Annotated in this window: 222 protein-coding genes, 1 other RNA gene and 1 riboswitch (2 of these 224 cut by a window edge); of the genes, 148 read left to right on the top strand and 75 right to left on the bottom strand. The window is 62.9% G+C overall.

Features of this window, described 5'->3' with window-relative positions:
• Positions 1-375, top strand: the final stretch of a protein-coding gene (locus CXR25_RS14640; protein ID WP_101620873.1) for a hypothetical protein. It extends 1,464 nt beyond the left edge of the window; the window shows 375 of its 1,839 coding nt (coding positions 1,465-1,839); its start codon lies off the left edge, out of view; its stop codon occupies positions 373-375.
• A 137-nt stretch (positions 376-512) separates the two neighbouring features.
• Here the strand turns inward: CXR25_RS14640 and CXR25_RS14635 are convergent, their stop codons facing one another.
• The 3 genes from CXR25_RS14635 to CXR25_RS14625 all read right to left on the bottom strand — a co-directional run bounded on the left by CXR25_RS14635 (position 513) and on the right by CXR25_RS14625 (position 4,869).
• The gene (locus tag CXR25_RS14635; protein ID WP_125240726.1) at positions 513-1,400 is read right to left on the bottom strand and encodes an N-acetylneuraminate synthase family protein; all 888 of its coding nucleotides are present in this window, start codon (positions 1,398-1,400) and stop codon (positions 513-515) included.
• Positions 1,397-2,767: an acylneuraminate cytidylyltransferase gene (locus tag CXR25_RS14630; protein ID WP_101598298.1), complete on the bottom strand. Its 1,371-nt coding sequence runs from the start codon at positions 2,765-2,767 to the stop codon at positions 1,397-1,399. The genes CXR25_RS14635 and CXR25_RS14630 overlap by 4 nt, the downstream gene beginning before the upstream one ends.
• Before the next feature lie 131 nt (positions 2,768-2,898).
• The gene (locus CXR25_RS14625; protein ID WP_241212338.1) at positions 2,899-4,869 is read right to left on the bottom strand and encodes a dolichyl-phosphate-mannose--protein mannosyltransferase; all 1,971 of its coding nucleotides are present in this window, start codon (positions 4,867-4,869) and stop codon (positions 2,899-2,901) included.
• 139 nt (positions 4,870-5,008) lie between these two features.
• On the opposite strand from CXR25_RS14625, the gene CXR25_RS14620 reads away from it, so the two are divergent.
• From CXR25_RS14620 to CXR25_RS14565, 12 genes are all read left to right on the top strand, one after another.
• Entirely contained in the window at positions 5,009-5,617 is a 609-nt protein-coding gene (locus tag CXR25_RS14620; protein ID WP_241211502.1) for a DUF4190 domain-containing protein, read from the top strand.
• A 210-nt stretch (positions 5,618-5,827) separates the two neighbouring features.
• Positions 5,828-6,259 carry a DUF4190 domain-containing protein gene (locus CXR25_RS14615; RefSeq protein WP_226829822.1) on the top strand — a complete coding sequence of 144 codons (432 nt, stop codon included), beginning with the start codon at positions 5,828-5,830 and terminating at the stop codon, positions 6,257-6,259.
• Between the two features lie 88 nt (positions 6,260-6,347).
• Positions 6,348-6,812 (top strand): DUF4190 domain-containing protein, encoded by a 465-nt coding sequence (locus tag CXR25_RS14610; RefSeq protein WP_009883272.1) that lies wholly within the window; start codon positions 6,348-6,350, stop codon positions 6,810-6,812.
• A 104-nt stretch (positions 6,813-6,916) separates the two neighbouring features.
• Positions 6,917-7,804, top strand: coding sequence for a 16S rRNA (cytidine(1402)-2'-O)-methyltransferase (gene rsmI / locus CXR25_RS14605; protein ID WP_420836558.1), 888 nt, complete (start codon positions 6,917-6,919; stop codon positions 7,802-7,804).
• Between the two features lie 346 nt (positions 7,805-8,150).
• Positions 8,151-9,212 (top strand): hypothetical protein, encoded by a 1,062-nt coding sequence (locus tag CXR25_RS14600; RefSeq protein WP_096163045.1) that lies wholly within the window; start codon positions 8,151-8,153, stop codon positions 9,210-9,212.
• 224 nt (positions 9,213-9,436) lie between these two features.
• Positions 9,437-11,158 carry a methionine--tRNA ligase gene (metG, locus tag CXR25_RS14595; RefSeq protein ID WP_069600724.1) on the top strand — a complete coding sequence of 574 codons (1,722 nt, stop codon included), beginning with the start codon at positions 9,437-9,439 and terminating at the stop codon, positions 11,156-11,158.
• Positions 11,158-12,078, top strand: coding sequence for a TatD family hydrolase (locus CXR25_RS14590; RefSeq protein ID WP_009883267.1), 921 nt, complete (start codon positions 11,158-11,160; stop codon positions 12,076-12,078). Before metG ends, CXR25_RS14590 begins: the two co-directional genes overlap by 1 nt.
• A 305-nt stretch (positions 12,079-12,383) precedes the next feature.
• The gene (locus tag CXR25_RS14585; RefSeq protein WP_226824182.1) at positions 12,384-13,550 is read left to right on the top strand and encodes a resuscitation-promoting factor; all 1,167 of its coding nucleotides are present in this window, start codon (positions 12,384-12,386) and stop codon (positions 13,548-13,550) included.
• A gap of 423 nt (positions 13,551-13,973) precedes the next feature.
• Positions 13,974-14,267, top strand: coding sequence for a co-chaperone GroES (groES, locus tag CXR25_RS14580; RefSeq protein WP_009883265.1), 294 nt, complete (start codon positions 13,974-13,976; stop codon positions 14,265-14,267).
• Between the two features lie 36 nt (positions 14,268-14,303).
• Complete coding sequence (groL, locus tag CXR25_RS14575) at positions 14,304-15,896, top strand: chaperonin GroEL (RefSeq protein ID WP_009883264.1); 1,593 nt, start codon at positions 14,304-14,306, stop codon at positions 15,894-15,896.
• A 226-nt stretch (positions 15,897-16,122) separates the two neighbouring features.
• On the top strand, positions 16,123-16,908 hold the full coding sequence (locus tag CXR25_RS14570) for an ABC transporter ATP-binding protein (RefSeq protein WP_069600722.1): 786 nt from the start codon (positions 16,123-16,125) through the stop codon (positions 16,906-16,908).
• Positions 16,905-18,326, top strand: coding sequence for an FtsX-like permease family protein (locus CXR25_RS14565; RefSeq protein ID WP_125240725.1), 1,422 nt, complete (start codon positions 16,905-16,907; stop codon positions 18,324-18,326). The genes CXR25_RS14570 and CXR25_RS14565 overlap by 4 nt, the downstream gene beginning before the upstream one ends.
• Positions 18,327-18,351: 25 nt before the next feature.
• Here CXR25_RS14565 and CXR25_RS14560 read toward each other — a convergent pair whose 3' ends face one another.
• The 3 genes from CXR25_RS14560 to CXR25_RS14550 are packed head-to-tail and all read right to left on the bottom strand — an operon-like array spanning position 18,352 to position 22,522.
• Positions 18,352-20,931 carry a PEP/pyruvate-binding domain-containing protein gene (locus CXR25_RS14560; protein ID WP_125240724.1) on the bottom strand — a complete coding sequence of 860 codons (2,580 nt, stop codon included), beginning with the start codon at positions 20,929-20,931 and terminating at the stop codon, positions 18,352-18,354.
• Positions 20,932-20,991: 60 nt separating this feature from the next.
• Positions 20,992-22,143 carry a lysophospholipid acyltransferase family protein gene (locus CXR25_RS14555; protein ID WP_125240723.1) on the bottom strand — a complete coding sequence of 384 codons (1,152 nt, stop codon included), beginning with the start codon at positions 22,141-22,143 and terminating at the stop codon, positions 20,992-20,994.
• On the bottom strand, positions 22,127-22,522 hold the full coding sequence (locus CXR25_RS14550) for an SRPBCC family protein (protein ID WP_009883257.1): 396 nt from the start codon (positions 22,520-22,522) through the stop codon (positions 22,127-22,129). Before CXR25_RS14550 ends, CXR25_RS14555 begins: the two co-directional genes overlap by 17 nt.
• 173 nt (positions 22,523-22,695) lie before the next feature.
• Here CXR25_RS14550 and CXR25_RS14545 point away from each other — a divergent pair, with 173 nt between their 5' ends.
• Positions 22,696-24,297 (top strand): polysaccharide pyruvyl transferase family protein, encoded by a 1,602-nt coding sequence (locus CXR25_RS14545; protein WP_164513983.1) that lies wholly within the window; start codon positions 22,696-22,698, stop codon positions 24,295-24,297.
• Between the two features lie 72 nt (positions 24,298-24,369).
• Here the strand turns inward: CXR25_RS14545 and CXR25_RS14540 are convergent, their stop codons facing one another.
• A complete protein-coding gene (locus CXR25_RS14540) occupies positions 24,370-24,816 on the bottom strand; it encodes a hypothetical protein (RefSeq protein WP_101584424.1) in 447 nt (148 codons plus the stop codon).
• 148 nt (positions 24,817-24,964) lie between these two features.
• Here CXR25_RS14540 and CXR25_RS14535 point away from each other — a divergent pair, with 148 nt between their 5' ends.
• The 14 genes from CXR25_RS14535 (at position 24,965) to CXR25_RS14470 (ending at position 42,682) form a co-directional block, all read left to right on the top strand.
• Positions 24,965-25,963, top strand: a complete 999-nt coding sequence (locus tag CXR25_RS14535; protein WP_125240721.1) for an RluA family pseudouridine synthase — start codon at positions 24,965-24,967, stop codon at positions 25,961-25,963.
• 114 nt (positions 25,964-26,077) lie between these two features.
• A complete protein-coding gene (locus CXR25_RS14530; RefSeq protein ID WP_069600714.1) occupies positions 26,078-26,740 on the top strand; it encodes a GntR family transcriptional regulator in 663 nt (220 codons plus the stop codon).
• 185 nt (positions 26,741-26,925) lie between these two features.
• Complete coding sequence (gene guaB / locus CXR25_RS14525) at positions 26,926-28,452, top strand: IMP dehydrogenase (RefSeq protein WP_125178292.1); 1,527 nt, start codon at positions 26,926-26,928, stop codon at positions 28,450-28,452.
• Between the two features lie 348 nt (positions 28,453-28,800).
• Entirely contained in the window at positions 28,801-30,432 is a 1,632-nt protein-coding gene (locus CXR25_RS14520; protein ID WP_125178291.1) for a pyridoxal phosphate-dependent decarboxylase family protein, read from the top strand.
• The gene (locus tag CXR25_RS14515) at positions 30,429-31,970 is read left to right on the top strand and encodes a lysine N(6)-hydroxylase/L-ornithine N(5)-oxygenase family protein (protein ID WP_125178290.1); all 1,542 of its coding nucleotides are present in this window, start codon (positions 30,429-30,431) and stop codon (positions 31,968-31,970) included. The genes CXR25_RS14520 and CXR25_RS14515 overlap by 4 nt, the downstream gene beginning before the upstream one ends.
• On the top strand, positions 31,967-34,492 hold the full coding sequence (locus CXR25_RS14510; RefSeq protein ID WP_125240720.1) for a GNAT family N-acetyltransferase: 2,526 nt from the start codon (positions 31,967-31,969) through the stop codon (positions 34,490-34,492). The genes CXR25_RS14515 and CXR25_RS14510 overlap by 4 nt, the downstream gene beginning before the upstream one ends.
• A 266-nt stretch (positions 34,493-34,758) precedes the next feature.
• Positions 34,759-35,781 (top strand): LacI family DNA-binding transcriptional regulator, encoded by a 1,023-nt coding sequence (locus CXR25_RS14505; protein ID WP_009883549.1) that lies wholly within the window; start codon positions 34,759-34,761, stop codon positions 35,779-35,781.
• 119 nt (positions 35,782-35,900) lie between these two features.
• Positions 35,901-36,995 (top strand): substrate-binding domain-containing protein, encoded by a 1,095-nt coding sequence (locus CXR25_RS14500; RefSeq protein ID WP_069600708.1) that lies wholly within the window; start codon positions 35,901-35,903, stop codon positions 36,993-36,995.
• 20 nt (positions 36,996-37,015) lie between these two features.
• The gene (locus tag CXR25_RS14495; protein ID WP_069600707.1) at positions 37,016-37,840 is read left to right on the top strand and encodes an ATP-binding cassette domain-containing protein; all 825 of its coding nucleotides are present in this window, start codon (positions 37,016-37,018) and stop codon (positions 37,838-37,840) included.
• On the top strand, positions 37,837-39,048 hold the full coding sequence (locus tag CXR25_RS14490; protein ID WP_009885003.1) for a sugar ABC transporter permease: 1,212 nt from the start codon (positions 37,837-37,839) through the stop codon (positions 39,046-39,048). The genes CXR25_RS14495 and CXR25_RS14490 overlap by 4 nt, the downstream gene beginning before the upstream one ends.
• 250 nt (positions 39,049-39,298) lie before the next feature.
• Positions 39,299-39,402: riboswitch (TPP riboswitch) on the top strand.
• Positions 39,390-40,256: a hydroxyethylthiazole kinase gene (thiM, locus tag CXR25_RS14485; RefSeq protein ID WP_125240719.1), complete on the top strand. Its 867-nt coding sequence runs from the start codon at positions 39,390-39,392 to the stop codon at positions 40,254-40,256. It overlaps the preceding riboswitch by 13 nt.
• A complete protein-coding gene (gene thiE / locus CXR25_RS14480; protein WP_096157396.1) occupies positions 40,253-40,993 on the top strand; it encodes a thiamine phosphate synthase in 741 nt (246 codons plus the stop codon). Before thiM ends, thiE begins: the two co-directional genes overlap by 4 nt.
• Positions 40,990-41,856 carry a bifunctional hydroxymethylpyrimidine kinase/phosphomethylpyrimidine kinase gene (gene thiD, locus CXR25_RS14475; protein WP_096157395.1) on the top strand — a complete coding sequence of 289 codons (867 nt, stop codon included), beginning with the start codon at positions 40,990-40,992 and terminating at the stop codon, positions 41,854-41,856. Before thiE ends, thiD begins: the two co-directional genes overlap by 4 nt.
• Before the next feature lie 94 nt (positions 41,857-41,950).
• On the top strand, positions 41,951-42,682 hold the full coding sequence (locus CXR25_RS14470; RefSeq protein WP_009884999.1) for a TenA family protein: 732 nt from the start codon (positions 41,951-41,953) through the stop codon (positions 42,680-42,682).
• Positions 42,683-42,685: 3 nt separating this feature from the next.
• Here the strand turns inward: CXR25_RS14470 and CXR25_RS14465 are convergent, their stop codons facing one another.
• Both CXR25_RS14465 and CXR25_RS14460 read right to left on the bottom strand, forming a co-directional pair.
• Positions 42,686-43,219, bottom strand: coding sequence for a DUF1648 domain-containing protein (locus CXR25_RS14465; RefSeq protein ID WP_240518528.1), 534 nt, complete (start codon positions 43,217-43,219; stop codon positions 42,686-42,688).
• 71 nt (positions 43,220-43,290) lie between these two features.
• Complete coding sequence (locus tag CXR25_RS14460; RefSeq protein ID WP_125188133.1) at positions 43,291-43,506, bottom strand: hypothetical protein; 216 nt, start codon at positions 43,504-43,506, stop codon at positions 43,291-43,293.
• Between the two features lie 376 nt (positions 43,507-43,882).
• Here CXR25_RS14460 and CXR25_RS14455 point away from each other — a divergent pair, with 376 nt between their 5' ends.
• A complete protein-coding gene (locus CXR25_RS14455) occupies positions 43,883-45,730 on the top strand; it encodes a DUF222 domain-containing protein (RefSeq protein ID WP_125240718.1) in 1,848 nt (615 codons plus the stop codon).
• A gap of 49 nt (positions 45,731-45,779) precedes the next feature.
• Here CXR25_RS14455 and CXR25_RS14450 read toward each other — a convergent pair whose 3' ends face one another.
• The 4 genes from CXR25_RS14450 to nadA are packed head-to-tail and all read right to left on the bottom strand — an operon-like array spanning position 45,780 to position 50,907.
• Entirely contained in the window at positions 45,780-46,994 is a 1,215-nt protein-coding gene (locus tag CXR25_RS14450) for a cysteine desulfurase family protein (protein ID WP_096145966.1), read from the bottom strand.
• Position 46,995: 1 nt separating this feature from the next.
• Entirely contained in the window at positions 46,996-47,919 is a 924-nt protein-coding gene (gene nadC / locus CXR25_RS14445) for a carboxylating nicotinate-nucleotide diphosphorylase (RefSeq protein ID WP_125240717.1), read from the bottom strand.
• The gene (nadB, locus tag CXR25_RS14440; RefSeq protein ID WP_125240716.1) at positions 47,913-49,616 is read right to left on the bottom strand and encodes an L-aspartate oxidase; all 1,704 of its coding nucleotides are present in this window, start codon (positions 49,614-49,616) and stop codon (positions 47,913-47,915) included. The genes nadC and nadB overlap by 7 nt, the downstream gene beginning before the upstream one ends.
• 7 nt (positions 49,617-49,623) lie before the next feature.
• Positions 49,624-50,907 carry a quinolinate synthase NadA gene (nadA, locus tag CXR25_RS14435; protein WP_101584437.1) on the bottom strand — a complete coding sequence of 428 codons (1,284 nt, stop codon included), beginning with the start codon at positions 50,905-50,907 and terminating at the stop codon, positions 49,624-49,626.
• A gap of 306 nt (positions 50,908-51,213) precedes the next feature.
• Between nadA and panB the strand changes: the two genes are divergently transcribed.
• From panB to CXR25_RS14420, 3 genes are all read left to right on the top strand, one after another.
• On the top strand, positions 51,214-52,152 hold the full coding sequence (panB, locus tag CXR25_RS14430; protein WP_009884992.1) for a 3-methyl-2-oxobutanoate hydroxymethyltransferase: 939 nt from the start codon (positions 51,214-51,216) through the stop codon (positions 52,150-52,152).
• On the top strand, positions 52,152-53,003 hold the full coding sequence (gene panC, locus CXR25_RS14425) for a pantoate--beta-alanine ligase (RefSeq protein ID WP_009884991.1): 852 nt from the start codon (positions 52,152-52,154) through the stop codon (positions 53,001-53,003). The genes panB and panC overlap by 1 nt, the downstream gene beginning before the upstream one ends.
• Before the next feature lie 349 nt (positions 53,004-53,352).
• Entirely contained in the window at positions 53,353-54,900 is a 1,548-nt protein-coding gene (locus tag CXR25_RS14420) for a mechanosensitive ion channel (RefSeq protein WP_241212336.1), read from the top strand.
• Between the two features lie 146 nt (positions 54,901-55,046).
• Here the strand turns inward: CXR25_RS14420 and CXR25_RS14415 are convergent, their stop codons facing one another.
• A complete protein-coding gene (locus CXR25_RS14415; RefSeq protein ID WP_096145973.1) occupies positions 55,047-55,847 on the bottom strand; it encodes a LysE family translocator in 801 nt (266 codons plus the stop codon).
• 226 nt (positions 55,848-56,073) lie between these two features.
• On the opposite strand from CXR25_RS14415, the gene CXR25_RS14410 reads away from it, so the two are divergent.
• The 9 genes from CXR25_RS14410 to CXR25_RS14370 all read left to right on the top strand — a co-directional run bounded on the left by CXR25_RS14410 (position 56,074) and on the right by CXR25_RS14370 (position 64,291).
• Positions 56,074-56,976: a LysR family transcriptional regulator gene (locus tag CXR25_RS14410; protein ID WP_009883856.1), complete on the top strand. Its 903-nt coding sequence runs from the start codon at positions 56,074-56,076 to the stop codon at positions 56,974-56,976.
• A gap of 160 nt (positions 56,977-57,136) precedes the next feature.
• Positions 57,137-58,270: a GuaB3 family IMP dehydrogenase-related protein gene (locus CXR25_RS14405; protein WP_009883857.1), complete on the top strand. Its 1,134-nt coding sequence runs from the start codon at positions 57,137-57,139 to the stop codon at positions 58,268-58,270.
• Positions 58,271-58,301: 31 nt separating this feature from the next.
• Positions 58,302-59,267 (top strand): SURF1 family protein, encoded by a 966-nt coding sequence (locus CXR25_RS14400; protein WP_009883858.1) that lies wholly within the window; start codon positions 58,302-58,304, stop codon positions 59,265-59,267.
• Positions 59,268-59,269: 2 nt separating this feature from the next.
• Positions 59,270-59,707, top strand: a complete 438-nt coding sequence (locus CXR25_RS14395; protein ID WP_009883859.1) for a DUF3817 domain-containing protein — start codon at positions 59,270-59,272, stop codon at positions 59,705-59,707.
• A 90-nt stretch (positions 59,708-59,797) separates the two neighbouring features.
• Entirely contained in the window at positions 59,798-61,378 is a 1,581-nt protein-coding gene (gene guaA / locus CXR25_RS14390; RefSeq protein ID WP_125240715.1) for a glutamine-hydrolyzing GMP synthase, read from the top strand.
• A gap of 93 nt (positions 61,379-61,471) precedes the next feature.
• The gene (locus CXR25_RS14385) at positions 61,472-62,188 is read left to right on the top strand and encodes a biotin transporter BioY (RefSeq protein WP_009883861.1); all 717 of its coding nucleotides are present in this window, start codon (positions 61,472-61,474) and stop codon (positions 62,186-62,188) included.
• Positions 62,185-62,955 (top strand): energy-coupling factor ABC transporter ATP-binding protein, encoded by a 771-nt coding sequence (locus CXR25_RS14380; protein WP_009883863.1) that lies wholly within the window; start codon positions 62,185-62,187, stop codon positions 62,953-62,955. The genes CXR25_RS14385 and CXR25_RS14380 overlap by 4 nt, the downstream gene beginning before the upstream one ends.
• Positions 62,952-63,590, top strand: coding sequence for an energy-coupling factor transporter transmembrane component T family protein (locus CXR25_RS14375; protein WP_101557248.1), 639 nt, complete (start codon positions 62,952-62,954; stop codon positions 63,588-63,590). Before CXR25_RS14380 ends, CXR25_RS14375 begins: the two co-directional genes overlap by 4 nt.
• Before the next feature lie 137 nt (positions 63,591-63,727).
• Positions 63,728-64,291 (top strand): cysteine hydrolase family protein, encoded by a 564-nt coding sequence (locus CXR25_RS14370; RefSeq protein WP_125240714.1) that lies wholly within the window; start codon positions 63,728-63,730, stop codon positions 64,289-64,291.
• A 69-nt stretch (positions 64,292-64,360) separates the two neighbouring features.
• Here the strand turns inward: CXR25_RS14370 and CXR25_RS14365 are convergent, their stop codons facing one another.
• The gene (locus CXR25_RS14365) at positions 64,361-65,542 is read right to left on the bottom strand and encodes a glycosyltransferase family 4 protein (protein WP_236850465.1); all 1,182 of its coding nucleotides are present in this window, start codon (positions 65,540-65,542) and stop codon (positions 64,361-64,363) included.
• 236 nt (positions 65,543-65,778) lie between these two features.
• Here CXR25_RS14365 and CXR25_RS14360 point away from each other — a divergent pair, with 236 nt between their 5' ends.
• From CXR25_RS14360 to CXR25_RS14350, 3 genes are all read left to right on the top strand, one after another.
• Entirely contained in the window at positions 65,779-66,417 is a 639-nt protein-coding gene (locus CXR25_RS14360) for a hypothetical protein (protein ID WP_009883867.1), read from the top strand.
• On the top strand, positions 66,414-67,268 hold the full coding sequence (truA, locus tag CXR25_RS14355) for a tRNA pseudouridine(38-40) synthase TruA (RefSeq protein WP_096145978.1): 855 nt from the start codon (positions 66,414-66,416) through the stop codon (positions 67,266-67,268). Before CXR25_RS14360 ends, truA begins: the two co-directional genes overlap by 4 nt.
• A gap of 396 nt (positions 67,269-67,664) precedes the next feature.
• Positions 67,665-70,253 (top strand): bifunctional metallophosphatase/5'-nucleotidase, encoded by a 2,589-nt coding sequence (locus CXR25_RS14350; protein WP_241212419.1) that lies wholly within the window; start codon positions 67,665-67,667, stop codon positions 70,251-70,253.
• Positions 70,254-70,306: 53 nt separating this feature from the next.
• Here CXR25_RS14350 and CXR25_RS14345 read toward each other — a convergent pair whose 3' ends face one another.
• Both CXR25_RS14345 and CXR25_RS14340 read right to left on the bottom strand, forming a co-directional pair.
• Positions 70,307-72,448 (bottom strand): hypothetical protein, encoded by a 2,142-nt coding sequence (locus tag CXR25_RS14345; RefSeq protein WP_096145980.1) that lies wholly within the window; start codon positions 72,446-72,448, stop codon positions 70,307-70,309.
• Positions 72,445-75,048, bottom strand: coding sequence for an alkaline phosphatase family protein (locus CXR25_RS14340; RefSeq protein ID WP_114384786.1), 2,604 nt, complete (start codon positions 75,046-75,048; stop codon positions 72,445-72,447). Before CXR25_RS14340 ends, CXR25_RS14345 begins: the two co-directional genes overlap by 4 nt.
• Before the next feature lie 265 nt (positions 75,049-75,313).
• On the opposite strand from CXR25_RS14340, the gene rplM reads away from it, so the two are divergent.
• The 3 genes from rplM to glmM all read left to right on the top strand — a co-directional run bounded on the left by rplM (position 75,314) and on the right by glmM (position 77,912).
• Positions 75,314-75,757 (top strand): 50S ribosomal protein L13, encoded by a 444-nt coding sequence (gene rplM / locus CXR25_RS14335; protein ID WP_009883872.1) that lies wholly within the window; start codon positions 75,314-75,316, stop codon positions 75,755-75,757.
• Positions 75,758-75,791: 34 nt separating this feature from the next.
• Positions 75,792-76,307 carry a 30S ribosomal protein S9 gene (rpsI, locus tag CXR25_RS14330; protein ID WP_009883873.1) on the top strand — a complete coding sequence of 172 codons (516 nt, stop codon included), beginning with the start codon at positions 75,792-75,794 and terminating at the stop codon, positions 76,305-76,307.
• Positions 76,308-76,559: 252 nt separating this feature from the next.
• Positions 76,560-77,912, top strand: coding sequence for a phosphoglucosamine mutase (gene glmM, locus CXR25_RS14325; protein WP_009883874.1), 1,353 nt, complete (start codon positions 76,560-76,562; stop codon positions 77,910-77,912).
• A gap of 116 nt (positions 77,913-78,028) precedes the next feature.
• Here glmM and CXR25_RS14320 read toward each other — a convergent pair whose 3' ends face one another.
• On the bottom strand, positions 78,029-79,891 hold the full coding sequence (locus CXR25_RS14320) for an ABC transporter ATP-binding protein (protein WP_125240713.1): 1,863 nt from the start codon (positions 79,889-79,891) through the stop codon (positions 78,029-78,031).
• A gap of 240 nt (positions 79,892-80,131) precedes the next feature.
• Positions 80,132-81,292 (bottom strand): type I pantothenate kinase, encoded by a 1,161-nt coding sequence (coaA, locus tag CXR25_RS14315; protein WP_420836557.1) that lies wholly within the window; start codon positions 81,290-81,292, stop codon positions 80,132-80,134.
• On the opposite strand from coaA, the gene glmS reads away from it, so the two are divergent.
• The 8 genes from glmS to CXR25_RS14275 are packed head-to-tail and all read left to right on the top strand — an operon-like array spanning position 81,291 to position 89,637.
• Complete coding sequence (glmS, locus tag CXR25_RS14310) at positions 81,291-83,165, top strand: glutamine--fructose-6-phosphate transaminase (isomerizing) (protein WP_125240712.1); 1,875 nt, start codon at positions 81,291-81,293, stop codon at positions 83,163-83,165. The two genes, coaA and glmS, sit on opposite strands and share 2 nt — an antisense overlap.
• Positions 83,166-83,175: 10 nt before the next feature.
• Entirely contained in the window at positions 83,176-83,598 is a 423-nt protein-coding gene (locus tag CXR25_RS14305) for a holo-ACP synthase (RefSeq protein WP_009883878.1), read from the top strand.
• A gap of 57 nt (positions 83,599-83,655) precedes the next feature.
• The gene (locus CXR25_RS14300) at positions 83,656-84,966 is read left to right on the top strand and encodes a M20 metallopeptidase family protein (RefSeq protein WP_009883879.1); all 1,311 of its coding nucleotides are present in this window, start codon (positions 83,656-83,658) and stop codon (positions 84,964-84,966) included.
• Positions 84,967-84,976: 10 nt separating this feature from the next.
• Positions 84,977-86,599 carry an NAD(P)H-hydrate dehydratase gene (locus tag CXR25_RS14295; RefSeq protein ID WP_009883880.1) on the top strand — a complete coding sequence of 541 codons (1,623 nt, stop codon included), beginning with the start codon at positions 84,977-84,979 and terminating at the stop codon, positions 86,597-86,599.
• 49 nt (positions 86,600-86,648) lie between these two features.
• Positions 86,649-87,872, top strand: coding sequence for an alanine racemase (gene alr, locus CXR25_RS14290; RefSeq protein WP_009883881.1), 1,224 nt, complete (start codon positions 86,649-86,651; stop codon positions 87,870-87,872).
• Between the two features lie 11 nt (positions 87,873-87,883).
• Positions 87,884-88,471, top strand: a complete 588-nt coding sequence (gene tsaE / locus CXR25_RS14285; RefSeq protein WP_308298020.1) for a tRNA (adenosine(37)-N6)-threonylcarbamoyltransferase complex ATPase subunit type 1 TsaE — start codon at positions 87,884-87,886, stop codon at positions 88,469-88,471.
• Positions 88,468-89,151 carry a tRNA (adenosine(37)-N6)-threonylcarbamoyltransferase complex dimerization subunit type 1 TsaB gene (gene tsaB / locus CXR25_RS14280; protein WP_009883883.1) on the top strand — a complete coding sequence of 228 codons (684 nt, stop codon included), beginning with the start codon at positions 88,468-88,470 and terminating at the stop codon, positions 89,149-89,151. Before tsaE ends, tsaB begins: the two co-directional genes overlap by 4 nt.
• 24 nt (positions 89,152-89,175) lie before the next feature.
• Positions 89,176-89,637, top strand: coding sequence for a GNAT family N-acetyltransferase (locus CXR25_RS14275; RefSeq protein ID WP_009883884.1), 462 nt, complete (start codon positions 89,176-89,178; stop codon positions 89,635-89,637).
• A gap of 65 nt (positions 89,638-89,702) precedes the next feature.
• On the opposite strand, the gene CXR25_RS14270 is transcribed toward CXR25_RS14275, so the two are convergent.
• On the bottom strand, positions 89,703-90,338 hold the full coding sequence (locus CXR25_RS14270) for a LysE family translocator (RefSeq protein WP_009883885.1): 636 nt from the start codon (positions 90,336-90,338) through the stop codon (positions 89,703-89,705).
• Between the two features lie 74 nt (positions 90,339-90,412).
• Positions 90,413-91,105, bottom strand: a complete 693-nt coding sequence (locus CXR25_RS14265) for a biliverdin-producing heme oxygenase (protein WP_009883886.1) — start codon at positions 91,103-91,105, stop codon at positions 90,413-90,415.
• A gap of 142 nt (positions 91,106-91,247) precedes the next feature.
• Between CXR25_RS14265 and CXR25_RS14260 the strand changes: the two genes are divergently transcribed.
• Genes CXR25_RS14260 through CXR25_RS14245 form a run of 4 tightly spaced genes read left to right on the top strand, consistent with a single transcriptional unit; the run spans position 91,248 to position 94,426 of the window.
• Positions 91,248-92,195 carry an aldo/keto reductase gene (locus tag CXR25_RS14260; RefSeq protein ID WP_035279041.1) on the top strand — a complete coding sequence of 316 codons (948 nt, stop codon included), beginning with the start codon at positions 91,248-91,250 and terminating at the stop codon, positions 92,193-92,195.
• Entirely contained in the window at positions 92,192-92,776 is a 585-nt protein-coding gene (locus CXR25_RS14255; RefSeq protein ID WP_009883888.1) for an SRPBCC family protein, read from the top strand. Before CXR25_RS14260 ends, CXR25_RS14255 begins: the two co-directional genes overlap by 4 nt.
• Positions 92,773-93,852, top strand: a complete 1,080-nt coding sequence (gene tsaD / locus CXR25_RS14250) for a tRNA (adenosine(37)-N6)-threonylcarbamoyltransferase complex transferase subunit TsaD (protein ID WP_009883889.1) — start codon at positions 92,773-92,775, stop codon at positions 93,850-93,852. The genes CXR25_RS14255 and tsaD overlap by 4 nt, the downstream gene beginning before the upstream one ends.
• Positions 93,839-94,426: an NUDIX domain-containing protein gene (locus CXR25_RS14245; RefSeq protein WP_009883890.1), complete on the top strand. Its 588-nt coding sequence runs from the start codon at positions 93,839-93,841 to the stop codon at positions 94,424-94,426. The genes tsaD and CXR25_RS14245 overlap by 14 nt, the downstream gene beginning before the upstream one ends.
• A 71-nt stretch (positions 94,427-94,497) precedes the next feature.
• Here CXR25_RS14245 and CXR25_RS14240 read toward each other — a convergent pair whose 3' ends face one another.
• From CXR25_RS14240 to CXR25_RS14225, 4 genes are all read right to left on the bottom strand, one after another.
• The gene (locus CXR25_RS14240) at positions 94,498-95,625 is read right to left on the bottom strand and encodes a glutamate--cysteine ligase (RefSeq protein WP_009883891.1); all 1,128 of its coding nucleotides are present in this window, start codon (positions 95,623-95,625) and stop codon (positions 94,498-94,500) included.
• Positions 95,626-95,687: 62 nt separating this feature from the next.
• A complete protein-coding gene (locus tag CXR25_RS14235; RefSeq protein WP_009883892.1) occupies positions 95,688-96,785 on the bottom strand; it encodes an ABC transporter ATP-binding protein in 1,098 nt (365 codons plus the stop codon).
• An 8-nt stretch (positions 96,786-96,793) separates the two neighbouring features.
• Positions 96,794-98,380, bottom strand: coding sequence for a xylulokinase (locus CXR25_RS14230; RefSeq protein WP_009883893.1), 1,587 nt, complete (start codon positions 98,378-98,380; stop codon positions 96,794-96,796).
• On the bottom strand, positions 98,377-99,366 hold the full coding sequence (locus CXR25_RS14225; RefSeq protein ID WP_164513982.1) for a sugar-binding domain-containing protein: 990 nt from the start codon (positions 99,364-99,366) through the stop codon (positions 98,377-98,379). Before CXR25_RS14225 ends, CXR25_RS14230 begins: the two co-directional genes overlap by 4 nt.
• Before the next feature lie 174 nt (positions 99,367-99,540).
• Here CXR25_RS14225 and CXR25_RS14220 point away from each other — a divergent pair, with 174 nt between their 5' ends.
• The 5 genes from CXR25_RS14220 to CXR25_RS14200 all read left to right on the top strand — a co-directional run bounded on the left by CXR25_RS14220 (position 99,541) and on the right by CXR25_RS14200 (position 106,216).
• The gene (locus CXR25_RS14220; RefSeq protein WP_009883895.1) at positions 99,541-100,899 is read left to right on the top strand and encodes an ABC transporter substrate-binding protein; all 1,359 of its coding nucleotides are present in this window, start codon (positions 99,541-99,543) and stop codon (positions 100,897-100,899) included.
• 112 nt (positions 100,900-101,011) lie between these two features.
• Positions 101,012-101,962, top strand: a complete 951-nt coding sequence (locus tag CXR25_RS14215) for a carbohydrate ABC transporter permease (RefSeq protein WP_029417279.1) — start codon at positions 101,012-101,014, stop codon at positions 101,960-101,962.
• Entirely contained in the window at positions 101,959-102,897 is a 939-nt protein-coding gene (locus CXR25_RS14210; protein WP_180959883.1) for a carbohydrate ABC transporter permease, read from the top strand. Before CXR25_RS14215 ends, CXR25_RS14210 begins: the two co-directional genes overlap by 4 nt.
• An 82-nt stretch (positions 102,898-102,979) precedes the next feature.
• Positions 102,980-104,497: a mannitol dehydrogenase family protein gene (locus CXR25_RS14205; protein WP_125240909.1), complete on the top strand. Its 1,518-nt coding sequence runs from the start codon at positions 102,980-102,982 to the stop codon at positions 104,495-104,497.
• A gap of 111 nt (positions 104,498-104,608) precedes the next feature.
• Positions 104,609-106,216 carry a glycoside hydrolase family 3 N-terminal domain-containing protein gene (locus CXR25_RS14200; protein WP_096162353.1) on the top strand — a complete coding sequence of 536 codons (1,608 nt, stop codon included), beginning with the start codon at positions 104,609-104,611 and terminating at the stop codon, positions 106,214-106,216.
• 81 nt (positions 106,217-106,297) lie between these two features.
• On the opposite strand, the gene CXR25_RS14195 is transcribed toward CXR25_RS14200, so the two are convergent.
• From CXR25_RS14195 to CXR25_RS14185, 3 genes are all read right to left on the bottom strand, one after another.
• Complete coding sequence (locus CXR25_RS14195) at positions 106,298-107,188, bottom strand: C40 family peptidase (protein ID WP_125178271.1); 891 nt, start codon at positions 107,186-107,188, stop codon at positions 106,298-106,300.
• A 553-nt stretch (positions 107,189-107,741) separates the two neighbouring features.
• Positions 107,742-108,578, bottom strand: a complete 837-nt coding sequence (locus CXR25_RS14190; RefSeq protein ID WP_096157362.1) for a sulfurtransferase — start codon at positions 108,576-108,578, stop codon at positions 107,742-107,744.
• Positions 108,579-108,631: 53 nt separating this feature from the next.
• Positions 108,632-109,885 (bottom strand): class I SAM-dependent methyltransferase, encoded by a 1,254-nt coding sequence (locus CXR25_RS14185; RefSeq protein ID WP_096145995.1) that lies wholly within the window; start codon positions 109,883-109,885, stop codon positions 108,632-108,634.
• A 205-nt stretch (positions 109,886-110,090) separates the two neighbouring features.
• Between CXR25_RS14185 and rsmA the strand changes: the two genes are divergently transcribed.
• Genes rsmA through CXR25_RS14170 form a run of 3 tightly spaced genes read left to right on the top strand, consistent with a single transcriptional unit; the run spans position 110,091 to position 112,692 of the window.
• Positions 110,091-110,999 (top strand): 16S rRNA (adenine(1518)-N(6)/adenine(1519)-N(6))-dimethyltransferase RsmA, encoded by a 909-nt coding sequence (rsmA, locus tag CXR25_RS14180; RefSeq protein WP_096145996.1) that lies wholly within the window; start codon positions 110,091-110,093, stop codon positions 110,997-110,999.
• Positions 110,996-111,946, top strand: coding sequence for a 4-(cytidine 5'-diphospho)-2-C-methyl-D-erythritol kinase (locus CXR25_RS14175; RefSeq protein ID WP_125178270.1), 951 nt, complete (start codon positions 110,996-110,998; stop codon positions 111,944-111,946). Before rsmA ends, CXR25_RS14175 begins: the two co-directional genes overlap by 4 nt.
• A complete protein-coding gene (locus CXR25_RS14170; protein ID WP_069600669.1) occupies positions 111,946-112,692 on the top strand; it encodes a FadR/GntR family transcriptional regulator in 747 nt (248 codons plus the stop codon). The genes CXR25_RS14175 and CXR25_RS14170 overlap by 1 nt, the downstream gene beginning before the upstream one ends.
• A 21-nt stretch (positions 112,693-112,713) precedes the next feature.
• On the opposite strand, the gene CXR25_RS14165 is transcribed toward CXR25_RS14170, so the two are convergent.
• Both CXR25_RS14165 and CXR25_RS14160 read right to left on the bottom strand, forming a co-directional pair.
• The gene (locus tag CXR25_RS14165; RefSeq protein WP_180959216.1) at positions 112,714-114,117 is read right to left on the bottom strand and encodes a GntP family permease; all 1,404 of its coding nucleotides are present in this window, start codon (positions 114,115-114,117) and stop codon (positions 112,714-112,716) included.
• Between the two features lie 93 nt (positions 114,118-114,210).
• Positions 114,211-114,708: a gluconokinase gene (locus tag CXR25_RS14160; protein ID WP_009883907.1), complete on the bottom strand. Its 498-nt coding sequence runs from the start codon at positions 114,706-114,708 to the stop codon at positions 114,211-114,213.
• 215 nt (positions 114,709-114,923) lie between these two features.
• Between CXR25_RS14160 and gndA the strand changes: the two genes are divergently transcribed.
• The 6 genes from gndA (at position 114,924) to CXR25_RS14130 (ending at position 123,084) form a co-directional block, all read left to right on the top strand.
• The gene (gene gndA / locus CXR25_RS14155; protein WP_096145998.1) at positions 114,924-116,459 is read left to right on the top strand and encodes an NADP-dependent phosphogluconate dehydrogenase; all 1,536 of its coding nucleotides are present in this window, start codon (positions 114,924-114,926) and stop codon (positions 116,457-116,459) included.
• Between the two features lie 65 nt (positions 116,460-116,524).
• Positions 116,525-117,667 carry a pyridoxal-phosphate-dependent aminotransferase family protein gene (locus tag CXR25_RS14150; protein WP_069600666.1) on the top strand — a complete coding sequence of 381 codons (1,143 nt, stop codon included), beginning with the start codon at positions 116,525-116,527 and terminating at the stop codon, positions 117,665-117,667.
• A gap of 49 nt (positions 117,668-117,716) precedes the next feature.
• Complete coding sequence (locus CXR25_RS14145) at positions 117,717-118,874, top strand: PucR family transcriptional regulator (RefSeq protein WP_096168003.1); 1,158 nt, start codon at positions 117,717-117,719, stop codon at positions 118,872-118,874.
• A 131-nt stretch (positions 118,875-119,005) separates the two neighbouring features.
• Positions 119,006-120,583, top strand: a complete 1,578-nt coding sequence (locus tag CXR25_RS14140) for a class I adenylate-forming enzyme family protein (protein WP_096168007.1) — start codon at positions 119,006-119,008, stop codon at positions 120,581-120,583.
• 130 nt (positions 120,584-120,713) lie between these two features.
• Entirely contained in the window at positions 120,714-122,057 is a 1,344-nt protein-coding gene (locus CXR25_RS14135; protein ID WP_101583403.1) for an MFS transporter, read from the top strand.
• Between the two features lie 184 nt (positions 122,058-122,241).
• Positions 122,242-123,084 (top strand): formate/nitrite transporter family protein, encoded by an 843-nt coding sequence (locus CXR25_RS14130; protein WP_101583404.1) that lies wholly within the window; start codon positions 122,242-122,244, stop codon positions 123,082-123,084.
• Between the two features lie 33 nt (positions 123,085-123,117).
• Here CXR25_RS14130 and CXR25_RS14125 read toward each other — a convergent pair whose 3' ends face one another.
• The 4 genes from CXR25_RS14125 to CXR25_RS14110 all read right to left on the bottom strand — a co-directional run bounded on the left by CXR25_RS14125 (position 123,118) and on the right by CXR25_RS14110 (position 127,742).
• Positions 123,118-124,164, bottom strand: a complete 1,047-nt coding sequence (locus tag CXR25_RS14125; RefSeq protein ID WP_125240711.1) for a homocysteine S-methyltransferase family protein — start codon at positions 124,162-124,164, stop codon at positions 123,118-123,120.
• A gap of 218 nt (positions 124,165-124,382) precedes the next feature.
• Complete coding sequence (locus tag CXR25_RS14120) at positions 124,383-125,414, bottom strand: acyltransferase family protein (RefSeq protein WP_125240710.1); 1,032 nt, start codon at positions 125,412-125,414, stop codon at positions 124,383-124,385.
• A 119-nt stretch (positions 125,415-125,533) separates the two neighbouring features.
• Positions 125,534-125,878, bottom strand: a complete 345-nt coding sequence (locus CXR25_RS14115) for a TraR/DksA family transcriptional regulator (RefSeq protein WP_096146002.1) — start codon at positions 125,876-125,878, stop codon at positions 125,534-125,536.
• Between the two features lie 22 nt (positions 125,879-125,900).
• On the bottom strand, positions 125,901-127,742 hold the full coding sequence (locus CXR25_RS14110) for an ABC-F family ATP-binding cassette domain-containing protein (protein ID WP_069600662.1): 1,842 nt from the start codon (positions 127,740-127,742) through the stop codon (positions 125,901-125,903).
• Positions 127,743-128,046: 304 nt separating this feature from the next.
• Here CXR25_RS14110 and CXR25_RS14105 point away from each other — a divergent pair, with 304 nt between their 5' ends.
• The 7 genes from CXR25_RS14105 to deoC all read left to right on the top strand — a co-directional run bounded on the left by CXR25_RS14105 (position 128,047) and on the right by deoC (position 136,048).
• Positions 128,047-129,117 (top strand): BMP family lipoprotein, encoded by a 1,071-nt coding sequence (locus CXR25_RS14105; protein ID WP_029417792.1) that lies wholly within the window; start codon positions 128,047-128,049, stop codon positions 129,115-129,117.
• A 74-nt stretch (positions 129,118-129,191) separates the two neighbouring features.
• Positions 129,192-130,817, top strand: a complete 1,626-nt coding sequence (locus CXR25_RS14100) for an ABC transporter ATP-binding protein (RefSeq protein WP_009885343.1) — start codon at positions 129,192-129,194, stop codon at positions 130,815-130,817.
• Entirely contained in the window at positions 130,814-132,046 is a 1,233-nt protein-coding gene (locus CXR25_RS14095; RefSeq protein WP_009885342.1) for an ABC transporter permease, read from the top strand. Before CXR25_RS14100 ends, CXR25_RS14095 begins: the two co-directional genes overlap by 4 nt.
• 1 nt (position 132,047) lies before the next feature.
• Complete coding sequence (locus tag CXR25_RS14090) at positions 132,048-133,331, top strand: ABC transporter permease (RefSeq protein ID WP_009885341.1); 1,284 nt, start codon at positions 132,048-132,050, stop codon at positions 133,329-133,331.
• Positions 133,332-133,359: 28 nt separating this feature from the next.
• The gene (locus CXR25_RS14085) at positions 133,360-133,854 is read left to right on the top strand and encodes a cytidine deaminase (RefSeq protein ID WP_096146004.1); all 495 of its coding nucleotides are present in this window, start codon (positions 133,360-133,362) and stop codon (positions 133,852-133,854) included.
• Between the two features lie 133 nt (positions 133,855-133,987).
• Entirely contained in the window at positions 133,988-135,277 is a 1,290-nt protein-coding gene (locus tag CXR25_RS14080) for a thymidine phosphorylase (RefSeq protein WP_125240709.1), read from the top strand.
• Positions 135,278-135,397: 120 nt separating this feature from the next.
• Positions 135,398-136,048 (top strand): deoxyribose-phosphate aldolase, encoded by a 651-nt coding sequence (gene deoC / locus CXR25_RS14075; protein WP_009885338.1) that lies wholly within the window; start codon positions 135,398-135,400, stop codon positions 136,046-136,048.
• 233 nt (positions 136,049-136,281) lie between these two features.
• Here the strand turns inward: deoC and CXR25_RS14070 are convergent, their stop codons facing one another.
• Positions 136,282-136,665 (bottom strand): hypothetical protein, encoded by a 384-nt coding sequence (locus CXR25_RS14070; RefSeq protein ID WP_125178267.1) that lies wholly within the window; start codon positions 136,663-136,665, stop codon positions 136,282-136,284.
• 155 nt (positions 136,666-136,820) lie between these two features.
• Between CXR25_RS14070 and bioB the strand changes: the two genes are divergently transcribed.
• The 4 genes from bioB to bioD are packed head-to-tail and all read left to right on the top strand — an operon-like array spanning position 136,821 to position 141,292.
• Positions 136,821-138,074: a biotin synthase BioB gene (gene bioB / locus CXR25_RS14065; RefSeq protein ID WP_205676715.1), complete on the top strand. Its 1,254-nt coding sequence runs from the start codon at positions 136,821-136,823 to the stop codon at positions 138,072-138,074.
• Complete coding sequence (locus CXR25_RS14060; protein WP_009885335.1) at positions 138,067-139,401, top strand: adenosylmethionine--8-amino-7-oxononanoate transaminase; 1,335 nt, start codon at positions 138,067-138,069, stop codon at positions 139,399-139,401. The genes bioB and CXR25_RS14060 overlap by 8 nt, the downstream gene beginning before the upstream one ends.
• Entirely contained in the window at positions 139,398-140,528 is a 1,131-nt protein-coding gene (locus CXR25_RS14055; RefSeq protein WP_096177345.1) for an 8-amino-7-oxononanoate synthase, read from the top strand. The genes CXR25_RS14060 and CXR25_RS14055 overlap by 4 nt, the downstream gene beginning before the upstream one ends.
• Entirely contained in the window at positions 140,525-141,292 is a 768-nt protein-coding gene (gene bioD, locus CXR25_RS14050; protein WP_009885333.1) for a dethiobiotin synthase, read from the top strand. The genes CXR25_RS14055 and bioD overlap by 4 nt, the downstream gene beginning before the upstream one ends.
• A 79-nt stretch (positions 141,293-141,371) precedes the next feature.
• Here the strand turns inward: bioD and CXR25_RS14045 are convergent, their stop codons facing one another.
• Together CXR25_RS14045 and CXR25_RS14040 are read right to left on the bottom strand one after the other, a co-directional pair.
• A complete protein-coding gene (locus CXR25_RS14045) occupies positions 141,372-143,249 on the bottom strand; it encodes a phospho-sugar mutase (protein WP_096160462.1) in 1,878 nt (625 codons plus the stop codon).
• Positions 143,250-143,394: 145 nt separating this feature from the next.
• Positions 143,395-144,204 carry a purine-nucleoside phosphorylase gene (locus CXR25_RS14040; RefSeq protein ID WP_096160463.1) on the bottom strand — a complete coding sequence of 270 codons (810 nt, stop codon included), beginning with the start codon at positions 144,202-144,204 and terminating at the stop codon, positions 143,395-143,397.
• A 46-nt stretch (positions 144,205-144,250) separates the two neighbouring features.
• Between CXR25_RS14040 and CXR25_RS14035 the strand changes: the two genes are divergently transcribed.
• Positions 144,251-145,252, top strand: coding sequence for a GNAT family N-acetyltransferase (locus CXR25_RS14035; protein ID WP_096160464.1), 1,002 nt, complete (start codon positions 144,251-144,253; stop codon positions 145,250-145,252).
• Positions 145,253-145,428: 176 nt separating this feature from the next.
• Positions 145,429-146,802: an amino acid permease gene (locus CXR25_RS14030; protein WP_125240908.1), complete on the top strand. Its 1,374-nt coding sequence runs from the start codon at positions 145,429-145,431 to the stop codon at positions 146,800-146,802.
• Between the two features lie 22 nt (positions 146,803-146,824).
• Here the strand turns inward: CXR25_RS14030 and CXR25_RS14025 are convergent, their stop codons facing one another.
• The 8 genes from CXR25_RS14025 to CXR25_RS13990 all read right to left on the bottom strand — a co-directional run bounded on the left by CXR25_RS14025 (position 146,825) and on the right by CXR25_RS13990 (position 155,465).
• Positions 146,825-150,463, bottom strand: coding sequence for an FtsK/SpoIIIE domain-containing protein (locus CXR25_RS14025; protein WP_125240708.1), 3,639 nt, complete (start codon positions 150,461-150,463; stop codon positions 146,825-146,827).
• A gap of 163 nt (positions 150,464-150,626) precedes the next feature.
• Positions 150,627-151,064 carry a pilus assembly protein TadG-related protein gene (locus tag CXR25_RS14020; RefSeq protein WP_101583409.1) on the bottom strand — a complete coding sequence of 146 codons (438 nt, stop codon included), beginning with the start codon at positions 151,062-151,064 and terminating at the stop codon, positions 150,627-150,629.
• A 1-nt stretch (position 151,065) separates the two neighbouring features.
• A complete protein-coding gene (locus tag CXR25_RS14015; RefSeq protein WP_241212335.1) occupies positions 151,066-151,560 on the bottom strand; it encodes a hypothetical protein in 495 nt (164 codons plus the stop codon).
• Positions 151,553-152,002, bottom strand: coding sequence for a TadE/TadG family type IV pilus assembly protein (locus tag CXR25_RS14010; protein WP_101583411.1), 450 nt, complete (start codon positions 152,000-152,002; stop codon positions 151,553-151,555). The genes CXR25_RS14015 and CXR25_RS14010 overlap by 8 nt, the downstream gene beginning before the upstream one ends.
• Positions 152,003-152,174: 172 nt before the next feature.
• Positions 152,175-153,590 (bottom strand): recombinase family protein, encoded by a 1,416-nt coding sequence (locus CXR25_RS14005; protein ID WP_125240707.1) that lies wholly within the window; start codon positions 153,588-153,590, stop codon positions 152,175-152,177.
• Between the two features lie 9 nt (positions 153,591-153,599).
• Positions 153,600-154,010 carry an ImmA/IrrE family metallo-endopeptidase gene (locus tag CXR25_RS14000; protein ID WP_125240706.1) on the bottom strand — a complete coding sequence of 137 codons (411 nt, stop codon included), beginning with the start codon at positions 154,008-154,010 and terminating at the stop codon, positions 153,600-153,602.
• Between the two features lie 187 nt (positions 154,011-154,197).
• On the bottom strand, positions 154,198-154,854 hold the full coding sequence (locus CXR25_RS13995; RefSeq protein ID WP_125240705.1) for a DUF3800 domain-containing protein: 657 nt from the start codon (positions 154,852-154,854) through the stop codon (positions 154,198-154,200).
• Entirely contained in the window at positions 154,851-155,465 is a 615-nt protein-coding gene (locus CXR25_RS13990) for a hypothetical protein (RefSeq protein WP_125240704.1), read from the bottom strand. Before CXR25_RS13990 ends, CXR25_RS13995 begins: the two co-directional genes overlap by 4 nt.
• 536 nt (positions 155,466-156,001) lie before the next feature.
• On the opposite strand from CXR25_RS13990, the gene CXR25_RS13985 reads away from it, so the two are divergent.
• The 20 genes from CXR25_RS13985 to CXR25_RS13895 all read left to right on the top strand — a co-directional run bounded on the left by CXR25_RS13985 (position 156,002) and on the right by CXR25_RS13895 (position 167,354).
• Positions 156,002-156,790 (top strand): phage antirepressor, encoded by a 789-nt coding sequence (locus CXR25_RS13985; RefSeq protein WP_164513981.1) that lies wholly within the window; start codon positions 156,002-156,004, stop codon positions 156,788-156,790.
• A 259-nt stretch (positions 156,791-157,049) separates the two neighbouring features.
• The gene (locus CXR25_RS18695; RefSeq protein ID WP_164513980.1) at positions 157,050-157,187 is read left to right on the top strand and encodes a hypothetical protein; all 138 of its coding nucleotides are present in this window, start codon (positions 157,050-157,052) and stop codon (positions 157,185-157,187) included.
• On the top strand, positions 157,184-157,375 hold the full coding sequence (locus CXR25_RS13980) for a hypothetical protein (protein WP_125240702.1): 192 nt from the start codon (positions 157,184-157,186) through the stop codon (positions 157,373-157,375). The genes CXR25_RS18695 and CXR25_RS13980 overlap by 4 nt, the downstream gene beginning before the upstream one ends.
• Positions 157,372-157,584 carry a hypothetical protein gene (locus CXR25_RS13975; RefSeq protein ID WP_125240701.1) on the top strand — a complete coding sequence of 71 codons (213 nt, stop codon included), beginning with the start codon at positions 157,372-157,374 and terminating at the stop codon, positions 157,582-157,584. Before CXR25_RS13980 ends, CXR25_RS13975 begins: the two co-directional genes overlap by 4 nt.
• Entirely contained in the window at positions 157,584-157,769 is a 186-nt protein-coding gene (locus CXR25_RS13970; protein ID WP_125240700.1) for a hypothetical protein, read from the top strand. Before CXR25_RS13975 ends, CXR25_RS13970 begins: the two co-directional genes overlap by 1 nt.
• 166 nt (positions 157,770-157,935) lie before the next feature.
• Positions 157,936-158,961, top strand: coding sequence for a YqaJ viral recombinase family nuclease (locus CXR25_RS13965; RefSeq protein WP_125240699.1), 1,026 nt, complete (start codon positions 157,936-157,938; stop codon positions 158,959-158,961).
• The gene (locus tag CXR25_RS13960; protein ID WP_125240698.1) at positions 158,958-159,467 is read left to right on the top strand and encodes an NUMOD4 motif-containing HNH endonuclease; all 510 of its coding nucleotides are present in this window, start codon (positions 158,958-158,960) and stop codon (positions 159,465-159,467) included. The genes CXR25_RS13965 and CXR25_RS13960 overlap by 4 nt, the downstream gene beginning before the upstream one ends.
• Positions 159,467-160,312 carry a recombinase family protein gene (locus CXR25_RS13955; protein ID WP_125240697.1) on the top strand — a complete coding sequence of 282 codons (846 nt, stop codon included), beginning with the start codon at positions 159,467-159,469 and terminating at the stop codon, positions 160,310-160,312. The genes CXR25_RS13960 and CXR25_RS13955 overlap by 1 nt, the downstream gene beginning before the upstream one ends.
• A 2-nt stretch (positions 160,313-160,314) precedes the next feature.
• Positions 160,315-160,797, top strand: coding sequence for a single-stranded DNA-binding protein (locus CXR25_RS13950; RefSeq protein WP_125240696.1), 483 nt, complete (start codon positions 160,315-160,317; stop codon positions 160,795-160,797).
• Positions 160,781-161,173 carry a WhiB family transcriptional regulator gene (locus CXR25_RS13945; protein WP_164513979.1) on the top strand — a complete coding sequence of 131 codons (393 nt, stop codon included), beginning with the start codon at positions 160,781-160,783 and terminating at the stop codon, positions 161,171-161,173. Before CXR25_RS13950 ends, CXR25_RS13945 begins: the two co-directional genes overlap by 17 nt.
• Positions 161,170-162,687, top strand: coding sequence for a DNA cytosine methyltransferase (locus CXR25_RS13940; protein ID WP_125240694.1), 1,518 nt, complete (start codon positions 161,170-161,172; stop codon positions 162,685-162,687). The genes CXR25_RS13945 and CXR25_RS13940 overlap by 4 nt, the downstream gene beginning before the upstream one ends.
• Entirely contained in the window at positions 162,684-163,109 is a 426-nt protein-coding gene (locus tag CXR25_RS13935; protein WP_125240693.1) for a hypothetical protein, read from the top strand. Before CXR25_RS13940 ends, CXR25_RS13935 begins: the two co-directional genes overlap by 4 nt.
• Complete coding sequence (locus CXR25_RS13930) at positions 163,106-163,459, top strand: hypothetical protein (protein WP_125240692.1); 354 nt, start codon at positions 163,106-163,108, stop codon at positions 163,457-163,459. Before CXR25_RS13935 ends, CXR25_RS13930 begins: the two co-directional genes overlap by 4 nt.
• Entirely contained in the window at positions 163,456-163,839 is a 384-nt protein-coding gene (locus CXR25_RS13925; RefSeq protein ID WP_125240691.1) for a hypothetical protein, read from the top strand. The genes CXR25_RS13930 and CXR25_RS13925 overlap by 4 nt, the downstream gene beginning before the upstream one ends.
• Before the next feature lie 9 nt (positions 163,840-163,848).
• Positions 163,849-164,040, top strand: coding sequence for a hypothetical protein (locus CXR25_RS13920; protein ID WP_125240690.1), 192 nt, complete (start codon positions 163,849-163,851; stop codon positions 164,038-164,040).
• A gap of 2 nt (positions 164,041-164,042) precedes the next feature.
• Complete coding sequence (locus CXR25_RS18825; RefSeq protein WP_206430633.1) at positions 164,043-164,948, top strand: hypothetical protein; 906 nt, start codon at positions 164,043-164,045, stop codon at positions 164,946-164,948.
• Complete coding sequence (locus tag CXR25_RS13910) at positions 164,945-165,358, top strand: hypothetical protein (protein WP_125240689.1); 414 nt, start codon at positions 164,945-164,947, stop codon at positions 165,356-165,358. The genes CXR25_RS18825 and CXR25_RS13910 overlap by 4 nt, the downstream gene beginning before the upstream one ends.
• A 208-nt stretch (positions 165,359-165,566) precedes the next feature.
• A complete protein-coding gene (locus CXR25_RS13905; protein WP_125240688.1) occupies positions 165,567-165,845 on the top strand; it encodes a hypothetical protein in 279 nt (92 codons plus the stop codon).
• The gene (locus CXR25_RS13900; RefSeq protein ID WP_125240687.1) at positions 165,842-166,087 is read left to right on the top strand and encodes a hypothetical protein; all 246 of its coding nucleotides are present in this window, start codon (positions 165,842-165,844) and stop codon (positions 166,085-166,087) included. Before CXR25_RS13905 ends, CXR25_RS13900 begins: the two co-directional genes overlap by 4 nt.
• A gap of 619 nt (positions 166,088-166,706) precedes the next feature.
• Positions 166,707-167,354 (top strand): DUF4145 domain-containing protein, encoded by a 648-nt coding sequence (locus CXR25_RS13895; RefSeq protein WP_125240686.1) that lies wholly within the window; start codon positions 166,707-166,709, stop codon positions 167,352-167,354.
• 66 nt (positions 167,355-167,420) lie between these two features.
• On the opposite strand, the gene CXR25_RS13890 is transcribed toward CXR25_RS13895, so the two are convergent.
• The gene (locus CXR25_RS13890) at positions 167,421-168,008 is read right to left on the bottom strand and encodes a hypothetical protein (protein ID WP_125240685.1); all 588 of its coding nucleotides are present in this window, start codon (positions 168,006-168,008) and stop codon (positions 167,421-167,423) included.
• Between the two features lie 85 nt (positions 168,009-168,093).
• Here CXR25_RS13890 and CXR25_RS13885 point away from each other — a divergent pair, with 85 nt between their 5' ends.
• The 31 genes from CXR25_RS13885 to CXR25_RS13735 all read left to right on the top strand — a co-directional run bounded on the left by CXR25_RS13885 (position 168,094) and on the right by CXR25_RS13735 (position 196,729).
• The gene (locus tag CXR25_RS13885; protein WP_125240684.1) at positions 168,094-168,306 is read left to right on the top strand and encodes a hypothetical protein; all 213 of its coding nucleotides are present in this window, start codon (positions 168,094-168,096) and stop codon (positions 168,304-168,306) included.
• Complete coding sequence (locus CXR25_RS13880) at positions 168,306-168,932, top strand: hypothetical protein (RefSeq protein ID WP_125240683.1); 627 nt, start codon at positions 168,306-168,308, stop codon at positions 168,930-168,932. Before CXR25_RS13885 ends, CXR25_RS13880 begins: the two co-directional genes overlap by 1 nt.
• The gene (locus tag CXR25_RS13875) at positions 168,929-169,189 is read left to right on the top strand and encodes a hypothetical protein (protein ID WP_125240682.1); all 261 of its coding nucleotides are present in this window, start codon (positions 168,929-168,931) and stop codon (positions 169,187-169,189) included. The genes CXR25_RS13880 and CXR25_RS13875 overlap by 4 nt, the downstream gene beginning before the upstream one ends.
• 92 nt (positions 169,190-169,281) lie before the next feature.
• Positions 169,282-169,500 (top strand): hypothetical protein, encoded by a 219-nt coding sequence (locus CXR25_RS13870; RefSeq protein ID WP_125240681.1) that lies wholly within the window; start codon positions 169,282-169,284, stop codon positions 169,498-169,500.
• The gene (locus tag CXR25_RS13865) at positions 169,497-169,793 is read left to right on the top strand and encodes a hypothetical protein (protein ID WP_125240680.1); all 297 of its coding nucleotides are present in this window, start codon (positions 169,497-169,499) and stop codon (positions 169,791-169,793) included. The genes CXR25_RS13870 and CXR25_RS13865 overlap by 4 nt, the downstream gene beginning before the upstream one ends.
• Complete coding sequence (locus tag CXR25_RS13860) at positions 169,790-170,050, top strand: hypothetical protein (RefSeq protein WP_125240679.1); 261 nt, start codon at positions 169,790-169,792, stop codon at positions 170,048-170,050. Before CXR25_RS13865 ends, CXR25_RS13860 begins: the two co-directional genes overlap by 4 nt.
• Positions 170,043-170,777 (top strand): hypothetical protein, encoded by a 735-nt coding sequence (locus tag CXR25_RS13855; protein ID WP_125240678.1) that lies wholly within the window; start codon positions 170,043-170,045, stop codon positions 170,775-170,777. The genes CXR25_RS13860 and CXR25_RS13855 overlap by 8 nt, the downstream gene beginning before the upstream one ends.
• A gap of 426 nt (positions 170,778-171,203) precedes the next feature.
• Positions 171,204-172,703: a phage terminase large subunit gene (gene terL / locus CXR25_RS13850; RefSeq protein WP_125240677.1), complete on the top strand. Its 1,500-nt coding sequence runs from the start codon at positions 171,204-171,206 to the stop codon at positions 172,701-172,703.
• A gap of 21 nt (positions 172,704-172,724) precedes the next feature.
• Complete coding sequence (locus tag CXR25_RS13845; RefSeq protein ID WP_125240676.1) at positions 172,725-174,275, top strand: hypothetical protein; 1,551 nt, start codon at positions 172,725-172,727, stop codon at positions 174,273-174,275.
• Between the two features lie 37 nt (positions 174,276-174,312).
• Entirely contained in the window at positions 174,313-175,371 is a 1,059-nt protein-coding gene (locus CXR25_RS13840; protein ID WP_125240675.1) for a phage minor head protein, read from the top strand.
• Entirely contained in the window at positions 175,368-176,555 is a 1,188-nt protein-coding gene (locus CXR25_RS13835) for a hypothetical protein (protein ID WP_125240674.1), read from the top strand. The genes CXR25_RS13840 and CXR25_RS13835 overlap by 4 nt, the downstream gene beginning before the upstream one ends.
• Before the next feature lie 2 nt (positions 176,556-176,557).
• Positions 176,558-176,905, top strand: coding sequence for a DUF2190 family protein (locus CXR25_RS13830; protein WP_125240673.1), 348 nt, complete (start codon positions 176,558-176,560; stop codon positions 176,903-176,905).
• Between the two features lie 28 nt (positions 176,906-176,933).
• Positions 176,934-178,007, top strand: a complete 1,074-nt coding sequence (locus CXR25_RS13825; protein WP_125240672.1) for a phage major capsid protein — start codon at positions 176,934-176,936, stop codon at positions 178,005-178,007.
• An 80-nt stretch (positions 178,008-178,087) separates the two neighbouring features.
• Positions 178,088-178,456, top strand: a complete 369-nt coding sequence (locus CXR25_RS13820; protein WP_125240671.1) for a hypothetical protein — start codon at positions 178,088-178,090, stop codon at positions 178,454-178,456.
• Complete coding sequence (locus CXR25_RS13815; protein ID WP_125240670.1) at positions 178,453-178,902, top strand: DUF6093 family protein; 450 nt, start codon at positions 178,453-178,455, stop codon at positions 178,900-178,902. The genes CXR25_RS13820 and CXR25_RS13815 overlap by 4 nt, the downstream gene beginning before the upstream one ends.
• On the top strand, positions 178,899-179,252 hold the full coding sequence (locus CXR25_RS13810) for an HK97-gp10 family putative phage morphogenesis protein (RefSeq protein WP_125240669.1): 354 nt from the start codon (positions 178,899-178,901) through the stop codon (positions 179,250-179,252). Before CXR25_RS13815 ends, CXR25_RS13810 begins: the two co-directional genes overlap by 4 nt.
• On the top strand, positions 179,252-179,656 hold the full coding sequence (locus tag CXR25_RS13805; protein ID WP_125240668.1) for a hypothetical protein: 405 nt from the start codon (positions 179,252-179,254) through the stop codon (positions 179,654-179,656). The genes CXR25_RS13810 and CXR25_RS13805 overlap by 1 nt, the downstream gene beginning before the upstream one ends.
• A 76-nt stretch (positions 179,657-179,732) precedes the next feature.
• Positions 179,733-179,927 (top strand): hypothetical protein, encoded by a 195-nt coding sequence (locus CXR25_RS13800; protein ID WP_164513978.1) that lies wholly within the window; start codon positions 179,733-179,735, stop codon positions 179,925-179,927.
• Between the two features lie 5 nt (positions 179,928-179,932).
• Positions 179,933-180,463: a phage tail tube protein gene (locus CXR25_RS13795; RefSeq protein ID WP_125240666.1), complete on the top strand. Its 531-nt coding sequence runs from the start codon at positions 179,933-179,935 to the stop codon at positions 180,461-180,463.
• 99 nt (positions 180,464-180,562) lie between these two features.
• Positions 180,563-181,210 carry a hypothetical protein gene (locus tag CXR25_RS13790; protein ID WP_125240665.1) on the top strand — a complete coding sequence of 216 codons (648 nt, stop codon included), beginning with the start codon at positions 180,563-180,565 and terminating at the stop codon, positions 181,208-181,210.
• 535 nt (positions 181,211-181,745) lie between these two features.
• Positions 181,746-186,689 carry a phage tail tape measure protein gene (locus tag CXR25_RS13785; protein ID WP_125240664.1) on the top strand — a complete coding sequence of 1,648 codons (4,944 nt, stop codon included), beginning with the start codon at positions 181,746-181,748 and terminating at the stop codon, positions 186,687-186,689.
• Positions 186,690-187,571: a hypothetical protein gene (locus tag CXR25_RS13780; protein ID WP_125240663.1), complete on the top strand. Its 882-nt coding sequence runs from the start codon at positions 186,690-186,692 to the stop codon at positions 187,569-187,571.
• 2 nt (positions 187,572-187,573) lie between these two features.
• Complete coding sequence (locus tag CXR25_RS13775; protein WP_125240662.1) at positions 187,574-188,626, top strand: hypothetical protein; 1,053 nt, start codon at positions 187,574-187,576, stop codon at positions 188,624-188,626.
• An 8-nt stretch (positions 188,627-188,634) separates the two neighbouring features.
• The gene (locus CXR25_RS13770) at positions 188,635-189,732 is read left to right on the top strand and encodes a hypothetical protein (RefSeq protein ID WP_125240661.1); all 1,098 of its coding nucleotides are present in this window, start codon (positions 188,635-188,637) and stop codon (positions 189,730-189,732) included.
• A 575-nt stretch (positions 189,733-190,307) separates the two neighbouring features.
• On the top strand, positions 190,308-193,223 hold the full coding sequence (locus CXR25_RS13765) for a hypothetical protein (RefSeq protein ID WP_125240660.1): 2,916 nt from the start codon (positions 190,308-190,310) through the stop codon (positions 193,221-193,223).
• 30 nt (positions 193,224-193,253) lie between these two features.
• A complete protein-coding gene (locus tag CXR25_RS13760) occupies positions 193,254-194,033 on the top strand; it encodes a glycerophosphodiester phosphodiesterase (RefSeq protein ID WP_125240659.1) in 780 nt (259 codons plus the stop codon).
• An 81-nt stretch (positions 194,034-194,114) separates the two neighbouring features.
• Entirely contained in the window at positions 194,115-194,360 is a 246-nt protein-coding gene (locus tag CXR25_RS13755) for a hypothetical protein (protein WP_125240658.1), read from the top strand.
• 236 nt (positions 194,361-194,596) lie between these two features.
• Complete coding sequence (locus CXR25_RS13750) at positions 194,597-195,106, top strand: collagen-like domain-containing protein (RefSeq protein ID WP_125240657.1); 510 nt, start codon at positions 194,597-194,599, stop codon at positions 195,104-195,106.
• Between the two features lie 35 nt (positions 195,107-195,141).
• A complete protein-coding gene (locus tag CXR25_RS13745) occupies positions 195,142-196,176 on the top strand; it encodes a peptidoglycan recognition protein family protein (RefSeq protein ID WP_125240656.1) in 1,035 nt (344 codons plus the stop codon).
• A 3-nt stretch (positions 196,177-196,179) separates the two neighbouring features.
• Positions 196,180-196,533, top strand: coding sequence for a hypothetical protein (locus tag CXR25_RS13740; protein WP_125240655.1), 354 nt, complete (start codon positions 196,180-196,182; stop codon positions 196,531-196,533).
• Between the two features lies 1 nt (position 196,534).
• On the top strand, positions 196,535-196,729 hold the full coding sequence (locus tag CXR25_RS13735) for a hypothetical protein (protein ID WP_125240654.1): 195 nt from the start codon (positions 196,535-196,537) through the stop codon (positions 196,727-196,729).
• A gap of 407 nt (positions 196,730-197,136) precedes the next feature.
• Here CXR25_RS13735 and CXR25_RS13730 read toward each other — a convergent pair whose 3' ends face one another.
• The 7 genes from CXR25_RS13730 to CXR25_RS13705 all read right to left on the bottom strand — a co-directional run bounded on the left by CXR25_RS13730 (position 197,137) and on the right by CXR25_RS13705 (position 202,592).
• Entirely contained in the window at positions 197,137-197,625 is a 489-nt protein-coding gene (locus tag CXR25_RS13730; RefSeq protein ID WP_125240653.1) for a helix-turn-helix domain-containing protein, read from the bottom strand.
• Between the two features lie 328 nt (positions 197,626-197,953).
• Positions 197,954-198,130 (bottom strand): hypothetical protein, encoded by a 177-nt coding sequence (locus CXR25_RS18690; protein ID WP_164513977.1) that lies wholly within the window; start codon positions 198,128-198,130, stop codon positions 197,954-197,956.
• Positions 198,131-198,156: 26 nt separating this feature from the next.
• Entirely contained in the window at positions 198,157-198,384 is a 228-nt protein-coding gene (locus tag CXR25_RS13725; protein WP_125240652.1) for a hypothetical protein, read from the bottom strand.
• A 145-nt stretch (positions 198,385-198,529) separates the two neighbouring features.
• Positions 198,530-199,372, bottom strand: coding sequence for a hypothetical protein (locus CXR25_RS13720; RefSeq protein WP_125240651.1), 843 nt, complete (start codon positions 199,370-199,372; stop codon positions 198,530-198,532).
• A gap of 342 nt (positions 199,373-199,714) precedes the next feature.
• On the bottom strand, positions 199,715-200,653 hold the full coding sequence (locus tag CXR25_RS13715) for a type II secretion system F family protein (protein ID WP_101583413.1): 939 nt from the start codon (positions 200,651-200,653) through the stop codon (positions 199,715-199,717).
• A complete protein-coding gene (locus tag CXR25_RS13710; RefSeq protein ID WP_069600650.1) occupies positions 200,650-201,579 on the bottom strand; it encodes a type II secretion system F family protein in 930 nt (309 codons plus the stop codon). Before CXR25_RS13710 ends, CXR25_RS13715 begins: the two co-directional genes overlap by 4 nt.
• A complete protein-coding gene (locus tag CXR25_RS13705) occupies positions 201,576-202,592 on the bottom strand; it encodes a TadA family conjugal transfer-associated ATPase (protein ID WP_241212334.1) in 1,017 nt (338 codons plus the stop codon). The genes CXR25_RS13710 and CXR25_RS13705 overlap by 4 nt, the downstream gene beginning before the upstream one ends.
• Before the next feature lie 53 nt (positions 202,593-202,645).
• Between CXR25_RS13705 and CXR25_RS13700 the strand changes: the two genes are divergently transcribed.
• On the top strand, positions 202,646-203,158 hold the full coding sequence (locus CXR25_RS13700) for a hypothetical protein (RefSeq protein ID WP_125240650.1): 513 nt from the start codon (positions 202,646-202,648) through the stop codon (positions 203,156-203,158).
• A gap of 36 nt (positions 203,159-203,194) precedes the next feature.
• Here CXR25_RS13700 and CXR25_RS13695 read toward each other — a convergent pair whose 3' ends face one another.
• The 17 genes from CXR25_RS13695 to CXR25_RS13625 form a co-directional block, all read right to left on the bottom strand.
• Positions 203,195-205,489 (bottom strand): tape measure protein, encoded by a 2,295-nt coding sequence (locus tag CXR25_RS13695; RefSeq protein WP_125240649.1) that lies wholly within the window; start codon positions 205,487-205,489, stop codon positions 203,195-203,197.
• Between the two features lie 317 nt (positions 205,490-205,806).
• Positions 205,807-206,544, bottom strand: a complete 738-nt coding sequence (locus CXR25_RS13690) for a hypothetical protein (RefSeq protein WP_125240648.1) — start codon at positions 206,542-206,544, stop codon at positions 205,807-205,809.
• Positions 206,545-206,570: 26 nt separating this feature from the next.
• A complete protein-coding gene (locus CXR25_RS13685; RefSeq protein ID WP_101620971.1) occupies positions 206,571-206,810 on the bottom strand; it encodes a hypothetical protein in 240 nt (79 codons plus the stop codon).
• A gap of 22 nt (positions 206,811-206,832) precedes the next feature.
• Positions 206,833-207,183: a hypothetical protein gene (locus tag CXR25_RS13680; RefSeq protein WP_009882727.1), complete on the bottom strand. Its 351-nt coding sequence runs from the start codon at positions 207,181-207,183 to the stop codon at positions 206,833-206,835.
• 6 nt (positions 207,184-207,189) lie between these two features.
• Positions 207,190-207,648, bottom strand: a complete 459-nt coding sequence (locus CXR25_RS13675; protein WP_125240647.1) for a hypothetical protein — start codon at positions 207,646-207,648, stop codon at positions 207,190-207,192.
• A complete protein-coding gene (locus CXR25_RS13670) occupies positions 207,648-208,115 on the bottom strand; it encodes a helix-turn-helix domain-containing protein (protein WP_125240646.1) in 468 nt (155 codons plus the stop codon). Before CXR25_RS13670 ends, CXR25_RS13675 begins: the two co-directional genes overlap by 1 nt.
• A 64-nt stretch (positions 208,116-208,179) precedes the next feature.
• Positions 208,180-208,329: a hypothetical protein gene (locus CXR25_RS18685; RefSeq protein WP_164513976.1), complete on the bottom strand. Its 150-nt coding sequence runs from the start codon at positions 208,327-208,329 to the stop codon at positions 208,180-208,182.
• A gap of 202 nt (positions 208,330-208,531) precedes the next feature.
• Positions 208,532-208,801, bottom strand: a complete 270-nt coding sequence (locus tag CXR25_RS13665) for a hypothetical protein (protein ID WP_164513975.1) — start codon at positions 208,799-208,801, stop codon at positions 208,532-208,534.
• A 323-nt stretch (positions 208,802-209,124) separates the two neighbouring features.
• Entirely contained in the window at positions 209,125-210,756 is a 1,632-nt protein-coding gene (locus CXR25_RS13660; protein WP_125240644.1) for a YfjI family protein, read from the bottom strand.
• On the bottom strand, positions 210,753-211,109 hold the full coding sequence (locus CXR25_RS13655) for a hypothetical protein (protein ID WP_125240643.1): 357 nt from the start codon (positions 211,107-211,109) through the stop codon (positions 210,753-210,755). Before CXR25_RS13655 ends, CXR25_RS13660 begins: the two co-directional genes overlap by 4 nt.
• The gene (locus tag CXR25_RS13650; RefSeq protein ID WP_125240642.1) at positions 211,102-211,443 is read right to left on the bottom strand and encodes a hypothetical protein; all 342 of its coding nucleotides are present in this window, start codon (positions 211,441-211,443) and stop codon (positions 211,102-211,104) included. The genes CXR25_RS13655 and CXR25_RS13650 overlap by 8 nt, the downstream gene beginning before the upstream one ends.
• Positions 211,436-211,669: a hypothetical protein gene (locus CXR25_RS13645; protein WP_125240641.1), complete on the bottom strand. Its 234-nt coding sequence runs from the start codon at positions 211,667-211,669 to the stop codon at positions 211,436-211,438. The genes CXR25_RS13650 and CXR25_RS13645 overlap by 8 nt, the downstream gene beginning before the upstream one ends.
• Positions 211,670-211,844: 175 nt before the next feature.
• Positions 211,845-212,237 (bottom strand): hypothetical protein, encoded by a 393-nt coding sequence (locus CXR25_RS13640; RefSeq protein ID WP_125240640.1) that lies wholly within the window; start codon positions 212,235-212,237, stop codon positions 211,845-211,847.
• Entirely contained in the window at positions 212,234-212,710 is a 477-nt protein-coding gene (locus CXR25_RS13635) for a hypothetical protein (RefSeq protein ID WP_125240639.1), read from the bottom strand. The genes CXR25_RS13640 and CXR25_RS13635 overlap by 4 nt, the downstream gene beginning before the upstream one ends.
• Entirely contained in the window at positions 212,710-212,877 is a 168-nt protein-coding gene (locus CXR25_RS18680; protein WP_164513974.1) for a hypothetical protein, read from the bottom strand. Before CXR25_RS18680 ends, CXR25_RS13635 begins: the two co-directional genes overlap by 1 nt.
• A 21-nt stretch (positions 212,878-212,898) precedes the next feature.
• Positions 212,899-213,126, bottom strand: coding sequence for a hypothetical protein (locus tag CXR25_RS13630; protein ID WP_125240638.1), 228 nt, complete (start codon positions 213,124-213,126; stop codon positions 212,899-212,901).
• Positions 213,119-213,325, bottom strand: a complete 207-nt coding sequence (locus CXR25_RS13625; RefSeq protein ID WP_125240637.1) for a helix-turn-helix transcriptional regulator — start codon at positions 213,323-213,325, stop codon at positions 213,119-213,121. The genes CXR25_RS13630 and CXR25_RS13625 overlap by 8 nt, the downstream gene beginning before the upstream one ends.
• A gap of 104 nt (positions 213,326-213,429) precedes the next feature.
• On the opposite strand from CXR25_RS13625, the gene CXR25_RS13620 reads away from it, so the two are divergent.
• The 9 genes from CXR25_RS13620 (at position 213,430) to ssrA (ending at position 222,735) form a co-directional block, all read left to right on the top strand.
• A complete protein-coding gene (locus tag CXR25_RS13620; protein WP_125240636.1) occupies positions 213,430-214,125 on the top strand; it encodes a hypothetical protein in 696 nt (231 codons plus the stop codon).
• A complete protein-coding gene (locus tag CXR25_RS13615) occupies positions 214,103-215,209 on the top strand; it encodes a tyrosine-type recombinase/integrase (RefSeq protein ID WP_125240635.1) in 1,107 nt (368 codons plus the stop codon). The genes CXR25_RS13620 and CXR25_RS13615 overlap by 23 nt, the downstream gene beginning before the upstream one ends.
• A gap of 856 nt (positions 215,210-216,065) precedes the next feature.
• Positions 216,066-217,292 carry a globin domain-containing protein gene (locus CXR25_RS13605; protein WP_125240634.1) on the top strand — a complete coding sequence of 409 codons (1,227 nt, stop codon included), beginning with the start codon at positions 216,066-216,068 and terminating at the stop codon, positions 217,290-217,292.
• Positions 217,293-217,428: 136 nt separating this feature from the next.
• A complete protein-coding gene (gene prfB / locus CXR25_RS13600; RefSeq protein WP_069600633.1) occupies positions 217,429-218,547 on the top strand; it encodes a peptide chain release factor 2 in 1,119 nt (372 codons plus the stop codon).
• 167 nt (positions 218,548-218,714) lie between these two features.
• The gene (ftsE, locus tag CXR25_RS13595; protein ID WP_096158854.1) at positions 218,715-219,404 is read left to right on the top strand and encodes a cell division ATP-binding protein FtsE; all 690 of its coding nucleotides are present in this window, start codon (positions 218,715-218,717) and stop codon (positions 219,402-219,404) included.
• Complete coding sequence (gene ftsX, locus CXR25_RS13590) at positions 219,401-220,315, top strand: permease-like cell division protein FtsX (RefSeq protein WP_009881953.1); 915 nt, start codon at positions 219,401-219,403, stop codon at positions 220,313-220,315. Before ftsE ends, ftsX begins: the two co-directional genes overlap by 4 nt.
• Position 220,316: 1 nt before the next feature.
• Positions 220,317-221,546, top strand: coding sequence for a M23 family metallopeptidase (locus CXR25_RS13585; protein ID WP_009881954.1), 1,230 nt, complete (start codon positions 220,317-220,319; stop codon positions 221,544-221,546).
• Between the two features lie 188 nt (positions 221,547-221,734).
• Complete coding sequence (smpB, locus tag CXR25_RS13580) at positions 221,735-222,205, top strand: SsrA-binding protein SmpB (RefSeq protein WP_009881955.1); 471 nt, start codon at positions 221,735-221,737, stop codon at positions 222,203-222,205.
• 153 nt (positions 222,206-222,358) lie between these two features.
• Positions 222,359-222,735: a transfer-messenger RNA gene (ssrA, locus tag CXR25_RS13575) on the top strand.
• Between the two features lie 80 nt (positions 222,736-222,815).
• Here the strand turns inward: ssrA and CXR25_RS13570 are convergent.
• From CXR25_RS13570 to speB, 4 genes are all read right to left on the bottom strand, one after another.
• Entirely contained in the window at positions 222,816-224,468 is a 1,653-nt protein-coding gene (locus CXR25_RS13570) for a thiamine pyrophosphate-binding protein (RefSeq protein ID WP_009881957.1), read from the bottom strand.
• 236 nt (positions 224,469-224,704) lie between these two features.
• Positions 224,705-226,228, bottom strand: a complete 1,524-nt coding sequence (locus tag CXR25_RS13565) for a sodium:solute symporter family protein (RefSeq protein WP_164513973.1) — start codon at positions 226,226-226,228, stop codon at positions 224,705-224,707.
• A 49-nt stretch (positions 226,229-226,277) separates the two neighbouring features.
• On the bottom strand, positions 226,278-227,960 hold the full coding sequence (locus CXR25_RS13560) for a thiamine pyrophosphate-binding protein (RefSeq protein ID WP_125240633.1): 1,683 nt from the start codon (positions 227,958-227,960) through the stop codon (positions 226,278-226,280).
• Positions 227,961-227,962: 2 nt separating this feature from the next.
• The gene (speB, locus tag CXR25_RS13555; protein WP_009881961.1) at positions 227,963-228,973 is read right to left on the bottom strand and encodes an agmatinase; all 1,011 of its coding nucleotides are present in this window, start codon (positions 228,971-228,973) and stop codon (positions 227,963-227,965) included.
• A 135-nt stretch (positions 228,974-229,108) separates the two neighbouring features.
• Here speB and CXR25_RS13550 point away from each other — a divergent pair, with 135 nt between their 5' ends.
• Positions 229,109-230,590 carry a PucR family transcriptional regulator gene (locus CXR25_RS13550; protein WP_069600629.1) on the top strand — a complete coding sequence of 494 codons (1,482 nt, stop codon included), beginning with the start codon at positions 229,109-229,111 and terminating at the stop codon, positions 230,588-230,590.
• A gap of 12 nt (positions 230,591-230,602) precedes the next feature.
• On the opposite strand, the gene CXR25_RS13545 is transcribed toward CXR25_RS13550, so the two are convergent.
• On the bottom strand, positions 230,603-230,686 hold the end of the coding sequence (locus CXR25_RS13545; RefSeq protein WP_009881963.1) for a histidinol-phosphate transaminase. It continues 1,026 nt past the right edge of the window; the window shows 84 of its 1,110 coding nt (coding positions 1,027-1,110); the start codon falls outside the window, past its right edge; it ends in the stop codon at positions 230,603-230,605.

Genomic DNA, 230,686 nt, shown 5'->3' with positions numbered 1-230,686 from the left:
GCCGCTCACATGCGAGATCGCACGAAGCTGCGCCGTGAGCACAAGCAGCAACTCGAGAGCGCCAACGCACAGCGCAAGGACCGCGAAGCGGAACGGGAGAGCCTCCGTGCGGAGTTGAAGCAGAAGGAGACTCAGCTCGAGTGGCAGTCCGCAGAGCTTGACGTGCAGACCACGGAACTCGACGCTCAGACTGCGGAGAAGAATCGGCACGCCGTCGATGCCGCCGGCCTGCGGAAGCAGCTCGACGAATCCGATGCCCAGCTCAGGTCGGTCAACGACCGTACAGCCACCGCCGAAGCGAAGGTCCTATTCGACAAGACGGCGCATGGGCTGGCGTGGAGGGTACGGAGGATCAAGCGCAAACTCGGGCGCTGACCTACGGCACGATCATCTCGGAACGGCCCCACCACCTCGGCGAGGGAACACGGCAACGGCCCCACCACCTCGGCGAGGTGATGGGACCGTTGTCAGACGATCAGGCCAGAACACGATCAGGCCAGACCAAGAGCGGGTCAGACGCTGACCTTGCGCAGCGAATCGATCTTGGATTCCTCGCCCGGCATGACGCGTTTGTCGCCGTCGCCGAAGGCAGTTTCGAGAACGCGCACGCCTTTGGTGAGCGAGGTGAACTCGCGCGGTTCCATCGATGCGGACTGGTCGGAGCCCCACATCGAGGAGTCGAGGGTGATGTGGCGTTCGATGGTCACGGCACCCAGCGCTGCGGCGGCGAAGGAGATCTCGAGGCCCAGTTCGTGGCCGGAGTAGCCCACGGGCACACCGTAACGCTCACGCATTGCCGGGATGGCCTTGAGGTTGACCTCTTCGGGAGGCAGCGGGTAGGTCGAGGTGGCGTGCATGAGGACCAGCTTGTCGCGGTCGAAGACCTCGACGGCCTTGTCCAGGGTGGCCCAGTCGGACATGCCCGAGGAGCACAGGACCGGCTTGCCGGTGGCGTCGATCGCACGGAGAAGTTCGAAGTCCGTCAGCGAGGCCGAAGCGACCTTGTATGTCACGGCGTCGAACTCGTTCTCGAGGAAGTCCACGGAGTCAGTGTCCCAGGGGGAGGCGAACCACTGCAGGCCGACTTCCTTGGCGTAGCGGTCGATCTCGGCGTATTCTTCCTGGCCGAACTCGACGCGCCACTTGTAGTCGAGGTAGGTCATCTCGCCCCACGGGGTGGAGCGCATCTTCGACTTCTGGTGTTCGGGCACAGCCACATCGGGGTTGCGCTTCTGGAACTTCACGGCCTGGGCACCTGCGGTGACGGCGGCATCCATGAGCTGCTTCGCGATCTCGACGTCGCCGTTGTGGTTGATGCCGATTTCGCCGATCATGTACACGGGCTGATTCGGGCCGACGAGGTGATCTCCGAAGGCCACGGGGGCGAGTTGATCAGTCATGAAACCTGCTTTCGATTGGTACGCAAACCTTCTGCGTGATTCGTGAGCAACGGCTGTTGCTGCGGGATGGATGGTTGCTTGTTGTGTGAGTCTGAGGCGAGAACCGATGTCAGTCCTCGCGTCGGGAGCTGCTGCGTGGCCTGGTCGGGGACGGGGATGAGGTCGCAGACTTCGCGAACCGCTCCCTTGCCGCCGGGCCGATCGAGGACCACACGAGCCGCTGCGAGCACCTTGGGGTGGGCGTCCGCGACTGCGATTGGCCAGCCGACGACGTCGAAGGCCTCGAGGTCGTTGATGTCGTTTCCGACGTAGGCCACTCGGGCCGCGTCGAGGCCCTGTTCTTCGATCCACGACGTCAGGACCTGCGCTTTATTGTCGATGCCCTGAGTGACATCCACGTGAAGTTTCTCTGCCCTGCGGGTGACAACTGGATTGCGTTCCTTCGACAGGATCATGACAGGCAGCCCTGACTTCACGAGGCGTGAGACTCCCATGCCGTCGCCGCGGTGGACGCGTACCTGTTCGTTGCCGTCCTCGTCGACATAGGCGCCGTCGTCGGTGTGGACGCCGTCGAAGTCGGTGACGAGGGCGTCGACGTCGATGACCTGCGCTGTCTCCTGCGTCGAGGCGATCGCACGGACCAGTGACAGGTCGGACATGTCGTCGATTTCGCGGGCGTGCTCGGGCGGGACCTCTTCGATCGTGACGCGACCGAAGAAGCGGTGTTCATTCTCGAGGAGGCCGTCGGTGCGCATGACGTAGAACGCGCCGGTCTCGTTGTAGTGCTTGGCCCGGTCCTGACGGCGGGGGCGGAAGCTGGCTTCGTGCCCGACGGCAACTGCCGATTCGCCATCATCGAGGCGCCACAGGAACGAATGATCCTCAACGGCGGAGAACACGACGTCGGCCTTACCATCACGAACAGCGGCGACCGCGTTGTCGATCGAGGCCGAGTCGATGAACGGGGAGGTGCACTGCATGAAGACCGTGGTGTCGAATTCCTCGCCGAGGTTGGCCAGCGTGTAGATGAGTGCCGACTCACTGGTCGCGGAGTCACCGGCGATGTCTGCGGGACGGTGGGACACCTCGGCGCCGGCCCGGATCGCCTCCGCGGCGATGCCGTCATGGTCGGTCGAGACGACCACCCGGTCGATGCTCGGCGTTGATTTCGCCGCATTGATCGCGCGCGCAAGAAGCGAGACGCCGGCGACCTTCTGCAGGTTCTTCAGCGGGATTCCCTTGGATCCGCCACGAGCGGGAATGATGGCCACGGCCCGATGCTGCCGTGCTGCGCTCTCATCATCAGCGGGCGCTGTGGCCACGCGATCGGTGGGCGCTGGGGGAGTCAGAGTCGATTGGTAATTCACAATGATTCGACGCTAGCGACGGCATGTGGCCCTGAGGTGAACGAGCAATGTCGCCGAGGCGACGGCTTCGTGGCAGGTGTGTGTCGAGGTGGTCTGTGGCGGGCTTTGTCACCCGTGGCGGGGTTGAGGTACTAGCGCCAGGTGACGTTCCACATGCGGTTGTTCCACGCTTCGAACGGGATGACCTCGCCGGTGTAGACCGGCCAGAAGTAGGCGAAGGCCATGATTGCGGCCACGAGGATCAGCCCGACGGCCATGCGGCGTCCGAACAGCGGCCAGGGGATTCGAGTGCCACGGCCGGCGAAGAGGAGGCCACGTGGTTTGGGGGCGAAGGAGGGGACGGCGTCGGGAGTGGATGTCGCTGAGGTTGCGGTCGATGAAATAGCGGTCGCAGTCGCTGGCGTGGGCACCCGGCCCCATATGAGGGTGAGGCAGTAGGTGAACGCGAGGACGACGAAAGGCACCATGACGATTGTGTAGAAGGTGAAGATGGTGCGGTCCTGGTAGGTGAACCACGGCAGCCAGGTGGCGGCGAGTCCGGCCAGGATGACGCCGGCGCGAACGTCGCGGCGGACGATCCAGGCGACCAAAGCGACGAGGATGGCGATGGGTGCCAACCCCCAGATGACCGGATTGCCCACCGAGGTGATCGCCGAGGAGCAGTGCTCAACGGCGCAGCCCATGCTTCCCTGGTCCGGAGACTCGTAGTAGAAGGAGGTCGGCCGCCATTGCACGATCCACCCCCACGGATTCGACATATAGGGGTGTTCGGAGTCGAGGCCGACATGGAACGAGTACGCCGTGTAGTGATAGTGGGCCAGAGACGGCAGCCACAGCAGCCAGTCAGGCAGTGCGCTCCACCAGCCGCTGTTCTCGAACGCCCACTGCCGATCCCAGGCATCATCGGAGCGGATCCACCCGGTCCAGGTGACGATGTAGGTCAGCAGCGCCACCGGCACCAGTTTGAGAAATGCCGGAACGCTGTCGCGGATGAGCATCCCCAGCCAGGGGTGGACTACGCCTGCACGGTGACGTGAGTGCACGTCCCAGGCGACGACGAGGATCCCGAACGCGGCGAGAGCATAGAGTCCCGACCACTTCACACCCATCGCCAGACCGAGGCTGATGCCCGCGGCGATGAGCCAGGGACGCACGCCGAGGTGGTGCCCGAAATTGATCAGATCCTTGCGTCTGGAAGGCTGAAGGTCACGTCCTCCGTCCGGGGGACTGGTCGAGGCCGCGTACCGGGCGAGCTTCTTGGTGACGAACTCTCGGTCGACGACGATGAATGCGAAGGCCAGGAGGATGAAGGCCATGAGGATGATGTCGAGCAGGCTCGTGCGCGAATGCACGAAGTGCTCGCCGTCGATGGAGAGCAGCCCGGCCGCGACACAGGCGAAGAGCGCCGAACGGAAGAGCTTCCAGGCGATGAAGCCCATGAGGAAGATCGTCAGTGTTCCCACGATAGCGACGGAGAAGCGCCATCCGAAGGAGTTATCGGCGCCGAAGAGGTGGATGCCTGCGCCGATGATCCATTTGCCCAACGGCGGGTGGACGACATATTCGGGGGTGGACTCGATGACGCTCGGGTCACCGGCATTGAACGAGTCGTCGGCATTCTCCGGCCAGGAACGTTCGTAGCCGTATTTGAAGACGGAGTAGCCGTCCTTGACGTAGTAGGTTTCGTCGAAGATCAGTCGGTGAGGGAAGTCGAGGTTGAAGAGCCGGAGGACTCCGCCGATCGCTGTGATGATCAGCAGGACCGGCCACATCCAGATCGGGGCCCGAGTCGCCCACATGCCGGCGGTGAAGGAGCGCCTACGGATGGCGGCAGCATTAGCGCGGATCGATTCGCGCCGGTCAGCACGACGTTCCCGGGCCATGAGAGTGGTGGGAGCCGAGGTGGTTGCAGGGGTTGTAGCAGGGGCTGCAGATGATGTGGGCATTGCAGGCGTTGCGGATGCTGCGGGGAAGTATGTGCGGGGGCGTTCGGAGTCGGTGTGGGAGTCTACGGGGTCGGTGTGGGAGTGTGCGGGGTCAGCGGACTCATCCGTGGGGTCGGTCGACCACCTCGGCGCCTGGGGATCTTCGGAATGAGTCATCGTCGTCAAGTTTAAGGTCCGAGAAGGCGCCAGCTCCCATCTGGTCCCCAGGGTGAGTCGTGTGCGCATTGTCCTTCGGCCACTGACCACGACTAAGGTAGTCCTCAACAGGCGGCAAACGAACGAAACGGTGAAGAGCGTGTCCTACAATCCGAACTATCGCCCGAGCGATCCACCACAGGTCGGATCCCAACAGTTCAACAACTCCTACGGGACATCGCAGCCCGGGTACGGCTCAGGCCAGAATCAGGGGTACGGCTCGGGGCAGTATTCGAATCCGAACGCGTATCAGCAGAACCAATCCGGCCCTGCGGTCTACAACCAGCCGAACGATTACGGCCAGCCCGGCGCATACGGCTACAGCCAGCCGAATTCTTACAGTCAGCCGATGACCTACGGGGCGCCGATGATGGTGCGGCCAGCGGTGAATAGACTGTCTAGCTGGGCGATGTGGATGGGCATCATCGGACTCGGCGGCGGTTTCGTCTGCAGCTTCCTCTCCCTGATTCCTATCCTCGGCTACTTCTTCATGTTTTTGGCGATGTTCCTGTGGATCGCGCCCATCCTCGCTGTCATCTTCGGTCATGTGTCTCGTGGACAGATCAAGAAGTCCGGCGAAGATGGCCGAGGTCAGGCCACTGCGGGTCTGGTCATGGGCTATGTCGGCATCGGCTTGGGCCTGCTGGGACTCATCATCATCGTCGGCGTTGTGGGACTGGGAGTCTTCGCTGCAGCCATGGGCTACTGAGGGGTCGGCATAGACCGGTGAGCGACTGTCTTCGGACGGACCAGCTCACGAGGGTCCGTTTTCTGCCCTGACACCGGTGGTGCAGGACTGCAACACGTTTTGCTCTTCGCGGACTGTTCGGCTCGATAGCGTTGTATTCAGACGCAAGGGGAACATTCCTTCAGCAGGGATCATCCCGTGAGCAGCCACAGCAACAGGAGCGAACCAGATATGTACACTCGGCAACTGCCCGCCAGCGGCGGCAACGCGGCATCAGCCCACTCGAACTACGGTGGCTACCCAGGCTATTCTGCTCAGCCGAATCCTGCCGCGTACGGGGCAAACCCGGGGTTCGTCGGCCCGGTGACGTACATCTATCAGCCGATTGCTCCCACCAACTCCGTCGCGATCGTCGGCATGGTGTTGGCACTTGCCGGGGTCATGACATCCTTTATCCCCGCTGGCATCGTCGGGATCATCATGGGTCACATCGCTCGCAAGCAGATACGCCAGCGGGGTGAGCGCGGAGACGCAATGGCACTGACAGCGCTCTGGGCTGGCTACCTCGGTACGGCGTTCTGGGTGATCGTCTGGGGCCTCTATATCGGATTCATGGTGCTTGCAATCATGGCGGGCGTCGCCGCCGAAGAAGCTACCTACTGAGCGAACTGAGACCCATCTGTGACAACCTCACCTTTTGTCGCGGAGTACGACTCGGTACCGTTGTAGGCATACGCAAGGAGATCGCGCCATGAGCAGTCAGAACAACTGGAACAATCCAGACATGTATTACCAGCAGCCGCAGTCAGGTCCCGCAGCGGGCAGCGGCTACAACAACGCCAATGCCAACTACGGCGCTGCGAGCTATAACCCGAACGCCGCTTATGGCGCCAACGCCCAGTACGCCGGTGGCGCACCCACCTATGTCTACCAGCCGCTTCCGCCCACGAACACGCTGGCGATCATTGGTCTCGTGGCCTCGATCTTCTGCTTTATGAGCAGCATCTTCCTCGCTGGCATCGCCGGAATCATCATGGGGCATATGGCCCGCAAGCAGATTCGGCAGTCAGGCGAACGCGGAGACGGATTGGCTGTCGCCGCACTGTGGGTCGGCTACATCAGCACCGCATGGTGGGTGCTGTTCTGGGTCGTCTACGTCGGCATCATGGTCCTTGTGTTCGGAGTCGCCATGGTCGGTGCAGGGTCATACAGTTGATGTCCGGGAGACCGGAAGACGCTGGAGACTTTGACGGCGCAGGTGACTTTGACGGAGTCGCTGATGAGGCGGACTCGTCTTCGGTTGCGCATGACGATGTGGATATGGCGCAGGACGACTTCGGCTCGACGGATTCCGATCCAGCCTCTGCCTCAACCTCTGCCTCAGCCGGGGGCAAGCTGGTCCTGGTCGGCACTCCGATCGGCAACCTCGGCGATGCGAGCGAACGCATGCAGCGTGCCATCGCCACCGCCGATGTCATTGCAGCTGAGGACACTCGTCGTTTCCTGTCGCTGACGCAGCGATTGGAACTCACGCACACCAAGCGTGTCATCAGCGTCTTCGACCACAATGAGCAGTCTCGAGCTCCCGAGCTCGTCGAACTCATCCGCTCCGGTCAGACCGTTGTCCTACTGAGTGATGCGGGTATGCCTGCGGTCTCCGACCCCGGATACCGCGTCGTCAAGGCGTGTGCCGAGGCCGGACTTCCGATCACCTCCACACCGGGACCGTCTGCCGTTCTCATGGCGCTCGCAGTCTCTGGGCTGCCCAGCGACCGGTTCAGCTTCGAAGGTTTCCTGCCGCGCAAATCCGGGGCACGCAAGACCCTGCTTGAAGAGCTGCGCGGCGAGAAGCGGACCATGGTGTTCTTTGAAAGCCCCCACCGCATCGCCGACACCATGGACGATTTCCTCACCGTCATGGGACCAGACCGGCCCATGAGCATCAGCCGCGAGCTGACGAAGACCTATGAGGAGACTCTGCGCGGGACCGTATCTTCGCTGCGCGACCTCGCGGCCGACGGACTGCGCGGGGAGCTGACGCTCGTCCTCGCCGGAGCCACCGCGGTTGAGACCGCCCCGGAGGACCACCTCGACGCCGTCGGTGAACTCGTGGAGTCCGGCGTTCGTGCGAAAGATGCAGCAGGGCAGATCGCCAAGCAGTACGGACTGTCTAAGCGTGAGATCTACGAGGCCTGGCTGCACCGGTAGTAAGGTGCTCGGCGTCTCCGACTTGCGCGTTTGAGGGTGTGGATAGGTTAGGGATCGATCGAAGTTTCAGAGCTCTCCTTTAAAGCGGAGCTCTGAAACTTCGATCGATCCCTTGCCGTGTGTGCCGGACGCTGTGTGGTGGTGCGCGCACGATCAGCTAAGCGGAGCGTTTCTGCTGCACTGAGTGAGCTTGGTGCATTTGTCTGAAACCGCGGTTCACTTGGCCACGACTGGCTGTGAGATCTCCATTGACTCGCGTGCACTGTGCTTGGGGACAGAATCGTGTGATCCACACACGATTCGTCTCGGCTGGTTACCAGCACTATCGGCAGATCAGTGTGGTGGCATGTACAACGTCGTCTACTTCCAGGACCTCAGGGCAACGGGCGCGGCCACCACCGACATCAAAAGCGCGCTGGGGTGCTGCCTTTTGAAGCTCGATCGCGGTGTCTACTCGGTCATACGCCGGTGCAAGGATTCCTCACATCGGCGATTCGTCAGATTTGCAATCGACGAAGCGTGGTTGGTCTATCACGAGACCGGTCGCCACCGCGAGCGCTCCCAGCGGAGGAAGTATCTGGAACATCTCGATCGACTTCGGATTCTCCACTATCCCAGGTACCGGTCGGGTGACGTGGTCTGGGGACCATCAGCTGCGAAGCTCCACAAATTGGGGCTGTTCGACGTGCCGACTCAGCCAGTAAATGTCGCGCATGCTGTGTCCAGTTCCCGCACCGGCTCGTTGACCAGGCGGCGAATTTCGGTGCATGCCGAGGACATCTGCGAAGTCGAAGGGATCAGGGTCACTACGCAAGCGAAGACCGCGCTGGACCTGAGAATGGCGCTCGGGCCAGCGGCCGCATTCGCCGCCATGGAGCAAGTTCTCCGATGGTCCATGATCGGCTTCGATGAAGAGGCCATCTTCAAGACGGGCTATCCGCCTCACATCATGTCTCGGGTTCCCGATGCAGTCGACGGGTTGTTCGGCCCACCAATAGCTCGGATGGCTAGGGGGAATCAGAGTGCGAGGAAGCTTGCTTCATTGGTCACTCCGCTCTCGGAGAGCTATGCCGAGAGCCGGGCTTCGTTCAATTTGCACCTGCTCGGCCTGCATGACTTCGTGCAGCAGTTCGACGTCAAAGACGGGTATCGGACTATAACGCGACTGGATCACCTTTTCGAAGAGTCCGGAGTTGCCTTGTACATCGACGGAACTCAAAAGTATGTGGACGGAGGGTTCGCCGTCATGAACAAGGAGAGCTGGCAGCAGAACCGTCTGCTGTCGATGGGGTACAAAGTGATCCGCTTCAAGTTCAACGAGATTTTGAATGTAGCGACTTTCTCGCGGAAGCTGTTCGACCAGGCACCCGAGCTGAGGCAGCACTGCAAAAAGAAGCTGGCGCTGTGAAGCACCCCGAGCTTGCGGTGAACTGAGGTCAACTGCCGCAAAGTGTGGGCGTGAAGCGACCTTTTCTCGCTGGAAGCAGAGTTAGGGATCGATCGAAGTTTGAGGGCTCACGTTCAAAGTCGAGCTATAGAACTCAGACGGGGCTATTTCCAATAGGGGGCACACCCACTCCCCTGCGGACCCCTGCGCGACGGCGGCTCGGCTTCCCTTAGACTGTGTGACCTATGGGTTATTACTTGACGACAGCTATCGCTTACCCCAATGGGGCCATCCACATCGGGCACGCATATGAGTACATTGCGGCCGATACGATCGCGCGGTTCAAGCGCCTCGACAACCACGAGGTGTTCTTCGCAACCGGCACCGATGAGCATGGTCTGAAGATGCTGCAGGCGGCGAACAAACTGGGCATTTCGCCCAAGGAGCTCGCCGACGACAACGCGAAGAACTTCCGCGACACGCAGCTCGCGCTCGGGTCCACGTTCGACCGGTTCATCCGCACCACCGATGAGGACCACTACGAGGCGTCCAAGGCGATCTGGCGCAAGCTCGAAGAGGCCGGTGACATCTACCTCGACACCTACGCCGGCTGGTACTCCGTCCGCGATGAGGCCTTCTACACCCAGGACGAGACTGAGGTCGTCGACGGTGTCCGCCTGTCGACTGAGACCCGCACCGAGGTGACTTGGACGGAAGAGGAGTCCTACTTCTTCCGTCTGTCCAATTACCAGGACAAGCTGCTCGAGCTGTACAAGAACCACCCCGAGTTCATCGGCCCCGATTCGCGTCGCAACGAGGTCGCCTCCTTCGTCGCCTCGGGGTTGAAGGACCTTTCGGTCTCGCGCACCACCTTCGACTGGGGTGTGCCGGTGCCCGGCAACGAGAAGCACGTGATGTACGTGTGGATCGACGCTCTGACCAACTACCTCACCGCCGCCGGATACCCCGATGACCAGGAACGCCTCGACAAGTGGTGGCCCGCCGACGTCCACATCATCGGCAAGGACATCATCCGCTTCCACAGCGTCTACTGGCCTGCGTTCCTCATGAGTGCCGGCATCGAGCTGCCCAAGCGCGTCCACGCCCACGGCTTCCTCTTCAACGCCGGTGAGAAGATGTCGAAGTCCGTCGGCAACGTCGTCGATCCCATCGACCTCGTCGACGCGTTCGGCCTCGACACCCTCCGCTTCTTCCTCTTCCGCGAGTTCTCCTACGGCAACGACGGGTCCTACACCAAGGACTCGATCATCACCCGCAAGAACTCCGACCTCGCCAACGAGTACGGCAACCTCGCCCAGCGCTCGCTGTCGATGATCGCGAAGAACTGTGACGCCCAGGTTCCCCAGCCCGGTGAGCTCACCGACGACGATGAAGCCCTGTTGGCGTTGGCCCGCGCGGTCCCCGACAACGCCCGTCGCCATGTCGACACCCAGGCTCTCCACCTCTACGTCGAGGCCTGCTGGAAGGTCCTCTCCGAGGCCAACCGCTACTTCTCCGCACAGGAGCCCTGGAAGCTGAAGAAGACCGATCCCGATCGCATGGCCACCGTGCTGTGGGTGACGATCGAGGTCGTACGCATCATCTCGATCCTCATCCAGCCCGTCATGCCCGAGTCCGCCGGCAAAATCCTCGACCTCCTCGGAGTCGAGGCGGGTGCCGGTGAGGCCGGTGCCAAAGTTCTGCCGACAGCGACAGCGACCGACAGCGGAACCGGCGCCGAGGCGATGGAGACGGTCACCGCGAACGCCGGCATCGGTGTCGCCGCCGGAGCAGCCTATGCCTCCGCTGGCCTGGCACCTTCGGTTGCCGAAACCACCGCGGGTGGAATCTCCGCCGCCGAGGTGGATCCCCGGTCGTTCGCCGCCATCGAGTATCCGCTCGAACCCGGCACACCGCTGCCTAAGCCCGAACCCGTGTTCCCCAAGTTCGTGGAGGAGACCGAATAATGGCCTCTCGCGCCGCCGGAACCTATCCTCCGGTGCCTGAGCCGCTTGCCCACCCGGTAGTCGACACCCACACACATCTCGATATCTGCACGGGTGTGCGACTGCCCTTGGGCGCTGGCGAACCCGAACCAGAGGTGCGTCCCGACGAGGACGAGGAGTTCCCGAGCCTCGACTTCTTCTTCGACACCGCGCAGTCGGCTGGAGTCCAGCGCATCGTGCAGATCGGCTGCGATCTGCCGGCAGCTCGCTGGACGACCGAGCTTGTCGCCGAGCAGTCCGAGCAGGGCCGTTCGTGGATGCTCGGCGGTGCGGCACTGCACCCGAACGAAGCGCCGAGGCTGGCCGAACGAGGCATGCTCGACGATGCGCTCACAGAGATCGAGTCGCTCGTGGCCTCCAACGATCGCATGCGCGTGGTGGGGGAGACAGGCCTCGACTACTTCCGCACCGGCGAAGACGGTGTCGCCGAACAGCAGCGCTCCTTCCGCGCCCACATCGAGATCGCCAAACGCACGGGCAAGGCCCTGCAGATCCACGACCGTGAGGCACACGCCGACGTGCTGCGCATCCTCAAGGAGGAAGGCGCTCCCGAGGTCACGATCTTCCACTGCTATTCCGGCGACGAGGCGATGGCCCGCGAGTGCGCGGAGGCCGGGTACTACATGTCGTTCGCCGGGAACCTCACGTTCAAGAACGCGGACGAGCTCCGCCGTGCGGCAGCCGCTGCCCCGCTGGATCGGCTGCTGACCGAGACAGACGCCCCATTCCTCACCCCGCATCCGCACCGTGGCAAACCGGGAGGCCCGTACCTGACCGCGGTTACGGCACGCATGCTCGCCGAGGTGCGGGGGATGAGCGAAGAGGAACTGTGCTCTGCGGTGTGGAAGAACGCGGAGACCGCGCTGGGAGGCTGGGACTGACCAGCCACCTCGGTGAGGGTGAGGATAACGCTCGATCAGCCACCTCGGCGGGTAAATGTCACGATTGTGACGAAGCCCGGAAACACGGGGAAGTCCTGGTGAGAGCGCCAGCTCAGGCACCCTCGTTGTTACATGTTCGTAATGTTTTGCGTATCTTGTAACGAATCGGTTACAGTGGATGAGTTGATGACCTCTGCCCCAGGGATATTTTTGTGATTGATTTTCTCAAGAACCGCAAAGTGCAAATTGCTGCACAGGCGGTAGTGATTACCGGACTCGTGGGTGGCACGGGTGCCGTGGTGACCATGAACAAGCCAGTGACATTGGATGTCAATGGTCAGGCCGAAGAGGTTCGGACCTTCGGTGGAACCGTGGGGGACGTCCTCGACAGCCGCGACCTCGACATCGAGAAGCGCGACAAGGTCAAGCCAGGCGTAGACAAGAAGATCTCGCGGGATATGACGATCACCGTCAATACCGCGAAGAAGCTTTCGCTGTCCGTCGACGGCAAGGAAAGCGACGAGTGGACCAACGCGAACACCGTCGGTCAGGCGCTGGCCGACCTCGGTGTGGACGCGAAGGGCGCCGACCTCAACGCTAAGCCGAACCAGAAGCTCAAGGAACAAGGCAATGACATTGACGTGACGACCGCTAAGGACATCACGATTGTCGCCGATGGCAAGGACCACAAGGTCTCAGCCGCAGCGGAAACCGCCAAGGAAGCCCTCGGCGAGACCAAGTTGAAGCTCGACAAGGACGACTTCATGTCCGTTCCCCTCAGCTCGAAGGTCTCCGACGGCCAGGTCCTCACCGTGAACCGTGTGAAGAACGACACGGTCAAGGAGAAGGAAGCCATCAAGGCCAAGACCGAGACCAAGAAGTCTGACTCCCTGTACCAGGGTGAGACCAAGGTCGAAGAAGAGGGTAAGGACGGCCAGAAGCAGGTCTCTTACAAGGTCAAGACCGTCAATGGCGAACAGGTGAAGAAGGAGAAGAAGGACGAGAAGGTCCTCTCCGAGCCCAAGGCCAAGGTTGTCATCGAGGGCACCAAGAAGAAGGAAGCCCCCGAAGCCCCCGCAGAGAAGCCTGACGACTCCGACAACGGTTCGGACGCCGGAACAGGCGACGGCGGCTCTGACGAAGGTTCGGGCGGCTCCGACGACGGTGACAAGAGCACCGGTGGCGGCGGCTCCGGCTCCGGTGGTGGCGACATGAGCACCCAGGAGATCAAGGACATGCTCGGCGGACCAGGATCCAAGTGGTACCAGGTTGCCAAGTGCGAGTCTGAGTTCAACCCGAAGGCTGTGAACCAGTCGAACCATGCACACTTCGGTCTGTTCCAGTTCAAGCTCCAGACATGGCAGAACATGGGAGGCAGCGGCAATCCGGTCGATGCCAGCCCGCAGGAGCAGTTCGATCGTGCCAAGAAGCTGCAGCGTGAAGCCGGCTGGAGCCAGTGGGCCTGCGCCTGATCGCAGAGCGCGACTGCTGACCTGCAGTAAGCGACATGCTGAACTGAAGCGATAAGGTCACAGACGACAGCCACAGGTACGGACCCGGAAGATCATCTTCCGGGTCCGTACCTGCATTCACGAGAGGGGCACCTTGCAGCGGAAGGTGCCCTAACTTTGCCGCCGGCAGGGTCGCCTTCGAACACCTTTCCTGGGGTTTCGGGCACCTTTCCTGGGGTTTCGCCCAGAGCGTGGACAATCCTTGGCACTCGAGTTGACCGAGTGCTAAGAGCGTTCTAAAGTCGAATTAGCACTAGCACTCAGTGAGTGCCAGTTTCATGAGACGGTCGAATCGCTCGGCACCCGCGACGACGAGAGATTCATGGCAGCAGCCGCCGTCTGACTCAAAGAAGAATTGAACCCAGCGAAGGGAGAGGGCCCGATATGTCGGTCTCCATCAAGCCACTCGAAGATCGGATTGTCATCCGTCAGGTCGAAGCAGAGCAGACTACCGCCAGTGGTCTGGTCATTCCCGAAACCGCCAAGGAAAAGCCTCAGGAAGGCGAAGTTGTCGCAGTGGGCCCAGGCCGCGTTGCTGACAATGGAAACCGCGTCCCAGTTGACGTGGCCATCGGCGACAAGGTCATCTACTCCAAGTTCGGCGGCACCGAAGTCAAGTACGCAGGAGAAGAGTTCCTCGTGCTCTCGGCTCGTGACGTGCTCGCCGTCATCGGCTGAATCCCCTGACCAACTACTTCACTGACAGGAGGACGAATGCCTAAGAATCTTGAATTCAACGACGAGGCTCGTCGTGCACTCGAAAAGGGTGTGAACATCCTCGCGGACACCGTCAAGGTGACGCTGGGACCCAAGGGCCGCAACGTTGTTCTCGACAAGAAGTGGGGCGCACCCACCATCACGAACGACGGTGTGACCATCGCTCGTGAGGTCGAGGTCGACGACCCATACGAAAACCTTGGCGCTCAGCTGGCCAAGGAAGTTGCCACCAAGACCAACGACATCGCCGGTGACGGAACCACCACCGCGACCGTCCTGGCACAGGCCTTCGTCAACGAAGGTCTGCGCAACGTCGCTGCCGGCGCCGCACCAGGTGCCCTCAAGCGCGGAATCGAAGCCGCCGTCGAGGCTGTCTCCACCGAGCTTGGAACCATCGCTCGCGATGTTCTCGACTCCTCGGAGATCGCACACGTCGCCGGTCTGTCCGCTCAGTCCGAAGAGATCGGCAAGCTCATTGCCGATGCCTTCGACAAGGTGGGCAAGGACGGCGTCATCACGATCGACGAATCCCAGGCCGCATCTGTGGAACTCGAAATCACCGAGGGAATGCAGTTCGACAAGGGTTACCTCTCGCCGCACTTCGTGACCGATGCTGATCGCCAGGAAGCTGTGCTCTCCGACGCGCTCATCCTCATCAACCAGGGCAAGATCTCCAACATCCAGGAGCTCCTCCCTGTGCTGGAGAAGGTGCAGCAGGCCGGAAAGCCTCTGTTCATCGTGGCCGAGGACATCGAAGGCGAAGCTCTGTCGACGCTAGTCGTCAACAAGCTGCGCGGCATCATCAACGTTGCCGCCGTCAAGGCTCCCGGCTTCGGCGACCGCCGCAAGGCGATCCTCGAAGACCTCGCCGTCCTCACCGGCGGCCAGGTCGTCACCGCTGATATGGGCATGAAGCTCGACCAGGTCACCCTGGAAGAGCTCGGCAACGCCCGCACCATCACCGTCACCAAGGACAACACCACCATCATCGATGGTGCTGGCTCCGACGAGGACGTCAATGGTCGGGTCGCCCAGATCCGCAGCGAGGTCGAGAACACCGACTCCGATTGGGACCGCGAGAAGCTGCAGGAGCGCTTGGCTAAGCTCTCCGGCGGAGTCGCAGTCATCAAGGTCGGCGCCGCCACCGAGGTGGAGCTCAAGGAACGCAAGCACCGCGTCGAAGACGCTGTGTCTGCTACCCGTGCAGCCATTGAAGAGGGCGTCGTCGCCGGCGGTGGATCGGCTCTGATCCACGCAGCCAAGGTTCTGGACGGAAACGACCTGAGCCTGACCGGCGACGCAGCCACCGGTGCTGACATCGTCAAGCGCGGAGTCGTTCAGCCGCTGCGCTGGATTGCTGCCAACGCTGGCCAGGACGGCTACGTCGTCGTGTCCAAGGTCAAGGAACTTGCTTCCGGCCAGGGATACAACGCCGCCACCGATTCCTATGGCGACCTCATCGGCGCCGGAATCATCGACCCGGTCAAGGTCACCCGCTCGGCACTGCGCAACGCCGCTTCAATCGCCGCACTGGTTCTCACCACTGAGACACTGGTCGTCGAGAAGAAGGAAGAAGAGGACGAGGACTGATCCTCATCTGATACCTGTGTGGCCCGGAACTTTGTTCCGGGCCACACGTGTATTCACCCGCTGTGTATTCGCCCGCCGAGGTTGTTCGCCGTGTCGTCGCCCCCGTGCCGTCGTCCCAGTGCTGTACAGGCGGCTCACACCTACTGATCAGTCAGATCCTATGTTCCTCGCCGCCAAGGGTCGTTAGTCTGGACAAGACAGTTTGACGCAACAATGTAGGGACCCTATGACGACCGCCTCACCGATGCCCATCGCTCAACTTCGTGATGTTTCGAAGATCTTTGATCCGAACGGGGCAGCGCTGGTCGCTCTCTACCAGGTCTCTCTCGATATCGCTCCCGCACGTCTGACGGCCGTGATGGGTCCTTCGGGGTCGGGCAAATCCACCCTCATGCACATCCTCGCCGGACTCGACCGGCCGAGCTCGGGGACTGTGCACATCGGCGAACGTGAGATCACCGCATTGCGTGAGGATGAGCTCACCGCCCTGCGTCGGCGGCGGATCGGCTTCGTGTTCCAGGCGTTCAACCTGGTGCCGACCCTCACCGTCAGGGAGAACATCGTGCTGCCCTTCGAACTCGATGATCGCAAGCCCAATGCCGATGAGCGCGCCTGGATCTCCAGCATCGTCAAGCGCCTCGGCCTCGACGGGCGGCTGAAGCATAGGCCCAGCGAGATCTCGGGCGGACAGCAGCAGCGCACGGCCATCGCCCGTGCCTTGGCCACCCGACCGGATATCCTCTTCGCCGACGAACCGACCGGCAACCTCGATGGACGGTCGGGCCGCGAGGTCATGGCCATCATGTCCGAGGCCGTGCGCGAGCTCGGCCAGTCGATCGTGCTCGTGACGCATGATCCGATCGTGGCCGCCTATGCCGACCGCGTCGTGTTCATTGCCGACGGTACGCCCGTCTCAGAGCTCAACGACTCGATCAGCGCCGAGGTGATTGCACAGAAGATGCTCGACCTCGACGCGCAGGCCGAGGCTGTCGAGGCTGGAGGGCGCCGATGAACCCGATGCGGGAGATCCGGACCAACCCGCGCCAGTTCGCACCCAGCTTCCTCGTCGTCTTCATCGCCGCACTCTTCGGCACAGTCATCATGCAGGGCATCGAGATTCTCACGGCCTGGATGTCATCGGCGAAGATCGTCTCCGAGTCCGACACAGCGCAGGGCCTGCTCACAACGGTGGGGCTGGTCTTCTTCGTCATCGCACTGTTCGTCTCGAGCATCGTCATCGCGAATACGTTCTCCATCATCATCGCCGGTCGCAGCCGTCAACTGGCACTGCTGCGGCTCATCGGAGCTTCCTCCCGACGGCTGCGTCGGGCCGCCTCGGTGGAGGGACTGCTCGTTTCGATACCCAGTGCCATCGCCGCGTTCCTCGTTTCCACCGCACTTGCGAAGGCAACGACGGCCTACCTCGGCGAACAGATCACCGTGGAACCCGAACTGCTCAGTCCGATGATGTTCCTCCCCGGCGCGGCGACCATCGTCGTGACTTGGTTCTCCGCGTATCTGGGCGCCCAACGCATCAGCGGCATCTCGCCGATCGAGGCCACCTCTCAGGCTGTCGAGCGTCGCCCCGAGGACGCGCGCGCTTCGATGGGAGCCTTGGCAGGTGCACTCATCCTGCTGTCCATGGGGATCACCCTCCTCATCAGCGGCGTCGTCGGTGCCAGCGGGAACACGGTGAGTGTCCTGGGCGTGCTTCTCGTTGCCGTCGGTGCCGCACTGACCTTCGTCGGCGTCATCGTCGGCAACCCGTGGATTCTTCCGCCGCTGCAGACACTGACCGGGTGGCTGCTCGGCCGAACGGCAACCGCGCGTCTGGCTGCGTCGACGATCGCTCGCCATCCCACCCGCAATGCGCGCACGGTGATCGGACTCGTCATCGGCATCACGCTCATCGTCATGTTCGCCACGGCCATGACGACCTTCAGAGAGCAGCTCCTCGACTACGCCGAATCGCTCGGCGACGACGGGTGGGGCGGCTTCGAGGATGTGCTGAAGACCATCATCGATCAGACGATGATGTTCTTCCTCGGCATGGTCCTCTTCTCCGTCATCATCGCCGTCATCGGAGTCGCGAACGCACTCACCCTCTCCGTGCGACAGCGCACTCAGGAGATCGGTCTGCTCATGGCCCTCGGCCAGACGCCACGACGGGTGCGACGCATGATCGTCGCCGAGGGGATGCAGCTGAGCGTGACCGCCTGCCTGGTCGCGGTGCCACTCGGCATCGCTTTCGGTTGGATCGGTGCCCTGGTGCTGCTGTCACCGCTGACTGGATTCTTCGCTCCGTCCGTGCCCTGGTGGGTGATCATCTCCGTCGTCGCCGGTTCACTTCTGGCCGTGCTCGCCGCCAGCCGTGCCCCGGCACGCGCGGCCACGTCGATCAGTCCCGTGGACGCTCTTCAGGCGGTATGAGCCCTGGCCCTCGCCGAGGTGGGTCTCAGTCCGGTGTCACCGTGCCGTTGCTGCCGTTGACGCTCACAGTCTGGCCCGAGGTGAAGCGGCTGGTGGCGTCTCGGACGGCCATGACTGCGGGCAGGCCGAGTTCACGAGCTGTGACCGCGCCGTGGGAGAGTGCTCCGCCGCTTTCTGTGATGACGCCGCTGGCCTGGTAGAACAGAGCCGTCCACGCCGGATTTGTGGTCCGGGCGACGAGGATTGCCCCGTCCGGGAAGGATGAGAAGTCCTCGGGGCTGTGGACGACGAAGACCTCGCCGGTGACCTCGCCGGGACTGCCGGCAGTTCCCTTAATGAAGTCACCGTCCGTGTCATCACCGACCTCCGGGGCACGACCGTGCTCCCATTCGGGAGTCCGCGCGACCGCGTCCTGGTACCCGGCCCTGTTCTTCTCTGCGATCGCGCTCAGGCCAGCCAACGCCTCGGCGGGGGAGTGCTGCCCGTTGCCCGAGTCCGCAGAACCGTCTGCGCCGGCGGAATCACCCATAGAAGCGTCTGTGCCGGCTGAATCACCGGCACGGATCGCTGCGTCGAGGGGTTCGAAGTTGATGAAGTAGACGTCCATGGGGTCGGTGAGAACGCCCTGGTCGACGAGCCGGCGACCCAGCTCGCGCAGAGCTCGGCGCATCGGCAGCGTCAGTCGCGTGGTCTGGTAGTGCTCCAGGTCATCGAGCGCCGTGTACGCCCGTGCCAGACGGATGACCTCCTGGACCAGATAGCGCAGCTTCTCCGGGGCGGCATTGATCACTTCACGCTCGGTCTCGGCCTGCAGGACCTTGCGTTCTAAGTCGGAGTCCGCTGCGGCGTTCGTCTCCCGGTCGGCCAGCAGGCGGACCTGATCGAGGACGATGTGCGGGGCCTCGACCCAGGTCGGATGGTAGGCGTCGAAGTCGAGTTCACGGTGGCCATGCTTGGCGAGGAAGGTCGCGAATTCGTCGAAGAAGGCGGGGAAATCATCGAGAACCGCCAGCCCCGCCTCTCCGGTGTGGCTGCGCAACGTCGACAACAACTCGGGGTTGCTGCGCACCGTGCGTGAAAGCTCCCAGAGTTCTGCGTTGACCTGCGAGGTCTTCGTCTCTGTCGATGCCAGCAGCCGTTCGAATACGACTTGCGCAGTCTCCTTGTCCAGCGCCATCTCGAGCATGTGCGAGAGCGCTCCGTAGAGGGTCTGCTGCGTCAGGGAGATCGCGATATTGGGGCGGAAGTACTCGGTGCCGAGGTCGCTGATGGCGATCACGTGATCCCACACCTCGGCCAGCGACTTGTCCTCCAAAGGTTCGTGGGACAGCTTGCCGATGCCCATGAGATATGTGTCGAGATCACGCATCCACCGCACCGGCAGCTCCTGCACCCAGCCGAACTGAGAAGCGATCTCCGGCAGAGATTCGGTGATGGTCTCGACGCTGGAGAGCATCTTCGTCGGCAGTCTCCCGGCGTAGAGGTCGACGGCCGTCTGGTTGCCGTAGATGTAGAAGTCGCGCATCACGAACCATTTGTCGTCAAAGGGCGGCAGGCCCATGAGGTCGAAGCTGTGGTTGAGTGAGTAGTGGAACCCTGCCTCGACGAGATCCCAGGTCAGAGGCGTCACAGGAGTGGGGAATCGTTCAGCGGATTCGTCCCGGGTCCACCGAGGTGCGACGCGAGTGATCGGTCGCGACTGCAGGAGGAAGAGGTCATCACCGCTGAAGGCCCATTCGATGTCCTGCGGGAAACCGAAATGGTCCTCCGCGCGGACGGAGAGTTCGGCCACCGCTCGAGCCTGTTCAGCAGTCAGCGCCGGACGAGTCTGCTGATCCTCGCCGAGGTGGACCTCCCTCGTGCGCGCATCGCCGTGCCCATCCATGACGAGTGCCTTGGGTTTGTCCGCGATCTCTGCTGCGACCTGGGTGCCGTCGGCGCGAGCGATGCGGAATTCGTCGACTGGTTCCTCGCCGCCGACGACGGTCTCGCCGAGACCGAACGCCGCATTGATGAGGACCTCGTCCGTGTTGCCGCGCACCGGATCGACGGAGAACGCGACCCCGGCAGCCTCCTCGGCGCCGACTGCGACCATGAGCTGGACGACGACGGCCATCTTCGCCTCCAGCTGGTCAACCCCGAGCTGCTGGCGGTAACGGAAGGCGTGCGGGTTCCATAGTGAGGCATAGCAGTCGCGCACCGCCTCGGCGATGGCGTGTGTTCCGCGAACACCGAGGTAGGTGTCGTGCTGACCGGCGAAGGCCGCTCCGGGCAGATCTTCCATGGTCCCCGAGGAACGCACCGCCACGGCCTCATCTCTCAGGCCAGCAGCCTGAGCCGCCGCCTCGAAGTCAGCGAGCCAGGAATCGGGGACCGGGGTGCTGCGGATGAGGTCACCGATCGCCTCGGCGGGGTGCTCTGTGTCCATGAGCTCGGTGATCTGTGACTGCAGGGGTGTGACGAACTGAGTGTAGGCCTCGGCGGTGACGATGAAGCCGCCGGGAACGGGCAGATTCTGCGCGGACTTCGCGAGGCTGGCGCCCTTGCCGCCGCTGGTCGCCAGTTCTGTGGCGAGAGGATCGGTGAAGCCGAGGGTGAGTGTCACGAGTGCTCCTTGAGATGTCGCAGGTGGGTGCAAATGTCGAAGGGTCAGAGGTCGATCGGGTCACAGACGCAAGCGACGCAGGCCCAACAGCAGCCAGCCGCAGACCGCACTGACGATGCCGATTCCGATGACCAAGGGCCAGAAGAATGCGGCAACGATGAGTACCGGTACCCAGACCATAACCGCTGCGAAGCTCCCGAGGAGTCGGAAGAATGTGACAGTATTGCGACCGTCTGCGCGCGAGCCGGCAAAGGCAGCTGCTCCGAGTACGGGAGCGAAGAGCCACATGAGTGCGAGCCCCACCCAGCGCAGCACGGTGACCGCGAGACTCGCAGCCGCGGGTGCGCCATCAGCTGCGGCCGTGGTCGATTCACGCTGCAGGTCCAGGAAGGCCTTCGCGAACGTGGCCGCTCCGCCCGAGGTACTGCGGGCGACGTCGAGCGCGTTCGCCTGGATCCGTTCGAAGGTCTCCTCATCGGGACAGTTCACCGAGACCTCGTCGAGGGCCGATCCCATCGCCGAGGCGACCTGATCCTCCCACACAGATCGATCCTGGCCATTGCGGTCAGGAATCGTGATCGACTTCCCGCGGACCACCTCGGCGCGGGAACGGAATCGGTCAGGAGTCGAATAGAAGAGACCGACCGGGATGACCTCGAGATCGATGCCCTCCTCGATCAGGGTGCAGGCGATGCGGGCGGCACCCGACTTGTAGTGCTGGGGTCGGTGGCCCCACTCGCTGCTGGCTTCGGGGAAGATGCCCAGATCACCACCTCGGCGCAGGTGTGCAGTACCGGCTTCGACCGGGCTGGCCACCGATGCTGGGTCGAGGTTGTAGCGTTCGACGTCCTTGGGGCGGACGACGGGAATGCCGGCGATGAAGAGACGCAGGAACCAGCTGCGGATGAGCTGGATCGAGATGAGGAACTGGACGCGCGGGAATGCGGCGAGAACCTGATGACCGTCGATGGCTCCATTGCGGTGACTGGAGATGATGAGGCGCGGGCGCGGGGGTGATCGTGTAGTGGAGTCGCTCGAGGATTCGTCGCGGACGAAGGTTTTGCTCCGGTCTGCGGACTCGCTCCTGGCAGCGGGATCGGCACCGACGTCGAGGACAGGGATGCGACCGAAGTACACGGTGCGCATGGCGGCGTTGATGAACCGGTGCCCCCAACCCAGGGAAGCCGCTGTCTGCTCAGCCTTCGAGGACATCGCGCAGACGTTCCAAATCCTTCTCCACTGCCGCGATATCCCGGGCGAATTCCTCGTCACTGACATTCGGCAGGCGGTAGACGGTGAAGACGACCTCGCTGACGTCATCGTTGTGAAGTACCCGCAGCGGATTGTGCATGCTGGTGCCGTCCGGGAAGATCACGTCGTGGTCGAGGATCCCGAATTCGATGCCAGGACGGAACTTGACCTCGACCTCACCCATCGGCGAATCGGTGATCCACCTTCCTGCCTCATTGCGTATGCCCTCACTCAGGCCCGCGGCCCACTGCGGGAGGTTTGCCGGATTGCCGGCGAAGACAGCGATGTCGGAGGGGTCTCGGCGGATCGTCTGCGAAATGTGGTGCGCGTCGAAGCTCATGCACCCAGTGCATCACAGGAAGGTGGTCTTCACCAGAGCGCGTTGTCACGGAATCCATGGACGAGTTCACCTCCAGGTACCGAGCCGTTCACTTTCCGGCGTTCATCGCTCGTTAGCCTGACGGCGACATTCCGGAAACCGCGCAAAGGGCACTCAACATCAATATGAAACGAATGACGATGATCGGCGACATCGGGTGGAGCCGCTTCTACCACCTCGGCGACGAAGCGATGACCGAGTTCGCACTCGATGCGCTCCGTGCCCGAGCCGATGTCGAAATCACGCTCATTGCCGGTGAACCCGAATACGCGGCGAAGATGTACGGGGTCGATGCCGTTTCCCGGATCGGCTTCAAGCGGGACCGGCCGCCGAACATCACACGGATGCGCACGATCCTCGACTATGCGGAATCCGGCGGGGAGAAGGGCGGACTCGCTGCCGATGACCCCGCGATCCGCGTGATCGAAACCGTGCGGAACTCCGATGCCGTTCTCATCGCCGGCGGAGGAAACCTCAACTCGATGTTCGCTCAGCACATCTTCGAGCGGGCGACCCTGGCCAAGCTTGCTCGGATATTCGACAAGCCCTATGCGCTGACGAGTCAGACGCTGGGTCCGCTGATCTACGACGAGGATCGGGGCATCGTCTACGATCTGCTGGCAGAGGCCGAGTTCGTCGGCACCCGCGAAAGCTACACCACCCAGCTTGCCGGCGAGCTGGGTGCAGGAGACGCGAAGATCCGTCGCCAGGTCGACGATGCGTTCTCACTCACTGCCGGTGACGCGGACAGGGAAGCGGTCGCGGATCTGACAGACAAGCCGTTCATTGTGGCCAGCTTCGCTGAGAAGGCATCCTCGCCGATGATCTCCGACTCCGACTACAGGCTGCGCGTGATCGAGATCGTCAGGAGAATCGCAGAGGAGACCGGTCTGCGGCTGCTGCTGGTGCCCCATGGCGGTGCGTTCGCGCCCGCTCCGCAGACGCGGGACCAGCTCACCGACGCCCAGATCGCGGACTCTGCTGACAACGATTTGGTGCAGCCGACCCGGATGCTCACGGCCCGTCAGCTCGTCGCCCTGACCGAACGCGCCGAATTCGTCATCGGCACCCGGTACCACGCTGGGATCTTCGCCGGAGCGGCCGCGGTTCCGTTCATCTCACTGGCTCCCAACCTCTACTCTTCGATCCGGATGAGGGGTGCTGCAGAGAACGTGGGCATGCGCGACTTCGTGCTCCCTCTCGACTCGATCGACGACATCGTCGACACGGCAGTCGGTGTGGCCCGAAACCGAGATTCGCTGCAGACGACCCTGCGCCAACGTTCGGTCGCGCGGCGGGAGGAACACCGGAAGTGGTGGGACTTCCTCGTCGAGACCACCATCGGTTCTGAGGAAGCCCGAGTGCCGGGCGATGAGCGTGCAGGTGAGCTTACGGAAGCGCCGGGCTTCTTTCATGCGGACGAAGTGCCGAACGACTACGTCGCCAATGTCGAGTTGGTCCGTGAACGACTCAACTCCGTCCAGGACTACGGTCTCGTGATGGCGGTGAAGGATCGCCGCGCGGCCTTAGCTCGCACCGAGGTCAACCGGTTGAAGGCCAAGCTCAGACGTGCAGAGGACAAGGTCGAACGCGCAGAGGCGAGGCTCAGCCGGACCGACCGTGCGAAGGAGCTGCGCGAGAGGAAGCCTGCGGTGCGGGCGATGCGGCAGATGCAGAAACTCAACGTCAGGCTGCGAGGAGCAGCCCGCAGCGCCTCCCGGTTCGGGAACCGCTGAATTCCCACCCCTCTTGAACGACTGCCTCCGCCGAGGTGGCCGTTGGGTTCTCATCAGCGGGCGGACCCCGAGTCAGTCTCTGCGGTGGGCCGAGCGGCAGCGACGCCGGTCGAGTCGGAGGTTGCGCGAGCGGATCCTCAGCGTCCGCATCACACACTCCGGCCGTCCGGTGATGTTCGGGAGGGGGCGCCGGCTCGCGTTCAGGTGAGCAGCGATGTGTTCCTCGGCCGGCTCGTCCTCATCGTGGCGCTGCCCGAACTCCGACCGGTCGATGAATGCTCTGAGCTCGCCAATGAGCTTGAGCTGGAGGTCCTCGACCGACTCGGATCCCTCTGCGAATTCGAGGGGGATGTCGACAGCTTCCTGGTCAGCGACAACGCTGACGACCCAGGTCTCCTCATCGGCCGTGGGGTGGTTCACCCCGAAGCTGTCCCATTCATCATCGGAGAACAGTCTGAGAACAACCGGAGCGATGACTTCGTTGAGAAGGAACTCTTCCGTCAGTTCGGTGTTGTCCATACCTCCCACCATAGGACTCCGCGCCCCAGAATTCTCGCAGGCCCACGGAACGTTTCGTTGGCCCACGGCACGTTGTGCAGGCTCAGCGCCGAGTGCGGCACCGCGTCGACGCCGCGTTGGGCATCGCGTCGACAGTTAGACTGATCCGATGCCACGCAGCCCGCTCCCACCCCGAGAAGGCATCTCTGCGACCTCGCTGCGCGCCCCCGGTGGGAAGGAGACGCACGACAAGAACCATCTTCCGGTCCCGGACACGATCGGCGAGTGGCTGGAGGCAGAGTTCCCCGAGGCCGACGACGAGGCGCGGCGCAGCCTGCTCACCTCGGGCGATATGCGCGATGAGGTGGGCGAACCGATTCGCTGGGACGATGCCGTGGTCCCCGGCGGCTTCTATTTCTTCCACCGGCCTGTCCCGGCCGAGGAGCGGATTCCCTTCGAGATCTCCGTGGTCTTCGAGGACGACGATCTGCTCGTCGTCGACAAGCCCCACTTCCTCGCGAGCACCCCCAACGGCCGTTTCGTCCGCGAATGCGTCGTGACCCGGGCCCGCCTGGACTTCGACCAACCCGATCTGGTGGCCATCCACCGTCTCGACCGCGTCACGGCGGGACTGCTCATCCTGTCGAAGCGCCCCGAAACTCGCGGCCGCTATCAGCGCCTGTTTCAGGACCGGCTGGTGACCAAGACCTACCGTGCCCTCGCTGCGATGCCGCCTGCGGATCTGGAACTCCCGCTCGTCAAGGAATCCAGACTGGTCAAGCCGCGCGGCGGCAGACAGGTCCTCGAAGTCGAGGGTGAACCCAACGCCTTCTCCAAGATCAGCCTGCTGGGCGAACGCACCCCACCCTCGCCGAGGTGGTCCGACGCAACCGAGCCCTCACCTCGGCGATCGGTGGGGGAGTGCCCGTCGATCGGGGAGTACCAGCTCGAACCGTTGACGGGGAAGACTCACCAGCTGCGAGTGCATATGAACTCGCTCGGGCTGCCCATCCTCGGTGACCCGGTCTACCCCGTCGATCGCGCTCCGGACCCCTACGATTTCAGCGCACCGCTGCAGCTGCTGGCGGCATCGATCGGGTTCGACGATCCGCTGACCGGGCGACCGCGACGATTCGAGTCCGGCCTCAGTCTCGGCGAGACGCTCTAGCAGCGCCAGCCCCGGATCACGTGCAGCAGCGCTTCGTGTCTCGAGTCGGTATCATCATCGACGGCTGGGCCGCGGCTTTGCCCACGAACGGTGACTACACGGTAGCCTGGTGATATGAGCCCACACGCACCCGGATGTACGTCAGAGGCGATCGTCGCCTTGGTCCGGTCCCGAATCACGACCGGCGAATACCCTGCCGGATCCCCGGTCCGAGATGGTGCGCTGGCGAAGGAATTCAACGTCTCGCGCAACACCGCACGCGAGTCTCTGAGCCTGCTCCGCCACGCCGGTCTGCTGACTCAGGAGACCAACCGCGGCTTCTTCGTGCGCACCTTCGACCTCGACGAGCTCAAGGACCTCTACCAGGCCAGACGTGTCTTCGAGATCCGTGCCGTCCAGGAATCACAGGACGCCACCGAGGAGGCGATGAAACGCGTCGAAGCGTCCGTCGTCCGTGCCGAGACCGCTCCGAACAACGAGAGCTGGACCGACGCGCAGGAGCACTCCGCATCCTTCCACCGGGCCATCGTCGGCCTGCTCGGCTCGCCGATGCTCGATGAGTTCTACCTCAACCTCATGGCCCGCCTCTCAACGACATTCGCGCGCTCGCAGGAACCAGGCAAATACCACTCCCACTGGGCGAACCCGCACCGCGACATCTTAGAGAAGATGCGCTCGGGGGACCGACACGGAGCCGAAGGCCTGCTGCGCATCCACCTCGATGACTCCGAGGCCTCGACACTCGACCTGGCACGCTCGGTCGGCGAAGGCCGCTGACCACGGAACAGTGGGACCACCTCGGCGACGGGACGGTCGATGAAACGGCAGGACCACCTCGGCGAGCATTCCTGAGTATTGGTGTCGGCAGTCTCACAGTGCTCGGTACTTGAAACGCTAGATAAGCGCTGTATGACTTCGATAGCATTGAGCCACCGTACTCACCGCGTCGAAAGGCTGTACCCATGGGGATTCCCGAGCAGGAAACACAGGCCGCAAACGATCCGTTCTCGCTGACGGGACTCACGTATGACGATGTCCTTCTCCTGCCCGGTGACACCGATGTCATCCCCTCAGATGCCTCCACCACGACCCGTCTGACCAAAGAGATCGAGCTCAACATCCCGCTGGTCTCGGCCGCCATGGACACCGTGACCGAGTCGCGCATGGCCATTGCCATGGCCCGCATCGGCGGTCTGGGCATCATCCACCGCAACCTGTCGATGGAAGACCAGGCTGCCCAGGTCGACTACGTCAAGCGCTCCGAATCCGGCATGATCAACGACCCGCTTACGATCACCCCAGAGAAGACGCTGGAAGAACTCGACGAGATCTGTGGTAAGTACCGGATCTCCGGTCTGCCCGTCGTCGATGAGAACAATGTGCTGCTGGGCATCGTGACCAACCGCGACCTGCGCTTCGTCACCCGCAGCGAATTCCCGACCCGCACCGTGGCCGACACCATGACACGGATGCCGCTGATCACCGCCCCGGACGGCGTCTCCCCGGAGAAGGCGTTCGAACTGCTCGCCGAGCACAAGGTCGAGAAGCTGCCCCTGGTCGACGAGAACAACGTCATCAAGGGCCTCATCACCGTCAAGGACTTCGTCAAGACCGAAGAATACCCGCTGGCGACGAAGGACGACGAGGGACGCTTGCGTGTGGGTGCTGCCGTCGGATTCCACGGCGACGCCTATGAACGCGCAACCCTCCTCGCCGAGGCAGGCGTCGACGTCCTCGTCGTCGACACCGCCAATGGCCACGCTCGCGGCGTGACCGACATGATCCGCAAGATCAAGGCCGATTCGACGTTCGACAACGTCCAGATCATCGGCGGAAACGTGGCCACTAAGGAGGGCGCTCAGGCCCTCATCGACGCCGGTGCCGACGCCATCAAGGTCGGTGTCGGTCCAGGTTCGATCTGCACCACCCGTGTGGTCGCAGGAGTCGGTGTCCCGCAGGTCACCGCCGTCTACCTTGCTGCCCAGGCCGCACGTGCGGCCGGTGTGCCGGTCATCGCCGATGGCGGACTCCAGTACTCCGGCGACATCGCCAAGGCTATGGTTGCCGGTGCTGACACAGTGATGCTCGGCTCCCTGCTGGCAGGCTGCAGCGAATCGCCCGGCGAGCTCATCTTCGTCAACGGCAAGCAGTACAAGGCCTACCGCGGCATGGGCTCACTGGGTGCCATGGCTCCGCGCCAGGGCAAGTCGTATTCGAAGGACCGCTACTTCCAGGACGATATCGAGACCGATACTGAACTCATCCCGGAGGGCATCGAAGGCCGCGTGGCCTACCGCGGACCTCTCCGCCAGGTCGCGCACCAGCTCACCGGTGGCCTGCGCCAGTCGATGTTCTACGTCGGCGCACCGACCATCGAGGACCTCAAGGCCAAGGGCAAGTTCGTCCGCCTGACCACTGCGGGCCTCAAGGAGAGCCACCCGCACGACATTCAGATGACCGTCGAAGCCCCGAACTACGTCGTGAAGTAAGAGTTCTCGACCGACCGTCTCGGACGGTGCCGCGTGACCGTCAACGGCCGTGGTTCCTGCCTCCTGTGCAGGGACTACGGCCGTTTTCGCTGTCTCAGGATGTCAGACGAATCGCCCGTATGTGACGAAGGCCACGTGCGAGTTTCCTGGGCGGTATACGCCTGTCGTTGATCGTGGGCTTGGCCGCGCGAGAGCTGACGAGGGAGACTCTGGGTCGCGGCCGAGGTTACTCATGTAGTCGACGATCGGTGGCACCACTCGCCTTGCTTCTACGTTTACTTAGGGTAGGTTTCCCTAATGTAGTCCGGCCTTGCCGGACCGTGAACCGAAGGAGGCAACCGTACCGCTATGACTTCACTGCTCTCTGACACCCCAACTCCGCTGACCGACGCGGCCTCTGTGCGCACTGGTGACGCACTGCTGGGGGCCCACAGTGCCGATGCCTACGCCGAGCTCATGCACGAGGTCGTCGACGCACTCGCCCAGCGCTTCACCGATGTCGACGCACCCACCTCGGCGAATGACCGCACCAGCCTCGAGGCACGGGTCGCAGGCTTCGACCTCGACGGTCAGGGCATCGGCAACCTCGCCGCCCTGCGTGAGGCCGATGACCTCTACGCCCGCAACGCCGTCTGGTTCCACCACCCCAGCTACGTCGCCCATCTCAACTGCCCTGTCGCCGTTCCCGCCGTCGCGGCCGAGGCGATGCTCGCAGCGATCAACACATCCGTCGACACCTACGATCAATCCGAGGTCGCCACGCTCATGGAGCGCCGTCTGGTGCAGTGGGCCAGCCGGCACGTCGGGTTCGACTCCGGTGACGGAATCTTCACCTCGGGCGGCACCCAGTCCAACCTCCAGGCACTGTTCCTGGCCAGGGAGAACGTGCTGCGCGACCAGCAGGCACAGACGGTCGGCAAGGCCGAGGCTGGACGTGGTGAGGCATCACGCCGCGAAATCATGTCCCGGCTGCGGATCCTCACGACGAGCCAGACTCACTTCTCGATCTCCCGCGCAGCGCACCTCCTCGGACTCGACGCCGAGGCGGTCGTGTGCGTGGACACCGACGCCGCCGGCCGCATGGACGCCGAGGCTCTGGCCGAGCTGATGCGAGACATCAACGACACTGGCGGCATCGTCATGGCCGTCGTCGCCACGGCCGGCACCACCGACCTCGGCGTCATCGATCCGCTGGCCGCCATCGCCGAGATCTGCGAGAACGCGAACGTGTGGATGCACGTCGACGCCGCATACGGCGGGGGACTGCTGTGGGCACCACGCCGCAAACACCTGCTTGCAGGAATCGGCCGGGCCACCTCGGTGACGATCGACTTCCACAAGACCTTCTTCCAGCCCGTGTCCTCGAGCGCACTGCTCGTGCGCGACATCAGATTGTTCGACCCGACGCTGCACCACAACGACTACCTCAACCCGGAAGCCGAAGCTTTGAGCGCCGAGGCAGAACCGAACCAGGTCGACAAATCACTGCAGACCACCCGCCGCTTCGACGCCCTGAAACTCTGGACGACACTGCGCGCCCGCGGCGCCGGTGAGATCGGTGACCTGCTCGATGTCGTGTGCGATCTGGCCGCCGAGGTCCGTGAACTCCTCGAAGACCAGCCTGACTTCGAAGTGCTGGGCGCCTCCGATCTCAGCACGGTCCTCTTCCGGTTCTCGCCGGTTGCTGCCGATACGAGCACCGCCGATGAGCTGGTGCCGATGATCCGTCGCGTCCTCTTCCGCTCCGGACGCGCAGCCATCGCCCGCACCACCATCGACGGCACACCCTGGCTCAAACTCACCCTGCTCAACCCCGACACCACGGTCGCTGACATCACCGCCGTACTCGACCTCGTCCGCGCCACCGGCCACGGCATCCTCGCCGGCCGGCACCTGGAGAGCACGACGCCTGACCAGGAACAGAAGTCGACGCTGGGCCAAGGGCAGACATTCGCCACGATCGAAGGAGGTGCGGCATGAGCACACCCGAGACACACATCCACGACATCGTCGGCATCGGCATCGGACCCTTCGGCCTAGGGCTTGCGGCCCTATCCGATCCGCTGCCCGACGTCGACGGGGTATTCCTCGACCAGCGCAAGGAATTCCGCTGGCACCCGGGCATGATGATCGAAGGCGCGACGGTCCAGGTTCCGTTCCTCGCCGACCTCGTGACCATGGCCGACCCCACCTCCCGCTTCTCCTTCCTCCAGTTCCTCAAGGACAGCGGCCGCCTCTATCCCTTCTACATCCGCGAATCCTTCTACCCCCTGCGCGCCGAATTCGACGAGTACTGCCGCTGGGTCGCCGCGCAGTTAGACACCCTGCGCTGGAACCGCACAGTCACCTCGGTGACCAGGGACAATGACATCTATACCGTCACCGCCGAGGTGGCCGATCAGTCCGGTCAGACGCTGAGGACCGAGTCCTACCGCGCCCGCCACCTGGTCCTCGGCGTCGGCACCTCACCGGTCCTGCCTCCCGCTCTGCAGGGTTTGGAGGCTGAGAGTGCCGAGGGCGTCGGTGGCCCGGTTGCGCAGGGCGGCGGCCCGGTCATCCACACCTCTCAGTACCTCGACCACCGAGAGGCTCTGCTGGAGAGCGGATCGATCACGATCGTCGGCAGCGGACAGTCCGCGGCCGAGATCTACCGCGATCTCCTCGACGAGGCCGAAGCTCGCAAGGTACGACTCGACTGGGTGACGCGCTCGCCGCGCTTCTTCCCGATGGAGTACACGAAGCTGACCCTGGAGATGACATCCCCGGAGTACACAGATCACTTCCGTGCCCTGCCCGATGACCTGCGCGAACAGCTGGGCCGCGAGCAGCGAACCCTATACAAGGGCATCAGCGCCGAGCTCGTCGATGACATCCACGACACGCTCTACCGTCTCAGCCGCTGCGGTCGGAAGCTGCGCACCAACCTGCTGGCCGAATCCGAACTGATCTCCGCCGGACGGGATGTGAACACCGGCGACTACGCCCTGCGCTTCCGCAACACGGCACTGGACAAGTGCTTCGACCGGCGCAGCGGATCGGTCGTCTCTGCTACCGGCTACAAGTCCCAGGTCCCGGACTTCCTCGCCCCGCTGGGCGACGAGATCCGGCTGGATGCCAAGGGCCGCCTCGACGTCAGCCGCCTCTACACGGTCAACGACGCGGGCACCATCCACGTCCTCAACGGCGAAGAGCACACCCACGGCGTCACCGCACCCGACCTCGGCTTCGGGCCCTGGCGCGCATCGGTCGTGCTCTCACATGTGACCGGACGCGAACCGTACCCGATCGAAAAGACCATCGCGTTCCAGACCTTCGGCATTCCGGACGACGGGGCAGACGATGACGGGGTGCTCGACGATGGGGCACTCGAGAGTGCCGCTGAAGAAGGCACCGCACCTTTGAGCACTCGGGACGACTTCGAATCGCACTTCGACTTCGCCGACTCCGACGCCGATTCCGAGCCTCATTCTGATTCCGATTCCCGGGCCGCAGAAGACAGGGAGATGACACACGTATGACCACCGAACTCATGACAGACGCAGCCGCCACCGCGGCATCAACAACGACCGCAGTATCAGCAGAATCTCGCACCGTCGACATCCGAGCCTTGGATCTCGACCGGGATGCCAAGAACATCCACGTGTGGCTGACCCACCCGCGCGCCCACTACTGGCAGATGACCGGACTCGACGAGTCCGGAGTCTGCGACTACCTCGGCGGCGTGCAGAACTCCGCCGATGATAACGGATGGGTGGGCTCGGTCGACGGCATCGACTGCTTCTACGTCGAAACGTACCTGCCCTCCACTCTGATTCCAGGCGACGTCGTCCCCACCGGACCCGAGGACATCGGAATGCACCTGCTCGTCGCCCCACCCGACGGTGACGGGGTGCGCGGACTCACGAACCGGATCATGGCCGAGGTCATCGACTTCTGCCTCCGCCCGATCGAACACGGTGGCCGAGGCGGGCGCCGAGTCATCGTCGAACCCGACGTGCGCAACACCGCCATCCTCGAGAAGAACCGGGCAGCAGGTTTCAATCCGGTGAGTGAGGCGACCATCATGATGGGGGAGGAGCGGAAGCGGGCCCTGATCAGCATCTGCACTCACGAGGACTTCGAATCCAGTGAGCTTGTTGGACTTCTCAACCGCGAGGATGTCGAAGCCGGCGTTCCCGCCACAGGGGGAGTGCCGATCGCTGCTGACGAACGACCATCGCCAGACCTCGCGGTTCCCGAAACCTACTCCCATCTCAACCCCGACACCTTCGCGGTCGCCCAACGCCACCTCGTGGCCAAGGCGCTGTCCGAATTCGCCCACGAACGACTCATCGCCCCGGTCCGCGCCACCGGCCCGAATGCCGGGTCCGATGATTGGGAGCTGAAGGTCGGCGAGGTTGCTTCGAAGGACGCTGCCGACACTGTCACTTACACGTTCTCCGCCCGAGTCCTGCCGCTCGAGCACTGGGTCATCGACGAGGCCAGCATCACCCGCCGCCGAGGTGACACGCAGTTGGACCTCGACGCGCAGGAACTCGTCGTCGAGCTTCAGGATGCCCTCGGCATCCCGGAGAACCTCATGTCGACCTACCTCGAGGAACTCGCGTCGACCCTGGCCAGCAGTGCCTTCAAACTCGCCGGGGCGGTCAAGGGCCACCGTCCGGACTCCACCGATCTCCTGACTGCCGACTTCCAGACCACCGAGGCGGCCATGACCGAGGGCCACCCCGGGTTCATCGCGAACAACGGACGCATCGGATTCTCCCTCTCCGACTACCGGAAATGGGCACCGGAGAACGGTCAGACCACTCGGATCGAATGGGTGGCAGCGAGCCGCAAGCACAGCCACCTCTCGGTCGGCGTCGGACTCGATGAAGCCGCACACTGCGAGTGGGCGCTGAGTGCCGAGGAGCGTGAACTCTTCGACTCGCGAATCCGGTCAGCCGGCCGCAATCCGGAGGACTTCCATCTCCTCCCGATCCACCCGTGGCAGGCCGACCACCGGCTCGCGATCACCTTCGCCGCCGACATCGCACGCGGCGACTTGCTGCCCTTGGGTGCCGGCCTCGACGAGCATCAGCCGCAGCAGTCGCTGCGCACCTTCTTCAATCACTCACGGGCAGACGCCCCGTATGTGAAGGTCGCGCTCGCCGTGCAGAACATGGGCTTCCTGCGCGGACTGTCCCCGAAGTACATGCGCGATACACCGGCCATCAACGACTGGATCGCGGAGCTCGTCGGAACCGATCCCGCCTTCGGGGATGCCGGATTCCGAGTCCTGCGGGAACGCACCGCGTTGGGCTACACGGGAGACGTCTACCACCGCACCCAGGAAACGAATCCGCACCGGAAGATGCTCGCCGCACTCTGGCGCGAGAACCCGCTGAGCGTCATCGAACCTGGTCAGAAGGTCGTCACCATGGCGGCACTGCTGCACCGCGATCATAGGGGAGTCGCCTTCGCCAGCGAACTCATCCGCGCCTCGGGTCTCAGTCCTGAGGACTGGGTGCGCTCCTATCTGCGGGCCTATCTGCAACCGCTCGTCCACGCATTGTTGGCCCACGATCTCGTGTTCATGCCGCACGGTGAGAACCTCATCCTCATCCTGGATAACCACGTCGTGACCGGTGCCTTCATGAAGGACATCGGCGAAGAAGTCGCCGTCCTCGGTCACCGTGAACTGCCTGACGATGTCGAGCGGATCCGGGCGTTGGTTCCCGGTGACGAGAAGGCCCTGTCTGTGTTCACGGACATGTTCGACGGGGTGCTGCGCCACCTCGGCGGGATCCTCGATTCCGATGGTGTGCTGGGTGCACAGAAATTCTGGGCCCTGGTCGCCGAGGTGCTCGATCGTTACGAAACCGAGCATCCCGAACTCGCCCGTGGGCTCGCAGGCGACGTGGATCTGCGGGCAGAACGTTTCGCCCATTCCTGCCTCAACCGGCTGCAGCTGCGCAACACCGTGCAGATGGTCGACATCGGCAACCAGGCCGAATCGCTGCTCTACGCCGGAACGATGAGGAACCCCGTGGCGCGTTGATCTGATCGACCGACCGCGCTGACCCCACCGACCGATCGCGCAGCTCATCGCCCGATCGCACCGTGCACCGCCCGATTGCGAAGTGCACAGCATCTACCGAGGTGGCCGCTGGAACCCAGCGGCCACCTCGGCGCGGGTGTGGGGTGAAGGCGGAATCGCCGGATGGTCTGCGATCATGTGAGCACCAGCGGCTATCATCATTCCTATCGGTCGCCTGCGCGCTGACCGCAAGCGGTCCGTAGGATTCCCGACTCAAAGGTGTGGTCATGGCGAAGCAGAACGATCGGCCGACTCTGGCCACGGTCGCTTCGCGCGCAGGAGTCAGCATCAAGACCGCATCCCGGGTGCTCAACGGCGAAAAGCATGTGGCCGCGCGGACCGCCGAGAAGGTCGAAGACGCCGCCGCCGAGCTCGGATTCCGCCTCAATTCCACGGCCAGGCGCCTGCGCGCCGGTGGCAGATCTCCCTACATCGGCGTGGTCATGAGCGACGGGGACGACCCGTTCCAGGCTCGTCTCTTCACCCTGTTGGAGGCCGAGCTGAGCAGGATCGGACTGCGCCCGGTCGTGACGGTCACCGCCGACGACCCCGACCGTGAACGCGGCTTCCTCGACGAATGCCTGGCCAATGACATGACCGGCATCTGCGTCATCCGATCGCACCCGGACGCCGCTCGGTTCTACGCTGATGCGGCAAGCGCTGACGTGCAGATCGTGTCCTTCGATCCGTCGACGGCAGGACCCGGAGTCGACCTCATCGCCGGTGATGAGGAGCTTGCCGGGCGACTGGCCGCGACTCAACTCCTCAACCACGGGCACATCAGCCTCGGCGTCATCGGCGATCACTCGACGAGCCCCATCACCACCGCCAGACTCGCCGGAATCCAATCGGCCTTCGCCGGGCGCTCGGACGTCGGATGGCGAGCTTACATGCGCGAAGACGCCCACGACCTGGCCAGCGCGAAGAACGTCGTCGCCGCCTGGCTCGGATCGCGCAGCGCCCCCAGCGCGCTCATCACCCTGTCCGCGACCCTGACGCAGGGGGCCATCGATGCCTGTCGCCGGCTCGATGAGTGGCCGGCGCTGGTGGGCATTGACGATTTTCCCGCCGCGGAGCTCTTGGACGTGACCGTCATCGACCGTGATGTGCAGTCCATGGCCGCCGAGGCGGTCCGACGTCTGCAGGATCCGCCCGGTTCCGGGGCGGGAGGGGGTCCTCGCCGAGGTTCGGCTCGGGTTCCAGTCCATGTGATCGCCCGTGGAAGCGGTGAGGAATCTCCGGACAAGTGACGCTGTTCGGAGAGAGACTCCGATCACAATTTTTCGCCGAAACAGTTGACACCGGCCCCGGATCGGCGCATTATTTTGAACAGCCTGACAACGTTGTCAGAAAAATTGAAAGGTTCACAATGAGGCACAACCTGCAGTCCCGGAAGAAGCTCGCCGTCCTCGGCGCCTCGGTTGCTATCGGCGCTCTTGCGCTCAGCGGCTGTGGGAGTCAGAAGGGCCAAGGCAATGAGGAATCCGGTGGCGGTTCGGGTGGAGACGGTGAAGTCACCATCGCCCTGCTCCTCCCGGAGTCCAAGACCACCCGCTACGAATCGCTGGACAAGCCGAACTTCGAGAAGTACGTCGCCGAAGCCAACCCTGATGCGAAGGTCGAATACCGCAACGCCAACCAGGACGCGACGCAGCAGCAACAGCAGTTTGAGGCTGCGGTGACCGAAGGCGTCGACGCCATCGTGCTCGACCCGGTCGATGCCTCGGCAGTGTCTTCGGCCCTGTCGAAGGCTCAAGCCAAGAAGATCCCGGTCATCGCCTATGACCGCTTCTTCGAAGGTGCGGACTACTACACCTCGTTCGACAACAAGAAGATCGGCAACCTGCAGGGCCAGGCCGTCCTCGACGGGCTCAAGGCCGAGGACAAAGACCCGAAGTCGGGACCGGTGTGGATGGTCAACGGAGATCCGAAGGACCCGAACGCCGCTGACTTCAAGGCCGGCGCCGAGGAGACCCTGAAGAAGGCCGGCGTCGACATCACCGAAAGCCATGACACCCTCGATTGGAACCCGGACGATGCCCGTCAGTGGGTCGAAGGCCAGCTGCAGAGTGCGGACAAAGAGCCGATCGCCATCTACTCAGCCAATGATGGAACTGCCGGTGGTGTCCTCGCCGCCACCAAGAAGGCCAAGGTGAAGCCGGTCGTCACCGGACAGGACGCTGAGGTCGACGGACTGCAGAACATCCTCAGGGGTGACCAGTACGCCACGATCTACAAGTCGATCCCACCACAGGCGGAGTTCGCTGCGAAGGCAGCCGTCGCCCTGGCCGGAGGCGAGGAGCCGAAGGCTGGAACAACCTACAAGGACACTCCGACGGACTTCGTCGAAGCCAAGGTCGTCACAACGGACACCGTCAAGGACATCGTCGGTGATCAGATCAAGGCGGAAGACATCTGCACCAAAGACGTGAAGAAGCTCTGCGAAGACGCCGGCGTCAAGTAGAAATCGGCGAGTAGGAACATATGAATTCTCAACCCACTGATCCGGCGCCCGCGAACTCGCGGGTGCCGGAGACCGGAGCCGAACCAGTCCTCGAGCTGCGCGGGATCAACAAACGATTCGGTGCGGTCCAGGCACTGACCGATATCAACCTGACCATCGGCCGCGGCGAAGTCGTCGGACTCGTCGGCGACAACGGCGCGGGCAAATCCACCCTGGTCAAGGTCATCGCCGGAGTCCACGGCGCCGACGAAGGTGAGATCATCCTGGGCGGGCGGTCCCAGAAATTCGCGGCGCCGAAGGACGCGCAGAAGGCGGGAGTCGCGACAGTCTTCCAGGACCTCTCGCTGTGCGAGAACCTCGACGTCGTCGCCAACCTGTTCCTCGGCCACGAGAAGACCCGCGGCGGTGTTCTCGACGAGGTCACCATGGAGGCCAAATCCTGGGAGCTGCTGCGCAGCCTCTCGGCCAAGATCCCCAGCGTGAGGGTGCCGATCGCGGCTCTCTCCGGCGGACAACGTCAGACGGTCGCGATTGCCAGGTCCCTCCTCGGCGAACCATCGATCGTGATGTTGGACGAGCCGACGGCGGCGCTCGGTGTGGCACAGACCGCCGAGGTGCTCAACCTCATCGAGCGCCTGCGAGAACGCGACCTCGGAGTGCTTTTGGTCAGCCACAACATGGCCGATGTGCAGGCCGTGTGCGACCGCGTCCACGTTCTGCGCTTGGGCAAGGATGCCGGTGACTTCCCCGGTGACGAGCGCACGGACGTGCTGGTCGCCGCGATCACGGGAGCCAACGACAATGTCGTGACTCAGCGAGCGACCCGGAGGGGTGAGCGCCGATGACCCGCAACTCGTTCATCACCGACGAACGCATTTCGAGCGAGGGGTTCTTCGCGACATTCGTGCGTCGAGTCAAGGAGGGCCAGCTCGGCTCATTTCCGGTGATTCTGGCGCTCATCGTCATCGTCATCGTCTTCCAATCGGCGAACAGCAAGTTCATCTCACCGGCCAACCTGGTCAACCTGTCCACGCAGGTCGCGTTCCTCGCGATCCTGGCGTTGGGCATCAACCTGATCCTGCTCCTCGGCGAGATCGACCTGTCGCTGGCGCAATTGGGTGGGCTCTCCGCCTCACTGCTGGGTGTGTTGGTGGTCAGGCAAGGGGTTCCGCCTCTGATCGCACTGGTCATCATGCTGGTATTGGGTCTCGTCGTCGGCGCGATCCAGGGCTGGTTCTTCGCGGTGGTCGGGATACCGGCCTTCGTGGTCACTTTGGCAGGGTTGCTGGCGTTCACTGGGCTGACGTTGACCACTCTGGGCGTGCAGAAGAACCTGTCGATGGCCGACACCTTCGCCTTCGACTTTGCGAGCTTCTACTTCCCGGCGATCTGGGCCTACGTATTCGGGGCAGTCGCCGTCATCGGCTTCGGTGCGGGGATCATCTACTCGAAGCTGCGCCGTCACAACGAGGGACTCGACAGTCCCAGCTGGACCTCGGTGATCGTGCGCATTGCCATCCTCACCGTCGTCGTGTTCGGGTTCCTCATCCTGGTCAACCAGGACTTCGGTCTGGCGATGCCGTTCTTCCTCATGATCGTCATCGCGATCGTCATCGATCTGGTGCTGCGCAAGACCAAGTACGGGCGCTCGATCTACGCGGTCGGCGGCAAGGTCGAAGCCGCCAGACGTGCGGGCATTCGGGTGACTTGGGTGCGCATCAGCGTGTTCATGGCCGCCGGTGTGCTGGCCGCATTGTTCGGCTTCATCAAGACCGGTGTGACGACCAACGCGGGATCGACGCTGGTGAGCACACAGGACCTGCTCAACGCGATCGCCGCAGCGGTCATCGGGGGCACCTCGCTCTTCGGTGGTCGCGGTACAGCCTGGGCAGCCGTACTCGGTGCCCTGGTCGTCGGTGCGATCAACAACGGTCTCTACCTCATCGGCTTCAACTCCGATGCACAGCAGATCATCACCGCGCTCGTCCTGCTCACGGCCGTCGTCATCGACGCACTGAGCCGCCGCGGACAAAGGTACGTCGGACGGGGTTAGCGAACGTCGGGGTTAGCGAGGGTCACGGTTAGCGCCGGTCGCCCTCTCGCCAAGCAAGCTCATCGAGCGGACCACTGAGCGTCGAAAGTACCAGTTGCAACTGGTGCCCTCGATGATCAGTGGTCCGCTCGATGTGTTGGCATATAGGCGCCGAGGTGGGCCCGGGTTCCGGTTTGCCCTTCTCAGGTTTCCGCTCGCGCTCCTCAGCGTTGCCGCTTCGCCCAACTTCAGACGTGCTGATACAGTCGTGGGCAATGACATGGGGTGCCTGACGTTGATCGCGTGAGGCTGAGAGAACACCCATCGAACCTGATCTGGGCCATACTAGCGAAGGGATCGTCATGGTTGACTTCGACCTGCGTTCTGCCAATGCACGACTGCGTGCGAGCAATCCACTCATCCAATGCATCACGAACACCGTTGTGCAGCAATTCAGCGCCAACGTGCTCCTGGCCGTCGGTGCCGCCCCGGCGATGCTCGACCACGAGGCCGATGCCGCACAGTTCACGCGCATCTCCAGCGGACTGCTGGTCAACTTCGGCACCGCCACGAATCAGCAGTTCCTTGCCGCTGACGCCGCCATCGACGCAGCCAATGCAGACTCCAAGCCGTGGGTCCTCGACCCGGTGAGCATTGGGGCGGTCGACTTCCGGACCACACGAATCCGTCGCGCGGCGAACTCTTCACCCACTGCCATCCGTGGCAACGCCTCCGAGATCGCGGCACTGGCCGGAGTGGGCCTGGGTGGTCGGGGAGTGGACTCCACCGACGAGGTTGATGCGGTGATTCCGGCCGCGGCCGAACTGGCCAAGTCCACCGGAGCAATCGTTGCCGTCTCAGGTCCCAAGGACGCGATCGTCGCTCACTTCGACGGGGCCGACCATGTCGCCCGCCTCGATGGGGGACACTCCTTTATGCCGCTGGTCATCGGCACCGGATGCTCTCTCGGCGCAGTCACCGCCGCGTATCTCGTGGGCGCAACGACCGCCTCGGCGAGGTTCGAGGCCGTGGTCGCAGCCCACGCTCACTTCAAGGTCGCCGGTGAGACCGCCGCCGAGGGTGCACGCGGACCCGGCAGCTTCTCCGTGAACTTCCTCGATGCGCTGCACACGATCACGGGTGATGATCTGGCCGGGGTCCACGTCGAATCAGACAGGGTCGAATCAAGTGCGATCGACGCCGAGGCGATCGACGGAGCACAGTCATGAGCGCCTCGTCTCCCGAGGCGAACACCCGCCTGGCCGGAATCGACGCTCGGCTCTACCTCGTCACCGATTCGGCACAGTGCCGCGAAGCTGGACGCAGCGTCGCCGATACCGTCCGCGAGGCTGTGGGCGGGGGAGTGGGGATCGTGCAAGTCCGCGACAAGGACATCGACGACGATGCGTTCTACACGTTGACTCGTGAGGTCATCGCAGCCGTCGACAGCGTTCTGGTCGACACGAACCGTCGTGTCCCCATCGTCCTCAACGACCGAGTCGCGGTCGCCCAGCGACTCCTCGCCGAGGGAGTAGAAGTCCACATTCACGTCGGACAGTCCGACACCCCGGTCGAAGAAGTACGCGAACTCATCGGCCCAGAACCGCTGCTCGGGCTGTCGGCGGCCAACAGCACCGAATTCGCAGCCGCCCGGGAATCCGGCGTCGTCGACCTCGTCGGCATCGGGCCCGTCTACGACACCACGACGAAAACCGACGCACCCGACGGGATCGGGCCCGACCGCCTCGGCGAGCTTGTGGGTGAAGCGGGACTTCCCGCGGTTGCCATCGGAGGGATCAGCACCGATCGTGCCGCCGAACTGAGGGGCCGCGGTCTGCTCGGGATCTGTGTGGTCTCTGCCATCTGCCGCGCCGAGGATCCGCGTGCCGCAGCCGAAGAACTGCTCGCGGAATTCGGCGACGGACTCGCGGCATCGGTTGACGGACATGTGGAGGCAGCTCAGTGACCACACGGCCACCCATCGCACTGTCCATCGCAGGCACCGACCCCAGTGGGGGAGCCGGCATCCACGCCGACCTCAAGACCTTCACGGCCCGCGGGGTGCTGGGCACCACGGCCATCACCGCTCTGGTCGCGCAGAACACGCACGGCGTTTCGCGGGTCTATGGAATCGACGATGACTTCGTCTCCGACCAGCTCGACAGTGTGCTCAACGATATGCCCGTCGATGCCACGAAATCGGGGATGCTCGGCTCACGCTCCCTCGTCGAACTCGTCGTCGCACGAGCGGCCCAGGGCCAGCTGGGCTTCTACACCGTGGACCCGGTCATGGTCGCGACGTCCGGGCACCGCCTCCTCGAGGTCGATGCCGTGACCGCCGTCCGCGATCACCTGCTCCCGGTTTCCGACCTCATCACCCCGAACCTGCCCGAAGCTGCGCTGCTGATCGGCGACGACGAGCCCGTGGCGAAGAACCCGCAGGAGATGTTGGTCCAGGCCAGACAGCTCGTCCACCGCGGACCGCGCGCGGTGCTGCTCAAGGGTGGGCACGCGATCGAGGGCGATGTCGCCGACGTTCTCGTCACCGCAGAAGGCACGGTCACTGAGTTCACCCACCCACGAGTGGAGACACCGAATACGCACGGAACCGGGTGCACATTGTCGGCCGCGATCACCGCCGAGGTGGCCGTGCTCAAGCGTGCACGTGCAGTTGACGATGTGAGCTCGGATCTCCTCCACGAAGCCGTCGACAATGCCCTGAACTATCTGGCTCGGGCGCTGAAGTCCGCCGCGAACTGGCAGGTCAGCTTCGATCCGAAGGGCGCTCACGGACCCGTCGACCACCAGGTCGACATCGTCCGCCGTTAGAACAACCAGTCACACACCCGGATGGGCTTGCCATCCGAATACCGCTCAAAGACGCTGTGGGACCGCCGAGGTCCCCTGAACAAGGGAGATATCAATGACGACAGACTTTTCCGCAGGCCCCCAGACCACTCAGCTGTGGGACCGTGTCCGCCCGATCGTCGAACAGATCGAGCGCCTGCCCTTCCTCGGCCAGCTCGCCGAGGGCAGCCTCGATGTGAAGGCCTTCACGAACTACATCATCCAAGACGGCATCTACCTCACCGGTTACGCGAAGGCGATGTCCTTCCTCGCCGCCGGAGCCAACGACCGGGACGAAGCACGATTCTGGGCCAGTTCGGCAGCCGAGGCCATCAGTGTGGAAGAGGAGATGCACGGTGAGCTGCTCGCCGATTCTCGCCTGGCCGCGTCCCACGATGAACTCGTCAGCAGCGGAGCCGGTTTCAAGGCCTCACCCACCACCTTGGGCTACGTGTCCTACCTCGTGGCCACCGCTGCCAGCCGCTCCTATGGCGAAGGCGTGGCCGGAGTGCTGCCGTGCTTCTGGGTCTACGCACACATGGGCAAGGTCCTCGTCGAACGGGCCGGCCAGATGAGTGCTGACCACCCCTACCGCACCTGGGTCCAGACCTACGACTCACCTGAATTCGATGAGTCGACCCGGCAGGCCGTACAGCTGCTTGAACAGGAACTCACCAATGCCCCCGCCGAGGTGGCCGCAAGAATGCGTGCCACGTTCGAGCAGGCCTGTGTGTACGAACTCCACTTCTGGGCCTCTGCCCATGCGCTCCAAGGCTGGGATGCAGGAGTGTTCGTGCCGCAGAGCTGAGCACTAGTCTTTGGTGACGTCTGGTTTGAGACGGCGGAAGAGATTCCACAGTGCGATTGCGACGATGGCAAGGAAGATGCCGGTCGGGAGGAAGACAAGGGATTCCGGCCACGATCTGCCTAACCCGACGCTGAGCGTCTGCACAAGAGACAAGGCGAACAGCAGAGCGCAGGCACCAGCGGTGATTCGCATGAACTCCATCAGACAGTCGAAGAGATAGACGCGTTCGCCGCGTTGTATCCAGTACTCCTTGTGCGGAATGTTGACGAGGCTGAGCGGCATCTTCTCAAAGATCGAGCGAATTGAGAGCAGCACCGAGAGTCCCACTCCCAAAGGAACGAGCCACGCGAATACCTCACCCTTCGACGCCCAGTCGTCAGGTTGACCGTTTGCCCCGAAATGGCTCGGCACCTGGTCGGGTGCATTGAACCAAACCCAGAACGCGGTAGAGATGAGCACCGCCAGGGACGCCGCTGCGAAGATCAACGCAGCGGTTCCAGGGCGCCGGCTCGGATTCGGTCTCGTTGAGGAAGGCACACTGCCAGGCTATCCGGTGCCCGGTGCCTAGTGCAGGGCACCCGTTTCCGGGTGTCAGGTGTCGGGAGAGATCAGGCCGGATGGCTTCCTGATGGACCGCTTCTGCCCGGAGGTGTGGGTCCCAATGAGCCCATCGCATGCCAACCGCGACGCAGGGTGGTCCACAGGAGCACATGGTCGACTTCCATCAGGGGGACTCGGTCGTGTCGCGGACAGGCAAAACGTCCGACGAAGAACACGACGGTAGCGAAACACGTACCCATGATGAATAGAATCAGCAGATCCATGACGGCCTCCTCACACCCGTATCGAATGCATGTCTCCATTTTCCTCCCGGCTCGAAAAGAAAGATAGGGCCACCTGGCAACAAGTGGCCTGCATGCCATTTACGCTTCCGCGCGTGTGAATGCTCGCGAGTGAATGCCTGTGAGGGGACGGAGCCGCAACTATCTCTGCCCGACTATGCCGGAGGCGACCTTGGGGTATTGGTAGTGCCGCGTTCGATGGGAGGGATGCTGACCTGGGGCGTTGCAAACATCCCAAGATTTATGGGCCATCAATAGGTACAAGAATCAAATCATGATCGAACAAGATTCGAAAAAGAAGGTGCAAATAGTCAAAATAAATGTATAATTGAAAGAAGAGCAACGACGATGTTGGCGAATGGACTTCAGTACCATGACTCTCACCCCCGACCGCACCCCAGGAAACCCGGAAAAGCGTGACCCACGCTCCGATTCCAGTGATGCCGCCACGGGTCCAGACGCAGCTGATGTGTCTTCTGATGATGAGCTGACGTTGTTCGACCAGCTCAAAGACTCCAACCTCGACCTCACCGGTCACCCCCTCGCCAAAACCTTCGAAGCACTTGCCGCCGTACCCACCGGTGAACCCGATACGGCGAACGAGGCCGTAGAGCCAACAGCCGAGGGTGCGGAATCCACCGATGATGGCGCGACCGGCGACGTTCATGAAGCGGTGCCCGAAGACGCTCATGAAGCAGCGCCCGGCGATGACTCCGCCGTGGCCAGCACCGCACCGGCAGCCGATGGTTCAGGTAAGCCTGGCCCGACCGAAACTGGTTCGAGTACTCCGAGTCCTCACCCGCTTCTCTCGAGCGAGGAATGGACAGACCTCTCACGCTTCGCTCCCGAAGTCACGACCAGCCTCACCGCACTCAGCGGGCTCAAGGACGGGCTGCGGACCTTTGATCGGTTGATGGGTCCTGATGATGCGATCACACTCATCGACGGACTCGAAGCCCTGAACCGAGTCAATGAAGCCCTGTCGACTCTGGCGTTGGCTGTGTGTGAACGAGTGGGAACACCGACTGATTATGGTGCTAAAACAACGAAGGCACTTATCCAGGACAGGTTGAACATCACCAGCCGCGAAGCCAACCGCCGCACCGACATGGCCAAAAACCTCGGCGGACGGGTGACTCTGACAGGGCAGCCACAAGCACCGCTGTTTCCCACGGTCGCTGATGCCTTCAACGAAGGCAGGCTTTCGGCTGATCAGGCCACGGTCATCAAGGACTGCTTGAAGAAACTACCCACCTGGACCACCCAAGCCAATCGCGACTATGCCGAAACAACACTCGTGGAGAAGGCACCCAGTGTGCGGGTCCATGACCTGCGTGCGATCTTCGCTCGGATCCTGGCCCATATTGATCCCGATGGGCAAGAACCCATCGATGCCACAGACCGGTCCATGTACAAGGTCACCATGCATGCCCGTGACAACGGTGACTGGGAACTTGCCGGTCTCCTTGACCCCGTCACGGGCGGGCAACTCAACGGGCTGCTGACAGCGCGAACCAAAATCGCAAACAACACCAGCAACAGCAGCGACAACAGCGCATCGGATGTGAGCGAGTCGGGTGTCTTAGAAGACGGCACCCTCGTCGACATGACCGGGCAGAGGTTGAGTGCTCAGGAGTGGATTTACGAACGCTTCGCGACTCTCATCTCCAGGATCGACATGACTCGTACCGGCCAAGGCGCACAATACGCGTTAGTCGTCACCGCGAAGGCCGAAGACCTCGCGAACGGAACCGGTACCGGCACCACAGGTACTGAGAACCCGGTCCCGATCAGCGAACTGGCTCGCAATGGCCTCAACGGGGCGGTGTTCTTCGAACTCATTTCGGAGAAGGCGAAGACGATGCAGGTGGTCACGGAGAATCGGTTCGCGAATGCGAAACAGATCGCGGTCCTGACAGCACGTGATCAAGGATGTACGTTCCCGGGATGTGATGCACCGCCGGGATGGTGCGATGCCCACCATATTGTTGAGTGGGCACAAGAAGGTCGAACGGATGTCAATAATATGACGTTGAGTTGTTCTGCCCATCACCACCTTCTGGACAGATCGGACTGGGAGACAGTGATGCTCAAAGACGGTAGACCCGCGTGGGTACCTCCGGCATCGATTGATCCGGCGAGGCGGCCGATATTGCATGCGAGGTTCGTGGCTCAAGAAGTCATCGACACACTCTTCGACGAATGACCGCTCAGGCCGCTCAGTCTGCTCAGACCGCTGGGGACGCTCAGGACGCTCAGGTGTAACTGAGAGCCAAATTCTTCACCGCAGCAGATACGGAATGCGCTGCCCGACGCCCCTCCTCGGCGGTGAAGCTTGCTGGGAAAGTAAAGCGCACACTCGTCTTCGCGACATCATCAGCAATACCTAGCGCGGTGAGCACATGCGATGGTTCATCTGACCCGACGGCGCAGGCGGAACCACTCGAAGCAGTGACGCCCAGGCGTTCAAGTTCGAGCAGTACGGCCTCACCACTGGTCCCTGAGAAACAGAACGAAGCATGATTCGGAGTTCGCGAGCAGTCACTGCCTGTGAGGAACGCTCCGGAGACCGTGGTCAGCACCTCTGCGATGAAATCATCCCGGATGGCCAGGACACGGTCAGCGATCTCAACTCGCTCCGCCTCGGCGAGTTCCAACGCGGTGGCAAACGCGACGGCAAGGGCAACGTTCTCCGTCCCCGATCGACGCCCAGACTCCTGACCGCCACCGTGGATAAGCGGTTCAAGCGGGATCCGTGCGCGAATTGCAGCGACTCCGATACCTTTCGGCGCACCGACCTTGTGCCCGGCCAGGCTCATGGCATCGACGCCGAGTCCGCTCAGCGGGAGCCAACCCGCAGCCTGCACGGCATCGGTGTGGAACAGTGCGCCAGCATCGTGAGCAACCTTGGCCAGGGCTGCGATATCGGCGACCGTGCCGATCTCGTTGTTCACATACCCCAGGCTGACCAGGAGCGTGTCCTCGCGCAGTGCCGAACGGAGTGCCTCAACCGCGATCGTGCCATCGGGTCCGACGGGCACCACTGTGATCTCGAACCCGTGCCGACGAGCCAGGAAATCCGTCGCAGCAAGTACCGCCTCATGTTCCAGAGCAGAGGTCACGATATGTCGCCGAGGTGGCGGAGCGTCCGGTCCTGCACCGGGGTCAGCATCGCCATCGGCTAGAGCCCCGAGAGCGATACCGATGATCGCAAGATTGTCGGATTCGGTACCGCCGCTGGTGAAGACGATGTCGGTGCTGCGCATGCCGAGTACCTTCGCCACTCGTCTACGCGCGTCCTTGAGCGCGTCTGCCGAGGTGCGGCCGACCTCATGATGGCTCGAAGGATTGCCGAACGCACCAGTCAGATATGGCCAGGCCGCCTCGAGTGCCTCCCTGCGCACGGGTGCCGCCGAAGCAGTGTCGAGGTAGAGCGGTGCCTTCGCCTCTGGCTCCTGTTCGAGTCCCATCTCAGCTCAGCCCCACACTGCTGTCGGACTCAACTCCGCCGACCTCGGCTGTCAGGTCCAGGTCGAGTCCCAGGTCGATCGCGCGGACACTGTGAGTCAGTGCCCCGGAGGAGATGACGTCGACTCCGGTGGCGGCGATATCACCGACGGTCTCGAGAGAGACATTTCCGCTGGCCTCGACGATCGCTCGTCCGGCGATGAGCTCCACGCCGGCACGCAGATCTGCCAGGGAGAAATTGTCGAGCATGATGATGTCGGCGCCGCCGTCGAGTACCGCCTGGATCTGCGCGAGGCGATCGACCTCAACCTCAATCGTCGTCGTATGCGACAGTCGGTCCCGAGCCGAGCGGATCGCGGCCGCTACATCTGCCCCCTCATCTGCGAGGACGGCCAGGTGATTGTCCTTGACCATGACCGCGTCCGAGAGTCCGAACCGGTGGTTGTGCCCACCGCCGCAGACCACCGCGTGCTTCTCAAAGGCCCGCAGGCCTGGTGTGGTTTTCCGGGTGTCGACGATGCGCACACCACGACCGTCCGTGTTCGTGCCTGCGGAATTCGACGATGCTGCATCGACGAAGGCTCTGGTCTGAGTCGCGATTCCGCTCATCCGCTGGCAGAAGTTCAGTGCGATCCGCTCGGCTCGCAGGACTGCTCGGGCGGGGCCCGACACTGTCGCCAACGTGTCACCAGCTGCGAAGGCATTGCCATCGGCGCTGGTCAGATCCACATCGACGCTCGGGTCGACAAGGGTGAAGGCACGAGCGAACACATCGATTCCAGCAAGGACTCCGGCCTCGCGTGCGCTCAGCTTCGCCGTCGCCGAGGCGGTGGCCGGGATGAACGTCTCACCGGTGATGTCGCCCCACGGTGCGTCCTCGTCGAGAGCGAGACGGAGAGCGGAGTTGATGGTCGTGGCGCTCAGCATGAGGCGGCCTCCTGAAGCAGGGAAGAGGTGGACATGAGGTCGACGGATTCGGGCCGTCGCGTCGACAGTGCGCCGGACGTGGGGAAGTCGGTGCGGGTGTGGGCACCTCGACTCTCCTGCCTGGCGAGGGCCTGAGCCGCGATGTATCGCGCAATATGCGCAAGATTCGCAGTCTCGAATCCTTCGCGGAGTTCGGCAGGTTCAACATCAGCGACGAGCAGCCTACCCTCGCCGAGGCGGTCGAGCACGGTGCGCAGTCCGTGTCCCTCTCGTTCCACGCCGAGGTGGGTCCACGCGAGTTCTTGGAGTTCCTCACGGGAGATCCGGTTGGAGGACGAACCGAGTTTCGTCGACAACGACAACGACGCTGCCGTCGCCGAATGCGATGCTCGGCTCGGTTCCGGTATCGGCCCCGTTCGCGTTTCGAACTCCGTCGCAATCGCCTCGGCCGCGCGGGCTCCGAAGACGGCTCCCTCGAGCAGGGAGTTCGAGGCCAGACGGTTGGCACCGTGCACACCGCTGCAGGCGACCTCGCCGACGGCGAAGAGTCCTGCGATGTTGGTGCGTCCGTCCAGGTCAGTGTTGATGCCGCCCATGAAGTAGTGGGCGGCCGGTGTGACCGGGATGAGATCGGCGGCCAGATCGAAACCATGAGCAGCCAGGCCGCGGGCGATGCTGGGAAAGTGAGTCACGACTTCGGGAACAGATCGGGCATCGAGATAGCAGGGGAGACCATTCTGTTCGGCCATTCTCCGGTGGATCGCCAAGGCCACGACATCACGGGGCGCCAGCTCACCTCGGCGATCGATGTCTGGCATGAACCGGTGACCGTTCGCGTCGAGGAGGAGAGCTCCGGCGCCACGGACCGCCTCGGAGATGAGGAACCCGGATCCGGCCAACGCGGTGGGATGGAATTGGTAGAACTCCATGTCGGACACGGCGGCGCCTGCACGGATCGCGGCGGCCAGTCCATCGCCGGTTGCGCCTTCAGGATTCGTCGTGTGGGCGTAGAGCTGACCCGCCCCACCTGTCGCCAGGATCACTGCATCGGCCGCGAGGAATTCGTGGACTCCGTTGCGCAGCAGCGACACTCCGGTGCACCTGCTCGTGTGTCTCGCTGGAGACCCCGCCGGCCCCGTAGGAACCACAGACCCCGCCGGCCCCGTAGGAACCGCAGAACCTGCAGGACCCGTAGCCTCCGAAGGCCCCGTAGGTGCGGTGACCAGGTCGAGAAGCATCGTGTGCTCGAGCAATCGGACCCTGCCGGCAGCGACTGCGGCACGAAGTGCGTTCGTCAGCGCCTCGATGATCGCTTTGCCGGTGGCGTCGCCTCCGGCATGGAGGATGCGCGGAATCGAATGCGCGCCCTCCAGGCCGCGCGACCATTCACCGGTCCTGTCGCAGTCGAAGTCGACACCTGCGGCCGCAAGCTCGAGGATTCGGTCAGGGCCCTCGGTACACAGCACGCGGACGGCGGCCTCATCGCCGAGCCCGGTACCGGCGACCAGGGTGTCGGCGACGTGGGCTTCGACGGTGTCATCGGCTGCGAGCACTCCGGCGATTCCGCCCTGGGCCATGGCCGTATTCGACTCGCCCACACCGTCTTTGGTCACCACGGTGACCTCGTGTCTGCCGGCCAGCCGCAGAGCGGTGGTCAGCCCGGCGATGCCGGAGCCGATGATGAGTACGTGACTCACGAGCCGCTCAGATCCGCGGCTTCGCGGCGAGCATCCGCTCCAGGGATACACGGGCCGGATCGGCCACCTCGGCGTCGACGGAGATCTGATTGATCACGGTGCCGTCGAGCAGCGATTCGAGGACCCAGGCGATGTAGCCGGGGTGGATCCGGTACATCGTCGAGCACGGGCACACGACGGGATCGAGGCAGAAGATGGTGTGCTCGGGATGCTCGGCCGCCAGCCGCTGAACGAGGTTGATCTCGGTGCCGATGGCGAACGTGGTCGGTTCGGTCGCCTCGGCGATGGCCTTCGTGATGTAGGCCGTCGACCCGGACTCATCGGCGGCGGCCACGGTTTCCTGTGGGCACTCGGGGTGGACGATGACGCGCACATCGGGGTGATCGACGCGTGCCTTGTCGATCTGTGCGGGGGTGAAGCGCTTGTGCACCGAGCAGAATCCCTGCCACAGGATGACCTTCGAGTCCTCGATGGTGCTGGGGGAGTTGTTGCCCAGGGGTCGAGCCGGGTTCCACAGTGGCATGGCCTCGATGTCGATGCCCATGTTCAGAGCGGTGTTGCGGCCCAGGTGCTGGTCGGGGAAGAAGAGCACACGCTGACCGCGCTCGAAGGCCCACTCAAGGACCACCTCGGCGTTGGAGGAGGTGCACACGATGCCGCCGTTGCGGCCGCAGAATCCCTTGATCGCGGCCGAGGAATTCATGTAGGTCACCGGGATGACGGGCACCTTGCCGTCAGCATCAGGCTCGTCACCCAACAGATCGGTCAGCTGTTCCCAGCAGTCCTCGACCTGGTCGATGTCGGCCATATCAGCCATCGAGCAACCGGCCGCGAGGTTGGGCAGGATGACCGACTGTTCGGGTGTGGAGAGCAGGTCAGCGGTCTCGGCCATGAAATGGACGCCGCAGAAGACGATCGCCTCGGCCTCGGGATGATTCTGGGCAGCCTTGGCGAGCATGAACGAGTCGCCGATGTAATCCGCGTGCTCGACGACCTCGACGCGCTGATAGTGGTGGCCGAGGATGACGACCCGGTCGCCGAGCTTCTCCTTGGCGCGGATGATCCGGTCATTGAGCTCGTCCGCCGAGGCATCCCGGTACTCAGCGGGGATCTCACCCTGGCGTGGGGCTGAGACGGGAATCGAATCGTCCATCGAAGCGCCGGGCCCATAGCCAGGCTTGGCGTCGACGTCCCACGGGGCATCGATGAGGTCGGTCGAACACATTTCGTCGTTCTTGCCCTTCGCGGAGATGTCCTTGAGGGTGAGCTCGATCGAGGCTGTTGTGGTCATCATCGTCCTTCGCAGAGTGGAGCGGCGCGCCCGTGGAACAGGTCAGCGCGCTCCCGGAGCAGAGCGGTAAGCTCCCGGAAAAGTTTTGCGCAGATTTGAGCTTAATCATCATTGCTCGTAATGTAAAACACCACCGTGCGGCGGACCAGGGTCGATGATCTAGTCTGGAAACTGGCTCGCAATCCGAGTCGACCCGAACGTGAACTCGCGCGATTCGGCCGGCACCACAGCCTGCCGCCGACTTGCGCATATGCGGCGCTGTCGCAGCGTTGCCAACCAGACGAAGGCCGACCGAAGAGGATGCCCATGCCCCTGCCCGATAGTCCGACACCAGATCGACCCGCACCTGCACAGCCTGAGAACTCCACATCCGACCAGCCCGAGATGACTCCGCCCTATGGGAGCGGCCCCGCATCCACTGCTGCTGCCGGTGCGGCTGCGGCACCACCTCGGCGGGTGCGGACTCTGGACCTCATCAAAGCCAAGACACAGGGCCGGCGCTGGGCGATGCTGACCAGCTACGACCAGTACACGGCCGCACTGTTCGAGCAGGCCGGCGTCGAGGTGCTGCTGGTCGGCGATTCCGCGGCGAACAATGTCTACGGCCACGAGACCACACTGCCCGTCACCGTCGATGAGCTCATCCCGCTGGCGCGAGCGGTCTCCAGTGCCACCTCTCGGGCGCTGATCGTCGCAGACCTTCCCTTCGGCAGCTATGAGATCTCCGATGAGCAGGCGGTCGCGACGGCCGTGCGCTTCATGAAGGAAGCCGGCGTCCACGCGGTCAAGCTCGAAGGGGGAGTGGCCGTGGCCTCGAGGATCAAGGCGATCACGACGGCAGGCATTCCGGTGATGGCCCACATCGGGTTCACGCCCCAGGCCGAGCACAACCTCGGCGGGTACAAGGTTCAGGGTCGTGGGGATGCCGGTGATGCGCTGCTGGCCGATGCTCGTGCCGTCGCCGAGGCGGGGGCATTCTCTGTGGTCATGGAGATGGTTCCAGCCGGGTTGGCTGGGCAGGTGACGGCGGAGATGACGATCCCGACTGTGGGGATCGGTGCCGGTGCCGACTGCGACGCCCAGGTGCTCGTCTGGCAGGACATGGCCGGTCTGCGGACCGGCAAAGCGCCACGGTTCGTCAAACGGTATGCCGACCTGCATTCGGTGCTCAGCGACGCTGTCGGTCGCTACGTCGATGAGGTTAAGAGCGGCGCATTCCCCGAGCCGGAGCGGAGTTTCGAGTGATGGAGGTCGGTGGAATCCAGGCCCTGCGCGCCTGGCGGAAGCGGCAGTCGGGCACCGTGTCACTCGTACCGACGATGGGTGCCCTGCACTCTGGGCATCAGGCACTGATGGACCGGGCCCGGGAATCGGGAGATTCGGTCGTGACGAGCATCTTCGTGAACCCGCTGCAGTTCGGCACCGACGAGGACTTCTTCCAATACCCGCGGCCGTTCGAGGCTGACTTGGAAGTCTGCGAGGCCGCCGGAGTGGACTTCGTCTTCGCCCCGGCGCTGGGGGAGATGTACCCGTCTGCACCCGAGGTCACCGTGTCATCCGGACGGATGGGAGCAGTATACGAAGGCGCTGCCAGGCCCGGACATTTCGACGGGGTTCTCACTGTCGTGGCTAAGCTCTTCACCCTGACGGCACCGGACTCCGCGGTGTTCGGACTCAAGGACATTCAGCAGTTCTGCCTGGTCAAGCGCCTGATCTCCGACCTCAACTTCGATATCGAGCTGATCGGCCTGCCTGTCGTCCGCGACGACGACGGTCTTGCCATGTCGAGTCGCAATGAATATCTCGCACCTGCCGATCGTGTCGCCGCATTGGCCATACCTCGTGCTTTGGATGCGGGAGCGCAGGCAGCCTCCGACGGATCGCCAGTGGGTGTCGAAGCCGCAGCGGAAGCGGTTCTTCAGGCCGCCGCTGAGCGAGGGGATCTCGAATTGGGCTACCTCGGCCTCGTTGATGCGACGACCTTCCGGCCGTGCGCACAGGACTTCGAAGGGCAGGGTCTGCTGCTCGTCTCTGCCACCGTCGGAGGGACTCATCTCATCGACAATGTGCCACTGGAATTCCACCGCTCTGTGTGAAATTCGAGTTGAATTGCTGGTCGGATAAGGCAGCGAAATTCCGCTGGCGGTATTGAAGAATGCCGCCGATATTTCTCCTTCGACACCGAATCGTGACCAGTTTATGAAAGAAATGTTAAGTCACTGAAATACGTCTATGGACGGGTTTCTGCAGACATCTTCATTTGCGCCATCATTCGATTCTCACCTGTCAAAAAGCCTTGTTCTGAGTGTCCGTTGTGAATAGACTCCAAATCAGCAACAGCGAAAATAGGAGTGTTCATTCGCTACGAATTCGAGTGTTCATTCGCTGCAGATGAAGGAGATGACGGAAATGCAAATGTCGGACTTGTGGTCAGTTCTTGCGAAAGTGGGACTGGCAATTCTCATACTTATCGTCACATGGATACTTGCCTCGATCGTCAAATGGGCGATCGGGAAATTGGTGACGAAGATACCGGCACTGCAGCGTGACGGAAGCGACGGACGCCAGATCGGGAAGTCGATCGGTCAGATCGGCAGCCTGATCATCTGGCTGCTCGGGCTCATCGCCGTACTGCAGCTGTTCAACCTCGACCAGGTCCTCAGCCCGCTGCAGGGACTGCTCGACGGAATCTTCGGGTTCCTGCCCAACATCATCGGCGCAGGCTTCATCTTCTTCATCGGCTTCATCTTCGCCAAGATCGCCAAGCAGCTGGTTCAGACCGCACTCAACGCCGTCGATCTGACAAAGCTGACGTCGAAGTTCAGCTCCCTCGGTGACCGCGCCACGGGCCTGGCAGAGTCGGCTACCGGCACCGGCCCGCAGCAGAACAACATCAACTCCCAGCAGGCAGCCTATGGACAGCCCCAGCAGGGTCACCCAGGACAGCAGCCCGGACATCCGGGTCAGCAGGGCCACCCGGGACAGCCACAGCAGGGTCACCCCGGACAGCAGGGTCACCCCGGCGCCGGGAATCCCAACGCTGAGGCGAACGCCAAGGTCTCGTCTCTTGCCGGCAACCTCGTCTTCGGAATCATCATCATCGTGGTCTCGATCTCTGCACTCCAGGTTCTGGGCATTGCGGCCATCTCGCAGCCGGCACAGCAGATGCTGGAGCTCTTCCTCAGCGCCATTCCTGCCATCATCGCGGCCGGCATCCTGCTGGCCATCGGCGGGGTCATCGCGAAGTTCCTCGGCAACCTCCTCGAAGAGGTTCTGCGCGGAGTCGGTACGGATCGGGCAGTCGATTCGATCGGAATCGTTCCTGAGGGCACCAGTGCCTCGAGCGTGATCACCAAGATCGTGCAGGTTGCGATCATGATCTTCTTCGCCATCATGGCCACTCGTATGCTCGGCTTCCCCGAGATTACGAACATACTCAACGAGATCCTCGACCTCGGCGGCAGCGTCCTCTTCGGCGCCGCCATCATCGCCGCTGGATTCCTCATTGCGGTACTGATCGGCAAGTTCATCACGAACAATGTGGCGAGCAAGGTGCTGCGCTACTCGGCCATCGCACTCTTCATCGCGATGGGCCTGCGCTACATGGGACTGGCTGATTCGATCATCAACCTGGCCTTCGGTGCAGTGGTCATCGGCGGAGCCGCAGCAGCTGCGCTGGCCTTCGGTCTCGGTGGACGCGATGCCGCCGCCAATATGCTCAACAAGGTTGAAGCCGAGGTCGAAACCGCAGTCGACAACGACAGTGGAGCCGGCAGTCCGGCTGGCAGCACCAACACTGCAGGCAACGCCAACACCGCAGGCAGCACCAATACTGCAGGTAGTGGAAACAGCGGAATCGGAACCGGCGGAGTCGGCAGCACCGGACACGGTGGCGCCAGCACCGGGGACGACGGTCCGCTCGGTGGTCCCGCAGGCAGTGGTCCTGCAGGCGGTGGTTCAGGAGGCAGCGGTCCCGTACCGCCTGCCAGCTGACCAGGCGACATGAAGAAGGTGCGGGCCGGGGTAACTTACCCCGGCCCGCACCTTCATGTTTCGGCAGCTTCTGGCTGCGCTTCTCGACAGAACAGCTTCTCTACAGAACAGCTTCTCTGCAGAGCTGCTTTTATCCAGACCTGCTGTTACACCGGGATGGCGATGACGGCGATGCCCATGACCACGAGGACCACGGCGGAGACGGCCTCGATGTAGAAGTCGGTGCTTCTCCTCTGCAGGGCGGCAGCTGCCATGCCGGCGATGAAGGCGAGAAGGATCTGGTAGGCCAGCATCAGCCCGATCACGACCGATACCAGCAGCAGGTAGTCGGCGCCAGCGGCTGAGGACGGCACCAGAGTCGGCATGACGGCGAGGAAGAACAGCCCCGCCTTCGGGTTGCTCAACGACGAGATCAGACCCCGACGATACGAGATGACCGAGCGCAGCTGACCCCAGGATTTCTTCCCACCGGGTGCAGCGTTGACCTCGGATCCGGTGTCGATTCCGGTGCCGGTACCCACCACGGCACCGTCACTCACCACGTCGCCGGCACCCACCTCGGCGCCGGTATCGACTGCCTCGCTGACGACGAGATCATCGGTGGCTGCCGCGATCTCACTGACCTGTCCGCGCGGGGGAGTCCCACGCAGTTCGGCCCGGATCCGCAGAGCCTGCCGAGCAGCCAGGACGCCGAGGAAGCACAGGTAGAGTCCACCGACGACCTTGAGGACGAGCAGAGCCGAAGGGAACGTGGTGAGCAGTGCGGAGATTCCGGTCAGCGCCGCGATCATCCACACCGTCATTCCGGTGGCCGAGCCGAGTGAATAGATCAGCCCGGCCTTGCGGCGCAGGGCCGAGAGGCGAACGGTGAGGATCGTCTCGGGGCCGGGCGTGACGGCAAGGACGGTCGCGGCTCCGGCGATGGTGATGAGCTCGGCTCCGGTCATGGTGCTCCTTCAAGGACAGCGACCAGGCGGGTGGCCTGGTCGGAGTGGCAAATGCGACGCTGCACGATGACGGCCCGGGATGGTCGCCGCGAATCACTCTGAGTCGGGCGCGAAGGGCTCTGACTCAAGTCTGCCGCAGGACAGCCCGAGATAACACATTGGGAAAAGCAATCATTTGCTAACGACCATTCGGCATCACCGAACGATCATCGGCTAACCTGAGCACATGTGGGATCTCAACCGACTGCGCATCTGGCGGGCCGTCGTCGCCACCGGCTCCGTCGTCGACGCCGCCAAGAGCCTCAACTACACATCGGCCACGGTCAGCCAGCACATCACGAACCTGCAGAAGGCCGTCGGTGTCCCCCTCTACCGCAGATCAGGGCGCGGCATCGAGATCACCGACCTGGGCAAACGCCTGGCCGAGGAATCCTCCGATGTCTTCACCGGCCTGAGCAGGCTCGACACCCTTGTGGAGAGCTTCCGCACCGTGAACCGACCCCGGATGCGCATCGCGGCTTTCACCTCGTTCAATGCGGGGCTGCTGCCAGGGATCATCGAGCCGGTCGCACTCGAACACCCGGATATGCGCTTCGACATCCAACTCAATGAGCCGGCCAAGGTTCGCCGCAGCCACTGCACGATCGAGATCCGCAGCGAAGTGCCCCAGGACGATGAGGTCCACCTGCCCGGAATGACGCGCACTGTCCTCTTCGACGATGACTACAGAGTCGTGGTCTCGGACAGGCACCAATTCGCCAGCCTCGAGTCCGTCCCCTTCAAGGACCTCGCAGACCAGCGGTGGGTCGACTACGACCTGTGGGCGGGCCCGACCAGCAAGGTCGTCGACCTCGCCTGCGCCGCCGCCGGTTTCGAGCCACGGACCTTCGCGGCCTCCGAAGACGAGTTCGCCGCCCTCGCCCTCGTCGCCTCGAACCTGGCCATCACCGTTCTGCCGCGTCTGTCGTCGGCTCAGCTGCGCCCTGGACTGACCGCTGTCGGCCTCACCGACCCCACACCTGTGCGCCGCGTCGTCATGCACGTGCGTGAGCGCGAGGCGCATCTGCCGCACGTGCGCTCCTTCGTCACCGCCGCCGAGGCGGTGGTGGCCGACTACCTGTCCCGCTGAGTGGCCGTCGGCTGCGACCGATCCCAAGCAATCTTCGTCTGATCCCAAGCGATCGTCAGCTGGTTCCAAGCGATCTCCAGCTGGTTCTGACAGGGGAGACGCGGTGTTCCTCATAGTGAGCTGAGTCCCCGGCGTCAGGGCTGTGGGATAGGCTGTTCGGGTGAGTTCTGAAATCGAAATCGGCAAAGGCAAGCGCGGTCGTCGCGGCTATTCCCTCGATGACATCGCCGTCATCCCTGCTCGGCGTACGAGAGATCCCGAGGATGTGTCGCTGGACTGGCAGATCGATGCCTACAAGTTCGATCTCCCCTTCATCGGCGCCCCGATGGACTCCGCCATGTCACCGGAGACCGTGATTGCTCTGGGCAAGCACGGTGGCCTGGGCGTACTCGACCTCGAGGGCCTGTGGACCCGCTATGAGGACCCCACTCCGCTGCTGGCCGAAATCGCTCAGCTGCCTGCGGAGATGGCGACCTCACGGATGCAGGAGCTCTACTCAGCACCCATCCAGGCCGAACTCATCACGGCCCGGCTCGAACAGATCCGCGAAGCAGGAGTCACCGTCGCCGGTGCTCTGACACCGCAGCGGACCCAGCAGTTCTACAAGACCGTCATCGATGCCGGAGTCGACATCTTCGTCATCCGCGGCACCACGGTCTCGGCCGAGCATGTGTCTTCGCACACGGAACCGCTCAACCTCAAACAGTTCATCTACGAACTCGACGTCCCCGTCATCGTCGGCGGTGCCGCCACCTACACCGCAGCCCTGCACCTCATGCGCACCGGCGCTGCCGGCGTGCTCGTCGGCTTCGGCGGGGGAGCGGCCGCGACAACCCGCAAGACCCTGGGCCTCCATGCTCCGATGGCCACCGCGATCGCCGATGTCCACGCCGCACGGCGTGACTACATGGACGAATCCGGCGGCCGCTACGTCCACGTCATCGCCGATGGCGGACTGGGCTCCAGCGGCGAGATCGTCAAGGCCTTCGGCGTCGGCGCCGATGCCGTCATGCTCGGCACCGCCCTGGCCCGTTCGACCGAGGCTCCGGGCCGCGGGATGCATTGGGGTGCAGAAGCACACCACCCCGAGCTTCCCCGCGGACACCGTGTGGAGCTGGGAACAGTGGGCAGTCTCGAACAGGTCCTCTTCGGGCCCGGCCGCACCGCCATCGGCGAACTCAACCTCGCCGGTGCCCTGCGTCGTGCCCTCGCCACCACCGGCTATGTCGATCTGAAGGAATTCCAGCGCGTCGACGTCACCGTCTCGCCCTATCAGCCTGGATCGGTGGTTTGATCTGTTCCGCCTGGCGCTGACCCCCAAATGGTTGGGGTCCCTGCTGTTCGTTCTCGTTCTCGTCACCTGCTTCGTCGGACTCTCGGCGTGGCAGGTCGACCGTGCTCAGCATAAGAATGATGCTGTGGAATCGGCCGATGTCGAGGAGGTCGAGCCGTTCAACGAGGTGATGGAGGCGCAGGCCCCGATGCCCGGCATCCTTGCCGATCAGCGGGTCAGTCTGTCCGGGCACTGGCTTCCCGATGCTCAGGTCGTCGTTCCCGGCCGCGTCCTCGACGGAGACAAGGGCTTCTGGGTGGTCACGATGTTCGCCCCCGATGACGCCCGCCTCGGTGCCTCTGTCGGTGCCGACGCCGAAGACAAGACCATCGCGATTCCGGTTCTGCGTGGTTTCACCACCGATGAGAAGACCGCCATGGAATCCCGTGCGGCAGAGGGCCCCGTCAAGATGACGGCGCAGATCGGTCCCGTTGAGGGTCCGATGCCCGGAAACTCGCTGCCCGAGGGCCAGGTGCGCAGCGTCTCGACCTCGCAGCTGATCAACCTGTTCCCCGACCTGCTGACCTACTCAGGGTTCCTCATCCCCGAATCGGCGACCGGTGATGCCGCATCCGTCGCAACAGACGGACTGGCATTCGTGCCGCCGACGACAACTCGGGACGAGGGCGGATTCGACCTGCAGTCCGCCGGCTACGCAATCGAATGGCTGATCTTCGCCGGCATGGCCCTGTACATGTGGTGGCAGCTGCTGCGCGATGACTTCATGCGCCGCCGACTCGGTGAGGGCTCCGATTCTCAGGATCCTGCGAACCGCGTCGAGTACGTTGTCGTGAAGTCCGCCGGCCAGTCCTCGATCGACCCCAAGGTGATGTCGGGACTGACCGGGCTTCCCGCCCACAGACATGGAGCGAAGAAGCCTCGCAGGAGCCGCGGCTCTGCCTCGAAGAGCTCCACCGATGACAACTCGACCAACACCACCCCGACCGGAGGAAACTGAGCGTGAGCGAAGAACCCGAGTCCCTGGATTCCCGCCCCGACTTCGATGACAACGATGTGTGGAGCGTCAAACGCTTCACCTCGGCGCGCAACGCCCTGAAGTTCTATCGGGTGATGGCCATCATCACCGGAACGATGCTTCTCATCCTCACCGTCGAAATGATCTACAAGTACCTCATCGCCGCTGACTCCGCGACGGCACTCAACTTCGGCGGATTCAACCTCGCGGCCGCGATCGCGATCTGCCACGGCTGGTGCTACGTCGTCTACCTCATCGGCTGCTTCTGGCTCAACCAGCAGATGCGCTGGACCTTGGGCCGCTACATCGTCTTGGCCCTAGCCGGAGTGGTCCCGGTGATGTCGTTCATCCTCGAACGCAAGATCCATCGCCAGGTCGAAGCTGAACTGGCCGCGGCCGTGGTGGTCGCACCCAAGAGCTGAGGACCACCTCGGCGAGGTTGCCACGGTGCGGTTCGTCCGCCCGCTGAACCTCGGGTTGGGAGCTGGGTGCCCGGTGTTTAGAATTGGGGCATGACGCAAACCCAGAGCACACAGGTGCCTCCTGTCCTCGTGGTCGATTTCGGTGCGCAGTACGCGCAGCTCATCGCCCGACGGATCCGCGAGGCCGGACTGTATTCCGAGATCATCGCCCATGACGCACCGGCAGCGGAGTTCGCAGCCAAGAAGCCAGTCGCCATCGTGCTCTCGGGTGGACCCTCGAGCGTCAACGATGAAGGCGCCCCCGGATTCGACACCGCCGTCTTCGACCTCGGCGTGCCCACCATGGGCATCTGCTACGGCTTCCAGCTGATGTCGACCACCCTCGGCGGACGGGTGGCCAAGACCGACAAGCGCGAGTACGGTTCGACCCCGGTCACGGTCTCCAGCACCGGTTCGCTTCTGGCCCAGACCCCGAACAGCTACAAGGTCTGGATGTCTCACGGAGATTCCGTCGCCGAGGCGCCCGCTGACTTCGATGTCCTCGCATCGACCGCGGACACCCCAGTCGCGGCCTTCGAATGCGCGGCACGCAAGTTCGCCGGAGTGCAGTGGCACCCAGAGGTCCTCCACTCCGAATACGGGCAGCAGATCCTCGAGAACTTCCTGTTCAACGTCGCCGGCCTGAGCGCCGACTGGACCAATACCAACGTCATCGACGAGCAGGTCGAACTCATCCGCGACCGTGTGGGATCGAAGAACGTCATCTGCGGCCTCTCCGGCGGAGTCGACTCCTCCGTGGCCGCAGCACTGGTCCACAAGGCGATCGGTGACCAGCTCACCTGCGTCTTCGTCGACCACGGCCTCCTGCGCGAAAACGAACGCGAACAGGTCGAGAACGACTATGTGGACTCGATCGGCGTCCGCCTGGTCACCATCGATGCCCGTGAGCGCTTCCTGTCCGAACTCGCCGGCGTCACCGATCCGGAGACGAAGCGCAAGATCATCGGCCGCGAATTCATCCGCACCTTCGAGTCCGCCTCCGCCGACCTCGTCGCCGAGGCCAAAGATGAGGGCGAAGAGATCGGCTTCCTCGTCCAGGGCACGCTCTACCCCGACGTCGTCGAATCCGGCGGCGGCTCGGGCACCGCGAACATCAAGAGCCACCACAATGTGGGCGGTCTCCCCGATGACATCACCTTCGAACTCATCGAACCCCTGCGTGCCCTGTTCAAGGACGAGGTGCGCGCCATCGGCCGTGAGCTCGGCGTCCCCGAGGCGATCGTCTCCCGCCAGCCCTTCCCCGGTCCCGGACTCGGCATTCGCATCATCGGCGAGGTCACGGAGGATCGTCTGTCGATCCTGCGCAGGGCCGACGCCATCGCCCGTGAGGAGCTGACGAAGGCCGGCCTCGACGGAGAGATCTGGCAGTGCCCGGTCGTCCTCCTGGCCGACGTGCGCTCCGTGGGTGTCCAGGGTGACGGACGCACCTACGGCCACCCGGTCGTGCTGCGCCCGGTCTCCAGCGAAGACGCCATGACCGCCGATTGGACCCGCGTTCCCTACGACGTTCTCTCGGTCATCTCCAACCGCATCACCAACGAGGTCGACGACATCAACAGAGTCGTCCTCGACGTCACCTCCAAGCCTCCGGGCACCATCGAATGGGAATGATTCTGTTCCCCGACTACAACTCCTGAACAGTGTTCAGTTAAGGTGGGTGGTGCCCGAGTAGGTCTCGGGTGCCACCTCACCATCGGAGAACTCATGTCATACGCACACACCGGCAGCACCACCTCGGCGAGGGCCGGGCAGAAAGCCACAGCTGGCAGAGCCGGCGACATCGCCCTGATCGCGGTCTTCGCCGCACTGCTCGCAGCATTCGCGATCATGCCGCCGATCCCCGTCGGGCCGGCCGGTGTGCCGATCACCCTGCAGACCTTCGCCATCGCGCTCTGCGGTCTGGTGCTGGGCCCGTGGCGCGGGGGAGCGGCGGTCCTGCTCTACGTCGTGCTCGGCCTCCTGGGCCTGCCGATCTTCTCCGGCATGAGCGGCGGCATCGGCGTCCTGGCCGGTCCCAGCGCCGGCTACATCCTGTCGTTCACGCTCTACGCACTCGCCACCGGCTTCGTCGCCCGCTGGGCCATTCGCCGCTTCCGCGGATCGAAGCTGTGGATCGCGCTCTTCATCGGCGGACTGGGCTCCAGCCTGCTGCTCAACCACCCGCTGGGGATCCTCGGAATGTCGATCAACGCCGACCTGCCCCTGGGTGTGGCCGCCGTCGCCGACCTCGCGTACTGGCCCGGTGACATCATCAAGAACGTCCTCGCCGTCTCCGTCGCACTGCTCATCCACCGGGCATTCCCCGATGTCCTCCGTCGCCGAGGTGTCCCGACGCCAGGTCCGAATGCTCAGACCGCTGGTGCTGGGTCTGAAGGTGCTGGCTCGGAAGGCACTCGTTCTGAAGGCACTGCGGCACAGTGATCTTCGGTCGGAAGCCGGAGCCTGAGAGCATGGGGGAGCGGGTGCGGGAGATCAGCTTCTCCGAGGTCTCCGTGGGAGTCCTCGATGACACCCCTGCCGGTGATGTCTATCGCCCGATCCTCACCGACGTCAACGTCACGCTCGATGAATCGACGATTGCGATCATCGGGGCCAACGGCTCCGGGAAGTCCACTCTGCTGCAGCTGTTCAACGGCCTGGTCACGGCCAACTCCGGTCGGGTGCTCATCGACGGTCTCGACCCAATCGAGGAGGCGAAGCAGGTCCGCTCGCGGGTCGGTTTCGTCTTCACCGATCCGGCGGCGCAGCTGGTGATGCCGACCCCGCTCGAAGACATCGAGCTCTCCCTGCGCAAACGTGTTCCGAAGGCGGAGCGCCGCGCCGCGGCCTTGGCCGTGCTGGAGGAACTGGGCATCGCCGATCTGGCCGAGCGCAGCGTCTACGAGCTCTCCGGCGGCCAACGTCAGCTGGTCGCATTGGCTGCCGTTCTGGCAGTCGATCCGCAGATCCTCGTCCTCGACGAACCCACCACGCTGCTTGATCTGCGCAACAAGGAGAAGTTGCGGAAACTCCTGGCCGACCTTGTCGCCCGCCGAGGTGTGCGCGTGATCTTCTCCACCCACGACCTCGACTTCGCCGGGATGGCCGACCGCGCCCTCGTCGTCGACTCCGGACGCATCGTCCACGACTCGACTCCCGACGAGGCGACGCGAATGTACCGCGAGCTGATCATGAGCGACTCTTCGTGAGCCGGACGTCCCGCGCTGGTATTCGACCCAGGCCGCAGCTGTTCGGGAAGGTGGCGCACACGCCTGGTTGGCTGCACAGAACGCCGACCGGGGTGAAGCTGGTCGTCATTGCCCTGATCGGCGTTGTGGCTCTGATCTTCCGCGACCCGATCATCAACTGGTCGATGTTCGCCGTCCTCGTCGTTCTCGGCTTCACCGCCAAGTTGCGGCTGCGTCACTTCCTCAAGACCTGGCTCTATGCGGCGGTGCTGATCCTCATCGTCATAGCCATGCAGTACTTCTTCGGATCTCTGCACTCCGGCCTCACGGTCGGTGGCACTGTGTTCGCCTGTGTCCAGGCTGCGATGCTGCTGACCCTGACCACGACCGTGGCACAGCTGCTCGACACCTTCACCGTGATCGTCTCACCACTGCGCTTCTTCGGTGCCAGCCCGGACACGATCGCGCTGACAGCGAGCCTTATGGTGCGCGCCATCTCCCACATCTCCGGACTGCTGGGAGAGGCCGACCGTGCCGCTCGAGCACGTGGTCTCGACTCCAGCATCAAGGCTAGGGTGGTCCCCGCGATCCTTCGCTCGGTGAAGTACGCCCAGGACACCGGACGGGCACTCGACGCCCGCGGGATCGTGGACTGAGCGCCACCGAAGCGGGGCGCCCGAAGGTCATGCGCCGAGCATCCGCGGCCAGCTGACCTGACGAAGAGTATCCTCAGCGAAGGAAGGCAGTCGGCTCGCATTTCGACTGCCGCGCAGATCCGCGAAGGAGACAAACAATGGCTGCAAACCAGCGCCCAGTCCTGCTCGCCATGGACTTCCAGAACGGCATAGCCGGTGATGAGGCCTTCACCAAGACCGGTGTCCTCGAACGGGCCCGCGATGCTGTCGCCGCGGCAAGGGATAAGGGAATCCCTGTCATCTGGGTGCGCGTTGCCCTGCGCGATGGTCACCCCGCGCTCCCCGAAACCGCATCGTTTCGGCAGATCGCCGCTCACGGCGACCTCGATGAGGCACACGCCTCGACGAGCATCCACGAGACACTGGGACGGCACGAGGGCGAACCGATCGTAACGAAGCGTCGCATCAGCTCCTTCGCCGGCAGCGATCTCGAGGTATTGCTGCGCGGCTACGATGCCGACACCCTGATCCTGGCAGGCGTCGCCACCAGCGGAGTGGTCCTGTCGACCATCCGACAGGCTGCCGACCTCGACTTCCGCCTGACGGTGCTCTCCGACGCCTGCGCCGACCGGGATGAGGAGGTCCACCGGGTGCTCACCGAGAAGGTCTTCCCCAAGCAGGCCACCGTGCTCACCGTCGCCGAGTGGGCCGCGCAAGCCTGAGGCGCGGCCGCGTCGTCCTGGCGCCCGGGCACCGCGAGTACCGAAAGCAGACCGCAGGGCAGGGCTCGCCTAGAGGGTTGAGGAGTCTTCGGAGGTGGTGGGTGTGGCCACGGTGAAGCCGCGGCCCAGAACCTGTGGGTGCGGATTCTCGATCGCCCGCGAATAGTGGCCGATGAGCTGCGAGCACACGCTCTTCCAGCTGCGGCTGAGCACCTGCTGGCGGCTGGCGAGGCCGAAGGCTCGGCGCTTTGCCTCATCGCCGAGGAGGTCCATGACGTGTCCGCGCATCGCCGCCAGATCCTTGGGCGTGTAGAGCCACCCGGTGTGGGAGGAGTCGACGAGGTCCAGCGGTCCGCCACGAGCCGGAGCGATGACAGGCACTTCGGAGGCCATGGCCTCCTGGATCGTCTGGCAGAAGGTCTCGAGCTCACCGGGGGCGACCATGAGGTCGAAGCTCGCGACGGCCTGAGACAGAGCATCGCCGCCGAGGAATCCAGCGAAATGAGCATTCGGCAGCACCCGTTCGAGCTTTGCCCGCCACGGTCCGTCGCCGACGATGACGAGTCTCGATCCGGGCACGTCGTCCAAGACGGCCAGGTCCTCCACCTGCTTCTCGGCGGCGAGGCGGCCGACGTAGCCGATGATCTTCTCACCATTCGGTGCCACTGATCGGCGCCAGGCCTCTGATCGGTGACTCGGGTCGAAGCGGGAGGAATCGACTCCACGGGCCCACAGGTCCACCTCGGCGACACCGAGTTCGGAGAGCTGATCAAGGGTGTAGCTCGATGGGGCCAAGGTCAGGGAGGCGTGCTGGTGGATGTTGCGCACATGTGACCACAGCATCGCCTCGATGCCGTGCATGCCGTACCGGGCAGCGTAGGCAGGAACCTCGGTCTGATAGATCGCCACTGTCGGCAGGTCGAGGCTCTGCGCAGCCAGGACACCGCGCCAGCCGAGCACGAAGGGGCTGGCCAGGTGGACGACATCGGGGTTGAAGTTCTCCAGCAGTCGTTTGATGCGGCTGACTCCACCGGGAGCGACGCGAACCCGCCGATACTTCGGCAAGGCGATCGAGGGGACCCGCACGATGCGGGCTCCGGCGACCTCCTTGGGACCGTCGCGGCGCGTGCCTGGTGCGATGATGAGGACTTCGTCGCCGCGGTCGGCCAGGTGGTCGAGGACGCGGAGGAGTGAGTGGGTGACCCCATTCATATTGGGGAGGAAGGACTCTGCAATGATCGCTACTCTCACAGAACTCAGTTCACGCCCCCAGGGTGAAGGACGGGCAACATCGAGGCGACCCTTCGGCGACGATAGGCCGAAATCGCCGCGCTTGAGCGCTCTAGCCCGATCGCACGCACGCACTCGCCCGATCCGTCGCACGCTCCGCAGTGCCGACGGTGACGAGGCTCTGGTCCCATTCGCGAGGAGTCTGAACCCCGCGTAAACTGAAGTGTCGGTCAAGCGAATGAGAAGGGGAGGCGGCAGTGGTCTGGTTCATCGTCGGAGCATGTGTGCTTGCCCTTGTCATCCTCGCCCTGACCGTGACGATCCTGCGCTTCAACCAGCTGTCGATGGCGCGTTCGCTCTGCGATGAGGCCAAACGCCAGCTGCTCGTCGAACTCCGCGGTCGGCACGCCCTCGTGCCCGCCTACATCGGAACCCTGCAGCAGATCACCACCCGAGACCTCAGCTCTGTCGAACTCGCGCTCGCCTCGGCCCAGAGGGCTCCCTTCGGCCCCCGCGGGGCTGCGGCGGAGAACGCGCTGACCCGGACGATCGACGAGGCGGCACAGATCCCCAGTCAGATCAGCGACAGGGCGATTGCCGCCGACTCGTCTCTCGCGATGCAGACGGGGCCCCGCGAAGAACTCGACACCACCATCGCGCTTCTGCACGGTCAGCTCAATGTGCTGGCCGAACGCATCCTGGCAGGCGCCCGCATCTACAACACGAACGTCGATCTCTACCACCGGCAACGCGAACGTGCCGTGTCGCGGCTGTTCAAGAACGTGTTCAAGGCCCGCGAACCCTTCACCGAAACGGACCAGGAACGGTCCTCGGCAGAAGCGGAACCCCAGGACCAGTTTGGAGCTTCGAACCGAACCGGATCGGCCGGATCATGACGCGGTTCCGTATCGACCTCGGCTACCGCGGCACCGACTTCCACGGCTGGGCCAAGCAGCCCGGGCTGCGCACCGTGCAGGACTCACTGGAGGCCGGGCTGTCCCGGATCACCGGCGCCGAGGTGGCCACCATCGTTGCCGGGCGCACCGACGCCGGCGTCCACGCGAGACGGCAGGTCGTTCACATCGACCTCGCCGAAGAGGGCATCGAGAAGCTCATCGGCAAGTCCTCCCGACCAGCCGAGGCGGCGCTGCTGTCGCGTCTGCGTGGAGTCCTCACCGTCGATGACACCGATGACATCGTCATCCATGCCGTGTCCGAGGTTCCCGAAGACTTCGACGCTCGGTTCTCCGCACTGTGGCGGACCTACCAGTACAGGCTCGCCGACCGCCGATCCTTCATCGATCCGCTGCTGACACCCGTGACACCGCGGCACAAGGGCGAACTCGACGCCGAGGCGATGGCCGAGGCCGCACGGGAGGCCCAGGGCCTCCACGACTTCATTCCCTTCTGCAAACCACGCGAGGGCGCGACGACCATCCGCACACTGCACGAACTCGAGGTCACCCGGGATCAGGAAGCGGTGATCACCATCGACCTGCGTGCCGATGCGTTCTGCCACCACATGGTCCGTGCCCTGGTGGGCGGGCTGATCAAGGTCGGATCCGGCACCTGGCCGGTGACTCGGCCCGCGGAGCTCCTCGCCGAGGCGGACACAGGAGTCGACCCCGACGTTCCGATGTTCGTCTCTCCCGCACACGGGCTCGTCCTCACCGGGGTGGGATACCCCGAGGCCGAGTTCTATGCCTCCCGCGCAGCTCAGACCATGGCCCGCCGGACACAGGCTTAGTCGGACACAGGCTTAGCCAGAACAAGCTCGATTGCGGCACCGGCTTCAGCGCCACACAGGCTCAGTTGCCGACTCCTGGGCCGATCCCGGCAACGCGACGGCGACCCTGACAGCAGCTCGACGGCGACCCTGACAACAGCTCGACGGCGACCCTGACAGCGAGGGTTTGTATCGTCTTTTTGAGAGAATCCCTCTTTCCAGATGTGAGAATCCTGTGTACATTCACATGTAGGTAACTCATCGTTCGCTTAGGCACTGCAGAATGAGTCTGCTTGATCCTCACCAGGCACAGCTGTTGTGCGGCGGATGCAATGACCAAAGGAAACCACATACATGACGAAGCTAGTGACCAAAAGACTAGTGACCAAGATGCTGGCAACGGGAGCGGCAGTGTCAATGTTGACGCTGCCGGGCGCCGCCCCCTCACTTGCCGCATCCCTCGGAAACGGCTCCGCCGAGGAAGCACCCTCGACGACCGGCCCCTCGGAATCATCCCCGAGCGAGTCATCAGCTGGTGGCTCATCGTCCACAGACTCACCTGCAGATGCCAGTGCAGATGCAGCCGAGGGTGAGGACAAGGATACCTCGACACAGGCGGCAGCCGAGGGCACCAAGGTTCAGCTGCTCAACATCACCGACTTCCACGGACGCATCGCCGAGGCGGGCACGCAGGTCGCCTCGGTCGTTGAGGAACAGCGCGCGACGTACGCCGCCGAAGACGGCACCGCCGGAACCGGGGTCCTCTCCGCAGGCGACAACATCGGAGCCTCCACCTACGTCTCCTCCTCACAGCAGGACACCCCGACGCTGGATGTCCTCAACGCCATCGGCGTCCAGGCTTCAGCAGTCGGCAACCACGAATTCGACCAGGGCATGGAAGATCTGGCCGGCCGGGTCTCGTCCGAAGCAGACTTCCCCTACCTGGCGGCCAATGTCTACAGCGAGGGCACCACCGACGTCGTCGACGGCCTTGAGGGCTACACCACGGTCGATGTGGGTGGCGTGAAGGTCGCCGTCATCGGCGTCGTCACCAAGGACACACAGTCACTGGTCTCACCCGACGGCATCGCCGGCCTCGAATTCGGTGACCCCACCGACGCAGTCAACCGAGTCGCCGGCGAGATCGAGAACCTGCCCGAGGACGAACAGCCGGATATGACGGTCGTCGAGGCCCACCTCGGCGCCTCAAGCACGGAGAGCCTCGACGAGGCGAAGGCCTCGAACGCCGAGTTCAACAAGCTCGTGACCGAGGCAGACGCCTCCGTTGACGTCCTCTTCACCGGCCATACCCACCTGCCCTACTCCTTCGAGGCCCCTGTCCCCGGCGAGCCGGACCGGACACGGCCCGTGCTGGAGGCCGGCAGCTACGGCGAATACGTCGGTCAGGTCCAGCTCGAAGCCGATGCCGAGGGCAACTGGACGACCGAGAACACCGAACTCATCGAGACGGAGAAGAAGAGCTATGACTCGCCCGTCGTCGATGAGGTCAGCCAGATCATCGCCGATGCCGATGCAAAAGCGAAGGTTCCAGGCTCCGTCGTCGCCGGCGAGATCAGTGAGGACATCACCCGCGCCACGAAGGACGGCAAGGAAGACCGCGGTGCGGAGAGCACCCTGGGCAACCTCGTCGCCGATGCACTCAAGGACGGAGTCGAGGGCACACAGCTTGACGACGCCGACTTCGGCATCACCAACCCGGGCGGGCTGCGCACCGACCTGAAATGCGATGACATCTACAACAAAGAGGACACGTGCGAAGTCACGGCCGCTGAACTCAGCTCGGTCCTGCCCTTCGCCAATGACCACGGTGTCGTGACGATGCAGGGTTCGGACGTCATCGGACTGTTCGAAGAGCAGTGGCAGCCAGCCGACGCCTCGCGTCCGTTCCTCCACCTCGGTATCTCGGAGGAGCTCGAAGTCGTCTACGACTCCGATGCTGCGAAGGGCAAGCACGTGAAATCGGTCGAGGTCAACGGCAAGAAGCTCGATCCGAACAAGGAGTACAGGGTTGCGACGCTGAGCTTCCTCGCCGCCGGGGGAGACAACTTCTCCTCCTTCGCTGAGGGTGACTTCGAACTCTCCGGGCGCACGGACTTCGAGACCTGGGTCGACTACTTCGAGAACCGCACCGAGGCTGGCGAGAAGGTCTCACCGGACAAGGACGAACGCCAGGCCGACATGAGCAAGGACGTCATCGACAACGGTGAGCTCACGGTCGATCTCGCCGCCCCCGAGGATGGCATCGAGCCAGGTGAGAACCGGGACTTCGTCCTCAACACCACCGCCGAGGCGGAGGTCCCAGGACCCGTGGACGTGACCGTCGATCTGCCCGAGGGCTACACCGTCAGCGCCGCTGACTCGGCATCGGCCGGAGCCCAGCAGGGCGGGCAGTCGGAGACCGCGAAGGCACCGGAGGTCACGGTGGACGCCGCGACGAAGACCATGACCTTGGAATCGATTCCCGCCGGTGAGAGCGACGTCGCCATCAACGTCACTGCGCCCGAGGACGCGAGCGGTGAAGTCACCCTCGAGGTGGGACTGAAGGCCGGGGACGCACAGTGGTGGGATGACAACCCGCTGCCGGTCAATCACGCTTTCGAAGCCACGGCACAGGTCGGTGACGAGGCGAACGCCGCTGCCGGTGATGACGGCGGCGCCGACGGCACCTCCGACGGTGCAGGCTCGGATGCCGATGCCACCGGCGGTGACAACGGCAGTGCGAACGCCTCGGGATCGAATGCCGGCTCCAACGGCACCGGTGCGAATGCGGATGACTCCGGGGCCACCTCGGCGAATGCCAACGCATCGGGAGCCACCTCGGCGAATGCCGATGGCAGCGGATCCAACGCCAACGGTTCGAAGGACGGTGGGGATCTGCCTCGCACCGGTTTCGAGGCCATGAATCTGGTGGCGGCGGCACTCGCGCTCATCGTCGCAGGCAGCATGGCCGTGAGCATGGTGCGCCGACGCAAGGCCACCGTGTGACACGGACACTGAGGCGCGGCTGAGACCCTAGGGCTCGGCCAGGCAGGCGGCGGTCAGACGGAACTGGAGAGTTTCGCCTGGCCGCCGCTGTCTGCTGTCTGCTTCGTCTCGAAGGTCTCAAGGTGGACCAGAACGGGGACGAGGAAGAGGATGCCGACGGCGGGGACGACGATTCCCGAGTCGTTGATGATCGTGCCGACGCCCAACAGGATGGCGAGGCTGATCATGCCCGCCCGCAGCAGGGGGATCCGATCGTAGGCGTTGATCATTCCCTGCAGGGAGAAGCGCTGGGGTTCCAATGCCAGCCAGAAGACGCCGATGATGATGAGCGGAAGGAGCAGCGTCATCCACGACTGGGTGAGGATGTCGATGTTCATGCCGATCTTGCGCGCGAGCACGCCCAGGGCCTCGCCGCTGATGATGGAGTCGAAGAAGCGACCGAAGTGGGTGCGCTGATCGGCGGGACGCAGCCAGTCGAGGAAGAGGACCGCGAGCATTACGAAGCCGGCGATTCCCACCGTCAGCCCCATGCGCTTGAGTGAGAATCTGATGCCCGCGGCCGCGAGGACCAGGTAGGCGACGCCGATGATCAGCGTCGGCACGGACCCGAACTTCGTGCCCAGTCCCGGGGCGGCCAAGATGACGCTCGAGATGAGGATCGGCACGGTGACGATGAGGATGCGCATGAGCGGTCGCTTCGTCAGCGATGCGAACCCGGCGACGGCCAGAATCAGGGCGCAGCAGTAGAGCGCGAGGGCGGAGTTGCCGATGCCGTAGAACCGTGAGGCGATGAGCAGCGGCTCGCCCAGCAGGGTCGACATCTGCAGCTGCGAGCCGGTCATCACGTCATAGGCTAAGACGAGGACCGTGACGACGCTGACGAAGAGCACCGGTCCCAGCTTGAACCCACGCCACGGCCCCAGCAGGGCGATGACCCCGAGGGCCAGAGACCACCCGGCCAAGGCGCCCAGCATCGCAATATCAGGGTTGGTCGCCCTCTCCCATGGCACGGTGTTGACCAGATAGGTCGAGACCGGCATGGCTGCGAAGACGATGCCCAGCCGGTAGGCCCCGGAGTGGACGAGCTCGCGATGATTCTTGCGCAGTAACCACGCGAGGACCAGCAGACCGACCATGAGTGTGGCGACGACGGGGAAGAACCATGTCGAGAGCTCGTTCTGCGTCTTCACCGCAACCTGACGGTCGAGAACTGTCTGGAAACGCGACTCCCAGCCGCTGTCCGGGTCCTGGTTGTTCATCGGGGCGCCGGCAGCGTTCTGCATGGGCTCGCCGTCGCTGAGTTCGACGAGTGTCGGGGCGAGGTCGGGCACCTGGATGAGGCCGGGTTGGCGAGTCGATGACGAGCTCAGCAGACCAACAGTCCCGCCGGGGCGCAGCATCATCGTCGACTGCATCGACGAGCTCTTGACTGAACCGTCGGCGATCGAGGAGAAGATGATCGGCGAGGTGCCCACAGTCAGATGTTCGGGGTCGTCGGGGTCGACCCAGCCGGCGGCTGCCAGAATTTTCCCGACGTGTGAGTCGAGGGCCTTGAGTGAATATCCGTCCGAGGTGGTGTCGCCGAGGTCGACGAGTGTGAGCTCACCGTTCTGTGAGGCCCGAGCCGCCTTCTGGGCCAAATCGTCGCCGACCGGTGACCAGTTGTCGACTTTGCCCCTGTGATCGGCCGCCGCGATCGCGGCGCCTGGTCCGAAGGCAGCGATGTCGGGCACCGACTCCGTAAGAGCGCCGAGGTTGGCGTCGTAGTTGTCGCTTCTGGCGACCTGCGCATAGACGTCCCAGTCAGCGACCCAGCCGTCGAGGGGCGCGGCCGGCTGGCGGCACTCCTCGCGGGGTTCGTCGGCGGCCCGCCGTCCCGCGCCCACGCCGAGCCAGCCGTCGACGGGGCAGCTGGTCGTCCGCACGCTGCGGGGAGTGATGGTGCCGATCTGCGCGGTCTGCATCATCCTCCACAGATTCGGTGTCGTACGCGGATCGAGGTCCTCGAAGCTGAACCCGGAGACACCGATGAAGATCGGACCCTTGCCCGCCGAGGCGGCTTCCGCTTCCGATTCACTGTTTCCATCCATGCCCCGGGTTGGCGCGGCCTGAGCGCCCTGCGGCAGTCCGAGGATGAGCAGGGTGATGACGAAGAGACCGAGCAGCATGCGCACGGGCAGCGAGGATGTTCTCATGCTCGATCCGTCCCGGACTTAGGTGCACCCTGAGGTTCAGACGCATCTTCAGCAGACATGAGGATGGTCCGCGTACTGCCCCGACGGGGCTTGGTGTCGGCGATCGTCTCCTGCGCATGCTCGGCGCTCAGTGCCAGCAGGTAGGGCAGGAGCACCATGGCACCGGTCGAGGGCACGGCGATGCCGGAGTCGGTGATGACCAGCCCCACCGCCATGCCGGTGACCGCGGCGAGGAACCCGAAGTGGATGTCCTGGTCCTCGAACACCTGCGGCAGGCGACCCCGCCACTTGTTCGCCAGACGACCGGCTCGGGTGGCAGGGGTGATGCTCGGGAAGTGGAGCAGATAGCGCAGGAAGAACAGGATTGCGATGATCGCCAGGGGAGTGACGATCGCCAAGGCAGGATTGATCGCCACGATGTGAAGATTCGCACCGAGCTTGCGACCGATGACCTGCAGCGCCTCACCTGTGACGATCTGGTCGAAGAAGGTTCCGAAGTGCGAGCGTGATCCCGGCTCCCGCAGCCAGTCGAGGAACGCGATGCCCAGCAGCACAGCCAGGGACGCGAGGCCGATGAGCACGAGCCGGAAGATGGACAGACGGATCCGGCTGACCAGTGCCAACAGCACGAGGAGACCGGCCAAGGTGGCGATCGTACCGCCGAACTTCGCTCCCCAGGACGGGTTGCCGGAGACGAAGACTGCGAACAGTCCGAGCACAAGCGGGAGGAGGAAGACGAGTCTGCGATGCCCTCGCGCCCGCAGCCAGGAGATCGCAATGCCGAGGAAGATGAAGAGGCTGACGATGAAGATCGCCGCACCTTGATTGCCCAGTCCGTAGTACCTGCCGCCGACGATCGGGTTGTAGCCCAGCAGCGAGTTGCCCTGCAGGTGCGAGCCGGTGATGAGGTCCGCGGAGAGGATGAGGAAGCTCAGCAGCGACAGAGCAGCCACGCGACCACGCCAGGTCCGACCCCAGGGCGGAAGCAGAGAGACGCAGAAGAGCAGCGCTGCCGAGACCGCGATCGACACACTGAGGCCGAAACCGGGGTGGGGCAGTCTGGCCCACGGGAATAGGCCTGCCACGAATGCGCTCATCGGCAGCGTCGCTGCGGCAAAAGAGACCCAGGCGAGGAACCGGTGCACGGTGGGAACGGTCCTCGCACCACCTCGGCGACCGATGAGGTTCCGGGCCAAGAGGACACCGCACAGGATGAACAGGACGTAGAAGATGATGTCGAGGAGCAGGGAGAACGTCGACAGGTGCTGGTAGATCGACGTCGCCTTCTGAGCCTCGGACACGAGGTCGTCGATGCGTTCGTCCGGTTCGTCTTCGGTGGGTGTGACGTCGAAGGAGATGCCGTTGGGGGAGGAGATGCCGAACTGGTCGAGGATGCCCGGGGCGATGTCCGTGAGCTGGAGGAGGCCGGGGGTGCGGGTGCTGGCCGAGGACAGGTTTCCGGGTTCGTAGCCGGGGCCGGAGGCGATGAAAGCGCGCAGCTGCGGCAGACCCGAACTGTCCCCGAGGCCGGCCACGATGATCGTCGGCTCTTCACTTCCCGGGGCCGCAGAATCACGGACTTCCTCAAGCTTGTCGCCCAAGCGTTCGTCGGCCTCGGCGACGCGTTCCTCACGGTCGAAGAAGACAGGAACGGTATAGGAGTAGTTGGGGATCGGATCATAGAGCCAGGCGGAGGAGCCGATCGAGCCTAAGTCGACGAGGCCGAGTCGACAGTCGGTGGCGGCGGCATCGTCTGTGTAGTTGGCCACAACGCCGTTCTGGTCGGCCGCCGCGTAGGCCGCGCCCGGACCCTCGGCGGCGACGCAGGGTTCAAGCTGCGACGCGGCTGACGAGGCTTCTGTGCCCTGTGGGACGGTCTTTCCCTGTTCGCGGACGAGCCGGGCGAGCATTCCGTAGTCCACCGAGTAGCCGGAGTCGACGTTCGGTTCCTTGATGGCCTCGAAGTCATCGATCGTCGCGGTGGTGGTGCCCTTCGCAGCCTGCCCGGGGAGATCTTCATCACTCGAGGAGCTGGTCCCGGCCGCGGAGTTCGCGGCCTCGTCGGCACCGTCGAGTGCCTTCTCTGCAGCCTCGTCGCTGGTCGACGGCGCACTCAGAGCAGGACAGGTGGCCTTGCTGCCTTCGAGTTCTGGGTCAGTGGGCGGGCCCGCCTGGGCACGGGCGCCGGCCCCCATGGACAGCCAGCCGGAACCGGGGCAGGTCGCCGACCCGATGGTGCGCACATTGAGGTTGGCGGCAGAGCCGTTGGAGAACAGCTCATAGAGGTTCGGAGTGCGCACAGGATCGATATCATTGATGGTCAGACCGGGTATGCCGTAGACGATGGTCTTGCCGTCGGGAGGCCGAGAGGCATCCGAATCCTCGCCCGCTGACCCTGTGCCAGCAGACGCCGAGGTCGTCGATGCCGCGGTGCTGCTCGCCGCAGCTGCTGGGGCCGACCCTGCAGCAGGGGACTCGTCCGCGGCAGCGGCTGGTGACTGTGCCGGTCCGAGGATGAGGACCACGAGCCCGAGAACTATTCCCAGCACCAGGAGTCTGAATGCGGGAAGGCGCGTGGGCAGGAGGGATGAAGGCGGCACAGGTCAATAGTATCGGCTCAGCTTTCCACCCGCTCTGGCACTGGCCTGAGCGTTTGCTCCGCGGGTGAGAATGCATGTATATTTGATTGTCGTTGTGTGTGTCCGTCGTGCTCCCTTACATAGCCTCATGCGTTGCAGGCCCGTAGGTGAGGGGACGATTTCGATGGGCAGACCCGATTCAAGACAACGAGTGCCTTGACTCATCAGACTCACGACCCGATGAGTCATCAGCACTACACCAAGAGATACGAAAAGAAGGCTACTTTTGCGTACGTTCACACCCAAGCCCGGCGATATTGAGCGCCAGTGGCACGTCATTGACGCCACTGACCAGGTGCTCGGTCGTCTTGCTGCCCAGGTTGCACGCCTGTTGCGCGGCAAGCACAAGACCACCTTTGCTCCTCATATCGATACCGGTGACTTCGTCATCATCATCAATGCAGACAAGGTCGCATTGACCGGTGCGAAGCTCGATCAGAAGCGCGCTTACCACCACTCGGGTTACCCGGGCGGTCTGAAGAGCGTCAACTACGCCGAGCTTCTCGCCACCAATCCCGAGCGCGCAGTCGAAAAGGCTGTCGGCGGTATGGTTCCGAAGACTCGTCTCGGACGTGCCCAGATGCAGAAGCTGAAGGTGTACCAGGGTGGAGAGCACCCACACGCCGCTCAGAATCCGCAGCCGTACGAACTCAGCCAGGTCGCGCAGTAAGCGCGCTTGAGCTCTAGACATACCGAGGAGAACCGTGGCTGAAGAAACCACCACTGCGACAGAATCTGTCGAAGAACCAACTGCAACCGAATACACGTCGGAGACCCCCGAATCCGCAGGCCTGGGCGAACAGACCGCCGGCGGACGCGGACAGTCCCTGACCGCTCCCGGCAACGGAGTCGGCCGTCGCAAGCAGGCAATTGCTCGCGTCCGCCTGATCCCCGGATCCGGTGAATGGACCATCAACGGTCGCACTCTCGAAGAGTACTTCCCGAACAAGCTGCACCAGCAGCTCGTCAACGAGCCCTTCCGTCTCCTGGACCTCGAAGGACGTTTCGACGTCGTCGTGCGCATCTCCGGTGGCGGGCCTTCCGGTCAGGCCGGAGCCGTTCGTCTGGGAATCGCCCGTTCGCTCAACCAGATCGACGAAGAGTCGAACCGTGCTGAGCTGAAGAAGGCAGGCTACCTGCGCCGCGACGCACGCGTCCCCGAGCGCAAGAAGGCCGGTCTCAAGAAGGCCCGTAAGGCACCTCAGTTCTCGAAGCGCTGATTCTGCTGTCAGGACTGCGCCTGGTCTGCCGCTGAAGCGCAGTCCTCAACAGTTCAGCTCGATGAACACCGCAATGCGGCCCCGAACCGGATTCGGGGCCGCATTTCGTGCATTCACTTAACTTTCAGACACCCCTCGCCTTGACCCAGGCAGCATCATCTCTCACCGATTTCGACCGTCGAACGGTCCGGCACCACCGCCTCGGCGATGCAATGGACTAATATCGACGGGAAATTGAGGAAAGGACTTTCCATGACACGACTCTTCGGCACAGACGGCGTACGAGGCCTCGCCAATCGCGACATCTCCGCCCGACTGGCGCTCCAGCTCTCCGTAGCAGGCTCGCGGGTTCTCACCCGCGGTTGGCCAGAAGGCAAGCGTCCCTTCGCCGTCGTCGGGCGTGACACGCGTGTCTCCGGTGAGTTCCTCTCCGCTGCGATCTCCGCGGGCATCGCCTCCGCCGGCGTGGACGTCCTCGACGCGGGAATGCTGCCCACCCCCGGCATCGCCAGCGTCGTCGCTGACACGGGTGCAGCCTTCGGCGTCGTCATCTCCGCCTCGCACAATCCCATGCCCGACAACGGCATCAAGTTCTTCGCCGCGGGCGGAACGAAGCTCGACGATTCCGTTGAGGACGAGATCCTCGCAATCCTCGATGAGGACTGGGTTCGTCCCACCGGCGCCGAGGTGGGTCGGATCTCCCGTTATCCCGCCGCGGCCGACGAGTACACGGAGAAGCTCGTGCGCTCCCTCGATGCTGAGGGCACACGTCCCCTGTCCGGCCTCAAGGTCGTCGTCGACTGCGCCCACGGTGCCGCGTCCATCGTCGGACCCGCCGCCCTGCGTCAGGCCGGTGCCGAGGTCATCGTCTCCGCTGCCGAACCCGATGGCTTCAACATCAACGACGGTGTCGGTTCCACGCACCTCGAACCGCTCCAGCGCCTCGTCGTGGAAACCCAGTCCGATCTGGGTGTGGCCTTCGACGGTGACGCCGACCGCTGCCTGGCCGTGGACTCCCTGGGTCGTGTCATCAACGGTGACCAGCTCATGGGCATCCTCGCGATCGGGCTCAAGGAACTCGGCGAGCTGAAGGGCAACACCCTCGTCACCACCGTGATGTCGAACATCGGCCTCAAGCACGCGATGGACAAGTACTCCATTGAGACGGTCCAGACCGCAGTCGGTGACCGCTACGTCCTCGAACGCATGCTGGCCGACGGCTACGTCCTCGGCGGCGAGCAGTCCGGGCACGTGCTCATGCTCGACCACGGCACGACCGGTGACGGTGTGCAGACGGCCCTGCACCTGATGAAGCGCATGGCCGATTCGAAGCGCACCCTGGCCGACCTCGCCGCAGAGATCCCGCAGCTGCCGCAGGCGCTCGTCAACGTCAAGGGCGTCGACAAGCACGGAGTCGATCACCCGCAGGTCGCCGCCGAAGTCGACGCCGTCGAAGCCGAACTCGAAGGTTCAGGCCGCGTGCTGCTGCGGGCCTCGGGCACCGAGCCGCTGATCCGCGTCATGGTCGAAGCTGAAACCGAGGACATCGCCCAGGCTCAGGCCGAGCGCTTGGCCGCCAACGTGAAGGAACACCTGGGCCTGTAAGTTCTCCTGTCCGGTGAGCGCCACTCCAGGGTGAGCACCACTCTTCGCGGGGGAGACAACTCGTCAGACACACCAGAGGCCGCAGACGCATTCAGCGCTGCGGCCTCTGTCATGCCTCAGTTCGTGGCGAACTGCGTTTCGTAGAGCTGGGCATAGCGGCCGCTGCGGGCCAGCAGCTCCTCGTGAGAACCGGATTCGACGATGCGACCGGCTTCGACGACGAGGATCGTATCGGCCTGGCGGATCGTGGACAGCCTGTGGGCGATGACCAGCGCGGTGCGACCGTGCATGGCCTGCGCCAGCGCCTGCTGCACGGCTGCCTCGTTCGTCGAGTCCAGGGCCGAGGTCGCCTCATCGAGGACGACGACCTCTGGGGCCGCGAGGAGCATGCGCGCGATCGTCAGCCGCTGACGCTCTCCACCGGAGAGCCGGTAGCCGCGTTCACCGATGACCGTGTCCAAACCATCGGGCAGGGTCGCGATGACATTGTGCAGCTGAGCCCTGTCGATGGCCTGATGCAGTTCAGCCTCGGTGGCCTCTGGTTTGACCAGGGCCAGGTTCGAACGGATCGATTCGTGGAAGACGTGACCGTCCTGAGTCACCACCCCAACGGACTTGCGCAGCGATTCGTAGGACAGCTCGCGCACATCAACACCGCCGATGGTGATCGACCCGGAGGTCACGTCGTAGAGGCGGGGCAGGAGTGAGGCGATCGTGGATTTTCCGGCACCCGAAGAACCGACCAGGGCGACGGTGTGACCGGCCGGGATCGTGAAGTCGAGTGAGTGCAGTACCTCGTCCCCGCCTCGGGCATCGAGCACGGAGACGTCTTCGAGGCTGGCGAGGCTGACCTGGTCCGCACTGGGGTAGGCGAAGTCGACATCGGAGAACGTCACGTCAAGGCCCCCCTTCGGCAGTGCCTTCGGGGATTCGGGTTCCTTGATCAGAGGCACGAGGTCGAGGATCTCGAAGACACGCTGGAAGCTGACGACGGCGCTCATGATGTCCAGACGTGCGTTCGCGAGCATGGTCAGGGGTGTGTAGAGCCTGGTCAGCAGCAGCGCGAGGGTGACGACCTGGCCGGCGTTGAGGTGACCGAGGACGGCTTGAGCACCGCCGATGCCGTAGACAAGAGCCAGCGCCAGGGCCGAGACCAGTGTCAGCGAGGACACGAACGTCGACTGCAGCATGGCGACCTTGATGCCGATGTCCCTGACCTGACCGGCACGGTCGGAGAACTCCTCGGACTCGGTCTTCGGATTGCCGAAGAGCTTGACCAGCGTCGCGCCACCGGCGGAGAACCGCTCCGTCATCCGCGTCGACATATCAGCACTGTTCTCCGCCGCCTGGAACTGCAGAGAGGCCAGCTTCCCGCTGAGCAGTCGGGTGGGGATGATGAAGAGGGGCAGGAGCAGGATGGAGAGCAGTGTGACCTGCCAGGAGATCGTGACCATCACGCCTACGGTCAGGACCAGAGAGACGAAGTTCGACACGATGCCCGACAGGGTGTTGGAGAACGCGCGCTGGGCGCCGATGACGTCGGTGTTCAGGCGCGAGACCAGAGCGCCCGTGCGGGTGCGATTGAAGAAGGCGATGGGCATTCTCTGCACATGGTCATAGACCGCGTTGCGCAGATCGAAGATGAGACCCTCACCGATCTGTGAGGACAGGTACCGATTGAAGATCGAGATCGCAGCGTCCGCGATCGCCAGGCCGCCGATCGCCACGGCCAACCAGACGACGGTCGCGACTGGGCCGCCGCCGGTGATCGCGTTGACGACGTCACCGGCCAACACCGGGTTGAGCACGCCGATGACGGCAGTGCCGACGGAGAGGGTGAGGAAGACGATGAGCTTCGCCTTGTGCCGGGTCGCAAACGACCCGATGCGGCGGTAGGTGCCCGGCTTGATCGAGGTCTTCGGGGTCTTCTTGCTCGACACGGAGCTCCACATCACCCTGTGTGCTGACTGCAGACTCATCTCGGCCTCATTTCCTTATGGCGTCCCGCGCGTCTGGGTCGAGGAGACGCACGTGGACACAGTACTCCTTCGGTTTGAAATCAGAGTGCAGAATCTGCGCAGCCGTCAAACCATGCACTGAGTGCAACTATCGCGAGACGGAATCTATTTCCTCAGCGACACAGATGCACGCAGCAAGTGAGAGACCTCACGCACGCCTGGCCACTGAACCACGCACGCTCTGATCTCAGAGCTCAGTACTCACAGCTTGCGCAGCTGGACCTTGCGGATCGTGTGGTCATCTGACTTGTGCAGCACGAGGTCCGCGCGACCGCGGCTGGGCTGAACGTTCTCACGCAGATTGGGGAAGTTGATCGAATCCCAGATCTCCGTGGCCAAGGTGACCGCTTCTTCGTCATCGAGCTTCGAATAGCGGTGGAAGTAGGAGTCCGTGTCCTGGAAGGCGCCATGCTTGAGCTTGAGGAAGCGGGAGATGTACCACTGGCGGATGTCGCGTGAGCGGGCGTCGACGTAGACGGAGAAGTCGAAGTAGTCGCTGATCGACAGGCCCAAGGTGCCGTCGCTGCGGGGCCGGGCGGGCTGGAGGACGTTGAGGCCTTCGACGATGAGGACATCGGGGGAGCGGACAACCACCTCGGCGCCGGGGACGATGTCGTAGGTGTGGTGCGAGTAAACGGGGGCACGGACCTCGGGGGAGCCGGACTTCACGGCGGAGATGAACCGCAGCAGTTTGCGCCGGTCATAGGATTCCGGGAAGCCCTTGCGTCCACCCAGTCGCCTGCGCTCGAGCTCGGCATTGGGGTAGAGGAAGCCGTCGGTGGTGATGAGCTCGACGCGAGGGGTGTCGGGCCATCTGGCCAGCAGTTCGCGCAGAACACGAGCAGTCGTCGACTTGCCGACGGCGACGGACCCGGCCACACCGATGACGAAGGGGGTCCGCTTGGCCTCCTGCGGCTCGAGGCCGATTTCGTGCAGCGGGGAGAAGAACTCCCGCGTCATGTCGTGTTTGGCGCGGCGAGCGGAGACGTAGAGGTTGAGCAGGCGCGACAGGGGCAGGTAGACCTGAGCCACCTCGTCGAGGTTGATCCGATCGCCCAGCCCGCGCAGACGTTCGATGTCGCGCTGCTTCAGCGGCAGGGGAGTGGCTTGGGCCAGGGTGCCCCAGACGTCCCGATCGAACTCCCAGAACGGGGAAGTCGGTTCGACCTCGGGCTTGCGTCCTGGTTTGAGGCCGGCCAGGCGTCGCGCGCGGTCAAGAAGTGGGTCGACATGAGACATGGGCACAATTGTGTCATGCGTCATGTCCCTGCCGAACGTCGAGGTGACATTGGGCTCGCCGAGGTGGCCTTCGAGTGAGTCGATTCCACGTTTCTTGACTCGACTGCGTAAAATTCCACTCATGTGTGGAATCGTTGGTTATGTATCCAAAGCAGACGTTGACAATGCTGATCACTCGGCGCTCGATGTTGTGCTCAGCGGCCTGAAGCGGCTCGAATATCGGGGCTATGACTCTGCCGGAGTCGCCCTTGTCACTCCTGCCGGTGATCTGGAGACCGCGAAGAAGGCAGGCAAGCTCTCGGCGCTGACCGATGAGCTCGCGGCCAACCCGCTGCCGAATGCCCAGACCGGGATCGGCCACACCCGGTGGGCCACCCACGGTGGACCGACGGACCTCAACGCCCACCCGCACGTTGCCGACGGCGGAAAGCTCGCTCTGATCCACAACGGCATCATCGAGAACTTCGCTCAGCTCAAGCGCGACCTCACCGCCGATGGTGTCGAGTTCCAGTCCGAGACCGACACCGAGGTGGCTGCGGCTCAGCTGGCCAAGAACTTCCAGTCCACCGGTGACCTGACACAGGCCATGCGTGTGACCGCCACCCAGCTCGAAGGCGCCTTCACCCTCCTGGCCGTCCACGCCGACGCTCCCGGACAGGTCGTCGCCGCCCGCCGCAACTCGCCCCTGGTCATCGGCCTGGGTGAGGGTGAGAACTTCCTCGGCTCGGACGTCGCCGCCTTCATCGACTACACTCGCACCGCGGTGGAGATCGGTCAGGATCAGGTTGTGACGATCACCCCGGAGACCGTGGTCATCACGGACACCGACGGCAACGAGGTCCAAGGCGAGCAGTACGAAGTCAGCTGGGACACCGCTGCTGCAGAGAAGGGCGGGTTCGCCTCCTTCATGGATAAGGAGATCCACGACCAGCCGCAGGCAGTCGCGGATACCCTGCTGGGCCGGCTCGACATCGACGGCAAGCTCACCCTCGACGAAATGCGCATCGACGAGACTGTGCTCAAGACCATCGACAAGATCATCGTCATCGCCTGCGGCACGGCGGCCTACGCCGGCCAAGTCGCCAAGTACGCCATCGAACACTGGTGCCGCGTGCCCGTGGAGGTCGAACTCGCCCACGAGTTCCGCTACCGCGATCCTGTCGTCACCGAGAAGACCCTCGTCGTCGCGATCTCCCAGTCGGGTGAGACCATGGACACGATCATGGCGGTGCGCCACGCTCGTCAGCAGGGTGCGAAGGTCATCGCGATCTGCAATACCTTCGGCTCGACCATTCCCCGCGAATCGGATGCTGCCCTGTACACGCACGCGGGGCCGGAGATCGCCGTCGCCTCGACGAAGGCATTCCTGTCCCAGGTCGTGGCCTGCTACCTGCTGGGCCTCTACCTGGCACAGCTGCGCGGCAACAAGTTCCGCGACGAGATCACCACCATCCTCGAAGAGCTGCAGACCATCCCGGAGAAGGTCCAGAGCGTCCTCGACAATGACAAGGAGCAGGTGCTCGAGCTCGCCCGTCGCAACCAGGACGTCGGCTCGGTGCTGTTCCTGGGCCGCCACGTGGGCTTCCCAGTGGCCATGGAGGGTGCGCTCAAACTCAAGGAGCTCGCCTACATCCACGCCGAGGGCTTCGCCGCTGGCGAGCTCAAGCACGGTCCGATCGCGCTCATCGACGACGGTCAGCTCGTCATCATCGTCGTGCCCTCCAAGCGCGGCCGCGATTCGCTGCATGCCAAGGTCATCTCGAACATCCAGGAAGTCCGGGCCCGCGGTGCGAACACCGTGGTCATCGCCGAGGAAGGGGATGAAGAGGTCCGCGAGTTCGCCTCAGAGGTCATCTACGTTCCCCAGACGACGACGCTCATGGCGCCGCTGCTGACGACGGTTCCGCTGCAGATCTTCGCGATGGAACTGGCCGCGGCCAAGGGCCTCGACGTGGATCAGCCACGCAACCTCGCCAAGTCCGTGACCGTGGAGTAAGGGGAGAGCCATGGCGATTCTGGGAATCGGAACCGACATCGCCGATGTGCCGCGCTTCGCCGAGCACATCGAGCGGGTCCCCGAACTCCTCGACCGTCTGCTCACCCCTGCCGAACAGCTCAAACGCAACGGCAAACGTCGGACGGAGGCCTCCTTGGCGGCGAGATTCTCCGCCAAGGAGGCCCTGAAGAAGGCCATCGGCTTCCCCGGATGGCTGCCCTGGCAATCCGCCGAGGTGGTCCCCGCCAGATCCGGTGCCCCCTCATTCCGCCTGCGGGGTCTCGTGCTCGAACACTTCCACCGCATCGGCGCCACGAACATCCACCTCTCCATCACCCATGACGCGAACCTCACAATGACCTTCGTCATCGTCGAAGGCGAAGGTCCATCGCTGAGCCCCGGCGTGGAATGGGATGCGGAGCACTTCGGGTAAGTCGATGGCTTCCGGACTTGGGCACCACCTCGGCGCGGTCGGCAATAGACTCAGACCATGAGCTCTCCTTCCGACACCGACACTTCCCACACCGACGCTGCTATTACCGACGTTTCCTCGGTCGAGGAGTCGACCGCCCTCGACATCCACCTCCCCACCACCGAGGATGCCGCAGACATCGCAGACGGACTTGTGACTCTGCGTCGGGCACTGCATGAGAACGCCGAGGTGGGGCTTGATCTGCCCATCACCCAGAAACTCGTCCTCGACGCCATCGAAGGCCTCGACATCGAGGTGACGAAGGGCAATGGACTCTCCTCCCTCGTCGTCGTCCTCCGCGGTGGCCAGCGCACTGAGGATTCGACCGGCGTCGTCCCCGCCGTGCTGCTGCGCGGAGACATGGACGGCCTGCCCGTGCCCGAGGCGACAGGCTTCGACTTCGCAGCCACGACCGGGCGGATGCACGCCTGCGGACACGACCTGCACACGACCGGCCTGGTCGGTGCCCTCAAACTCCTCCATCGTGACCGGGACTCCTTGCCAGGAGACGTCGTGTTCATGTTCCAGCCCGGCGAAGAGGGCTACGACGGGGCCGGGAAGATGATCGAGGCGGGCGTCCTCGACGCCGCGGGACCCAGGGTGAAGGCCGCCTTCGGCATCCACGTCTCCGCAGACCAGGACCTCGGCGTCGCCGACTGCCGCCGCGGATCCTACATGGCCGCGTTTTCGAAGATGTCCATCACCGTCCGCGGCAAAGGCACCCACGCCTCCCGCCCAGCGACCGGCCGCGATCCGATCCAGGTCGGCGCGATGCTGGTGGGCCAGCTGCAGGAATACGTGACGCGCCGCTTCGACATCTTCGACCCCCTGGTCATCACCGTCGGCCAGTTCAACGGCGGCACCGCCCCAAACGTCATCCCCGACTTCGCGCATCTCGTAGTCAGCGTCCGCACCTTCTCCGACGAGGTCACCACCCGCGCCGAGGCGGAGCTCCCACAGCTGGTCACCGAACTGGTCGCCGCCCACGGGCTCGAGGCCGAGGTCGACTACGAGCGAGTGCTGCCGCCGACGATCAACAATGACGACGAGGCCGACTTCTTCCTCGAGACCTTCGCCGATCTCTTCGGTGCCGACCGCGCCGTGGTCCGTCCGAACCCGATCCCCGGGTCCGAGGACTTCTCCCGCGTGCTCGAACAGGTCCCCGGCGCATATGGTCACTTCGGTGTGGCACTGCCGAACCTGCCCGTCGAGGAGCGCGAAGCCAACCATTCGCCCCGGGCCCGTCACAGCGACGAGGGCCTGGCTGATCAGGCATTGTTCCTGGCTCACCTGGCAGGCCGGAAACTCGCCCGCCTGGCCCAGGAATGAGGAAGCGCTGATGTCAGTCTTCGCCTACCCCAGCACTGTCATCCGTGAGGCCGAACGACCTCTTCTCGATGCAGGCGTCGACCTCATGGCCCGCGCATCTCGAGCTCTGGCCCACTTCTTGGCCGATGTGTTGCGAGAGTCGCGGGGCCAGCTCTTCGGCTCCCGAGTGTGCGTGCTCGTCGGCCCGGGCAACAACGCCGGCGACGCACTTTTCGCCGCCGCAGCACTGGCCAGGCGCGGGGCTCACATCACCGTGGTCACACTCTTCGACCGCACCCATGATGTGGGGCTGGCCGCGGCCCGGCGCGCCGGCGCCGGAGTCATCGACTTCCCGAAACCGGACGAGACCACAGACCCGCACGCCGAGGTGGCCGAGGGAGTGCGCGACAGCGAACTTCGCGTCGATGAACTCCGTGCCGATGCGCTGCGGGAGCTGAATCGGTCCGATCTCGTTCTCGACGGCATCCTCGGCATCGGGGGCCGTCCCGGACTGCCCGAGCACATCGCTTCCCTCGTTCGCGACTGGCGGCACTCCGCCGGCACGCGCCAGGCCGCAAGCGCCGGCACGCGATCCACGCAGACGGTCATCGCCGTCGACGTTCCCTCCGACCTGTCACCGGTCGAATCCGGTGCCCCGGACAGGATCCACGCCGATCACACCGTGACCTTCGGCGGCCTCAAAACCGATCTGATCGACCCCCGCGTCGCCGCATTCACCGGCACAGTCCACCTCGTCGACATCGGACTCGACCTCGATGAGAACCAGGCCACCGCCGCAGTCGTCGACATCGATGACCTCAACGCGGACTTCCCCCGCCCACAGCCCGAGGGCCACAAATACTCCCGCGGAGTCGTCGGCATCCTCGCCGGCTCCGAGGAGTACCCGGGGGCGGGAGTGCTGACGACCACCTCGGCGGTCAACTGCGGCGTCGGAATGGTTCGGTCCCTGGGATCTCAGATGGTCGCCGAATACGTCATCGGTCTCCACGCCGAGGTCGTCACCGCCTCAGGCAGGATGAACGCCGTGGTCATGGGCCCAGGCGACCCGGAAGACGAATACATCCACGACTGCGTCGACGAGTTGGCGAACACCAGCGTTCCCGTTGTCCTCGACGCCGGGGCACTGGACATGGTCGGCCGCGCAGAGTCGGTCAAGGGCACATGGCTGGCCGAACGGCCTGTCGTCCTCACCCCGCACGCGGGTGAACTGGCACGACTGCTCAGCCGCCTCCTCGGCGAGATCATCACCTCGAGCCGGATCACCGCCGACCCCATCGGCTGGGCGCAGCGTGCCGCGCAGTCCAGCGGCTGCATCGTCTTACTCAAGGGCCACCAGACCGTCATCGCCGCCCCAGACGGGTTCTTCGTGCTCCCGGCGACCGGTCCGGCCAGCCTGGCCACCGCCGGGTCCGGGGACGTGCTGGCCGGGATCATCGGCGCCCTGGTCGCGACCTTCCACGCCAAGAGCCAGCATGAGTCACCGCTGCCGGAACGCGAACTGACCCACGTCGTCGGACTCGGCGTTCTGGTGCACAATGCTGCGGGCCGACGGGCCGTCAACGCCGGAGCTCTGGTCGATGCCGTCGCCGAGGTGGCAGGAGAGCTTATCCTCGCCGGATCCCTGATCGAGTGAATGGGTCCCAATCGGAATGAACGATGACGGTCCACGGTATTCTTATCCAGTGACATCAACCGATTCCTCAGGGGTACTGGTCAGGGCCGAGATCGATGTGGCCGCACTGCAGGCCAACGCCGCGGTCCTCGCGAAGCGGCTCGCGCCTGCCCGCCTCAAATGCGTCGTCAAGGCCAACGCCTACGGGCACGGCATCGACATCGTCGCCCCGGCGCTCTTCGCTGCAGGGTGGCGCGACTTCTGCGTGGCAACCATCAATGAGGCGCTGCACCTGCGCGAACTGCTCGGCGATGACGTCACCATCACGGCCTGGCTGTACGGACCCACCACCGACCTCGACGCGGCCGTCGCCGCCGGAATCGAACTGGGCGTGTCAACCGTTGACAGCCTCGAGCGACTGCGAGATGCCGCTCGTCGCACGAACACCACGGCCCGCCTCCACCTCAAGGTCGACACGGGCCTCGGCCGCAACGGCCTGGCTCCCGCGGACTGGAAGCGTGCACTGGTGAAGCTGAAGACGCTGGATGCCCGGACCGAATCGGACGGCGCCGACGCGAGTGCGACCACCCCGGAGCTTGAAATAGTGGGCATCATGAGCCACTACGCCGTCGCCGACGAACCCGAACGCGTCGAGACCGCTCAGCAGACGCAGGTCTTCGACTCAGCCCACCGGGAACTCTCGGCGGTACTCGACGGCGCCCAGGGCCGCCTCGGCGAATCGGAGCGGCTCGAGGTCCACATTGCGAACTCGCCCGCTGCGCTGACGCTCTCACCGTTCCCGGGCACCTCGGCGCGGGTGGGTCTGTCCCTCTACGGGCTCTCCCCGCTGGGCGATCAGACCTCGAAGGATCTGGGTCTGGTGCCGGCGATGCGGCTGGTCTCTCAGGTCATCAACCTCAAGGACATCCCCACCGGTCACGGCGCATCGTATGGGCTCACGTTCACGGCCGCGGCCGACACCCGCTTCGCCCTCGTGCCCGGCGGCTACGGCGATGGGATCGCGCGGTCGGCATCGAACAAGGCCGAGGTCTCCATCCGCGGCACTCGGTATCCCGTCGTCGGGCGCATCGCGATGGATCAGATGATCGTCGAGGTCGGTGCTGGTGAAGTCGCCATCGGCGATGAGGTCGTCATCTTCGGCCCTGATGGTCCCAGCGCAGCCGAATGGGGCGAGTGGGCCGAGACGATCAACTACGAGATCGTCACCCGCATCAGCGAACGCGTCGACCGCGTGGAAATCGAACCGCGGCCCGCTGACGGTGCAGGCCTGTGATGAAGCTTCAGGTGACGTCACTTGACCAGATGAGGACCTTCGCCGAGGCGCTCGCCGGGCACCTGCGGGCAGGTGATCTCCTCATCCTCAGCGGCAACCTCGGCGCGGGGAAGACGACGTTCACTCAGTCGCTGGGGCGGGCCCTGGGGGTCACCGGGCGTATCACCTCGCCCACCTTCGTCATCGCCCGTGAGCATCCCTCGAGCGGGGACGGCCCCGCCCTCGTCCACGTCGATGCCTACCGGCTCTCCGACGCCGAGGAGCTGGGAGACCTTGATCTGGACTCGGAGCTCGAGGAATCGATCACCGTCGTCGAATGGGGCGCCGGTCTCGCCGAACAGCTGAGCTCCGACTACCTCGGTGTGACGATCACCCCGATGTTCGACCTCGCAGCTGACGTGGCAGACGAAGCGGACGCGGCAGACGCCGACGAAGACGATGAGGACGAACGACGCCTCGTTGAACTTCACGGCCACGGCAGCACGTGGGATGCTCGGCTGCAGCAGGTGGGTGACTCGCTTCGTGCCCTGGGCGGTGCGGTTGAGATCAGCGAATTCGACGGGTCAGACGGATCCCTCGATCAGGAGGACAACCAGTGATCATACTCAGCATCGATACCTCCCAGGCCGCATCGGTGGCCCTGGTCGACACCGACTCGGGAACCGTTCTGGCGGCAGAACAAGCCGATGACCAGCGCAGACACGTCGAGTTCATCGGCCCGGCACTGGCCAGCGTGCTCGCACATTCGGTGCAGCCTGAACTCGTCGTCACCGGAATCGGCCCCGGCCCATTCACCGGACTACGGGTGGGCATCGCCGCGGGAATCGCCGTCGGTCAGGCCCGGGGCATCCCGGTCAAGGGACTCCTGTCGCAGGCCGCGCTCGCCGAGGAGCTGCGACAAAGTGACGCCCGCCCCAGTGGACCGGTGCTCATCGCCGCGGACGCCCGACGCAAGGAAGTCTATTTCAGCGTCTACGACAGCTCGGATGCTTCGCTGCAGGCCGGACCCTTCGTTGCCAAGCCCGCCGAGGTCGACGATGTCCTGGGCGCAGCCGGCCAAACGACGATCAATGCTCGTCTCGGTCGCGGGTTCCTCCTCTATCCCGAGGTCCTGGGGGATTCCAGCGTCCCCAGCATCGTCGACCCGCGCGCCGAATACCTTGCCTTCGCCGCAGCCAGAGAGATCGCGGCCGGTCGTGAGCTGGTCGAACCGGTTCCCGAATACCTGCGCGAACCCGACGCCAAAGCAACATCGGTGCGCGAGAGCACACTGAAATGAGTGCACTGAAATGGCCGCAGTGACATGAGCACGAACGCGGTGGACGAACAGGCAGACATCGACGAACTGCACTGGTGGGACCTCGCGGAGGTCGCGGACAACGACTCCGCAATCTTCGGCCCCACCGCCTGGACTCTGAGCTATTACTGGGCTGTCAGGGCCCAGGCTGGAACGGTGATGTTCGCGGCCCGAACCCCCACCTCGGCGCTGGCCGGGTGGATCGTCATGTCCGCCGCCGGCGGTGAAGCCGACGTGATGACCATCGCCACCACCGAGGAGGGACGAGGCCAGGGCATCGCCCGCCGGCTGCTCCAAGCCGGGGTCGACTGGGCAGCGAAGACAGGCGCCGAGGCTGTGCACCTCGAGGTCGATGAGCACAACGAACCCGCACTGGGTCTCTACCGCTCGTTCGGGTTCTCAGAATGGGGCAGACGCCCCGACTACTACCCGGGTGCCGACGCGATCCTCATGCGCTTTCGCCCCTGAGAGCTGGGATGCACAGAGGCACCGGAGCGATCGGTCTGCGCCCGTGCGGTCTCCGCTCGAGAGGTCTAGGCTCGGGCTTCGGTTGCCAGTCGCACGCCGAGGGCGATCATCACCGCAGCGCTCGTGCGATCAAGCCAGATCTTGACCCGTTCGCGGGTGAGGATGCCACGGGCTCGGGTGGCAAGGAGAACGACTGCGGCATGCCACACGGTGCCGATGGTCAGCGCAATGGCCACGAGCAGCACGCCCCACCCAGCGGCCGACGGCACCGTCGGCAGGAACTGGGGCAAGATGCTGATGTAGAAGACCCCGACCTTCGGGTTGAGGAGGTTGCTGGTCATCCCATTGCGGACCGCACTGCCGGCGCTCTGCGCAGGAAGTGCCTCAGGTTCGGCCGCCGTCGAGCGGTTGCGAGGCAGTGACTTCCAGATCGCGGTGCAGCCGAGCCAGACCAGATAGCAGGCTCCCGCAATCCGGACCACGTCGTAGGCGAGGGTGGAGGCGGCAAGCAGGGCTGTGAGGCCGAGCAGACTGGCAACGGCCCAGACCGCATGACCCAGTTCGACGCCGATGACCGCGGCGAAGCCCGCGCGTCGTCCCTGCAGGATAGTCGATCGGAGCACGATCATCAGATCAATGCCGGGCGTGGCTGCCCCGATCACTGCCACGAGGGCCCATGCCAATAGCTGGTGCGAATCCATGTCTGTCTCTCGAGCTGTTCGTCATCGAATGAGGGTGATCGCAACAGCGTACTCCCTCAGCCGGCCTCGCCCCGTTAGCTGTTCACGGTCGTGACCGCGGGAGCCTCGACTGCGGAGCTGAGCTCGGCCAGAAGCCTGCCGTTGAGGACGAACGCGGTCATCGTCTCATCGATGACGAGCTGTTCGTCACCACCGGTGGCCGCGATCTCATCGAGGCGACCGCGGTAGGCATCCTTGTACGGCTTCGTCTTGCCCACCTCGGCGAAGTCCCACATGGTCAGCGCCTCTGCCGGCACCGAATAGTGGCGTCCCATGAGGGCACCGATGGCCTGACCGCCGGACAGGTCGCCGAGGTAGCGCGTGTAGTGATGAGCGATGAGCTGCTCGGGTCGTGTGAGCCGGTTGAGGTGGTCGGCATAGTCCTCGGCACTGGCCATCACCATGGAACCGGATTCGCCGAGGTTGGGCGAAGTGGCATCGGGGCGCTGGCCTGCAATGGTGGATCCCAATTTCTCCAGGTCGGAGTGGATACGCTGGGTTCGGAAGAGCGCCGAATCGTAGAACGGAGCGACGATCGGATCGTCGGCGAACTCCTGAGTCTTCGTCTCCAGCGCCGCATAGATGAGCGCGTACTGCCGGAGCAGGAGCGAATAGGCGCTCACATCGAGACGGCCCTCCATGAGGTCGACCATGAAACTGGTGTGCTCGACCTCGTCGTGGATTGTGGCTGTGCTGGCCTTGAGCCGAGCTGAGAATGGTTCAGTCATGATGTTTCCTCATTGAGAGATCGATGATCCGCAGGTGTCTCGATAGCCGGTGCAACTACAGTGCTTGTTTTCATCTTAGCCGAGCCTGCCCTTACCTGAAGCCTGAGCCTGTGCACCGACGGCCAAAGGGTAGGCTGGAGCCATGGAAAGAGTGCAACTGGCTGACACGAATCTGATGGTCCACCCCCTGCACCTGGGAGGCAATCCCTTCGGCTGGGGCGCCGACCGCGATCAGAGCTTCGCAGTCCTCGACGCCTACGCCGAGGCGGGCGGAAACTTCATCGACACCGCGGATGCCTACTCCGTGTGGGTCGACGGCAACTCCGGTGGCGAATCGGAGACCATCATCGGCGAATGGATGGCCTCGCGCGGCAACCGCGACGACATGGTCATCGCCACCAAGGTCGGCATGCATCCGAAGCACAAGGGCCTTGACCCTGCCAATATCCGCAAGTGCATCGACGCGTCTCTGCGTCGTCTCGGCACGGACCATGTCGACGTCTACTACGCCCACACAGACGATGAGAATGTCGATCAGGTGGCAGTCGCGGAGACCTTCGATGCCTTGGTGCGCACCGGCAAGGTCAGCTACCTCGGCGCCTCGAACTTCACTCTGGACCGGCTGCAGTCGGCCATGAAGATCAGCGCGAAGTATTCGCTGGCCTGCTATCGCGTCGTCCAGGACCGGTACAACCTCGTGTCCCGCAGCGCGGTGGACCCTCAGAAGCAGGCGTATCTGCGGGCAAACGGCATCGCCGAACTTCCCTTCCACTCCCTGGCCTCGGGATTCCTCACCGGTAAGCACACCGGGGGAGACGCCACTGGGAGCGTGCGCGGTGAACGCGTCGCGGATTTCCTGGAGAACCAAGAGGCGCTTCGCGCTCTCGAGGTCCTCCACGACGTGGCCTCGGCACACAACGCCAGCATGACCGCCACGACCCTCGCCTGGCAGCTGACGCACGATTTCATTCCTTCCACCATCGCCTCGGCGCGGGTGCCGGAGCAGTTGACGGAACTGCTCGCGGGAACCGAACTGCAGCTGGCCGATGATGAGATCACGGCCCTCAATGATGCGTGGGCGGAAGCATGACGACTACCAGCCCACGTCTTGTGAATTGGGAGAACGGCACCGATCTGGTCATCGAGCTGCCGCTGGCCCTCGATGTCGCGACCGTCTGGTCCAAGCTCGTCGACGCAGAGACCGCCCGTACGTGGTTCGCGTCCTTCACCGTCGACGACGATGGCGACGACGCGGACGGTGCGAGCGAGGAGACCAATCCCGCGATCACCTTCGATCTCGGTGAGACCCAGCTGCATGGGGAGATCCTCAGCTGCGAGGTCGAGGACCACGTCCTCATCGAGCTCGAAGATTTCGGCGTGCTCGGAATTCAGCTGCTCGCCCTTGAACTCACGGATGGGGACGCGACCCTCCTGATCTTCACGCAATCGGCTCCCGACGTTGAAAGTGCCCGGCTCAAGGCCGCAGACTTCGGACCGATGTGGGACACTCACCTGCGGCTGTTCGCTCGGACCCTGGGGCTCGATGTCGTCGAGGCCGGTGAAGAGGAGCTGCTCGCCCTCTACGCTGATCTCGAACTCGAGGACAGTGAGGCTGAGAACGGCGCATCAGACGCCAGCGCATCCGAGGACGGCGGGGCGAACGAAGAATGAGCGAACCGCTGGTGCTGGGCATCGAATCCTCGTGTGACGAAACCGGAGTCGGGATCGTGCGGGGGCGGACGCTGCTGACCAACACGGTCTCTTCGTCGATGGATGAACACGTTCGCTTCGGCGGCGTGGTCCCCGAGGTCGCCTCCCGCGCACACGTTCAGGCCATCGGACCGGCCATCGCATCGGCCTGCGATCAGGCAGGTATTGAGCTCAGTGACCTCGACGCGATCTCCGTGACCGCAGGCCCGGGCCTCAGCGGCGCGCTCATGGTCGGAGTCGGCGCCGCCAAGGGCCTGGCCGCAGCTCTCAACCTGCCTCTCTACGGGGTCAACCACCTGGCCGCGCACGTGGCAGTGGACCTCATCGCCGAGGACATCGACGGTCTCACCACACCGACCATCGCGCTGTTGGTCTCCGGCGGACACACGGAAATTCTGCGCATCGGCGATGTCGTCGACGACATCGAACTCATCGGTGCCACCATCGACGATGCCGCCGGCGAGGCCTTCGACAAGACCGCGCGGCTGCTGGGACTGAACTACCCCGGCGGGCCGAACATCTCCAAGGCCGCCCTCGGGCAGCTCGACGGCACCGGCATCCCGGGGGATCGCAAGGCCGTGAAGTTCCCTCGCGGGCTGGCGAAGAAGCAGGACCTGCGGGATCCAGAACGTCGTTTCAACTTCTCCTTCTCCGGACTCAAGACCGCCGCGCTGCGGGAGGTCACGAAGGCCGAGACGCTGGGAACGGACCTGCGGGTGGCCGATATCGCCGCGGGATTCGAGGACGCCGTCGTCGACGTGCTCGTGACCAAGACGCTGCTGGCCGCCGCCGACACCGGAATCAATCATGTTGTCCTCGGTGGGGGAGTCGCCGCGAACTCCCACCTGCGCGAAGTCCTCGGAGCCAGATGCGCCGAGGCGGGGGTAAGGCTGCGGGTGCCGCCGCTGAACCTGTGCACGGACAACGGGGCCATGGTCGCAGCCCTCGGAGCCGAACTCGTCCGTCGCGGCATCGGACCCAGCGACCTGTCATTTGCTGCAGTCTCTTCATTGGATGTCGATCATGTCCTCGTCTGACCCGAACGCCGGCGACCAGAACGCCTACACCCACGACAGAAGCGGCGCCTCACGCGATGAGACCGCCTACGGCCCGAACTCGAAGGACCTGCCCGACTACCTGCCGCCTCGGCGATCAGGTGACGGCTGGACTGTCGGTTCGGACGGGCAGAAGCACTGGGGCCTCAACGGGGCTGCGGGACTGATGCTGCTTGATCCCGAGCAGGGAATCCTCATGCAGCACCGTGCCCTGTGGTCGGTCGAAGGTGGAACCTGGGGCTTCCCCGGTGGAGCCCGTGACCTGGGCGAATCCGCTATCGAGGCGGCCGTGCGCGAATCATGGGAAGAGGCCGGTGTGCCCGACCTCGCGGGTGAGGACATCGACGTGCTCGACACTCATGTCCTCGACCTCGGCGACTGGTCGTACACGACGGTCATCGCTCGGGTGAGACGTCACTTCGAACCGGTCATCAGCGACCCGGAGAGCATCGAACTCGCGTGGGTGCCCATCGATGAACTCACCGACTACAACCTGCACTCCGGTGTCGCAGCAGCACTGCCGGAACTGTTGGAGATGCTTCGACCACACCTGTGAGCAGTGTGGCTGGCTGCGAGCAGTGCAGCCGGCTATCCAGGCCCTTGCGCAGCTCAAGCTGGCGTGAACGCTTAGGTGTATGAGGTGCGCAGGTCGTTGATCAGCGACCGGGTCACCTCGGTCAGCGATTCGCTGTCCTTGAACACGTTCTGCAGGCGCTGGTAGGGCACACCGCGGTCGATGATCGAGGTGATGGAGTTCAGCTCATCGCTGCAGCCCAGGCGTTCGGCCACAGGGGCCAGACGTGCCACCTCATCGGCCAGGCACTCGGTGACCAGACGCTCATCAGCCTCGGCGTTCTCGATGATGATGGCGTCCATGCCGTAGCGGGCGGCACGCCACTTGTTCTCGTCATGGAACCAGTCCGGCATGGTCGGCAATGTCTCACCGGCATCAAGGCGGGCAGAGAAGTCGTCGACGAGGCATTGGATGAGGGCCGTGATCGCAGTGATCTCCTCGAGAGTGGGCAGCCCGTCGCAGACCCTGACCTCGACGGTTCCCCAATTCGGGGCGGGACGAATGTCCCAACGGATCTCATTGATGTTGTCGATGATGCCGGTGGTGAGCATATCGGCCACGTACTTCTCGTAGTCGGACCAAGCATCGAACTGGAACGGCAGTCCTGCGGTCGGCAGCTGCTGGAACATCATCGCCCGGTTCGAGGCGTAACCGGTGTCGGTCCCGCCCCAGAACGGGGATGATGCGCTCAGTGCCTGCAGGTGGGGTACGTAGGCGAGGAGTGCGTTGACGATCGGCAGCACTTTGTCGCGGGAGTCGATGCCGACGTGGACGTGCACGCCGAAGATGAGCATGTTCCGACCCCACCACTGGGTGCGGTCGACGAGCTCGAGGTAGCGGTCCTTGGCGCGGACCTCCTGAGACTGCCACTGAGCGAACGGGTGCGTGCCCGCGGACATGAGTTCGATCCCACGGTCCTCGGTCAGCGCACGTAGGGCGCCCATGGACGCGGCGAGGTCCTCGGCGATTCCCGATACCTGCTTGTGGACGCCCGTGACGAGTTCGATCGTGTTCGTGAGCATCTCGCCCACGATCCGCTTCTCGAATTCGGGCGCACGCTGAGCGACATCGGCGAGGAGAACCTCGGCGGCGGATGTCAGATCAAGGCTGTCTCCGTCCAACAGAGCCAGTTCCCATTCGACTCCAAGGGTGGAGCGGGGTGAGCGTGCGAAATCGACCATGGATCGATCATAGTATTCCGCGCCCGTTTTTCTGGTCTCCGCCCGTTTATCGGGCGTCACATTCAGGCCGCGCGTGCGGTCTCATCGGGCAGTCGAGCACCGGACTGTGAGTCGAAGAGATGCAGGCGTGAGAGCTCGGGGACTACCCGGATCGTGTCGCCCCTGGCCACCCGGGTTCTTCCGCTGACCCTGGCCACGATCGGGATGTCGCCGGTGGCCGACGTCGCCCGACCGTGCACATAGGCGTCGGCGCCGAGCTCCTCGACCAGCTCCACGTTGACCTCGAGGCCGCCGTGAGATTCGACTCGGAAGTCCTCCGGGCGGATTCCGGCCGTGACACGAGAATCCGTGAGCTCCGAGCGTTGAGTCTCAGAGAGCCGGATCTCGGACTCACCGATGCGCAGCATTCCGTCTTGCAGCGGCAGGTCGATGAGGTTCATCGCAGGTGAGCCCATGAAGCCGGCGACGAAGAGGTTGGCGGGACGGTCGTAGAGCGCCCGCGGGGTGTCGACCTGCTGCAGTCGTCCCTCGGCCAGGACCGCGACGCGATCTCCCATCGTCATCGCCTCGACCTGATCGTGAGTGACATAGACCGTGGTGACGCCGAGGCGGCGCGTGAGTGAGGCGATCTGTGCACGGGTCTGGACCCGCAGCTTGGCATCGAGGTTGGACAGCGGTTCGTCCATGAGGAACACCTGAGGAGAGCGCACGATGGCCCGCCCCATGGCCACACGCTGTCGCTGTCCGCCGGAGAGTGCCTTGGGCTTGCGATCGAGATAGGGCTCCAGATCGAGCAGCTGGGCCGCCTCACGAACGCGTTCATTGCGCTCTGCTTTGGAGACTCCGGCGATCTTGAGCGCGAATGCCATGTTCTCGCCGACGCTCATATGCGGGTAGAGCGCATAGTTCTGGAACACCATGGCGATGTCCCGTTCGCGCGGAGAGACCCCGGTGACATCGTCATCACCGATTCTGATGTGTCCGCCGTCGACGGGTTCGAGGCCCGCGAGCATGCGCAGCGTCGTGGACTTCCCGCAGCCGGAGGGGCCGACTAGGACGAGGAACTCGCCATCGGCGATGTCGAGGCTGATCTCGTTGACCGAGGGCGTCAGGGCCTCTGGGTACTGACGCATTGCCTTATCGAAAGTGACTGTTGCCATGGTGAATCTCAACCTTCCACGGGTGCCTGGGCACCCGACGATCTGCGGTGATCATTGTCTGAGTTCTCGTGGGCGGGACGTGTTGCGTCAATGACGTTTGTGTTCGTGTACGAGTGGTACTGCTGTCGCACCTGCGACGGTCGCGGGTGGAGCGTCGCGACGAGCTCGACCTGCCACCTCGGCGAGGTTCCGGTCAGTGTCCAGGCCGCCTGCCGGGCGGCTCCGATGGCCACATATTCGGCCTGTTCGGGCACGTCGATGGGGACGGTGAAGATGTCTCTGGCGACCTCTCGCACTGCTGGGTTGCGGGCGGCTCCGCCGATGAGGAAGAGGCGTTGGACTTTGACGCCCTGACGCAGCACCGCGTCGAGTCCGTCCGCCAACCCGCACAGCATGCCTTCGACGAAGGCTCGGGCCACGTTCTCCGGGGTCGAATTCGCCAAGGTCATGCCCTCCAAACGAGCCGTCGCGCTCGGAAGATTGGGGGTGCGCTCGCCTTCGAAATAGGGGACGAGAGTGAGGCCGTTGGCCCCCGGACTCGAGGCAAGTGCCAGGGCGGCCACGTCGGTGTGGCTGGCGCGCAGCAGCGCGGCCGCAGAGTCGAGGACGCGGGCGGCGTTGAGGGTGGCGACGAGGGGGAGTCGCCCGCCGTCGGCCGAGGCGAATCCCGCGACCATTCCCGACGAGTCGTTGATCTCCAGCCGGGTCGGGCTGAAGACCGTCCCCGAGGTGCCGATCGAGATGATGACATCACCGGCGGCGGCTCCCAGCCCGAGCGCCGCGGCCGCGTTGTCGCCGGCCCCGGGACCCACGAGGATGCCCTCGGGTGTGTGACCGGCGCTCTCATGGGGAGCCAGGACGCGGGGGAGAACGATGGGGGCGGTGGTGGGGCCGAGCTCATCGGTCGCTGGCGAGCCGTCCGTGGTGGAACCGGTAGTGGTGGAACCGGTCGCCTCCCGCGCCGGGGCACCGAAGGCCGCGCGGAAGAGGTCGAGGTCGTAGCGTCCGGTCACGGCCGAGAAGTACGCGGTGCCGCTGGCGTCGGAGGCATCGGTGACGAGTGCTTCAAGGTCAGGTCCGCGCAGTGCAGACGAGCTGCTTGGCCCGTGGCCCAGGAGCCGCCAGGTCAGCCAATCATGGGGCAGAGCCACGGCCGCCACCCGGGAGGCATTGTCGGGTTCATGATCGCGCAGCCACCGCAGCTTGGCTCCGGTGAAGGACGCGACAGGAACCACTCCGGCCCGGTCGACGAACTCATCGGCACCGATCTCAGCGATGAGTGCTCGTGCTGCCCCGTCGCTGCGCAGATCGTTCCAGAGCAGAGCATCGCGGATGACCTGTCCGTGTCGATCGAGAGCGATGAGGCCGTGCTGCTGTCCGCTGATGCTCACAGCTGCGACGTCGGCGAATCCTCCTGCCTCGGAGACCGCCTGCTGCAGTGCCGACCACCAGGCTTCGGGGTCGACTTCGGTTCCGGCCGGGTGCGGGGCCGAGCCGCTGCGCAGGATCCCGCCTGTGGAAGGGTCGACGATGACGACCTTGCAGCTCTGCGTCGAGGAGTCGACGCCGGCAACCAATCTGCGATCGACGCTCATGGGGACTCCTCGGTCTGCGCGGTGATCTGCGCGGCGGTCTGCGACTGTGATCCAGCAGGGTCGAGGATCTCTCGGGCCAGCGCTTCATCGACGATGGCGACATCGAGGATTCCGGCGGCGCACGCCGCTCGAACCGCCTCGGCGCGCTGAGCCCCGCGAGCCACTCCGACAGTGGTCGCCGCGTTTCTCAGCTGGTCGAGGGTGACGGCGATGACGCGATCGTCGATGGTGTCGACATCGGCTCCGGCAGCGTTGAAGAGACGTCCGGACGCCTCGGCGACGGCACCGTCGGCCACGCCTGCCGCTCGCTGCTCAGGGCTGCACTTCTCCCACACCGAGGACTGTTCCTCCGCCCAAGCAGCCACGGAGATGACCGCGAGGTCGAGATCGTCGGCTGCCGCCAGGGCGCCGGAGATCTCCGGCAGGGCACTGAGATCTGCGGCGGTTTCGGCCTCGGTGACCAGCAGCGGAGCCGGAAGTCGGACCATGGTCACGGCGGCGTCCTGGCCCAGTCGGGCAAAGATCCCGGAACTGGGTCGATGCGAACCGAGCTGGAGCGCACCGGCGAGTTGGACGACCGTGCAGCGGGGGAGTGCGGGAGCGAATTCTGCGGCCGCGTCGAGTGTGCGTGACCAGGCCAGCCCGATGCGCATTCCCGGTCGGGCACGACGATCGACGTAGGAGAGTGCGGCCCGACCCATTCGCTGAGCGGCATCTGACTCGTTGTCGTCTTCGACGACGATCGCCGAGCTCAACCCGAGCGCCGCCGCGAGCTGCTCGGCCATCCCATCTTCGTCGGTGGCATCGGCTTCGATGGAGATCGTGACGACCCCGCTGTCGACCGCTTCCTGGAGCAGACGGGCGATCTGGAAGCGGCTGAGCCCGTGGGCCTTGCCGAGCTCGACCTTCGAACTGCCCTGGACATAGTGCTCTCTGGCCAGCTGAGCCAGGAACCGGCGGTGTCTGGCGGTGGGTGCTGCGCTCATGGCTCTCCCTTCAGGATCGACAGCGATCACGCCGCTGCTCATCTGTGATCTATTGCACATCTGATTAAATCATGACACAGTATTGCACATATGAGCACCGATGCTCATATGTTTTTCGTCAAGCACACCCGACGGCGGGCAGCGATCCCGCAATGACGAGGGAAGGCAATTACGATGAAGCAGAAGATCACGAGCCGGGCTGTCACAGCGGCGGCCATCGGAGTGGTCGGAGCACTCACACTCGCAGGGTGTGGTGGCGCCGGGGGCAGTTCGAGCGGCGGAGGCAATGAAGAAGTCAACGTTCTCATGGTCAACAACCCGCAGATGCAGGACCTGCAGAAGCTCACCGCGGAGCATTTCACCAAGGACACCGGCATCAAGGTCAACTACACGGTGCTGCCGGAGAATGAGGTGCGCGCCAAGATCGGTCAGGAGTTCTCCGCACAGGCAGGCAACTACGATGTGGCCTCGATGTCGAACTACGAAGTGCCGACCTACGCAAAGAACGGGTGGCTGACCTCGATGGACGAGGGCGTCGTCGACGCCGAGGGGTTCAACCAGGGCGACATCCTCGCCCCGATGGCCGAATCGATGACCTTTGAGGACCAGATCTACGGAGAGCCGTTCTACGGCGAGGGCTCCTTCCTGATGTACCGGAAGGACATCTTCGAAAAGGCCGATGCGACGATGCCGGACGATCCCACCTGGGATGAAGTGGCCGATCTGGCGAAGAAGGTCGACGGTGCCGAGAAGGGAACCAAGGGCATCTGCCTGCGCGGCTTGCCCGGCTGGGGAGAGATGTTCGCTCCGCTGACGACCGTGGTCAACACCTTCGGCGGAACCTGGTTCGATGAGAACTGGGAGGCCCAGGTCGACTCCAAGGAGTTCAAGGAAGCAGCGAACTTCTACGTCGACCTCATCAAGGACCACGGTGAATCGGGAGCACCGCAGGCCGGATACACCGAATGCCTGACCAACCTGCAGCAGGGCAATGTTGCGATGTGGTACGACTCGACGGCGGCGACGGGCACGCTCGAAGCCGATGACTCACCGGTCAAGGACAAGATCGGCTATGTCGCAGCCCCGGTGAAGGACACCGAGTCGAGTTCCTGGCTCTACACCTGGGCCTGGGGCATCCAGAAGGCAGGGAAGAACCAGGATGCGGCCAAGCAGTTCGTGGCCTGGGCCTCCTCACAGGACTACGAGGAGACCGTCGCCGAGGAACTGGGCTGGCAGCACGTGCCAGCCGGCAAGCGCACCTCGACCTACGAGAACGCCGACTACCAGAAGGCCGCCGCGCCGTTCTACAAGCAGACCGAGGAGGCCATCAACTCCGCCGATCCGAAGAATCCCGGTGTGCAGCCGCGCCCGACGCTGGGAGTGCAGTTCGTGACGATTCCCGAGTTCGCCGACTTGGCGACGGGCATCTCTGAAGACATCAGCTCTGCGATCGCCGGACGCACCACAGTCGACAAGGCTCTGCAGAAGGGACAGAAGGAAGCAGAGAAGGTCGGAGACAAGTACAAGAAGTGATCTAGGCGGGCTGGGGCGCAGGCTTTCGCGTCGGCGCCCCAGCACCCGCACTCCCACCGCAGTCCACTGCTGCCCCACTGCCGCACGCTGCGTCCATCACCGGAGGTTGTCCATGTCAGCTCCTGCGCAAGATCGCCGAACTCAGGCGGCACCCGCGCCCACATCGCCCAGACCCGCATCCTCGAGTGCTCGTGAGCGGTGGTCGCGGCGAGCCCCGATGCTGCCGGCACTGATCTTCGTCATCCTCGTCACGCAGATTCCGTTCGCGATCACCATCGTCATCTCGTTCATGAAGTGGAACGCGGCCTATCCCGATGACATCAGCTTCGGGACCCTGCGCAACTACATCACGGTCTTCACGAATGCGGACCTGCTGCGTGCAGTGTTCGTCACCGTCGGGCTCACGGTCTCGGTGGTGCTGGTCTCGGCCGTGCTGGGGCTGGCCATCGCGCTCCTCCTCGATCGCAAATTCATCGGGCGCGGATTCGTGCGCACGCTGATGATCACCCCGTTCCTGATCGTGCCCGTGGCCGCGGCGCTGCTGTTCAAGCATGCGATCTTCAACCCGTCCTACGGGCTGGTCAACGGTCTCCTGACCACCGTCTTCGGTGAGAACGCGCCCCAACCGGACCTGATGAGCACCTCTCCGCTGCTGGGCATCGGAATCGTGCTCGTCTGGCAGTGGACCCCGTTCATGATGCTCATCATGCTGGCGGGTCTGCAGTCGCGGCCTATGGACGTCTACGAGGCGGCCTTGGTCGACGGTGCAGGACCCGGGCAGACATTCCGGTTCATCACGCTGCCGCACCTGCGCCGTTACATCGAACTTGCGGCACTGCTCGGCACGATCTACATCGTCCAGAACTTCGACACCGTCTTCACGATGACCTCCGGCGGACTCGGAACCGCGAACCTGCCGTATGTCATCTACCAGGAGTTCTTCGTGGCCCAGGACTACGGAGTCGCCTCCGCAGTCGGCGTCATCGTCGTCATCGCCTCGCTCGTCATCGCGACCTTCGCACTGCGAACCGCGTCCACCCTGCTCAAGGAGGAGAACTCATGAGCACCCCAGATATCACGGGTCCATCGGGCACCACCGGCCAATTGGGGGCCACAGAACACCCAGGGGCCGAGCCATCCCGGCAGAAGGCGAGCGCACCGCGGCGTCCGGGGCAGCGCAGGATCGGGAAGATCCTCCTGGGTCTTCTGGCCTGGCTCGTCGGGCTCCTCTTCGTGTCCCCGCTGCTGTGGATGCTGCTGACGAGTCTGCACGCCGAAACCGATGCGTCGACGAATCCGCCCAGCTTCTTCGCCCCGTTGACTTTGGAGTCCTATTCCAACTTCTTCGGCGGAGGCAGCGGTGTCAGTCCCTGGCCCGCCCTCATCAACTCGGCGGTCGCCGCAATCGTCTCGACCCTCATCGTCCTGGTCCTGTCGACCATGGCCGCGTACTCCCTGGCCATCCGTCGGATCCAACGCTGGTCAGACGTGCTGTTCTTCCTGCTCTCGACCAAGATGCTGCCGATGGTTGCGGGGCTGCTGCCCATCTATCTGGTCGCACAGGCGTTCGGGATCCTCGACACCTGGCTGCTGCTCATCATCATCTACTCGGCGATGAACATGCCCATCGCCGTGTGGATGATGCGATCATTCCTCGCCGAGGTGCCCATTGAGGTGCTCGAGGCCGCTGAGCTCGACGGTGCCCGGCTTCCCCGTGTCTTCATGCAGATTCTGCTGCCCCTGACCGCACCCGGCCTGGCGGCCACGGCTCTGATCTGCTTCATCTTCTCGTGGAACGAATTGCTCTTCGCCAACGTCCTGACCTCGACCGCAGCCTCGACGGCACCTGTATTCCTCACCAGCTTCGTCACCTCCCAGGGTCTGTTCCTGTCCCAGGTGTGCGCTGCTTCGCTGATCATCTCAGTGCCGGTGCTTGTCGCCGGCATCGCAGCCCAGGACAAACTCGTCCAGGGCCTGTCGATGGGTGCGGTGAAATGAGGCTCAACCGAATGCCCAATCAGATTGACCGAGCTCTGGGCCGGCTCACCCGACCTCACCGACCAGCAGGGGAAAGACGATGATGAATTCCACGGACGCGCAGACTCTGCCTCTGCTCGGATCGAACCTTGACCGGATTGCGGCACGCGGAGTCACCGTCCCCGACTACGACCGGAACGCAGTGACTCCCGGCATCGTGCACTTCGGCGTCGGTGGCTTCCACCGGGCGCACATGGCCATGGTCGTCGATGACCTCATGAACGCGGGCAGAGCCGCAGACTGGGGAATCGTGGGCGCCGGCGTCCTGCCCCACGATGTGCACATGCGTGACGCGCTGGCCGGGCAGGACCACCTCTACTCACTGACGCTGAAACATCCCGACGGAACCCGCGAACGACGTGTCATCGGATCCATCATCGACTACCGCTACGGACCCGATGATCCGCAGGGACTCATCGACCTCCTCTGCGAGGAGACGATCCGCATCGTCTCACTCACCGTCACCGAGGGCGGGTACAACGTCAACCCGGTGACCGGGGAGTTCGTCTCCGAGGACGCGATGATCGTCGCAGACGTGGCAGCACTGAAAGCGGGGAGACTGCCGAGCACGGTCTTCGGGTACGTGATCGAGGCCCTGCGCCGCCGCCGAGACGACGGCGTGGACCCCTTCACAGTGCAGTCATGTGACAACATCTCGGAGAACGGTCACGTGGCGAAGAAGATGTTCGGTGCCTTCGCCCGCCTCGTCGACCCCGAACTCGCTGACTGGATCGACACCCACGTGGCGTTTCCGAACGCGATGGTCGACCGCATCACCCCTGCCACCACCGACGAGGACCGGGCCGAGGTGAGAGAATCGGTCGGGCTGCTCGACGCCTGGCCCGTGGTCGCTGAACCTTTCTTCCAATGGGTGCTCGAGGACAGCTTCACCTCGGGCAGACCTCCATACGAACTGGCAGGCGTCCAGGTTGTTGACGATGTCCGACCCTACGAACATATGAAGCTGCGCCTGCTCAACTCCGGGCATCAGGGGCTGGCCTACTTCGGACTCCTGGCCGGCTACACCTACGCCCACGAAGCGATGGAGAACCCCGATATCGCCGTCTACCTGCGCAGGTACATGGATGAGGAGGGCACACCCAGCCTTGAGCCGCTGCCCGGAATCGATCTCGACGCCTACAAGGACTCACTCATCGAGCGATTCAGCAATCCTGAGATTCGCGACACACTGGCCCGCCTCGGCGCCGAATCTTCTGACCGGATCCCCAAATGGCTCGTTCCCGTCATCGGTGACAACCTTGTCTCGGGTGCACCGGTGGAGGTCTCGGCCGCGATCTGCGCATCCTGGGCCAGGTATGCCGAAGGCAGCGATGAGCAGGGGGCTCCTTTCGCCATCGTCGACCGTTATGCCACGGAGCTGCAGCAGGTCGCGAGCTCACACGCGACCGATCCCTTGGCCTTCGTGAGGCAGGAGCAGTTCTTCGGAACTGTGGCCACGGACTCCCGCTTCACGAGGCACTACCTCGCAGCGCTGAAGTCCCTGCACGAACGCGGCGCAAGAGAGACCGTGCGACGACTCGCAGCCCACGAGGCACTGTGAACCGATGACTGCTCTCTGAACCGATGGCTGCACTGTGACCGGGAGCTGCACCTGCGGCTGAGATGCCGCGTTCTCGTCCGCTGGTTCAGCTTCGGCGATTAGCATGGGGCTATGCGACCCAGACTTTCCATCATCGCTGCCACCGCTGTGCTCGTTCTGACCGGCTGCTCCGGCGGAACGTCAGACCCTCAATCGGAGAAGACCGGGGGAGCAGGTGCGCCGCAATCGGCGCAGAAGGCTGAATCTGCCCAGGCCGCCGATCCAGCCGATATCAGCCCCGAGGACTTCGCGGACGAGGCCAAGAAGATCGTTGACTCGTTCTCCGACGATGAACTCGCTGGGTCCCTCATCATCGGCACCTGGTCGGGCACCGACACGCAGACCGGTGTCAATCTGCTTGAGAACAACAACCTCGGCGGGGTCATCGTCATGGCCGACAATCTGCCCGAGAATCCGACGCCTGACCAGGTCAAGGGCGTCACCGAGGCGATCAACGGGGCCCGCTCGAAGGGGCAGCCCGTGTCGATCGGCGTCGATCAGGAGGGCGGCCCGGTCTCGCGGCTGAGCACCGGGGCACTGCCGTTCCCTCCGCTCATGGCACTCTCGGCCGCCGGGGATCCGGAGCTGACACAGACCGCGACGAAGGTGCAGGGCCAGAATCTCACCGACCTGGGCTTCACGATCGATTTCGCCCCCGATGCCGATGTCACCACCGGAGCCAAGGACGTGGCCATCAACGTGCGCTCGGCCGGTGATGATCACAAGGAGGTCGCCGAGGTCGTCGCTGACGCCGCGACCGGGTACCACCTCGGCGGTGTTGCCAGTTCAGCGAAGCACTTCCCCGGACACGGTCGTCTGCACGTCGATTCGCACGAGAGCCTTCCGGTGTCGAAGAAGAGCATCAAGGAACTCGAGGACACGGATCTGCTGCCGTTCAAATCAGCCGTCGAAGCCGGCATCCCGATGGTGATGATGGGACACATCGGCCTGCCGGACGCGAAGACGACTCCTGCGACACTGAACAAGAAGGCCTACCAGGCACTGCGTGACACGCTCGACTTCGACGGAGTCATCATCACCGACGCCCTCAACATGAAGGCCGTCGACCAGAACCAGAGCGGCAAAGAGACCGTCAAGGCACTGTCCGCCGGTGCCGACTTGGCACTGATGCCGCCCGATTCCGCCGCCGCCCAGCAGGCCGTGGTCACAGCTTTGGGCGACGGTGAGCTGAAGAAGGATGAGCTGAAGGAGAAGGCCGAACGCGTGGTCGCGATGCAGCTGGCCACGGCCGAGACGCAGAAGGCGATCGACGGCGACGACTCCGAGGACCCGCAGAAGGTGCTCACCGAGGTAGCCGAGAAATCGCTGACGGTGCTGAAGGGCGAATGCTCGTTCGAAGGCACCGACTCGATCTCGATCGTCGGCGGTGGCGAGAAGGAGAAGACCGCGCTGACGAAGGCGGCGAAGGATGCGGGACTCAAGGTCGGCTCAGGTGGTACGAGCGTGAGTCTGAGCCCGAGCACCTCCGCCGAGGTGGCGGTGGGCACCGCTGCTCCGTGGACGATGCGCAATACCTCGGCAAAATCTGCGGTCACCGCCTATGACAGCAACCCCAATGCTCTGCAGGCCGTGGCGAAATGGCTGAAGGGCGATCTCAGCGCCTCGGGCTCACTGCCCGTCGAATACGAGGGCAGCGACGCGGCGCCTGACTGCAGCTGACAGGTAGCAGAGGGCATGCAAAAACTCCCCGTCTGGCTCGAGGACCGTCGAGTCAGGCGGGGAGTTTCTGTGTGAACTAGATCAGAGAACGCGGATGAAGGTGACGTTGCCCATCCAGCTGTAGCTGCGCTTCGAGGTGCCTGAACCTGGTGAACCGGCATCGTACATCTGTCCGTCACCGGCGTAGATGCCGACGTGGCCTGGGTGCCAGATGAGGTCACCGGGCTTGGCCTCCGACTGGGAGACGACCTTGCCAGCGGCCTTCTGAGCGCCCGAGCTGCGAGGCAGGTTCACGCCGACCTTGCTGTAGACCCACGAGGTGTAACCGGAGCAGTCCCAGCCGCTCTGCGAAGTTCCACCGTAAACATATGGAGTGCCGACGCCCTTGGCAGCCCAGCCCATGACCTGCTCGGCCTTCGAGCCGTCGATCGAACCGGCATCGCCGGACCCGGAGTCCTTGCTCTCGCCCTTGTCGCCGCCCTCGCTCTTGTCCTTGTCACCGGAATCCGAGGAGCTGGTGTTCGCATCATCGTCGGAGTCGTCGGCAACCGGCTCTGTGTCCGGTTCAGGGGCCGGAGCCTCTTCTTCGACGGTCTCAACAGGCTTGGGCTCTGGCTTCGGCTTCGGTTTGGGAGCGGCCTCAGCGGTGACGGTCTCGACATCGGCGCCGAATGATGCGCCCTTCTTTCCGTCCTTGGATGACGATTCTGCGCCGGCATCGACTGTCGCAGTCTGGTTCTTGAACTCAACCTGCTTGTGGTTCTCGGCTTCGGCGGAGACTGAGGCCTTGTCGTCGGCTTCCTGTCCTGCTGCCGGAAGAACGGCTGCTGTCAGCAGTCCACCGCTGGCAGCGACAACGGCTGCACGGCGTCCGAAGACGGCGGAGTTGGCGTTCAGGATGTCGGTCAGTTCGGTCAGTGGTGTCTTGACCTTGGCTTCTGCGGCGCGGCGGCCATGCTTCTTAGTTGCCACGTTTTCCTCTCGTCACCTATTGGAAGGATCCCAACCGCCACTGTGGTCCGTAGTGATTTCACATCGAGTGTGGCGTGCGGTTCTCGGTGTGAAGTCGGCACTCTCGTGACCGACCTTCACAACTGTAACCAATCAGTGATCTAATGTCACGTTTTCGTTACATTTGTGGAGAATTTGTTGTGACAGTTTATAAACGTGCAGGTCAGAAGCCTGTTCAAGGTCAAAGTTTTTGTAACAGTTGCGCTCTTTCGGGTCGATTTCCCGCAGTACTATGACTCATCTCTCGTCATGCTCGACGGGCTTATATAACGAATCGAGATGAAAGGCAGGTCAAAAATGACAGTTTTGCTACGTGATTCGCGGCGTCTTCGGCTAGCCCTGCGGATCATGTCAGCAGCTTCGTGACCAGGGATCTCGCACGTACCCGGGAGGAACTGCGAACGACGAACGGTCGGCAAGTTCGCCTCGAAATTTCTGCTGAGATCGAGGTGAACTTGCCGACCGTTGGTGATGAACTGCTAATCGCGAACGCTGCTTGCAGCTGCTGCGGTTGTCAGGCTCCGGTTGCGACCGGGCGGGCGGGGTCGGAGGACCAGCCGGACCAGCTGGCCGGGTAGAGGCTCGACTCGACGCCGAGGCTCGCCAGCACCAGAGCATTGTGGCAGGCGCTGACGCCCGAGCCGCAGTAGACGCCCACAGGCTGGTCGAGTGCGCCGAGGGATGAGAAGCGCGAGCGCAGGGCTTCCTCATCGAGGAACTTGCCATCTGCAGTGTTCTCGCTGGCAGGCGCGCTCTTGGCCCCGGGAATGTGGCCGGCCTTGGCGTCGAGCGGTTCGGTCTCTCCGCGGAAGCGTTCGCCGGCCCGAGCGTCAAGCAGAACACCTGTCCACGCGGACGCGGCGTCGGCGTCGATGACGGGCATCGAGTCTGGAGTGATCGTCACAGTGCTCGGCTGCACGGGCTCGCTGGGACCAGTTGCCAGCTCGCCGCCGGCAGCGACGAAGGCGTTCAGTCCTCCGTCGAGGACGCGTGCCGTCATCCCCGCCCATTGCAGCAGCCACCAGGCACGGGCGGCTCCCTGACCGGAGTTGTCGTCATAGACGACGACCTCGGTGAGCTGGTCGATGCCCCACGCCCGCACCTGCTCCTGGAATGCCTCGGCAGACGGCAGCGGGTGCCGGCCTGCGGTGGGGCCAGTCTCGGAGTGTGCGGCGAGTTCCGTGTCGAGGTCGACGTAGACGGCTCCGGGAATGTGACCGGCGGCGAAGTCATCGCGACCATCGGGCTTCTGCAGCCTCCAGCGCACGTCGAGCAGCCTGGGTGTGGATCCGTCATCGGCGAGGCGAGCGAGAAGTTCGTCGGCGGTGATGAGAACGTCGGAGCGGTTCATGGGGATTCTCCTAGTGGGGTCGGGTGAAGGGAATTCAGCAGGGTTGGGACGGTTCAGCAGGGCTGAGTCAGGAGGACGACATGGCGGTCGCCGAGGCGGGTGAAGACCAGTGTCGCCTTGTCTCCTGCCGGCAGCTTGAGCTGACGCCTGACCTGGTCAGGAACAATATCAGCTCCACGCTTCTTGATCACGACCTTGCCGATGCCGCGGCTGATGAGGGCCTTGCGCAGGCTGGGAATCTTCGCCGGCAGCACATCGGTGACCTCATAGGATGTGACCCCGGCCGAAGCAGGGCCTGTGGGTTCGACATCGGTGGTCAGGTAGGCGATCTTCGGGTGGACTCGGCGAGCCTGCAGCGGTCCGCACAGTGCAGTGACGAGTCCGGCGCGCACGATCGCCCCGTCGGGTTCGAGGAGGTACTGGCCGAGTTCGCCGACACCCTCCTCATCCTCGGCAGGCAGATCATCTTCGTGGACGAGAAGGGTGCGGTCACCCATCACGAGGGCGCTGCGGCCGGGGCGCTGCCGGGCGGTTCCGAAATAGAGGCAGACCTCGACGACCTCGCCTGCGTGGGAGACCCACTGCGCCTCTGCTTCGTCGGGGATGAGGGAGTGGTCGAGTGCGGGTCCGAGTTTGACCCCTGCAGCCTTCGCCGCGATCGCCTTGTCGATGACCCAGGACAGAGAAGGGGAGAAGTCCTCGGGGTCGAAGATGCGTGCGGTGGACCCGCTCTTGGATCCCTTCCCGACCGTGCGGCGGGCCGGGTCGAACCACAGGGCGTCGAAATCGGTGGTGTCGATGTCTTCGGCCCGGGCATGCTCGACGCTGGCATTGGCCAGGTGGCGGAGGTTGAAGCTGGCGATGGCGGCCGTAACCTCGTCCGCGTCGACGGCCGTGACCTGGGCGCCCATTCCAGCGAAGGCGAAGGAATCGGCGCCGATCCCACAACCCAGATCCGCGATCGTGGGCGCTGAATCTGCCGATTCGCCGGTGTCGTCGGCGTCGCCGCCGGTGTCCTTGCCCTCGCCGAGGAGGCGGCGGGCATGGTGAGCGGCGACGGGCAGTCGTGTGGCTTGGGCGAGCCCATCGCGGGTGAACAGCATGTCCTCGGCGAATGGGCCGAGTTTCTTCACGGCGTCCTTACGCAGCTGTGCCTGGGTGAGCAGGCCGGCCGTAACCTCGGCGGAGTAGCCTTCCTTGCGCAGTGCCGAGGAGCGGGCAAGCTCATCCGCAGGCAGGTCCTCGATCCGGTCGAGCCGGTCGAGGACGGAGACGTCGAGGAGTTCGGTGAGAGTCTGCGGATCCATACCGTTCACCCTATCGTCCTGGCGTCGGTGCTCTGACTGCGCTGGTTCGTCGGGTGACTGCAATGGCACGTCGAGTGTCTGTGTTGCCTCGTCGAGTGCCTGTCATGCTCAGGCAGCTGCCGTGCGATGTTGCAGGACTATAAGGAATAGGCGACAGGAGTGTTCGGTGATTGTGCCTGCGAATGAGTGCGGTAAGTTGTTGGCTGTGACGTTATTGACCGCACGCGACATTCGCGAAATCGCCGCCGACATCGGTCTGCGCCCGACTAAGCAGAAGGGGCAGAACTTCGTCATCGACCCCAATACCGTGCGCTCGATCGTCGCGTCCGCGAAGCTGCAGGGACACAGCAGTGTCGTCGAGATCGGACCCGGTCTGGGGTCGCTGACCCTGGGTCTGCTGGAGGCCGGGCACGATGTCACCGCCGTCGAAATCGACGAGGTCCTGGCGCAGCGACTGCCCGCAACGGTGAAGAAGTACGGACACACGGACGACGCTGCCGAGGGAGCCGCGAACTTCGAGCTCGTCAATGCCGATGCCCTCAGAGTCACCGAACTGCCGACCGCCCCCGAGGCACTGGTCGCGAACCTGCCCTACAACGTTGCGGTCCCGGTGCTGCTGCATTTCCTCGAGATCTTCCCGAGCCTGAAGTCAGTGCTCGTCATGGTCCAGCTCGAGGTCGCCGAACGACTCGCCGCCGGCCCCGGCTCCCGCACCTACGGTGTGCCCAGCGTCAAGGCCCAGTGGTACGGCGACGTCACTCTGGCCGGACGCATCGGCAAGAACGTGTTCTGGCCGGCCCCGAACATCGACTCCGGACTCGTCCACATCGACGTGACCCGCACTCAGCGGGACCTGCAGCAGCGCCGTCGCCTATTCAGCGTCGTCGACGCGGCCTTCGCCCAACGTCGCAAGACTCTCCGTGCGGCACTGGCCACTTGGGCCGGCAGCCCCCAGCAGGCTGAAGAGTACCTGCGCGCCGCCGGAATCGATCCCAAAACACGAGGTGAGGCCCTCGGCGTCGCCGATTTCGAGCGCCTCGCCGCAGCCGGGGCCGCACCAGGCAGCCCGGACGCTCACGAAAGCCCGGACACACACGAAAGTCCACAGCCATGAGCGCACAGCTGCACTCGTGCCCGAGAACCCAGACACCGGTGAAGGTGCAGGCACCGGGGAAGATCAACGTTCACCTCGGTGTCGGTGGAGCAGGCGCGGACGGATATCACGAACTCGCGACGGTCTTCCAGGCACTCAACCTCAACGAGACCCTGACCCTCATTCCCGGGGGCAGCTCCTCGATCGTCGTCGGCGGCCGGTACGTAGACGCCGAGGTTCCTCAGGACGAGTCGAACTTCGCTCGCAAAGCCATCAACCTGCTCATCGCAGCCCTCGAAGATGACCGTGACGTCGACGTGCTGCGTGACCTCGACATCGTCATCGACAAACAGGTGCCCGTCGCCGGCGGCATGGGAGGCGGATCGGCCGACGCAGCCGCGGCACTGGTCGGAGCGGCCCACCTCATCGGGGGAGTGGAAGAGTCGATCCTTCAGGAGTGCGCGGTCGCCGTCGGCGCCGATGTCGCGTTCCTCCTCCACGGCGGAACTGCGATCGGTCACGGACGCGGGGAGAAGCTCAGCCCCGTCCTCACCCGCGGATCATTCCACTGGGTCATGGCCACCTCGGCGGGGCAGCTGTCGACCCCGGCGATGTACGCACGGTTCGACGAACTCACGCCCGACCCCGAGCCTGCCGTCGTGCCCGCCGAGGTGCTCACGGCGCTCGCCGCCGGTGACCCGGACACCCTGGCCACGGCCGCCGCGAACGACCTCACCGATGCCGCAATATCGGCCATGCCCGAACTCGCCGAGGTGATGGAAGCCGGCCGCGACGCCGGTGCACTCCTGCCCCTGCTCAGCGGTTCCGGTCCGACGATCGGCTTCCTCGCCCGCGACGCCCACCACGCCCTCGACCTCGCCGTCCTGCTCCAAGCCACGCGAGGAGTCAAGGAAGCGCTGCGAACCACGGGACCCGCCCCCGGCGCCCACGTCATCGAATCGCACTGATGGCTGGAGCGAAGGGTCCGAGCACGGGAGCTGCCGGCGGCAACCTCCACGAGAGCCTGCTCAACTCGGTGGGCACGGACATCGTCACCGGTGACCTGGCACCGGGAACGGTCATCAGGGCCGAAGAGCTGCGCGTGCGCTACGAGGTCTCACTGTCGGTGGTGCGCGAAGTCGTGCGGGTCCTGGAATCCCTGGGGATGGTCAAGCCGATTCGTCGCCTGGGTCTGGTGATTCTGTCCATGGAGGAATGGACCATCCTCGACCCACTGATCGTGCGGTGGCGAATGGCGGCAACCCCGGCACTGCAGCTGCGCTCGCTGACGGAGCTGCGAGTCGCCATCGAACCGCAGGCAGCATACCTCGCGGCCATCCATGCCTCAGCCGATGTGGCCGAGGAGATCATGCGGTTGGCCGCCAGAATGCGCGCCAGCGGAAGCAAAGGCGATGTCGAAGCGGTGCTGGAGGTCGACATCGCCTACCACCGTGCAGTCCTGAGAGCCGGCGGCAATGAGCTCTTCGCCTCTTTCGACACAGTCGTCGCCGAGATCCTGCGAGGTCGCACGCACGCCGGACTGATGCCGAAATTCCCTCATCCGGATGCGCTGCAATGGCACTTCGATGTTGCCGACGCCATCGGCAACGGCGACCCCGAGCGCGCTCATGCTGCGATGACGAAAATGATGGATCGAGCATTCACCGAGATGGAAGACGCCTGGGAGGGCCAACCCCGCCTGAAGACGTACTGATCAGAACGTGAGACGCACTGATCAGAACGCGCTGACAACTCCGTAGAGGGCGAGGCTGAGGGCGAAGCCGACGAGGCCCTGAATGGTCTGAGCCACGGTCCAGGTCTTCAGCGTGGTCTTCGTGTCCATGCCGAAGAACCTGGAGACCAGCCAGAAGCCTGAATCGTTGACATGGCTGGCCACCACGGAGCCTGCGGCCAGGGACAGGACGATGGCGACGACCTGCAGGCTCGAGAAGTCCGGGTTGCCGACGACGACCGGCTGCATGAGAGCCGCAGCAGTTGTGAGCGCGACCGTGGCCGAGCCTTGGACGATGCGCACGATCGCTGCGATGACGAATCCGGCCACGATGACTGGTAGTCCCAGAGTCGCCAGGGAGTCGGCGATGGAATCACCGATCCCGCTGGCTCGCAGCACACCGCCGAACATGCCGCCGGCTCCGGTGATGAGGATGATCGAGCAGACAGGGCCCAGTGCCGAGTCGACGATGTTCTCGACCATGCTGCTGCCCTTCTTCTTGCGCCATCCCAGCAGCCACATGGCCGCCAGCACGGTGATGAGCAGGGCGATCGGAGTTTCCCCGAGCATCCGCAGCGAGGTGATGAGAGTGGATTCGGCGTCGACCCAGCCGGCCTCACCGGCGAAGTTCAGGCCGGTGTTGAGGAAGATGAGCACGAGCGGCAGGGCAAGCAGGACGAGGACCGTTGAGAGCTTGGGTGAGGACCTGAAGTCGGCGAACTCCTCGGCCGGGTCATGGGCCAGGAGCGACGGGACGGGGACATTGACGCGTTTGCCGATGAAGAGCCCGAACAGATACCCACACAGGTACCAGGTCGGCACGGCGATGATGAGACCGCAGATGAGGACGAGTCCGACATTCGCGCCCAGAAGTCCGGATGCGGCCACGGGACCAGGGTGCGGCGGGACGAAGATGTGCATGGCCGAGAAAGCGATTGCCGAGGGCATGGCGTAGAGAAGCAGAGAGCCGCCGAGGCGCTTGGCCACGGTGAAGATGATCGGCAGCATGACGACCAGGCCGGCATCGAAGAAGATCGGGAACCCGAACAGCAGCGAGGTCAGCCCCAAGGCCAATGGCGCACGCTTCTCTCCGAAGGCTCTGATGAGTGCGTCCGTGAGCACCTGCGCCCCACCGGAGAGTTCAAGCATCCTGCCGAGCATGGCGCCGAGCCCCACGAGGAGTGCGACGCTGGCCAATGTGGATCCGAATCCGTCGTACATGACCGGCACCAGATCGCCGGGGCTGATCCCTGCGGCCAGGGCGGTGAGCACGCTGACCACGACAAGCGCGATGAAGGCGTGAAGTCTGAAACGGATGATGAGGATGAGCAGCACCGCGATGGCTGCTGCGGCGATGCCGAGCAGCGCCGGGGCTGACAGCGTCCAGTTGAGTTCGATCTCGGTCACAATTTCCTCTTCCTTGAGGTTCGACAGCGCTCAGGTGGCAGCCGATGGCGGTCAGATTGGAGTGGGCGGTGGTCGGGTGGCATGAGGCTCGGGTCAGCTGCCCTGGGGGAGGCGTTCGATGATGTATCGACTCACCTCGTCGGGGGACAGGTCGATGGGCGCGAGGAAATGTGCTTCCTCGACGGCGAGTGGTTCCAGAGTCTCCAGCTGCGAGTCGACGAGCGTCGGCGACATGAACTCGTGTGAACGCCGCGCGAGATGTTCGACGATGATCTCGCGGTCCCCGGTGAGATGGACGAAGAAGGTGGCAGGTGCCTGCGCTCGCAGATAGTCCCGATAGCTGCGCCGCAGCGCGGAACAGGCGACGACAGGCGGCGGAGTCGCGATCAGCTCGCTCGCCACCGACTTCAGCCACGGCCAACGATCCTCATCGTCGAGGGGGACTCCGGAACGCATCTTGTCTTTGTTGTCCTGGCTGTGGAGATCATCGGCGTCGACGAAGACGGCTCCGAGCTCTGCAGCCAAGCGACGGCCGATCAGGGTCTTTCCCGTGCCGGACACCCCCATGATGACAAGCGGGGGAAGGTCCATATCAACCGGCCTCTCGTAAAAATATGATGACATTGCTAAACTGCACTCATTAAATCAGATTTATAGAAATCTAAATGAGACATGTGGAACTGTCAACTGCTGCGAGAACTTGGCAGCTGCGACATTTCACCGTCACTGGCAGCCACTGCTGGCGGCTATTGCTGGCAACCGACGCTGGCAGCCATGACCAGCAGCCACGAGGAAGAGGATTGGGTATGACCGCAGAAGTGGGCGTGATCGGCACCGGAGTGATGGGCTCGAACCTCGCACGAAACCTCGCACGAAACCTGGCCGCTCGGTCCGGCGCACGAGTCGCTGTCTACGACCGCGATGTCGACCGCGCTCAGGCACTGGCAGTCGAACATCCCGACGCGGAATTCCTCGTCGCCTCCTCGCCGGCGGATCTGGCCAGCAAGCTCTCAGGCCCACGCGTGGCGATCCTCATGGTCAATGCGGGCGCGGCAACGGACTCGGCGATCAGCGATCTGGTCGAGGTCTTCGAGCCTGGCGACGTCATCGTCGACGGCGGAAACTCGCTGTTCACCGACACGATTGCTCGTGGTGAGGCCGTGAGGCAGGCCGGAATCGAGTTCGTCGGGGTCGGCATCTCCGGGGGAGAGGTCGGTGCCCTCGAAGGGCCGTCGATGATGGTCGGCGGCACCGAATCCGCGTGGTCGAGGCTGCGACCGATCCTCGAACCCATCGCCGCACGCGCCGCAACCGGTGACGCACGTGCCGAGTCCAGCGACGGAAACGGCGCACCGGCGGATCGCGCACAAATTGACCAGGAATCGTGCATCGCCCATGTGGGCACCGATGGGGCCGGTCACTTCGTCAAGATGATCCACAACGGGATCGAATACGCCGACATGCAGCTCATCGCCGAGGCCTTCGCGCTGCTGAGAAGCAGGCTCGGCCTTACTCCGTCCGAGATCGCCGAGGTCTTCAGGGAATGGAACCGCGGAGAACTCGAGTCCTACCTCATCGAAATCACCGCCGAGGTCCTCGATCACACCGATGCGGCCACAGGAAAGCCGTTCGTCGACGTCATCGCCGACTCTGCCGGGGCGAAGGGGACCGGCGGGTGGACCGTGAAGACCGGCCTCGATCTGGGTGTGCCTGTGGCCACCATCGCCGAGGCGGTCTCGGCCAGGTCCCTGTCCTCGGTATCCGTACTGCGTTCCTCCGGGACGGCGTTGGACGGTCCATCGAGCACCACCTCGGCGGATGACGACGCTGCCGCCACCTCGGCGCCGGTCGACCGTGACACGGTCATCGAAACCGTGCGACAAGCGCTGTTCACGGGAAAGATCCTCGCCTATGTGCAGGGCTTCCACGAGATCGCCGCAGGAGCACAGGAGTACGGCTGGAAGACTGAACTCGGAGAAGTCGCCAGAATCTGGAGGGCGGGCTGCATCATCCGCGCCAGATTCCTCGACCGGATCACGGAAGCCTTCGACGCCGATCCGAATCTGAGCTCACTGCTGGCCGATCCGTATTTCCAGGATTCCCTCAATGCCGGGCAGCAGGCTCTGCGGGATACGGTCGCCGACGCGGCCTCGGCCGGCGTGCCGATTCCGGCCCTGGCCTCGGCGCTGTCGTACTTCGACGGCATCCGCACCTCCCGGTCCTCGGCAGCGCTGGTGCAGGGGCAGCGAGACTTCTTCGGGTCCCACACCTACGGGCGCGCAGATCGAGCGGGAACCTTCCACACCCTGTGGTCGGGTGACCGCAGCGAAGTGCAGCTGTGAAGGGCGACGTCTCTGCAATTGCGCGGTAGTGGCCCAAACCACGTGAACATGGCAATGTGGGAGGCATGACTTTGCCACACGAAGATGTTGACCCAGACGGCCTGCTCGAATACTCGGTGGTCTTCACCGACCGATCACTGAACCACATGTCGGGTCGATTTGTATCCGTCATGCAGGACATCAACCGCGTCCTGCGCGAAGCCTATGACGCGCACAGCGTGGCCATCGTACCCGGTGGTGGCAGCTACGCCATGGAATCCGTGGCCAGGCAGCTCGCGACCGGCAAGAAATGCCTCGTGGTCCGCAACGGGCTCTTCTCCTTCCGCTGGTCACAGATCCTCGACGCCGGATCCATTGCCAGCGAGACGACGGTGCTCAAGGCGTCCCCGAGCAGCGACGAGCACCAGTCGGCCTGGTCGCCGGCACCCATCGCCGAGGTGGTCTCCGCCATCGAGTCCGAACGCCCAGCAGTCGTGTTCGCACCCCACGTCGAAACCGCCTCCGGAATGCTGCTGCCCGACGACTACGTGCGCCAGATCAGCGACGCGGTCCACAGCGTGGGCGGTGTCTTCGTCCTCGACTGCATCGCCTCCGGTGCAGTGTGGGCCTCGCAGACGGATCTGGGTGTCGACGTCCTCATCAGCGCTCCGCAGAAGGGGTGGAGCGGTTCACCCTGCGCAGGATACGTCATGCTCAGCGAAGCAGGCCGCGCCGCCGTTCAGGATTCCACGTCGACGAGCTTCGCGATGGACCTCAAGAAGTGGCTGTTCATCGCCGACGAGTACGAAGAGGGTCGGGCGCCGTACCACGCGACGATGCCCACCGATTCGCTGGCACACAATGCCGCCATCATGCTGGAGACCGAGCAGCTCGGCTTCGATAAGCTCTCGGCGGCACAGTTCGAACTCGGCGACCGGGTCCGCAAGGTCTTCGCCGAGCGCGGGCTGCCCTCTGTCGCGACACCGGAGTTCGCCTCGCCCAGCGTGGTCGTCGTCCACACGGACAACCCGAAGCTGGCCACCGGCGCACAGTTCAAGGAAGCCGGCGTGCAGATCGCTGCCGGTGTTCCCCTGCAGTGCGACGAGCCCGAGGACTTCTCGACCTTCCGCATCGGTCTCTTCGGTCTCGACAAGCTCGGCGACATCGACGGCACGATCACCCGTCTCGAAACCGCGCTCGATTCGATCGGCGTGACGCCGCAGTCGTGATCGAACACCGACCGCGCAGGACTGTCGTGGTGAATTCTAAAGAGCTGGCGTGAGCTCGGCGCTGCCGGAAGTCGCCCTCAGAATCCGAGAGGATGAAGACAGCATTGCTGATCTTGCAGCCTCTCGGATCTACGGCGAGCTGGCAACCTACGTGGGGGTACCACGAGATGAACTGCTTGCCTCGGTGAGGACAAATGCCCGCCGCGCCGTAGACGTCTTGATCTCTCGGCAGATTCCCGCAGTCTCAGAGAATGCCGAGCACAGGGCGACTACACGTGCGCGGATTGACGAGAACGTGCCCATTGAGGACATAATACGGGCTTACCGAATCAGCTTGAGCGCCACGCACGAGTCGTTTATCTCAAAGGCCACAGCTGCCGGTCTTGATCCCCAGAACACGCTGGATGGGGCCACACTGCTGTGGCGTCTCGGTGATTGGTTCACCGCCGGCGCCGCGGCAGAGTACCGCTACCGAGCGGGCACTGAAGCGATGAAGCAGTCATTTGAAATCGGTTCATTGGTGCGTAAGTTGACGACAGATTCCGTCATTGACGACGACACCAGGCAGCGGGCGAAGAAATACGATGTGGACATCGATGGAGTCTATGCTGTTGCGGCCATCCCGGCCGCTGGCCATGACGTAGAGAAGATCATCCGTGATGTGAAGTCGTCGGGTTCGACAGCTCGAGCCCAGGCTCTGGTTGCGCAGATCGACCTTCGAGTTGTCGCCATCGTTGCTCGAACCCCGACCGTGACAGTTTCGGACGTGCCCTTAGCGATCGGCCCGTTCGGACCACTGGTGCACCTTGTCAGGTCGGCGCGAATCTGTGAGCAGGTCTGGAAGCTGGCACGCAAAGAGCCGTCAGGGATTCACAGTATGGAATCGTATGCCTGGAAGCTGGCCGTACCGGACTCCACGGATATCAATGAATATCTGATCCACCGGTACATAAGTCCTCTCCGTCCGGCCACAGCCGCTGGCCGAGACATGCTGGAAACACTTCGTACATGGCTGAGAGCATCGTCGTCTGTGAGGCAGACTTCGAAAGAACTGAACGTGCATGAGAACACTGTCAGATACCGTCTGCAGAAGTTCAGCGATCTGACTGGAGGCTTCGAGCACGGAATCGATGAGCTATTCGGATTGCGGTGGGCGTTGGAGGCATACGACAGCGGATTCGCTGCAAACACGGACCCCACTGATTGATTTATAGAGTTTTCTCTAACTCTGACCGTGAAACTTCGGAGACTTCGACGTATCAGCTCAATGGGGTACCTGCAATGATTGTGACCATCAACAAGTTCACAAGACGTCAACGATGACAGTGGAGCCACAGAATGACCGCGATTTCGCAGAGTCCGTACCTATCCGCAGACACCTTCTCACTGCTCTGGGACAACACCGTGGCGCAGCACAGTGCACGGCTGTTCCTCAGGTTTCGTGACGACGACGGAGCTATCTCCGAATGGACTTATGGCGAATTCTCCAGCATCGTCGACAGGGTCACAGGCACACTCGATGAATACGGCGTTGATGCTGGAGATTCGGTGCATCTGTGTCTGAAGAATTGTCCAGCATTCGTCGCACTCTGGTTGGCCATCGCGAAGATCGGTGCGTGGATGGTTCCATCCGACCCCGCCGCATCGTCACGAGACATCGCCTCGCAGGTCGGTCGCGTCACGCCAGCCCTCGGCATCTGCAGCAGTGAAAGAGCCGCCGACTATCGAGCCGGCGCGCAATCGCAGGTCACGATGCCAATCATCGAACTTGGCGAGTCCTCGGCAGACTTTTCCGCAGGAGGTGCACTGATAGGCAACACTTCGGCCTCGGCGCTTGAACTGACGCATGATCCCATAGATCGCTTGGCAGTCATGTTCACCTCAGGCACGACTTCACAGCCTAAAGGTGTGGTGCTGACTCAGGGAAACTATCTCAATGTCGCGACGGTGATGGCCGAGGCTGCTGCGCTGGAGCCACATCATCGGTGGTTCGTGACCCTGCCGCTCTTCCATGCGAATGCGCAGTACTATTGTTTCGCCTCGGCGATCAGGGTGGGGGCATCGGTCGCCATGACGGCGAGCTTTTCTGCCAGTCGTTGGGTTGAGCAGGCCAGAGAACTTGAGGTCACTCACGCCAGTCTGTTTGCTGCTCCGATTCGGATGATTCTGGCGCGCACGCCAGGTGCCATGGAGCCTCTCAAACTCGAACATGTCTGGTACGCGCAGAATCTTGCACCTGCTCATCATCAGGAATTCGGTCAACTGACAGGGGTGCTGCCCAGACAGCTATATGGCATGACAGAGACGATCGCGATAGTCTCATACGATCGTTCGCAGCCTCCCCGGCCAGACCGGATCGGTCGTCCTCTGCCAGGTCGAGATGTGAAGTTGCTTGACCCTGTGACTCGGGACGAGGTCACAGGGGAAGCGCCCGGAATGATTGCTGTGGCAGGTACCCGCGGCAAGGACCTGTTTCTCGAATACCTTGACGATACGGTCACGACGTCTCGGAGTTTTCTGACTGACGACTCAGGCATCGAATGGCTGTTGACCGGTGATCTGGCGAAATCGGACGAGATCGGGGATCTGTCATTCGTCGGCAGGGTCGACGACGTAGTCAAGGTTTCGGGGGAGAACGTGAGCCTGACCGAAGTGGAAGCCGTGATTGCTCAGGCGCCAGGTGTCTTGGAAGCCGCTGTCATCGCCGCTCCGGATCCGATACGAGATTTCGTTCCGCACGCTTATGTTGTCGCGCGGAGTGGTGCGAAAGAACTCGACATCGACAGTTTGTCGACCTGGGCTGAGCAGAATCTAGCGCCCTCGGCTCGTCCTCGGGAATGGCACATTATTGATGAACTCCCACGCACAAGCGTGGGCAAGATCCGCCGGTTCAAGATCGGCGCCTCCGAGTCCTGAGAGTCACGGGCTTGTCGAGCCGAGCTCGGCTCCGACTCGTCCCAGCAGATGATTGCAGCAATTCCGCGTTATGGCCCAATGTCATGACGTTCCTCGTTGACGCAGCGACGCGTCTGAGAAAGGTAGAACCATGCGCGAAATCGAGATACAGGAAGTCAGCGGCCAACGCCGAAAGAGAGCGTTCGCCGGTGCCGTGACCGGGCACGTCATCGAGTGGTACGACTATGGAATATACGGGTTCTTGGCCGTGTACATGGGGCAGTTATTCTTTGCCTCCGAGAACCCGACGGTGTCCCTGCTGAGCAGCTTTGCCGTATTTGCCCTGAGTTTCTTCATCCGACCCCTCGGCGGGTTGTTCTTCGGGCCCATGGCGGACAAGATTGGCCGGAAGCAGACTCTGCTGATCGTCCTGATACTCATGGCCGGATCCACCTGTTGTATCGGGCTCCTGCCGACTTATAGCACTATCGGTGTCGCAGCACCGATCCTTCTGATTCTCCTCCGTTGCATCCAAGGCTTTTCGGCAGGAGGGGAGATCGGGACTGTGACCAGCTTTATCGCCGAATACGCCGGGTCGGGCAAGCGAGGTCATTCGACAAGTTGGCTCATGACAACAGCCGTCCTGGGGCTCCTTCTGGGGAGCCTCGTTGCGAACGGGCTATCAGCCATCATCGGTACGGAGTCGATGCTCGCATGGGCGTGGAGGCTTCCGTTCCTGTTTGCAGGTGTGCTGGGGCTGGTCGCGATCTACATTCGGCTGAAGCTCGAAGACAGCCCTGAGTTCCAAGCGATAGTAGCCGCAGGGGAGAGCTCAAAGGCGCCTTTGCGCGAAACACTGTCCTGGATGCGCGCAATCATGCTGGTGTTCTGCATCATTACAGTCCATGCGTCGATTTTCTACCTCGTGCTCACATATGCATCGACCTTCATCAGCGAGATTCTGCAGTTCTCGGGGTCCGTGCGCTTCTGGTTCGTCATCGTTGCATGTCTGCTGTCAGCAGCCGTCATGCCGATCGGCGGAGTGATGTCAGATCGGTGGGGACGGAAGCCGATACTGCTGACTTCGGGAGTCGCCGCTACTGGGTCGATGCTGTGGTTCTTCCTGGCGGCTCCTGGAGCCACGCCAGTGAGCTTCTTCTTCCCGCTCATGGCCTGCGCTCTTTCATTCGGATTCTATGCGTCGTCCACCTATGCAACGATGACGGAGTTGCTGCCAACGAGGATCCGGTCGACAGGGATTGCTGTTGCGTACAATTTGCCGGTAGCTCTCTTCGGCGGAAGTGCTCCCCTGATTGCTGCATGGTTCATCTCCACAACTGGAGATATCACAGCACCTTGGTACTTCTTTGTTGCGACCGGCCTAATTTCGCTGATCGCGCTTTTGGTCCTGCGGCAGGAAGACTTCGAAAAGGCTGAGCAAGTTCAGACAGTCCCTGCGGACGAGGACAGTCTGCTGCACAAGGCAGACACCTGAACAGCGTATCGCCGCGTTGGCGGTCCTTCTGAGGTAGCCACTTGGCTGCACCACGCACCAGGAGCGCTGAAACATCTCGTTGCAACGGGGTGTTTCAGCGCTCCTGGTGTGCAATGAGGGGGCGAATCGTTCCCAGTGCGCAGCGGGCCCACAAACGCACAGGTCTCACAAATAGACTGTGGCAATGACTCAGAGAGAGCAGCGTCAGCGACTAGGGACGAATGACTTCGACCTCGAAGACGAATTGGTCGATGAGGCAACAGCGACCGTGGTCACAGGGGCAAAGCGCCTGAACCGGAAGTGGCCGGAGCTCGTTGTGACCGGGTTCTTCGGCGGTGTCGACGTGGGCCTGGGTATCCTGGCGATGATTCTGGTCAAGCAGGCGACGGGGTCAGACGTGCTGGCCGGTCTTGCCTTCGGCATTGGTCTGCTGGCGCTGAGGCTTGCCCACTCAGAGCTGTTCACCGAAGAGTTTCTGCTGCCCATCAATGCCGTGATCGCGGGTCAGGCCAATGTTCTTCAGGTAGTCCGCCTGTGGGCGGTGACCCTGGTGACCAACCTCGTCGGGGGTCTCGCCTTTGCCGGGCTGATGGTTCTGGCGCTTCCTGACTACCACTCGACGATGATCGACACGGCCATGAAGTACATCGACCAACCATCCTTGGTGGTGATGATCGCGCTGTCGCTCTTGGCCGGTGCCACCGTCACCTTGTCCACCCGGATGTCACAGGGCACCTCGAACGACGTCGTCCTCGCCATCGTCAGCATGGCATCGGGTCTGCTGCTCATCGGCCTCGGCATGCTCCACGGTGCCCTCAACGCGATCGTCATCTTCGCGGCCATGTTGGCCGGGGCGGATATCTCGATGCTGGATCTGCTGAAATGGTTTGGAATCGTCATCCCGTTCAACATGCTCGGCGGGCTGCTGCTCATCACTCTGCCCCGGGTGGTTCGGACCTATCGTGTGCTTCGAGCATTGCGCAAGGGCACGGTTTCCCTCGAAGATCTCGAGACGCAGCCCAGCTAGGCGATGGCCGGCGACCGCCGCTGATTGCCTACCTCAGGCGGTGGAGCCGAGCGCGACGACGTTGTCGGCGAGGCGTTCGTTGTCTCCGTACATGAAGTGGTTCTTCATATTCTCCGAGAACCGGCTGGCATCGGTGGTCAGTCCGACCGCCTCGGCGACCTCACGGATGTGCATCGGAGTCGCGCCGCAGCACACGCCGATGTAGTTGACGCCCAGGTCGTGGACTTCCTTCGCGAAGGCACCGATCTCGTAGCGATTCGTCTGCAGCGGATCGAGAGCCGTGGGGAAGGTGCGACCGTGAGGGGAAGCCACCTCGGCGCGGGGGTCTGAGAGGTTGAAGAACGTGGGCTCATCCTTGGTCGTGCGGTAGGGGATGGGCAGGGCACCGACGTGGCAGGACACGGCCGAGCGGATCTCCTTCAGCCACGGCAGCATCGTGGCGGGCCCGCGGAAGCAGTTGAGGCCGACGACGTCGACGCCCAGCTGTTCGAGCTTCTGCGCGGTCTCGACGATGCCGACGCCATCGGCCATCTCCTGGAAGGCCATGGGGGCGAGGGTGAGGACGACAGGCAGCCCGCTGGCCTTGGCGATCTCGGCCGCGGCGATGGCCTCGCCGGCGAAGTAGAAGGTCTCACCGATGATGAGATCAGCACCCTCGTCGACGGCCCAGCCCACCATCTCGGTGAACATCGACCGCACCTCGGCCTGACGGTCCGGATTCTCGGGATCCCAGATGTTTGAGTTCGAGATGTTTCCGGCCATGAAGTTTCCGGGCTTGGCGTCGGCGACGCCGCGGGCGATCTGTAGTGCGGAGCGGTTGAGCGGTTCGAGCAGATCCTCTTTGCCGATGACCCGCATCTTCTCGCGGTGTCCGTTGTAGGTGAAGGCCTCGACGATATCCGAGCCGGCACGCTGGAAGTCCACGTGCAGAGAACGAAGGGCGTCGGGGAATTCGAGCGCGACCTCGGGCACGAACTCCCCAGCAGACAGGTAGCCGCGTTTTTCGAGTTCGAACAGGAATCCTTCGGCGCAGATCACAGGACCGGCGTCGAGGCGTTGGGTCAGAGCATTGGTAGTCATGGGCGCTCTCCGTAATGAAGATAGAGGACAGGCGATTGAACGCGCTCAGGTTGAGCACCCAAGCTCCCCGCATAATAGTCACTCGCGTCGATGTGGTCGACGTCACAATGACATAAAGAAGTCATATGACGATCGGAGTCACCGTCAGCGACTCCAAGGCTCGCTGCCGAGGTCTGCCACCGATGTCTGCAGCCGACACCAGCCACCGAGGCAACGGGTTACGAGGAGGCCTTGTCCGAGTGCTTTCCCGGCTTCGCGCGCAACGACGTAAACGGTGTGAGCAGCAGGCGGGTCACGGTCGAGGAGTACCAGCGCAGGCCTCTCTCGAACGGGCCCCAGGACAGCAGGTAGGTGGCGAGCAGCGCCAGGACGAGACACAGGAGGAAGATCATCGGAGCGTTGAGCACGTCCTCGATGTCCCTGAGCCAGGGCTGGAGACCGCGGACGACGAATCCGTGGAGGACGTAGACCGCGAGGCTGTTTCGACCGATCTTGGCAATGATCGTGTCCTTGTCACCGACCCACATGAGAAGCATCAACGGCATGAGCAGGGCCCCGATGTCGACGATGAGGCGGATGCCGATGCCCTCGGGAATGCTGACGTCGAAGTGGGCGAAGTTGAGGCTGCCGTAGAACCACTTGTAGTAGACCTCATCGAGGTAGAAGTAGCCGACCGCGCCGAAGGCGGCCGCCGTGAAGAACAGCTTCTGCCAGATGTGCAGGCTCCCGGCCCAGTCCAGAATCTGCTTGCCGTAGAGCTTGCCGATGACGAAGAAGGGCCAGAAGATCATCGATCGTGAGGCCGAGAGCTCCATATCGAGTACCGGCAGAATGCCGCCGAAGAGCCCCACCACCACCGAGGTGACGAGGAGTGTGCGTGGGAATCGTTCGATGAAGGGCACAGTGATGATCCAGCAGGCCATCGAGAGCAGAAACCACGTGTACCAGAACGGGGTGAGGAGATCGTAGTCGGGATTGAGGTCGAAGACCCACATCCATCCCCACAGCAGAGGCAGGACGGTGAACAGCAGCACCAGGAATGTCAGGACGCGTTCGGGCAGCCTCGTCGACTTCGCTGTGATGCCGGCCAGGAAGACGAAGGCCGGCATGTGGAACGAATAGATGAGGTACATCGGCGCACGGAGGACATCGTCATCCCATGGTGAAGTCCGGGCCAGCAGGTGGCCGAGGACGACGGTGAAGATGAGGATGCCTTTGGCGCGGTCCAGTCTGTGATCTCGTGTGGGCACCCAGCCACGATAGCTCGCTGGAGCCCGAAGCATAAAGGTCACGCGCCGGAGTCAGGCGGAATGGAGGGTGTGTTCGGCCCGGACTGAGTCCTTTGTGCGGTGTGGAAGCAGCCGTTCGTTCAGCTCGCGCACGCCACGCAGGTCGGTGCGTAGGGACGGATCTCGAGCCGGACCTCGGGGATGGGATTTCCGCAGTTGGTGCAGATTCCGAAGGTGCCGTCATCGAGTCTCTGCTCCGCCTCGGCGATGGAGGTCAGACGTTCCTGAGACTGACGCAGCAGAGTTTCTGCCTGCGAGCGTTCGAAGGCCAGCGTCGACCCCTCAGGGTCATGTTCGTCGTCGCTGTTGTCGCCCTCGCGTGCCGCCGCGAGATCCTTGATGTCCGATGACAGAGACGCGATGAGCCTCCGGGTCTCAGATTCTTCGCTGCGCAGGAGCTCCCGCACCCGATCCGAGTCGACCATCAGCCCTCCTCGCCGATCATGATCAGACGTCCAGAGCCTCGCTGGCTTCGAGCCAGCGCTCTTCCAGCTCGGTCATTTCGTCCTTGAGCTCCTGCAGGGAAGAGGTGAGCTTCTGCAGCCCTTCGAAGTCGGTCTGGTCGTGGTCGGCCATCTCATCGTGGGCACGGGCGATGCGCTTGCTGAGCTTGTCCATGCGACGCTCGATCGAGGAGACTTCCTTCTTCGCCGCTCGGGCCTCGGCCCCAGAAAGCGCGTCGGCGCCCGAATCAGCGGGGGAGTTCGCGCCGGCCGAGCCGGAGTTCGACGAACTCCCACCCGATTTGCTGGCTCCGCCCGACTTCCCGGACCCACCGGACTTGGCGCCCTCGGCACGCAGCTTCAGATACTCGTCGACACCACCGGGGACGTGCCGCAAGCCGTGATCGAGGATCGCGTACTGCTGATCGGTGACGCGCTCGAGCAGGTACCTATCGTGGGAGACCACGATCAGGGTGGCCGGCCAGGAGTCGAGGAGATCCTCCATTGCGGCCAACATATCGGAGTCGACGTCGTTGGTCGGCTCATCGAGGATGATGACATTGGGCTCGGACATGAGGAGGAGCAGCAGCTGCAGGCGGCGCTTCTGTCCTCCGGAGAGTTCCTTGACTCGGGCCGAGAGGTGCTCCTTGGCGAAGCCGAGGCGCTCCAACAGCTGTGCCGGAGTGAAGTCCTTGCCTTCGATGTTGAAGCTCGTCTTCGACTCCGAGAGAACTTCGCGCACCTTCTGTCCGCCGATGGCGTCGAGTTCCTTGAACTGCTGATCGAGGACACCGACCTTCACGGTCTTCCCGCGCTTGACTCTGCCCTCGTCCGGTTCGAGATCCCCGGAGATGAGACTGAGCAGTGTCGACTTGCCGGCACCATTGGGCCCCAGGATTCCGGTGCGCTCGCCGGGACCGATGCGCCAGGTGACATTGTCGAGGATCTGCTGGTCACCGAAGCTCAAGGACACATCGAGGAGGTCGACGACGTCCTTGCCCAAGCGGGCGGTCGCCATCTTCTTCAGCTCGATCGGGTTGCGGACCTCTGGCACATCGGCGATGAGCTGGTTTGCCGCCTCGATCCGGAACTTCGGTTTCGAGGTTCGGGCAGGAGCACCTCGGCGCAGCCATGCCAGTTCCTTGCGCATGAGGTTCTGGCGCTTCTGCTCTGTGGCGGCGTTGATGCGGTCGCGTTCGACGCGTTGGAGGATGTAGGCGGCGTATCCGCCTTCGAAGGGTTCGACGATCTGGTCGTGGACCTCCCACGTCTTCGTGCAGACCTCGTCGAGGAACCACCGGTCGTGAGTCACGAGCAGCAGAGCCCCGGAGTTCTTCGACCACCGGTTCTTGATGTGTTTGGCCAACCACGAGATGCCGTCGACGTCGAGGTGGTTGGTGGGCTCATCGAGGATGAGCAGATCCCAGTCCCCGATGAGCAGCGCGGCCAGAGCCACACGGCGGCGCTGACCTCCGGAGAGGCTGCCGATGGTGGCATGCCAATCGAGGTCGGCGATGAGGCCTGCGATGATGTCGCGGGCCTTCGCGTCGCGAGCCCATTCGTGGTCGTCCATGTCGCCGACGACGGAATAGCCGACGGTCGCCTCGGAGTCCATGGTGTCGCGCTGGCTGAGCATCCCCAGGCGCATTCCGCCGCGGTAGGTCACGCGGCCGGAATCGGGTTCGATGGTGCCGGCGAGCATGCCCAGCAGGCTGGACTTGCCGTCGCCGTTGCGGCCGACGATGCCGATCATGTCTCCGGCGTCGACGCCGAGCGTGACGGAGTCGAAGACGATGCGGGTGGGGTATTCGAGGTGCAGGGCTTCAGCCCCAAGAAGATGTGCCATATCGCCCTCTAGCTTAGGGCACGAGCGGCCTGGGACCAGCATGTGCACGTAGTCTCCGGGCTGGTGACGAACAGTCTCCGCGGGCAGGTGGGGGAGACGCCAACATGAAGTTATGTTGCGTTTTCATATCGGTGTCGTCGAATCAGATGCTAGAGGCCCCTGATATGGGCCTGTGTTGCATTAGACTGACGGAAAATTCATTGAAATATGAGTGATCATCCAGTGGTTTCACAAATTCGGCGGAGGACTCTGTGCCTCGATCGACGCCAGGGCTGGTCCTGAGTAACTTGAGAAAAGAGTAAACGTGAAGAAGCTCGTATCTGCGGTGTCGATTGCCGCCGCATCTGCCCTCGTGCTCTCCGCCTGTGGATCAGGAAGCGGCGGCGAGACCAATGCCGAGGACTTCCTCGGCTGCATGGTCTCGGACTCCGGCGGCTGGGATGACCAGTCATTCAACCAGTCCGGACGTGAGGGCCTGCAGGCAGCGGTGGACAACCTCGGCATACAGGAGAAGCTGGCCGAGTCGCAGGGCGACGCCGACTTCGGACCCAACGTCGACAACATGGTCCAGCAGGGCTGCAATCTGACCTTCGGCGTCGGGTTCCTCCTCGAAGACTCGATCCAGGAAGCCGCCGAGGCCAACCCCGACCTCAACTTCGCCCTCATCGACTCGACGTTCTCCGATGCTGACGGCAAGCCAGTCACCATCGACAACGCGAAGCCACTCGTCTTCAACACCGCAGAGGCCGCCTACCTCGCTGGTTATGTTGCCGCCGCATCCTCCGAGTCCGGAAAGGTCGGCACCTTCGGAGGAATCCAGATTCCTTCCGTGACCGTGTTCATGGACGGTTTCGCCGACGGTGTGGAGAAGTTCAACGAAGACAACAAGAAGGACGTCAAACTCCTCGGCTGGAACAAGAAGAAGCAGGACGGCTCCTTCTCCGGTGACTTCGAGAACCAGGGACAGGGTCAGGCTCTGACTAAGCAGCTGATCTCCCAGGGCGCCGACGTCATCATGCCCGTCGCCGGACCTGTGGGCCTCGGCGCCGCAGCGGCTGCGAAGGAAGCCAAGGACGTCAAACTGGTCTGGGTCGACTCCGACGGCTACGAGTCCACCGAATACGGTGACATCATCCTCACCTCGGTGGTCAAGCAGATCGCGAACGCTGTCGAGGACACCGTGTCTGAGGCACAGAAGGACAACTTCAGCTCTGAGCCCTACGTCGGCACTCTCGAAAATGAAGGCGTCGGACTTGCTCCTTACCACGACTTCGACGACAAGGTCCCCGAAGACGTGAAGAAGGACGTCGAGACGCTCAAGAAGCAGATCATCGACGGTTCTCTGACCGTGGATTCCGAGAACTCGCCGAAATAAGCGAACAGGTTAAACTGCAGGGTCGAGAATTCTCGGCCCTGCAGTTTTCGAATTTGTGAGGAGTACCGGAAGCAGTGAAACTCGAGCTTCGCGGGATGACCAAGGTGTTCGGATCGTTCGTGGCCAACGACCACATCGATCTCACCATCGAACCGGGCGAGATCCATGCTCTGTTGGGTGAGAACGGCGCTGGAAAATCCACCATGATGAACGTCCTCTACGGACTCTACGACGCCGACGGGGGAGAGATCCTCCTCGACGACAAGCCTGTGACCTTCGCCGGGCCGGGGGACGCAGTGGCCGCCGGTATCGGCATGGTCCACCAGCATTTCATGCTCGTGCCCGTGTTCACCGTCGCCGAATCCGTGGCGTTGGGCTATGAGCCGACGAAGTCCCTGGGACTCATCGACCTCGCCGAAGCGCGCAAGAAGGTCACCGAGATCTCCTCTCGCTTCAACTTCAACATCGACCCTGATGCTCTCATCGAAGATCTCCCCGTCGGTGCCCAGCAGCGAGTCGAGATCATCAAGGCTCTGTCTCGGGACGCGAAGATCCTCATCCTCGACGAGCCCACTGCGGTGCTCACCCCGCAGGAGACCGACGAGCTGATCTCGATCATGCGCCAGCTCAAGGAGCAGGGCACCTCGATCGTCTTCATCACCCACAAACTCCGTGAGGTCCGCGCGATCGCCGACTCCATTACGGTCATCCGCCGCGGCAAGATCACAGGCGTTGCCTCCCCAGAATCCACCGAGGCGGAGCTGGCCAGCCAGATGGTCGGCCGTGCCGTGTCGCTGACGACAGAGAAGGACGCAGCCGATCCCGGTGACGCGACCTTCCAGGTCCGCAACCTCACCGTCGTCGACAAGGCAGACAATGTCGTCGTCGACGACGTCAGCTTCGACGTCCGCCGCGGCGAGATCCTCGCAGTCGCCGGTGTCCAGGGCAACGGACAGACAGAGCTGGCCGAAACCATCATCGGCCTGAGCGAACCGCGTCTGGGCACGGTGACTCTCGACGGGAAGAACCTGGTCGGGCAATCGGTGAAGGACCGCCTCGGCGCGGGTATCGGCTTCGTTCCCGAGGATCGTTCGACCGATGGAATCATCGCCGAGTTCGCGATCCGCGAGAACATGATCCTCGACGTCTACGACCGTCCGCCGTACGCGAAGGGGCTCAACCTCAAAACCTCGGTCATCACGGAAGCCGCGAAGCAGAAGGTCGAGGAATTCGACATCCGTCTCGGCAGCGTCGTCGACCCGATCGCCACGCTCTCCGGAGGCAACCAGCAGAAGGTCGTGCTCTCCCGCGAACTCGGCCGCGAGCTGCGCCTGTTCATCGCCAGCCAACCCACCCGCGGCCTCGACGTCGGTTCGATCGAGTTCGTCCACAAACGTGTCATCGCAGAACGCGATGCCGGCACCCCGTGCCTCATCGTCTCGACCGAACTCGACGAGGTCTATGGTCTCGCCGATCGGATCGCCGTCATGTATTCGGGTCGCATCGTCGGAATCGTCGGCGCGAACACCTCCCGCGAGGCCCTGGGCCTGATGATGGCCGGAGTCCCGGCCGACGAAGCATTTGCCGCCACCGCGACACCAGAGAACGATTCGGCCACCACCTCGGCGGCTGACGACCCTGCCGCCACCGCGGCAACTGACGAGAACTCGGCCACCACCTCGGCGGAGGAGAACAAATGACGACTGACATATCACCGGCAGCGCCATCGCCGGCACCACCACCGACCGCCGAGGCAGAGCCGGGCAAGGAACAGAACCTGCTGCAGGAGATCCTGTCCGGGTCATGGCTGGTCTCGGTGCTGTCCATCGTGGTCGCCCTCCTCCTCGGCGGTGTGCTCATCGCCGTGTCCAACGCCGAAGTCGTCGCAGCGGCACAGAACTTCCTCGGCGCGCCAGGAGCCTTCTTCTCCACCCTGTTCTCCACCGTCGGCGAAGCCTATTCGGCGCTGTTTCGCGGATCGATCTTCGACTGGAACGCCCGCACTCCCGAACGCGCTATTCGCCCCCTGACCGAATCCCTGGTCAGCGGAACCCCGCTCATCCTCACCGGACTCGGCATCGCCATGGCCTTCCGCTGCGGTCTATTCAACATCGGCGGTCAGGGCCAGGTCATCCTCGGCGCCACCATCGCCGGATTCCTCGGCTACGCCCTCCACCTCCCGCCCATCGTGCACATGCTCATCGCAGCCATCGGCGGCATCATCGGCGGAGCAATCTGGGCAGGCATCGCCGGTGTGCTCAAGGCACGTACCGGAGCCAACGAGGTGATCGTGACGATCATGCTCAACTCCATCGCGGGCTATCTGCTGGGCTACCTGCTCAAGCAGAGCTGGTTCACGCACACCACCTCGGCGAACCCGCAGTCCCGAGCGATCGACGACACCTCGGAGATGTTCCTCATGTTGCCGCCGCCGTTCCGGCTGCACTTCGGGTTCATTCTGGCCATCCTGGCGACGATCTTCGTATGGTGGCTGCTCGAACGGTCAACGATCGGGTTCGAATTCAAGGCCGTCGGCGCCAACCCGCACGCGGCCCGCACCGCCGGCATCTCCGTGTCGAAGGTGACGATCCTCGTCATGGTCGTCGCCGGTGCTCTGGCCGGTCTCGGCGGAGCCGCCCAAGTGCTTGGCACAGAGGGCAAACTGACCGGCGGCATCAGCGGATCCATCGGCTTCGACGCCATCACGGTGGCTCTGCTGGGCCGATCGAAACCCTGGGGCACCTTCATGGCCGGACTGCTCTTCGGCGCATTCAAGGCCGGCGGCTATCTCATGCAGTCACAGACCGGTACGCCCATCGACATCGTTCTGGTCGTCCAGTCCGTCATTGTTCTGCTCATTGCGGCCCCACCGCTGGTGAGGTCGATCTTCCGGTTGCCCACACCGGTGCTCAAGCGGAAGGAGGCCTGACATGACTGCTCAGACCGTTGCGGCACAGCCCGCGTCCCAGTCCAAGTCACTGACCCCGATCTCGTGGAAGTTCCCGATCGTCTATACGATCCTGGCCGTCGTGTCCCTCGTCTTCTTCGGCATCATCGGCCGAGACGGAGAGACGACGTTCAGAATCGCTACGAGCGGAGACCTGTTCGCGATCCCCGATGTGGTCGTCTCCTCAACCGTCGCCGGACTCGTGCTGTCACTGATCCTCGTCGTGATGGCCGCAGCCTCGATCTACTTCGCGACGAAGCGAGTCGCCCTCGACTCGTGGTTCCCGATGGTCTTCGGCATCCTCTTCGTCGTGTCCTTCCTCGCGTGGGCCGGTGGCGGCAGCGGCGGAGTGATCCCGCTGACGACGCTGCTGGCCGGTGCCCTGGCACTGTCGGTGCCGCTGATCTTCGGCGCCATGTGCGGTCTCGTCGGTGAACGCTCCGGCATCATCAACATCGCCATCGAAGGTCAGCTCCTGGCGGGTGCCTTCCTCGCCGCGGTCGTCGCATCAGTGGCCAAGAACCCCTACGCGGGACTCCTGGCGGCACCGATCGCCGGTGCTCTCGTGGCCGTTGTCCTGACATTCTTCGCAGTGAAGTACTGGGTCAACCAGATCATCATCGGCGTCGTCCTCAACGTGCTCGTCGTCGGTGTGACCAGCTTCCTCTACTCGACGGTGCTGTCGGAGAACCCCGGTCTGTGGAACGCGCGGCAGCAGCTGCCCAACCTGCCGGTCCCGCTGCTCTCAGACATCCCCGTCCTGGGGCGGGTGCTCTTTGACCAGAACATCCTCGTCTACATCATGTACGTCGTCGTCATCGCCCTCCAGATCTTCGTGTTCCGCTCGAAGTGGGGCCTGCGGATGCGGGCCGTGGGTGAGCACCCGAAGGCAGCCGACACCGTGGGCATCAAGGTCAACTTCACCCGCGTACGCAACACCCTCATGGCCGGTGCCATCGCAGGACTCGGCGGTGCCTTCTTCACCGTCGGATCGGGCCTGGCCTTCGGTAAGGAGATGTCGGCCGGCCAGGGATACATTGCGCTGGCCGCGATGATCCTGGGCAAATGGAACCCGAAGGGCGCTCTGCTGGCCGCCCTGCTGTTCGGTTTCTCCAAGAGCCTGGGCAACACCCTGCAGTCCATCGGAACACCGGTAGCCAACGAGCTGCTGCTCATGCTTCCCTATATCGTCACGGTTCTCGCCGTCGCCGGTTTCGTCGGCCGGGTCCGCCCACCGGCGGCCGAAGGCGTGCCGTACGTGAAATAATCCAACCCCAAGAGAGAGGTATCCCCCTATGACTTCTGCAGATGTCGAAGCCTCTGAACACGTGTGGAGCGTGGAACCCACACCCGCCTCGGTCGCCGACCTGAGCGAGGACACCTGGTCGCTGCTGCGCGATGAGGCGATGCGGGCGATGCGTTTCGCCTACGTCCCGTATTCGTCCTACCCCGTGGGTGCGGCCGCCCTCGTCGATGACGGCCGCATCGTCAGCGGCGCGAATATCGAGAATGCCTCGTTCGGGGTGACGCTGTGCGCCGAATGCTCACTCGTCTCCGACCTGTTCATGTCCGGCGGCGGCCGAATCGTGGCATTCGACTGCGTCGACGGAGCGGGGGCGACCCTGGCCCCATGCGGACGCTGCCGCCAACTCCTGTTCGAACACGGCGGCACCGAGATGGTGCTCAACATGCCCAGCGGCAGAGCACCCATGTCGGCGGTGCTGCCCGAAGCATTCGGCCCAGACCATCTGAATCCCGATGCGCAGGGCACCGGCTCCGCCAAGCACTGACCCCGATATCGCCGAGGTGGCCCCGCCGGCCCAGCGCCACCTCGGCGATCAGTTGTGACCATCAGAACGGTCACTTCCCGACGATGGCCGAATCCTGAGAACGGCAACACCCCGAGAATGAAGGACTGACACTGTGAGCGTAGAGGCATTCGATGCCGTCGACGTCATCGCCGCCAAACGCGATGGCCGCACCCTGAGCAGAGAGCAGATCGACTGGGTGATCGATGCCTACACTCGAGGTGTCGTCGCCGATGAGCAGATGGCCGCCCTGGCCATGGCGATCTTCATCAACGACATGGAACCGCGCGAGATCGCGGACTGGACTCAGGCGATGATCGCCTCGGGCGAGCGGATGGACTTCTCCTCCCTGACCCGTCCCACCTCGGACAAGCATTCGACCGGGGGAGTCGGGGACAAGATCACCCTGCCGCTGGCCCCACTCGTCGCGGTCTTCGATGTCGCCGTCCCGCAGCTCTCCGGCCGCGGCCTCGGCCACACCGGCGGAACCCTGGACAAGCTTGAGTCCATTCCCGGCTGGCAGGCGGGCCTGAGCAATGAGGCCATCCTCGACCAGCTCGAGGACCTGGGCGCTGTCATCTGCGCCGCGGACTCCGGCTTGGCACCGGCGGACAAGAAGCTCTACGCACTGCGCGACACCACCTCGACGGTCGACTGCATTCCGCTCATCGCCTCCTCGATCATGTCGAAGAAGATCGCCGAAGGCACCGAAGGACTCGTCCTCGACGTCAAGGTCGGATCGGGTGCCTTCATGAAGGACCTGCCCAAGGCGCAGAAGCTGGCGCGGACCATGGTCGACCTGGGCCAGTCGGCCGGGGTCAAGACCTCGGCGCTGCTGACCGACATGTCCACCCCGCTGGGGCTCACAGTCGGCAACGCACTCGAGGTCCGTGAGTCCGTCGAGGTCCTCGCCGGCGGCGGCCCCTCCGACGTCGTTGACCTGACCGTGGCGCTGGCCGAGGAGATGCTGCGTCTGGCAGGCAAGACCGACATCGATGTGCGTGCGGCCCTGGGTGACGGTCGGGCCATGGACGTGTGGAAGAAGATGATCCGGGCGCAGAACGGTGACCCCGAGGCCGCGCTGCCTGTCGCCGAACACACCGAGGTTGTCACAGCCCCGCAGTCAGGCGTCCTGAGCAAACTTGATGCCCTGTCGGTCGGAGTCTCCTCCTGGCGCTTGGGCGCCGGACGGGCGCGCAAGGAAGATCCGGTCCAGGACGTGGCCGGTATCGAACTCCACGCCAAACCGGGCGATACCGTCACCGCCGGTCAGCCGCTGATGACCCTGCACACGGCCACACCGGAACGCTTCTCCCGGGCCATGGAATCGTTGGAGAATGCCGTCGAGATCGGCGGCGACCTCAGTCAGGTCTCCGACTCGATCGTGCTCGAGAAGATCACCTGAGGGGGTCGCGCCGACCGGTCTCGACAGCCTGAACCAGGCCACCCTCACACCACACAACTTCACCGCCCAGACAGCTTCGCCACCGACGAAGCCGAACCCGCACCACCTTGGAGGATCACCATGACCAGCCGCTCAGATGTCGCAGCCATCATCGACCACACCCTGCTCAAACCCGAGGCCACCCCTGCCGACGTCGAAGCCCTCGTGTCAGAGGCGAAGGAGCTCGGCGTTCTCGCGATCTGCGTCTCCCCGTCGATGCTTCCCGTCACCGAGCCCGGCGAACTGGTCGTCGCAACCGTCGTCGGCTTCCCCAGCGGTCAGGTCAAGCCAGAGATCAAGGCCGCCGAGGCTGCCCGTGCGGTATCCGACGGTGCCGCCGAGGTCGACATGGTCATCAACATCGGCCAGGCCATCGCCGGTGACTTCGACGCTGTCGAGGCCGACATCCGTGGTGTCGTCGACGCCAGCGGCAGCGCACTGGTCAAGGTCATCATCGAATCTGCGGCGCTGAGCGACGAGCAGATCGTCGACGCCTGCGCTCGCGCCGAGACTGCTGGGGCAGGCTTCGTCAAGACCTCCACCGGGTTCCACCCTGCAGGTGGAGCCAGTGCACACGCGGTGGCACTCATGCGCGAAACTGTGGGCGATCGCCTCGGCGTCAAGGCCTCCGGCGGCATCCGCACCGTCGATGCCGCGGAAGAGATGATTGCTGCGGGAGCCTCACGCCTCGGGCTCTCCGGGTCCGCCGGGATCCTCGCCGAGCTCTCCTAACCGAAGTTGCCTACAGTCGAAGTCAGGCTGAGCTGTGTACAACCAGCTCAGCCTGACTTCGACTGCATGAGGCCACGTACACCACCGTGCGAGTGCGTCAGCAACGGTCGTGGTGAACCCTGCAGAAGGCAACTGTTCGTGGAACGAACAACACGCCCCTCGCAGATGTGACACAAGGGCTCAGCGGAGAACGGAGGTGGTTTCCTGCCGTAAGGCCTTTTGGGCCCTGCTGGCTAGAAGAGCCGCCTGAGCGTGGCCGACACAGCTTCGGGGTCGCGCAAGATCCCTCTCAACTTGGGACCGCAATGAATTTCGCGAAGAAGATTCGTCGCCGTCCTGGCAGACCCGGAGTCATATCCAACGATGCAATGGCGAGTGACATCGAGTTGCGCCGGGGTTTCGCCGATGGCATCTACAGCCAGTGAACCGATCGGTGCATCGTCTGTCCACGAGCCGAGCGTCAGGGCCATGCGAAGCGCACCGACGAGAATATCGGCGAGCGCCGGTCGTAACCAACGGCCGATAGGCAGATAGAGTTCCAGCGCCTCGATGTCCGCCCATCGATACATGTGGTCTGGACGGTCTGGGACTCGATGAATCAACCCGTTTTCGCTCACGACGAAGTGTGAATCACAAGTGTTCCCGATCGATATGCCCTCGTGGCGAGCTGCCACGTCATCAGACGGATGGAGACTATCCCCACAGGAGGTGAGCCGACGTTGCGTCTGCGGAGGGCGATTTTGCTCTCTCCTGAACAGTGTTCAATAATTGGATGATGGTTAACTATTTGTCACTCGCCGAGCGTGTGCTCTCCGGTACCCCGGCCACCGCCTCCGATGCCCGCGCGATTCTGTCGTCCCCGAATGAGGATCTGCTCGACCTCGTCGCAGCCGCAGCCCGGCTGCGACGCGAGCACTTCGGCAAGCGCATCAAGATCAACTACCTCGTCAATCTCAAGTCCGGTCTGTGCCCGGAGGACTGCAGCTACTGCTCACAGCGCCTAGGCTCCGAAGCGGAGATCCTCAAGTATTCCTGGCTGCCCAAGGAGGAGGCCAAGCGCCAGGCGGAGTTCGGTCTGGCCGGAGGTGCCTCGCGCGTCTGTCTCGTCGCCTCCGGTCGCGGTCCGTCGAACCGGGATGTCGAGCGTGTCTCGGGAATGGTCGAGGAGATCAAGTCTGCCACTCCCGGCGTCGAGGTCTGCGCTTGTCTCGGATTCCTCAAGGATGGCCAGGCGCATCGCCTCAAGGAGGCCGGGGTCGATGCTTATAACCACAACCTCAACACCTCTGAGTCCCTCTACGCCGACATCTGCTCGACACACACCTTTGCCGACCGGGTCGACACCGTCGACAAGGCTCGCGGCGCCGGACTCTCCCCGTGCTCGGGACTCCTCGTCGGCGTGGGCGAGACGAACGACCAGATCATCGAGGCGATCGAATCGCTCAAGGCCGTCGACTCCGACTCGATCCCGGTCAACTTCCTCATCCCCTTCGACGGCACCCCGTTGGAGGGCACCAACACGCTGACCCCGCAGCACTGCGTGAGGATTCTGTGCGCTGTGCGCTTCCTGTGCCCGGATCGCGAACTGCGCATTGCCGGCGGCCGTGAAATGCACCTGCGTTCGCTGCAGTCGCTGTCGCTGAATGTGGCCAATTCGCTGTTCCTCGGCGACTACCTCACTTCGGAGGGTCAGGCAGCCGAAGAGGATCTCGACATGATCGTCGATGGCGGGTTCGAGATCGTCGGCGCGGAGAGCGCCCAGCAGCTGCGCGACGAGCTCAAGGCCCACAGGGCAGCCCATCAGGCTGCCTTCGACGGCGAAGCAACCGGCCCCGCGAGCGGCGACGGTGCGTCCGCTGCCGGCACTGGCGCATCGAGCGAGACTGCACCAGCACCAGTCGCAGGTGGCGCACTGCCGTGTGGCAAACCGCTGCCGCCTGTCGGTCACGAGGCAGGCAACTCGGGCGTGACGATTCCGACGATCCGCCGCCGCGGTGCTGGCACAGAGATCTCTCCCAATGCCTGAGCCGGCACGGTCAGGTCCCCAGAGCACGCTGGACAGGGATGCCGGTCTTCTCTGGCACCCCTATGGTCCCCTCGATGCTGGGGCGCACTTTTCGGTCACCGGTGCAGCCGGTGCCTATGTGGAACTGTGTGACGCTTCCGGCTCGCCACATCGGCTCCTGGACGGGATGAGCTCGTGGTGGGCGGTTGTCCACGGCTACCGACACCCGGTCATGGACGCGGCGCTGACGCACCAGATCCGCTCGTTCTCGCATGTCATGTTCGGCGGTCTGACCCACGGCCCGGCCGTCGACCTGGCCGAGCACCTCGTCGCGGTCACCCCGGCCGGACTCGACCATGTCTATCTGGCCGACTCGGGCTCGGTCTCGGTCGAGGTCGCGCTCAAGCTCGCCATCCAGTACCAACAGGCTCGCGGACGCGACCGCAGTCGCTTCCTCGCCCTCGAAGGCGCCTATCACGGTGACACGACCGGTGCGATGAGCGTGTGCGACCCGGTCGGGGGAATGCACGCCGACTTCGCGGGACTGCTGTCCCCACAGTTGTTTCTGCCGCGTCCTCCGCTGCCGGAGGCTTCCACCTCCGAGGTCGATGCCTGGGTGGTCCGGGCGGAGAACCTCGTCGACGCGCATGGGTCAGAACTTGCCGGCATCATCGTCGAGCCTCTCTTCCAGGGCGCTGGCGGTATGCGTCCCTATCACCCGGCTGCCTTGAGGACGCTGCGGCGGCTGGCCACCGAGATCGACGCCGTGTTCATCGCCGATGAGATCGCCACCGGCTTCGGCCGCACCGGTACTGATTTCGCCTGCCGTTCGGCCGGCATCACCCCGGATGTCATGTGCCTGGGCAAGGCGCTGACCGGGGGGTATCTGACCTTGGCGGCCCTCATGTGCAGCGGGCCGGTTGCCGAGGTCATCACCGCTTCCTCCCACCGGGCGCTCATGCACGGACCGACCTTCATGGCCAACCCGCTGGCCTGTGCGGCAGCCACAGCCTCGGTCGGGTTGCTCTTCGCCGATGACACGAGCGGCTGGAAGCCGGCCATCGCCCGCATCTCTCCCGCACTCGAAACCGGTCTCGCGCCGGCTCGAGAGCTGGCGCACGTCGCCGAAGTGCGTGTCACCGGTGGCATCGGCGTCATCGAACTCGACCGTCCGGTCGATGTCGGACTCACCACACGCATCGCCGCCGAGCACGGCGTGTGGCTGCGGCCGTTCCGGCGACACATCTACACCATGCCGCCCTACATTTCGACACCGGAGACGATGGCGACGATCACTGCGGCAATGGTCGCTGCCGCCGCGGCGCACTCCGAAGGAGATCTGCGATGAACGCCATCGCCTCCCGCCTGACCATGGCAGCCGAACGCCGCAGGGCCGCCGATATGGACCGCAATGATCCGGTGCTCAACGGACTCGACCTCGCCTCCAACGACTACCTCGGTCTCTCTCAGCATCCGGTTGTGCGTACGGCGGCGATCGAGGCGATCGATGACTATGGCACCTCAGCTAGGGCCTCGCGCCTCGTCACCGGGACCACACGCGCCCATCACCTGCTCGAATCCGCGCTCACCGAACGGCTGAGTCACCCGGCGTGTGTGACGTTCTCAAGCGGTTATCTGGCCAATATCGCCGCCGTCACGACCTTGGCTGGGCCAGATACCCTCATCGTCTCGGACGCCCACAATCACGCCTCACTCATCGACGCCTGTCGTCTGACGAAGGCCTCGATCACCGTCGTTGCCCACAATGATCCGAGCGCCGTCGAAACGGCCTTGGCCGACCGGGCGCAGACCGAGGCGCTCGTGATCGTCGAATCGGTCTACTCCGTCCTCGGCGACGCAGCCGATCTGCCGCGACTGCTTCAACTCTGTGAGCGCTACGATGCTCTCCTCCTTGTCGACGAGGCTCACGGGATCGGTGTGGCCGGTATCGACGAACACTGCGGAATGGGCGCAGCCGCGGGCCTGAGTGAACTCCGCGAGCGGCTCGTCGTCACCGCGACCCTATCGAAGGCGCTCGGCTCCCAAGGAGGAGCGCTGCTGGGCTCCGAGCTCATCCGCGATGCCGCCGTGAACACTGCCCGCTCCTTCATCTTCGACACCGGTCTCGCCCCGGCCAACGCGGCAGCCGCCCATGCGGCGCTTGGCCTCATCACTTCCGACAGGGTGGCATCCATGGCGGGCGCGCGGAATGCACTCGCAACTGCACTTGAGGTGCCGGTTCCTGCCGGCGCTGTGCTCTCGGTGCCGATGCCGACGCCCGAATCCGGGGTGCGAGCCCGCGCTCTGCTGCGTCAGGAGGGGATCCTTGTCGGCTGCTTCCGCCCGCCCTCGGTTCCTGATGGCATTACGCGGGTGCGGCCGACCGCGCGTGCTGGTCTGAGCACCGATGAGCTGGCCCATGCCTGTGAGCGGATCCGGGCGATCACCGAGGCCTGCGTCGCGGAGGCGGGGTGATTCCGCGCTTCCTGCTCGTCACGGGAACGGACACCGGCGTCGGCAAGACGATTGCGACGGCGGCGCTGGCCGCGACGCTGAGGGCGGCCGGGAGGCGGGTCATCATGTGCAAGCCGATCCAGACGGGGCACATCAGTCCTGACGATCCACAGCGCGAGCATCTTGAAGCCGATTACAGCGATGTCGTCACCGAATCCGACGCCCAGATCGTCGCTCGGCTGACCGGAATCCATACGTTCACGAATATCACGCTGCGTCTGCCGATGGCTCCGCTTCCAGCGGCGCGCCTAGAGGCGACAGGGTCCGTGTCTGCGACTGCCGGAGCAGCCTCGATCCTGCCCAGCGCGGCCGAGCATGCGCAGCTCATCGCCACAGTTGCCGAACGCACCCGTGCTGACCACGTCCTCATCGAAGGCTCCGGGGGAGTGCTCGTCGACTTCGGAGGCCACACCGCTGCCGACATCCTCGCCTGCCTTTCGCCCGACCCAGACTCCGTCGGTGCCGTCATCGTCTCCCGCTCGCGCCTGGGCACACTGAACCACGCCGCTCTGACGGCCGAGGCACTGGGGAATCGGCACATATCGGTCACCGGCATCATCATGGGCTCGTGGCCTGAGCCTGCGCCGCCGGTCGACCGTGACAATCGCTGCGCTCTATCGGCTATCGCCCCCATCCTCGGTGCGGTTCCGGCTGGAGCCGGTCACCGCCTCGGGCCCGGCGAGTTCACGGCGCAAGCCCCTGGTTGGCTCTATCTGCCGTGGTGACCCAGAACTGGCTGTGCTGCTCCTCGTAGGTGAGGCAGCGTCGTGCCGGCGTGAGGTGTCCTCTGCGCCGACTCTTGGATCAGAGACCGAAGAAGGCCTTGAGCTCGGTGCTGATGGAGGTCAGACGCTGAGTCAGGGCCGGTCTGAGGGAGGCGCTCGCCGAGGTGGCCGGCAGCCGTAATCCTGCCCTGGCCGCGGCTCGGGTGTCGGCCTCGGTCGCGGCCTCCAACTCGGAGGGTTCGGCGACGACCTCGAGGTAGCACTTGAGCTTCGGCTCCGTGCCCGAAGGCCGGACGATGACGCGGGAGTTCGATTCCGAGAGGAGCAGAATCCCATCGGTGGGAGGAAGCGCTTCGTAGCCGGCAGAGAGGTCGTGGACCTCGACGACACGAGACCCGGCCAGGGACGTCGGCGGGTTCTCCCGCAGCTTCGCCATGGCAGTGGCGATGAGGGAGACATCGTCGAAGCGGAAGCTCAGCGGCGCGGTGGCAAAGTACCCGTCGCGGTTGCGGATCCGGTCGAGCTCGGTCTCGATGTCTGAGCCCGATTCCTTGAGACGCGAGGCCAGGGCCGCGAAGGTCACGGCCGTGGAGATGCCGTCTTTGTCTCTGACTGCTGTGGGGTCGACGCAGTAGCCCAGGGCCTCCTCGTAGCCGAAGACCAGCCCGGGGACACGCGAGATCCACTTGAACCCGGTGAGGGTGCTTATCGCGGCGAACCCATGGCTGCACGCTGCGGCGGCCAAACCGCGGGAGGAGACGATCGAGTTCGCGAATACCGGTGCTGCCGCCGCTTCTGCGGGTACGGCACTCTGGTCGTCGGACAGGTGCGCTTCGATCGTCTCAACCGAATGATGTGTGCCCTGAGCCAAACGAGCCGCGATGTCCTCACCGAGGACAAGTCCCACCTCGTCGCCGGACAGCTGTCGGTACCCGGCCGCTGTCGAGGTGTCCGGGATGGCGGCAGAGAAGCGGTCGGCATCGGGGTCATTGGCGATGATGAGTTCGGCACCGACTTCACGGGCCAGCGCATAGGACTCGTCGAGGGCACCGGCCTCCTCCGGGTTCGGGAACGCCACGGTCGGGAAGTCCGGATCGGGAGCCTGTTGAGAGGCGACCGGGTGGACATTGCCGAACCCGGTGCGGGCCAGAGCCGCCTCGGCGACGGAGGCCCCGACCCCGTGCAGGGAGGTGAGGACAATGTTCAGGTCGGTGCCCGAGGACACGTTGAGCGCATCGATGCGTTCCAGATAGGACTCGACGATCGACTCATCGAGGCGTTCCCACCCGGATTCGGCACGCGGTACGGACGCCACGGACTCGATCGCGGAGATCTGTGCGGCGATGAGCGCATCGGCAGGGCTGACGATCTGCGCACCGGCACCCGACTCAGCGGCAGCAGGGTCGGACTCGATCGCCTGCAGCGGACGCTTGCCGAGGTAGACCTTGTAGCCGTTGTCGTCGGGCGGATTGTGGGACGCGGTGACCATGACGCCGGCATCGGCCTGCAGGTGAGACAGGGCGAAGGCGAGAAGCGGAGTCGGGAGCTGATCGGGCAGCTGGATGGCAGTACCGCCGGCCGCAGTGATGACTGCTGCGGTATCGGTCGCAAAGTCCGCGGACTTGTAGCGGGCGTCGCAGCCGATGACGACGGTGAAGCCCTCACCGACAGTGTTCAGGAGGAAACGGGAGAGCCCTGCAGCGGCACGGATGACGACGGCGCGGTTCATCCGGTTGGGTCCGGCGGCGATCTCTCCGCGCAGCCCGGCAGTGCCGAATGCCAGGGGACCTGCAAAACGATCCTCGAGGTCGGCCAGCGCGGCCTCATCGCCCTCCCTCGCGGCGGCGAGGATGGTGCTGAGGGCCGTGGCCGTCTGAGTGTCGGGGTCATCGGCGATCCACGCCTCGACGATATCGGCGTCGAATCCGGAGGTGAAGCGATCGGCTACGCGAGTCATATCTGTCCTTGTTCAATGTTGTCGAAGTGGGGAAGGCCGGAGGAAGCGGAATGCCGGTGGAAGGGGGCACCGCCTCCGTGAGACATGGTGACCGGTCGGTTCGAGTGCTTGGCACCGACTAGTCGCCCACGGCTCATCGAGTCGTTCAGAGCTTTGCGACGATATCGGCGAGCAGCTGCGAGATGCGCGGGGCGGCGGCGACCCCGGCCTCGATGACCTCGGCGTGGGAGAGCGGAGTCTCCTGGATGCCGGCGGCCAGGTTCGTCACCAGGGAGATGCCCATGAGTTCCAGACCTGCCTGACGTGCGGCGATTGCCTCCAACGAGGTGGACATTCCGACGAGGTCGGCGCCGAGGACTCCGGCCATGCGCACCTCGGCGGGAGTTTCGTAGTGAGGTCCGCGGAACTGGGCGTAGACGCCTTCGTCGAGGCTGGGGTCGATCTCCTTGGCGATGGCGCGCATGCGCGGGGAGTACAGGTCGGTGAGGTCGACGAAGTTCGCACCTTCGATGGGTGAGGTGCCGGTGAGGTTGAGGTGGTCGGAGATGAGGACCGGGGTGCCGGCAGCCCAATTGCGGTTGAGGCCTCCGCAGCCGTTGGTGAGGACGAGGCTCTCGCACCCGGCGGCAGCGGCGGTGCGGACTCCGTGGGCGACGGCGCGCACGCCCTTGCCTTCGTAGTAGTGGGTGCGGGAACCGAGGACGAGTGCGTGCTTGCCGCTGGCTTCGATCCGAATCGTGCGCAGGGTGGCGCCGTGGCCTTCGACAGCGGGTGCGTGGAAGCCGGGGACTTCTGCGGCCGAGATTTCGCTGATCGTCTCGCCGAGGAGCTCCGCTGCTCCGCCCCAACCCGAGCCGAGAACGAGAGCAATGTCATGGGCCTCGATGCCGGCTTTGGAGTTGATGGTCGTGGCCGCGGCGCGGGCGGCGGCGGTAGGATCGCTTAAGTCAGTCATGACGCCAAGATTATCAAGTTATCGACCCGTTCAAGGAGCGCACACAATGCCGATCAGAGACCTGACCGATGGTGACGACCTGCGGTTGAACGAGGTGTTCGCCGACGCCGATACGCCGGCCGCTCATATGGCCAGGTCCCTGTTCCGTCCCTCCTCGGATTCTCCCTTGCTGCGATCTGTCATCGCCGAGGTGGTCCCTGAGGTTCCCGTCGGGGCCGCAGCGATCGCCGAGTCCCCCCTTCACCCCTACCGGGCGTGGGTCAATGTCGAGGTCGCGAGCGAGGAACAGGGCCACGGTCAGGGTCGAGAACTCTTCGAAGCAGCCTGCGCTGAAACCGTCGGCACTGCTCTGGAAGGCCTTGACCTGCGTGCACGAGTGCAAGCCGGCAGCCCGGGAGAAGGCTTCGCCAAGGCCTTGGGCTTCACACCACTGACAACGACACGAGTGATCAAGGTCGCCGCCGGTGCACTGCCGCCCAGCGGTGGTGGACGCGCCGAGGACCTCGAGATCGTGGCCACCGGATCGGTCAAGCTCACGAAGGCCTTCCTCGCCTGGTACACGGCCGTGAATAAGGACGACGCCGTCGGTCCACTGACGATCGGTCAGGTCAACAATGCGTTCCTCTCCGAAGCAGCAGGTGCCCATGGTGCCGCTCTGCTCAACGGTGACGCCGGTGCTGCCGAAGACGCAGGACTCAGCGCCTTCGCCGTCTCCTACGCACGGGAAGCAGATCAGTCAGGCGTCGAGATCACCGATGCAATGCCGGCCCCAGGTGATGATGAGGAGGCACCAACCGAACTCATCATCGGGTCGATGTTCGAAACCCGCGAGGAGGCCGCCGATACCTCAAGTGACCTGTTCAGGGCCGCAATCGCCGACGCCGAGCTTCTCCTTGCCCGACTTTCCGTCGATGCCGATGTCGTTCTCGAGGTCACGAGCGGCATGCCGGTGGTCGCAGCACTCGCCGATCGACTCCTGGAACTGGGACAGGCAACCGAACTCTACCGCTACGAAACTCTCACGGGACCTCCTGCGGACGCTCGCTGAGCCGACGTTGCCCTGAGGGTGCACAATGTCGGGGCCAGGCTTGGCGGGAGAATCTGAGAGAAAGTAGGACACCTGTGTCTTCTGCTGACCGTGGGAGCAGAGAGTCGACCACCCATGGCAATCACACAGAGAACGCAGGTCTGCGCAGGGGACTGACCGCTCGGCACATCCGCTTCATGGCCTTGGGCTCGGCCATCGGCACGGGGTTGTTCATGGGGTCCTCGGAGTCGATCCAAGCCGCAGGTCCGTCCGTGCTGCTGGCCTACATCATCGGCGGTGCCGCCGTCTTCATGGTGATGCGTGCGCTGGGCGAAATGCTGGTCCGTCATCCCGTCTCGGGATCCTTCGGCCAGTTCGCATCGCACTATCTCCATCCATTCGCCGGTTTCCTCGTCGGCTGGACCTTCGTCTTCGAGATGATTCTTGTCGCCGTCTTCGACGCCACCGCCGTCGGCGTGTACATGGGCTTCTGGTTCCCTGGAGTACCGCGCTGGATCTGGGTGCTGGCCGTCGTGGCCTTCATCGCCGCAATCAACATGATCGGCGTCAAGGTCTTCGGTGAGCTGGAGTTCTGGTTCGCGCTCATCAAAATCGTCGCGATCATCGCCCTCATTGCGGCTGGTGTGGCCATCATCATTTTCGGCTTCGGCATCGCCGACCACGATCAGATGGGTCCGCGTGCATTGTTCGACCACGGGGGAGCGTTCCCGCACGGACTTTGGGGGTTCCTGTCATCATTCACGATCGTGATGTTCGCTTTCGGCGGCATCGAGATCATCGGAGTCACCGCCGGCGAGGCGCAGAACCCGAAGAAGGTGCTGCCGGCCGCCATCAACTCGGTGCCGGTGCGCATCCTGCTCTTCTACGTGCTCACCCTCGGGGTGATCATGTGCATCCTGCCCTGGAACCAGATCACCTCGGAGATCAGCCCCTTCGTCGCGATCTTCGACTCCGTCGGTTTCAACGCAGCAGCTGCAATCCTCCAGGTTGTGCTCATCACAGCCGCGCTCTCGGCCATCAATGCCGATATCTTCGGGGCCGGTCGGATGCTCCATGGTCTGGCGGAGCAGGGGCAGGCGCCGCGTTCCTTTGCCCACACCACCCGCAACGGAGTGCCGGTGATGACTGTGATCACGATGATTGCGGCCCTGCTGGTCGGCGTGCTCCTCAACTACCTCTACCCCGACCAGGCCCTGTTCCTGCTCGGCGCATTGGCGACGTTCGCCACGGTGCTGGTGTGGCTGGTCATCCTCGCAGCTCATCTTCGGATGAAGCGGGTGCTGGTGCAGGAGAACCGACTGCGCAGTGAGTTCCCGATGCCGCTGTGGCCTGTGGGGTCCTGGGCGACGGTGGCATTCATCCTCTTCGTCATCGTCATGGTCGGAATCGTGCCCGATTCCCGTCCGGCGCTGTGGGTAGGTCTGCTCTGGGTCGGGGCGCTGTGGCTGTGCTACTTCGCCTTCGTTCGGGGTGAGGGGCGCCGACCCTACCAGCTCATCGACCACACCGAGCCACTGGCCGCGGGCAGGCACAACGAGATTACTGACTGATGTCAGCTCGAAACGCGATCGGTCAGGCAGACCTCACCGTGACATCGGCGGATCCCTCCGCTGAGAAGAGCCTCACGGCCTGCGCCCTGCCTTCGGTGACGTACCACGCGGTCCCGGGATCTCCGTCGAGTGGTGGCAGTCTGAGCAGGCCCAGATTGCTGAGGTCCTGCCGACTGTGGACGCCGATGATCAGCGTCGGCCCCAGTCCTTGTGCCTTGGCCAACGGGGAACCGTAGCCGGGGGTGAACCGCACCGGCATCGTGACCACATGCAGTCCGCCGTCAAGGAGATCGAAGGCGTCCGGGTTGGCTTCCAAATGCGCATCGTCATGGACCGTGAGCAACTGTATGTTGGCCGCTGCTGAGTCTGAGCATGTCTCCTGCACCATGGCCGCGGTCTCGCTCTTCCCGCTCTGCGGTGATCCGCGGACGCTGAGAACCTCTCCGTCACGCGCTGGCTTCCACGCGACGAGTTTCCCGAAGGGGTCGAGTCCGAGCGGAATCCAGGTCCCCGTTGGATCCATCGGCGCAGTTGCGTGCTCTGGTGCTGCCGTGAGTCCACGCCAACGGGGTTCGACGCTGCCACATCTGTCGTCGCCTACAGCTGCAAGGTCAGGCACCAACTGCACATCGGCACCGTCACCACCTGCTTCGTGCGCGCTGGGGCCGACGAGGACTGCCCTGTATTCCGGCCATGTCCCGACGAATCGCTGTCTGGACAGTCCGACGCTGAGCCCATCACCTCCTGCACTGGGTGGGAAGATCACCTGAGAGGTGAAGGCGGCGCTCGTGTTCGTCGACGTTCGGCACCCGCCCAACAGAAACGTCAGCCCCAACCCGGAGCCATGCTTGAGCAGTCGCTCCGTCTCGGCAGCCATCTGATGGTCCAGAGAGTCGATGAACTCGTTCCAATTGCTGCACACCACGATCGTTGCCGGCACGCGTTCGTCGGCAGAGCCTCGGTGCAGATGGTCGAGGATCGCGTGAAAGCGCCAACCGGTGTCCATCCCACAGGCGATCTCGGCCCAGTCCAAGGACTTCGCGATGCGCCCCAAAGCCACGACCCGGTGAGTCAGGGCGGCACTGGCTGCCATGCGCCTCAGCACTGTTGAGACGACGTCCGCGTCGGTGCCGACGACGATGGTCGAACCATCAACGGCAGGGGAATACGACCAGGCGCTCTGCTTCTGGTGACTGGGAATATCAACGATCCCGGTTACCGTTCCAGTCACTGTCTCGGACCCTGTCCCATTCACCTCTGGATCGCTCTCAGTTGAGCCGGACCCATCGGTCCACGCTGAGAGCAGCACAGGGATATCCTCAGCATCGGGCAGGGGCGGCAGGACGACCGAACGATGCCGTTGAGGCGATGGCTGTGTCTCGGCAGGTGACTTACGATATGCCTGCTCAAGGTTGCCGATATGGATGCCGTTGACGCTGTGCTGGGTGGGAAGGCCTCGGCCGGGTTCCCACGGGCGGAGTCGGGGCCGCTGACGAACACCGGCAGCAGAGGAAGCGGAGGTGGGAACGGCGACCCGAAACTCCACGATCGACGAACCCGTATCGAGGCATGCTGCGCCTGGGGTGTCCGGTGGCAGAAGGGCAGCGTCGTTGACGCCGATGACGTCGAAGGAGTCCGCATCCTCTCGCACGCGCAGGCACATCCGAATGTTGATGTTGGCCTTCATCTGTCCGGTGACGACGCCGAGCGGCCGTTGAGTCGCGAGGATGAGATGCACTCCCAGCGACCGTCCCAGGGCTGTCAGGTGCTCCAGCAGATCTGCCGCCTTCGGGTGGGTCGCCATGAGGGCGTGGAACTCATCAATGACGACGACCAACCTCGACGGAGGATCGTCGAGTTCGAGGACATCGGAACACCCGTGGTCGGCCAGGAGCCGCTCGCGGCGGGTGATCTCAGCACGGACGGAGACCAATGCGCGGAAGGCAGCCGCGGAATCGAAGTCGTCGAGGACGCTGTCGGTATGCGGCAGCTCCTCCAACGGGGCGAAAGTCGCACCGCCCTTGAAATCGATGAGAACGAACACCAGCCGCGACGGTGGGTGTTCCAGAGCCATTGCCAGCAGCCAGGTCTGAAGCAGAATCGACTTCCCGCTGCCTGTCGTTCCAGCCACGAGCGCGTGAGGTCCGTCGTTGAAGAGGTCGAGAGCGATGTCCCCATCTCGTCCGCGCCCAATCCGCACGGGACCAGGTGCAGTGTGCGCCCAGCGCTGACGAATGACCTGCGGTGCATCGTCGTAGAGATCGCCGAGGCCATGATTCGGCAGCCGTTCGACGTTGCCGTCCGTCGCCTGCCGGTGCCCGAGAGCGAGGAACCGCCCAGGTGGCATGAGGGAGGCAACGAGGGTTCTGCCCGGCGCTGGACCATCTGCAGCCGAGGAATCGTCGGTGCGTGCCTGTGCCAGGCTGCCCAGTGACAGAGAGATCGATGCGATGGGAGACGGTGCTTGCAGCAGAAGTCTCGCCGACGTGGCCTGTTCGGACAGGACCACGCCGATCCTCGACTCGGTGCCGTCGCCGTGGTCGAAGCCGCTGCCCTGCAGCTCGGGCAGCCGAAGCAGATCGGGACACGGCAGCCAGTCATAGGTGGGCTCGCTCAGCCAGGACAGAGCCATGCGACGCAGCTGTTCGCTATCGCCGGTAACCGTCACCGAGGTGGTGGTGGGGTCGATGCGAAGCGGCACCTCGTCGATGATGACCGTCCCATCGAGATGTTCGGTGCCCTCGCGGAGTTCATCGGCGATCGTGATGGGGCTGCGGGCAGCCCCGAAGCCGAGGCATAGTCCCGAACCGGTCTGCAGGAGGCGCCTGTGGTCGTCGACCACTGTGGACAGCCTGCGCCGAGCCGTCTCGAGCGCCGCCCGCCTGTCGAGGACGCATTGGGCGCAGTCGCGTGCATATCGACGCTTCTCCATGACATAGGCGACATAGCCGGAGATGGGTGCGGACACGCTGAAGAGGAGGAACCACCACATTCCGGTGACGACTGCGAGCACACCTCCGATGGCGATGGGAATGAGGAATGCCCACCACTGGGGAGGCTTCGCTGGGCGTGGGTCATCAACTGACTCAGGTGCCACATGCGTGGGTTCACGCCCAGAGCCGGCGAACATTCGGGTCCGGCTAGTATCCGGGGGAGGTCTGCGGGAATGGGAGATAGTGGGGGAGATGGGCGAGAAGATAGTGGTGCCCAGAGCTGAGAACGTCTGCTCCCTGGCCGGCCCCAACTCGAGTCGTGCCGGTTGGCGGGACAGACACGGGTCGACGATGGTCAGGCTCTCGGGGTGGGAGATGCGGCTGAGCAGGGGAGTCCGGGGATCGATTCCGATCGTAAAGCCCGAATCGGGTCCGGCGAGCACCGAGACCAGGGCAGATCCGGATCCTCGATCGAGGGACGAGGTTCCGAGGACGGTGACCGGGTTCAGCGACTGCCACCGCCCCCAGGCCATGGTCTTCACCAAGTCATCTGGGTTGTCGGATTCTGCGGGCAGTCGGTTGCCCGCGAGCAGGTCAGTCAAGGTCAGGACGGGACCGATGACGGAGCGAAGCACCTCGAGGACGGGCTGCTCAGAGTCTGCTTCGATCACATCGGTGCGAATGTTGGCGTTGGCATCGATGCGATGAATCAGACCGAGCGTGTTCATGGTTTCAGGATCACGTGGTTCAACGGGCGGGCCAAGTGCGCCTCATCTCCCTGTGGACGGCGGTTCTGTGCCCACAGGTTCTTCGCTCACAAGTGGGGGATGTGCCCACAGGAGAATACGGCAGAGTCGCCGGGGTGTCCGCATCAGAGTCGTTGAGCGACCATCACGATATGCGCAGCGAACCGCGAGCATAGGCGGTGGCTTGGAGTTCGATGAGATCGGGAACGAACCGTGACAGCAATGCGGGTGTGTAGTCGGCGCGCAGGCGGATGACGACCGAATGCTGCCCGTCTGCATCGGCGCTGAGCTCCACATTGTGCAGTCCCTGCGGGGTGGGAACGGCATCAATGTAGCGGCTGGCGGCCCGTTTCGCCGCAGAGGGTGAGAACACGAGCCCGGGTTCGCCACCGGGAGCCGGTTCGAATGAGTCGGAGGCCGCCAGCGCTGCAGAGTCCGCCACACTCTGCAGCTCGCGGCGAGTCATATGCAGGTCCGTCAGAGCCGCGATGAGGAAGGCCAAGAGCAAGGCGATGACGACGAAGCCGATGGCCAATGGGGTGATGGACCCGTCGTCGACGCGGGACCGGTGTCTGCGCGGCATCTCAGTCTCCACCCGCTGTGGCCACGACGTCGGTGTGGGAAGCACGAAGAGTGATGTGTGGGGAATGTTTGGTGCCGAAGAGGAGCGGGAACCCGGGCAGCGACACCTTCGTCTCGACCCGCGCGGTGATGAGGGATCCTGCTTGTCCACAGGGTCCGGAACATGAGTAGTCAATAGTGATGGGAACCCCGGTGAGTCCGAAATCGGTGAAATGCATGTCGGCGACCTGGTGGGCTCGGCGTTCGGAGGGGTCGGCATCGCGGGCCGCGATCCGGGAGGCCGAGATCGCGGTCGACGTGGTCGCATAGCTGGCAGCCTGCAGCTGAGAGATGGCGAGCATGAGATAGACGACCGGGATGAGCAGAACGATGGACGCGAACATGAACTCGATGACGGCCGTGCCCGAATCGGCGCGTTCCTCCGATACTGGATCGGCGCGTTCCTCCGACAGCGAGTCGGAACGCTCCTCGGGCACCGCAAGGTCAGGGTCAGTCACGATCGACATCCTCAACGATCGACCGTCCGCTCAGATCCCACACCTCGGCGGGGCCCCACAGCCCGAGGACAGGCAATGGAGTCCGGACACGAACCTCGACGACATCGTCTTGGCCGTGCCGGGCTGTGGTGACGGTGATCGACTGGGCATAGCGCTCGCCCACGGACACGGTGATGAGTTCGGAGGTGAGACGTTTCCCGTCAGCATTCGACTGATCGGCGAGGCTGGCTTGGCGGGCACCGGCGACGGCCGAATCGATGACAGTGTTGCGGACGTGGATGACCAGACCGATCTGCAGAGTCCCGGCCAAGACGAGGGCCAGGAGTGACCCGATGAGCGCGAACTCGGCGATCGCAGAACCGGAGTCGGCCCCGGCTTCGCGGTCAACATCGTAGTCCTCGGCCTCCGCGTCCGCGTCGACACCACACCTCCGATGGCTCACCCGGCGCCCCGAACCTTGTTCATCGCGTCCTGGAACATCGAGGTGAAGGCCTCTCCGGCCAATGCCCACAGCGCGACGACCAACCCTGCCGTCATCAACGTGACGGTCGGTGCAGGCACCCGAGGCTCAACGTTGGGTGATTTACCGGACGCTCACGAGCGTGACTGTCCGCTTACACACCCGCATCCCAGATGGGAACAACTGTGACGTTCGACTTCGGTCGTTGCGGTTTCACCACCACATGCCTCACGAGGCCCCGGAGCATCTCGCGCCGTTGTTCGATGCCGATGATGTCCCAATCATCCAGCAGCGATTGCACAACTTCAAGAGACACCGGAATCGCCCGCCGCTCAGATTCTGCAGAGTTGATCGTCGACATGAGGCCATCGCGTTTCTGCTCGAGCTCCTTGGTCGCTGACCGGTACGCCTCGAGGTCGAGGATCCCTTCGGCGTAGGACACGGTCAGTCGTGTGATCGCCTGCTCGGTGCGAGTCAACGTGGAACCGAGCTTGGACAGGTTCGACGATGCCTGTGATCGTTTCGATTGCAGACCCGCCTCGGCTGTGGCCACTTCGGACAGGTCGGAGACGATGCCCCGCAGCCATGCCTTCACCTCGTCGTCGAGGACGTGCGCCGACACGTAGCCGCCGTCATGGGCCCGCTTTTCGGCCGCGGCTTTGCACCGGAACTTCGGCACACGCTTCCACCCAAACTGGCCGGCAACCATCGAGGACCCGCAATGGCAGCGCACCATCCCGGACAGTAGGTAGGTCGACCGTTCGGAACCTCGATGGACCCGACGCCGGTCGCGGGCGGCTCGGTAGTCCTTCCATTCATCTTCGTCGATGATGGGCTCGTGAGCTCCCGGGAAGTACTCCTCATGCGAACGGATAAGGCCGGCGCCAAATCCGGAGTCTAAGACCCTCTGCAGGCTCCTTTGCGACCATGCGCCGCCCGATGTGCCGTAGCCGGGTACCGTGTCGATGCTGTTGTCGTTGAGCGTCTTCACGAGCGCGTAGAACGATTCCCCACTGATGTAGCGCCGGTACATATCGGCGAGCACCGGCCCAGTCTCCGGATCCGGTTCGAACCCCTCATCCAACCGCCGGTATCCGAACCGCGGCTTCCCATTCGCCGGCAGGCCCATACTCACTCGGCGCTGGTGGGCTTCCTTCCACTGGTCCCCGATCCGCTCGGATTCGAACGCCGCGAACTCAACCATCATGCCGCGTGCCAGGCGACCGTGGGAGGTGGAGACGTCAATGTCCTCAGTCGCGGACTCGATCCGACCACCGGCGACGTCGACTCGGTCGGCAGCGATCGCCCAGTCACGACGTGACCTCGAAAGCCTGCTCCATTTCCACAAGATCACCGCGTCGACCTCGCGTGCTTCGACGGCTTCCATGACGCGCTTCACTGCGGGGCGGTTGAACGTCCGACCACTAATACCCGGGTCGGACTCAACCATCACAACCTGGTATCCGCGCTCTTCACAGTGGCGCCGGCACGCGGCCTCTTGGAGCTCGAGGCTGATGGACTCTTCTCGATGGGTCGACTGACGTAGGTACAGTGCTGCTCTGATGGTCATTGTTTGTTCCTATGCGTGCCTGGCGCCGCCGATGAGACGCAGGAGTGCCCTCTCGTGTGGGTGGAGGAACCACAGGCGGTCCTCGAGAACTTCGGGGATCACGTTGAGCTCGTCAGCTGCCTCTACGGCTGTGTGTGCCCAACGGAACGTGTCGACCAGGTCGTCCCAGTCGATAAGCTTCCTGGCCGTCAGCCGTCGCGCTGCAGACTCCTCTTTTGGATCGTCACAGTTCGCATGCCCGAGGTCGATGTGTGCTTGTTCGTGTTGGATGGCGCAACGTCTCTCGACCTGTAGGAGGTCGGCGTCGAGCCAGATGGCGTTGTTGCCGTTGGTGGCGGCCACTCGAGTGTCGTTGAACTTGGTGCGGTGCAGGATAACGCCGTCCCCGCGGTCACGTAGTTCTCTCCATGGATGATGCATGGTCAACGACTCTATTGGGACCCGCTGACACGACGGACGTGGTTGCTGATAGTTGCATGAAGTTGCACATAGTTCAGTGGTTCCGCTTGTTTCCTGATGGTCGGCCGTGCGAGACTCAAGGTGAAAGGTTCCTCCCCGGCGATAAGGGCCCCTGGGCTCTTCTTCGGATAGCTGGGGAGGTCATTTTTTACCAGTAGCGATTCCCGTTGCTTCTCCGGAAGATGTCGAACTCTCCGACCTTGAAGTTTTCTTCGATCGTTTTCCAATGCTCCATATCTCCAGACTCCTTCTTTCGGAAATATGCCCATGCCGCGTAGTCCGCAATCTGCCCATTCGGGTCGTGCTTGATTGAATCGAAGTGGATTCTCACCTGCCGCCCCTGAGCCTTGATTGCGGGCTTGATTTTCTTCAGAAACTCCTTCTGCTGCTTCTTCGGGATCGCGTTGTCATAGATCAGAACGATTGAAACGATTTGTGGAACTAGTGCTGCGCACAGGAACTTCGTCAAGGCGCTGGCGAACAGTTCGTAGAACCTCGACTGCGAGTGGATCTTCGGTGAGGCTAGATGCTTGTCAGCCCAGATGACATGAAATTGCCCGGCGCCCAATCCTCCGATCATCCCCATAACACGTCTTCGCACACCCTTGGAATCTTCTGTTGCATGGAAGTAGGGTCGCTCCATGTCGTGCTGCATTAGTTCGTACTTTAGATCCAGCGCCTTCATTGCGGAATGCGTGGGAGTGGTTGTGAGGTACGCGGCGAGCAGGAAGTGGTCTGAACCTTTGCTGGAGAATTCAAAGTCGCCGGACTCATCAACGTAGATGTAGATCGTGTCGCCGTTCACTCGTCGTCGTCCCCTGGATCCTGTGATCCTTCGGCGTCCTCGTCCTGCTTGTCCTTCTGTTTCTTGCCCCGGTTGGGTGCACGGTAGGCAGCGGTGTCTTTTGCCGGCGGTGGCGGGACGAGCGAGTAGACGTTGTCGCCGTTGCCGTCGTTTAGGTCTTCGTGGTCGAGGTTTCCGCGGTCCCGGTGCCCGAATGCACCGAGACCATCATCCTCGCCGGTTGCCGGCTTCCCGCCGGCGTCGTTCATGGGGGTGGGACTGCCTGCATTTCCCTCACCTGCTTTCTTCTGCCTGGCCATCACCCGGACGAGTTCGGTAATTGCTCGCCGCTCGTCGGGATCCAGCGTGTCTGCTTCTGCTGGAAGCTCGAACCGATCGTGCGCCACAGCCTGTCCGGCTGCTTCGCGGATCTTGTTCACGTCGGTTCCGAATACTGCCGCGAATGCAGCGAGTACAGGAGCTGACGGTTTCGCTGGGTGGTCCCCTCGGAGATAGCGGGACGCCGTGGCGAAGTTGAGCTTGTGCCCGCGCTTCTCGGCCTCGGTGGCGATCTGCCTCGACGAGAATTCTCGACGGTTCAGATTGTTGAGTAGATCGGATAATGCGGTCACGGCTTCAACCTTCGGGCAGACAGTAGGCAATGACAAGCCTAAGCGCGTGCACCTTGTCCGCAAAGAACAACGGTGTAGTTTCGCCTGGGCACTAGGGTTCGAAAGAAACTTTCAGATAGGAGATGGACATCCGTGTCCGCAATGTGTAGTGTTGCAACCACAGGCAACGAAAGCAATGAGGAGGTGAAAGTGCGATACGAAGATACGCAGCGTAGGTTCCACACGGTGGTCAACCGGCAGGCGTTCAACATGCTCCGCAAGTACAACCGACTCACGATCCGGTCACTGGCGAAGCGGGCTGATGTTTCCCATGGCATCGTCGGTGATCTCGCCTCTGGGCGACGAGCCACCTGCAATCCCGAGACTGCAACGGCAATCGAGAAGGCTCTAGACGCCGACCCAAACACTATTTTTTTGGTTCAGGTGTTGCCCGTAGCAGTTACGCGCAACGTGGCATAGGGGCCGACATGCACCACGACAAAGAAGAAGCCCCCGCCGGACAGGGCGAGGGCAAAGACACCAGAAAGGTGAAACCAATGTCTACAAGCCAGGATATCAACACCTTCGCCAACGGAGAGTTTCGTCTCTCGGTGGAACCACACCCCGTCGACGGATTCCACATCCAGGCGCCTGGGCTCGCAAGAGCTCTTGGAATGCGTGATGCATACCGTCTCCTCGAAACTATCCCCGAGGACGAAAAGGGATACACGCTGTCGTGTACCCCTGGTGGTAACCAGGATGTCGGCTACTTGACAGAGGCCGGCTTCTATCGGGCGCTCGGTCAGCGCCAGGCCTCACGCATCAAGGACGAGATTGTTCGCAGGCAAGTCGAACGATTCCAGTCGTGGGTATACCGCGACGTTCTCCCGTCGATCCGAATGACTGGTGGATACGCGGCGACTCCCACGCCGGCACCGACCGGTAAGGAACTATTCGCCCTTGCCCTCGTCGAAGCCCAAGGGATGCTCGAATCCAAGGACGAGGAGATCGCAGTCCTCGAACCCAAGGCAGACGCATACGAGGCGTTCATGAACGCTGACGGCACCTACTCAGTCGGCAGAGTCGCGAAGATGCTCGGACGTTCACAGAACAAATTGTTCGCCGAGCTCCGAAACGCCGGCGTGCTCATCGCCAAGGGCCACATGCACAACACCCCGTACCAGCGGTACATGCACCACTTCAAAGTCACCCCGTACTCCTACGAGCGCAAGGACGACACGATCGGATGCTCGTACACGACGACCGTGCAGCCCTCGGGCGTGGAGTTCATCCGCCGCAAGCTCGGTGTTCCACACCTCCAGCATGAACTTGAGGTGGCGTCATGAACGCCGTCAGCTTTGACTGCTGCGGTGGGTGCGTCCCGCTCGGCCCCGGCCAGTCAGTCCAGGACGTCATCGACATCCACACCATGCAATGCGAAGAGCGAGAGCGCCTCAACTTTATCGCTGGGCACCGGGACGAAATGTATCGGGACATGGCCACCTGTTGGGATCTCAACGCTCGCTGGCTCAACACGGAATCAGAGCCGAACTATCCCGTCGAAGGATGCGGTGACGCACTGGCACGACTCAGAAAGGCCGCGTCATGAACTACGTGATCCTCGGCGTCAGTCTCGCCGTCATCATCACCACCGGCGTCGTGTTCGTCGCCCTCGTCGGCTGGGCCCAATACGAACTCGACCGCGACCTCCACCGCAACACGCAGGAAGGAGCAGACCAGTGACCACCCGCGAAGAAGCAATCAACCGAGCAGGCCGCACCCTCGCCGAAGGGATCCGCCGCATGCAAGAAGGCACGCCTCGCGAAGCCGCGGAACGGGCCTACACCCCCGGTGGACCAGGCATTGATGAACTCGAGGCCCGGATCATCCGATTCCGGAGCACCTTGACCGAAGGTCGGGCGGCAGCATGATGCACTTCAACGCCAAGACCGCGACCGTGATCCACATTGATGGGGAGCTCCATGTCGAGTTCATGACCGTCAAAGGCAAGCAGGTCATCGGAGTCCTCGCCGACGGTGCGGGGGAGCAGTTCCTCAACGACGTCGAAGACGCAGTGCTCGAACAGACGCACTTCAACGACCGTGGCGCGGCTTTCCCGATGGATCGGGGTGCTGCCTGATGAGCACGGCAGAGAAGTACCGCAAACGGCGCTGCTGGGCCATGTGGATGCCACTGGCCGCGCTCGGATCCGCAATCTACATCTACTCACTCGGCCTCACGCTCCTGCCGAACGCACTATCCATCCTCGGCCTCACAGTCTTCAGCATCGGAACAGCCGCCGTCATCAAAGAAGCGAGGCACTGATGGAGCTCCTCAGCTCACGACCAGTCAGCCGTGACCCTGACGACGGCATGCGCTGCACCTACGAATGCCAAGCCTGCCTCCACGTCTACGCCGGCATATTCGACGGCTGGCACACCAAAGAACACATTGCTTGCACGCGATGCGGGCATGAAGAACAGGACGAATCATGACCACGAAACCCGACTACCGCGTCCCGAACGCGAAACTGATCCTCCGCGTCGATGCAAGCCACCAAGACTGGCTCACCACGCGCACCATGGGCCTCGGCGGATCCGACGTCGCGGTCGTTGCAGGCGGCGCTCGATACGTCGGCACCAACCCGTTCACCATCTGGCAGTCCAAGACCGATCCCGAACCGCCCGTCGACAAAGATCGCGATATCTTCTGGTTCGGCCAAGAGTCCGAAGACATGCTCTCCCGCCGGTTCACCGCTGACACGGGCATCGCAACCCGGCAGTGCGGAACGTACCAGGAGAAAGCAAACAGCTGGGCACTGGCCAACCCTGACCGGCTCACTGCTGATGGCGGGATCCTGGAAATCAAAACGACCAGCAACTTCACCGACAACGGGAAGAACTACCTGGCCGGAATCATCCCGGAATCCCACGCCGTCCAACTGCTCTGGTACATGTTCGTCACCGGTCGCCACAAGGGTTACGTCATTGCCCTCGTCGACCGGAAGCCGATCATCCTCGAACTCGAGTACGACGCGGACTGGGCGACCGATCTGTTCAGGAAGGCGCGGGAATTCTGGCAGTACGTCGAGGCAAACACTCCTCCGCCCGTCGAGCTCGATACTGCGACCGCTGGGGAGCTATCTGACCGTTACCCGCAGGTCATTGATCCCGAATCAGCCAACGAGATCATCGACCCTGACGTGGAGGAAGCGGTCGAAGTTCTCGCCGAGGTCAAGAGCATTGAGGCCGACATCAAGGCTCGCAAGGCCGACGCGGAGAAGAAGCTTAAGGCTGCGATCGGCGATAAAGAGTTCCTCACCCTCGACGGTCGCCCGGTAGCCAAGTGGTCGAACGTTGCTGGCCGTCGCACGTTCAACCAGGCCGCGGTCATCGAGAAGATCTGCGCCGACCGAGGCATCGAGCCCTCGAAGAAGGCTCTCGACGACATCAAGCAGGAATTCACGACACAGGGGGATCCGACTCGACGGTTCACCCTCGTCCAGGACGCGGCATGAACGAAGAGTGGCGTCCAGTCCTTGGGTACGAGGGCTACTACGAAGTGAGCAGCTTGGGTCGCGTGCGCGGAGTCGATCGGACCTACGAGACCCGTCCGGGCGTGATCGCCCACAAGAAGGCCGCGATCATCAATGGCGGCATGACGGTAGACGGGTACCCGCTGGTGTGGCTAACCAGAAATAACAAGAGGGTGCAGAAAACGGTCCACGTTCTCATTTGCGAATCGTGGCATGGCCCCAGGCCCGTCGGCCTCGTCGCCTGTCACATCGACGACGTGAAAACCAACAACACCCCGTCGAACCTCCGATGGGGCACCATCTCGGAAAACACCTACGACAAGGTGCGCAACGGACTCCACCCGATGGCATCAAGGACTCATTGCAAGTGGGGGCACGAATACACGATCGAGAACACGTATCGCAGGCCCAACGGCGCCCGTCAATGCCGCACATGCAGAGCGAATCAGGGCACCAGCAAATACAAGAACAGAAAGAAGGCAGCATAATGTCCACCGACATTGCAGTACACAGTCCCGCCGCGGAGATGAGCGTCGGGGAACGGCAGCAGTACGCATCCGTCCTCGCCGACGCGAACATGATCCCGAAGGCGTTCCAGAAGAACCCGGCAAACATCTTCGTCGCCATCGAATACGGCAACGCCCTGGGCATCGCACCCATCGTCGCACTCAATGAGATCAACGTCATCAACGGCACCCCGTCACTCTCGGCATCCATGATGGCATCCCTCGCCCGATCCGCCGGCCACCGAGTTCGGACCCGCAACGAGGACGACGGATCCGCGGTGTGCGAAATCATCCGCGCCGACGACCCGGAGTTCACACACACGTCCACCTGGGACCAGAAGAAGGCCCAGGGTGCCGGGCTGTGGGGTAAAGGCCACTGGGCCAAGGATCCGGCAACGATGCTCCGCTGGCGTGCAATCAGTGAGTGTGTGCGCCTCGCGTGTCCCGAAGTCCTCGGCGGGCTCAAATACACCGTCGAAGAAGTCATCGAGTTCACCAGCACCGGACCCTCATCGTCTGGTCCGGCGCCGAAGGCAACTACCACACGGAAGGCGAAGGCCGAACCGGAATCCGCACCGGAAGCCCCGCGTGAACCGTCCGGACGTGACTGGCTCGGCGAGCTCGACCAGTGCGCGACTGCGCAGGACATCCGGAACCTCTGGAAGGCGTGTGCCGACGCTGGTGAACTCACCGACGACCTGAAGGCCGCCTTTACATCAGCAGGCACGGCACTCACAGCGGCACAGAACCAGCCTGAAACAGAAGTTGTCGATGGGGTCCTCATCGACGAGCAGGGCGAAATCCACAACGAGCAGGGAGCAGCATAACCATGGCAGACGCACGAGTAACAATCGACGGCGGAATCGCCTCAGACCCGCGTTTCAACACCACGAACAGTGGCAAGCGGGTCGCGAACATTCGAGTCCTCGCAGGACGGTCCAAGCCTGACGGCAACGGTGGTTGGGAGCAATTGTCGACCACCGCCTATGACGTGAGCTTCTGGGCCGAGCACGCCGACCTCGCGTCGGCACTCAACCCTGAGCGCGGATCCAAAGTGACCGTCACTGGAACCATTACCGGCGTCGAGAAGTATGACGGGCAGAACGGCGAGAGCTTATCGGTCAAGGTCAATGGCGACGGGCTCCGCGTGTACCCGAAGCGTGACCAACAGCAGGGTGGCGGGAACTTCGGCGGCCAGCAGTCCCAACAGAACACCCAGCAGGGCAACTTCCAGCAGGGCGGACAGCAGCAGGCCCAGCAGTCGAGCGGATGGGGACAGAACCCAGGAGCGGCAGATGAGCCACCTTTCTGAAGCACGCTACGGCGACGACTGGGAGGGTGCCGTGTGCGCTCAGATCGGGGCGGTGGTGGCAGACGACATGTTCTTCGCCACCGCCCGCGATCGGGTAGCCCAAGCGATTGCACTCTGTTGGGACTGTCCACTGCGCGCAATGTGTGCACGCGCAGCACTCGAAGAAGAAGCCGCCACACCACTCGACATGCGATTCGGCATCCGCGGAGGACTGACACCTGAACAGCGCGTCCAGCTGCAACCGCACCGAATCTGCCGCGACTGCGGATCACCGATCGTCACACGATCACCCCACTGCGACGACGACCGTGAAGTGCATCGATTGAAGCATCGTCGCGAATACGAACAAGAACTCAGAAAAGAGAACGCAGCATGATTACACTCACCGACCTATTCTGCGGAGCGGGCGGATCCTCGACAGGCGCCGTGCAAGTCCCAGGTGTCCAAGTCCGAGTAGCGTCCAACCACTGGCAGCTGGCCGTGGACACCCACGAAGCGAACCACCCAGACACCGGGCATGTGTGCGCGGACCTGTCGCAGATTGACCCCCGCTACTACCCGAAGACCGACATTCTCTGGGCGTCACCGGAATGCACGAACCACAGCATCGCCAAGGGCGGGGCCCGCGACATTGCACCCGACCTGTTCAACCAGATGCCCAACGCCGCAGCAGAACGATCCCGAGCAACCATGTGGGACGTCCCCAGGTTCACCGAAGCGCACCGGTACTCGATCGTCATCGTCGAGAACGTCGTCGACGTCGCACGCTGGGCCCCCTACGGCGCATGGCTCGAAGCCATGGACTCACTCGGATACGCCCATGAGGTCGTGTACATGAACAGCATGCACGCCTGGGCCAATGGTGACGCGGCACCACAGTCGCGGGATCGGTTCTATGCCGTCTTCTACCGGAAGGGCAACAAGAAGCCGGACCTGCACCGCATCCAGTGCCCACCAGCCTTCTGCCCAGATCATGGCCGCGTCGAGGCGATCAAGATGTTCAAGGGCGCCAAGAGGTGGGGGAGGTACAGAAGTCAGTACGTGTTCCGATGCCCGCACACGTCCTGCCGTGGCCGCGAAGTGGTTCCGAACTGGATGCCTGCCTCATCCATCATCGACTGGAACGACCTCGGCACCCGCATCGGCGACCGTCCGAAACCATTGGCCGAGAAGACGATGAAGCGGATCCAGGCAGGAATCGACCGGTACTGGTCCGGTCTCGAGCTCGACCCGCTCATGGTCAACAACGTGTCCGGCTCGGACTCGACCCGCTCGACCTCAGTGCGTGAGGTCGCACCAACGATGGTTGCCGGCGGCCTGCACGCTTCACTGCTCGTTCCTGTCGAGGGACGAACAGGCAAGGAATCGCGATCGGTCTCCGAAGCGCTGCGCACGCAGACCACCCGCAATGAGACCGGAATCGCGTTCCCAACCTCACTGCAGATCGAGGCGGCAGGGAACACCTACGACGCAACGGACCCGAAGCATCGCGCCTACGGACGGAAGGACGGCTACTACCGCGTCTGGCCAGACACGCAGGTGACGAAGACGATGCACACCTCGGCAACTAAGGGCCTCGCGTTCCCGCCGTTCATCGCGGAGTTGCGCGGCGGATCATCGGACGCACGCCCGGTCTCCGAATCCCTGTCGACGGCCACAGCCTCCGGAAACCATCACGCGCTCGTCACCTCGGAGATCCCGAAGATCGACGACTGCTCATTCCGGATGCTCAGCCCGAACGAAATATCCCGCGCCATGGCATTCCCCGCCGAGTATCAGATGCTCGGCACGAAACGAGACCAAGTGCGTCTCGCTGGCAATGCCGTCACCCCGCCCGCAGCACGCGACCTCGTCGCCGCCTGCGCAGAATCGCTTGGAGTAGCCGCATGACCACCACCGACTGCACAGTCAAGGACTGCACCGGCAAAACGCATGGTAGATCGTACTGCGGCAAGCACCGCGATCAGATCGCCAAGGGCTACATGCCCAACCAGGCCCCCAGCCGTCTCGTCGACTCACACGACACCCGCGACCTGCTCCTTGAGCTCAAGACTAAGCACTCCATGATGAAACTGGGGCGACTGCTCGGCGTGAGTTCCAGGACTGTCGCCAGGGCAGCGGCACCCGCGAACGTGAAGATCGAGCGCACCCTTGCTGAATCCATCCGGTTCATTGCCGGGGAGGTATTCGAGCCCGCCGCCAGCATCGAGCCGGTCACGGGTGCCGACGTTGCCGCATTCGCGTTGACCGACGTTGGCCGGGAGTTCATCGTCAAGTGTCGGCGCCCGGTGGCTCGGAAGGTGGCGGCGTGAGCACCATCGACGAAATCCTCGCAGCTGGCCGGTACACGGACAGGCGAGGGCGGAGGTGGGAGCACATAGTCGAAACGGATTCCTGGGCCGCGCCAGCCCCGGACGACGACGGTGACCCCTGGAAGCACATCGAGTGGAGGCATTCGGAAAAGATGCGCCTGTTGATCGAACGCGACCAGCACAGGGGCGAATGCCGGGGGCTGTGGGACTGCGCCGACCACCCGGTGCCGCGAGTGGCGGTCATCGAATCGGACTACGGATCCTTCGCACCGAACAGCCGCGTCTACGACCAGCACAGCACCCACTCTGACGCCATGAACGCAGCCCGGGCATTGGCGGTGGGCCCATGATGCAGACGCTCGCCATCACGATCCCGAACCAGCTCGTCATCAGCTCGAACCGGCAGGCCGACATTTGGAAGCGGAAGAAGCTCAAGGACTACTGCGCGCAAAGCGTCCCGTACCTGGCGCGTCCGCTCGACCCGATGGGAAAGGCCACGATCCACGTCGGCGTCACGAAGCGCACGAACAACCGCTACGACCCGGTAAACCTCACGGACACGGCTAAGCCAATGGTCGACCAGCTAGTGAAGGCCGGCGTGCTCGACGAGGACGACCACCGACACGTATTCGGGCCCTGGCTCTACCACAAGGGCACCGACAAGGAACTGGTCGACGCCACCCGGTTCACGGTCATCCTCACCGACTACTCACCCGACATTCCGTTCTAAGGAGAACCCATGACCAATTCCATCGGGTACGCGAACCCCGCCGCCATCAACTTCGGGGCACTGACACTCGAAAAACTCCGCACCACCAGAGACGACGAGGCAGCCGCGAGACGGCTCATTGAAATCCATGCACCAGCAGAAGCTCACGAGGATCTGTGCGCAATGCTCGGGATCGAACCACCACGACCAGGGAGGGAATAACCATGCGAATCCGGTCGATCAAACCCGAGTTCTGGCGCAGCCCTGACGTCAGCGATTTGGTGATCGAAGATCGACTCCTGTTCATCGGCCTCTGGTCCTACGTTGACGACAACGGTGTGGGCCAGGATCGGGTCTCGACCATCTGTGCGGACCTGTTCGCCGATGACCTTTCGCGAGATCCTCGCGAGACACTCGCGAGGGTGTCCGAAGGTCTCCAGAGGCTGTCCGAAGCTGGCCGAATCGTTCGCTACACCGTCGAGAAACGCGACTACCTGGCGATTGACAACTGGGCGAAACATCAGCGCATCGACAAGCCAAACAAGCCCCGCTATCCCTCTCCCACCTGCGACGATGCACAGATTCGCGAGACCCTCGTGGAATCCTCGCGAGACACTCGCGACATCCCCGCGCCTGGAACAGAGGAACAGAGGAACAGAGGAACAGGGGAACAGTTCTCTTCGTCGCAAGTCGCAAGCGACTCCCGACCCGATGAGTCCGCACCCGAACCTCGCCCAGATGTGGATGAACTCCTCGACCTCCTCGACGCAGAGATCGAAGCCAACGGCAACAAGACCCCGAACCGGACGAAGACCAACCACGACTCGATCCGACTACTCATCGACCGCGACGGATACACGCTCGATCAGATCCGCTACGTCATCAGCTGGTGCCAGCAGGACAACTTCTGGAAAGCCAACATCCTCTCCCCGAAGAAGCTGCGCGAAAAGTTCCCACAACTCGTCGCCCGCGTCAAATCCGAAGCAGAACGACCAACGGGGCGGGACCAACCCCGCGACCCAGCACGAGAACGCATCGACAACAACAAAGCCGTCATCGAGCAACTACGCCGCATCGAAGAAGGCCTAGACGAAAACCACGACACCACCATCCAAGGAGAGCTGCTGTGAGACTCACTGAAGCCGGGGAAGTCCTCGAACTCATCAGCACCTACGACAACCGACGAGTGACAGCCGAAGTCTCGACCGCATGGTACGACCTCCTGAACCCGTACACGCTCGCCGAAGCCAAGCACGCGGTGAAGAAACACTTCTACGAATCCACCGACTACCTGATGCCCGCCCACATCGTGAAGATCATCAAGACCGAACGCAAAGCACGGCTGGCTCGTGTCGGGACGATCGCTCCTGGCCGTGCCGACATGGTCGATGCCGGCGCCGAGCTGCGCACAACGAAGGAATTGTCGAAGGCCGTCGCATCAGGGGAACTCACCCTGGAGCAGTACGAGGACTACCAGCGGGGCGAAACACCCTGGGCGGACTACCGACGCGGGATCCTCGCACTGCGGGGTGCAGCATGATTCCGCTCATTATCACCGCCGCGCTCATCCCTGCCGCTGTCTGGGCCGCAATCATCCTCGAACCACACATGGAGTCACGAGCGACACGGAAACGCCTACAACGGGCGCACAGGGCCGCAACCTCACCAAACGTTGAGGCTGAAACCGAACCTCACCAACCGCGTGTCAGGGCTGGGAAAAGTCCCGTGAGCGAAAGGAAGCTATGAGCATGAACTCACTACCTGGAAACGATCATGCGGCGATCTCGAAGTTCCGCACCGAAGGCCTCCACGAATGGCAAGCCGAGGAAGGCGCAACCGACGCAACCTGCATTGCAGTCGCTATTGATGCGAACACCGAGGCCACCCTCGCCCTCGGGTTTGAGCAGCGGACAGCGAATCTGATCGCACTCGCCGAGTTCTACGGCAACGACGGGCACCGTGAGCACGGTCTGCCCATCCTCAAGGAAATCAACACTCGTCTCGGGCTGAACGGAGACACGAAATGAGCACTGAACCATACACGCCAAGCGTTGAGGCGGTCTGTGCCCGTTACTTCAACGGCGACTACTCAGGATGCAACCGAAATCCTGACGCCGAGTTCGACCGCTTCATCGCGAAGGTCAAGGCCGATGCGCTGAGGGAAGCGGCTAACGAGTATGCCGACAGTGGCCGTGAACAGACACACGGAGTCACCACAGTGCTGATGTTCATGCATAATCGCGCCACACGGATCGAGGGGGAAGCATGAATGACATGCAGGAATGGTTGAAGGAACGCCGCCGCATCCATGACACCCCGCGCCGCGATTGGCGCACTGCTCAACAGGCCTGACGTGCATGTATGATTCCCACGGACCCCACACAAGCAATGGAAGGAACGAAGTGGAAAAGAATCACAGACCAATGGGTATGAGCCTCACCCTGTTCACGATAGGGGCACTCGTTCTCATGATCGGCGGATTCATTTCATACAGCAGCTACGGAACGCCAGTGTCGATGACCGTCCTCATCGGAACGATCATCTTGTGTTCCGGGTTCGTTGTGTCAGTCCTCGAGGGGATACTGCACGAGATGCGTAAGCGAAGCTAACGCACAAGACGACAAGAATACTGCGCTCCAGCCAGCACGCCGAGGCCAACGAGCGAGACCAGGACCTCATCGACAGGGCCCTTAGTGCGCTGCGGAGGCTCAATGGGCGAGTCGTCGGGGAGGCGGGGCCGGAGCTGATCAAGGTCCTCGTCGGTGGCGAAGGCCAGTGACGCAGTGAACACTGAGAGCACACGTTGTGGACTTGTTATGTACCTGGACCTCACGCGATCGTGCATGGTGGAAGAGTAGGAGGAACACATGCCTAATGAAAGTTAACTAATGAAGACGACGTGCGCGTTCTGCGAGTCCGTATCGGTGATGGAGCCAGAGATCGGAAAGGAACTCGATCGGAAAATCGGTGCCGCATGGCTCGGAGTGTTCTCGTGTCACCATTGTGACGGCTACATGATTGCTTACGGGTACCTCTCTCCTAGCCAGATCAGCAACCACGGCCGTCCTCGCGAGATTTTTGCGGGTCTTGAGATGGCTGAACGGATAGGCAAGTTCGCCTGGCATCCCGCAAATGCATTCGCTCCAGAATTTATAGGCTTGCCACCAAACATTGAGATTGCTGCATCTGAGGTGCATATCAGCCTAGGAAATGGCCAGATAATCGCGGCGGCAATCACTGCCCGTGCGACCCTTGAAGCGATAATTAAAGATCAGGGTATCGTCGACAATATGAGGTTGGCGCAGAAGATCGGGAAAATGCAGGAGACGGGAAGCATCACGAAACTTCTCACTGACCAAGCCCACTCCATCCGCCTTGTCGGTAACGATATGGCTCACGGTGACTTCGATATGTTGCCAGATAGAGAAGAGGTGGAACACATCGTCGAGTTCATGGACGCACTTATCGACACTCTGTATGTTCAACCAGCCAAGCTCGAAGCTGCACAAGCAAAGCGGGCGACGCGCAAGGAGTAGCTATCGCTAAGTATGGCAGTCGGCACCACAAGAAACAGTAAACCAAGGGAGGGTTGAGGCATAAGCCTAGGCGTCGAATTCTTTCTGAAGCTTCCGATCAACATTGATGGGATTGAACTCAGGGGTTCGCGGGCTCTTGCCCTTTACTTCTCTCCACTTGCCTCGCTTGAACTCTTCGGCCTGCACAGCCGAAACTTCAGGACCAACGTGAAGCGGAACGGGGAAGCGAAAATGAACTGGTCTAGTGCCTCGGAAGATCCACCGCGGACTGTCAAAAGTGAAAACAACGTAAACACCAGGCTCGGAAACTATCGCCTCGATGAACAGTTCGATGGCCCCTTTGTCAGCGCTTAGTATGCGATCTAGTTCAACTACTGCCCACTTGATTTTCCTAGTGGCGCCTTCAGCCTCGTCGGTCAGATGCACCACAGGCTCGTATGCTGCGCCGGTTCCTGAAACTCGGAATCGGACCGTCATGTCACGACTGCCAATCGTTGCGCTGTTCACCGTGGATTCCGTCACTCCGGAATGTTTGTTGAATTCGGCGTAGACGACAGGATTGTGGGCGAGAACCCTGTCTTGAATTAGGGCGAGACCCGAAATAATTAAGGCGACTCCGGAAACGATCAGGCTGGTAAGGCTCACTGCATCCATCCCGGCATCTTATCTTGGAACACTGCTCCCAGGCCCTGCGTGTCGCCTCTGGTAACTCTCTCGTGTCCGATCGCATGCTTCACGCATGATTGTTGCCGACCTCACCGCCGACCACATCGGCCAAACCGTTTCGTTCCCCACTTGGTCTGCCCTCGGCTACTGCCGACGTGGCGAACTCACCTTCATCGCACCCACCGGCCAAGGCACCACGACCCTCGTCATTGGGGAGCACATCCATACGAGCCCGGATAATGCTCGCATCGACATCCTCGACACCGTAGAGCTGCGGGGACTGTGATGGTCGACAAGACTGGCTGGGATCCGAAGAAGTGCCAGGCCCTCTCCAAACGCCGGCCCGGTGAGCAGTGCGGCAACTACCCGAACAAGGGTCTCAAGGTCTGCCGAGTCCATGGCGGCAACAGCAAGAAAGCGAAACAAGCCGGGCAGCGCAACCTCGAGCAGGAGAAACTCACCCGCGTCGCTCGCCGTCTCGGCACACCCCACACGGATCTCGACCCCGCACAAGCACTCCTGGATCTCGTTGCCTCCAAGGCTGGGGAGGTCGAATGGTTGCGGCATCAGGTGGAGCTCCTTGAGTCTGATGGTGACCTGTGGTGGGGCGAAACGAAACACACCACCGGCATGAACTCACTCGGCATGATCGACGAGTCCACCGCAGAGGCCCGCCAGCACATCGTCTACACGCTGTTGCACAAAGCCCAGGACCAGCTGGCCCGGTACGCCACAGAAACACTCAAGGCTGGCGTCGACGAACGACAAGTCCGCATCGCAGAGAGGACCGGCGAACAGTTCGAAGCCGTCATCACCGCACTGCTCCCCGCCATCGGTGCCACCCCGGAACAGATGAAACTCGCGGCCACCGAGATCCCGAAGATCCTCCGCAACGTTGGAGGAGCCAAGTGACGATCCAGCAAGTGCAAGCCCAACGTGAACGCATCCGCCGCGCAGCCGGACTCCTCGCGATCGAACACCACGCGGCTGGCTCCACGCCGGGCGGCATGACGATCAAAGGCCATGCCCAGTCGATCTACGACGACGGAATCGAGCAAGCCGAACAGGCCGCCGCAAATGGGGCAATGCTCTGGACGCACGCCGCGGAACTCATCGCCAACACCTACGAACGACTCGTCAACGACATGCAGAAAGCAGGACAACCATGAGCAACGACAACAATTTCAAGTACACATTCGACACACTGAACCAGCCAGGAATTCGGCGGACTCCCATCAATCGATCTGAGATCAGGAACGCTATGGAAACCCTCGGTCTTGACCCGGCACAGATCCTCTCTTTCGAAGCCGGTAATGAGGGTGTTCGCGTCACTGCAACGCTCGTTGACACGGAAGGCCACAAGGTGCTCGCTCAGGCACCGGGCAGCGGGTTCCTCAAGCACACCTACGTCGTGCCCTTCGAGGACGAACTCTGCAAGCCAGGGAACATCAACGGATCGAACCTTGGGGAGGACGCATGAGCTATGACGTGACAGCAGGCGGGGAGTGGTTCAACTACACCTCGAACATGCATCGGTTCTTCAAAGACTTCGGTGCCTACCCGGGAGACTGGGAGGGGCGAAGCCGATACGAGGTTGCCGACGAGCTTGACGTGGCGATCGAGCAAATCCAATCCAACGACCTGGACGCTCTCAAGCGCGAGTACGACGCACCGAACGAATGGGGCGAAGTTGGAAGCGCGACGCAGTTCCTCCGCAAAGTGCGCGATGCCTGCCGCAGAGAGTTGCCCGAAACCGTGGAGGTGTCGCGATGATCGATAACCGGTGGCTGCCGATCGACACCATGCCGTTATCTACCGTGGGTGAGGATGTTGACGTGCAAGAGTCCCAGCGCCTCTACTCCAACGTGCACGTGACCGGCATCCGGTACGAACGCGAAGTCGTCGAAGAACAATTCATGTTCGGCGAGGCGCCGCAAATCAGCATCGGACGGATCGCGGACTTCACCATCACCCACACCACCGGAACCATCCGCGCCACGTTGAAAGCCGAATGGAGGCCACATGCCTGACCCAGCCCCAGCGCAGAGGATCCGCAACCTCTGCGACCAGATCAGCGACCTCGTGGAAGCCAGCCTCCCCACCGCCGGAGTGCAACGACTCAGCGACGCACCCGGCGCGGCCACAGAACCACGACTACCCATGCACCACGACACCGTCGAAGCCCGCGACCACCTCAAGCAGATCCTCACCTCGTGGGCCCTCCTCATCGTCGAAGAAAAACGCGTTCGCTACGACGGCCGGGACGAAACCACTGCCGTTGCCGCATGGATCTACCAGAACGCCGACTGGATGGCCACACACCCCGCATTCGACGACTTCATCACCGAAGTCGAAGAAGCGGTCTATGATCTGTCCCGCATCGTCAACAGGGGAGTGAGCTCACGCAAGTTCTGCGGCTGGGACAACGGGCGCCCCGTATTCGCCAACGGCAACGAACTGGCCGCAGGAGATGCAGCTGGCCAAACACTACGCAACGGCAGAGCCGCGCTCGCCATCACCGTCCTTGACGTTGACCTGCCAGCCAAAGACTGCGCCGAAGCACTCAAACTCCACGGCCACGACATCACCGCCAAACAGATCCTCAAACTGCACGAAGTGGACGAGAGGCGACGAACAGGCGGCACGCTCGGACCACACGAAGGGCTATCCCCAGTGCGTAGAGACGGTGCCCGCAACACGCCCGTTTTCAGAGTCTCCGAGGTGCTGGCGCGTCTAACTAGACAACAGGCATCGTAGGGGATTAACGTGATGTGTAATGAGATTCGTGCCTCCGGGTGTGGGTCTCATTGCGCATTCACGGGGTGTTTCGTCACTTTTCTACCCGTGTGATGCGTCCCCAGCCCCCTGTTGCAGCCGCACTCATCCATTGCAGGCTCCAGGGGGCACACAAACCACCTGTAGCTCAATTGGTTAGAGCGCCGTAATCTCTGAACCTCTCAGCCGTCACGTGCGGAAGAAGTCAGCTCTTGCCGAAATCTCGGTTCAAACCCGAGCAGGTCACAAACTCCCCGCTGCTGTTCAGTGAACGGCCACCCACCGGACGCCAGCGGGGCATCAAGCCAACTCCAGCTGCCGGGCATTTGCTACCGAGGGTGGTTGCAGTTGCCGAGTTCGCCGGGCACTCGACGTCAAAACCCGGCATCAACTTCATGGAGGTGCGTCGTGTCCGTTGACTGGATGACGGCGCTCGCGGAGAAGCTGGAAGCGCAAGCGACCGAGACACGCCGCTGGGCATCTCCTCTCACCATGGCTCAAGACCTCGACCCCACCGTCGTGCGCACACCCGCCCTCACCCTCATCGACGACGCGCTAGTGAGAGCCGCCAACACCCCAAACGCCCGCATCATGATCTCGTGTCCGCCGCAGCTCGGAAAGTCACAGTTGTGCTCCCGTCGATTTCCTGAGTGGACACTAAAGGAGATGCCGGACACCCGCATCACTCTCGCCTCATACGAAACCGCAGTGGCCCGCCGCTGGGGCCGTGCCGTGCGAGATGACATCCGAGCCAACAAGGACGCCTTCGGCCTCTCCATCCGCGACGACGTGAGCGCGCAACACGAATGGCAACTTGAAGGCCACATTGGCGGCATGTTCACCGCCGGCATCGGCTCAGCACTTACTGGCCGGCCATCGAACCTCATGATCATCGACGACCCCGTGAAGAACCACGAAGACGCCATCTCCAAGGTCAAGCAAGAGACCGCCTGGAATTGGTGGACTGAGACTGCGCAAACCCGCCTCCACCCTGGCACCCCCGTAGTGCTAGTGATGACCCGCTGGTCGACCGGCGACCTCGCTGGGCGCATTCTCGACGCTCCTGGCGGTGAAGACTGGGAAGTCCTCAACATCCCCGCCGAGGCCGACCACGACCCTGCAAAGGGTGAAACCGACCCGCTCGGACGCGAACCAGGCGAGTATCTCGAGACGGTTCACAACATGAGCCGTGAAGAGTGGGAGAAGCGAAAGATATCCACCGGCCCGAAAGCCTGGGCGTCGCTCTACCAAGGGAAACCCACACTCGACGAGGGTGGAATCTTCCCACCCGAATGGCCCCGCTACTCACAGCCCATGTGGGTGGACATGGACGATGGTTCACGCCGTATCCCGGGTCTTAGGGAGAACGGCTACGAACTGATTCTGTCCTTCGACCTCGCGTTCAAGGACGCTGGCACCTCGGACTACGTGGTCGGCCAAGTGTGGCTGCGCGTGGGCGTGAACATGTTCCTCCTCGATATGGTGCGTGAACGCCTCAACTTCAACGCCACTCTCGACAAGATCAAGTACCTCAAAGCCAAATACCCAGAAGCCGGGGCAGTGTTGATAGAGGACGCTGCGAACGGCCCTGCGGTGATTTCGGCTCTCTCGCGTGACATTCCCGGCATTATCCCAGTCACTCCGGAAGGCAGCAAGATAGCCAGAGCATCGGCAATCTCGCCGTTCGCTCATGCCGGCAACATGCACCTGCCCACCTCAATGCTCCTCCCAAACGTGGAGGAATTCATCGAGGAGGCGAAGGGCTTCCCCGGTGCAAGTCACGACGACAGCGTAGACAGCGCCACACAGGCGGCATCGTATCTGCTGCTTCATCCATTGCTGGATCAATCGCAGCTGGTGGCTGAGGAGTGGCAGGACGAACGCGAGTGGTCGATTTCGCCATATTGAATAAATCTGAAGGAGGCTCACATGGGCATGTTCGACTGGCTGGGCCTCCGAGAGTCCGACGACCACGAAGTGAAACACCTCAAGTCGGAAGTCGAGACATTGTCTTTCCGGCTCGAAGAAGCCGCGCACTCAATGGAACAGCTCTACCGTGAGGACGCTGGGTGGCAGCAGATCGGGCAGTCGTTCGATCAGGAGATGAGCCCGGAGGGACGCCAACAGGGCGCCAAATTGTGCCGGGCAATGGCCACTCTCAACCCTCTTGTGAAGCGCGGACTCACAATCCGGGCAGGATACGTGTTCGGCCAAGGTGTTGGCATCCAAGCCCCAGACGGAAAAGAGAACGGCACCCAGGACGTCAACACCGTCGTGCAAGGCTTCATCGACGACCCGGGCAACCGTCGCTCGTTCACGGGCGCTCAGGCTCACGAAGAGCTTGAGAAACAGCTCGGCACCGACGGCAACGTATACGCGGTCCTGTTCACGAACCCTCGAACAGGTTTCACCCGCGTCCGCACCCTCGACCCTCTCGAAGTCACCGACATCCTCACCAACCCCGAGGACAAAACAGACCCGTGGTTCTACCGCCGTGACTACGTTGAAACCACTATCGGGGAACGCACAGCCCGCGTCACTACCCGGCAGAAAACCACCTGGTACCCGGCACTGACACACAAACCGACCCGGCGTATGCCTGTCATTGACGGCAACCCCGTCGACTGGTCAGCACCCGTTCATCACACGAAGGTGAACACGATCGGCAGCTTCGGAGTCGGAGATGCTTACGCCGCACTGCCCTGGGCTAGAGCGTACAAAGACTTCCTAGAGGACTGGGCGAAGCTCATGAAGTCCCTCTCCCGAATCGCGTGGAAAATGTCAGGCAAGAAGTCCGGCGCCCAGCAGATGCGATCCCAGCTCAACGGTCTCGGTGAAGCTGGGGGAGTTGCCGGCATGGATCCGGGCACGCAACTTGAGGCTGTCCCGAAGACCGGTGCCACCATCGACGCAGAGTCGGGGCGCCCCTTGGCAACAATGATCGCGGCAGCGTTCGGACTCCCAGTCACCACACTCCTTGCGGATCCTGGCCAGACGGGTGCACGAGCTGTCGCCGAAACACTCGACCAGCCGACTCGCCTGGAAATGAACGGGCGCCGTGAAGTGTGGTCTGAAACGTACCGGGCGATCCTCGGTCACGTCATCGACCAGGCGGTCATAGCTCCACAGGGGCCACTCAAGGGTGGTGTGGTCGTCGATAAGTTCACTCAGCAGGAGGAAGTGATCCTGCAGGGCGAAGCTGACCGCACGTTGACGATCACATGGCCTGAGATTGACGAGACATCGGTTGACGTCATGGTGAAGGCCATCGTCGACGCGGATGCCACTCAGAAGCTCCCACCGCTGGAGACGATGAGGCTCCTGTTGCGTGCTCTCGGTGTGCGGGACGTGGACGAGATCCTCGACCAATGGACCGACGATGCCGGCAACTTCGTCGACCCGAACACCTCGGCAGGCGATGCCGCGATCGGTGCTTTCGAGCGTGGCGAGGATCCAGCCGAGGCGCTCAAGCGTAAGTAAACGTAAGTGAGTGCTAAGTAAGTAAGGAGGTGCCGGCGTGGCAATCAACGAACTCACGCTACGCCGGGCCTCCGAACTCCGTTCTGTGGTCGACGACTACGTTGACGCCTCCACCCGGGCACTGACCGCACGGTGGGCGCAAGCCTGGCAGGAGGTCGCGCAGGAGTGGCAGGACACCATTGCCGTGATCCTTGCACGCAAGGCCGCAGGGGAGCCGCTGACCCCCGCGCAGATCACCCAGTTGGCACGCACCCAGCGAGCTCTGGCAATGACGGCGACGAGACTGCAGGAACTCGCATCGGAGATCGGACCATTGCTCGAAGGCTCCGTGCGCGAGGTTGTCGAACGCACTGCGGACCTGACCACAGGTGTTGCCGTCTCACAGATGCCGCCCGTTGATTCGAAGCTCCTGCCATCGTTCACCCGAGTCGACCAAGCAGCACTCGAGCAGATCATTGAACGGTCCCTTGGCCAGATCCATGCTTCATCGTTGCCGCTCGCTGACGATGCGATCGACGCCTTGAAGTCCTCACTGATTCGTGCCGTCCCCAGCGGTTGGGGTCCAGCAGCAGCGGCATCGGAAATGCTGAAGCGGACCCGGTCAAGTTTCAATGGTGGGCTCACTCGCGCCATGCGTCTGGCCAGGACCGAAATGCTTGACGCACACCGTGCCGCCAACACTGCTCAGAATGCCGCAAACCCGTCCGTCACTGCAGTCATCTGGCACGCCGAGCTCAGTTCCCGCACATGCCCGTCCTGCCTCGGCAAGCACGGCACCGAATACCCGCCCGACACTCCGGGCCCCTTCGACCATCAGAACGGTCGATGCACGTTCATCCCCAAAACGAAGTCCTGGGCTGACCTCGGATTCCCCGACATTGAGGAACCGCCAGACATCACCCTGTCCGTGGACGACTGGATGCAATCCAATCCACAAGACGCAGTGGCTGCCCTCGGTCCCGATCGTTACCGCATGTTGCAGGACGGGCAGATCACACTCCCTGATCTCACGAAGCGCGTCGACAACCCCGACTGGCGACCCAGCTACCAAGCAACCTCGCTCGCAGACCTCCGAAAGGTGGCGAAGAACCTATGACCATCCTCAAAGAAGCCGGCACCCTCACCAAGAAAGAGGGCGGTCGGTTCAAGATCCAGATCGTCACCCCCGGCGTCGGCAGCTCCGGTACTTACCCGCAGGCGACGATCGAAGCTGCAGGCCGCGACAAAGTATTCGGCCAAGGCCTCCACATGTACCTGGATCACGCTACTGAAGCGCAGGACTGGGCTAAGCCAGAAGGTTCACTTCGTGACCTCGTGGGAGTCCTCGACGAAGACGCCCACTGGGATGAAGCCAGCGGTGGCCTCGTTGCCGAGGCACGCATCTACTCGCACTGGCGTCCGATCCTCGAAGAGATGAAGGACGACATCGGCGTCTCCATTCGCGCATCTGGAGAAGTCCGAGAGGACGCCGGCCAACGCATCATCACCAAACTCGTTGAAGCTCGCTCAGTCGACTTCGTCACCAAAGCAGGCCGTGGCGGGAAGGTGATGGAAGTCCTCGAATCCGCACGCCTGCGCGAAGGCATCAACGACGAAACCCGCGACCTGCTCAGCAAAGCCGTTCGCGCCGCTCATCCCGAGTCCTGGTCCTGGGTCCGTGATCACGACGGCTCCACGGTCTGGTTCGACGCTGAGACGGACACCGGTGACAACACCTACGAACAGGCCTACACGCAGAACGGCATCACCATCACCCTCGACGGTGAACCAACTGAAGTCGTGCCCACCACTGTGTACGTCCCAAAAGCCAACCCGGATCCGACCGGGAAGGAAACGCAAGAATCCAACCAGAAGGAGGCCGCCACCATGGCGACAATCCAGATCGAGGAAGCCGACCACACGGCACTCGTCACCAAGGCCGGTCGGGTCGAACAGCTCGAATCCGATCTCGCCGAAGCCCAGAAGAAGCTCGAAGCGGCCGAAGCTGAGAAGGCGAAGGAAGCCCGTCGCGCCGAGGTCGCGGGCGTTGTCGAAGAAGCATTCGAGAACACCGACGCAGGACTCATCAAGGACATCATCATCGACCGCCTCGCCGAGACCGACGCCACCGGCGACGACCTGATCAAGGAGGCCCGGACTTTCGCCGAGGACTTCAAAACCAAAACTGCCGGTACCGGTCAGGTTCGTGGTCTGGGAGAGTCCCGGCCCGCCAACACCACCGAGGCTGAGCCCACACCCCGAACCGCTGAGGACATCGTCAACGTCCTGGAAGGAGCCTGATCATGGCCAAGAACCAGCTGTACCCAGAGAACAAGCACATCGCGATCGTCGCTGACAAGGACTACGCGTCCGGTCAGCCTGCCGCGATTGGTGCCTACCGTGGCGTAGTCCTCGCAGATGCCGCCGAAGGAGACGAAGTCACTGTGTGGCTCAACGGCTCCTACAGCATCGACGTTGCCGGTGCCCTCACTGTCGGCCAGGTCGTGTACCTCGACAACAGCGGGAAGCTCACCGCGACTGTCGGAACGAACGTCGTGTGGGGTGTCGCCAACGTCGCGAAGGCCACCGGCACCAGTCCCGCCGAAGTTGCTCCGTTCGGCATGATCCAGCCTGCGCCCCCGGCAGCCTGACCAATCCCCTCTGATTTAGGAGAACACTATGGAAACCATTGACCTCATGCAGGAGGGCTTCCGTCGGGCAACGAGCCGTGACGAGAAAGTCTTCGAAGCCGCCTCCCTTTTCACCAAGGGCCGCACCGGCGCATCCCCACTCGCCCAAGCTGTCCTCGTCGAAGCATTCTCCACCTCGGACTTCCCCGTCCTGCTTGGTGATGCGTTCGAGAAGCAGGCACTGAAGGCCTACAAGGACACCCCGCTCGAGTTCGAACCGATCCTCCACGACACCACCGTGGAGGACTTCCAGCGCCGCAAGCTCGTCGACCTGTGGGGTGCTGAGCCGTTCGAGCGCGTCAACCAGGGCGAAGAGTACAAGGGCGGAACCCTCAACGAGACCGAAGTGTCGCACGGCACCGGCAAGTTCGGCCGCAACTACGGCCTCACCTGGGAGCTGCGCCTGGCACGTCAGTTCTCCGCCATGGCGAACTTCCCCCGCGCCCTGGGCAACGGTGCTGTGAAGTCCCAGAACAACCTTGTCGCCGACACCCTCGTCGGTGACAGCGGCTGGGATGCTGGATTCTTCGGCACTGTCGGTTCCGAGAAGCTGACACCCGAAGCCCTGGACACCGCAATCAAGGCTCTCGCACTCAAGGAGAACCACCGCGGGGAACTCGTCGACACATCGAACCTCATCCTGGTACACGGCCCCGCATTGCGCGGCGAGGTCGGTCGGATCCTCACCGCGGCCCGCATCGTCACGAAGGTCACGAACGGTTCCAAGGTCACTGAGACCGAGGTCGACAACCCCTACCGCGGCATCGTCACTCCGCTCGAGTCCCGCACCATCGGTGCACGCCTCGGGTCGACGAACGCTGACGGTTGGGCACTCGTCCAGGGCAAGTCGTCTGACTTGCCTTCCCTGATCCGCACGAAGCTCGCCGGGCATCCCGACGTCGACATTCGTGTGAAGCGCGACCAGGGCCAGTCTGTTGGCGGTGGCGAGATCTCCGTCGAGGACGGCTCGTTCAACGACGACACGATTTGGTACCGGGGCCGCTCCGTCGTTGGCGTCGACCCTGCTTTCACGGTTGGCGTCTACGCCTCCAACGGCGCCTGACCCGCCCCTCATGCACGGTCCCCGCCCCGCATTGACCACCATCGTGCGGGGCGGGGAACGGCACAACCAAGGGAGTTGTAATGGTCGAATACAACGAACCAGTGCAACAGGTGCGGCTCCTGGCGGGCGATCTGGACACTGGCGAGAATCAGATCTTTGACGATGACCAGCTCAATGGTTTCCTGACGATCTCCAACGGGTCGATCAAGAGGGCGGCCGCTGACGCGATCGATGTCATTGCTTCATCTGAGGCACTCATCTCCAAGGTCATTACTACGCAGGACCGTTCATCGGACGGCAGAGCTGTGGCGGACGCTTTGCGCAAGCACTCAGCCGCACTCAGGGCCAGGGCCAAGGAGGAAGAGGACGCGGAGGATGCAGAGCCATTCTTCATGGCGTTCGACCTCACTGGGCCCGATCGGCAAGAAGGTGAGGAGATGCGACTATGAGCCCGCTCCCAGCTCGAGGCAAGTTGAAGGTACTACCCGACAACTGGTCGGCCCACCATCAGCCGACCGCCTACGGTTTCCTCACCGGTGACTGCATGGCGTTCACGCCAGGTGAGCCTGGCGATATCCTTCCCGGCCAGACCGTCACTGATCCCACCTATATTTCCAAGTGGGAACATGCACCATGTTCGGCCCAGTTCCTCACCCAATCCACGCGCCCCGTCACGGTCGCAGACGGTGTCGAGATGATCGCCTCACACCGCATCTCAGTCCCCATCGCATCCACCTGGCTGCACTACCGGGACGTGATCGTCATCCTCGACAACCCAGACGACCCTGACCTCAACGGGCGAGAACTCACTGTGCTTGTCGCGGAGTCAGGAACCACGAACTGGACACGGGACTATCTGTGCCAGGACGTGAACAGTCAGGAGGTGGCGGCATGACTGCTGACGCAAGAGGCCTCCACTCCCTCGGCCACGACCTCACCAAAGCCGGAGCCAAAGCCCAAAACATGGCCAGGGAAGCGGTCGCCAAGACTGCCGCCGACATCACGGGGGACGCGAAACAATTCGCACCCGTCGACACCGGCAACCTCAAAAACAGCATCGGACACGACCTGTCCAATGCGGGCGGTGAGTCGTCGGCCGAGATCGGTCCGACCGCGAAATACGGCCTCTTCGTCGAAACGGGTACGAGTCGCATGGCACCGCAGCCCTTCGTCGGTCCAGCATTTGATCGCCGCATCCCCGGCTTTGAGCAGGCCATGGCAAAACTCGTCGAAGGAGTGCTGTGATGGCTGACATCATCACCCTCAACGACTGGACACTCGACCAGCTGCGCGTACTCGGCGCCACCGTCTACGACGGTATGGTTCCCGAGTCTGTGGAGACGATGACGGGCGGATACATACTTCCCTACCTGGCCGTGTGGGCTCAACCACTACGGGAACACGCAGAGCAAGCGCTCGCCTACTGCGACCCCGAGACAGCTGGGGGAGTCAATGTCACCGCCGCCGGCCATTCGGCAGGCACTGTGCGCGCATGGTCACAAGCCGTCGTGCAGGCACTCAACCGAGTCCCAGTGCCTGGTGGCGGCCAATACGTGCACGCTGAACCGCACGTGCCAATCCAATACGACACGGCAGTGACGCCAGCCCGCTACTACCAGCCGTTGTCGTTCACCTTCGCCCAGCCGTAACCGAACAGTCCCACCCCTCCAAGCCTCGGAAACCTCCGGGGCTTTTCTCATGCCCAAACGCACCGAGGAGACCCCAGTGGCTCACATCCAGAACGACGACGCATTCGTCACCGCCTACGACACACGAACAGGAAAGAAGCTCGCCGAGAAGATCCCGCGAGCTCACCTCAAGATCTTCCCCCACCTGTCTGCAACACCCAAGGCCAAGGTCGCCGAACAGCCCAAGCCTGCCCCCAAGCCCACCGAGACCAACCAGAAGAAAGAAGGCTGATCACTTTGCCTAAGTCACTCGCCGACGGCCACACTCGCGTGGCCCTCCTGTCCGCCAAGCCCGAAGATCCGATGGCACCGACCATCACCGAACTCGAGGCCGGGATTGACGCCTCCTGCCGAATCAACTCGGCAGACTACAACGTCACTCCTGCCGCCTCCGAGACCGTCGAGGAGAAAGAGCTGTGTGTCGAGGGCAACGCCGTCGCATTCGGCCCCTCGAACGGAACCGTTGAGTTCACGCCCTTCCGCTACTTCGATGAGACCGGGGCACCAGAAACCGGCGGCGTTGAGGGCGAAATTGGTGATGCCGTGTTCCAGGCCACCAAGGAGAAGGGCACTCGCCTCTGGCTCTACCAGCGCGAGACCTCCAAGAAGGCCACCGATGCGTGGGAGGCGGGCGATGAGGTCGACGGATTCGAGTTCATCACCGACAACCCCCAGCAGGTCGACCGCACCGGCTACGTGAAGCGCAAGGTCGTCGGCGCCTACCAGGACATGTGGCTCAATGCCGCGGTCGCCACCGCTGGCCCCTGATCTTCGGATCACCTAGACCCCTGTGGGGCAGTTCCTCCATGGCTGCCCCACAGGCACACCTACATGGAGACCCCAAAACTTTCACATGGAGGAAGAATCATGAGTTTCAATCCCGACGAGTTCATTGCCGGCATCCGTACCGCGCAGACGACGGTGACCGTGTTCCAGCGTGCCGACATTGCAGGCGAACTGATCGCAGTCGAAGAAGACCTGGCACTGTTCCTCGACGACGATGGCGGCGAACAGGACCTTGCCGCTGGTGCCGAGAAAGCTGAACTGCTGGAGAAGCAGGAACGCCTGCAGACCGAGCTCCAGGGTTCCGCTGTCGAGTTCACTGTTCAGGCACTTGACCAGGAGCGTGTCGACGAGATCGCACAGGAGGCACGTGCCGCTTGCAAGGATCGTGCCGACGCTGCCGCGAAACGGGCCGCCGGGTATGCGCGTGAAGAATGCAAGCGTGCAGAGGTCACCGACGCGAAGGAAATCAAGGACGCCATCAAGCGCGCAACCTCCAACGCATCCAACGCGATCGTCACGCACGAGGCCGGTGTGCATACTCTCGCGGCCGTCATCGTCGGCGACACAGGTCAGTCAGTGTTCACTATCGAGCAGATGCGCCAGTTCGTGGACAAGATCGGTGCCCCGCAGGTTCGGAAGCTGCAGAAAGCGTTCTATGAACTGTCGTCGAATGAGCCGGGGGACTACCTCCCAAAATCATCGAGGCCTGGGCGGACGGACGAGGCCTAAACGCTCTCGCGATCACCCGGACGGCACGGGCATGGGGGATTCCTGTGTCCGTGCTTCAGGGTGAGCGCAAACCGGGCAAGAAGTGGACGGCGAAGGATCGGTCATTCGCTCTTGCGCTGACGGCGCATGAGTCTGATCTGTGTCGTGGGTGTGGCCAGCCGATGTCACGTACGTCTGGTGAGCATAAGCATGATTTCGAAGTTGAGACAGTCACATGTGTTGCGTGCGACGAGCTTGAGCGGTTCAGAGAGCTCTCCCGTGAGCCTGAGAAGGGCGAGAAGACCTACGTCGTCAGAGACGAGTAGCTATCGACTGCCGTCACCGCGATTCCGCTCGCGCATGAGGTCGAGCATTTCCTGGCGATCAGCCTCACGTCTCTTCGCGTACTGAATTATCCCGCGGACGACGAAGAAGACGGCAGCTATGACTACCGCAATGAAAAACAGTGCTATCGCACCACTCATATCTGCAAGCACGTCATGGCCCTTTCTCGCATTTCCCCTGTAGTCCCCACATCATATAGGAGGCCACTGTCATGGCAGTTTCTCGTTCAGTGTCAGTGACCCTGTCGGCGAAGGTCAATCAGTACAAGGCCGACATGGCAGCAGCCGGAAAGTCAGCTGTTGATGCCGCCCAGAAAACCGAAACAGCCTGGGACAAATCCTCCACCGGTGTCGGCAAAGCCATGGGCACAGTTAGCCGATACTCATCGGAGCTGACCACCGCAGGCACCGCCATGGCCGGATTCGGGGCAGTCGTCGTCGGCTCTCTCGGCCTCGCCACCAAAGCATCCATGTCGTGGGAATCCGCGTGGACTGGTGTGCTCAAAACGGTTGACGGGACACCGAAGCAGCTCGCCGCAGTAGAGGACGGGCTTAGAGGTTTGGCGAAGGAGCTCCCCGCTACCCACGAAGAGATCGCCGCTGTCGCCGAGGCTGCAGGACAGTTGGGCATCAAAACCGACAATGTTGTGTCCTTCACCAAAACCATGATCAACATGGGCGAAGCCACGAACCTCTCCGCCGAAGAGGCCGCCACGTCTCTGGCACGGCTGGCGAACATCATGGGCACTTCCCAGAAGGACTTCGGGAAAATGGGTGCCGCGGTCGTCGGACTCGGCAACAACTTCGCCACCACGGAATCCGAGATCGTGGACATGTCGATGCGCGTCGCCGCCGTGGGCAAGCAGGCCGGACTCACTGAAGGTGAAGTGTTCGGCCTCGCCACCGCACTGTCTTCGGTGGGCATCAGGGCTGAAGCCGGCGGTACTGCCATGACCATGGTGATGAAGAAGATCACGAAGGCCGTTGGTGAAGGCGGGGAGGGACTCGATGAGTTCGCCCGCATTTCTGGCATGTCATCTGAGCAGTTCGCACAGGCTTGGCAGCAGGACGCCGCTGGCGCTCTCAGCACGTTCGTGGCCGGCCTTGGCGAAGCTGACGCTTCAGGCGAGAACGTCAACAACACTCTGTCCGAGCTCGGAATCACGGGCATCCGCGAATCAGATGCTCTCCTGCGTCTCGCTGGCGCATCTGACGTACTCACAGATGCACTCAAACAGGGCAACGAGGAATTCGACAAAGGCACCGCTCTAGCCGAAGAAGCCGCGAAACGGTATGAGACCGCAGAGTCCCGAATCAAGATCGCAGGCAACAGCCTCAAAGACACGGCCATCACCATCGGTGGCACATTCCTGCCCGCAATGGCCGAAGCCGCTGACGCTGTCGCCGGATTCGCCGACATCATCGGCAAGCTCCCAGAACCGGTCATCAAGGCCGGGGCCGCCGTTGCCGGTATCGCCGGGGCCGCTACCCTCGCCGGTGGCGCCGCACTCATCCTTGCCCCACGGATCGCGGAAACAGTCACAGCGTTCGGCACCCTTCGCACCGCATCACTTAGGTCTACGGGGCCACTGGGGAAAGTTGGAAAGAATCTGGGGCGGGTCGGCAGATTTGCCAAAGGCGCAGCCCTCGGCCTCACCGCAGTTGCTCTTGCAGGTGATCCTCTCAGCAAGTGGGGCACCAGCGTTGTCACCGCTACAGGTGAGACCGCCGACGCACTGCAGGAGCTGGCCGGGCAGATGGCTCAAGGCTCAATCGAGGTCGATTCCCTCAATGAGTCGTTCTCTGACCTTGTCTACGCGACTGACGATGTCGGAGCTTTTGGTAACGCCGTGCAGCAGGTCATTGACCCGAACGGCTGGGGAGTCCTCAGCGACGTAGCAACCGATACAGCCCGAGTGATCAGCCTCGGGATGGTGGACATGACGTCCTCCACCGAGGAGGTTCGTGCACGATTCGAGTCCTTGGGCGAACAGCTGGCCACCATGCATGCTGATGATGCACCGAAGGCGGCTGAGGCGTTCGGCCAGATGGTGGATGCCACAGATGGCAGCAAGGAATCAATTGCCAACCTGATTGACCTCATGCCGGCCTTCAAGGATCAGTTGATCAAGCAGGCGCAGGCCATGGAGTTGGGTACTGACAATGCAACTCTCGCGCAGATCGCACTGGACGGCATCGAGGGTCCAGCCGGGACCGCCGAGGAGGCTATCGACGGTGTCGGCGGTGCGGCCGAGGATGCATCCCAAAGTCTTCAGGGAATGCTCGAGGACCTTCTCGCGCTGGGCATCATCCAGCAGACCGAGATGGAATCAATGGCCTCATACGAAGAAGCTATTGACGGCATCAGCGCAGCGGTTGAAGAGAATGGTCGTACTCTCGACATCACCACAGAGAAGGGTCGTGCGAACCAGGACGCGCTGTTCGCCATAGCTAACGCAGGGCGCGACGCGGCTACCGCTATGGCCGAAAACGGTGCATCGCAGGAAGACCTTCAGGGGCAGCTGCAGCGCACTTATGATGACCTCGTTGGGTCCGCGCAGAAGCTCGGTCTCAATGAGAAGAAGGCCAAGGATATGGCCCGAGAAATCATGGGTATTCCCGAAGACGTGTCGGTCGAGTCCTGGATGGATGACGCCGCACGTAAGGAGGCCGACAAGACCAAGGCCGCCGTCGATGGCATCGACAAAGATGTGCAGATCAACGTGCACTTCAATGTCACGGAGCCGAAGAACGGCATCAAGAACGTGCCGGAGAACCTGCTCAACCCGAACAGAAATAGGAGCAAGTCGCCGGGAAGTCTGAATCAGTGGGAACCGAACTATTACGGCAACATTCTCACTCCCATGGCGGCTGGCGGGTTCACCGGTGCTGAGATGGTCAACCCGAACACCTGGCGTGTTGTGGGTGATCGCATGGACGTCGATGAGGCATACATTCCGCTCGACGGCTCCCAGCGTTCCATGTCGATCCTCATGGAAGCGATTCAGCGTATGCCCGGCTTCGGTGGGGCAATGGCTGACGGTGGCGTCACCGGCATAGGTGGCGGTGCTGAAGGTGAGGCAGGTGCAGTAGGCGGAGTCCCCGTTCCCGACACTGCCCCCGTCACTGAAGCGTGGCAGGCCATGTTCGATCAGATGCTGACCACCACCATTGACGGGTGGGCGGCTCAGATCGCACAGCAGACTCTGTCGCAGGAAACACTCCTGCTCGGTGCGCAGGCACACCTGGCAACGCAGGCGGCAATGCTGCAGGCAGACTATGCCACGCAGCTGTCCATGCAGCAGGCGCATAATGCGACTCAGTTGACGCTTGCGCAGGGCCAGTGGGCGGCCATGAACGCCTCAGTCCTCACGGCATTGCAGCTGCAGAACCAGCAGGTAAAGACCGGGTTCACAGCGCAACATGCCACCATGTCCGACATCCTCGGACTCATGGGGCAGACCGTTGCGAACCGCTGGTCCGACATGTCGACCTCCCAGGACTCGCACCTCGGGGCCATGCAGTCCAACGCCTCCACCGGGTTCAATGCGATTCGGTCCGGTGGTGAACAGCAAATGTCGGCACTGTCGACTGCTGTTGCACGTGAAATGGGTGAACTGCCGCCAGAGACACGCTCTGCGATGGAAGACACCGCGAACATCCTCAACAAGTTCGCTGACGCCGTCAACGAATCGTTCGGGGAAATCGGTGTCACCCTGCCACAGATTCCCGCGTTCCGTGATGGTGGACCCATCAATGGGCCCGGCACCGGAACATCAGATTCGATCCTCGCAAGAGTGTCGAATGGTGAGTTCATCATGCCCGCCGATCGCACGTCCTCCTATTACCCGATCTTGGAGGCCATGCGATCCGGCGACTATCCGGCCTACGCAACTGGCGGCATGGTCGACCTCGAGAACGCCGCGAAGTGGTTGCAGGGGCAGAACGTCCGCATCTCCGAGTTCGGGGCATGGGGCCAGAGGGTCGGTGGGCACGCGAATGGTTCCTACCACTACCGTCCGCCCGGCCAAGCCTTCGACGCGAACTACGGTCCTGGTGGTCAAAACGCCATTGAGACTGCGAAGTTCAACCAGGTTGTTCCGATGATCAACTCCATGTGGCCAGCATTGCGCACCCTGTGGGGTGTAGCTGGGCACGCGAATCACCTCCACGTCGATACAGGTGGTGGGGGAGCGGCAAGCGGTGCCATGGGCGGATTGTTGGGCGCACTCGGTGGCAGTATGCCGGGTGACATGGGTGACGCTTACGCGCAGGCCGCGAAGAAGGTCGGAGGCGATCTGGTGAAGAAGTTCTCCGGTCAGCTGCCCGACAACCCCATAGCCAACAGCATGGGTTCCGGAATCATGTCGCAGGCCGTCGAGGGGCTCATCAAACAGTCCCGCGACTTTGGCGACTCCTTCGCGGAAGGTTCCGGGGAAGCTGGCGGCGTTGAACGGTGGCGGTCGACTGTCATGGCCGCACTGCAGCGCGTGGGCCTGCCCACCAATGATGCTTACGTTGAAGCCTGGCTCAGGCAGATCATGTCCGAATCCGGCGGCAATCCGGGTGTCACTCAGGGAGTGTCGGATGTGAACTCTGGTGGGAATGAGGCTGTTGGTCTTGTTCAGGTGATCCCTGGGACGTTCGCGGCCTACCGTGACAAGGATTTGCCGAATGATCGCCGTAACCCGCTGGCGAACCTCGTTGCGGGTATGAACTGGGCCAAATACAAGTATGGCCGGGATCATCTCAACGTCATCGGTCAAGGCCATGGGTACGCCAATGGGACGACCTCAGCACGCCGGGGTGTCGCCCTTGTCGGCGAAGAAGGCCCGGAGCTGATGTGGTTCAACGGTGGCGAACGAGTCGACAACACCGCACAGACCCGCTCACTGCTCGGTGGCAACCACACCTACCTGCCCAACACCGGCGGCCCGTCGTTCGACCAAGCAGCGTTCACCAAAGCTGTCGCCGGCGCCGTCCGGTCGATCGGAATCCACCCGAACGATCTGGCTGACGCTTTGTCGAATATGCGGATCACGTTCAATGCGGACGGTCAGCAGTTCACTGGCGCCGTCACCGCGGTTGTCGGTAACGGGTACGACCAGTCGAGGTCTCGCCTATCGAAGTCATCCCAGAAGATCGGAGCACGCTAAATGCAGTTAGCTAATGGTGAGTTCGCGATCAATGGGTATCGCTTCGGGTGTGGGCACAACCTGCAGGTCAAAGAATTGCAGGCCACCTCAATCAGGTGGCGGGTCCAGGATCAGCCGAACCCGGTCGGTGACAACATCCTCGTCGGACGGGACTTCGGTGATCCCCAACCGATCAAGCTCGGCATTTATGCACGAGGAGAGACGGCAGTAGAAACGGCCCAGGCCGCGGCGGAATTCGCCAACGCCTGGGCCGCAGCCCGAGACCGGAAGCCAGGAGACGAGTCGGTCCTCGAGATCGGCATCCATGGTCGCACGGTTCGCGCCTACGGGCGTCCCCGCGACCTCGATATTGACGACACGGAGATCTTCGCCCGCAAGCATGCCGATGGAACAGCCGTCTTCGATCGCACGGACGGATTGTTCTACGGCGACCCTGACAACGGTGGGGGTGGACAGGTCACACTGTCCATCACCCCACCGCAGTCTGCTGGTATTCGGTCCCCGATGAGGTCACCCATTGTCACACTCAAGGGTGGCATTCGGCAGGGCATCGTCACTAACACAGGGTTGCGGCCTACGAGTGATGTGACAATCACGATTCATAGCACTGTCAGCCGGCCAATTGTGGGCGGTGACGGGTGGGAAATTGAGTTAGGCACCAGTCTTGCCTACGACCGTTCCGTGACCATTGATGCACGTAGGCGTACAGTCACCCGCGATGACGGGGTTTCCCTCGCAGGGAAGCTCACGCGCAAGTCTCGTCTCGACCAAATCATTGTCCCCGCTGGGGCGTCTGAGTTCACCTTCCGTGGCATCTCACCGGACGGGTCGGCTTCGGCCACTATCCGGTGGGGTTCCGCCCACACTTCATTAGGAGCATAATTATGGCCCTCTATCCTGTCCCATGGTTCACCACTGGTGGTGTTGAAGGCGAAGGCGGTGCGGAGAACTACGGCGAACTGGCCCGTGCCGACTCTTTCATTGGATCGTCTGGCGCTACAGGAATCATCGATCCCGGCGACTTCATGGTCAAAGCCCTATCGACACCTGGTGCCGCCGTTCGTGTCCACAAAGGCACTGGTGTCATCCGTTCAACATACCCTGGCGTGATAGGGCAGTCGTATGTGGTGCAAGAGGACTCCTTCACGGATGTTCCAGTGGCCGCGACTGGATCCTCGGGAGCGGCAACAAAGTACGTGTATCTGCTGATCGAGGATACCCAGTTCACTGGCCAGCCTCCCGCGTCGGTGGCGGATGGCCCATATAACTCGTATCACGTCACGACGACATTGCCGCAGTTCAAGCCGTACCTGCTGCTCGCGAAAATCAATCAGCCAGCGTCGAGGTCTGATATTCAGCCCAGCATGATCGTCGATATGCGCACGATTGCGAACCCACTCAAGGACTACGGGTTTTTCTCCCGCCCTCGCATCATGGCCGACGACGGACCGCAGGTGAAACTCACTGCACGGTTGAAGAATGGCACGGACATGTCGTGGGGTGAGCTGTTCCCTGGAGGCGCCGGAATTCCGAACCGATCCGATTTGCTCATCCCCGCCTGGGCGAACTACATGATTATCACCGCCACGTGGTCCAACGTCAGCGCAACCGGCGGCCAGAATGCTCACGGGCGTCGCTGGATCGAGTTCGGCGACGAGTACCGCGCACACACGTGGCCTGACGGTAAGCAGTATGAGTTCTCAACAGAGCAGTTCGGGTTCGATACTTCCGGCGCAGGATCCTCGTATTCCACGGACTGGACGATCTCAGACAAGGTGTACATCCCGAAGAAGCTACGCGGAAGGATCGTGACGTTCGCATTCAAGGCTGGTCTCAACGACAGCGCCTCGACATCCGGAATCACGATGAAGGCCCTCGGCGGGCTTGCTTTGCGTGCTGACTATGCACAGCAGGCCGTCGACGACAACACGATCTAAGGAGCCTCATGTCTGAGTGGCGTTACATTGCGAGCAGGTTGAATGGTGACGGCACTGAGACCTTCCTTGATTTCAATTTGCCGTTGTCCGATGTGTCTGTGCAGGAGTCGTTGTCGGGGCATGGCGGTTTGGATGCGAAGATCACTCCTGAGGTTGCAGCACTGAAAGATGAGGACGGGAAACCAATCTTCATTCCCGAATCAACCGCGATTTACGCGGAAGCATCGGGACAGATTAGGGGTGCCGGTATCGTCACTCAACTGCCAACGGACGGGCCTACGCTGTCGCTGGACTGCATCGGGTTCTCGGGACGCTGGCAGGGTCAACCTTGGGCGGGGGAGGACAAGTACGACACTGCGGACCCGCTGCTGATTGATCGCTACATCATCGATGAGTTTCAGAAGAAACCGTTCGACATCGGCCTCAAACCGGTCGGTGCGGACAAGTCCCAGATGGTTCGTCTGTCCGAGACGGTGACGGGCAAGAACGAGCTTTACTATCTCGCGTACTGGGAGACCCTCGACCTCGACAAGGAACGTACTCAGCTTGCTGAGATCGGTGGGTATGAGTGGACCGTGAAGCACCGGTGGGCTAGTTCCGACAATGACGAGATCATTCACGAAATCGAGTACGGGTATCCGCGCCTGGGATCTCGTCGCAGTGACTTGCGGTTCGTGGTCGGAGAGAACATTTCCGACAACATCCCCACCACTGATGACGGCGACGAATACGCCTCGCATGTCCTTGTCCTCGGCGCAGGACAGGGTCGGAAGATGGTGCGCGCTGAGGCTAACCGGAACACCAACCGCCTTGGGAAGTGGAAAGTCATCACTGACAAATCCATTGGCAAGGACTCCGTTGCCCGCGATCGCGCCGAAACCGAGTTGAAAGCCCTAGGCGGTGAACTCGACATCACCGAGATCACCGTCTGGGACCACGACAACGCACCAGTCGGAACTTACCGTGCCGGGGACGAAATCCTCATCCAGTCCGGTGTGGGCTGGACGGACTTCGGCGAACTGTGGGTACGCATCCTCGGCATAATCCACCACCCAGAGAAGAACACTACGACGTTGCAGATTCGCAGATCGGAGAAGATCACATGAGCTTGTATTCACGCCTGGACCGTCTGGCTGCAGACCAAACACGTCTCGAGCGCAAATTCGATGCGCTCGCCAACTCTCCGCAGGCGCAGCGCACCAGCGTCGAGGGCGGATCGATCGATTTCAACGATGCTGACGGGAATCTGAAAGCTATCGTCGGGGCGCAGGACGATGGTGGCACGACGGTGAAAGTGGTTGCCGGTCCTACTCCTCCGACGCCGACTGTCCCATCTGTCTTAACGGATCACGGTTCGCTCATCGGTGGTTGGGACGGCGGGTTCACAGATGCGCTCGTGGCCACCTCGGACTGGTCCCGGACAGAAATCCACGCGAACCCTGGCACAGAGCTGTTCACCCCGTCTCGTGCCACTGCTCGCGGGTCAATCGTCGCTGCCTCTGGTGGTGAAGTTACGATCGGGGTGGAGAAGGGCATGTGGACTGTGTGCCTTGTTGCCTGGTCCCAGGCCGGGAAAATGTCAGAACCATCCGAGATGGTCACTGTCGACGTTCCCGGATACGGGGACATCGTTCTCGAGGAGATCGACGCCGCCACGACTCTCATCAAGAATGCTGGTGAGATGCTCATCGAGGGCCAGAAGACTCTCGATGAGAAGCTGGCGGAGGCCGTTGCCGGGGGCCTGGACCCAGAGCAGATCGCCGACGATATTGCCACGGCCCGACAGGAAGCGATCGACGCGGCCTTCGCGGAGATCACCGCTGTCGAGGGAACGCTGTCCTCGATGATCGGCGGAAAGACCGCTACGAAGTGGTCGACGTCGAATCCTCCCACTGTCTACGACGGCGCGGTCGATGACACCTGGGTCAAGCTCACGTCGCTCGGTTCTGGTGGCCGGGAGATCGGACGGTTCCGCTGGAACGGCAATGTCTGGGTCACTCATAAAGTCGACGGAGCTGTCCTGTCGAACGTAGACGCAGCCACGATCACGACTGGGTTCCTCGACGTCGTCAACCGCATTCGTGCAGGATCCATCCTCGCAGACAAACTAATCGTTGCATCGGGTGCCAACGTAATTCCAAGCAACCCAGACCCGAAAATTACTGACTTCCCCTTCCTAAATTATGATGAAGTGGAAGGCGGGGTGAAGGCTCCAGGAAAAGCTACTCATTACTCAGAATCCCCTTTTGTCCTCCCCTCTGGTAAATACCAGATGACCATTGATATGAAATCTTCGGTCGAGGGCACAACAGCCTACATGGGCATCTACAGCCCTGTTCCCCGGTGGGTCTATGGGATTTCTAACCAATCACTTACCTCTGAATGGGAAACCTACTCTGGCGTTTTCGAGGTTAGTGAGGAGCGACAGGAGCATTCTCATACGCTTCGATACCTTCCCGCCTATGAGGGTGATCCAACTGCTACCGTTTGGTTTAGGAACCTTTCTGTCCGTCCAATGGTCGGCGGAACGCTCATCGAGCCTGGCGGCATCCAGACCCCTCACCTCGCCGCTGATGTGCTCGAGGTAGGTAACCTCAAAGTGGGCACAGCTGCGCTCGCCGAGGCTGTTATTGCCAAACTGTTCGCCGAGGTCGTCGTCGCCAAGATGGTCGGGGCGGAGGAGTTCATCGGTGAGAACGCGATTCTCACCGGAGCCGTTACCGCCTCGAAGATCACAGCCTCTGAGGAACTGTGGGCGAAGCTCGCCCAGTTCGTGACTGTGCGGGCTGAGATGGTGGACGCTGACGTGTTCAAGGGCAGACGGTTCGAAGGTGTCGACATTGCGGCATCCCGGTTCACTGCTGGTGAAGCCGTGGAAATCACTGAGAGTTACGGTATCCGCCAGTTCGGGCCAGACGGTGCACTGAACGTGTCGTTCCCTTCTGATGGTTCTCCTGCCACGTTCGCGGGTGATGTGCGTGCGAAGTCGTTGACTGCCACTGGCCGCATGTCCATCGAGGGGCCTGCTGTGGTCGCGTCGGGTGGGCAGTTGCAGCTCGAGTCTGGTGTGACTCCACCGGCGACTCCGCCGAACGTGTCTTCGTACACGAAGCGCACCCAGTTCCCGCAACTGGCCGACAATGAGAACGCTGTCGGCCTCGCCTTCGACGGCACACATTTTTGGCGTGCTGTTGATAACTCGGTGACTGGCGGACCGGACCGGATGGAGCGCATCGACACTTCGGGGAACCTGGTGTCGTCGTTCGAGCACGAGTTTTGGGTGCGCAACGGAATCACTGTCATTGGTTCGGAACTATTCGCCCTTGGTATTGAGGAAGGGCCGCTGCGGGATAAGTCGAAACGGTTCATCTACGTGTACGACTTCAACGGGACTCTCGTCCGTAAGTGGGAGTACGCCGCTTATGGGTCAGGGGAGTACCAGCCCGGCATCGGCACAGACGGCACTTACGTGTACGTTGCGCAGTGCTGGGCGGACGGGCATGTGTCATGGCGCAAATACGATAAGACAACTGGTGTCGGGCAGGCGCGCTACGATTCAGTCGCAAAAATCGGTGTCGATATTGTCGGGTTCGACATCGGCACGTTCGACTATGGCACATCGACGGCGGTCCTCACTGGCAGCAAGGAAACTGGTGGCGTCGACATTTTCCACCCCACCACTGGCGAACGAACCTACTACGGCGGGTGGTACGCCGGAGACAAAGAAGCGGTACGCGGCACGGTGTGGGCAAACGGGCGCTTCCACCATTTGTCCACCAATGGAAACCTCATCACCATGTCCACCACCAAATACCCGAACGGCACGAACGGCCCCGACACCAACGACTGGTGGGCCGTCTACACGTGGCATGACGGTACAAATGAGACAACGATCAGCACGCCTCGACAGTTCACGTGTATGCGACGTGCTGGCATCAAGCTCTCGACCGGCGAAATGCCTGCCGGGGTCAGTTCGGTACGCGTATACGTGGCACGGAAGTCCACGGAACCAGCTCGGACAGACTACGGCCTGGTCTCGGCGGTGTGGTCTGGCGATTCGCTTGTGCTCCAAGACCTCGGCACTCCTGGCGCGAACCCTCCCACATCGAACACGTTCCCAAACTCAACACCAGGCCTGATCCGATCCACGCAGGGCGGGTTCGAGGTCAAGGGCGACGGGTCAGGAAAGTGGGGGCCACTCACATTCAACCCTGACGGCACCATGTCTTCATCGGCAGTTCCCGCGTGGGTTCCAGTCACAACGTTCGCGTCCGGGTACGGTCCGCAAACGTGGGGATTCGCTCCCGCTTACCGTGTGTGGCCGGACGAGAAAGTCGAATGGCGCGGAGTGATTCGAAAGAGCGGAACGCCCACAAGCAACAACGACATGACCGAGGGAACGGCCGACCTGTTCACTGTTCCCGAAATTGCGCGTCCTGCCCAGGCGGTCAACTGCCCAGCCGCCTCCACGTCCGGGACCAACTTGAGGCGTGTCGAATTCTCATCTAGCAGCGCGCCCACCATGTTTCGTGTGTACCACAGCCAATCAGGGGGCGGCTGGGTCTCTCTCGAAGGCATCTACTACTACAAGTCGTGAGGTCACTATGAGAACAGTAGAATCAGAATCATGCGTAAACGAGTGGTTGTCACCATACTGGCTGTGGTCGCAGTGACGGCACTCCTCGCAAGCGTCCTCAGCGTCGCCACCAAGGGCGAAGAGGTCAACGCGCTCAGCAAGGTCGAATACCCGGCAGTGGCCGCCCACCGGTGTGGGGCTGCACTCTACGCAGAATGCACCCTCGAAGGCGCGAAAGCAGTCAACGCCGAAGACCCGGACGTGATCCTCGAGTTCGATGTCCAGCAGCTCAAGGACGGCGCCTTCGTTGTCATCCACGACGACGCGATCGACAGGGTCGCAGCTGGTGGTAAGACCGGAAAAGTCTCGGACATGACTGTCGCCCAATGGGAACAACTACGTATCAAGGATCCAACAGGAGGCGATCCAGCCCCGGCGACATTCCTCTCCGAAATGCTCGACGAGTTCGGTGACACCGACACAGTGATGATGATCGAACTCAAGGCGCCCGACGTCAACAAGTTCATCGAAACACTCTGGCCCTACCGCGGCCAAGTGATCGCCCAATCGTTCGAAGACAAAGTCACCAGCGTCCTCGCCAGGTCCGGACTCAATACGATCCAACTCGTCAGCGGCACCAGCACCCCCACCATCGTCGACGGAGTGGATGCAGTCGGCATGCACATGGACCGGCTCAACACGACCACAGCCAAACGCATCACCGACACCGGAGTGAAACTGTGGACGTGGGGCGCGAACCTGAAAAGCAACGACCCCGCATATTTGGACCTCGGTGTTGACGGATTCCTCGTCAACGACCCCACACGGTAACCGAACAGCCTCAGCCACTAACCGCACGCCTTCTCGAAGGGGTGCGGTTTTCTGTACCCAATTTCAGGGAGGACATCACGTGTGGACATCCCCTCGTTCCTCGCCACATACGGCGGGCCCGGTGGACTCGCGGTCGCTGCAGTCTGGTGGACAATCTCAGACCGCAAATTCAGTGCCGAACGCCGCGCCGAACTCCGCGAAGACATCGACCGAGAACAAGCAGACAATGCCCGAATTCGCGCCGAGAACGCCGAACTGCACGTCAAGGTCGCAGACCTCGAAGCTGAGAACCGTCTCCTGCGACTCGAACGAGGTGACCCGCAATGAGGAATAGGCACGACAAGCGCCGCGACCGAGAGTTCCCACCCCGATGGCTCTCCGCCCTCATGCTCCTCGCCGCACTCGCCTGTCTGGCCTGGACAATCTGGTCAATCAACACTTCCAAGCAGGAGGCCGACGATGCAACCATGAGCGCGAACGCCCTAGCAGATCAAGTCGAGCAAGCTTGTGACGAAGGATCCGTGAAAGTTGATGGTCGAGACATCTGCACGAAAGCGCAACAGGTGAAGAAAAACGTCGACCAACCACAAGCAGGCCCCGCCGGGCCGCCCGGGCCCCGCGGTATGCCTGGCTCACGATCAACGGTCCCCGGCCCAGCAGGCAAGCCGGGCCAAGACGGTCAGGACTCTGACATTCCCGGGCCCGCCGGACAACCTGGAGGCCAGGGCGAGCAAGGCGGCCAGGGCACACCCGGCGAAGACTCCGACATTCCCGGACCCGCAGGGCAGGCAGGAGCACCCGGCAAGGACTCCACCATCCCTGGACCTGCTGGAGCAAAGGGGGAGAGAGGGGAGAAGGGGGAATCCATTGTCGGCCCGCCCGGGGCCAAGGGCGAACCAGGGAGCAAAGGCGAGAAGGGCAGCAGCGGCCGCGGGATCTCCGACGTCACCTGCACCGCTGATAGTGACTGGCTGTTCGAATTCACCGACGGCACCAGCGTCACCGTGGCCGGCCCCTGCCGAGCACAACAGGCAGTACCACCACCGACCACTGCACCAACCACAGCCCCGTGAGGGGCTTTTCTTATGCCCTTCGAAAGGGGTAACTCATGGCCATGATGCCCGGAGCCGTCAACAGGCTCCTCGCGAACCAGGCTCGACAAGGACGAATGAAGTCCTACGACGCAGTATCTCTTCACACAATGGTGGGCAGTCTCGCCGGCACTGACGGCATGTTCCAGAAGGACGGGACAGTCGGCACCGAATCCCACTTCGGTGTCGGTGAGCACGGTGAGATCTACCAATGGGTCGACACCGCCTACACTGCCGACGCGAACTACCTCGGCTCCGGTCACGTCATCTCGATTGAGACCGCCGACTACGGCGGCTCCTTCGGACGCTGGAACACCAACGGCGACAACGTCCCTTACTGGAACGCGAAGCAGATCGTCTCCATCGTCAAGATCATCGTATGGGCGTGCAAGACCCACAACATTCCCATCAGGCAGATGAGCTCAGTCCGCGACCGCGGCATCGGCTACCACGCGATGGGTGTCCCCAACAACGGACTCCCCAACAGCCTCAAGGGCACCCGCTATCAGTGGTCCAAATACCCCGGCAAAGTCTGCCCCGGCCGTAAACGCATCTCCCAGGTGCCCAGCATCATCCGCCTCGCCCAAGGCGGAGCCAACACTGCCACCGAACCCGCAGAACCGAAGAAGGAAGGCATTCTCGGCATGTCCAAATACTTGTACAGCCCTGTCTACAAGGCGGCGCAGAAGCTCGCACGATACAAGTGGAAGACCCTCGCAGTAGGCAAGAACGCGTGGACGATCCTCACCTGCGGCGGCGACCCGCACATGACACAAGTCCAGGTCACCGTCGAAGGACTCAAACCGTCTGAAACCATCCAACTGCGATTTGTTGTCGCCTCTTACAAACGTGGATCGAAGACAATCATCGACGGCTACTACCCGAAAGATGAACGACCCGGATCAACAGGGTCCACGTTCATCACCCACACACAGATCGGCAGTTCCAGCAAAGGGAAGAACGGTCGCAGTAACCGACTCCGCGTGCAGGTGTGGACGAACTCGAAGACCGCGAAAATCACCACTGTCCAGACCAAGAGCTTGAAAGGCTAACCCATGACCCTCAACGAAATCATCCCCGCCACCTGGCGCAAACCCACCTACGTTGCCTACGCTCTCGTCGGTGTCGCTCTCGGTGCAATCGCCACAGCCTATGGGCCTGACAACATCCCAGAATGGCACGCGGTGACCACCAACGTCGTCCTCTACATTGGTGGTGCGTTCGGACTCACCGCCGCAGCAAACACCATCGTCTCCCGGTCTGCCGACTCTGATGAAGCGGAAGAGGTCGACCCAGATGATGCCGAGGATGTACCCCTCGACGAGGACTCCGAACACGAAGACGAAGATCTCGCCGACGAAGAAGTAGACGACACACCAGTCCCCGACGACTACGAACCGAGACACTGATATGGGCACACCAATCATGAGGCACTTCGCCTTCGAGCACCTCAGAGAAGGGGCACTGCGCGACACCTCGGCGAAGTTCCACGCGCTCGCCACCGAGGTGGACGAAACGCTGCCGGACGGTCCAGAGAAGTCGACCGCACTCAGGAAGCTCCTCGAAGCCAAGGACGCTGCTGTTCGGGCCGCACTCGACGTGTAGCCGGTATATTCTCCGGTATAGTTTCATCCCGATTTGGACCCCACTGCATTCGTGCAGTGGGGTCTATTTGTCGTTATCCAGCTGCAGTCCGTAAAAAAGCGCAAAGAGAGAACCGAAGAGAAGAACTACCCATCCGATCAAAGATAGACGGTCACGCCACTTCGAATCAGGAGTGATGTCCGAAGGAGACGAAGCGCCAATGGCTCCGGCAAGAGTCCCTGCAACGGCACACCAATATGGGATCTTTCCCGGTTGAAAGGGATTATCGGGAAGGGGAACCCACTCATGCGCATACGCCGCAAGGGGGAGAACCCACGCGGAGACGACCAAGACGAGGACCGCGACGAACTTCCATTCGCACTTATCCCGTTCATCGAATTCAATCGCGAACGAATCATCACTGAATCTCAATGACAACTCCGTTTCTCGGTCTCATCTTCATCAGCGATCCTGAACGGGTCCCCATCGCGCTGCCCGTAGTCACGCACGAACCCTGCTACCGAGGTGTACGACCGCCCCAGCATCTCGGCACGCTCCCCGATCGTCAGATCGGTCCGCGTCAACGCCACTACGGCATCCTCACGGTTCCAGCGCTTCCACTGATTCGGTGCCTGTGACTGACCATGCTTGCCATTAGACGGTTGCACGTCCCATTCCCGGAACCAGCTACCCAGGGTGGACTCGTTCAGTCCGAGTGATTGGGCGATTGCCTCGATGCTCTCACCCGCCTCACGCCGCGCCGTGGCCTCGTAGCGCACTCGTTCCTTGGTCTCCCGTGTCGTGTACTGCCGCGTCTCATTCGGGCCGAGGCCACGCTTGTACCGCGCATAGCAGCGCTTGCACAGGCCACGCGCCGCGGCGGCACGGTCACACCACACAACAGCGCACACACTCATGCCCACCACACTAAGCCCCCGGGCCCGTGTCAGCCCGTGCGCGAACAATAGTCCACATGTCCACCAGCCCCGTCCACTTCACCGGCAGCGCACCCAAATGGCAAGAAGTACTCAATGCGCTCCCCGCCAGAGACCGACCCACACGCACAAAACTCCCCGTCCGCGCTCGCCTCGAGTGGGAGCGGGACGGGGACGAGTGGATGAGTGGCAACGCGCTCCGGCTGGATCCGGGTGGGCCTGCGATCTTCGTTGAGCTGCAGGATAAACGGTGCAAGTTCACTGGTGTGTGGCTACATCCGGGTGATGTGTGGTGGGAGGGAAAGCCAACTTAGTCGACATGTTCTTCGTCGTTCTCGAATGCTTCCATGTCGGCGAGTTCGGCTCGTTCCTCTGCTCGTGCTTTGCGCATGCCTCGGCGTACCCCTTCTTCGATGACGAAGATCGAAATGAAGAGGGCGATGAAGACGACGAGAGCGATCCCGATGATGGGGCCGAGTACTTCCATGGTGTTCCCCTGGCGGTGGAGGTGGTCTATTTGAAACGTCGGTCAGTGCGGTGTGGCTTGAACTGGGGCGGGTTCTGCGGCCGGTAGTCAAACATGGACTCGCCGGGCCGGTAGGGGATGCCGGCGGTTTCGCGTTCGTGTCGTTCGTCTTTGCGGGACCATCGCATGCCGACGCGCACGCCTTGGGCTATGACGAGGATCAGGATGATGAGGCTGATCGCCCAGACGAAGAGCATTCCTATTGCGGTTCCCATGGTTAGCTGTTCTCCAGTTCTTTCTCAAACATTGCTTCGGTGACGATGACGCCGTCGGTTGCTAGTCGGATGCTTTCGAGCGTTTCTGCCTTGGCGCTGACGGCTCACACTTCAATTGACAACTCGCCATTGCTGCTCAGCGTAGTTAACACTTCTTTGCGGCGGCTTCGAGGGCTTCCTGGTCCACTTCGAACTTGGTCTCTGGCGCAAAGCTCGTAGTTGGTACGCTCGCCAGCTGAAGAGATTCGTCCTTTTCGGTCTTGTCTGGAGTGGGGGCTAGCAGGCTTGCCTGAGTTAACTTGCACACCTCTGCTCCGTTGTAGGCATAACCGAGGTGCCATGCATAGTCTTTGCTCCGGGCTGCGTAGTCAGGGTCGATCGTGCTGAGTTCGATCCAGCGTCCCACGGTGATAAAGTTCGCCTCTTGGCCTGGCTCTGTGATCCGGTAAAAGGTCCTGTGGAAGATGGTAACTGCAATCCCTTTGGTGTCGAACATGCTCTTTTCTTTTATCTGCCAGGCATAAGTTGATCGGCTCTCGTCCTCAAGTTTGTAAGTTGCATCGACTTCCTGAACGAAAACCGTGGGCCAAGTATCTTTGCCATTTCTAATGCCGTGATTCTTTCTGTCTTGCAAGGAGGCGGCTAGAGCACCTGGTGCTGATGCGATGAAGTCGTCGACGTCTTCTAGGACTTCACCGCGAGACTCTGCCTGCTGGAACTTCAGCTGGTTTTCCAGAAGTCCGATGACGTCCTCGGCTACCATTTTCACCTGTGCCTTGGAGTAGTTGTCTGTCGATTCGTCTGGTAGATCGAATTCGGAGTAGTCGAGCTGATTCCATTCCGCTGTTAACTCGGTAGCCTTGATGAGTTCGCTGTTTACAGGCGGTGTCGCGGCTTTGGGCGACTCGATGACAGTGGTCGGCGTTGTCCCGCAGCCTGTAAGGATCGCGGTGAGGAGTACGGCAGGCAGGGCGAGTTTGAGTTTCATGGCGTCCTTTGAACAGGCTCGGATGTGGGAATAGACCGATCTGCAGTAAGTGTAGTCTGAAATCGCTGTCAGAAATACTATGTAAGTCATGCGCCAAAGTACGGGCGACGTTTGCTGTAAGGCGTGATCCTTGGGTGTCTGTGCAGACTCTCACGAAAGTGATGAGGACCCAACCCGGAACGTCACCGCGGTCCGGTCTCTCCTCTCGGCGCTCGCCTCGGCGATCCGGGGCATCGGTTGAGAGGCCGATGACGAACACGGTGAATCGGTTCATCAGGTGGTGGAACATGGTGTCTCCTTCTTCCGGGGTGATCGGTGGCAGGTTGATGATCGGGTGGCAGGTCAGGGGCTCAGATCAAGGACCGTGAGCGAGGGAAAGACGGCAAAGATGACGGTCACTGGGAGTACAAATACGACGACCGGCACCAGCATTCCGATCTCCTTCTTTCCCGAGAGTTCGAGCAGACGACGGCGCGACTGTTCGCGCACATCGGCGGCCTGGGCACGGAGGACCTCCGCCAGCGGGGTTCCGCGGGTCATCGACACGGCCAGACCGTCGACGAACTGCACGATCTCGGGAATTGCGATCCGAGTCGCCATCGAATCGAGCGCATCGACGAGCGGTGTTCCGGTTCTCGTCGTTGCCAGGGCCGTGCGCAGCTCATCGATCAGGTCGCCCGAGCAGGTGCGACACACCCGTTCGAGTGCTTCGACGATTCCCTCGCCAGCGGTGATGGACAGAGCGAGGAGTTCGGCAACTGTGGGGAACTCTGCGAGGACACGTGACTCGTGACGGGTGATGGCTTGGCTCAGGCGCCAGTCATTGGCGATGTGTCCGGCGATGCCACCGCTGATGATGAGGACGAGGGTGACCACGGGGGAGAAGCCGCGTTGGGCCGAGAGGAGCCCGGCCGCACATCCGGCGGCGATCATGCCAACCAGAATGCTCAGAATCTGATTGATGCGGAAGCGTTCCAGAGACGCACCGCCGCCGAGGCGGTTGATCCGCAGGTTCAATGTGGCGTCGGTGGTGATCCGGGATGTCACCCACATGGTGGCGCCGAACGTGGCGGACTTGAGCAGTCCCAACAGTCCCTCCGTGCGAGGAGTTGGCGGAGCGTAGATGTCGACCAGTGATTCCTGATCACGCAGGTACGGTGCGATGCGAGATGACAGTGCCGGTCGGCGCAGAGGTGGCAGGGACAGAACGAAGACGCAGAGTGCGAACCCGTTGAACGCCCCGAGGGCAAGGATCGTGAGCGGATCGGTCAGCGCGCTCACAGCACCTCACTGCCCTCGTCCGAACGGTGGAACGACGAGGAGGACAGGGACGATCCTTCAATGACACGAGGTTCTTGCGGGAGCCGGCCGATCCGCTTCATCGCCTGATACGCCAACAGCGAGACGACGAATCCGGAAGCCAGGAGAAGCAGCCCGGTCTGGGAGTTGTAGGCAGCTGCTGTCTCTGGCCGGGTCGACAGGAACGCGAGCACTACCCAGGGAGCTGCCACCGCCAGTCGGGCACCGTTGACGGTCCACTGCTGCCGGGCAGAGAGTTCATTGCGGGTGCGGGCATCGTCGCGGACGAACTGGGCGAGGGCTCGCAGCATCGTGCCGAGGTCACTTCCACCGACCTGTCTGGTCACGCTGAGCGCGACGACGATCCGGTCGGCCACCGGGTCAGCGCTGACCTGGCGGAAGCGTTCGAGGGCGATCGCGAATGAGCCGCTGGCCCGGTATTCCTCAGCAAAGACCTCAAACAGCGGTCGCAGCGGCTCAGGCCCGCGGTGGGCCAGAGAACTCAGAGCCTCCGGCAGTGACAGGCCGGCACGAACGCCGGAGTTGAGGTGGTCGAGGGTTTCTGGCCACAGTTCACGACGCATGACCTGTTTGCTTCGAGCCCGATGTTGGAGCAGGCGGTGCGGCAGCCACGAGGCGAAGACACCGAAGCACAGGGCAATCGCCCACGAACCGGTCAGGACGGTGGCAACGACGCTGATGAGGATGAAGACGGTGATCGAGATGAGGATCAGGTGGCTCAGGTGCATCTGTGGGAACCCGGCCCCGGTGAGCATGTCATCGAGCTCGCGGACCCACCGTCTCTGCACCCGTTTCCTCGATCGTCTCTGCCACAGCGACATCCACAGCAGGAACAGGCCTGAGCCGAAGCAGGCACCGATGAGAAGACTGTATTGGGAATAGCTCATGCCGCTTCCAGAATGGAATGGAGATCCTTGCCGATGGCGGCGAATCGATCGCCGAGGTGGCCGAATCCCTGTCCGCGCACCAGCTGCCCCTGCGGCGAATGGAAGATCGTGTCGAGTTCGACGACGTCACCTTCGACGCCACCAGGGACGGCGCAGATCTCACTGACGAGGCGGGTCCCGTTCGGGTCACGGCGCAGGTGGACGACGACGTCGATGCTCACTGCCACAGTGGGGACGACGAACGAGGAGGAGATGTTCGCCCCAGCCAGAAGCGGCAGGGTGCAGATCTTCGTGATCGCGGCGCGGGCAGAGTTCGCGTGGATTGTGCCCATCCCGGGCAGGCCCGAATTCAAGGCCACCAGCAGGTCGAGACTCTCAGCCTCACGGACCTCCCCGACGATCATTCGGGTCGGTCGCATACGCAGAGCTTCCTTGACCAGTGAGCGCAGCGTGACCTCGCCGGTGCCTTCCAGCGACGGCTGGCGGCACTGCATGGGAACCCAGTCGCGACTGGGCAGGTTGAGCTCGAAGACCTCTTCGCACGAAATGATGCGCTCACGGGCGGGAATGGATCCGGCCAGAGCATTGAGCATGGTGGTCTTGCCGGCCTGAGTTGCCCCGGAGACTAAGATATTCGCACCGCTGGCGACTGCTGCGTCAAGAAATCTGGCGGCCGCCGGGGTCAGAGACCCCTGGGCGACAAGGCCGGCGAGGTTCCGTGGGCGCTGAATGAATTTTCGAATGTTGACCGCAGGGAAGGAACGGGTGATATCGGGCAGGACGACATGGAGCCGGGAGCCGTCGGGAAGCATGGCGTCGACAAAAGGCTGTGACAAGTCGACCCGCCGGCCCGAGGTGCGCAGCATTCTCTCAATGAGATCATCGAGTTCACCTGCAGTGAGTTTCGTCGTCGTCAGCTGGTGGAGTCCGTCGATGGCGATGAAGACTTCGCTGGGGCTGTTGACCCAGATCTCCCGTAATCTGATTGGTTTTGATTGTCCGTTATAGTTCACTATGTCTGACCTGCATAAACATGTGGTCCTTGATGGTCGGTTGGTGTGTTGTGATGACCTTTCTGCGGACTCTCTGCGGACTCAAGGCAGACCGAGCCTCGATCATCTATGATTTCAACATGTGTAGTGACCTGCCGCCGAAGCCAGATATGCCGCCTATCTACCCTCGGCCAGATATAACCGCGGGCGCCGGCTTCGAGGACCTGCAGCGGCACGATGCCCTCCGAGACCAGGCAGAGCAGGTGGCCGGCTATCACTTCACTGAGTGGGTGCCGGTGCTCGATCGGCTGCGCGCCGAGAAGCAGGACGATGAGGCCTTGGCGCTGCTGATGGAGATCATCGCGGCTACCGAACGTGGTGCACGCTTCTCAGGCCGAGAGCCCGCCCCTGGATACACTCACCGGGCCGCGGTGATCCTTCGACGACGGAAGGACTACCAGGCCGAGATTGACCTCATAGAGCGGTGGGAGCGCGCATGTCCCCCTGAGCGGCGCGGGCCGGGTGCGACTCAGGGGAAGCTGGCTGAACGTAAGCGCAAGGCGAGAGAGCTGCTAAGTCGCATTTGAAATGAGGGGTGGATTCGCGTTTCAGACGCGGAAGTCTCAGACGTTCACACCGATGTAGGCGCTCGCCTTGCGCGCTGTCTCCGAGGTGGGCTCGGCAACCGGGTTCGTGATGTTGAACGTGACGTTGCTCGTCGGCCCGGTGTCCTCGTCCAGGCTCGAGGCGCTGCTGCCTGGTCGAGTCAGCCCGGGGATGCTCGGTGCATCGAACGCTGCGGCCTTCATGAGTGCCTCGCTCTGTCGCACCACATCCGACGTTCCGGATGCCATGCCGTCCGCGAGGCCCTCAGACATCGACTGACCGGAGTACCAAGTCCAGCCCTTGCCTGAGAAGGGACCTTCCTTCGCAGGGGAGAACGGGAAGAAATTGCGAATCCGGTTCAGACCATTCTTCACTGCATTGACCGCGTTGTTGAACGCCGAGACGATGCCGTCCTTGAAGCCCTGGATCATCGCCCAACCGGAGTTGTAGAGCTTCGAGCCAATGTTACCGAGAGCCGACAGCGCCCGCCCTGGCAGGTTGCGGACGAAGTTCACCGCACCGTTGATGCCATTCGAGACTGCGTTCTTCACACCGTTGAACGCATTTGAGGTGATCGACTTCACGCGGTTCCAGGCGTTCTGCATTTTCGACTTGATCTGATTGACCTTGTTCATCACGGTCAGCACAGCCTTGACGATGGCATCCTTCATGACGGTCTTGATGCCGTTCCAAATGTTCGAGGTCGTCGACTTGATCTTGTTCCAAGCGTTCGAGATCCAGGTCTTGACCTTGTCCACAGCATTCGTGACCGCAGTGATGATCGAGGTCCACACGGCCTTGATCTTCTCGACGATCCAGGTCCAGACGGCAGAAGTGACAGCCTTGATCTTGTCCCAGTGCCGAATGACCGCGGTGACGGGGCTCAGGAGTGCAAGGAAGTCGACGATGGTGGACCAATTGTCTTTGATCCAGTTGACGACGGTGTCCCAGATCTCCGTGGTCTTGTCCTTGATCCAGGTCCAGGCGCCGGTGATGGTGTCGATGATCGCGTTGAACACGGTGACCGCGGTCGTCTTGATCCACTCCCACGCGGTACCGAGCCAGTCCATGAAGTTCGACCAGATCTCTTTGCCGGTCTCGGTCTGGGTGAAGAACCACACTAGGGCAGCGACCACGGCCACGACGGCCGCGATGATCAGCACGATCGGGTTGGCCATCATCGTCAGCCAGAGGCCCTTGAGCGCACCGCTGACGAGCATAATCCCGGCCTTCATCAGACCAAGCAACGGACTGATCATTCGGAACAATCCACCAAGGATATTGAGCGGCCCTGGGATCATCGCGATAACGCCGGCGATGGCACCGAATGCGGTGATCATAGTGCCAACAGTGGAGATTAAGGAACCGAGAATCAGCAGCACCGGCCCGGCTGCGACAGCGATGCCACCGATGACAACGATCGCCTTCTGGATGGGCGCGGGGAGTCCAGCGAACCACTCGATGACCGACTTCACGGCGTTGAGGACCTTCGCGAACACGTCACTGATGACCGTCGACGCCTCGGATGCCCACGCCTGCACCTTGTCAGAGGTCAGCCAGCCGATGAACTCCTCAATACTGTCCTTGGACTGCTCGAAGACTCCGCCGAGAAGGGTCTCGCCGATGATGCCGACCCAGTTCTGGACATCTTTGGCCATGCCCTCCCAGGTGCCGGCGATCTCCTCGGCCATGCCGCCATAACCGTCGTCGATGATCGCGAGGAAGTCATCCATCGACACTTCGCCGCTGTTCAGCATCTCGCGGAGGGCTTCCCCGCTGACCCCGAAGTGATCCTTCGCGTTCTTGGAGAAGGCGGGTAGCCGCTCGGTCATCATGTCGAAGTTGGTGGCGGTGAGGTGGCCGAGGTCTGCGGTCTGGCCGAAGATCTTATTCATCTCGTCGAAGGAGCCAGAGCCGGAGACGACGGCGGAGTCCATGAGCTGGACGTACTTGGTGAGCTCCTTACCCTCCTTGACGCCGGCTGCCATGCCGTTGGCAGCGGCGAATGTGCCTTCCGCCATCGTCATCATGCCGCCCTCGAGGTCATTCGTGAGTTGACCGGTGATGCGGTTGACGTCGTCGGTCGAATACCCGAGGCCACGCATCTGGGCTTTCGCAGTATCGAGGGACTTGAGGCGTCCCCAACCGAGTGCGGCGGTGATGCCACCGACTGCACCTGCGGCACCGACAGCGGGGAGGGTGATGCCCTTGGTGAGGCTTCCACCGACGTTGGAGATCTTGCTGCCGATGTTCTGGAAGGTGGAGCCGACTGAGCTCCACTTCGAGGTTGCGGTGCCGGCAGCGTTGGCCATGCGGTTCACGAAGCCAGAGACGCCCCGATCGGCCTTCGTGGAGTCGACGGATATGAAGGCGGTGAGTTCGCCAACTGAGAGAGCGATACGTCACCGCCTCCTTTCCCCCAAGTGTGAGCTGATAGGTCTACTTCCATTGTACCTGCACAGATGCACAAGTAGGTGTGCGACGATGCACAATCGCAGGTGTGGGCGCGTTTTTATGCTTGGAACCGTGGCGCGTTCCGGTCTCTGGGCACACGAAAGCGCCCCCTGCACACACATTCCACTTGGAGGCGGTCCGATCCTGGGGGCGCTTCGTTGGTCAGCCTACTGGGTCACTCTGACACGGCAGCTGCCTCCTGTCCGGTATCAGCCGAGGCGTTGGCGTCATGGTTGGCAATGAGGCCAGCACCACCGGACATGGCATGCTGCTCGGCGTACTGGGCATCGAGGGCCGCTTGAAGGTCGGATGCGCCATGGACATTGCCGGCGATCGTTTGCTCGAGGTGGCCGAGGGTCGCGTCGGCGTAGGCGTGCAGGCCCGCAGACTGTCGAGACTTCGCCAGTGCTGCCCTGTCGGTGTTGCCGCCGATCTCCGCTGCACGATCATCGACGGCGCGGTGGACGTTCGAAATGTCTGGGGCCTCGTACTGCTGTCCGCGGGTCATTGCTCCTGCCTGCATCGTCTCGGCATGGTCAGGGTAGAACTCGTTGATCGCGGCGAGCGTCGATTTATCGGCAGTGGAGACGATCTGACCGATGCTGAGTCCGGCGTCGAGCTTGCCCTGCACAGCCGTCCACTTGGCCTGTGCCTTGGCGACCTCGGCGGGTTTGTTCCAGTCGAGCTTAGGCCGGTACGAGTCGAAGGCCGAGCGATCACGGTCGTAGTAGAGGGCGCTCCGGTGGCCGTCGACCTCCTTCGAGTACTTGGCTCGGACACGGTCGGCGAGCATCTTCCGCTGCTTCTCGAGCCCCTCGTCGGTCAGGTCCTTGCTCTGGTAGGTCTGAGCCTTGTGGAGCTCGTCCTTGAACGCCTTCGCTGTGGCGCTGATCTGCTGCTTGCTGGTGTTCATGGTGTTCTCTCTTTCGGTGGGGTGGTTCAGTTGGTGTGTTCGCCGAGCCGGTGCGGTCCGGGGTCTGGGAGGCCGAGGCCGATGACGTGGGCACGCCACGCTGAGTAGGTGGGCCATTCGTCGGGTAGGCCAGGATTGACGACGAGGGGGCCGTGTGGGTCCGCTTCTCCGGCGTTCGATGGTCCGAGGTAGTCGTCGGGCCTGGGGTCTACGGCACCGTCTCGGAGTGGTGTGCCTGTTCGGTCGGGTGGTGGGTTCGGGGGCATGGGCGTTTCCTGTCTTTGGGTTTTACAGTTGCTTTCGGATTGCGGCGGCGACGATCTCGCGGATCGTGCCCTTACTGCTGTTAAGGGGATCCTCGAGGTACTTGGCTTTGCGGCCCTTCTTGTGCCGGTAGTGCATCGACTCGTGCTGGTCGATCGCGTACTCGGTATCAAATCCGACCGCAGCGCGTGCGACGTTGCCGTTGAGTTCGTTGGCGGCGCGGCCTGACCGCTCAAGGGTGCCTTCCTCGTGTGGGACCTGCTTCCTTGCCTCACCGAGGACATGCTCGGCTGCGAGTCCCACACCGCGCTGGGCGGCGTCGTTGATGATCGGAATAGGGTCCTTGCCGGGATTCCAGCGAACATTCTTGCTCATAGTTGTTCACCTCCTTTCGGTGAGTCGTGGGTCGTGTGGGTCGATGGTCTCGCCACTCATGACGTAGTCGAGCCAGGAATCTACGGCGGAGGTGTCGGGGTGCTCTCCATCCAGGTGAGACAGGGAGACATGCTTGTCGACGAGGACGCCGGCGATGATGGCGAGGTCCTTGAGTGGCATGGTGTCGGCCTCGTCATCGAGTCGGCGATAGATGATCTCGAGGACCTTCTCTGCGCCCTGCAATGTCAGGCCCGCGATCTTGAGTCGGAGTGCTCGTGCGTCGACCGACGCGGCGGCCGTGGCGGCTGCTGTGCGTGACAGGACAGTGGTGCGGACTCCGGCTGCTTGCGCCCACCTGGTGATGGTGGACTTGGCGGCGCCGGTTCGGCGTGAAGCTTCCGATGGTCCGTGCTCGCGATAGATAGCGATGGCTCGGTTCTTCTGATCTGTGGTGTAATCGCTCATCACATTCCCTCCATTCCGAGACGCTCAGCCAGGGAGGACAACAGACTCTTGGCGTGCTCGACCCCGCTGTCGTCATCGAGCGCATTGAGGGCGATGTGCTTGTCGACGAGGATCCCGAAGCTCACAGTGAGGTCTCGCATGTCCCTGGCTGTGGGGTGGGGCAGGGTGACGACTTCGCCGGTGTCGCTGACGACGTCGTAGGGCTCCGAAAGCTTCTGACGCAGGGCCTCGGCGTCGTCGAGGATTGCAGACCCGAGCAGTTCGCGCTTCTGCCGTGCCGTCGCGGATGCCTGAGCGGTGGCCGCGGCGGTGCGTTCGGCGGGTGGGGCGTCGAGGCCGGCGCGCTTGGCCCAGCGGTGGATGGTGGTCTTGGGGATGCCGAGGTCGCGGGCGGCGGCGCTCGGTCCGTCCTGCTCGTAGGCTTTGAGGGCCTGAGCTTTCTGGTCGTCGGTGTAGGTGGGGTTCATGAGGTTCGTTTCTGGCTCCGGTGTTTGGTGGGGTTCTGCGGTTTGTGCGGATTGTGCGGCGTGGTCATGGCTCTCGCGATTGCTTGCCGGCCGGGTGTCGGTCGATCGCTGCGGTGCGCTGCTCTCCGCAGTCGAGGCAGAGGCGGGTGTGGCGGTCGACGAAGATGAACACGCTGCCAAGGAGCTCTCCACATGCTGTGCAGTTGACGATCATGCGCACTCACCGCCTGCGATCAGGAACCCCACGTTTACGTCGATTCGGGGTGACTCCAAATTGCCGTGGTACGGGGTCGAGTCTCGGTGAGATTGTGCGCTCTGCTTGTCCGACCACGGGATATGGAGTTTTTCGGAGATCGCCGAAACTGATACCGAGTCACGCACCCCACGGTTATCCATCTCTTTGCTGACGAAAGTGGTCATGATGCCTCCGGTATTGAGTGGCCTGGATGCCAGCAGCCGAGCAGCATCGCAGTGCTGGTTCGGTTGCCTGACACATAGCGGATGTGGTCGTACATGTCGTGCCACCCGTTCGGGCACTGGGGGTACCAGCGCGAGTGCAGTGGTGTGGTGGTCAGGCACGGATAGCAGATGAGGCGGTGGTCGTCGGTGACGTTGTGCCCCTCGTCCTGCCCGATGACGCGGTGGCAGGCATTGCAGGTGAAGGCCGGAGCCATGGACATGCTCATCACATCCCCGTCCGGATTGCTTCGGTCCAGACGTTTCCGCACTGGCATTCGTAGGCGTAGGTGACCTCGTTCATCTCGGGCCAGGGCTCGGTGTCGTAGGGTCTCGTGGGCGTACTGCACGATGGGCACGGTGCTGGGCTGTCTGTGGTCATGTCACATCTCTTTCCTGGTCTCGGAGGAGTGAAGGGTGATTGGTTCGCATGTCGGGTGGTACTCGGTGGCACCGTCTGTCCTCCACAGGGGGAGGTTGCACCGGAAGCACCACCTCCCGGTGCGCGGCCAGTAGCATCCGTTGTCATCGACCCATGAGGTGGTTGGTTTGCTCATGAGGCTTTCCTCTCGTCATCGAGTTCCTGTGTGTAATTCCTATGCGCGGAGGTCGTCGCAGAATCCGCAGAACCCGCAGAACTCGAAGACGAGTGCCGAGCAGAGACCTCGAACGCCCTCGGATGAGTGACAAATCGCGGTGACCGCCGACGGCCGGGACCGTGAGGGGCCTCCTGATCTCGCGGAACGAGCCATCCGTGATCGAGCAGCGTGTCCATGGGCTCTGCCATGTCCGCCATCTTCGGGAACCGTGAGCGTGACGACTTCGTGAACAGGTCCCGTTCGGAGAACTCGTGCAACCCATACCGCCTGATCGTGGTCAGCAACTCCTCGGCCTTCGCGTTTTCACCCTTGGCATCCATGAGGTCGAACGCGGCAAGTGCATGGATGGCGAAGTAGTCACCGATGCGATCGGCTGCGTCGACGAGATCCACGGCCACGTCCGTACCTTCCCGGCCGTCGGCGAGATGCAGGATGCCAGCGATACGTGCCACCGCGCCACTGAGCTTCGACCCCCACCCTTTGATCCGGAGACTACCGAGGGCGCCATCCTGACGTAGGCGGCGCTCGTTCTTCGCCTGCACCTCTGCGAACCGGACACGAGCGTCCTGGTCGAACCTGAGGAACGTGGTGTGATCGTCGGGGGCGAACGTCCGCGCCAACGTCCGCATGCGGTCCTGGTAGCGCCCAGCAACGTCTCCGGGCACTGGTACGGGGTCAATGGTCCGATAGCCCACGAGAGAGTCAGGGACGGCGTACAGGAAGCGTTCCAGCTCGCCACGAGACTTCTCCACAGACGTCTGGCCAATCTGCCGGAGCACAGACGGCTGCACAGTGAGCACGAAGGTGAGGGTGAGGCTGTCGATGTGCTCAGACTCCCGGCCTTTGCGGTCGACGGTGAACGAGTCGCCGGCATGACCGCGGAGCAGCACTTCGAGGTTCGAGATACCGGATGAGTACCGACCAGCGAAGATGTCGAAGATGCCACCCTCAGCGGCAGCGATGGCGAGCCGGCCACCCTGAGACGCCGCGATGCTGCCGATAGCTTCGGGCGTGGCGTCGTCTGCGAGGATTCGAGGAAGCACAGGGACGGAGAACTCAGCAAGCTCTCGTGCCGCCTGCAGGTATTCAGCTTCGTTCTCAGCGCTGGGCTTGCCGATCGCCGCCTTCTTGAACCGGCCGAGGTTGCCCTCCTTGATCTCTTTCAGCGCCTCGGCTTCGGCGATCATCGGACGGGCAGTCTCAATGAGCTCCTTCTCGACTTCCCGGATGGGTGATGTGATCGCGGAGAACACGGCAGACTTCCGGTTTCCCGGCTCCATGGCGGTGACAACGTACAGGCAGAGTGGTTCGGTCCATCCGGTGGACGGTTGCACGGTTGCACGGCCAGCAACGCACGCGGCGAGGCTTCCCAGTGCGACAGAGGCGGGCATGTCGATGGGGGTCTGCGTGGCCTCGGCGAGGGTCGTCACGTAGTCAGCGATGACCGGCGGCAGGGAGTCGATCGGGAACGTCGGCACTGCCGGTTTCTGGTGCAAGGGGGTCGGCTCTGGCCATGAGTCCCGTGGGATGGCTTCGGGGCCCATGCTTGCCAGTTCCTCTGGGCTGTAGTTGAAGACGTCTGTCATGCTGCGTTGCTCCTAGATTGGTTATTGACGCGCTCGGCGCGGACTCGTGCATCCCACTCGTCCCTGCGAGCCTTCGCATCGACCGACTCGATGAGCTGCTTGATCCATGCGCGGTAGTCGCTGGTATCCATGTGTTCGTCTTCGAGTTCCCGACGTCGGTAGTCGTCGACGATGCCGCGAATAAATGCCGCCTCGTTGGTCTTGGCCCGAGCAAGGGCTGCGTCCCATCCCATCCGGTGGCCGTCCTCGTGGCCCTCGACATATCCCTGGCGGCGACCGCTGGCGATCGCGAAGTCGACGTCGTACCAGTCGGAGGGCGCATGTGCGAAGGACCTGGGCTGATCGTTACTCATGGTCACCACCACCTTCCGGGCAGCCTTCGCGGTGCTCATCGATCGTGTCCTGCACGTCGTTGCCGCTATCCGAGACCATGAATCCGCAGTCGCAACGGAAGGTGACTCTTGGCAGGGTGAGATCTCTGGGCCGCGCATAGGTTCGATCGGTCTTCGGGTCGTAGATGAAGCCGTGTGCCTCGGCCTCGTAGGCTGCACTCGCGAACTCGTTGAGCGTCAAGCATGAGGGACACTTGGCGGACTTGATGCGGCCGCGCTTCCGGTCCATCATCCAGTTCGAGTCGTTGTCGAGGTTCTCTCGACCGCACACGTTGCACTTGATCACGTCAGACACCGAGCGCCACCCCTCCTGTGTTGCCTTGTAGTCGGAAGATGAGGTCTTCCCGGCCGGCGCGGTATGCGGCACGGTTGGCGGCAGCGAGGGATGGGAACCCGGCACGGCGCACGATCATGTCGGACCATGTTTCGCCGAGATCGTAGAACCACTCGAGGGTCTCGAATCGGTCATTGGCGCACTGTTTGCAGCGTGGGCGGAAACCTAGGTGGAGATCGCAGTTCATGCCGAGACCTCCGAGTCGACCTCACGGACAATGGAATCGAGCCTGTCCAACGTTCTCGCCCTTGCCGTATCTGTGTATCGTTGCCGTTCGCCTTTGGTGGTGCCCTCGGGCGCCCATTCGACCCAAGAGAGCTGTTCAAGTGAAGCGCGTATCTTGTCGAGTGCTTCCTGTGGAGTCATGCCGACTCACCGCCCTTCGGCATTGGCCTGAACACACGGCGCGTGGATGGGGTCAGGTGCGTCATCCCGTCCTCGTCCTGGATCGGGACGGTGCACTCTTCATCGAAGTAGACTGGCGTGCCGTCCGAGTAGAAGCGGGCCTGCTCGTAGGTGTTCGAGTGAGGAACCTGTGACACAACGACGGGGCCGGACAGCTCGGTCAGCCGATAAGGCACCTGTGACTGCAGCGCCTGGTGCATGGATTCACGGACGTTGTCGAGCATCTTGAGCAGGTGCCCGTCTTCGTCGACGTCGTAGTTGATGACCAGATCCTCGGTGACGTAGTCCAGAATGTCGATGCCAGCGAGGGAGACGTGCTTGAGGGCGTCGAGTGGGGTTGGAGTGCTCATACTGACACCTCCGAGTCGAGGGCAGCGGAGGCGGAGACGCTGAGATCGAGCATGTCCGTCACGAGCGCGATGTGCAGATGCTCTTGAGGTGGCGAGACCTCTTGGACCCGCTTTAGGTACCGAGGGGGGCGATACTCCCACATCTGCGACATGAAGCCTGGGTTGATAACGGCCTGCTCGCCCAGGGCTAAGAGGGTGGCCTGATCCTGATCCGAGCTTTCATCGGCGTAGGCGGCGAGCATCTTTGTGGAGCCACCGTCGAGGAAGCGAATGAGGTAACCGAAGTGGACGAGTGCAGTATCTCCATCAACGGCGATGATGTTCTTCGGATACTCTCCGACCACCTTGCCTACGCCGCGTGCTTTCATCCGAGTCCAGATTGCCCGAAGCGATTCCGTCGGAATCTCAAGCGGAAAGTACTGGGGTTCGAGGACGCCGTCTCTGTCATAGGCGGCAAACATGCTCATGCTCATCACAGGTCACCTGCCTCGTCCTGCTCGGCGGGTGTTCCGGTGACGATGGCGCACCAGCAGGTCTCGCCGACCTCGTGGTGGTAGCCGGCGCAACGGTCATCGGGGCAGCGGCATTCGGCCTGTCCGTGGTCGACTGTAGGATTGGTTGTATCGTTCAGGGTGTTCATTTCTGGTTCCTTCCAGGGTGTTCAGGCGGCCTTGTCGGTGTGATTCTTGGCGGAGTCCTCACCGACGAGGTCGTTTTTCTTATGGCGGGTCCGGCACACTGAGCCGGCGCGGGCGGTCAGGGACTTCGGATCCCAGATTGGTTGATTGCAGTACCTGCAGCGGCCAGTCACAGCGAGGCCGAGGCTGTCCGCAATGTCGCGGAGCTCGGCGAACCGCTGGTCCGTCTCTCGGGTCGATCGTTCATCCATGGGGACCACCGCCCTCGAACTGAGCCTCAACCCAATCCCTGACTTCGGACTCACGGAACATTCGCCGACCAGAAATCTTCGCGGACGGGGGCGCTGTGCCCTTCTGGATCATGAAGCGAAGAGATGCCGGGGTTCGGCGCAGGATCTCTGCGACTTCGTCGATGTAGAGCAACCGTTCAGCAGTGGGGACCGCCTTCATGTCGACCTCGTTTTCTATTAGTGCGTTACTGACATTTCTAGTATGCACATCTTTCGTGAGAAATGCAATGACCTGTTAATGGATTTTCTAGTACACTGATGTGTATGTCCGAAACTGGGAGCAAGAGACCTGACGATCAGGCGATCGGTGAACGCGTGAAGTCGGCGCGTGGGTCCACCGCGCAGACTGTGGTCGCGAAAGAGATGAAGGAACTGGGCCACAAGTGGTCACAGGCGACAGTCTGGGCCGTCGAGAAGGGCGAACGGTCGCTGAAGTTGCCAGAGGGTCGAGACCTCGCAATGATCCTCGGTGTATCCGTCCTGGACCTGCTCGAAGACCAGGCCGGCTCCGATCTGTACGTCTGGATCAGGCGCGAACTCGCAGAAGCGAATCGTGGTTCCGACCGGCTCCTCGAGGCACTCATCGAGTGGGCAGCGCGACGGCAGAGGGTATTCCTCACCGGACAGGCGATCGACGACCCCGAGGTGATGCAGCAGATCCCCGAGTCGAAGCGGTCCATCGTGAAGCGTGACATCATCAATGCCGCGAACCTCACGCTCAAAGACGTCGTCGACCACATCCTTTCCGACGAGCTCGATACCAGCCGACTCGAAGAACTGGACGAGGGCGATGACAGCCCGGTCGACGTTAGCGACTGGGGCGACCTGCGAATCCTCCGAGACGACTGGAGGCAACTACGCGACCCTGAAAACGAGGAACGGTACCGGCAGATGATGGAGCAGATCACCGAGAAACACGCGAACCGGAGGCAGCGCGATGGCTTCGATCAAGAGACGTGACAACGGCAAGTGGCGCGCCCGCTACCGCGACAGCGAGGGCAGGGAACACGCCCGCCACTTCGAAACCAAACGTGACGCGCAGCAATGGCTCGACACCGTAACCGCCTCCGTCGTCCGCGGCGACTACATCGACCCCAAAGCCGGCCTCATCTCGTTCACCGACTTCTACGCCAGCTGGGCCAAAAGGCAACTCTGGACCCGAGGCACAAGAGCAAGCTACGAAACCGTCGCCGCCACCGTGACCTTCGGGAACACACCCCTACTCAAAATCAAGCGATCCCACGTCGAGACATGGGTCAAGAAAATGTCGACAGACGGACTCGCACCCCAAACCATCGCCAACAGGCTCGGACTCATGCGCGCCGTACTCAAAGCCGCAGTCGGCGACAGGCTCCTCGCATTCGACCCATCCACCGGCGTCAGGAGGCCCACCATAGCCTCCAAGGCATCCACAATGAACATTCCCAACGCCAAGGAACTACGGGCGCTCATGGACGCCTCAGAGCCGTTCTTCCGGGTGGCCTTTCTCGTCGGTGCGTTCGCCGGCCTACGGCAAGGAGAAGTCTGCGGACTACAGCTCAGCGACATCGACTTCATGCGCCGGCAACTCCACGTCCGACGCCAAGTGCAACGAGAGTCCCCGCACCCCGTCGAGATCCGAGCACCCAAGTACAACTCCGACCGGACGGTGCACCTACCCCAGTCGGTACTGCATGAGATATCGAGGCACGTGAAGGACTTCGGCACCTATGGCGATGAACAATGGCTGCTACTTGGCCGGGACGGTGGGCCGATGTGGCCGAGGCTTCATGAGTACAGGTTCGCCAAGGCGGCAAAGGCTGCGGGGCTCGACTACACCTCTCACGACCTCAGGCACTACTTCGCATCAGGGCTGATCGCGGCGGGGGTCGATGTCGTGGCAGTGCAGCGGGCAATGGGGCACAAGTCGGCATCGGTTACTCTCGACACGTATTCGCACCTGTGGCCGAACTCTGAGGAGAGGACGAGGGGGGCTGTAGAGTCCATCTTCGAGGAGGCATTTGGGACTCCTGCGGACTCCTCGCGGACTCGGACAAGTGTATAGCTGTATCACCTGCGACGATGCACCTGTATGGGCTGTTGACCCAGATCTCTTCGACCCGGGCATCATCGAAATAGTCTTGCAGTGCGCCGAAGCCCGAGAGCTGATTGTCGATGGAACGAAACGTTGCTTCTTTGTCTTTCAAGGGCGGAAGATCCGCGACCAGGCTGCGCTCGTCGTACTCAGAGATGACCGTGCGAATGACCTCTCGCGAGCGCTGCATATCGGTGCGAGGGTCCACATCGAGGTCTCTGATCCTCTTGTGCACTTCGCTCTTGATGACCTCGGTGGCTTCCACGTTGAACCCCTGGCGTCCAGAATACGAATCACATTTTTAACAGCTGGATTTGTTTTTAACCTATCTGTAGTCGAAAGAAGAATCCAGCGTTTTCTTGAATCTGTGGATAACTCTGTGTGCGAAGACCGAATGCCATAAATGTAGTTTCAGGCGTGGGACTGCGCGCCGGCTCGTCATTGCATCCGCATTGCACATTCCCGTGATCCGGTATAGATTCTCATCACTGTTGCAGTGGCTTTCTGCTCAAGCCTCGCCCACCGTGGGCCGCGTCACCGGCGGGATGACTTGCTCTCCTGCTGGTGGCGCTCAATTGTGCTTGGGTCACCCTGAGGCGGAGTTGCGCTTCCTCTCAGGGTGGCGCCCGCGGCCAGTCGAGGGCAAGGTCAAGGAGCCGGGCCGAGAGTCACCTGGCGTCCGCATCTTGGATTGAGATTTTTCATTTCTACGGCTTGTAGAAAATATTCTACGGAGCGTAGTAACGTCGAAAGCACCCAATCAACCGGACGACCTGGAAAGGCCGTTGCAGCCACGTGGTGCTCTGGCATCACGAAAGGGGCAGATGTGATTTCCCAACCCGCACTTTCCGTCATCCGCGAGACCCTGCCGGTCGTAGGAGCCTCGATCGGCGAGATCACCCCGATCTTCTATTCGCGCATGTTCGCCGCCCGCCCGGACTTGGAGCGTGACCTCTTCAATCGCGGGAACCAGGCGCAGGGGGAGCAGCAGAAGGCGCTGGCCGGCGCGATCGCCGCCTATGCGACGCTTCTGGTCAGTGACGATGCGCCGAACATCGACGCCATGATGAGCCGGATCTCGAACAAGCATGCGTCCTTAGGGATCACCGAAGATCAGTACGCCATCGTCTACGAACACCTCTTCGCTGCCATCGCCGAGGTTCTCGGGGACGCCGCGACCTCCGACGTCGTCGACGCCTGGACGGCGGTCTACTGGGACATGGCCGACTCGCTGATCAGAGCGGAGAAGGGGCTCTACGCCCGCTTCCAGGTCGACCCCGGCGATGTCTGGCGTGAGCTGGTTGTGGTCGCACGGACCCAACAGTCTCCGACCACCGTCAGTCTCGAACTTGCCCGCGAAGACGGAGCGGCGCTGCCCGAGGCGCAGCCGGGGCAGTACCTGTCCGTCCAGGTGGCGCTTCCCGATGGTGCACAGCAGATTCGCCAGTATTCTCTGACCAGAACCTCGAACCGCACGTCGTGGGCTGTGACGATCAAGGCCGAGCCAGGCCGTGCCGAGTCGGGTGTTCCTGCCGGAGAGGTCTCGAACTTCATCCACGACAACGTCTTCGAAGGTGACACCCTGCGCTGCTCCCTGCCCTATGGCGACCTCGTCGTCGAAGAAGCCGATGAGCCGCTGCTCTTGGTTTCGGCCGGAATCGGCTGCACGCCGATCATCGGGGCGCTCAATCACCTGGTCCAGGCCGAGTCAACCCGCCCGGTCACAGTTCTCCACGCCGACCAGTCGATGGCTTCCCACGCGCACAGGCAGGAGATGGCGGAACTGGTCAACCAGCTGCCTGGCGCGCAGATGCACCACTGGTACGAACAGCTCGGTGCTCGCCCGGCCACCGACACCGTCCACGAGGGCTTCATCAACCTCGCCGAGGTTGGTGTGGACCTGCGCGCGCAGGTTTACCTGTGCGGTCCACCGCCGTTCATGAACGCGGTGCGACGTGGGCTCGGTGAACTCGATGTCCCCGCCGGCAACGTCCACTTCGAGGTCTTCGGGCCCGATACCTGGAGTGCTGCCGCAGAGCCGGTGTCGGCCTGATTCTCCGGTTCTGACCACACCCCATTCCGACGCCGAGGTGGCACGATCGGTCGTGCCACCTCGGCGCCGGTTGACGGCGGGGTTGAAGGGCGAGGATTCAAGCCTGAGGGCCGCGATGTACTAGGCTGGGCTCATTATGGCCCTTGATTATTCTGCTGAAATCGCCAACCTCCGTCAGACCTACAAAGCGATCCTGGACGTGTCCGATCTGGACAACCTTCGCTCCGAGGTCGCCGAAATGACGGAGCAGGCATCGGCGCCGTCCTTCTGGGACGATCCGGACTCCGCGCAGAAGATCTCGGCCACCCTCTCGCACAAGCAGGGAACCCTGGAGAAGCTCGAGAAGTTCGGTGAGCGCATCGACGATGCCGAGCTGCTCATCGAGATGTCCGAGGATGAAGGCGATGAGGACTCGAAGGTCGAAGCCGAACGCGATCTCAAGAAGCTCCACGACCAGCTGGCCGAGCTCGAGATCTCGACCCTGCTCAACCACGAATACGATGAGCGCTCCGCTGTCGTGACCGTGCGCTCCGGTGCCGGCGGCGACGACGCCACCGACTGGGCGCAGATGCTCATCCGCATGTACATCCGCTGGGGCGAGAACCGCGGATACAACGTGCAGCAGCTTGACACCTCCTACGCCGAAGGTGCGGGCATCAAGTCCGCAACCATCCAGGTCAACGCCCCCTACGCTTACGGAACACTGTCCGTTGAGGCAGGCACGCACCGTCTCGTGCGCATCAGCCCCTTCGATAACCAGGGGCGTCGTCAGACCTCCTTCGCTGCCGTCGAGGTTGTCCCGCTCATCGAGTCCACAGACCATGTCGAGATCGATGAGAACGATCTGCGCATCGACGTCTACCGGTCCTCGGGCCCAGGCGGTCAGTCCGTGAACACGACCGACTCGGCTGTGCGCATCACGCACGAGCCCACCGGCGTCGTCGTGAGCATGCAGAACGAGAAGTCCCAGATCCAGAACCGCGAAGCCGCGATGCGCGTGCTCCAGTCCCGCCTCCTTGACCTCAAACGCAAGGAAGAGGCAGCGCAGAAGAAGGAACTGGCCGGTGACATCAAGGCCAGCTGGGGTGACCAGATGCGTTCCTACGTCACCCACCCGTACCAGATGGTCAAGGACCTGCGCACCGGTTACGAGGTCAACAACCCGTCGAACGTCTTCGACGGTGACCTCGACGGCCTCATCGAAGCTGGCATCCGCTGGCGCAAAGAGCAGGAGATGGCCGAAGAGTCTGAATGACCTTCGGCTGCTCGACTAGTTCACGAATCACCTCGTTAACGCACTGCCTCGGCGGCTGTGAACTTCCTCCAATGCGCAACACACGCCCTTAAGCCTCCCCGAACATCACGGAGCTGTTACGTACAGTGGAAGCGGCCGAGCCATCCGCGACATGATTGAAGAACCTCTTGATCAAATTCGACTCAGTTTCGAAGTCCTACGACGCACGCTCCCGCCGAGCACTCGACGACATTTCGTTCGAGGCCGAGCGTGGAGAATTCGTGTTCCTCGTCGGCGCTTCGGGCTCGGGTAAATCCACGGTCATCCGCCTCATCCTGCGCGAAGAGGTCCCCAGTGCCGGACGGATCCACATCGCCGGAAAATCGGTCGTCAAGATGCCCAGCTGGAAGGTACCCTACCTGCGGCGGGGGGTCGGCACCGTGTTCCAGGACTTCCGCCTGCTGCCGAACAAGACCGTCTTCGCCAACGTCGCCTTCGCCCTCCAGGTCATCGGCAAGTCCCGGGCCGCCATGTCGACCCTGGTCCCCGATGTGCTCGAGACAGTGGGACTGGCCGGCAAGGAGAAGCGCTACCCCAACGAACTCTCCGGTGGTGAACAGCAGCGCGTGGCCATCGCCCGCGCCGTCGTCAACAAGCCAGGCATCCTGCTCGCCGACGAGCCCACAGGCAACCTCGACCCGACCACCAGTGCCGACATCATGTCGGTGCTCGAGAAGATCAACCGCAACGGAACCACAGTGCTCATGGCCACACACGACGGAGAGATCGTCAACCGGATGCGCAAGCGAGTCATCGAACTCTCCGAGGGAACAATCGTCCGCGATGTCGAAGAAGGCACCTACGGAGTCGCCTCATGAGGGCCGGATTCATCCTCTCCGAGGTCTGGTCGGGGCTGCGCAAGAACGTCTCCATGGTCCTATCCGTGGTGCTCGTGACATTCGTGTCCCTGCTCTTCGTCGGCGCCGCGATTTTGCTGCAGATGCAGGTCGGGCAGATGAAGGACTACTGGTACGACCGTGTCCAGGTCTCTGTCTTCCTGTGCCCACCGGATTCGGAGGCCACGAACTGCGTCGAGGGCGAAGCCACCGATACGCAGAAGAAGAACATCGAAGACCAGCTCGAAAGCTCTGAGCTTGCCCCCTATGTCGACGAGGTCTACTTCGAGGACAAAGGCGAGGCATTCGAGCACTTCCAAGACCAGTTCAAGGGCACCAGCCTCGAAGGCACCGTTCCCGAAGACGAGATGAACGAGTCGTTCAGGGTCAAGCTCAAGGACGCCGAGAAATACGACATCATCAAGGAATCGTTCTCCTCGACTCAGGGCGTCGAAGAAGTCGTTGACCAGAACCAGCTTCTCGACCGTCTCTTCGGTGTGCTCAACATCGCCACCGTCGTCGCGGTCGCGATCGCCGGCATCATGCTGCTGTGCGCCATGCTGCTCATCGCCACGACCATCCGACTCTCTGCGTTCTCCAGGCGACGTGAGACGGGAATCATGCGGTTGGTGGGTGCCTCGAACACCTTCATCCAACTCCCGTTCCTGCTCGAAGGCGTCATCGCCTCGGCGATCGGTGCGACCCTGTCCGCCGGTGCGCTGGGCCTCCTCGTCCACTTCGGCGTCAGCGGCTGGTTGGAGGGTCAGGCGACCGGCTTCAGCCTGATCTCGGGAGTCAACGTCCTCATCGTGGCACCGATCCTCATCGCCATCGGTGTGATCATGGCCGGGGCATCGTCCCTGATCACCCTGAACAAGTACACGAAGGTCTGAGATGAAGCGCAGACTCGGTTTGGTTCTCACAGCAGCAGTGCTGGCCGTCATCATGCCCGTCACCTCGGCGGGGGCCAACCCTCGCGATGACAAGAGCAAGGTCGATGAGCGGGTCAAGGAGCTCCAGCAGGAGTTCGAGGGCCTCGACGAGGACCTGGCCCGAGTCATCGCCGAACGCGATGCCGCCGAGGAGAAGCTGCCCGACGCCGAAGCCGCGTCGAAGAAGGCCGATGACGCTCTGGCCGAAGCCATCGAGACCGATGATGCCATGGCAGCCCGTCTCACCTCGGCGCAGAATGCCCAGAAGGATCTCAAGACCTCGATCAAGGACGGCGCAGAGGAGATCGACAAGCACAAGACCTCGGCCGCGCGCATCGGGCGACAGGCCTACCAGAACTCCGGCATCACCTCCGACCTGGCGATGCTGCTACAGATGGCCGAGGGCACAAGCGCCGACGGCGGAATCGGGCGGGTGGACTCCGCCGTGCGATCGCAGCAGCGCACGATCGACACCCTCTCCGAGCAGCGAGCGGTGAACAAGAACAACGAAGAGCGCCTCTCCGGTGTCACCGATGAGATCTCGGACCTCAAGGACGAAGCCGCCGAGGCGGTGCTGGCCAAGGAAGCCGCACAGATCGACGCGAAGAAGAAGTCCGACAGCCTCAACGACATCATCACCACGAAGGACGATGCTGAGAAGACGATCTCGGATAACAAGGCCGAGACCGAGGAACAGCTGCAGAAGGAACAGGACGAGCAGGATCGCCTGGCGAAGAAGGTCCGCGACTGGGAGAAGGATCAGGAGAAGAAGGGCAAATTCGTCTACGGCGACGGCGAACTGGCCAACCCTGCCAAGGGCTATCCCACCACTTCACCATTCGGGTACCGCATCCACCCGATCACCGGAGCCAAGAAGCTGCACTCGGGCACCGACTTCGGCGTTCCCTGCGGCACACCGATCCGTGCAGCAGGCGATGGCATCGTCGTGATCTCCGGTTGGACCGGCGGCTACGGCAACCGCGTGGTGATCTCCCACGGAAAGATCAAGGGCGACTCGATCGCCTCGACGTACAACCACAACACGGACCTCAAGGTCCGTGACGGGCAGAAGGTGAAGAAGGGTCAGGTCATCTCGGATTCGGGCACGACCGGTGCCTCCACCGGCTGCCACCTGCACTTCGAGATCATGAAGAACGGCGGCTACGTCGACCCGATGCCCTACATCTCCTGACGACGGTCATCGTCCTTCAGAACCTGACCTCGCCGAGGTGGCTCCCGGTTGAATGTGATTCTGGCCTTTCGTGCGCGACATCATTGAGCTAGAGTAGTTGGTCTGCGTGTCTACGCGATTGAGCACTCCTCAGGGGCTGACAATCGAGGCCGGACACACTGCACCGAGACACAGGAAGGAGGCCGGACATGCCGAAGGAAACTGGTAAGAAAGTCATTGCGAGGAACCGCAAGGCACGCCACGACTATCTCATCGAAGATACGTGGGAGGCCGGTCTCGTGCTGAGCGGAACCGAAGTGAAGTCGCTGCGAGAGGGCAGGGCATCGCTGACAGACGGTTTCGCGTTGATCTTCCAGAACGAAGCGTGGCTTGAGGGCGTCTACATTCCCGAATACGCACAGGGGACATGGACGAACCACACCGCTCGTCGCCGGCGGAAGCTGCTGCTGCACCGTGACGAGATTCTGCGGCTGTCGCAGAAGGTCAAGGAATCGGGACGCACACTCATTCCGCTGGAACTGTACTTCGACGGATCGCGCGTCAAGGTCGAGATCGCTCTGGCCAAGGGCAAGCGCGAATGGGACAAGCGTCAGGCGCTGCGTGAGGCACAGGACAAGCGTGAGGCTGAGCGCGCCATCAAGTCCAAGCAGTTCCTCTGAGCTGACCCAGTCGACACCGCCGGCGAACCGGATTTCCGTTCGTGGGAATGCAATTGGATCGACTGGTGTTCTACGAGTATGCTGGTTATTCTGGTCAGCGCATGAGCCTGTTTATGCAGGTGAATGAGCTGGGCAGGTTTGGTAAAAGAATATGGGGATGATCGGTTTCGACGTCGGACACTGCGACGGGAGAAGCGGGCCGAGAATGTAGAGTCATCTCGTTAATGTCCTCTGCAAAACAATAGGTGCTAAGTCTAATAACCGCACCGATTTCGCCCTCGCTGCCTGATTAGGCCGAGCTGCGAATCCGTCAGTCTAGAGTTGCTTCCACTCTAGGTCCTGGCGTCGCTTAGGGAGCCACTGCTTCAGATATTTGTTGAGGGTATCTGAGGGACTTTTACTCAACTCCGTTCGTTGGTCCACATGTTCGTGTGAGGGCCAGAACCTAAGAAACTACTTCACGAACTGCGCCCGGAGAAGTCCTGACAATCTGCCGACGGACGCGGGTTCGATTCCCGCCATCTCCACCCATGGAAGAAGCCCGGTGACTCAGAGTTCTGAGTCACCGGGCTTCTTCGCGTCCGGAATCGCGACTGAGCCGCCCGCGCCCCTACGAGTTCACACGAATGACTTCCTCCTGGTACGGCGCGATGACCGCACCCGAGATCCGCAGGTCGAGGACCAGGAACTTCCGTTCGTCGACCGGAGTCGCCTTCCACTCGTTGACGACCTCGAGATCAGCCAGCGAGCGAACCGCGACACCCTGTCCTCCGGCAGCGCTGCCCAGGGCTGCGAAGTCGATCTCGTCGATGAGCATCGGCGACTTATCCAGCCCTTTGAGACCGTACAGGTTCACCTCGGCGCCATAGGCGGCATCATTGAACACTACGGCCATGCCGCGGCCTCCGGCTGAACGGATGGCGGTGTCGAGGTCGGACAACGCCATGGCGCCGCCCCCGTCGCCGGTGGTGAGAACGATCGTCGAATCCTGATTGGCCCGGGCAGCCCCGGCGACGCTGTGCCAGCCGAGTCCGATCGACTGGAACGCGGTGCCGACCATCGCCAACCGGTCGGGTGCGCTGGGTTCCCAGAACATGTTCGCCCACGCGATGAAGTGACCGCCGTCGGAGACAACGACGCGGTCCTCGGGCATCAGTTCTCCGAGTCTCGCAGCGGCTGCACGCGGGTCCAGGCGACCGTCCTCAGCAAACTCCGTCCCCATCTCATAGGCCCGGTCGGAAGCTGTGTCCACGGTTTCGCGCCACCCGCTCGGCTGAGATCCGGCAGCTTCCAAGCGAGAAACCAGCTCACCCGCGGCAAGTTTCACGTCGCTGCGGATGAAACCGCCGACCCTGGCATTCGTTGCCCGATCGTCGGTGTCGATCTGCCAGACAGTCGTCGACGGGTGGAACAGTTCGCCGAAGCGCATGGTGAACTGGTTGAGCGAGGCCCCGAAGACGACGGCGACATCGGCTTCATGGATTCGTTCCATCGCCTCCGGGGCTCCGAAGCCTCCGGCCACACCCAGGTCGAACTCGTCATCAGGGAAGACGTTTCGGCCCAGAGCAGTCGTGGCAGTCAATGCCCCGGTGGCCTCTGCCAGGGCGCCGAGTTCCTCTTCTGCCCCCGCCAACCACGCGCCTCGCCCGGCCAGCAGAACTGGTCGCTCCGCCTCGGCGAGGGTGGAGGCCAAGCGAGCGAGTGAGGTCTGTACGAATTCGGACGACGGCGCCAGGGGAGTGGGCTGACCAGGTCCCGGGACAGAGGGAATCTCGCCGATGTCGAGGGTCGCGACATCGTAGGGGATCGCCAGGACGACGGGCACACGGTACGTCAGCGCGTGCTCGATGGCCGTGACAGTCGCGGCCGCAGCATCGACGCGCCCCACGGTGTAGGTGCGCACGCCCACGGCCGAGGCCATGGCGATCTGGTCGACATCCCACGGGCGAGGTCCGGACGTGGGCTCATCACCGACGACGAGGACGAGCGGAACCTTGGCCTGCGCGGCCTCGGCCAGTGCGGTGAGTGTGTTCGTGAACCCGGCCCCGTAGGTTGTGGTGGCCGCAGCGATTCGCCCGGAGGTGCGGAAGTGCGCATCGGCGGCGACGACCGCGCCGGCCTCGTGGCGAACGGCAGTATAGGTCGCCGAGGTGGAGGTCAGCAGAGCATCGAGGAAGTAGGCGTTGCCGTTGCCCATGAGTCCGAAGACCTCATCGATGTGGTGGGCCAGGGTGTGAGCGACGTGGGCAGAAGTGTGAGCCATGCGGGGCCTTTCGCGAATGAGAGATATGGAAGTGAACGATCCATATATGTCTCACACGCGTTGTCCGCGGCTTCGCGCTCCTTTTTCGAGCGCCGGCTGTTCGGCAGCAACCGGAATCGACGTTGTCACCGGCCTGACCATTCGAATATAGATGAAAGCGGGCCGGTCGTCCAAGCCGGCACCTTCTCGGTGCAGACTCGAACGACCGGCCCGCTGGCAGCCAGTGCGGATGCTGACTAGCGGTTCAGGCGTTCCTTCCAGGCGGCCATGACCTCTGGAGGCGTCGGCTTCGTCACCAGCGAACCGATGACGTAGCCGAGCAGCGAGGCGATGAGGCCCAGGTAGATGGCCTCGTTGGAGTAGATGCCCATCGTGATCATGATGACGATCGTGGTCAGCGAGCCCAGGATCATGCCCGCCATGACACCGACGATGTTGCCGCGCTTGAAGATCAGCCCGCCGAGAATGGGGATGAAGAGTCCGGCCACCAGCAGGTTGTAGGCGACCGTCAGTGCCTCGACGACACTGGGCATGATCATCGCGAGGATGAGGGTGACGACGCCGAGGCCGATCAGGTAGATGCGAGAATCGCGGATCTCATCGCCGGTCTCACGCACCAAAGATTTCACCAGCGTCGACTTCGTGCTGCTCGAGCCGTAGGTCGGTACGCCGTCGGTCTGGGTCGCGCCCTCTGGTGTCGAATCGGGCACGTCCTTCGTCGCCGGAGCGATGTCCTTGCGAGCCAGCAGGGGTTCGACGATGTCCTGGCGGCAGACGGTCGCGGCGGCCATGAGTGAGCCGGATGCCGTCGACATCATCGCTGCCAGTGCCGCGGCGAGGACGAATCCGCCCAGCAGGGGTGACATCGCAGCATCGACGACGGCGACGAACACATCGTCTTGGACCTCGATGCCGGGAACGATCTTCGTTGCGGCCATGCCGATGAGCGCACCGGCCACGGCGTAGAGGAGGCAGTAGACGCCAGCGGACAGACCGCCCCACCTGGCCACACCCGGGCTGCGTGCGGTGAACACGCGCTGCCAGATGTCCTGGCCGATGAGCAGCCCCAGAGTGTAGATGAGGATGTAGCCCAGAATCGCCTGCCAGCCGATGCCCACAGGGCTGGTCTGCTCGGCCGGCAGTGAGGAGAACAGCTCTCCGATGCCGCCGGACTTGCTCAGCACGACCGGGAGCATGATGAGGAAGATGCCGATGGTCTGGATGAAGAACTGCACGAAGTCGGTCAGCGTGATCGACCACATTCCCCCGAGCATCGAGTAGAGGATGACGATGCCGCCGCCGATGAGCACCGACCAGAACTTATTGAGGTCGAAGAGCGCATGGAAGATCGTCGCATAGGCGACCGTCGACGTCGTGGAGATCATCAGCCCGTAGGCGGTCATGATCGTGCCCGAGACCAGGCGGGAGCCCTTCCCGTAGCGCAGCTCCAGCATCTGCGAGACCGTGTAGATCTCCAGTTTCTGAATCTTCGGGGCGAAGAACAACGAGAGCAGGATGATGCCCAGGCCGATGCTGAACACCAGCCACATCCCCGACAGTCCCGAGGTGTAGCCGAGTCCGACGCCGCCGATCGTCGAGGCTCCGCCGAGCACGACAGCGGACATCGTGCCCGTGTACAGCCACCCGCCCAGACGGCGGCCGGCGACGAGGAAATCGTCCTGGTTCTTCGCCTTGTACCGGCCCCAGATTCCGAATCCCACCATGGCGGCGAGGTAGATGATGACGACTAGAGAGTCCACGTCGACCCTTTCTTGATTGGCTGCGTGAGCAGCCGGCTAATTGGGTGCTTCAGCACCCGACGGTGATGTGAATGGTGGTGGGAACACTTCGTTCCAGAGCCTCGGCGACGGCCGCCGGCAACATCTCGTCGATGTCGGACTCAGCGATTGTGACCCCTGCCCCACCCATGGACTGGCCCAGGGCTGCGAAGTCGGGACGGGCGAGCTTGACCGCGAACGGTTCGATCGTCCGGTCGACCATCTGAGCCTCGATTTCGGCGTACCCGCCGTTGTCGACGATGACGAAGGGAATCCCCAACCCCAGCTCGCTGGCCGTCATCAGTTCCTGGATCGAGAACATGGCCGCCCCGTCTCCGAGGATGCAGGCAACCGGTCGAGCGCTGTCGGCCAGCTTCGCCCCGATGGCTGCCGGGATTCCGTAGCCCAAGGTCGCGAAACCGGGCATGTAGAGCAGCTGGTCGGGTGTGCTGGCCGTGAGAGCATGCACGGAACCGTCGTAGGTGACCTGGGACGAGTCCCCGGCGACGACGACAGCAGGTCCTGCACCCTGTTCGACCAGGCGGGTGACGCGGGCACCGATGGACTCGAAATCGAAGTCCGAGTTCCATGAGCCTCGGATCGCCGCGACCCGGTCGCTTCCGGTCGACGCGGCATCCCTCGCCGAGGTGGTCGTGGCCCCATCGTGGTCCAGCTCGGCCATCAGCGTGGTGAGGAACTCGCCCGCGTCTGCGCAGGCGAGGATGTCCCCGCCGAGGTTCTTGCCCAACTGGTCGGGGTCGATATCGCAGCGGATGACGAGCTGCGCGGAATTCTCATCGCGGATCCCGACCGAGGTCTGGGCGCCGATGAGTCCGCCCCACAGATCGGAGTCAGCCAGTTCGGAACCGAGGACGATGAGGACGTCGGCGGCAGCGGACTCGGCCTGGACACTGGGGAAGCGGACATTGGAGCCCAGCGACAGCGGGTGGGTCTCAGAGATGATGCCCTTGCCGTTGGCTGTTGTGGCCACAGGTGCGTCAAGTCGCTCGGCGAATGCCCTGACCTCGGCACTTGCCCGCCGGGCACCACCACCGGCGACGATGAGCGGGCGAGCGGCGCCGGCCACCGCCTCGGCGGCACGGGAGACGACACGCGAATCAAGACCGGGACGGCGTCCGGGAATCGGGGTCGGCACGCTGCCGTTCCAGGCGCCCTCGAGCACGTCGAGGGGAACCTCGATGTGAACGGGGCCGGGACGTGACGAGGAGAACATGGCGAACGCCTCGGCGACGGCCTGTGCAGCACCTTCGGCGGTGCGCGTGCGCTGGGAGGAGACCAGCAGGCGGTTCAGTGCGCCCGAGGAGTCCTTCGTCTCGTGCAGCATTCCGACATCGGCGCGCTCCATGCCGGTGGGGACACCGGGGGAGAGGATGAGCATCGGTCGTGACTCCGCGTACGCGGTCGCCGCAGCCGTGATGACGTTCGTCAGTCCCGGACCTGAGGTGGTGATGACGACCCCGGGTTTGCCGGAGACGAGGAAATACCCGTCGGCACCGTAGCCGGCACCCTGCTCGTGGCGCGGAGTGATGGCCCGGATGCCGAATTCGCTCGGGTGGCGGTAGAACTCGAGATTGTGTGTGCCGGGGATCCCGAAGATCGTGTCGACGCCGTGTGCGGCCAGAGTCGCGATGACGGCCCGACCGCCGTTGCGGAACTCTTCGCTGGGTGCGGCGCTGTTCTTGTCATCTGCCATGGTCAGACTCCGAGCGCTTCGCCGCTGGGTCCCGAGGGACCGGTGAGACCATTGGCCTCGGCGGCCCACAGGGAGAGCATCTCGTAGCCGACGTGGGCGGCGGCGAGTCCGGTGATCTCGGCGTGATCGTAGGCCGGTGCCACTTCGACGATCTCGGCTCCGACGACATTGAGTCCCTGGAGTCCGCGAATCGAGTTGAGCAGTTCGCGACTCGTCATGCCGCCGGCCTCAGGCGTGCCGGTGCCCGGAGCTGCGGCCGGGTCGAGGACGTCGATGTCGACGGAGAGGTAGACGGGTGCGTCACCGAGTCGTTTGCGTATGCGGGCCACGACTTCCTGGACGGAGGTGAACTGGTAGTCGTCGCTGCGGATGATCTGGAAGCCGAGCACGGCGTCGTCTTCGAGATCCTTCTGGCCGTAGAGGGGTCCGCGGATGCCGACATGCATGCAGGATTCGAGGTCGAGCAGGCCCTCTTCGCTGGCGCGGCGGAACGGGGTGCCGTGCGTGTATGGAGCACCGAAGTAGGTGTCCCAGGTGTCGAGGTGGGCGTCGAAGTGCAGGACCGCGATCTTGCCGTGCGTCTTGTGCAGGGAACGCAGGTTCGGCAGAGCCAGTGTGTGGTCACCGCCCAGGGTGAGCAGCTTCGCCCCGTCGGCGCGCATCTCATCGGCGGTGCGTTCGACTTCGGTGATGGCTTCTTCGATGTCGAAGGGGTTGACGCCCAGGTCACCGCAGTCGGCGACCTGCTGCCAGGTGAATGCGTGGACGTTCGTGGCCTGGTTGTAGGGGCGCAGCAGCTTCGAGGACTGGCGGATGTGGGCGGGACCGAAACGGGCACCGGGACGGTAGCTGACTCCGGCGTCGAAGGGGACACCGAGGATCTTGACGTCGATCTTCTCACCAGGCCTCTGGGCTTCGACCTCGTCGATGCGCGGGAGCAGGCCGAAGGTCGGTGGCCCTGCGAATCGTGGTGTCTTGCTGTAATCGGCTGGTCCCAGGGGTTGAGTCGACATCGGCTCTCCTTCGAAATCGTGAATGCTGACGGTAGTGCGTGATTGCCATCAGCCTAGGACGTGGCTCACACCACGCCGATATCCACAATGGACAATCTGGAGAATTGAGTATCCAGTGCGGATAGTATTGGGGGCATGGTCACTTTGGGTCAGCTCTGGGCGCGGCAGGAACTCGCGCTCGATGTCGTCGTCGATTCGCCGCACTCCAGGCTGGAAGATGTCACGATCGTGCACTCCTCGGAGCTGCCCGCCGTCGACGAATGGCTGGCCGGGGGAGAGGTCCTGCTCACGATCGGTGTCGGCCAAGACCTCAGCGGCGACGGCGTGGGTGACTATGTTGGGCGCCTCAAGAGAGCGGGTGTCCACGCACTCGGCATCGGTCTCGGCTCTGCCCTGCCGTGGCAGGAGCTTCCACCGAAGCTGATCGAGCAGGCGAGGGCGCAGGAGCTGGCCCTGTTCGGGGTGCCCGAACCGGTTCCCTTTGTGGCCGTCGTCGATGCCTTCACCAGAATGCGGGAGGAGGAGACGACCCGGGAACTGACCCGGGCCAGCAGCGCGGGACGCCGCTTCGCCACCGACCTTGCGCATCAGGGTCCCGCAGCTCTGGTCGACGATCTGGCCCGCACGCTGGCTGCGGCTGTCCACTTCGTCTCACCCACAGGCAGGGGACTGACCGGCGCTGATGCGAAGACTCAGGTGCGCCACGAGCTCATTCTCGAGGCCCTTAAGCCCTCCATGGCCCCGCGCCTTCTGCGCACTGAGGCGGGCATCGTCGAGGCTGTTCCGGTCGGAGACGAGCAGGTGCGGGCCTGGATCCTCGCACCCGCCGAGGCGACCGGAAATACCCGCACCCGCGCCCTCCTTCTCTCCACCGCAGCGGCACTGCTGAGTCTGAGCATCACGGAGGCCCCACCTCGGCGATCGGAGTCACCGCTCTTCACCACTCCCTTGACACCAGCTCAGGCACGGACCGAGTGGGTGCAGGAGACCGGTCTGGCTCCGGTCTCGCGAGTGAAGTTCACGGTCTTCGGCAATGTGCGCGGTGAGGACCCGGAGACGCTGATGGGGGATCTGGGACCCGGAACACTCCTGGTCCGTGCAGGGGCGATGCTCGGCGTCATCGAGGCTGGCAGGCAAGACACCGATCGCATCTATCGCGATGCCGCAGACTCCGCAGGTTCCTCAGATCTCGCAGCAGATCAGGTGAGCATGGTCGACCGGGTCGCGGAGGTCACTGGTCTCAGCGAACTGTCCACGAAGATGATCCCACTGGCCCAGGTCCACCACGCCTGGACCGTGTGGCGAACGCAGCACGAAACCGCGAGCTCGGATGTGCGGGCGCTGCTGTCATCGATCGATGAGGCGGCGGCGCAGAGATTCGTCGACCGAGTCCTGGGCGCGCTCCTCGCTTCACGCGACGAACAGGACCTGCTGCTGACGCTGCGGTCGTTCATCGCGACCGGGGGAGTCAGGGATGCGATCGCGACCGAGCTCGGCATTCATCGCCACACAGTGCGAGCACGTATGGCGAAGATCGAGACATTGTTGGGCCGCGACCTCAGTCGGGCCGAATCGGTCCAGGCCGTGGCCTTGGCCCTGGAGCTTGCCGAACTCTGAAAGTCGGTCGGCTCAGCCGAAGTGCTCGGCGTAAAAGGCCGATGCGACCGTGAGGACCCGGTCGAGCCCTTCCTTCTCACCGATGCTGATGCGGAC

Origin of the sequence: Brevibacterium aurantiacum, from assembly GCF_003932995.1 — a bacterium.
Taxonomy (GTDB): Bacteria; Actinomycetota; Actinomycetes; order Actinomycetales; family Brevibacteriaceae; genus Brevibacterium; species Brevibacterium aurantiacum.
The sequence above is the reverse complement of the archived record's forward strand: the minus strand, read 5'-3'. Positions and strand labels throughout refer to the sequence as shown.

Bases quoted from the DNA above. Each gene is read 5' to 3' on its own strand.
- CXR25_RS14635 (WP_125240726.1), bottom strand. From the start codon at position 1,400: ATGACTGATCAACTCGCCCCCGTGGCCTTCGGAGATCACCTCGTCGGC.
- CXR25_RS13790 (WP_125240665.1), top strand. From the start codon at position 180,563: ATGAGTTTCAATCCCGACGAGTTCATTGCCGGCATCCGTACCGCGCAG.
- CXR25_RS14305 (WP_009883878.1), top strand. From the start codon at position 83,176: ATGGCGATTCTGGGAATCGGAACCGACATCGCCGATGTGCCGCGCTTC.
- prfB (WP_069600633.1), top strand. From the start codon at position 217,429: ATGGCCCTTGATTATTCTGCTGAAATCGCCAACCTCCGTCAGACCTAC.
- CXR25_RS14225 (WP_164513982.1), bottom strand. From the start codon at position 99,366: ATGAGCGCAGCACCCACCGCCAGACACCGCCGGTTCCTGGCTCAGCTG.
- truA (WP_096145978.1), top strand. From the start codon at position 66,414: ATGACGCGGTTCCGTATCGACCTCGGCTACCGCGGCACCGACTTCCAC.
- CXR25_RS14415 (WP_096145973.1), bottom strand. From the start codon at position 55,847: ATGACCGGAGCCGAGCTCATCACCATCGCCGGAGCCGCGACCGTCCTT.
- CXR25_RS14350 (WP_241212419.1), top strand. From the start codon at position 67,665: ATGTTGACGCTGCCGGGCGCCGCCCCCTCACTTGCCGCATCCCTCGGA.
- CXR25_RS14495 (WP_069600707.1), top strand. From the start codon at position 37,016: ATGAATTCTCAACCCACTGATCCGGCGCCCGCGAACTCGCGGGTGCCG.
- CXR25_RS13550 (WP_069600629.1), top strand. From the start codon at position 229,109: ATGGTCACTTTGGGTCAGCTCTGGGCGCGGCAGGAACTCGCGCTCGAT.
- CXR25_RS13660 (WP_125240644.1), bottom strand. From the start codon at position 210,756: ATGACAGACGTCTTCAACTACAGCCCAGAGGAACTGGCAAGCATGGGC.
- CXR25_RS14565 (WP_125240725.1), top strand. From the start codon at position 16,905: ATGAACCCGATGCGGGAGATCCGGACCAACCCGCGCCAGTTCGCACCC.
- CXR25_RS14590 (WP_009883267.1), top strand. From the start codon at position 11,158: ATGGCCTCTCGCGCCGCCGGAACCTATCCTCCGGTGCCTGAGCCGCTT.
- CXR25_RS14295 (WP_009883880.1), top strand. From the start codon at position 84,977: ATGTCAGTCTTCGCCTACCCCAGCACTGTCATCCGTGAGGCCGAACGA.
- CXR25_RS14090 (WP_009885341.1), top strand. From the start codon at position 132,048: ATGACTGCTCAGACCGTTGCGGCACAGCCCGCGTCCCAGTCCAAGTCA.
- CXR25_RS13925 (WP_125240691.1), top strand. From the start codon at position 163,456: ATGATGCAGACGCTCGCCATCACGATCCCGAACCAGCTCGTCATCAGC.
- CXR25_RS14200 (WP_096162353.1), top strand. From the start codon at position 104,609: ATGCGACCCAGACTTTCCATCATCGCTGCCACCGCTGTGCTCGTTCTG.
- CXR25_RS14125 (WP_125240711.1), bottom strand. From the start codon at position 124,164: ATGACTACCAATGCTCTGACCCAACGCCTCGACGCCGGTCCTGTGATC.
- CXR25_RS14385 (WP_009883861.1), top strand. From the start codon at position 61,472: ATGTCATACGCACACACCGGCAGCACCACCTCGGCGAGGGCCGGGCAG.
- CXR25_RS14135 (WP_101583403.1), top strand. From the start codon at position 120,714: ATGCGCGAAATCGAGATACAGGAAGTCAGCGGCCAACGCCGAAAGAGA.
- CXR25_RS14410 (WP_009883856.1), top strand. From the start codon at position 56,074: ATGTGGGATCTCAACCGACTGCGCATCTGGCGGGCCGTCGTCGCCACC.
- panC (WP_009884991.1), top strand. From the start codon at position 52,152: ATGGAGGTCGGTGGAATCCAGGCCCTGCGCGCCTGGCGGAAGCGGCAG.
- CXR25_RS14490 (WP_009885003.1), top strand. From the start codon at position 37,837: ATGACCCGCAACTCGTTCATCACCGACGAACGCATTTCGAGCGAGGGG.
- CXR25_RS14140 (WP_096168007.1), top strand. From the start codon at position 119,006: ATGACCGCGATTTCGCAGAGTCCGTACCTATCCGCAGACACCTTCTCA.
- CXR25_RS14300 (WP_009883879.1), top strand. From the start codon at position 83,656: ATGAGCTCTCCTTCCGACACCGACACTTCCCACACCGACGCTGCTATT.
- glmS (WP_125240712.1), top strand. From the start codon at position 81,291: ATGTGTGGAATCGTTGGTTATGTATCCAAAGCAGACGTTGACAATGCT.
- CXR25_RS14220 (WP_009883895.1), top strand. From the start codon at position 99,541: ATGAAGCAGAAGATCACGAGCCGGGCTGTCACAGCGGCGGCCATCGGA.
- CXR25_RS14185 (WP_096145995.1), bottom strand. From the start codon at position 109,885: ATGGATCCGCAGACTCTCACCGAACTCCTCGACGTCTCCGTCCTCGAC.
- groES (WP_009883265.1), top strand. From the start codon at position 13,974: ATGTCGGTCTCCATCAAGCCACTCGAAGATCGGATTGTCATCCGTCAG.
- CXR25_RS14035 (WP_096160464.1), top strand. From the start codon at position 144,251: ATGCCGATCAGAGACCTGACCGATGGTGACGACCTGCGGTTGAACGAG.
- guaA (WP_125240715.1), top strand. From the start codon at position 59,798: ATGACGCAAACCCAGAGCACACAGGTGCCTCCTGTCCTCGTGGTCGAT.
- CXR25_RS14470 (WP_009884999.1), top strand. From the start codon at position 41,951: ATGACGACAGACTTTTCCGCAGGCCCCCAGACCACTCAGCTGTGGGAC.
- CXR25_RS13725 (WP_125240652.1), bottom strand. From the start codon at position 198,384: ATGGGAACCGCAATAGGAATGCTCTTCGTCTGGGCGATCAGCCTCATC.
- CXR25_RS13585 (WP_009881954.1), top strand. From the start codon at position 220,317: ATGAAGCGCAGACTCGGTTTGGTTCTCACAGCAGCAGTGCTGGCCGTC.
- CXR25_RS14215 (WP_029417279.1), top strand. From the start codon at position 101,012: ATGTCAGCTCCTGCGCAAGATCGCCGAACTCAGGCGGCACCCGCGCCC.
- CXR25_RS13885 (WP_125240684.1), top strand. From the start codon at position 168,094: ATGATTGTTGCCGACCTCACCGCCGACCACATCGGCCAAACCGTTTCG.
- CXR25_RS14460 (WP_125188133.1), bottom strand. From the start codon at position 43,506: ATGGATCTGCTGATTCTATTCATCATGGGTACGTGTTTCGCTACCGTC.
- CXR25_RS13825 (WP_125240672.1), top strand. From the start codon at position 176,934: ATGGAAACCATTGACCTCATGCAGGAGGGCTTCCGTCGGGCAACGAGC.
- CXR25_RS14610 (WP_009883272.1), top strand. From the start codon at position 6,348: ATGAGCAGTCAGAACAACTGGAACAATCCAGACATGTATTACCAGCAG.
- ftsX (WP_009881953.1), top strand. From the start codon at position 219,401: ATGAGGGCCGGATTCATCCTCTCCGAGGTCTGGTCGGGGCTGCGCAAG.
- CXR25_RS13815 (WP_125240670.1), top strand. From the start codon at position 178,453: ATGAGCCCGCTCCCAGCTCGAGGCAAGTTGAAGGTACTACCCGACAAC.
- CXR25_RS13960 (WP_125240698.1), top strand. From the start codon at position 158,958: ATGAACGAAGAGTGGCGTCCAGTCCTTGGGTACGAGGGCTACTACGAA.
- CXR25_RS13690 (WP_125240648.1), bottom strand. From the start codon at position 206,544: ATGAACACCAGCAAGCAGCAGATCAGCGCCACAGCGAAGGCGTTCAAG.
- CXR25_RS13920 (WP_125240690.1), top strand. From the start codon at position 163,849: ATGACCAATTCCATCGGGTACGCGAACCCCGCCGCCATCAACTTCGGG.
- CXR25_RS13845 (WP_125240676.1), top strand. From the start codon at position 172,725: ATGGGCATGTTCGACTGGCTGGGCCTCCGAGAGTCCGACGACCACGAA.
- CXR25_RS13760 (WP_125240659.1), top strand. From the start codon at position 193,254: ATGCGTAAACGAGTGGTTGTCACCATACTGGCTGTGGTCGCAGTGACG.
- CXR25_RS14540 (WP_101584424.1), bottom strand. From the start codon at position 24,816: ATGGACAACACCGAACTGACGGAAGAGTTCCTTCTCAACGAAGTCATC.
- CXR25_RS13870 (WP_125240681.1), top strand. From the start codon at position 169,282: ATGGAAACCCTCGGTCTTGACCCGGCACAGATCCTCTCTTTCGAAGCC.
- thiM (WP_125240719.1), top strand. From the start codon at position 39,390: ATGGTTGACTTCGACCTGCGTTCTGCCAATGCACGACTGCGTGCGAGC.
- CXR25_RS13665 (WP_164513975.1), bottom strand. From the start codon at position 208,801: ATGAGCATGTCCATGGCTCCGGCCTTCACCTGCAATGCCTGCCACCGC.
- CXR25_RS14005 (WP_125240707.1), bottom strand. From the start codon at position 153,590: ATGACCATCAGAGCAGCACTGTACCTACGTCAGTCGACCCATCGAGAA.
- CXR25_RS13900 (WP_125240687.1), top strand. From the start codon at position 165,842: ATGAGCACTGAACCATACACGCCAAGCGTTGAGGCGGTCTGTGCCCGT.
- CXR25_RS14530 (WP_069600714.1), top strand. From the start codon at position 26,078: ATGAGCCCACACGCACCCGGATGTACGTCAGAGGCGATCGTCGCCTTG.
- CXR25_RS14230 (WP_009883893.1), bottom strand. From the start codon at position 98,380: ATGAGCGTCGATCGCAGATTGGTTGCCGGCGTCGACTCCTCGACGCAG.
- CXR25_RS13940 (WP_125240694.1), top strand. From the start codon at position 161,170: ATGATTACACTCACCGACCTATTCTGCGGAGCGGGCGGATCCTCGACA.
- CXR25_RS14115 (WP_096146002.1), bottom strand. From the start codon at position 125,878: ATGGTCGACTCGGATCGGGTGCGGGAGCTCCTGCGCAGCGAAGAATCT.
- CXR25_RS13965 (WP_125240699.1), top strand. From the start codon at position 157,936: ATGACCACGAAACCCGACTACCGCGTCCCGAACGCGAAACTGATCCTC.
- CXR25_RS18685 (WP_164513976.1), bottom strand. From the start codon at position 208,329: ATGATCGTCAACTGCACAGCATGTGGAGAGCTCCTTGGCAGCGTGTTC.
- CXR25_RS14505 (WP_009883549.1), top strand. From the start codon at position 34,759: ATGGCGAAGCAGAACGATCGGCCGACTCTGGCCACGGTCGCTTCGCGC.
- CXR25_RS13730 (WP_125240653.1), bottom strand. From the start codon at position 197,625: ATGAGTGTGTGCGCTGTTGTGTGGTGTGACCGTGCCGCCGCGGCGCGT.
- CXR25_RS13905 (WP_125240688.1), top strand. From the start codon at position 165,567: ATGAACTCACTACCTGGAAACGATCATGCGGCGATCTCGAAGTTCCGC.
- CXR25_RS13955 (WP_125240697.1), top strand. From the start codon at position 159,467: ATGTCCACCGACATTGCAGTACACAGTCCCGCCGCGGAGATGAGCGTC.
- CXR25_RS13835 (WP_125240674.1), top strand. From the start codon at position 175,368: ATGACCATCCTCAAAGAAGCCGGCACCCTCACCAAGAAAGAGGGCGGT.
- CXR25_RS13740 (WP_125240655.1), top strand. From the start codon at position 196,180: ATGACCCTCAACGAAATCATCCCCGCCACCTGGCGCAAACCCACCTAC.
- gndA (WP_096145998.1), top strand. From the start codon at position 114,924: ATGACCGCAGAAGTGGGCGTGATCGGCACCGGAGTGATGGGCTCGAAC.
- CXR25_RS14160 (WP_009883907.1), bottom strand. From the start codon at position 114,708: ATGGACCTTCCCCCGCTTGTCATCATGGGGGTGTCCGGCACGGGAAAG.
- CXR25_RS14535 (WP_125240721.1), top strand. From the start codon at position 24,965: ATGCCACGCAGCCCGCTCCCACCCCGAGAAGGCATCTCTGCGACCTCG.
- speB (WP_009881961.1), bottom strand. From the start codon at position 228,973: ATGTCGACTCAACCCCTGGGACCAGCCGATTACAGCAAGACACCACGA.
- bioB (WP_205676715.1), top strand. From the start codon at position 136,821: ATGATGGTTAACTATTTGTCACTCGCCGAGCGTGTGCTCTCCGGTACC.
- CXR25_RS13975 (WP_125240701.1), top strand. From the start codon at position 157,372: ATGATGCACTTCAACGCCAAGACCGCGACCGTGATCCACATTGATGGG.
- CXR25_RS14260 (WP_035279041.1), top strand. From the start codon at position 91,248: ATGGAAAGAGTGCAACTGGCTGACACGAATCTGATGGTCCACCCCCTG.
- coaA (WP_420836557.1), bottom strand. From the start codon at position 81,292: ATGAGTGGAATTTTACGCAGTCGAGTCAAGAAACGTGGAATCGACTCA.
- CXR25_RS14270 (WP_009883885.1), bottom strand. From the start codon at position 90,338: ATGGATTCGCACCAGCTATTGGCATGGGCCCTCGTGGCAGTGATCGGG.
- CXR25_RS13785 (WP_125240664.1), top strand. From the start codon at position 181,746: ATGGCAGTTTCTCGTTCAGTGTCAGTGACCCTGTCGGCGAAGGTCAAT.
- CXR25_RS14255 (WP_009883888.1), top strand. From the start codon at position 92,192: ATGACGACTACCAGCCCACGTCTTGTGAATTGGGAGAACGGCACCGAT.
- CXR25_RS13865 (WP_125240680.1), top strand. From the start codon at position 169,497: ATGAGCTATGACGTGACAGCAGGCGGGGAGTGGTTCAACTACACCTCG.
- CXR25_RS14210 (WP_180959883.1), top strand. From the start codon at position 101,959: ATGAGCACCCCAGATATCACGGGTCCATCGGGCACCACCGGCCAATTG.
- CXR25_RS14175 (WP_125178270.1), top strand. From the start codon at position 110,996: ATGAGCGCACAGCTGCACTCGTGCCCGAGAACCCAGACACCGGTGAAG.
- CXR25_RS14515 (WP_125178290.1), top strand. From the start codon at position 30,429: ATGAGCACACCCGAGACACACATCCACGACATCGTCGGCATCGGCATC.
- nadA (WP_101584437.1), bottom strand. From the start codon at position 50,907: ATGACCACAACAGCCTCGATCGAGCTCACCCTCAAGGACATCTCCGCG.
- CXR25_RS14510 (WP_125240720.1), top strand. From the start codon at position 31,967: ATGACCACCGAACTCATGACAGACGCAGCCGCCACCGCGGCATCAACA.
- CXR25_RS14150 (WP_069600666.1), top strand. From the start codon at position 116,525: ATGACTTTGCCACACGAAGATGTTGACCCAGACGGCCTGCTCGAATAC.
- CXR25_RS14030 (WP_125240908.1), top strand. From the start codon at position 145,429: ATGGCCTTGGGCTCGGCCATCGGCACGGGGTTGTTCATGGGGTCCTCG.
- CXR25_RS14110 (WP_069600662.1), bottom strand. From the start codon at position 127,742: ATGGCACATCTTCTTGGGGCTGAAGCCCTGCACCTCGAATACCCCACC.
- CXR25_RS14095 (WP_009885342.1), top strand. From the start codon at position 130,814: ATGACGACTGACATATCACCGGCAGCGCCATCGCCGGCACCACCACCG.
- CXR25_RS14060 (WP_009885335.1), top strand. From the start codon at position 138,067: ATGCCTGAGCCGGCACGGTCAGGTCCCCAGAGCACGCTGGACAGGGAT.
- nadC (WP_125240717.1), bottom strand. From the start codon at position 47,919: ATGCTGAGCGCCACGACCATCAACTCCGCTCTCCGTCTCGCTCTCGAC.
- thiE (WP_096157396.1), top strand. From the start codon at position 40,253: ATGAGCGCCTCGTCTCCCGAGGCGAACACCCGCCTGGCCGGAATCGAC.
- CXR25_RS14085 (WP_096146004.1), top strand. From the start codon at position 133,360: ATGACTTCTGCAGATGTCGAAGCCTCTGAACACGTGTGGAGCGTGGAA.
- metG (WP_069600724.1), top strand. From the start codon at position 9,437: ATGGGTTATTACTTGACGACAGCTATCGCTTACCCCAATGGGGCCATC.
- CXR25_RS14320 (WP_125240713.1), bottom strand. From the start codon at position 79,891: ATGAGTCTGCAGTCAGCACACAGGGTGATGTGGAGCTCCGTGTCGAGC.
- CXR25_RS14585 (WP_226824182.1), top strand. From the start codon at position 12,384: ATGAACAAGCCAGTGACATTGGATGTCAATGGTCAGGCCGAAGAGGTT.
- CXR25_RS14550 (WP_009883257.1), bottom strand. From the start codon at position 22,522: ATGAGCTTCGACGCGCACCACATTTCGCAGACGATCCGCCGAGACCCC.
- CXR25_RS14130 (WP_101583404.1), top strand. From the start codon at position 122,242: ATGACTCAGAGAGAGCAGCGTCAGCGACTAGGGACGAATGACTTCGAC.
- CXR25_RS14020 (WP_101583409.1), bottom strand. From the start codon at position 151,064: ATGCCGCGCAGACACCGGTCCCGCGTCGACGACGGGTCCATCACCCCA.
- CXR25_RS13945 (WP_164513979.1), top strand. From the start codon at position 160,781: ATGAGCCACCTTTCTGAAGCACGCTACGGCGACGACTGGGAGGGTGCC.
- CXR25_RS14520 (WP_125178291.1), top strand. From the start codon at position 28,801: ATGACTTCACTGCTCTCTGACACCCCAACTCCGCTGACCGACGCGGCC.
- CXR25_RS13720 (WP_125240651.1), bottom strand. From the start codon at position 199,372: ATGAAACTCAAACTCGCCCTGCCTGCCGTACTCCTCACCGCGATCCTT.
- CXR25_RS18695 (WP_164513980.1), top strand. From the start codon at position 157,050: ATGAACTACGTGATCCTCGGCGTCAGTCTCGCCGTCATCATCACCACC.
- CXR25_RS13655 (WP_125240643.1), bottom strand. From the start codon at position 211,109: ATGAGTAACGATCAGCCCAGGTCCTTCGCACATGCGCCCTCCGACTGG.
- CXR25_RS13560 (WP_125240633.1), bottom strand. From the start codon at position 227,960: ATGGCAGATGACAAGAACAGCGCCGCACCCAGCGAAGAGTTCCGCAAC.
- CXR25_RS13860 (WP_125240679.1), top strand. From the start codon at position 169,790: ATGATCGATAACCGGTGGCTGCCGATCGACACCATGCCGTTATCTACC.
- CXR25_RS13855 (WP_125240678.1), top strand. From the start codon at position 170,043: ATGCCTGACCCAGCCCCAGCGCAGAGGATCCGCAACCTCTGCGACCAG.
- CXR25_RS14600 (WP_096163045.1), top strand. From the start codon at position 8,151: ATGTACAACGTCGTCTACTTCCAGGACCTCAGGGCAACGGGCGCGGCC.
- CXR25_RS14055 (WP_096177345.1), top strand. From the start codon at position 139,398: ATGAACGCCATCGCCTCCCGCCTGACCATGGCAGCCGAACGCCGCAGG.
- CXR25_RS14025 (WP_125240708.1), bottom strand. From the start codon at position 150,463: ATGAACACGCTCGGTCTGATTCATCGCATCGATGCCAACGCCAACATT.
- CXR25_RS13765 (WP_125240660.1), top strand. From the start codon at position 190,308: ATGCTCATCGAGGGCCAGAAGACTCTCGATGAGAAGCTGGCGGAGGCC.
- CXR25_RS13880 (WP_125240683.1), top strand. From the start codon at position 168,306: ATGGTCGACAAGACTGGCTGGGATCCGAAGAAGTGCCAGGCCCTCTCC.
- CXR25_RS13640 (WP_125240640.1), bottom strand. From the start codon at position 212,237: ATGAGCACTCCAACCCCACTCGACGCCCTCAAGCACGTCTCCCTCGCT.
- CXR25_RS14345 (WP_096145980.1), bottom strand. From the start codon at position 72,448: ATGAGAACATCCTCGCTGCCCGTGCGCATGCTGCTCGGTCTCTTCGTC.
- CXR25_RS13620 (WP_125240636.1), top strand. From the start codon at position 213,430: ATGTCCGAAACTGGGAGCAAGAGACCTGACGATCAGGCGATCGGTGAA.
- groL (WP_009883264.1), top strand. From the start codon at position 14,304: ATGCCTAAGAATCTTGAATTCAACGACGAGGCTCGTCGTGCACTCGAA.
- CXR25_RS14265 (WP_009883886.1), bottom strand. From the start codon at position 91,105: ATGACTGAACCATTCTCAGCTCGGCTCAAGGCCAGCACAGCCACAATC.
- CXR25_RS13615 (WP_125240635.1), top strand. From the start codon at position 214,103: ATGGCTTCGATCAAGAGACGTGACAACGGCAAGTGGCGCGCCCGCTAC.
- CXR25_RS13890 (WP_125240685.1), bottom strand. From the start codon at position 168,008: ATGGATGCAGTGAGCCTTACCAGCCTGATCGTTTCCGGAGTCGCCTTA.
- CXR25_RS13630 (WP_125240638.1), bottom strand. From the start codon at position 213,126: ATGGATGAACGATCGACCCGAGAGACGGACCAGCGGTTCGCCGAGCTC.
- CXR25_RS14625 (WP_241212338.1), bottom strand. From the start codon at position 4,869: ATGACTCATTCCGAAGATCCCCAGGCGCCGAGGTGGTCGACCGACCCC.
- smpB (WP_009881955.1), top strand. From the start codon at position 221,735: ATGCCGAAGGAAACTGGTAAGAAAGTCATTGCGAGGAACCGCAAGGCA.
- CXR25_RS14235 (WP_009883892.1), bottom strand. From the start codon at position 96,785: ATGGCAACAGTCACTTTCGATAAGGCAATGCGTCAGTACCCAGAGGCC.
- CXR25_RS14450 (WP_096145966.1), bottom strand. From the start codon at position 46,994: ATGGGACTCGAACAGGAGCCAGAGGCGAAGGCACCGCTCTACCTCGAC.
- CXR25_RS13935 (WP_125240693.1), top strand. From the start codon at position 162,684: ATGACCACCACCGACTGCACAGTCAAGGACTGCACCGGCAAAACGCAT.
- panB (WP_009884992.1), top strand. From the start codon at position 51,214: ATGCCCCTGCCCGATAGTCCGACACCAGATCGACCCGCACCTGCACAG.
- CXR25_RS14170 (WP_069600669.1), top strand. From the start codon at position 111,946: ATGGCTGGAGCGAAGGGTCCGAGCACGGGAGCTGCCGGCGGCAACCTC.
- CXR25_RS13775 (WP_125240662.1), top strand. From the start codon at position 187,574: ATGGCCCTCTATCCTGTCCCATGGTTCACCACTGGTGGTGTTGAAGGC.
- CXR25_RS13700 (WP_125240650.1), top strand. From the start codon at position 202,646: ATGACCTTTCTGCGGACTCTCTGCGGACTCAAGGCAGACCGAGCCTCG.
- CXR25_RS14240 (WP_009883891.1), bottom strand. From the start codon at position 95,625: ATGGTCGATTTCGCACGCTCACCCCGCTCCACCCTTGGAGTCGAATGG.
- CXR25_RS13895 (WP_125240686.1), top strand. From the start codon at position 166,707: ATGAAGACGACGTGCGCGTTCTGCGAGTCCGTATCGGTGATGGAGCCA.
- CXR25_RS14190 (WP_096157362.1), bottom strand. From the start codon at position 108,578: ATGAACCGCTCCGACGTTCTCATCACCGCCGACGAACTTCTCGCTCGC.
- CXR25_RS13830 (WP_125240673.1), top strand. From the start codon at position 176,558: ATGGCCAAGAACCAGCTGTACCCAGAGAACAAGCACATCGCGATCGTC.
- CXR25_RS13950 (WP_125240696.1), top strand. From the start codon at position 160,315: ATGGCAGACGCACGAGTAACAATCGACGGCGGAATCGCCTCAGACCCG.
- glmM (WP_009883874.1), top strand. From the start codon at position 76,560: ATGACACGACTCTTCGGCACAGACGGCGTACGAGGCCTCGCCAATCGC.
- CXR25_RS13710 (WP_069600650.1), bottom strand. From the start codon at position 201,579: ATGAGCTATTCCCAATACAGTCTTCTCATCGGTGCCTGCTTCGGCTCA.
- deoC (WP_009885338.1), top strand. From the start codon at position 135,398: ATGACCAGCCGCTCAGATGTCGCAGCCATCATCGACCACACCCTGCTC.
- CXR25_RS13820 (WP_125240671.1), top strand. From the start codon at position 178,088: ATGGTCGAATACAACGAACCAGTGCAACAGGTGCGGCTCCTGGCGGGC.
- CXR25_RS13735 (WP_125240654.1), top strand. From the start codon at position 196,535: ATGGGCACACCAATCATGAGGCACTTCGCCTTCGAGCACCTCAGAGAA.
- CXR25_RS13675 (WP_125240647.1), bottom strand. From the start codon at position 207,648: ATGAGCGATTACACCACAGATCAGAAGAACCGAGCCATCGCTATCTAT.
- CXR25_RS13810 (WP_125240669.1), top strand. From the start codon at position 178,899: ATGACTGCTGACGCAAGAGGCCTCCACTCCCTCGGCCACGACCTCACC.
- CXR25_RS13970 (WP_125240700.1), top strand. From the start codon at position 157,584: ATGAGCACGGCAGAGAAGTACCGCAAACGGCGCTGCTGGGCCATGTGG.
- CXR25_RS14555 (WP_125240723.1), bottom strand. From the start codon at position 22,143: ATGTCCTCGAAGGCTGAGCAGACAGCGGCTTCCCTGGGTTGGGGGCAC.
- CXR25_RS13685 (WP_101620971.1), bottom strand. From the start codon at position 206,810: ATGCCCCCGAACCCACCACCCGACCGAACAGGCACACCACTCCGAGAC.
- CXR25_RS13805 (WP_125240668.1), top strand. From the start codon at position 179,252: ATGGCTGACATCATCACCCTCAACGACTGGACACTCGACCAGCTGCGC.
- CXR25_RS13680 (WP_009882727.1), bottom strand. From the start codon at position 207,183: ATGAGCAAGAATGTTCGCTGGAATCCCGGCAAGGACCCTATTCCGATC.
- CXR25_RS14205 (WP_125240909.1), top strand. From the start codon at position 102,980: ATGAATTCCACGGACGCGCAGACTCTGCCTCTGCTCGGATCGAACCTT.
- CXR25_RS14500 (WP_069600708.1), top strand. From the start codon at position 35,901: ATGAGGCACAACCTGCAGTCCCGGAAGAAGCTCGCCGTCCTCGGCGCC.
- CXR25_RS14615 (WP_226829822.1), top strand. From the start codon at position 5,828: ATGTACACTCGGCAACTGCCCGCCAGCGGCGGCAACGCGGCATCAGCC.
- CXR25_RS14570 (WP_069600722.1), top strand. From the start codon at position 16,123: ATGACGACCGCCTCACCGATGCCCATCGCTCAACTTCGTGATGTTTCG.
- CXR25_RS18825 (WP_206430633.1), top strand. From the start codon at position 164,043: ATGCGAATCCGGTCGATCAAACCCGAGTTCTGGCGCAGCCCTGACGTC.
- guaB (WP_125178292.1), top strand. From the start codon at position 26,926: ATGGGGATTCCCGAGCAGGAAACACAGGCCGCAAACGATCCGTTCTCG.
- CXR25_RS14275 (WP_009883884.1), top strand. From the start codon at position 89,176: ATGAGCACGAACGCGGTGGACGAACAGGCAGACATCGACGAACTGCAC.
- CXR25_RS13780 (WP_125240663.1), top strand. From the start codon at position 186,690: ATGCAGTTAGCTAATGGTGAGTTCGCGATCAATGGGTATCGCTTCGGG.
- CXR25_RS14045 (WP_096160462.1), bottom strand. From the start codon at position 143,249: ATGACTCGCGTAGCCGATCGCTTCACCTCCGGATTCGACGCCGATATC.
- CXR25_RS14545 (WP_164513983.1), top strand. From the start codon at position 22,696: ATGACGATGATCGGCGACATCGGGTGGAGCCGCTTCTACCACCTCGGC.
- CXR25_RS13985 (WP_164513981.1), top strand. From the start codon at position 156,002: ATGTCTACAAGCCAGGATATCAACACCTTCGCCAACGGAGAGTTTCGT.
- CXR25_RS13625 (WP_125240637.1), bottom strand. From the start codon at position 213,325: ATGAAGGCGGTCCCCACTGCTGAACGGTTGCTCTACATCGACGAAGTC.
- CXR25_RS14370 (WP_125240714.1), top strand. From the start codon at position 63,728: ATGGCTGCAAACCAGCGCCCAGTCCTGCTCGCCATGGACTTCCAGAAC.
- CXR25_RS13635 (WP_125240639.1), bottom strand. From the start codon at position 212,710: ATGAGCATGAGCATGTTTGCCGCCTATGACAGAGACGGCGTCCTCGAA.
- CXR25_RS18680 (WP_164513974.1), bottom strand. From the start codon at position 212,877: ATGAACACCCTGAACGATACAACCAATCCTACAGTCGACCACGGACAG.
- CXR25_RS14245 (WP_009883890.1), top strand. From the start codon at position 93,839: ATGTCCTCGTCTGACCCGAACGCCGGCGACCAGAACGCCTACACCCAC.
- tsaD (WP_009883889.1), top strand. From the start codon at position 92,773: ATGAGCGAACCGCTGGTGCTGGGCATCGAATCCTCGTGTGACGAAACC.
- CXR25_RS14455 (WP_125240718.1), top strand. From the start codon at position 43,883: ATGGACTTCAGTACCATGACTCTCACCCCCGACCGCACCCCAGGAAAC.
- CXR25_RS13695 (WP_125240649.1), bottom strand. From the start codon at position 205,489: ATGGCCAACGCTGCCGGCACCGCAACCTCGAAGTGGAGCTCAGTCGGC.
- rsmI (WP_420836558.1), top strand. From the start codon at position 6,917: ATGGCGCAGGACGACTTCGGCTCGACGGATTCCGATCCAGCCTCTGCC.
- CXR25_RS14000 (WP_125240706.1), bottom strand. From the start codon at position 154,010: ATGCATCATCCATGGAGAGAACTACGTGACCGCGGGGACGGCGTTATC.
- CXR25_RS18690 (WP_164513977.1), bottom strand. From the start codon at position 198,130: ATGGAAGTACTCGGCCCCATCATCGGGATCGCTCTCGTCGTCTTCATC.
- CXR25_RS13770 (WP_125240661.1), top strand. From the start codon at position 188,635: ATGTCTGAGTGGCGTTACATTGCGAGCAGGTTGAATGGTGACGGCACT.
- CXR25_RS13670 (WP_125240646.1), bottom strand. From the start codon at position 208,115: ATGAACCCCACCTACACCGACGACCAGAAAGCTCAGGCCCTCAAAGCC.
- CXR25_RS13645 (WP_125240641.1), bottom strand. From the start codon at position 211,669: ATGAACTGCGATCTCCACCTAGGTTTCCGCCCACGCTGCAAACAGTGC.
- CXR25_RS14040 (WP_096160463.1), bottom strand. From the start codon at position 144,204: ATGACTGACTTAAGCGATCCTACCGCCGCCGCCCGCGCCGCGGCCACG.
- CXR25_RS13570 (WP_009881957.1), bottom strand. From the start codon at position 224,468: ATGGCTCACACTTCTGCCCACGTCGCTCACACCCTGGCCCACCACATC.
- CXR25_RS13745 (WP_125240656.1), top strand. From the start codon at position 195,142: ATGGCCATGATGCCCGGAGCCGTCAACAGGCTCCTCGCGAACCAGGCT.